Annotated in this window: 231 protein-coding genes, 3 tRNA genes and 1 other RNA gene (1 of these 235 running past the window's edge); 126 read left to right on the top strand and 109 right to left on the bottom strand. The window is 65.5% G+C overall.

The genetic code is table 11. The features are described 5' to 3' along the window. Positions 1 to 1,210, bottom strand: the beginning of a protein-coding gene (gene hrpB / locus FHS31_RS05785; RefSeq protein ID WP_167072416.1) for an ATP-dependent helicase HrpB. It extends 1,280 nt beyond the left edge of the window; 1,210 of the gene's 2,490 nt are visible here — the first part of the coding sequence; the start codon lies at positions 1,208 to 1,210; its stop codon lies off the left edge, out of view. A 191-nt stretch (positions 1,211 to 1,401) separates the two neighbouring features. Between hrpB and FHS31_RS05780 the strand changes: the two genes are divergently transcribed. Further along, a complete protein-coding gene (locus FHS31_RS05780; RefSeq protein WP_167072415.1) occupies positions 1,402 to 3,237 on the top strand; it encodes a DUF885 domain-containing protein in 1,836 nt (611 codons plus the stop codon). Between the two features lie 11 nt (positions 3,238 to 3,248). Continuing rightward, complete coding sequence (locus FHS31_RS05775; protein WP_167072414.1) at positions 3,249 to 3,827, top strand: thymidine kinase; 579 nt, start codon at positions 3,249 to 3,251, stop codon at positions 3,825 to 3,827. A gap of 126 nt (positions 3,828 to 3,953) precedes the next feature. Here FHS31_RS05775 and FHS31_RS05770 read toward each other — a convergent pair whose 3' ends face one another. Beyond that, positions 3,954 to 4,964 (bottom strand): polyprenyl synthetase family protein, encoded by a 1,011-nt coding sequence (locus FHS31_RS05770; RefSeq protein WP_167072413.1) that lies wholly within the window; start codon positions 4,962 to 4,964, stop codon positions 3,954 to 3,956. Positions 4,965 to 5,063: 99 nt separating this feature from the next. On the opposite strand from FHS31_RS05770, the gene FHS31_RS05765 reads away from it, so the two are divergent. Continuing rightward, positions 5,064 to 5,345 (top strand): chorismate mutase, encoded by a 282-nt coding sequence (locus FHS31_RS05765; protein ID WP_167072412.1) that lies wholly within the window; start codon positions 5,064 to 5,066, stop codon positions 5,343 to 5,345. Positions 5,346 to 5,459: 114 nt separating this feature from the next. Here the strand turns inward: FHS31_RS05765 and FHS31_RS05760 are convergent, their stop codons facing one another. The 4 genes from FHS31_RS05760 to FHS31_RS05745 form a co-directional block, all read right to left on the bottom strand. Continuing rightward, the gene (locus FHS31_RS05760) at positions 5,460 to 6,011 is read right to left on the bottom strand and encodes an NUDIX domain-containing protein (RefSeq protein WP_167072411.1); all 552 of its coding nucleotides are present in this window, start codon (positions 6,009 to 6,011) and stop codon (positions 5,460 to 5,462) included. Between the two features lie 148 nt (positions 6,012 to 6,159). Then, complete coding sequence (locus tag FHS31_RS05755; protein WP_167072410.1) at positions 6,160 to 6,828, bottom strand: TPM domain-containing protein; 669 nt, start codon at positions 6,826 to 6,828, stop codon at positions 6,160 to 6,162. Next, positions 6,828 to 7,679, bottom strand: coding sequence for a TPM domain-containing protein (locus tag FHS31_RS05750; RefSeq protein WP_243843287.1), 852 nt, complete (start codon positions 7,677 to 7,679; stop codon positions 6,828 to 6,830). The genes FHS31_RS05755 and FHS31_RS05750 overlap by 1 nt, the downstream gene beginning before the upstream one ends. Positions 7,680 to 7,987: 308 nt before the next feature. Beyond that, positions 7,988 to 8,572, bottom strand: a complete 585-nt coding sequence (locus tag FHS31_RS05745; protein ID WP_167072408.1) for a LemA family protein — start codon at positions 8,570 to 8,572, stop codon at positions 7,988 to 7,990. Between the two features lie 117 nt (positions 8,573 to 8,689). Between FHS31_RS05745 and mscL the strand changes: the two genes are divergently transcribed. The 4 genes from mscL to FHS31_RS05725 all read left to right on the top strand — a co-directional run bounded on the left by mscL (position 8,690) and on the right by FHS31_RS05725 (position 10,829). Beyond that, positions 8,690 to 9,142 (top strand): large conductance mechanosensitive channel protein MscL, encoded by a 453-nt coding sequence (mscL, locus tag FHS31_RS05740; protein WP_167072407.1) that lies wholly within the window; start codon positions 8,690 to 8,692, stop codon positions 9,140 to 9,142. Positions 9,143 to 9,269: 127 nt separating this feature from the next. Continuing rightward, positions 9,270 to 9,614, top strand: a transfer-messenger RNA (tmRNA) gene (gene ssrA, locus FHS31_RS05735). Between the two features lie 92 nt (positions 9,615 to 9,706). Further along, entirely contained in the window at positions 9,707 to 10,066 is a 360-nt protein-coding gene (locus tag FHS31_RS05730; protein ID WP_167072406.1) for a GFA family protein, read from the top strand. A 199-nt stretch (positions 10,067 to 10,265) separates the two neighbouring features. Next, positions 10,266 to 10,829, top strand: coding sequence for a retropepsin-like aspartic protease family protein (locus FHS31_RS05725; RefSeq protein WP_167072405.1), 564 nt, complete (start codon positions 10,266 to 10,268; stop codon positions 10,827 to 10,829). Between the two features lie 131 nt (positions 10,830 to 10,960). On the opposite strand, the gene FHS31_RS05720 is transcribed toward FHS31_RS05725, so the two are convergent. Next, positions 10,961 to 13,090 carry a TonB-dependent receptor gene (locus tag FHS31_RS05720; protein WP_167072404.1) on the bottom strand — a complete coding sequence of 710 codons (2,130 nt, stop codon included), beginning with the start codon at positions 13,088 to 13,090 and terminating at the stop codon, positions 10,961 to 10,963. A 141-nt stretch (positions 13,091 to 13,231) separates the two neighbouring features. Here FHS31_RS05720 and FHS31_RS05715 point away from each other — a divergent pair, with 141 nt between their 5' ends. Both FHS31_RS05715 and FHS31_RS05710 read left to right on the top strand, forming a co-directional pair. Then, on the top strand, positions 13,232 to 13,489 hold the full coding sequence (locus FHS31_RS05715; RefSeq protein WP_167072403.1) for a BrnT family toxin: 258 nt from the start codon (positions 13,232 to 13,234) through the stop codon (positions 13,487 to 13,489). Next, positions 13,482 to 13,748 carry a BrnA antitoxin family protein gene (locus tag FHS31_RS05710; RefSeq protein WP_167072402.1) on the top strand — a complete coding sequence of 89 codons (267 nt, stop codon included), beginning with the start codon at positions 13,482 to 13,484 and terminating at the stop codon, positions 13,746 to 13,748. The genes FHS31_RS05715 and FHS31_RS05710 overlap by 8 nt, the downstream gene beginning before the upstream one ends. Positions 13,749 to 13,762: 14 nt before the next feature. Here FHS31_RS05710 and FHS31_RS05705 read toward each other — a convergent pair whose 3' ends face one another. From FHS31_RS05705 to FHS31_RS05685, 5 genes are read right to left on the bottom strand one after another with little or no spacing between them, the layout of a single operon-like run. After that, on the bottom strand, positions 13,763 to 14,233 hold the full coding sequence (locus FHS31_RS05705; RefSeq protein ID WP_167072401.1) for a Fur family transcriptional regulator: 471 nt from the start codon (positions 14,231 to 14,233) through the stop codon (positions 13,763 to 13,765). Positions 14,234 to 14,244: 11 nt separating this feature from the next. Further along, positions 14,245 to 15,951, bottom strand: a complete 1,707-nt coding sequence (gene nikE / locus FHS31_RS05700) for a nickel ABC transporter ATP-binding protein NikE (protein ID WP_167072400.1) — start codon at positions 15,949 to 15,951, stop codon at positions 14,245 to 14,247. Next, positions 15,948 to 16,730: an ABC transporter permease gene (locus tag FHS31_RS05695; RefSeq protein WP_167072399.1), complete on the bottom strand. Its 783-nt coding sequence runs from the start codon at positions 16,728 to 16,730 to the stop codon at positions 15,948 to 15,950. The genes nikE and FHS31_RS05695 overlap by 4 nt, the downstream gene beginning before the upstream one ends. Then, the gene (locus FHS31_RS05690; RefSeq protein ID WP_167072398.1) at positions 16,727 to 19,261 is read right to left on the bottom strand and encodes an ABC transporter substrate-binding protein; all 2,535 of its coding nucleotides are present in this window, start codon (positions 19,259 to 19,261) and stop codon (positions 16,727 to 16,729) included. The genes FHS31_RS05695 and FHS31_RS05690 overlap by 4 nt, the downstream gene beginning before the upstream one ends. Further along, positions 19,239 to 20,414, bottom strand: coding sequence for a serine hydrolase domain-containing protein (locus FHS31_RS05685; RefSeq protein ID WP_167072397.1), 1,176 nt, complete (start codon positions 20,412 to 20,414; stop codon positions 19,239 to 19,241). The genes FHS31_RS05690 and FHS31_RS05685 overlap by 23 nt, the downstream gene beginning before the upstream one ends. 276 nt (positions 20,415 to 20,690) lie before the next feature. Between FHS31_RS05685 and panB the strand changes: the two genes are divergently transcribed. Both panB and panC read left to right on the top strand, forming a co-directional pair. Next, positions 20,691 to 21,521, top strand: coding sequence for a 3-methyl-2-oxobutanoate hydroxymethyltransferase (gene panB / locus FHS31_RS05680; RefSeq protein ID WP_167072396.1), 831 nt, complete (start codon positions 20,691 to 20,693; stop codon positions 21,519 to 21,521). Then, complete coding sequence (gene panC / locus FHS31_RS05675) at positions 21,521 to 22,357, top strand: pantoate--beta-alanine ligase (RefSeq protein WP_167072395.1); 837 nt, start codon at positions 21,521 to 21,523, stop codon at positions 22,355 to 22,357. Before panB ends, panC begins: the two co-directional genes overlap by 1 nt. 105 nt (positions 22,358 to 22,462) lie before the next feature. On the opposite strand, the gene panD is transcribed toward panC, so the two are convergent. Then, positions 22,463 to 22,843, bottom strand: a complete 381-nt coding sequence (gene panD / locus FHS31_RS05670; protein WP_167072394.1) for an aspartate 1-decarboxylase — start codon at positions 22,841 to 22,843, stop codon at positions 22,463 to 22,465. A 130-nt stretch (positions 22,844 to 22,973) separates the two neighbouring features. Between panD and FHS31_RS05665 the strand changes: the two genes are divergently transcribed. The 5 genes from FHS31_RS05665 (at position 22,974) to FHS31_RS05645 (ending at position 29,149) form a co-directional block, all read left to right on the top strand. Beyond that, on the top strand, positions 22,974 to 24,203 hold the full coding sequence (locus FHS31_RS05665) for a flavin monoamine oxidase family protein (RefSeq protein ID WP_167072393.1): 1,230 nt from the start codon (positions 22,974 to 22,976) through the stop codon (positions 24,201 to 24,203). Between the two features lie 113 nt (positions 24,204 to 24,316). Beyond that, entirely contained in the window at positions 24,317 to 25,495 is a 1,179-nt protein-coding gene (locus FHS31_RS05660; RefSeq protein ID WP_167072392.1) for an HlyD family secretion protein, read from the top strand. A gap of 110 nt (positions 25,496 to 25,605) precedes the next feature. Then, positions 25,606 to 27,183 (top strand): DHA2 family efflux MFS transporter permease subunit, encoded by a 1,578-nt coding sequence (locus FHS31_RS05655; protein ID WP_243843285.1) that lies wholly within the window; start codon positions 25,606 to 25,608, stop codon positions 27,181 to 27,183. Beyond that, positions 27,180 to 28,709 carry an efflux transporter outer membrane subunit gene (locus FHS31_RS05650; protein ID WP_167072390.1) on the top strand — a complete coding sequence of 510 codons (1,530 nt, stop codon included), beginning with the start codon at positions 27,180 to 27,182 and terminating at the stop codon, positions 28,707 to 28,709. Before FHS31_RS05655 ends, FHS31_RS05650 begins: the two co-directional genes overlap by 4 nt. Beyond that, the gene (locus tag FHS31_RS05645; protein WP_167072389.1) at positions 28,706 to 29,149 is read left to right on the top strand and encodes a DoxX family protein; all 444 of its coding nucleotides are present in this window, start codon (positions 28,706 to 28,708) and stop codon (positions 29,147 to 29,149) included. Before FHS31_RS05650 ends, FHS31_RS05645 begins: the two co-directional genes overlap by 4 nt. A gap of 78 nt (positions 29,150 to 29,227) precedes the next feature. Here FHS31_RS05645 and dinB read toward each other — a convergent pair whose 3' ends face one another. After that, positions 29,228 to 30,307, bottom strand: a complete 1,080-nt coding sequence (gene dinB / locus FHS31_RS05640) for a DNA polymerase IV (RefSeq protein ID WP_167072388.1) — start codon at positions 30,305 to 30,307, stop codon at positions 29,228 to 29,230. A 129-nt stretch (positions 30,308 to 30,436) separates the two neighbouring features. On the opposite strand from dinB, the gene FHS31_RS05635 reads away from it, so the two are divergent. The 5 genes from FHS31_RS05635 to FHS31_RS05615 are packed head-to-tail and all read left to right on the top strand — an operon-like array spanning position 30,437 to position 33,276. After that, the gene (locus tag FHS31_RS05635) at positions 30,437 to 31,549 is read left to right on the top strand and encodes an S-(hydroxymethyl)glutathione dehydrogenase/class III alcohol dehydrogenase (RefSeq protein ID WP_167072387.1); all 1,113 of its coding nucleotides are present in this window, start codon (positions 30,437 to 30,439) and stop codon (positions 31,547 to 31,549) included. After that, positions 31,549 to 31,776, top strand: a complete 228-nt coding sequence (locus tag FHS31_RS05630; protein WP_167072386.1) for a hypothetical protein — start codon at positions 31,549 to 31,551, stop codon at positions 31,774 to 31,776. Before FHS31_RS05635 ends, FHS31_RS05630 begins: the two co-directional genes overlap by 1 nt. A gap of 10 nt (positions 31,777 to 31,786) precedes the next feature. Continuing rightward, positions 31,787 to 32,623, top strand: coding sequence for an S-formylglutathione hydrolase (fghA, locus tag FHS31_RS05625; protein ID WP_167072385.1), 837 nt, complete (start codon positions 31,787 to 31,789; stop codon positions 32,621 to 32,623). Further along, positions 32,620 to 33,030, top strand: coding sequence for a DUF1810 domain-containing protein (locus tag FHS31_RS05620; protein ID WP_167072384.1), 411 nt, complete (start codon positions 32,620 to 32,622; stop codon positions 33,028 to 33,030). The genes fghA and FHS31_RS05620 overlap by 4 nt, the downstream gene beginning before the upstream one ends. A gap of 27 nt (positions 33,031 to 33,057) precedes the next feature. After that, on the top strand, positions 33,058 to 33,276 hold the full coding sequence (locus FHS31_RS05615) for a hypothetical protein (protein WP_167072383.1): 219 nt from the start codon (positions 33,058 to 33,060) through the stop codon (positions 33,274 to 33,276). Here FHS31_RS05615 and FHS31_RS05610 read toward each other — a convergent pair. The 3 genes from FHS31_RS05610 to FHS31_RS05600 all read right to left on the bottom strand — a co-directional run bounded on the left by FHS31_RS05610 (position 33,273) and on the right by FHS31_RS05600 (position 35,745). After that, on the bottom strand, positions 33,273 to 33,890 hold the full coding sequence (locus tag FHS31_RS05610) for a glutathione S-transferase family protein (RefSeq protein ID WP_167072382.1): 618 nt from the start codon (positions 33,888 to 33,890) through the stop codon (positions 33,273 to 33,275). The genes FHS31_RS05615 and FHS31_RS05610 overlap by 4 nt on opposite strands. Next, positions 33,890 to 35,365 (bottom strand): MATE family efflux transporter, encoded by a 1,476-nt coding sequence (locus FHS31_RS05605; protein WP_167072381.1) that lies wholly within the window; start codon positions 35,363 to 35,365, stop codon positions 33,890 to 33,892. The genes FHS31_RS05610 and FHS31_RS05605 overlap by 1 nt, the downstream gene beginning before the upstream one ends. Positions 35,366 to 35,460: 95 nt before the next feature. Continuing rightward, positions 35,461 to 35,745 carry a BolA family protein gene (locus tag FHS31_RS05600; RefSeq protein ID WP_167072380.1) on the bottom strand — a complete coding sequence of 95 codons (285 nt, stop codon included), beginning with the start codon at positions 35,743 to 35,745 and terminating at the stop codon, positions 35,461 to 35,463. Between the two features lie 37 nt (positions 35,746 to 35,782). Here FHS31_RS05600 and FHS31_RS05595 point away from each other — a divergent pair, with 37 nt between their 5' ends. After that, the gene (locus FHS31_RS05595) at positions 35,783 to 36,373 is read left to right on the top strand and encodes a DnaJ domain-containing protein (protein ID WP_167072379.1); all 591 of its coding nucleotides are present in this window, start codon (positions 35,783 to 35,785) and stop codon (positions 36,371 to 36,373) included. 137 nt (positions 36,374 to 36,510) lie between these two features. On the opposite strand, the gene FHS31_RS05590 is transcribed toward FHS31_RS05595, so the two are convergent. The 6 genes from FHS31_RS05590 to FHS31_RS05565 form a co-directional block, all read right to left on the bottom strand. Then, positions 36,511 to 36,894 (bottom strand): reverse transcriptase-like protein, encoded by a 384-nt coding sequence (locus FHS31_RS05590; protein WP_341786293.1) that lies wholly within the window; start codon positions 36,892 to 36,894, stop codon positions 36,511 to 36,513. Further along, on the bottom strand, positions 36,891 to 37,343 hold the full coding sequence (locus FHS31_RS05585; protein ID WP_167072378.1) for an SRPBCC family protein: 453 nt from the start codon (positions 37,341 to 37,343) through the stop codon (positions 36,891 to 36,893). Before FHS31_RS05585 ends, FHS31_RS05590 begins: the two co-directional genes overlap by 4 nt. After that, positions 37,340 to 37,825 (bottom strand): VOC family protein, encoded by a 486-nt coding sequence (locus FHS31_RS05580; RefSeq protein ID WP_167072377.1) that lies wholly within the window; start codon positions 37,823 to 37,825, stop codon positions 37,340 to 37,342. The genes FHS31_RS05585 and FHS31_RS05580 overlap by 4 nt, the downstream gene beginning before the upstream one ends. Continuing rightward, on the bottom strand, positions 37,822 to 38,577 hold the full coding sequence (locus tag FHS31_RS05575) for a VOC family protein (protein WP_167072375.1): 756 nt from the start codon (positions 38,575 to 38,577) through the stop codon (positions 37,822 to 37,824). The genes FHS31_RS05580 and FHS31_RS05575 overlap by 4 nt, the downstream gene beginning before the upstream one ends. Before the next feature lie 87 nt (positions 38,578 to 38,664). Then, positions 38,665 to 39,039: a DUF1428 family protein gene (locus FHS31_RS05570; protein ID WP_167072374.1), complete on the bottom strand. Its 375-nt coding sequence runs from the start codon at positions 39,037 to 39,039 to the stop codon at positions 38,665 to 38,667. A gap of 13 nt (positions 39,040 to 39,052) precedes the next feature. After that, positions 39,053 to 39,478 (bottom strand): VOC family protein, encoded by a 426-nt coding sequence (locus tag FHS31_RS05565; protein ID WP_167072373.1) that lies wholly within the window; start codon positions 39,476 to 39,478, stop codon positions 39,053 to 39,055. A 62-nt stretch (positions 39,479 to 39,540) separates the two neighbouring features. Between FHS31_RS05565 and FHS31_RS05560 the strand changes: the two genes are divergently transcribed. From FHS31_RS05560 to cobT, 5 genes are all read left to right on the top strand, one after another. Further along, positions 39,541 to 40,233 carry a winged helix-turn-helix transcriptional regulator gene (locus FHS31_RS05560; RefSeq protein ID WP_167072372.1) on the top strand — a complete coding sequence of 231 codons (693 nt, stop codon included), beginning with the start codon at positions 39,541 to 39,543 and terminating at the stop codon, positions 40,231 to 40,233. Positions 40,234 to 40,313: 80 nt separating this feature from the next. Continuing rightward, on the top strand, positions 40,314 to 41,318 hold the full coding sequence (gene cobS / locus FHS31_RS05555) for a cobaltochelatase subunit CobS (protein ID WP_167072370.1): 1,005 nt from the start codon (positions 40,314 to 40,316) through the stop codon (positions 41,316 to 41,318). A 47-nt stretch (positions 41,319 to 41,365) separates the two neighbouring features. Beyond that, a complete protein-coding gene (locus FHS31_RS05550; protein ID WP_167072369.1) occupies positions 41,366 to 41,650 on the top strand; it encodes a type II toxin-antitoxin system Phd/YefM family antitoxin in 285 nt (94 codons plus the stop codon). Beyond that, the gene (locus tag FHS31_RS05545) at positions 41,651 to 42,037 is read left to right on the top strand and encodes a type II toxin-antitoxin system VapC family toxin (protein WP_167072368.1); all 387 of its coding nucleotides are present in this window, start codon (positions 41,651 to 41,653) and stop codon (positions 42,035 to 42,037) included. Next, positions 42,037 to 43,863: a cobaltochelatase subunit CobT gene (cobT, locus tag FHS31_RS05540; protein WP_167072367.1), complete on the top strand. Its 1,827-nt coding sequence runs from the start codon at positions 42,037 to 42,039 to the stop codon at positions 43,861 to 43,863. Before FHS31_RS05545 ends, cobT begins: the two co-directional genes overlap by 1 nt. Here cobT and FHS31_RS16250 read toward each other — a convergent pair. Both FHS31_RS16250 and rpmB read right to left on the bottom strand, forming a co-directional pair. Then, complete coding sequence (locus FHS31_RS16250; RefSeq protein ID WP_243843284.1) at positions 43,860 to 44,252, bottom strand: glycine zipper 2TM domain-containing protein; 393 nt, start codon at positions 44,250 to 44,252, stop codon at positions 43,860 to 43,862. The two genes, cobT and FHS31_RS16250, sit on opposite strands and share 4 nt — an antisense overlap. A 190-nt stretch (positions 44,253 to 44,442) precedes the next feature. Beyond that, complete coding sequence (rpmB, locus tag FHS31_RS05530) at positions 44,443 to 44,730, bottom strand: 50S ribosomal protein L28 (protein WP_167072366.1); 288 nt, start codon at positions 44,728 to 44,730, stop codon at positions 44,443 to 44,445. Positions 44,731 to 44,889: 159 nt separating this feature from the next. Between rpmB and FHS31_RS05525 the strand changes: the two genes are divergently transcribed. From FHS31_RS05525 to FHS31_RS05515, 3 genes are read left to right on the top strand one after another with little or no spacing between them, the layout of a single operon-like run. Continuing rightward, the gene (locus FHS31_RS05525; protein WP_167072365.1) at positions 44,890 to 45,156 is read left to right on the top strand and encodes a hypothetical protein; all 267 of its coding nucleotides are present in this window, start codon (positions 44,890 to 44,892) and stop codon (positions 45,154 to 45,156) included. After that, positions 45,153 to 45,353, top strand: a complete 201-nt coding sequence (locus tag FHS31_RS05520; RefSeq protein WP_167072364.1) for a YqaE/Pmp3 family membrane protein — start codon at positions 45,153 to 45,155, stop codon at positions 45,351 to 45,353. The genes FHS31_RS05525 and FHS31_RS05520 overlap by 4 nt, the downstream gene beginning before the upstream one ends. Before the next feature lie 44 nt (positions 45,354 to 45,397). Beyond that, positions 45,398 to 45,826: a nucleoside deaminase gene (locus FHS31_RS05515; protein WP_208408569.1), complete on the top strand. Its 429-nt coding sequence runs from the start codon at positions 45,398 to 45,400 to the stop codon at positions 45,824 to 45,826. Here the strand turns inward: FHS31_RS05515 and FHS31_RS05510 are convergent. From FHS31_RS05510 to FHS31_RS05495, 4 genes are all read right to left on the bottom strand, one after another. Beyond that, entirely contained in the window at positions 45,823 to 46,209 is a 387-nt protein-coding gene (locus tag FHS31_RS05510) for a response regulator (RefSeq protein ID WP_167072361.1), read from the bottom strand. The two genes, FHS31_RS05515 and FHS31_RS05510, sit on opposite strands and share 4 nt — an antisense overlap. 22 nt (positions 46,210 to 46,231) lie before the next feature. Further along, positions 46,232 to 48,523, bottom strand: coding sequence for an ATP-binding protein (locus FHS31_RS05505; protein ID WP_167072360.1), 2,292 nt, complete (start codon positions 48,521 to 48,523; stop codon positions 46,232 to 46,234). 384 nt (positions 48,524 to 48,907) lie between these two features. Further along, positions 48,908 to 49,855, bottom strand: coding sequence for an EAL domain-containing protein (locus FHS31_RS05500; protein WP_167072359.1), 948 nt, complete (start codon positions 49,853 to 49,855; stop codon positions 48,908 to 48,910). A 140-nt stretch (positions 49,856 to 49,995) separates the two neighbouring features. After that, positions 49,996 to 50,193, bottom strand: a complete 198-nt coding sequence (locus tag FHS31_RS05495; RefSeq protein ID WP_167072358.1) for a PspC domain-containing protein — start codon at positions 50,191 to 50,193, stop codon at positions 49,996 to 49,998. A gap of 318 nt (positions 50,194 to 50,511) precedes the next feature. Between FHS31_RS05495 and FHS31_RS05490 the strand changes: the two genes are divergently transcribed. From FHS31_RS05490 to FHS31_RS05430, 13 genes are all read left to right on the top strand, one after another. Next, positions 50,512 to 51,780 carry a glutamate-5-semialdehyde dehydrogenase gene (locus FHS31_RS05490; RefSeq protein ID WP_167072357.1) on the top strand — a complete coding sequence of 423 codons (1,269 nt, stop codon included), beginning with the start codon at positions 50,512 to 50,514 and terminating at the stop codon, positions 51,778 to 51,780. Continuing rightward, a complete protein-coding gene (locus FHS31_RS05485) occupies positions 51,744 to 52,424 on the top strand; it encodes a nicotinate-nucleotide adenylyltransferase (protein WP_167072356.1) in 681 nt (226 codons plus the stop codon). Before FHS31_RS05490 ends, FHS31_RS05485 begins: the two co-directional genes overlap by 37 nt. Then, positions 52,424 to 52,840 carry a ribosome silencing factor gene (rsfS, locus tag FHS31_RS05480; protein ID WP_167072355.1) on the top strand — a complete coding sequence of 139 codons (417 nt, stop codon included), beginning with the start codon at positions 52,424 to 52,426 and terminating at the stop codon, positions 52,838 to 52,840. Before FHS31_RS05485 ends, rsfS begins: the two co-directional genes overlap by 1 nt. Positions 52,841 to 52,943: 103 nt before the next feature. Beyond that, positions 52,944 to 53,366, top strand: a complete 423-nt coding sequence (locus FHS31_RS05475; protein WP_167072354.1) for a 23S rRNA (pseudouridine(1915)-N(3))-methyltransferase RlmH — start codon at positions 52,944 to 52,946, stop codon at positions 53,364 to 53,366. Positions 53,367 to 53,410: 44 nt separating this feature from the next. Beyond that, positions 53,411 to 54,112, top strand: a complete 702-nt coding sequence (locus FHS31_RS05470) for a murein hydrolase activator EnvC family protein (protein ID WP_167072353.1) — start codon at positions 53,411 to 53,413, stop codon at positions 54,110 to 54,112. A gap of 35 nt (positions 54,113 to 54,147) precedes the next feature. Beyond that, a complete protein-coding gene (locus tag FHS31_RS05465) occupies positions 54,148 to 55,473 on the top strand; it encodes a S41 family peptidase (protein WP_167072352.1) in 1,326 nt (441 codons plus the stop codon). A gap of 154 nt (positions 55,474 to 55,627) precedes the next feature. Next, on the top strand, positions 55,628 to 56,095 hold the full coding sequence (locus FHS31_RS05460) for a disulfide bond formation protein B (RefSeq protein ID WP_167072351.1): 468 nt from the start codon (positions 55,628 to 55,630) through the stop codon (positions 56,093 to 56,095). Then, positions 56,092 to 56,610 carry a demethoxyubiquinone hydroxylase family protein gene (locus FHS31_RS05455; RefSeq protein ID WP_167072350.1) on the top strand — a complete coding sequence of 173 codons (519 nt, stop codon included), beginning with the start codon at positions 56,092 to 56,094 and terminating at the stop codon, positions 56,608 to 56,610. The genes FHS31_RS05460 and FHS31_RS05455 overlap by 4 nt, the downstream gene beginning before the upstream one ends. Positions 56,611 to 56,645: 35 nt before the next feature. Continuing rightward, positions 56,646 to 57,026, top strand: coding sequence for a hypothetical protein (locus tag FHS31_RS05450; RefSeq protein WP_167072349.1), 381 nt, complete (start codon positions 56,646 to 56,648; stop codon positions 57,024 to 57,026). Between the two features lie 104 nt (positions 57,027 to 57,130). Beyond that, complete coding sequence (locus tag FHS31_RS05445) at positions 57,131 to 57,535, top strand: hypothetical protein (protein WP_167072578.1); 405 nt, start codon at positions 57,131 to 57,133, stop codon at positions 57,533 to 57,535. Positions 57,536 to 57,783: 248 nt separating this feature from the next. Further along, a complete protein-coding gene (gene rplU / locus FHS31_RS05440; RefSeq protein ID WP_167072348.1) occupies positions 57,784 to 58,143 on the top strand; it encodes a 50S ribosomal protein L21 in 360 nt (119 codons plus the stop codon). 14 nt (positions 58,144 to 58,157) lie between these two features. Further along, complete coding sequence (gene rpmA / locus FHS31_RS05435) at positions 58,158 to 58,424, top strand: 50S ribosomal protein L27 (RefSeq protein ID WP_167072347.1); 267 nt, start codon at positions 58,158 to 58,160, stop codon at positions 58,422 to 58,424. Between the two features lie 176 nt (positions 58,425 to 58,600). After that, the gene (locus tag FHS31_RS05430) at positions 58,601 to 59,134 is read left to right on the top strand and encodes a GNAT family N-acetyltransferase (protein ID WP_167072346.1); all 534 of its coding nucleotides are present in this window, start codon (positions 58,601 to 58,603) and stop codon (positions 59,132 to 59,134) included. A 29-nt stretch (positions 59,135 to 59,163) separates the two neighbouring features. Here the strand turns inward: FHS31_RS05430 and FHS31_RS05425 are convergent, their stop codons facing one another. After that, a complete protein-coding gene (locus FHS31_RS05425; protein ID WP_167072345.1) occupies positions 59,164 to 61,053 on the bottom strand; it encodes a glycosyltransferase in 1,890 nt (629 codons plus the stop codon). 117 nt (positions 61,054 to 61,170) lie between these two features. After that, entirely contained in the window at positions 61,171 to 61,548 is a 378-nt protein-coding gene (locus tag FHS31_RS05420; RefSeq protein ID WP_167072344.1) for a VanZ family protein, read from the bottom strand. Positions 61,549 to 61,797: 249 nt separating this feature from the next. Between FHS31_RS05420 and FHS31_RS05415 the strand changes: the two genes are divergently transcribed. Genes FHS31_RS05415 through FHS31_RS05405 form a run of 3 tightly spaced genes read left to right on the top strand, consistent with a single transcriptional unit; the run spans position 61,798 to position 64,411 of the window. After that, positions 61,798 to 62,367: an SRPBCC family protein gene (locus tag FHS31_RS05415; protein WP_167072343.1), complete on the top strand. Its 570-nt coding sequence runs from the start codon at positions 61,798 to 61,800 to the stop codon at positions 62,365 to 62,367. Between the two features lie 23 nt (positions 62,368 to 62,390). Next, complete coding sequence (locus FHS31_RS05410) at positions 62,391 to 63,593, top strand: zinc-dependent alcohol dehydrogenase (RefSeq protein WP_167072342.1); 1,203 nt, start codon at positions 62,391 to 62,393, stop codon at positions 63,591 to 63,593. A gap of 11 nt (positions 63,594 to 63,604) precedes the next feature. Continuing rightward, on the top strand, positions 63,605 to 64,411 hold the full coding sequence (locus tag FHS31_RS05405) for an SDR family NAD(P)-dependent oxidoreductase (protein ID WP_167072341.1): 807 nt from the start codon (positions 63,605 to 63,607) through the stop codon (positions 64,409 to 64,411). A gap of 34 nt (positions 64,412 to 64,445) precedes the next feature. Here FHS31_RS05405 and FHS31_RS05400 read toward each other — a convergent pair whose 3' ends face one another. Further along, complete coding sequence (locus FHS31_RS05400) at positions 64,446 to 66,059, bottom strand: ATP-binding protein (RefSeq protein WP_167072340.1); 1,614 nt, start codon at positions 66,057 to 66,059, stop codon at positions 64,446 to 64,448. A gap of 24 nt (positions 66,060 to 66,083) precedes the next feature. Continuing rightward, the gene (locus FHS31_RS16570; RefSeq protein ID WP_279587878.1) at positions 66,084 to 66,206 is read right to left on the bottom strand and encodes a hypothetical protein; all 123 of its coding nucleotides are present in this window, start codon (positions 66,204 to 66,206) and stop codon (positions 66,084 to 66,086) included. Between FHS31_RS16570 and FHS31_RS05395 the strand changes: the two genes are divergently transcribed. Together FHS31_RS05395 and FHS31_RS05390 are read left to right on the top strand one after the other, a co-directional pair. After that, the gene (locus FHS31_RS05395; RefSeq protein WP_167072339.1) at positions 66,205 to 66,939 is read left to right on the top strand and encodes an alpha/beta fold hydrolase; all 735 of its coding nucleotides are present in this window, start codon (positions 66,205 to 66,207) and stop codon (positions 66,937 to 66,939) included. The two genes, FHS31_RS16570 and FHS31_RS05395, sit on opposite strands and share 2 nt — an antisense overlap. Before the next feature lie 12 nt (positions 66,940 to 66,951). Next, a complete protein-coding gene (locus FHS31_RS05390) occupies positions 66,952 to 67,686 on the top strand; it encodes a tetratricopeptide repeat protein (protein WP_167072338.1) in 735 nt (244 codons plus the stop codon). A 153-nt stretch (positions 67,687 to 67,839) separates the two neighbouring features. On the opposite strand, the gene FHS31_RS05385 is transcribed toward FHS31_RS05390, so the two are convergent. Next, complete coding sequence (locus tag FHS31_RS05385) at positions 67,840 to 68,463, bottom strand: superoxide dismutase (protein WP_167072337.1); 624 nt, start codon at positions 68,461 to 68,463, stop codon at positions 67,840 to 67,842. A gap of 231 nt (positions 68,464 to 68,694) precedes the next feature. Beyond that, on the bottom strand, positions 68,695 to 69,726 hold the full coding sequence (pspF, locus tag FHS31_RS05380; RefSeq protein WP_167072336.1) for a phage shock protein operon transcriptional activator: 1,032 nt from the start codon (positions 69,724 to 69,726) through the stop codon (positions 68,695 to 68,697). A gap of 165 nt (positions 69,727 to 69,891) precedes the next feature. Between pspF and FHS31_RS05375 the strand changes: the two genes are divergently transcribed. From FHS31_RS05375 to FHS31_RS05330, 10 genes are all read left to right on the top strand, one after another. Beyond that, a complete protein-coding gene (locus FHS31_RS05375) occupies positions 69,892 to 70,053 on the top strand; it encodes a hypothetical protein (protein ID WP_167072335.1) in 162 nt (53 codons plus the stop codon). Between the two features lie 119 nt (positions 70,054 to 70,172). Continuing rightward, on the top strand, positions 70,173 to 70,853 hold the full coding sequence (gene pspA / locus FHS31_RS05370) for a phage shock protein PspA (protein ID WP_167072334.1): 681 nt from the start codon (positions 70,173 to 70,175) through the stop codon (positions 70,851 to 70,853). Between the two features lie 3 nt (positions 70,854 to 70,856). Further along, positions 70,857 to 71,165: an envelope stress response membrane protein PspB gene (gene pspB, locus FHS31_RS05365; protein ID WP_167072333.1), complete on the top strand. Its 309-nt coding sequence runs from the start codon at positions 70,857 to 70,859 to the stop codon at positions 71,163 to 71,165. A 29-nt stretch (positions 71,166 to 71,194) separates the two neighbouring features. Beyond that, positions 71,195 to 71,578 (top strand): envelope stress response membrane protein PspC, encoded by a 384-nt coding sequence (gene pspC / locus FHS31_RS05360; protein WP_167072332.1) that lies wholly within the window; start codon positions 71,195 to 71,197, stop codon positions 71,576 to 71,578. 29 nt (positions 71,579 to 71,607) lie between these two features. Continuing rightward, the gene (locus tag FHS31_RS05355) at positions 71,608 to 71,919 is read left to right on the top strand and encodes a hypothetical protein (protein ID WP_167072331.1); all 312 of its coding nucleotides are present in this window, start codon (positions 71,608 to 71,610) and stop codon (positions 71,917 to 71,919) included. Between the two features lies 1 nt (position 71,920). Beyond that, positions 71,921 to 72,166: a hypothetical protein gene (locus tag FHS31_RS05350; protein WP_341786292.1), complete on the top strand. Its 246-nt coding sequence runs from the start codon at positions 71,921 to 71,923 to the stop codon at positions 72,164 to 72,166. An 87-nt stretch (positions 72,167 to 72,253) separates the two neighbouring features. Then, the gene (locus tag FHS31_RS05345; RefSeq protein ID WP_243843313.1) at positions 72,254 to 72,451 is read left to right on the top strand and encodes a hypothetical protein; all 198 of its coding nucleotides are present in this window, start codon (positions 72,254 to 72,256) and stop codon (positions 72,449 to 72,451) included. Positions 72,452 to 72,489: 38 nt separating this feature from the next. Continuing rightward, on the top strand, positions 72,490 to 72,786 hold the full coding sequence (locus FHS31_RS05340; RefSeq protein WP_243843283.1) for a hypothetical protein: 297 nt from the start codon (positions 72,490 to 72,492) through the stop codon (positions 72,784 to 72,786). Further along, positions 72,783 to 73,019: a hypothetical protein gene (locus tag FHS31_RS05335; protein WP_167072328.1), complete on the top strand. Its 237-nt coding sequence runs from the start codon at positions 72,783 to 72,785 to the stop codon at positions 73,017 to 73,019. The genes FHS31_RS05340 and FHS31_RS05335 overlap by 4 nt, the downstream gene beginning before the upstream one ends. A 135-nt stretch (positions 73,020 to 73,154) precedes the next feature. Beyond that, entirely contained in the window at positions 73,155 to 73,562 is a 408-nt protein-coding gene (locus FHS31_RS05330) for a SufE family protein (protein WP_167072327.1), read from the top strand. 7 nt (positions 73,563 to 73,569) lie between these two features. Here FHS31_RS05330 and FHS31_RS05325 read toward each other — a convergent pair whose 3' ends face one another. Next, a complete protein-coding gene (locus FHS31_RS05325) occupies positions 73,570 to 73,731 on the bottom strand; it encodes a DUF1674 domain-containing protein (RefSeq protein WP_167072326.1) in 162 nt (53 codons plus the stop codon). A gap of 38 nt (positions 73,732 to 73,769) precedes the next feature. Here FHS31_RS05325 and FHS31_RS05320 point away from each other — a divergent pair, with 38 nt between their 5' ends. Then, positions 73,770 to 75,059, top strand: a complete 1,290-nt coding sequence (locus FHS31_RS05320) for an RsmB/NOP family class I SAM-dependent RNA methyltransferase (RefSeq protein WP_167072325.1) — start codon at positions 73,770 to 73,772, stop codon at positions 75,057 to 75,059. A 52-nt stretch (positions 75,060 to 75,111) separates the two neighbouring features. Here the strand turns inward: FHS31_RS05320 and FHS31_RS05315 are convergent, their stop codons facing one another. Next, a complete protein-coding gene (locus tag FHS31_RS05315; protein WP_167072324.1) occupies positions 75,112 to 75,375 on the bottom strand; it encodes a hypothetical protein in 264 nt (87 codons plus the stop codon). Between the two features lie 664 nt (positions 75,376 to 76,039). On the opposite strand from FHS31_RS05315, the gene FHS31_RS05310 reads away from it, so the two are divergent. The 6 genes from FHS31_RS05310 (at position 76,040) to FHS31_RS05285 (ending at position 81,785) form a co-directional block, all read left to right on the top strand. After that, positions 76,040 to 76,675, top strand: a complete 636-nt coding sequence (locus tag FHS31_RS05310) for a phosphoribosylanthranilate isomerase (RefSeq protein WP_167072323.1) — start codon at positions 76,040 to 76,042, stop codon at positions 76,673 to 76,675. After that, positions 76,672 to 77,901 (top strand): tryptophan synthase subunit beta, encoded by a 1,230-nt coding sequence (trpB, locus tag FHS31_RS05305; protein ID WP_167072322.1) that lies wholly within the window; start codon positions 76,672 to 76,674, stop codon positions 77,899 to 77,901. Before FHS31_RS05310 ends, trpB begins: the two co-directional genes overlap by 4 nt. Further along, positions 77,898 to 78,719, top strand: a complete 822-nt coding sequence (gene trpA, locus FHS31_RS05300; protein ID WP_167072321.1) for a tryptophan synthase subunit alpha — start codon at positions 77,898 to 77,900, stop codon at positions 78,717 to 78,719. Before trpB ends, trpA begins: the two co-directional genes overlap by 4 nt. Further along, a complete protein-coding gene (gene accD, locus FHS31_RS05295; protein WP_167072320.1) occupies positions 78,716 to 79,567 on the top strand; it encodes an acetyl-CoA carboxylase, carboxyltransferase subunit beta in 852 nt (283 codons plus the stop codon). Before trpA ends, accD begins: the two co-directional genes overlap by 4 nt. Before the next feature lie 164 nt (positions 79,568 to 79,731). Beyond that, the gene (locus FHS31_RS05290; RefSeq protein ID WP_167072319.1) at positions 79,732 to 81,054 is read left to right on the top strand and encodes a bifunctional folylpolyglutamate synthase/dihydrofolate synthase; all 1,323 of its coding nucleotides are present in this window, start codon (positions 79,732 to 79,734) and stop codon (positions 81,052 to 81,054) included. 92 nt (positions 81,055 to 81,146) lie between these two features. Then, the gene (locus FHS31_RS05285; protein WP_167072576.1) at positions 81,147 to 81,785 is read left to right on the top strand and encodes a GAF domain-containing protein; all 639 of its coding nucleotides are present in this window, start codon (positions 81,147 to 81,149) and stop codon (positions 81,783 to 81,785) included. A 32-nt stretch (positions 81,786 to 81,817) separates the two neighbouring features. On the opposite strand, the gene FHS31_RS05280 is transcribed toward FHS31_RS05285, so the two are convergent. The 8 genes from FHS31_RS05280 to FHS31_RS05245 all read right to left on the bottom strand — a co-directional run bounded on the left by FHS31_RS05280 (position 81,818) and on the right by FHS31_RS05245 (position 87,310). Then, positions 81,818 to 81,894 (bottom strand) — tRNA-Arg (locus tag FHS31_RS05280). A gap of 43 nt (positions 81,895 to 81,937) precedes the next feature. Further along, a complete protein-coding gene (locus FHS31_RS05275) occupies positions 81,938 to 82,303 on the bottom strand; it encodes a hypothetical protein (RefSeq protein ID WP_167072318.1) in 366 nt (121 codons plus the stop codon). After that, positions 82,303 to 82,980, bottom strand: a complete 678-nt coding sequence (nth, locus tag FHS31_RS05270) for an endonuclease III (RefSeq protein ID WP_167072317.1) — start codon at positions 82,978 to 82,980, stop codon at positions 82,303 to 82,305. Before nth ends, FHS31_RS05275 begins: the two co-directional genes overlap by 1 nt. 2 nt (positions 82,981 to 82,982) lie before the next feature. Then, entirely contained in the window at positions 82,983 to 83,717 is a 735-nt protein-coding gene (gene dapB / locus FHS31_RS05265) for a 4-hydroxy-tetrahydrodipicolinate reductase (RefSeq protein ID WP_167072316.1), read from the bottom strand. Positions 83,718 to 83,728: 11 nt separating this feature from the next. Continuing rightward, a complete protein-coding gene (locus FHS31_RS05260; protein ID WP_167072315.1) occupies positions 83,729 to 84,319 on the bottom strand; it encodes an ABC-type transport auxiliary lipoprotein family protein in 591 nt (196 codons plus the stop codon). Between the two features lie 17 nt (positions 84,320 to 84,336). Further along, positions 84,337 to 85,269 (bottom strand): MlaD family protein, encoded by a 933-nt coding sequence (locus FHS31_RS05255; protein WP_167072314.1) that lies wholly within the window; start codon positions 85,267 to 85,269, stop codon positions 84,337 to 84,339. After that, on the bottom strand, positions 85,269 to 86,207 hold the full coding sequence (locus FHS31_RS05250) for an ABC transporter ATP-binding protein (RefSeq protein ID WP_167072313.1): 939 nt from the start codon (positions 86,205 to 86,207) through the stop codon (positions 85,269 to 85,271). The genes FHS31_RS05255 and FHS31_RS05250 overlap by 1 nt, the downstream gene beginning before the upstream one ends. Next, a complete protein-coding gene (locus FHS31_RS05245; protein ID WP_167072312.1) occupies positions 86,207 to 87,310 on the bottom strand; it encodes an ABC transporter permease in 1,104 nt (367 codons plus the stop codon). Before FHS31_RS05245 ends, FHS31_RS05250 begins: the two co-directional genes overlap by 1 nt. Positions 87,311 to 87,384: 74 nt before the next feature. Between FHS31_RS05245 and FHS31_RS05240 the strand changes: the two genes are divergently transcribed. Next, positions 87,385 to 88,059 (top strand): HAD family hydrolase, encoded by a 675-nt coding sequence (locus FHS31_RS05240; RefSeq protein ID WP_167072311.1) that lies wholly within the window; start codon positions 87,385 to 87,387, stop codon positions 88,057 to 88,059. Positions 88,060 to 88,183: 124 nt separating this feature from the next. Here the strand turns inward: FHS31_RS05240 and holA are convergent, their stop codons facing one another. Genes holA through FHS31_RS05220 form a run of 4 tightly spaced genes read right to left on the bottom strand, consistent with a single transcriptional unit; the run spans position 88,184 to position 92,724 of the window. After that, positions 88,184 to 89,209: a DNA polymerase III subunit delta gene (gene holA, locus FHS31_RS05235; RefSeq protein ID WP_167072310.1), complete on the bottom strand. Its 1,026-nt coding sequence runs from the start codon at positions 89,207 to 89,209 to the stop codon at positions 88,184 to 88,186. Continuing rightward, entirely contained in the window at positions 89,206 to 89,712 is a 507-nt protein-coding gene (gene lptE, locus FHS31_RS05230; RefSeq protein WP_167072309.1) for an LPS assembly lipoprotein LptE, read from the bottom strand. Before lptE ends, holA begins: the two co-directional genes overlap by 4 nt. Then, positions 89,709 to 92,273 (bottom strand): leucine--tRNA ligase, encoded by a 2,565-nt coding sequence (leuS, locus tag FHS31_RS05225; protein ID WP_167072308.1) that lies wholly within the window; start codon positions 92,271 to 92,273, stop codon positions 89,709 to 89,711. Before leuS ends, lptE begins: the two co-directional genes overlap by 4 nt. A 10-nt stretch (positions 92,274 to 92,283) precedes the next feature. Next, on the bottom strand, positions 92,284 to 92,724 hold the full coding sequence (locus FHS31_RS05220) for a DUF3576 domain-containing protein (protein WP_167072307.1): 441 nt from the start codon (positions 92,722 to 92,724) through the stop codon (positions 92,284 to 92,286). Between the two features lie 151 nt (positions 92,725 to 92,875). On the opposite strand from FHS31_RS05220, the gene egtB reads away from it, so the two are divergent. Beyond that, positions 92,876 to 94,150 (top strand): ergothioneine biosynthesis protein EgtB, encoded by a 1,275-nt coding sequence (gene egtB / locus FHS31_RS05215; protein WP_425057199.1) that lies wholly within the window; start codon positions 92,876 to 92,878, stop codon positions 94,148 to 94,150. Continuing rightward, positions 94,150 to 95,130 carry an L-histidine N(alpha)-methyltransferase gene (gene egtD / locus FHS31_RS05210; protein ID WP_167072305.1) on the top strand — a complete coding sequence of 327 codons (981 nt, stop codon included), beginning with the start codon at positions 94,150 to 94,152 and terminating at the stop codon, positions 95,128 to 95,130. The genes egtB and egtD overlap by 1 nt, the downstream gene beginning before the upstream one ends. Before the next feature lie 30 nt (positions 95,131 to 95,160). Here the strand turns inward: egtD and FHS31_RS05205 are convergent, their stop codons facing one another. After that, positions 95,161 to 96,111, bottom strand: a complete 951-nt coding sequence (locus FHS31_RS05205) for a DnaJ C-terminal domain-containing protein (protein ID WP_167072304.1) — start codon at positions 96,109 to 96,111, stop codon at positions 95,161 to 95,163. Between the two features lie 117 nt (positions 96,112 to 96,228). On the opposite strand from FHS31_RS05205, the gene FHS31_RS05200 reads away from it, so the two are divergent. Continuing rightward, complete coding sequence (locus tag FHS31_RS05200; RefSeq protein WP_167072303.1) at positions 96,229 to 97,344, top strand: putative zinc-binding metallopeptidase; 1,116 nt, start codon at positions 96,229 to 96,231, stop codon at positions 97,342 to 97,344. On the opposite strand, the gene FHS31_RS05195 is transcribed toward FHS31_RS05200, so the two are convergent. The 3 genes from FHS31_RS05195 to FHS31_RS05185 form a co-directional block, all read right to left on the bottom strand. Next, entirely contained in the window at positions 97,313 to 98,233 is a 921-nt protein-coding gene (locus FHS31_RS05195; RefSeq protein WP_167072302.1) for a transglutaminase family protein, read from the bottom strand. The two genes, FHS31_RS05200 and FHS31_RS05195, sit on opposite strands and share 32 nt — an antisense overlap. Then, positions 98,233 to 100,761 (bottom strand): circularly permuted type 2 ATP-grasp protein, encoded by a 2,529-nt coding sequence (locus FHS31_RS05190; protein WP_243843282.1) that lies wholly within the window; start codon positions 100,759 to 100,761, stop codon positions 98,233 to 98,235. Before FHS31_RS05190 ends, FHS31_RS05195 begins: the two co-directional genes overlap by 1 nt. A 133-nt stretch (positions 100,762 to 100,894) precedes the next feature. Further along, entirely contained in the window at positions 100,895 to 104,251 is a 3,357-nt protein-coding gene (locus FHS31_RS05185) for a transglutaminase family protein (protein WP_167072301.1), read from the bottom strand. A gap of 74 nt (positions 104,252 to 104,325) precedes the next feature. Here FHS31_RS05185 and FHS31_RS05180 point away from each other — a divergent pair, with 74 nt between their 5' ends. Both FHS31_RS05180 and FHS31_RS05175 read left to right on the top strand, forming a co-directional pair. After that, the gene (locus FHS31_RS05180; protein WP_167072574.1) at positions 104,326 to 105,441 is read left to right on the top strand and encodes a DUF47 family protein; all 1,116 of its coding nucleotides are present in this window, start codon (positions 104,326 to 104,328) and stop codon (positions 105,439 to 105,441) included. After that, entirely contained in the window at positions 105,441 to 106,439 is a 999-nt protein-coding gene (locus tag FHS31_RS05175) for an inorganic phosphate transporter (protein ID WP_167072300.1), read from the top strand. Before FHS31_RS05180 ends, FHS31_RS05175 begins: the two co-directional genes overlap by 1 nt. A gap of 9 nt (positions 106,440 to 106,448) precedes the next feature. Here FHS31_RS05175 and recF read toward each other — a convergent pair whose 3' ends face one another. Both recF and dnaN read right to left on the bottom strand, forming a co-directional pair. Then, positions 106,449 to 107,525, bottom strand: coding sequence for a DNA replication/repair protein RecF (gene recF, locus FHS31_RS05170; protein ID WP_167072299.1), 1,077 nt, complete (start codon positions 107,523 to 107,525; stop codon positions 106,449 to 106,451). Positions 107,526 to 107,559: 34 nt separating this feature from the next. After that, the gene (gene dnaN, locus FHS31_RS05165) at positions 107,560 to 108,672 is read right to left on the bottom strand and encodes a DNA polymerase III subunit beta (RefSeq protein ID WP_167072298.1); all 1,113 of its coding nucleotides are present in this window, start codon (positions 108,670 to 108,672) and stop codon (positions 107,560 to 107,562) included. Positions 108,673 to 108,810: 138 nt separating this feature from the next. Here dnaN and rlmN point away from each other — a divergent pair, with 138 nt between their 5' ends. Together rlmN and FHS31_RS05155 are read left to right on the top strand one after the other, a co-directional pair. Then, positions 108,811 to 109,995 carry a dual-specificity RNA methyltransferase RlmN gene (gene rlmN / locus FHS31_RS05160; protein WP_167072297.1) on the top strand — a complete coding sequence of 395 codons (1,185 nt, stop codon included), beginning with the start codon at positions 108,811 to 108,813 and terminating at the stop codon, positions 109,993 to 109,995. A 21-nt stretch (positions 109,996 to 110,016) separates the two neighbouring features. Next, positions 110,017 to 111,315 carry an SAM-dependent methyltransferase gene (locus FHS31_RS05155; RefSeq protein WP_167072296.1) on the top strand — a complete coding sequence of 433 codons (1,299 nt, stop codon included), beginning with the start codon at positions 110,017 to 110,019 and terminating at the stop codon, positions 111,313 to 111,315. Between the two features lie 10 nt (positions 111,316 to 111,325). Here the strand turns inward: FHS31_RS05155 and FHS31_RS05150 are convergent, their stop codons facing one another. After that, on the bottom strand, positions 111,326 to 111,997 hold the full coding sequence (locus tag FHS31_RS05150) for an EF-hand domain-containing protein (RefSeq protein ID WP_167072295.1): 672 nt from the start codon (positions 111,995 to 111,997) through the stop codon (positions 111,326 to 111,328). A 175-nt stretch (positions 111,998 to 112,172) separates the two neighbouring features. Between FHS31_RS05150 and FHS31_RS05145 the strand changes: the two genes are divergently transcribed. The 3 genes from FHS31_RS05145 to FHS31_RS05135 all read left to right on the top strand — a co-directional run bounded on the left by FHS31_RS05145 (position 112,173) and on the right by FHS31_RS05135 (position 114,177). Further along, entirely contained in the window at positions 112,173 to 113,390 is a 1,218-nt protein-coding gene (locus FHS31_RS05145) for an argininosuccinate synthase (RefSeq protein ID WP_167072294.1), read from the top strand. Beyond that, positions 113,387 to 113,662, top strand: a complete 276-nt coding sequence (locus tag FHS31_RS05140) for an N-acetyltransferase (RefSeq protein ID WP_167072293.1) — start codon at positions 113,387 to 113,389, stop codon at positions 113,660 to 113,662. The genes FHS31_RS05145 and FHS31_RS05140 overlap by 4 nt, the downstream gene beginning before the upstream one ends. A 191-nt stretch (positions 113,663 to 113,853) precedes the next feature. Next, a complete protein-coding gene (locus FHS31_RS05135; protein ID WP_167072292.1) occupies positions 113,854 to 114,177 on the top strand; it encodes a UrcA family protein in 324 nt (107 codons plus the stop codon). A 68-nt stretch (positions 114,178 to 114,245) separates the two neighbouring features. Here the strand turns inward: FHS31_RS05135 and FHS31_RS05130 are convergent. The 3 genes from FHS31_RS05130 to FHS31_RS05120 all read right to left on the bottom strand — a co-directional run bounded on the left by FHS31_RS05130 (position 114,246) and on the right by FHS31_RS05120 (position 117,569). Then, a tRNA-Glu gene (locus tag FHS31_RS05130) sits at positions 114,246 to 114,321 on the bottom strand. 42 nt (positions 114,322 to 114,363) lie between these two features. After that, positions 114,364 to 116,124 carry a single-stranded-DNA-specific exonuclease RecJ gene (recJ, locus tag FHS31_RS05125; protein ID WP_167072291.1) on the bottom strand — a complete coding sequence of 587 codons (1,761 nt, stop codon included), beginning with the start codon at positions 116,122 to 116,124 and terminating at the stop codon, positions 114,364 to 114,366. Positions 116,125 to 116,177: 53 nt separating this feature from the next. Beyond that, on the bottom strand, positions 116,178 to 117,569 hold the full coding sequence (locus FHS31_RS05120) for a M20/M25/M40 family metallo-hydrolase (RefSeq protein ID WP_243843281.1): 1,392 nt from the start codon (positions 117,567 to 117,569) through the stop codon (positions 116,178 to 116,180). Positions 117,570 to 118,061: 492 nt separating this feature from the next. On the opposite strand from FHS31_RS05120, the gene FHS31_RS05115 reads away from it, so the two are divergent. The 4 genes from FHS31_RS05115 (at position 118,062) to FHS31_RS05100 (ending at position 125,204) form a co-directional block, all read left to right on the top strand. Next, positions 118,062 to 119,462 carry a sensor histidine kinase gene (locus FHS31_RS05115; protein WP_167072289.1) on the top strand — a complete coding sequence of 467 codons (1,401 nt, stop codon included), beginning with the start codon at positions 118,062 to 118,064 and terminating at the stop codon, positions 119,460 to 119,462. Between the two features lie 68 nt (positions 119,463 to 119,530). Next, complete coding sequence (gene gyrB / locus FHS31_RS05110; RefSeq protein WP_167072288.1) at positions 119,531 to 122,005, top strand: DNA topoisomerase (ATP-hydrolyzing) subunit B; 2,475 nt, start codon at positions 119,531 to 119,533, stop codon at positions 122,003 to 122,005. A gap of 104 nt (positions 122,006 to 122,109) precedes the next feature. Beyond that, complete coding sequence (locus FHS31_RS05105) at positions 122,110 to 122,979, top strand: aldose 1-epimerase family protein (protein ID WP_167072287.1); 870 nt, start codon at positions 122,110 to 122,112, stop codon at positions 122,977 to 122,979. A 113-nt stretch (positions 122,980 to 123,092) separates the two neighbouring features. Next, positions 123,093 to 125,204 (top strand): transglycosylase domain-containing protein, encoded by a 2,112-nt coding sequence (locus tag FHS31_RS05100; RefSeq protein WP_167072286.1) that lies wholly within the window; start codon positions 123,093 to 123,095, stop codon positions 125,202 to 125,204. Positions 125,205 to 125,236: 32 nt separating this feature from the next. Here the strand turns inward: FHS31_RS05100 and FHS31_RS05095 are convergent, their stop codons facing one another. The 3 genes from FHS31_RS05095 to FHS31_RS05085 are packed head-to-tail and all read right to left on the bottom strand — an operon-like array spanning position 125,237 to position 126,949. Continuing rightward, entirely contained in the window at positions 125,237 to 125,959 is a 723-nt protein-coding gene (locus FHS31_RS05095) for a M48 family metallopeptidase (RefSeq protein WP_425057198.1), read from the bottom strand. Beyond that, on the bottom strand, positions 125,928 to 126,359 hold the full coding sequence (locus FHS31_RS05090; protein ID WP_208408565.1) for a YcgN family cysteine cluster protein: 432 nt from the start codon (positions 126,357 to 126,359) through the stop codon (positions 125,928 to 125,930). The genes FHS31_RS05095 and FHS31_RS05090 overlap by 32 nt, the downstream gene beginning before the upstream one ends. Continuing rightward, on the bottom strand, positions 126,356 to 126,949 hold the full coding sequence (locus FHS31_RS05085) for an SCO family protein (protein ID WP_243843280.1): 594 nt from the start codon (positions 126,947 to 126,949) through the stop codon (positions 126,356 to 126,358). Before FHS31_RS05085 ends, FHS31_RS05090 begins: the two co-directional genes overlap by 4 nt. A gap of 69 nt (positions 126,950 to 127,018) precedes the next feature. On the opposite strand from FHS31_RS05085, the gene FHS31_RS05080 reads away from it, so the two are divergent. Further along, a complete protein-coding gene (locus FHS31_RS05080) occupies positions 127,019 to 127,624 on the top strand; it encodes an ankyrin repeat domain-containing protein (protein ID WP_167072283.1) in 606 nt (201 codons plus the stop codon). Between the two features lie 10 nt (positions 127,625 to 127,634). On the opposite strand, the gene FHS31_RS05075 is transcribed toward FHS31_RS05080, so the two are convergent. The 9 genes from FHS31_RS05075 to FHS31_RS05035 all read right to left on the bottom strand — a co-directional run bounded on the left by FHS31_RS05075 (position 127,635) and on the right by FHS31_RS05035 (position 133,331). Beyond that, positions 127,635 to 128,117 (bottom strand): MmcB family DNA repair protein, encoded by a 483-nt coding sequence (locus FHS31_RS05075; RefSeq protein ID WP_167072282.1) that lies wholly within the window; start codon positions 128,115 to 128,117, stop codon positions 127,635 to 127,637. Between the two features lie 49 nt (positions 128,118 to 128,166). Beyond that, complete coding sequence (locus FHS31_RS05070) at positions 128,167 to 128,490, bottom strand: DUF1491 family protein (RefSeq protein WP_341786291.1); 324 nt, start codon at positions 128,488 to 128,490, stop codon at positions 128,167 to 128,169. A gap of 3 nt (positions 128,491 to 128,493) precedes the next feature. Next, positions 128,494 to 128,961 (bottom strand): PTS sugar transporter subunit IIA, encoded by a 468-nt coding sequence (locus FHS31_RS05065; RefSeq protein ID WP_167072281.1) that lies wholly within the window; start codon positions 128,959 to 128,961, stop codon positions 128,494 to 128,496. 45 nt (positions 128,962 to 129,006) lie between these two features. Next, positions 129,007 to 129,591, bottom strand: a complete 585-nt coding sequence (gene hpf / locus FHS31_RS05060) for a ribosome hibernation-promoting factor, HPF/YfiA family (protein WP_167072280.1) — start codon at positions 129,589 to 129,591, stop codon at positions 129,007 to 129,009. A 63-nt stretch (positions 129,592 to 129,654) separates the two neighbouring features. Next, positions 129,655 to 130,353 (bottom strand): DNA polymerase III subunit epsilon, encoded by a 699-nt coding sequence (dnaQ, locus tag FHS31_RS05055; RefSeq protein WP_167072279.1) that lies wholly within the window; start codon positions 130,351 to 130,353, stop codon positions 129,655 to 129,657. 7 nt (positions 130,354 to 130,360) lie between these two features. Then, on the bottom strand, positions 130,361 to 130,951 hold the full coding sequence (coaE, locus tag FHS31_RS05050) for a dephospho-CoA kinase (protein ID WP_167072278.1): 591 nt from the start codon (positions 130,949 to 130,951) through the stop codon (positions 130,361 to 130,363). Beyond that, a complete protein-coding gene (gene aroE / locus FHS31_RS05045) occupies positions 130,948 to 131,805 on the bottom strand; it encodes a shikimate dehydrogenase (RefSeq protein ID WP_341786290.1) in 858 nt (285 codons plus the stop codon). Before aroE ends, coaE begins: the two co-directional genes overlap by 4 nt. A gap of 114 nt (positions 131,806 to 131,919) precedes the next feature. Further along, a complete protein-coding gene (locus FHS31_RS05040; protein WP_167072276.1) occupies positions 131,920 to 132,513 on the bottom strand; it encodes a Maf family protein in 594 nt (197 codons plus the stop codon). Then, positions 132,510 to 133,331: a pyruvate, water dikinase regulatory protein gene (locus tag FHS31_RS05035; protein ID WP_167072275.1), complete on the bottom strand. Its 822-nt coding sequence runs from the start codon at positions 133,329 to 133,331 to the stop codon at positions 132,510 to 132,512. The genes FHS31_RS05040 and FHS31_RS05035 overlap by 4 nt, the downstream gene beginning before the upstream one ends. Positions 133,332 to 133,776: 445 nt before the next feature. On the opposite strand from FHS31_RS05035, the gene FHS31_RS05030 reads away from it, so the two are divergent. The 3 genes from FHS31_RS05030 (at position 133,777) to FHS31_RS05020 (ending at position 136,510) form a co-directional block, all read left to right on the top strand. Further along, a complete protein-coding gene (locus tag FHS31_RS05030) occupies positions 133,777 to 134,226 on the top strand; it encodes a CopD family protein (protein ID WP_167072274.1) in 450 nt (149 codons plus the stop codon). 307 nt (positions 134,227 to 134,533) lie between these two features. Continuing rightward, the gene (gene rho / locus FHS31_RS05025) at positions 134,534 to 135,790 is read left to right on the top strand and encodes a transcription termination factor Rho (RefSeq protein ID WP_167072273.1); all 1,257 of its coding nucleotides are present in this window, start codon (positions 134,534 to 134,536) and stop codon (positions 135,788 to 135,790) included. A 75-nt stretch (positions 135,791 to 135,865) separates the two neighbouring features. Then, the gene (locus FHS31_RS05020) at positions 135,866 to 136,510 is read left to right on the top strand and encodes a TerC family protein (RefSeq protein ID WP_167072272.1); all 645 of its coding nucleotides are present in this window, start codon (positions 135,866 to 135,868) and stop codon (positions 136,508 to 136,510) included. A gap of 69 nt (positions 136,511 to 136,579) precedes the next feature. Here FHS31_RS05020 and FHS31_RS05015 read toward each other — a convergent pair whose 3' ends face one another. Next, positions 136,580 to 137,557 carry a quinone oxidoreductase family protein gene (locus FHS31_RS05015; RefSeq protein WP_167072271.1) on the bottom strand — a complete coding sequence of 326 codons (978 nt, stop codon included), beginning with the start codon at positions 137,555 to 137,557 and terminating at the stop codon, positions 136,580 to 136,582. 100 nt (positions 137,558 to 137,657) lie between these two features. Here FHS31_RS05015 and FHS31_RS05010 point away from each other — a divergent pair, with 100 nt between their 5' ends. From FHS31_RS05010 to FHS31_RS04975, 8 genes are all read left to right on the top strand, one after another. Then, a complete protein-coding gene (locus tag FHS31_RS05010) occupies positions 137,658 to 137,906 on the top strand; it encodes a DUF6489 family protein (RefSeq protein ID WP_167072270.1) in 249 nt (82 codons plus the stop codon). Beyond that, the gene (gene mnmE, locus FHS31_RS05005) at positions 137,906 to 139,207 is read left to right on the top strand and encodes a tRNA uridine-5-carboxymethylaminomethyl(34) synthesis GTPase MnmE (RefSeq protein WP_167072269.1); all 1,302 of its coding nucleotides are present in this window, start codon (positions 137,906 to 137,908) and stop codon (positions 139,205 to 139,207) included. Before FHS31_RS05010 ends, mnmE begins: the two co-directional genes overlap by 1 nt. 17 nt (positions 139,208 to 139,224) lie before the next feature. Then, positions 139,225 to 140,955, top strand: a complete 1,731-nt coding sequence (gene mnmG / locus FHS31_RS05000; RefSeq protein ID WP_167072268.1) for a tRNA uridine-5-carboxymethylaminomethyl(34) synthesis enzyme MnmG — start codon at positions 139,225 to 139,227, stop codon at positions 140,953 to 140,955. Beyond that, a complete protein-coding gene (gene rsmG, locus FHS31_RS04995; protein WP_167072267.1) occupies positions 140,952 to 141,572 on the top strand; it encodes a 16S rRNA (guanine(527)-N(7))-methyltransferase RsmG in 621 nt (206 codons plus the stop codon). The genes mnmG and rsmG overlap by 4 nt, the downstream gene beginning before the upstream one ends. Next, positions 141,569 to 142,348: a ParA family protein gene (locus tag FHS31_RS04990; RefSeq protein ID WP_167072266.1), complete on the top strand. Its 780-nt coding sequence runs from the start codon at positions 141,569 to 141,571 to the stop codon at positions 142,346 to 142,348. Before rsmG ends, FHS31_RS04990 begins: the two co-directional genes overlap by 4 nt. Continuing rightward, entirely contained in the window at positions 142,345 to 143,223 is an 879-nt protein-coding gene (locus FHS31_RS04985) for a ParB/RepB/Spo0J family partition protein (protein ID WP_167072265.1), read from the top strand. The genes FHS31_RS04990 and FHS31_RS04985 overlap by 4 nt, the downstream gene beginning before the upstream one ends. An 80-nt stretch (positions 143,224 to 143,303) precedes the next feature. Further along, complete coding sequence (locus tag FHS31_RS04980; RefSeq protein WP_167072264.1) at positions 143,304 to 143,735, top strand: response regulator; 432 nt, start codon at positions 143,304 to 143,306, stop codon at positions 143,733 to 143,735. 62 nt (positions 143,736 to 143,797) lie between these two features. Next, positions 143,798 to 146,110, top strand: coding sequence for an FtsK/SpoIIIE family DNA translocase (locus FHS31_RS04975; RefSeq protein WP_167072263.1), 2,313 nt, complete (start codon positions 143,798 to 143,800; stop codon positions 146,108 to 146,110). 199 nt (positions 146,111 to 146,309) lie between these two features. Here FHS31_RS04975 and FHS31_RS04970 read toward each other — a convergent pair whose 3' ends face one another. Then, positions 146,310 to 147,197 (bottom strand): DUF5677 domain-containing protein, encoded by an 888-nt coding sequence (locus FHS31_RS04970; protein ID WP_167072262.1) that lies wholly within the window; start codon positions 147,195 to 147,197, stop codon positions 146,310 to 146,312. A 366-nt stretch (positions 147,198 to 147,563) separates the two neighbouring features. On the opposite strand from FHS31_RS04970, the gene FHS31_RS04965 reads away from it, so the two are divergent. The 6 genes from FHS31_RS04965 (at position 147,564) to FHS31_RS04945 (ending at position 152,976) form a co-directional block, all read left to right on the top strand. Next, positions 147,564 to 148,955, top strand: a complete 1,392-nt coding sequence (locus FHS31_RS04965; RefSeq protein ID WP_243843279.1) for a S9 family peptidase — start codon at positions 147,564 to 147,566, stop codon at positions 148,953 to 148,955. Then, entirely contained in the window at positions 148,888 to 149,502 is a 615-nt protein-coding gene (locus tag FHS31_RS16370; protein ID WP_243843278.1) for an alpha/beta hydrolase family protein, read from the top strand. Before FHS31_RS04965 ends, FHS31_RS16370 begins: the two co-directional genes overlap by 68 nt. 44 nt (positions 149,503 to 149,546) lie before the next feature. Further along, entirely contained in the window at positions 149,547 to 150,239 is a 693-nt protein-coding gene (locus FHS31_RS04960; protein WP_167072261.1) for a LolA family protein, read from the top strand. Positions 150,240 to 150,602: 363 nt separating this feature from the next. Continuing rightward, positions 150,603 to 151,418, top strand: coding sequence for an exodeoxyribonuclease III (locus FHS31_RS04955; RefSeq protein ID WP_167072260.1), 816 nt, complete (start codon positions 150,603 to 150,605; stop codon positions 151,416 to 151,418). Then, positions 151,415 to 152,479: a GTP cyclohydrolase II gene (ribA, locus tag FHS31_RS04950; protein ID WP_167072259.1), complete on the top strand. Its 1,065-nt coding sequence runs from the start codon at positions 151,415 to 151,417 to the stop codon at positions 152,477 to 152,479. The genes FHS31_RS04955 and ribA overlap by 4 nt, the downstream gene beginning before the upstream one ends. Positions 152,480 to 152,505: 26 nt before the next feature. Next, the gene (locus tag FHS31_RS04945; protein ID WP_167072258.1) at positions 152,506 to 152,976 is read left to right on the top strand and encodes a L,D-transpeptidase family protein; all 471 of its coding nucleotides are present in this window, start codon (positions 152,506 to 152,508) and stop codon (positions 152,974 to 152,976) included. 86 nt (positions 152,977 to 153,062) lie between these two features. On the opposite strand, the gene FHS31_RS04940 is transcribed toward FHS31_RS04945, so the two are convergent. After that, entirely contained in the window at positions 153,063 to 153,752 is a 690-nt protein-coding gene (locus FHS31_RS04940) for an HAD family hydrolase (protein ID WP_167072257.1), read from the bottom strand. Further along, positions 153,749 to 154,423 (bottom strand): YggS family pyridoxal phosphate-dependent enzyme, encoded by a 675-nt coding sequence (locus tag FHS31_RS04935; protein WP_341786288.1) that lies wholly within the window; start codon positions 154,421 to 154,423, stop codon positions 153,749 to 153,751. Before FHS31_RS04935 ends, FHS31_RS04940 begins: the two co-directional genes overlap by 4 nt. 21 nt (positions 154,424 to 154,444) lie before the next feature. Here FHS31_RS04935 and FHS31_RS04930 point away from each other — a divergent pair, with 21 nt between their 5' ends. Then, positions 154,445 to 154,981 (top strand): thiamine phosphate synthase, encoded by a 537-nt coding sequence (locus FHS31_RS04930; RefSeq protein WP_167072255.1) that lies wholly within the window; start codon positions 154,445 to 154,447, stop codon positions 154,979 to 154,981. Here FHS31_RS04930 and FHS31_RS04925 read toward each other — a convergent pair. From FHS31_RS04925 to FHS31_RS04910, 4 genes are all read right to left on the bottom strand, one after another. Further along, the gene (locus tag FHS31_RS04925) at positions 154,971 to 155,684 is read right to left on the bottom strand and encodes a porin (RefSeq protein ID WP_167072254.1); all 714 of its coding nucleotides are present in this window, start codon (positions 155,682 to 155,684) and stop codon (positions 154,971 to 154,973) included. The genes FHS31_RS04930 and FHS31_RS04925 overlap by 11 nt on opposite strands. A 126-nt stretch (positions 155,685 to 155,810) precedes the next feature. Beyond that, positions 155,811 to 156,386: a cob(I)yrinic acid a,c-diamide adenosyltransferase gene (locus FHS31_RS04920; protein WP_167072253.1), complete on the bottom strand. Its 576-nt coding sequence runs from the start codon at positions 156,384 to 156,386 to the stop codon at positions 155,811 to 155,813. A gap of 9 nt (positions 156,387 to 156,395) precedes the next feature. Continuing rightward, complete coding sequence (locus FHS31_RS04915) at positions 156,396 to 156,629, bottom strand: HIG1 domain-containing protein (RefSeq protein ID WP_167072252.1); 234 nt, start codon at positions 156,627 to 156,629, stop codon at positions 156,396 to 156,398. Between the two features lie 9 nt (positions 156,630 to 156,638). Continuing rightward, on the bottom strand, positions 156,639 to 157,601 hold the full coding sequence (locus FHS31_RS04910) for a glutamyl-Q tRNA(Asp) synthetase (RefSeq protein ID WP_167072251.1): 963 nt from the start codon (positions 157,599 to 157,601) through the stop codon (positions 156,639 to 156,641). Positions 157,602 to 157,816: 215 nt separating this feature from the next. Between FHS31_RS04910 and FHS31_RS04905 the strand changes: the two genes are divergently transcribed. Then, positions 157,817 to 158,383 carry an HNH endonuclease gene (locus FHS31_RS04905; protein WP_167072250.1) on the top strand — a complete coding sequence of 189 codons (567 nt, stop codon included), beginning with the start codon at positions 157,817 to 157,819 and terminating at the stop codon, positions 158,381 to 158,383. Positions 158,384 to 158,484: 101 nt separating this feature from the next. On the opposite strand, the gene FHS31_RS04900 is transcribed toward FHS31_RS04905, so the two are convergent. After that, complete coding sequence (locus FHS31_RS04900) at positions 158,485 to 158,787, bottom strand: hypothetical protein (RefSeq protein ID WP_167072249.1); 303 nt, start codon at positions 158,785 to 158,787, stop codon at positions 158,485 to 158,487. 119 nt (positions 158,788 to 158,906) lie between these two features. Here FHS31_RS04900 and rutB point away from each other — a divergent pair, with 119 nt between their 5' ends. The 9 genes from rutB (at position 158,907) to FHS31_RS04855 (ending at position 173,315) form a co-directional block, all read left to right on the top strand. Continuing rightward, positions 158,907 to 159,635, top strand: a complete 729-nt coding sequence (rutB, locus tag FHS31_RS04895; RefSeq protein ID WP_279587876.1) for a pyrimidine utilization protein B — start codon at positions 158,907 to 158,909, stop codon at positions 159,633 to 159,635. A gap of 111 nt (positions 159,636 to 159,746) precedes the next feature. Continuing rightward, entirely contained in the window at positions 159,747 to 160,130 is a 384-nt protein-coding gene (rutC, locus tag FHS31_RS04890; protein ID WP_167072248.1) for a pyrimidine utilization protein C, read from the top strand. A gap of 136 nt (positions 160,131 to 160,266) precedes the next feature. Then, positions 160,267 to 161,052: a pyrimidine utilization protein D gene (gene rutD, locus FHS31_RS04885; protein ID WP_167072247.1), complete on the top strand. Its 786-nt coding sequence runs from the start codon at positions 160,267 to 160,269 to the stop codon at positions 161,050 to 161,052. A 109-nt stretch (positions 161,053 to 161,161) separates the two neighbouring features. Further along, positions 161,162 to 162,604 (top strand): PEPxxWA-CTERM sorting domain-containing protein, encoded by a 1,443-nt coding sequence (locus FHS31_RS04880; RefSeq protein WP_167072246.1) that lies wholly within the window; start codon positions 161,162 to 161,164, stop codon positions 162,602 to 162,604. Between the two features lie 61 nt (positions 162,605 to 162,665). After that, positions 162,666 to 165,317 carry a phosphoenolpyruvate carboxylase gene (gene ppc, locus FHS31_RS04875; protein ID WP_167072245.1) on the top strand — a complete coding sequence of 884 codons (2,652 nt, stop codon included), beginning with the start codon at positions 162,666 to 162,668 and terminating at the stop codon, positions 165,315 to 165,317. A gap of 144 nt (positions 165,318 to 165,461) precedes the next feature. Then, positions 165,462 to 167,231 (top strand): diguanylate cyclase, encoded by a 1,770-nt coding sequence (locus FHS31_RS04870; RefSeq protein WP_167072244.1) that lies wholly within the window; start codon positions 165,462 to 165,464, stop codon positions 167,229 to 167,231. A 141-nt stretch (positions 167,232 to 167,372) separates the two neighbouring features. Next, positions 167,373 to 168,533 carry an efflux RND transporter periplasmic adaptor subunit gene (locus tag FHS31_RS04865; RefSeq protein ID WP_167072243.1) on the top strand — a complete coding sequence of 387 codons (1,161 nt, stop codon included), beginning with the start codon at positions 167,373 to 167,375 and terminating at the stop codon, positions 168,531 to 168,533. A 7-nt stretch (positions 168,534 to 168,540) separates the two neighbouring features. Continuing rightward, the gene (locus tag FHS31_RS04860) at positions 168,541 to 171,744 is read left to right on the top strand and encodes an efflux RND transporter permease subunit (RefSeq protein WP_167072242.1); all 3,204 of its coding nucleotides are present in this window, start codon (positions 168,541 to 168,543) and stop codon (positions 171,742 to 171,744) included. Further along, a complete protein-coding gene (locus FHS31_RS04855; protein WP_167072241.1) occupies positions 171,741 to 173,315 on the top strand; it encodes a TolC family protein in 1,575 nt (524 codons plus the stop codon). The genes FHS31_RS04860 and FHS31_RS04855 overlap by 4 nt, the downstream gene beginning before the upstream one ends. 452 nt (positions 173,316 to 173,767) lie before the next feature. On the opposite strand, the gene FHS31_RS04850 is transcribed toward FHS31_RS04855, so the two are convergent. The 6 genes from FHS31_RS04850 to FHS31_RS04825 all read right to left on the bottom strand — a co-directional run bounded on the left by FHS31_RS04850 (position 173,768) and on the right by FHS31_RS04825 (position 179,328). Next, positions 173,768 to 174,637, bottom strand: coding sequence for an alpha/beta hydrolase (locus FHS31_RS04850; RefSeq protein ID WP_167072240.1), 870 nt, complete (start codon positions 174,635 to 174,637; stop codon positions 173,768 to 173,770). Beyond that, positions 174,634 to 175,653, bottom strand: a complete 1,020-nt coding sequence (gene galE, locus FHS31_RS04845) for a UDP-glucose 4-epimerase GalE (RefSeq protein WP_167072239.1) — start codon at positions 175,651 to 175,653, stop codon at positions 174,634 to 174,636. Before galE ends, FHS31_RS04850 begins: the two co-directional genes overlap by 4 nt. 8 nt (positions 175,654 to 175,661) lie before the next feature. Further along, on the bottom strand, positions 175,662 to 177,839 hold the full coding sequence (locus FHS31_RS04840; RefSeq protein WP_167072238.1) for a S9 family peptidase: 2,178 nt from the start codon (positions 177,837 to 177,839) through the stop codon (positions 175,662 to 175,664). A 120-nt stretch (positions 177,840 to 177,959) separates the two neighbouring features. Further along, positions 177,960 to 178,685 carry a class I SAM-dependent methyltransferase gene (locus FHS31_RS04835; protein ID WP_167072237.1) on the bottom strand — a complete coding sequence of 242 codons (726 nt, stop codon included), beginning with the start codon at positions 178,683 to 178,685 and terminating at the stop codon, positions 177,960 to 177,962. Continuing rightward, positions 178,682 to 178,972: a hypothetical protein gene (locus FHS31_RS04830; RefSeq protein ID WP_167072236.1), complete on the bottom strand. Its 291-nt coding sequence runs from the start codon at positions 178,970 to 178,972 to the stop codon at positions 178,682 to 178,684. Before FHS31_RS04830 ends, FHS31_RS04835 begins: the two co-directional genes overlap by 4 nt. Further along, positions 178,930 to 179,328 carry a TMEM175 family protein gene (locus FHS31_RS04825; protein ID WP_167072235.1) on the bottom strand — a complete coding sequence of 133 codons (399 nt, stop codon included), beginning with the start codon at positions 179,326 to 179,328 and terminating at the stop codon, positions 178,930 to 178,932. Before FHS31_RS04825 ends, FHS31_RS04830 begins: the two co-directional genes overlap by 43 nt. A gap of 237 nt (positions 179,329 to 179,565) precedes the next feature. Here FHS31_RS04825 and FHS31_RS04820 point away from each other — a divergent pair, with 237 nt between their 5' ends. From FHS31_RS04820 to FHS31_RS04800, 5 genes are all read left to right on the top strand, one after another. Next, positions 179,566 to 181,365 (top strand): aminopeptidase P family protein, encoded by a 1,800-nt coding sequence (locus FHS31_RS04820; protein WP_167072234.1) that lies wholly within the window; start codon positions 179,566 to 179,568, stop codon positions 181,363 to 181,365. Positions 181,366 to 181,530: 165 nt separating this feature from the next. Next, positions 181,531 to 181,605 (top strand) — tRNA-Thr (locus tag FHS31_RS04815). A 235-nt stretch (positions 181,606 to 181,840) separates the two neighbouring features. Next, positions 181,841 to 183,691 carry a phosphoenolpyruvate carboxykinase (GTP) gene (locus tag FHS31_RS04810; protein ID WP_341786287.1) on the top strand — a complete coding sequence of 617 codons (1,851 nt, stop codon included), beginning with the start codon at positions 181,841 to 181,843 and terminating at the stop codon, positions 183,689 to 183,691. Between the two features lie 169 nt (positions 183,692 to 183,860). Next, complete coding sequence (locus FHS31_RS04805) at positions 183,861 to 186,230, top strand: PAS domain-containing sensor histidine kinase (RefSeq protein WP_167072233.1); 2,370 nt, start codon at positions 183,861 to 183,863, stop codon at positions 186,228 to 186,230. Then, positions 186,209 to 186,823: a response regulator transcription factor gene (locus tag FHS31_RS04800; RefSeq protein WP_167072232.1), complete on the top strand. Its 615-nt coding sequence runs from the start codon at positions 186,209 to 186,211 to the stop codon at positions 186,821 to 186,823. The genes FHS31_RS04805 and FHS31_RS04800 overlap by 22 nt, the downstream gene beginning before the upstream one ends. Before the next feature lie 16 nt (positions 186,824 to 186,839). Here FHS31_RS04800 and FHS31_RS04795 read toward each other — a convergent pair whose 3' ends face one another. Continuing rightward, on the bottom strand, positions 186,840 to 187,286 hold the full coding sequence (locus tag FHS31_RS04795) for a hypothetical protein (protein ID WP_167072231.1): 447 nt from the start codon (positions 187,284 to 187,286) through the stop codon (positions 186,840 to 186,842). Further along, complete coding sequence (locus FHS31_RS04790) at positions 187,258 to 187,803, bottom strand: peroxiredoxin (protein WP_167072230.1); 546 nt, start codon at positions 187,801 to 187,803, stop codon at positions 187,258 to 187,260. Before FHS31_RS04790 ends, FHS31_RS04795 begins: the two co-directional genes overlap by 29 nt. Before the next feature lie 135 nt (positions 187,804 to 187,938). Here FHS31_RS04790 and FHS31_RS04785 point away from each other — a divergent pair, with 135 nt between their 5' ends. Further along, positions 187,939 to 190,320 (top strand): HAD family hydrolase, encoded by a 2,382-nt coding sequence (locus tag FHS31_RS04785; protein WP_167072229.1) that lies wholly within the window; start codon positions 187,939 to 187,941, stop codon positions 190,318 to 190,320. On the opposite strand, the gene FHS31_RS04780 is transcribed toward FHS31_RS04785, so the two are convergent. The 4 genes from FHS31_RS04780 to ygfZ all read right to left on the bottom strand — a co-directional run bounded on the left by FHS31_RS04780 (position 190,321) and on the right by ygfZ (position 195,720). After that, the gene (locus FHS31_RS04780; RefSeq protein ID WP_167072228.1) at positions 190,321 to 190,701 is read right to left on the bottom strand and encodes a response regulator; all 381 of its coding nucleotides are present in this window, start codon (positions 190,699 to 190,701) and stop codon (positions 190,321 to 190,323) included. It abuts the gene before it with no gap. A gap of 190 nt (positions 190,702 to 190,891) precedes the next feature. Beyond that, positions 190,892 to 193,576: an aconitate hydratase AcnA gene (acnA, locus tag FHS31_RS04775; protein WP_167072227.1), complete on the bottom strand. Its 2,685-nt coding sequence runs from the start codon at positions 193,574 to 193,576 to the stop codon at positions 190,892 to 190,894. Between the two features lie 454 nt (positions 193,577 to 194,030). Further along, on the bottom strand, positions 194,031 to 194,852 hold the full coding sequence (locus FHS31_RS04770) for a PEPxxWA-CTERM sorting domain-containing protein (protein ID WP_243843276.1): 822 nt from the start codon (positions 194,850 to 194,852) through the stop codon (positions 194,031 to 194,033). 139 nt (positions 194,853 to 194,991) lie between these two features. Beyond that, complete coding sequence (ygfZ, locus tag FHS31_RS04765) at positions 194,992 to 195,720, bottom strand: CAF17-like 4Fe-4S cluster assembly/insertion protein YgfZ (RefSeq protein ID WP_167072226.1); 729 nt, start codon at positions 195,718 to 195,720, stop codon at positions 194,992 to 194,994. Between the two features lie 81 nt (positions 195,721 to 195,801). Here ygfZ and pyrC point away from each other — a divergent pair, with 81 nt between their 5' ends. The 3 genes from pyrC (at position 195,802) to FHS31_RS04750 (ending at position 198,682) form a co-directional block, all read left to right on the top strand. Further along, positions 195,802 to 196,839: a dihydroorotase gene (gene pyrC / locus FHS31_RS04760; RefSeq protein WP_167072225.1), complete on the top strand. Its 1,038-nt coding sequence runs from the start codon at positions 195,802 to 195,804 to the stop codon at positions 196,837 to 196,839. Positions 196,840 to 196,949: 110 nt separating this feature from the next. Beyond that, positions 196,950 to 197,216 (top strand): DUF3297 family protein, encoded by a 267-nt coding sequence (locus tag FHS31_RS04755; RefSeq protein WP_167072224.1) that lies wholly within the window; start codon positions 196,950 to 196,952, stop codon positions 197,214 to 197,216. A gap of 194 nt (positions 197,217 to 197,410) precedes the next feature. Then, the gene (locus FHS31_RS04750; protein WP_167072568.1) at positions 197,411 to 198,682 is read left to right on the top strand and encodes a cystathionine gamma-synthase family protein; all 1,272 of its coding nucleotides are present in this window, start codon (positions 197,411 to 197,413) and stop codon (positions 198,680 to 198,682) included. 120 nt (positions 198,683 to 198,802) lie between these two features. On the opposite strand, the gene FHS31_RS04745 is transcribed toward FHS31_RS04750, so the two are convergent. After that, positions 198,803 to 200,365 carry a glycosyltransferase family 39 protein gene (locus FHS31_RS04745; protein WP_167072223.1) on the bottom strand — a complete coding sequence of 521 codons (1,563 nt, stop codon included), beginning with the start codon at positions 200,363 to 200,365 and terminating at the stop codon, positions 198,803 to 198,805. 37 nt (positions 200,366 to 200,402) lie between these two features. Then, the gene (locus tag FHS31_RS04740) at positions 200,403 to 201,482 is read right to left on the bottom strand and encodes an alkene reductase (protein WP_167072222.1); all 1,080 of its coding nucleotides are present in this window, start codon (positions 201,480 to 201,482) and stop codon (positions 200,403 to 200,405) included. A gap of 118 nt (positions 201,483 to 201,600) precedes the next feature. Between FHS31_RS04740 and FHS31_RS04735 the strand changes: the two genes are divergently transcribed. Beyond that, positions 201,601 to 202,314, top strand: a complete 714-nt coding sequence (locus tag FHS31_RS04735) for an NUDIX hydrolase (RefSeq protein WP_167072221.1) — start codon at positions 201,601 to 201,603, stop codon at positions 202,312 to 202,314. A gap of 8 nt (positions 202,315 to 202,322) precedes the next feature. Here the strand turns inward: FHS31_RS04735 and FHS31_RS04730 are convergent, their stop codons facing one another. Next, positions 202,323 to 203,510, bottom strand: a complete 1,188-nt coding sequence (locus tag FHS31_RS04730) for a thiolase family protein (RefSeq protein WP_167072220.1) — start codon at positions 203,508 to 203,510, stop codon at positions 202,323 to 202,325. A 73-nt stretch (positions 203,511 to 203,583) separates the two neighbouring features. Between FHS31_RS04730 and FHS31_RS04725 the strand changes: the two genes are divergently transcribed. Then, complete coding sequence (locus FHS31_RS04725; protein ID WP_167072219.1) at positions 203,584 to 204,207, top strand: TetR/AcrR family transcriptional regulator; 624 nt, start codon at positions 203,584 to 203,586, stop codon at positions 204,205 to 204,207. Positions 204,208 to 204,211: 4 nt separating this feature from the next. Here FHS31_RS04725 and FHS31_RS04720 read toward each other — a convergent pair whose 3' ends face one another. From FHS31_RS04720 to ppa, 14 genes are all read right to left on the bottom strand, one after another. Further along, positions 204,212 to 204,628: a hypothetical protein gene (locus FHS31_RS04720; RefSeq protein WP_167072218.1), complete on the bottom strand. Its 417-nt coding sequence runs from the start codon at positions 204,626 to 204,628 to the stop codon at positions 204,212 to 204,214. A gap of 52 nt (positions 204,629 to 204,680) precedes the next feature. Then, positions 204,681 to 205,403 (bottom strand): hydroxyacylglutathione hydrolase, encoded by a 723-nt coding sequence (gloB, locus tag FHS31_RS04715; protein WP_167072217.1) that lies wholly within the window; start codon positions 205,401 to 205,403, stop codon positions 204,681 to 204,683. A gap of 9 nt (positions 205,404 to 205,412) precedes the next feature. Beyond that, positions 205,413 to 206,417 carry an NAD(P)H-dependent flavin oxidoreductase gene (locus FHS31_RS04710; protein WP_341786286.1) on the bottom strand — a complete coding sequence of 335 codons (1,005 nt, stop codon included), beginning with the start codon at positions 206,415 to 206,417 and terminating at the stop codon, positions 205,413 to 205,415. A gap of 61 nt (positions 206,418 to 206,478) precedes the next feature. Next, entirely contained in the window at positions 206,479 to 206,895 is a 417-nt protein-coding gene (locus FHS31_RS04705) for a VOC family protein (RefSeq protein ID WP_167072216.1), read from the bottom strand. Positions 206,896 to 207,024: 129 nt separating this feature from the next. Next, positions 207,025 to 207,645 carry a septation protein A gene (locus FHS31_RS04700; protein ID WP_167072215.1) on the bottom strand — a complete coding sequence of 207 codons (621 nt, stop codon included), beginning with the start codon at positions 207,643 to 207,645 and terminating at the stop codon, positions 207,025 to 207,027. Beyond that, positions 207,642 to 208,586 (bottom strand): signal recognition particle-docking protein FtsY, encoded by a 945-nt coding sequence (gene ftsY / locus FHS31_RS04695; protein WP_167072214.1) that lies wholly within the window; start codon positions 208,584 to 208,586, stop codon positions 207,642 to 207,644. Before ftsY ends, FHS31_RS04700 begins: the two co-directional genes overlap by 4 nt. Continuing rightward, positions 208,583 to 209,917 (bottom strand): tRNA (N(6)-L-threonylcarbamoyladenosine(37)-C(2))-methylthiotransferase MtaB, encoded by a 1,335-nt coding sequence (mtaB, locus tag FHS31_RS04690; RefSeq protein ID WP_167072213.1) that lies wholly within the window; start codon positions 209,915 to 209,917, stop codon positions 208,583 to 208,585. Before mtaB ends, ftsY begins: the two co-directional genes overlap by 4 nt. After that, on the bottom strand, positions 209,914 to 210,705 hold the full coding sequence (gene dapF / locus FHS31_RS04685; protein ID WP_167072212.1) for a diaminopimelate epimerase: 792 nt from the start codon (positions 210,703 to 210,705) through the stop codon (positions 209,914 to 209,916). The genes mtaB and dapF overlap by 4 nt, the downstream gene beginning before the upstream one ends. A gap of 48 nt (positions 210,706 to 210,753) precedes the next feature. Next, the gene (aroC, locus tag FHS31_RS04680) at positions 210,754 to 211,827 is read right to left on the bottom strand and encodes a chorismate synthase (protein ID WP_167072211.1); all 1,074 of its coding nucleotides are present in this window, start codon (positions 211,825 to 211,827) and stop codon (positions 210,754 to 210,756) included. Continuing rightward, entirely contained in the window at positions 211,824 to 212,261 is a 438-nt protein-coding gene (locus FHS31_RS04675; protein ID WP_167072210.1) for an endonuclease domain-containing protein, read from the bottom strand. Before FHS31_RS04675 ends, aroC begins: the two co-directional genes overlap by 4 nt. Before the next feature lie 63 nt (positions 212,262 to 212,324). Then, complete coding sequence (fabI, locus tag FHS31_RS04670; RefSeq protein ID WP_167072566.1) at positions 212,325 to 213,128, bottom strand: enoyl-ACP reductase FabI; 804 nt, start codon at positions 213,126 to 213,128, stop codon at positions 212,325 to 212,327. Continuing rightward, a complete protein-coding gene (locus tag FHS31_RS04665) occupies positions 213,128 to 214,069 on the bottom strand; it encodes a YihY/virulence factor BrkB family protein (protein WP_167072209.1) in 942 nt (313 codons plus the stop codon). Before FHS31_RS04665 ends, fabI begins: the two co-directional genes overlap by 1 nt. Positions 214,070 to 214,224: 155 nt before the next feature. Next, positions 214,225 to 215,787 (bottom strand): amidase, encoded by a 1,563-nt coding sequence (locus FHS31_RS04660; RefSeq protein ID WP_167072208.1) that lies wholly within the window; start codon positions 215,785 to 215,787, stop codon positions 214,225 to 214,227. Beyond that, positions 215,787 to 216,356 carry an inorganic diphosphatase gene (ppa, locus tag FHS31_RS04655; RefSeq protein WP_167072207.1) on the bottom strand — a complete coding sequence of 190 codons (570 nt, stop codon included), beginning with the start codon at positions 216,354 to 216,356 and terminating at the stop codon, positions 215,787 to 215,789. The genes FHS31_RS04660 and ppa overlap by 1 nt, the downstream gene beginning before the upstream one ends. 284 nt (positions 216,357 to 216,640) lie before the next feature. On the opposite strand from ppa, the gene hisS reads away from it, so the two are divergent. The 6 genes from hisS (at position 216,641) to FHS31_RS04625 (ending at position 221,831) form a co-directional block, all read left to right on the top strand. Further along, on the top strand, positions 216,641 to 217,975 hold the full coding sequence (gene hisS, locus FHS31_RS04650) for a histidine--tRNA ligase (protein ID WP_167072206.1): 1,335 nt from the start codon (positions 216,641 to 216,643) through the stop codon (positions 217,973 to 217,975). Next, positions 217,972 to 219,054: a peptide chain release factor 1 gene (gene prfA, locus FHS31_RS04645; protein WP_167072205.1), complete on the top strand. Its 1,083-nt coding sequence runs from the start codon at positions 217,972 to 217,974 to the stop codon at positions 219,052 to 219,054. The genes hisS and prfA overlap by 4 nt, the downstream gene beginning before the upstream one ends. 2 nt (positions 219,055 to 219,056) lie before the next feature. Further along, the gene (locus tag FHS31_RS04640) at positions 219,057 to 219,425 is read left to right on the top strand and encodes a hypothetical protein (RefSeq protein ID WP_167072204.1); all 369 of its coding nucleotides are present in this window, start codon (positions 219,057 to 219,059) and stop codon (positions 219,423 to 219,425) included. Beyond that, a complete protein-coding gene (gene prmC / locus FHS31_RS04635; RefSeq protein WP_167072565.1) occupies positions 219,422 to 220,228 on the top strand; it encodes a peptide chain release factor N(5)-glutamine methyltransferase in 807 nt (268 codons plus the stop codon). The genes FHS31_RS04640 and prmC overlap by 4 nt, the downstream gene beginning before the upstream one ends. 278 nt (positions 220,229 to 220,506) lie before the next feature. Beyond that, positions 220,507 to 221,277, top strand: a complete 771-nt coding sequence (locus tag FHS31_RS04630) for a DUF4167 domain-containing protein (protein ID WP_167072203.1) — start codon at positions 220,507 to 220,509, stop codon at positions 221,275 to 221,277. A 128-nt stretch (positions 221,278 to 221,405) separates the two neighbouring features. Next, on the top strand, positions 221,406 to 221,831 hold the full coding sequence (locus FHS31_RS04625) for a CBS domain-containing protein (protein ID WP_167072202.1): 426 nt from the start codon (positions 221,406 to 221,408) through the stop codon (positions 221,829 to 221,831). The last annotated feature ends 90 nt before the right edge of the window (positions 221,832 to 221,921 follow it).

Below are 221,921 nucleotides of genomic sequence, written 5' to 3'. Positions count from 1 at the left end.
CATGCGCGGTCACCCGCCCATCCCCATCCAGCATCCCGAAACTCTCAAGCCGTCCCCGCGCCTCGCTCACCGCCGCGCTGGTCGGCGGATCGAGCCAGCGCAGGCTCGCCGGATCGATCACGCCCCATAGCGCGCAGGCGAGCAGCAGCCCGGAGAGATCGGCCTCGGCGATCTCGGGCGGATCGAAGCGGGGTAGGCCGGCGGTCGCCGCCTCTTCCCACAGGCGATAGGCGATACCCGGCGATTGCCGCCCGGCGCGCCCTGCGCGCTGTGTCGCAGCGGCCTGGCTGACGCGCTCGGTGACCAGCCGCGTCACCCCCGCGGCGCGATCGTAGCGGGCGCGGCGAGCGAGGCCGCTGTCGATCACCACGGTGACGCCGTCGATCGTCAGGCTGGTCTCGGCAATCGCGGTGGCGAGGACGAGCTTGCGCTTCGCATCCGGCTCACGCGCGATCGCGGCGCGCTGCGCGGGCGGCTCGGCCCGGCCATGGAGCTTGTGGACTCGGACGCCGGAAAGGGTTTCAAGCCGCTCGGCCGTCCGCTCGATCTCGGCCACACCGGGCAGGAAGGCGAGGAGGCCGCCCTCGGTTTCCCCCAGCGCACGGCGGATCGCGGCGGCCATCTCATCCTCGATCCGCGCCGATCCGCGCCCGATGTGGCGCGTGTCGATCGGAAAAGTGCGCCCCTGGCTTTCGATCACCGGCGCGCCACCCAGCAGCCTGGAGAAACGCTCGCCATCCAAAGTCGCCGACATTGCGACGATGCGGAGGTCAGGCCGCAGCGCTCCTTGCGCATCCAGCGCCAGCGCCAGACCGAAATCGCTGTCGAGGCTGCGCTCATGGACCTCATCGAACAACACGGCAGAAATGCCCGTCAGTTCGGGATCAGCCTGGATCATCTGGACGAAGATGCCCTGCGTGATCGCCAGCAGCCGCGTGTCCCGCGATTGTTTGGCGTCGAGCCGCGTTGCATAACCAATCCGCCCACCCACCGGCTCGCCCGCCTGCGCCGCGATCCGTTCTGCAGCAGCGCGCACCGCGAGGCGGCGGGGCCCGAGCAGCAGCACCTTGCCGGTACACCAGGGCTGGTCGAGCAATGCGGGCGCGACCATCGTGGTCTTGCCCGCGCCCGGCGGCGCGACGAGGACGGCGTTCGACCCGGCATCGAGCGCCGCGAGCAGATCGGGAAGGACGGTTTCGATCGGGAGCATTGGCCAGAACGCTTTAGAGGGAAGCTTTACGCGCTCAAACACCGTTCGCCCTGAGCCTGTCGAAGGGCCGTCCTTCTTTCAACGCCTTAAGAAAGGACAGGGCTTCGACAAGCTCAGCACGAACGGGATGGTTGGCTCGCTTGTGCAGCCCCTCTCGCCCGCTAAGGTGCGCGCTTGTTGGGGAGATCGATATGCGCGCGGTGAATCGTCGGGAATGGATGGCTGGGGCCGCCGCGATCGGCGTCGGCGCGGCTTTCCCCCTCGCCGCACAGGCCCCGGCCGCACCTGGCGATGCCGCCGCCACCAATCTCCTCGGCCAGACTGCCGAGCGATTGCTGACCGAATATCCCGAAAACGCCTCCTATCTCGGCATCGACAAGGGCGCGCGCGCCGGGCTGCGCGCCAGGCTGACCGATCGATCGATCAATGCCGAGCGGCGGCGCATGGCTTGGGCCGACCGTCGCCTCGCTGAATTAAAGGCGGTGGACCGCGCGCACCTGTCGCCCGGCGTCGCGCTCGATATGGATGTCGCCCAGACCGCGTTCGGCCTTGCAGTCGATGGCTGGAAATTTCCGTATGGCGATATGGCGGTGTTGAGCGGCAGTAACGGCTTCCGCAATTCGCCTTATGTCGTCAGCCAGCTCGGCGGCGCGTTCGTCGATACGCCCGACTTTCTCGACAACAAGCACCCCATCGCCACCAGCATCGATGCCGAAGCCTATCTCGCGCGGGTCGAGGCCTATGCCGGGCAACTGGCGGGCGAGACCGACCGCATCGGCGCCGATGCCGCGCACGGCGTGATCCCGCCCGATTTCATCTGCGACATGGTGCTCGGCAATCTCAGCGCAGGGCGCGCCGAGCCAGCCAGCGAATGGGGCGTGGTCAAGACGCTGCGGCGCCTGAGCAAGGACGCCGGGCTCAACGACAGCTACGCCGCCAAAGCGCAGGCGCTGGTCGTGGAGAGGGTCGCGCCCGCGCTCGACCGCCAGATCGCCGTGCTCCGCGCCGCGCGCGCCGAGGCGACCTCGGCGCCCGGCGTCGACAAGCTGCGCGATGGCGCAGACTATTATGCCTGGGTGCTGCGCGCCGGAACCACCACCAACGCGACGCCTGACGAGGTCCATACCCTCGGCCAGCAGCAGATCGCCGCCATCCAGGGCGAGATGGACGGGCTGCTCAAGGCGCAGGGGCTGAGCAAGGGCACGGTCGGCGAGCGGATGACCGCGCTCTCCAAACGCCCCGATCTGCTCTTCGCCAACAACGATGCCGGGCGCGCCAAGCTGCTCGCTTACCTCAACGGCCGCATCACCGACATTCGCGGCCGCATGCCCAAGGCCTTCGCCACGCTGGTCAAGGGCAATCTCGTCATCAAGCGCGTGCCGCCGTCGATCCAGGATGGCGCGCCCAACGGCTATGCCGCTTCGGGATCGATCGACGGCACGATGCCCGGCGTCTATTATATCAATCTCAAAGATACCGGCATCTGGCCGCGCTATGCGCTGCCCACGCTTTGCTATCATGAGGGCATTCCGGGGCACGTCTGGCAGGGCGAATATGCCAATGCGATGCCGCTGATCCGCAATTACATCGCCTTCAATGCCTATTCGGAGGGCTGGGCGCTCTATGCCGAGCAGCTGGGCTTTGAGCTTGGCGCTTATGACGGCGATCCGCTCGGGCGGCTCGGCTATCTGCAATCGATGGGCTTCCGGGCGTGCCGGATGGTCGTCGATACCGGCATCCACGCCAAGGGCTGGAGCTTCGATCAGGCGCTGCAATGGGCGATCGCCAACACCGGCATGACGCGCGCGCAATGGGTGAGCGAGCTCACCCGTTATTGCGCGATGCCGGGGCAGGCGTGCGGCTATAAGATGGGGCACAACGAGATCAATCGGCAGCGCGTGCGGGCGCAGTCCGCGCTGGGCGCGAAGTTCGATCTCCGGCGGTTCGACGATGCCGTGGTGCAGGGCGGCAACGTGCCGCTCAACCTGCTCGATCCGATCGTCGATCGCTATATCAAGAGCGCCTGAGGGCCGCGCGCATGGCCAAGCTCTATTTCTATTATGCCTCGATGAACGCGGGCAAATCGACCACGCTGCTGCAGGCGAGCTTCAACTATCGCGAGCGCGGGTTGCAGACGATGCTGTGGACCGCCGCGATCGACGATCGCTACGCGCGCGGCGTCATCACCTCGCGGATCGGGCTGGAGGCGGAGGCCAATGCCTTTGACGCCGCGACCGATCTGCGCGCGGCGATCGCCGCCGAACATGCAGCGCAGCCGCTCGCCTGCGTGCTGGTCGATGAGGCGCAATTCCTCACCCGCGCGCAGGTGTTCGCGCTGGCGGCGGTGTGCGACGAACTCGGCATTCCGGTGCTGGCCTATGGCCTGCGCACCGATTTCCGCGCCGAGTTATTTGAAGGCAGCCGCTATCTGCTGGCGCTGGCCGACACGCTGACCGAGATCAAGGCGATCTGCGGCTGCGGCCGCAAGGCGACGATGAACCTGCGCGTCGACGAGGCGGGCAAAGCGATCCACGAAGGCGCGCAGACCGAGATCGGCGGCAACGAACGCTACATCGCGCTCTGCCGCCGCCACTTCATGGCGGCGTTGCGAGATTAAGTCCTCCCCACGATTTCGTGGGGAGGGGGACCGCGCGAAGCGTGGTGGAGGGGAAAGGCGCGACGGCGGAGTTCCCCTCCACCATCCTGCGGATGGTCCCCCTCCCCAGCCAAAGCTGGGGAGGATTTAGAAAGTCCGCGCTACCGCGAACTCCACCGCTTCCACCAACGCCGCCCTGGCCGTGCCGCCGCCGATGCCCGCCAGCGCGTCGATCGCGAGCTGGCCGTAGTGGCGGGCCCTCGCCAGCGTATCCGCCAAGGCACCGCTGTCGCGGAGCAGGCGGGTGGCGTGGGCGAGCTGGTCGTCGTCGTTCTTGCCGATCTCGATCGCGTCGCGCCAGAATTTGCGGTCGGCGTCCGAACCGCGGGCATAGGCGAGGATCACCGGCAGGGTGATCTTGCCGTCGCGGAAATCGTCGCCGGCGTCCTTGCCCATCGTTGCATCATCCGAGGCGTAATCGATCGCGTCGTCGACCAGCTGGAAGGCGATGCCGAGGTTGCGGCCGTAGCTGTCCAGCGCCTCCTCGGTCTTCGCGTCGCGCTCGGCGACCACCGCGGCGATGCGGCAGGCAGCGGCGAACAAGGCGGCGGTCTTGGCATCGATGATGCGCAGATAATGCGCCTCGCCGGTCTCGATCCGGCGCTGCGCGGTGAGCTGATCGACCTCGCCCTGCGCGATGATCGAGCTTGCGCCGGAGAGGATCTTGAGCACGCGCAGCGACCCGTCCTCGACCATCAGCTCGAACGATCGGCTGAACAGGAAATCGCCGACCAGCACGCTGGCGGCATTGCCCCAGATCAGATTGGCGGTGCGGCGGCCGCGGCGGAGATTGGAGCCATCGACGACATCATCGTGCAGCAGCGTCGCGGTGTGAATGAATTCGACGCAGGCGGCGAGCTTGTGGTGCCGCGCGCCGCCGTAATCGAGCAGGTGCGCGCAGGCGAGCGTCAGCATCGGCCGCATCCGCTTGCCGCGCCCGGCGATGAGGTGGCCGGCGAGTTCGGGGATCAGCGGCACGTCCGACTGCATCCGTTCGAGGATGACGCTGTTGACCTGGTTCATGTCCGCCGCGACCAGCTTGATCATCGGATCGAGCGACGGGGCATGGTCTCGGCGGAAGGGGATGATCGTCGCCATGCCGCGCGATTTGGCGATCTTCACCCCGACTTGCAAGCGGAGCGGCTTGCAACTCCCGCGATGCGCCCGCATGGCGCGGTGAAGCGAGGGAGAAGGGACATGGCCGACGCGCGGCTCGAGGGATATCGCCAGAGCATCGACAATATCGATGCGGCCTTGGTCTATCTGCTCGCCGAACGCTTCAAGGTGACCAAGGCGGTCGGCGTCTACAAGGCCGAAGCCGGGCTGCCCCCCGCCGATCCCGGCCGCGAGGGCGAGCAGATCGCGCGGCTGCGGGCGCTGGCGCAAAGCGCCCAGCTCGATCCCGATTTCTCGGAAGCCTTCCTGCGCTTCATCATCGACGAGGTGATCCGCCACCATGAGCGGGTGCAGGGGGAATAGGCAAACCCCTCCCTTTCAAGGGAGGGATTGGGGTGGGTGCGCGCGTCTGCGCGCCCAAAAAACTTAGCCACCCGTCGCAAAAGCACCGAACGGGGCATCGAGCCCCGTCCGCCGCTAACCCACCCCTGGCCCCTCCCTTAAAGGGAGGGGTGAAGAGAGAAGACTCGCTCCCAGCAGCACCAGCAGCTTCACGTCGATGATGAAGCCCTCGTTGCGTCGCGCTTCGACATAAGCGGGGACGTCGTCGAGCGGTACACGGTGGACGGTGATGCCCTCATTATCGACGCCGCCGCCCTCCCCCACCTTGGTCAGCTCATGCGCGCGGACCAGCGTGAAGGTCTCCGAAACCATCCCCGGCGAGGAGGCGAAGCGGCCGACCGTTTCGATGCGGCCCGGCCGATAGCCGGTCTCCTCCTCCAGCTCGCGCGCGGCGGCAGTCTCGATGGCTTCGCCCTGGCTTTCGTCCCCCACCAGCCCGGCGGGAAGCTCCAGGCAGCGCGCGTTCAGGGGGACGCGGAATTGTTCGACCAGCAGGACGCAGCCGTCATCGATCGCGAGGATCACCGCGGCATGGATGTTGCGCGCGCGGCCGACATATTCCCACGTCCCCTGCTTGCGGACGGTGATATATTTGCCCTGCCAGACGATTGCGGCGGGATCGCTCACCTCATCCTCCCCCGCCAGGGGGAGGTGGCAGGCGTCAGCCTGACGGAGGGGGCGGATCGGGTTACCGTTGACAGCCCGCCGCCGTCCTCCCCCTCCGAGGCCTTCGGCCCCACCTCCCCCTGGCGGGGGAGGATTTGGGTTAGGCCGCTCACAACAAAATCAGGCGATCGGGGAGTTCGTTGGGATCGGTGCCGGTGCGGGGTAAATGGGCTTCGAGGACGTCGCCGATCTTCTCGATCGCGGCGGCGATGCCGTCGCCGGGACGATCGTCCTTCACATGCGTCAGCAGCACGGCCATCGCCTCGCCCCATTCGCTATCGTCGACCCTGGAATGAATCGCGGCATCGGCGACGATCTCGGCGCGATGCTCGGCGAGGCTGAGATAGAGCAGGACGCCGGTGGTGCTCGCGGTGCGCTGCTCGATCGCGGCGCGGAACAGCATCAGCGCGCGGCGGTGGACGCGGCGATGCTTGGTGGCCGCGGGCGTCAGCGCCATCCGCACCGCCTGGAGCCCGAACAGGTAGCGACCGGCGAGGAAGACGAGGGCCGTCACCACCAGCAGCACGGTCAGCAGGAACCGCTGCGACGGCTCTTCCCAACCGGGATGGACCAGCCGCGCGGCCCGCTCCAGCACGATGGGAAACGCCGCCGACAGCGCCAGCGGCAGCAGCGCCACGAGCAGCGCATAATGCAGCGGCACCTCGGCATAGCTATCCGATGCGGCCGCGACGAAGGCCTGCACCTCGCCATCGGTGCGCGCCTCGGCGGCCTTGATCGCGGCGGCGGCATGCGCCGCATCGCTGGGCTTGATCTGCATCACCAGCTCCCCGATGCGCCGCCGCCGCCGAAGCCGCCGCCGCCTCCGCCGGTGAAGCCGCCACCGCCCCAGCTGCCATCGGAGCCGCCGCCCGAATCGCCACCGCCGAAGAAGCCGCCACCACCGCCGCCGGAGCGCCGCCCGTTATCCATCATCTCGCTCGCCGCCCACAGCCAGATCGGCCAGTTGCTGCCGCTGCCGCTATAGCGCCGCGCGCCCCATGGCCCGGCCGCGCGCCGCCCGAAATGGCTGGCGACGACAACGCCCATGATCACCAGCCAGACGATCAGCCCCAGCGGCGCGCCGCCGCCCTGCTTCGAACGGCGATGGCTGGCATCGAACGTTGCCGCCGCCTTGGCCATTTCGGCCCTGGCCTGATCGTCGGGCAGGCTCAATTGCTGGATGAGCGCATCGGTGCCCGCCTCGATCCCGCCCGGCATGTCGCCGGCCTTGAAGGCGGGGACGATCTTGGTCTGGATGATCACGCTGGAGAAAGCGTCGGTCAGCACGGGCTCGAGCCGGGTGCCGACCTCAATGCGGACCTGACGCTCCTTGGGCGCGACGATCAGGATCGCGCCATTGTCCGCGCCCTTGAGGCCGACGCCCCACGTCCGCCCGAGCTTATAGCCATAATCGGCGATGTCATCGCCGGCGAGATCGGGAATGGTGGCGACGACGAGCTGGCGCCCGGTCTGCTGCTGGAACGCCTCGAGCTTCTGTTCGAGCGCGGTCTTGCGATCGGCGGGAAGGATGTTGGCGGCATCCGTGACGAGGCCGGTGAAGGCGGGGAAGGATTGGGCGTGCGCAGGCACTGCGATGAGCGCGAGCAAGAAAGCGGCAATCACGCCCAAAACCCTCTCCCAGCGGGAGAGGGAGGGAGCGCCGAAGGCGCGGAAGGGTGAGGGCACGCCCCTCTGCCTTAACGCCCGGCCCTCACCCTCCCACTCGGCTGCGCCGAGCGGGCCCCTCCCTCTCCTGCTGGGAGAGGGGGTCCGATGCGCCGAAATTGAGGAAGTTGAGGATTGCGGAAGGCTTTGCCGCCCTCCTCCCGAACCGCCGGTCGTGGCAGCAAATTCAGGCGAAAGGCGCAGGCCGAGCATTACAATTTCCTAGCAGAAACGCGCCGAAAAGTCAAGAACAAATGCCGAACGAAGGCGCTTTAGAATTTGACCGCCGGCGCGGTCTCGGAGCCCGGGGTGGTCGCCTGGAAGGTCTGCATCGGCTTGGCGCCGTAGAAGATCTTGGCGCCGATCGCGTCGGGGAAGGTGCGGATGCGCGTATTATAGGCCTGCACCGCTTCATTGTAATCGCTGCGCGCGATGGTGATCCGGTTCTCGGTGCCTTCGAGCTGGCTCATCAGCGTCGTGTAATTGCCCTGGCTCTTGAGCTCGGGATAGGCCTCCTGCAGCTTCTGCAGCGATACCGTCACCGCGCCCTGCGCGCGCTCATAATTGGCGACCTTGGCGGGATCCTTGAGATCATCGCCCGAAAGCTGGACAGCCTGCGCGCCGGCGCGCGCCTGCGTCACCTCGACGAGGATGTCCTTCTCCTGCGCGCCCGCGGCCTTCACGGTCGAGACCAGATTGGGGATCAAATCGGAGCGCCGCTGATACTGATTCTGCACATCGGCCCACTTGGCCTTGGCATTCTCCTCGGCGGTCGGGATCGAGTTCAATCCGCACCCGGCCAGCGACAGCGCGGCGAGGGGAGCGAGCAAAGCGATGCGGAAACGGGCGAACGACATGGAGGAAGCCTCTGTTGGTTGCGTCACCCGCCGTCTTACTCGCCTAATACGGCGCGCGCAATCGGGGTTGATCGGCGGCGGCGTAACGAACAAGCTGGGCAAAAGGAGGCATCGCTTATGCTCAAGGATTTTCGGGCGTTCATCGCCCGCGGCAACGTCCTCGATCTCGCGGTGGCGGTGATCATCGGCGCGGCGTTCGGCAAGATCGTCACCAGCCTGACCGACGACATCATCATGCCGATCATCGGCAAGGTCACCGGCGGGCTCGATTTCTCCAGCCACTTCGTCCGCCTCGGCCCGATCCCAGCCGATTTCAAAGGATCGCTGACCAGCTATGCCGATCTCAAGAAGGCCGGTGTGCCGCTGATCGGCTATGGCCAGTTCGTCACCCAGCTGATGGATTTCCTGATCGTCGCCTTCGTCATCTTCCTGATGGTCCGCGCGGTGAGCAAGGCGACCGCGGCGCTGGAGCGGGAGAAAGCCGAGGCCACCGCGGCCCCGGCGGCGGATACGGCGGAGGTGATCCTGCTACGCGAGATAAGGGATGAGTTGAAAGCGCGCTCGGCCTAAATCCTCCCCTGGAAGGCGAGGGGGGCCAGCCGCAGGCTGGTGGAGGGGTATCCCGCTCTCGAAAGGGTGACACCCCTCCGTCATCGCTGCGCGATGCCACCTCCCCTTGCAGGGGAGGATGAAGCGGCCCCTTCCCCCCGCCTCGTCGAACCCCTATATCCCTCCCCGCCGGCTTCGGCCGGCTATGGTGATAAAGTGCATGTTGTGTTTGGCGCAGCGGACCCGGGGGCGGTACCCGGCGGCTCCACCAAAACCTGTCTTTCAAGGCAGGCTTTGACGGGGCCGAACTAGGATCGACGTGTGAACAGGCACCTTGTTTTTGCCCGGGACGAGAACACCCGTAAAACGTCTCAAAACCACAAGTGCCAACGATAACGAGGCGCTCGCGATTGCTGCGTAATCACGGCCTAACGGCTTAGATTACAAAGCTTGAACGCGGTTCGGGCCGAACCGGGCAACAGAATCGGATTCCGGCGGTACGGGGAGCACCGAGCAACAGAAGCTCCCCACACAGTTACCCCACAAAGTGGTACTTTGCGGGGACCCCATTTAAGAAAGTGCTCCATGAAAGTGGAAGGCGGGTGCCATTGTGGGCTGGTGCGGTTTGAGGCGGATGTGCCCGAATCGCCGGAAGTCTTGGATTGCGATTGTTCGATCTGCAGCATGACCGGTTACCTTCACCTGATCGTGCCCGATGACGATTTCAGGCTGATCGAGGGGCGGCGGGAGACGACGACGTACCGCTTCGGCACCGGCGCCGCGCAGCACATCTTCTGCAGCCAGTGCGGGATCAAAAGCTTCTACAAGCCGCGCTCGCACCCCAAGGGCATTAGCATCAATCTGCGCTGCCTGGACGAGCGGCACGGCGTCGAGGCGCGCATCGTCAAATTCGACGGCAAGAATCACGCGGGCGCGGTAGCCTAAATCCTCCCCTGAAAGGGGAGGGGGACCATGCGCAGCATGGTGGAGGGGTGTCCCGCTCTCGAAAGGGCGACACCCCTCCGTCACGCTGCGCGTGCCACCTCCCCTTCCAGGGGAGGATCAAATCCTAAAACAACCCTAACAGCGCATTAGCCGAATCGAATCACCGATCGTTGCAAACGTCCGGGCATTAGCCTGCTTTATGAGTAGCTTGCTTTCCAGTGCCCCCCTCCCCGCGATCACGCTGGCGATCGGCTGCGTCGCCGGAATGATGGGCTCGCATTACTCCGCCGACGACAGCGTGACGCAGGCCCCGGCCCCCAGCGCGGCGATGGCGAGCGCGGGCATCGGCGCAGGCCAGACAGTCGATGATCAGGCCGCTGCGGCGGCGAGCGATGCGTCCGGCCGCAGCAAGGTGGCGCGCGCTTCGGATGGGCTGTTCTACATCGGCGCGGAGGTCAACGGCCATCATTTGCGCTTCCTGGTCGATACCGGCGCCAGCTACACCGTGCTGCGCGCGGATGACGCCCGCACGTTGGGCCTCACCCCCGAGGCCGATCGCTTCGGCGAGAAGGTCGAGACCGTCGGCGGCAGCACCGCAATGGCCTGGACCCACCTCGCCAGCGTCAAGCTCGCCGGGCGCGAGCTGCACGATGTGCGCGCGGCGGTGGTGCGGCAGGGGCTGGGCGTCTCATTGCTCGGCCAGAATATGCTCACCAAGCTTGGATCGGTGCGCATCAAGGGCGATCGGCTGGAGCTGAATTAGTCATGCGGGCACATCCCTTCCACCGTTCGCCCTGAGCTTGTCGAAGGGCTGTTCTTCTTTCCACGTCAAAAGAAGCAGAACGGTGCTTCGACAGGCTCAGCACGAACGGGGGTGGGTTATGTCCGCCGCGATCAGATATCCTTGCTGACACCCACGAAGACGCCGCGCCGCGCGCCATATTGCGGCGCGCCGACGCCGACGCCGGTGCCGTCCCGAATCTCATATTTGTGATCGCCGACGTTCACCACATCGAGCCGCACCTCCACCCCCGCCGCCGCGATGCGGTAGCTCGCCGCAAGGTTGAACTGCGCATAGCCGGGCAGCTTGTCGCCGTTCGGCACAATGCCGTCGCGGCGCAGGCCCGATCCGTAGAGCATGTCGCTGCCCAGCTTGAGCCCCGAGAGCGTGCCGTCGCGGAAGCGGTAGGAGACGCCTGCCGATCCCGTGTAGGTCTGATCATGATCCAGATAGATGTAATGGTTGCGGATATAGGCGAGATCGGCGGGATCGAAGCTGAACTGGCTTGAGACGATATCCCTGCCCTTCGCTTGCGCGGCCGAGAAATTGGCATAGGCCAGCCACGGGCCCTTGGTGTAATTGACGTTGAACTCAATGCCCTTGATCCGCCCATATTTGTAATTGAACGGCGTCAGGATGATCGGCGCGCCGAACTGGCCCTCGTCGATCAGGTTGCGGCTGATCCGGTAATAGGCATCGACGCCCAGGCTGACGCCGCTGTCGCCCAGCTTCTGCTCGGCGCCCGCGTCGAAATAATGCTGCTTCTCGGCGAAAGGCGTGGTGTTGTCGGTGCCCGCGGCCGCGCCGCTGGTGCCGACGTAGCGCGCGATCGTCGTGCTGCCGACCAGCTCGAACGGCGGCGGCGAGAAATAGCGCGCATAGCCGATGTGGAGCGTGGTGAACGCGCCCGGCTGCCAGACGAGATTGGCGCGTGGGGAAAACATCTGCTGCGATCGATAGCCGTCATAATGATCGAAACGGCCGCCGAAATTGAAGGTCAGGCTGTGCGCCAGCTTCCATTCGTCCTGCAGATAGACGCTGTACGTCATCTCGGTGTTGCCGCCGGCTTCCGCAACGCTGATCGGCTGGCCGGTCTGATTGCCGGCGGCATCCACCGGGAAGACGCTGGTCGTGGTGCTGCTGGTGCCGTGATCGCGGGTGATCAGCACGCCGCCGCGGATCGTGTGCGCCGGGCTCACTCTGTAGGAGGCATCGACCTGCGCGCCGATGGTGAGATCCTTCTTCACCGCGCGCTGCGCCTGGCCGTTGAACAGCAATTCGCCGAGCACATCGGGATAATAGTTGAGCGTCGCATAGCGCGCGAACAGCGAGCTTTGCACGGTCAGCGTGTCGCTGTGGTGGAGAAGGGCGAGCTGGCCGAAGCCAGTCTGTTCGACCTGCCGCTCATCCAGACTATCACTGAGGAAATCGCTGACCCCGCCGACCGAATAGCCCGGCCCGATCGCCGCCGCGCTCAGCCCGCGCGGATTGGGGATCTCGAAATGCTGGTTGGCATAGCCGCCGACGAAGCTGACGCGGTTATCGTCATCGATGATGTGATCGAGATAGGCGAAGGCCTGGCCCTGATCGGTGCGGTCATGCAGCGGATTGGCGGAGCCATCGACGCTCTCGATGCCGAGGTGGCTGTGCCGATAGTCGCCGGATACGAAGTAATTGGTCGATCCGGTCGATCCGCCATATTCGACGCTCGGTTCGATCATGCCGCGGCTGCCGCCGTAGAGCGAAACGGTGCCGCCATTCTTGAAGCCGCTCTTTGTGGTGATATCGATGATGCCTGCCGAGCGCAGGCCATATTGCGCGGGCAGGGCGCCGGTGAGCAGGTTGAAACTCTCGATCAGGCGCGGGCTGAGCGTCTGGCCGAACACGGCGATGCCTTCGGGCAGGATCGTGCCGTTGATGCGATATTGCAGATTGTTGTGATCGTCGCGGACGTGGAACTGGCCATTGCCATCCTGCACCACGCCGGGCAGCTGCAGGATGATCTGGTTGAACTGCTGATTGTCGCCGCCGGGCAGCGCCTGGATCGTGGCATTGTCGACGCCATAGCTAGTCGCGCCGAGCGCCGGCGAAATCGCGGCGCGCGCGTCATCCAGCTTGCGGGCGGTGACGACGATTTCCGGGGAGGCGGGCTGATCGGCCTCACCGGCATCGGCGGGCGCGGCGTCGGCGGCGCTGGCGATCAAGGCAAGGGCGGCAACCGAAGAGACTAAAAGGGCGCGCATCGTTGCTCCGAACCAGCGTGATACAATGTATCATGCATGTGTCGGTGTGCGCATGAACGGCGGATGAAGCCAACGGCAATAACGCCACAATTCGCGCCAATCCGATATTGATGTCTATGTATTCTTGTAGTAACAGAATATATGAAGATCAGCTTTGATCCGGCCAAGGATCGATCGAATTTCGAGAAGCACGGTCTATGGCTAAGCGACTTCGAGAGCTTCGACGGCGAGCCGCACGTCTCGATCGATAATCGGATCGATTACGGCGAGATTCGCTATCAGGCGCGCGGTCGGATCGATGGCAAGGGCCATTGCCTGGTCTTCACGGTTATGGCGGACGGCATCCACCTGATTAGCTTCCGTCGGGCGCGCGAAAAGGAGATGCGTCGCTATGGGTAAAGTAGAGCTGCCTGAGGGGTTCGACGAGAACCCCGAATGGACAGAAGAGACGGAACGCCGCTCGCGTCCCGCTAGCGAAATCCTGCCGCCCCATGCTGTCGCAGCGCTTACCAGGCGTCCGCGTGGTCGGCCGCCCGGCGGTGACAAGGAGGCGACCACGATCCGTCTCGATCGAGACGTCCTTGCCCACTTCAAGGGTCAGGGATCGGGCTGGCAGACGCGGATCAACGCGGCGCTGCGGAAGGTGGCGGGGTTATGAGCGATGGCGCGCAATCAGCTCGTCGCGTCTGCTCCGCAATCGGCGCATAATCCGCGCATCTCGAGGATCGGGCGGCGCGGCAGGAAGCCGGACGCGATCGCCCCATTGCGCAACACCTCGGTCGCCTTATCGTCGTCGAGGTGCAGCACCTGTCCGCACTGATCGCAGATCAGGAAGAGGCAATCGTGGCGGCAGGCGGGGTGGCGGTTGACGACATAGGCGTTGGCGCTTTCGATCCGGTGCGCCAGATTCGCCTCCACGAACAGATCGAGGATGCGATAGATGCTGTTGGCCGGAACGCGGCGGTCCTCGCGCTTCGAGATCAGTTCGGCGATGTCATAGGCCGAGGCGGGCTTGGCCGATTGGCGAAGCGCCTCGAACACCCGCGCGCGCATCGGCGTCCATTGCTCCCCCGCCGCGATCAGCGCGCGCTCCGCCGCGCCGTCGAGCGCGTCGCCATCGTGCAGGGCATGGATGTGGGCCATCGCTCGTGAAGTTAAGAGGCGACAGCCCCCGGCACAAGATCGAAGGCCAGCGCCGGAGTCGCGGCGATCAGCGCGCGCAGACTGGGGTGCGTGGGGTCGACGAGCAACTGCGCGGTGGCACCCTGTTCGACGATCCGGCCCGCTTCCATCACGATCAACCGATCGGCGAAGCCGCGCATCATCACCAGATCGTGCGTGGCGATCAGGAAGGCGATGCCTTGTTCATCGGCCAGCCGCGCGATCAGCGCGAAGATTGCGGCGTGGCTGATCGGATCGAGCGCCGATGTCGCCTCATCGAGCACCACCAGCTTCGGCTCGATCACGATGGCGCGCGCGATGGCGACCCGCTGGCGCTCGCCGCCGGAAAGCTGGTGGGGAAGCCGATCGAGCAGGTGGGGCGCAAGCCCGACGCGGGCGACTGCGCGTTCGATGAGGCCGGGTTCGGCCTGATCGCGCAGGGCAAGCGGCTCGGCGATGATATCGCGCACCCGCCAGCGCGGATCGAAGCTCGCGCGCGGGTGCTGGAACACGCCCTGCACCTGGACGCGCAGGTCGCGGAGGCTGCGGCCCTTCGCGTGGGTCAGCGATCGGCCGCCGATCCGCACTTCGCCCGTGCGCGGGGTGGCGAGGCCGAGGATCAGGCGGAGCAGGCTGGTCTTGCCCGATCCGCTCGCGCCGATCAGCGCGACGATCGCGCCGCGCGGAATCGTGAAGCTCGCGTCCGAAACCGCCGGCCCCAATCCCGGATATGCGAAGCTGAGCCGATCGGCTTCGAGCAAAGTCTCCGGCACGGATCGCCCTTCAAAGTCCTTCCCTGCAAGGGGAGGTCGCAGCCCGCAGGGATGAAGGAGGGGTGTCGCCCCTTCGATAGGGCGATACCCCTCCGACGCGCTGCGCGCGCCACCTCCCCTCGCAGGGGAGGAACCGTCATCGCCATCAATGTGGCGTCCGATGTCGGCGGTGGCGGCGGCGATCAGCGTGCGGGCATATTCGCTCGCGGGATTGGCGAGCAATGCTGCGGTCGGCGCCTGCTCCACAATGCGGCCCTCCGCCATCACGGCGAGGCGATCGGCAACACCCGCGACCAGCGCGAGATCATGGCTGATCAGCACCAGCGCCATGCCCTCCTCGGCGACCAGACGGCGCAGCAAAGCGAGGATGTGCGCCTGCGTCACCGCATCCAGCGCGGTGGCGGGCTCGTCGGCGATCAGCAGCCGGGGTCGAGCGGCGATGGCGATGGCGATGGCGGCGCGCTGCCGCTGGCCACCCGAAAGTTGGTGCGGATAGCGGCCGGGCGGGGCTTCGTCGGGATCGAGGCCGCAGCGCGCCAGCGTCTCGGCGGCTTGGCCCAGCACGGCGCGGCGGCTGATGCGATGATGCGCGCGGATCGCTTCGGCGACCTGCGCGCCGATCGTCATCAGCGGATCGAGCGCGGCAGCGGGATCCTGGAAGATCAGGCCGATATCCGCGCCGCGCCGCGCATCGCGCTGCCGTTCCGAAAGCGTGTCGATCGGCACGCCATCGAAGGCGACAGTGCCGCTCACCACGGCATCGTCGGGCAACAGGCCGATCGCGGCGAGCGCCAGCGTCGATTTGCCCGATCCGCTCGCGCCGACGATGCCAAGGATCTCGCCGGGCAGGATCGCCAGCGTCACGTCGTCGAGCGCACGCCGCCCACTGTAATCGACGGAGAGGTTGCGGAGATCGAGGAGGCTCATCGTCGCTCCAGCCGATCGCGCAGTCCGTCGCCGAGCAAACTGAAGCCGAGCACCGCGATCAGGATCGCCAGCCCCGGCAGGATCGCAAGGCGCGGCGCGATGCCGAGCAAGGTCTGCCCCTCCTCCAGCATCCGGCCCCAGCTTGGGGCTGGCGGCTGCACGCCGAGGCCAACATAGGACAGCCCCGCCTCGGCGATCAGCGCGAGGCTGAGCTGGATCGTCGCCTGCACGGCGATTGTCCCGAGGATGTTGGGCAGGATATGCGCGGCGGAAATGGCAAGCGGGCCTCGTCCTGCCAGCCGCGCCGCTGCAATGAAGTCCCGCTGCCACAAGGATCGCGCCGCGCCGCGCGTCACCCGCGCGAACACTGGTACGTTGAACAGCCCGATCGCCAGCGCGGCATTGCCCGCACCGGGGCCGAGCGTCGCCGCGAGCAGCACGGCGATCAGCAAGGCCGGGAAGGCGAAGAGCATATCGGCGCTGCGCATCAGCAGCGCATCGGTCCATCCGCCCCGCGCCGCCGCCAGCAGCCCGATCGGAATGCCGATCAGCAACGCGCCGCCGATCGCCGCGATCGATACGCCGAGCGAAACCCGCGCGCCGGCCATCAGCATCGCTGCCACATCCCGCCCAAGTTGATCGGTGCCCAGCCAATGCGCCGCCGACGCGGGCGCCAGCCGCACGGCGACGTCGATCGCGGCAGGATCGTGCGGCGTCCAGACCAGCGACAGCAGCGCCACCGCGATCAACAGCCCGACGATCGCCGCGCCCGTCCTCATCGCGCATCCCTCAAACGCGGATCGCGCGCGGCCTGGGCGATATCGATCGCGAAGCTGGAGACCACCGTGATCGTCACGAACAGCATCGCCGCGCCCTGCACCATGATCAGATCGCGCTGCCCGATCGCCTGGATCGTCAGCCGGCCGAGCCCGGGCAGGAAGAAGATCGCCTCGATGATCGCCGCGCCCGCGACGAGGAACGGGATCTGCAGCCCGAGCACGGTCAGCACCGGCCCCAGCGCGTTGGGGAAAGCGTGCCGCCACAGCGCCGCATCGCGCGACAGGCCGCGTGCGCGGGCGGCGCGGAGATGCTCCTCACCGAGTTGATCGAGCAAGGCCGCGCGCATCACCCGCGCCAGGATCGCCGCCTGCGGCAGGCCCAGCGCCACGATCGGCAGCACCAGCGCTTTCAGTCCCGCGCCGATCCCCGCATCCCAGCCGGGAAAACCTCCCGCCGCAAAGCACCCCAGCCGCACCGCGAACAGCAGGATCAGCAGCAGCGCCAGCCAGAAGCTCGGCACCGCGATTCCGACTTTCGCCACCGCGCCGATCCCGCGATCCAGCCAGCTGCCGCGCTGCCGCGCCGCCAGCACGCCCGCGGGCACGCCGATCAGGATCGAGAGCAAGGTCGCCAGCAAGGCCAGCGGCAGCGACAGCGCCAGCCGCTCGGCGAGGATCGGCCCGACGGGCACGCGATAGGCATAGCTCGTCCCGAAATCGCCGCGCAGCATCCCGCCGAGCCAATGCCCGTAACGCGCCGTCGCGAAACCGCCGAGCCCGAGCTGATCGTGCAGCGCCGCCACCGCCGCGGGCGAAGCGTCCGGCCCCATCATCGCCAGCGCGGGATCGCCGGGCACGATCTGGAGCAGCGCGAAGATCAGGACGCTCGCGGCCAGTAAGGTCAGCAGCAGCACAGTGAGCCGACGCAGCACGAAGCGCCAGCCGAGCGCATAGATCAGCCAGCCCAGTCCTGCCGTCAGACAGGCGGCGAGGACGATGCCGGGCAGACGGGTGGCCGGCGAAAGGGCGCGATCCCCCTCACCAGCCCCGCCCGCAAGCTCGGCTTGGGCAAGATCGATCGCCTGATTGGGCGTGTTGATCCAGGCGCCGTGCAGCCGCGCATCCTCCACCCCCAGCCGCGGCATCTGGAAAAGAAAGCCGTTCGCCGCATCCTCGGCCAGCACGCGCTGCACCTGCTGCAAGAGCGCATGGCGTTGCGCGGGATCGGTGGTGTGCTTGAGGCTCGCGAGCAGGGTATCGAACCGCGCGCTCCTGTAGCCGAAATAATAGTCTGGCCGCCTATAAATGTCGTAATCGAACGGCTCGGCATGGTTGACGATCGTCAGATCGAAATCGTGGCGCTTGAGCACCTGATCGAGCCACCGCGCCCAATCGAGCGTGCGGATCGTGACGTTTATCCCGATCGCCCCCAACTCCGCCGCGACGATCTCGCCGCTGCGCCGCGCATAGGCGGAGGGCGGCAGGTCGAGCGTGAAGGCCAGATCGTGGGCGTGCCCGGCCTGCGCGAGCAGCGCGCGCGCTGCGGCGGGATCGTGCGGGGAAAGCGCGGTGAGATCGAGGTAATCGGGGCTCTGCGGCGGAAAGTGGCTGCCGATCGGCGTACCATAGCCGTACATCGCACCAGCGATGATCGCGCGCCGGTCCAGCGCCATGGCGATCGCGCGGCGGACGCGGATGTCGGCGAGCGCGGGGCGGCGCTGGTTGAAAGCGAGGATGACCTCGCTCTCGGACGGGGCGGATATGATACGAAGGCTTGGGTCCGCGCGGAGCTGGCCGAGCGTCTCGGGCGCGGGATAATCGAGGAACAGATCGATATCGTGCGCGCGCATCGCGGCGAAGGCGGCGTTGGGATCGGCGATGAAGCGGAAGCTCACCGCAGAGACATATGCGGGCGCACCCCAATAGGCCGGATTGCGGACGAGCGTGACGCTGCTGCCGCGCCTCCAGCCGGCGAAGCGGAACGGGCCGGTGCCGACCGGCCACGTCGCCAGATCATGCGCCTGGGGCGGCACGATCACCGCGTCGCCATAGCTCAGCAGGCGCAGGAAATCGGCGTCGGGCGTCTTGAGCGTGACGCGAACGTCCAGCGGCCCAAGCGCCTCTACCCCGGCGATGTTGGCGAGCGCATCGCGCTGCGCGTTGGTCGATCCGGGCGCGATGGCGCGCAGGAGACTGAACACCACCGCGTGCGCGTCGAACGGCTCGCCATCATGAAAGCGCACGCCCGGGCGCAGGCGGAAATCGTAGCGCAGGCCGTCCACTGATACCGTCCAGCCCGTCGCCAGCAAGGGATGGACGCCGCCGTCCGCCGCCAGCGTTGTCAGCCCTTCGAAGATGCTGTGATAGGTCACCTCGTCGATCGCGATCGCGGCGCCGGCGGTGGGATCGAGGATCAGCGGCTCCAGCGGGATCGCCACGCGCAGCGTCGCCGCAGGCGCGGCGCAAGCGATCAGCACCGCCAAGCCCGCAAGGGCCAAGCGGATCAGGTCACGGATGACGCGCCTCGCCATCGATCGCCGCCTCGATCGCCTTCACCAGCCGGGCATGGTCCGCGGCATGCGCGCCATCATAGGCGACCGGCCACGCCGCCAGCACCGCCACCACCAGATGCCGCCTGGGATCGATGTGCAGCATCTGGCCGAAGATGCCGATGCCGTTGAACGTGCCGTCCCCGCCGATCCACCAGAAATAGCCATAGCCGCCGGGTGGCCGGCCGTTATCGATCTGCTTGGCGGTCGCGGCCGCCAGCCAGCCGGGCGCGAGTATCTCCCGGCCCTCGATCTTGCCGCCCTCCAGAATAAACTGCCCGAAGCGCGCATAATCGCGCAGCCGTGCCGAGAGGCAGCAGCCTCCGGGCGACATCTTCTGATCGTTGACCATCCACAGCGCGGGCGCCTCCATCCCATAAGGGCCCCAGATCTTCTCGGAGAGATAGGTGGCCAGCGGCTTATGCGTCGCACGGATCAGCAGCACGCCGGCGAGATCGGTCTCCCCTGTCTTATAGACCCATTTGGTCCCTGCGGGCGCCTCGCGCGGCAGCTTGCGCATATAGCTGACGATCGGATCGAAACCGGGATCGGCGGGCGTGCCGTACATCCGCGCGACATCGGACTTGGGGTTGGTATAATCCTCGTCCCACTTCACACCCGAGCTCATCGTCAGCAATTGGCGGATCGAGACATCGTCGTAAGCGCTGCCCTTCATCTCGGGCAGGTAAGCGGTCACCTTGTCGTCGAGGCTGTGGATGTAGCCGTCCCTGATCGCCGCACCGTAGAGCGTGGAGGTGACCGATTTGGCGATCGAGAAACTCGGCCAATGGCCCGTCGCCGACAGATCGGGGCCGTAGCGTTCGATCCGCACCCGGCCATCCTGCAGCACCAGTAGCCCCTCGGCATGGTCCGCCGCGAGGAAGGCATCGAGCGTCTCGGGATGGCCGTCCTTGCCGAGGGTCACGGCCAGCGGCTTGCCCTTGGGCAGCGGATGGACGGCGCCACCGGCAGGCACGATCTGGTGCGGGAAGATGCGATCGATATGCGGGAAGCGGGCGGCGCGCTCCGCCTGCGTCCAGGTGAGCACGGCGGCGGGCTTGATCGGCTCTTTGGCCGATGCGGCGCCGGTCAACGCCAGGGCCGCGATCAGCCCGATCCAGACGGTCCGCTTCATCCCTGCCTCCTGCCCTCAGACGCCCGCGTCTTTCGGCTATGGCAGCGCGCGGTGCAAGGTTGCGGACGGAGGGCTGAGGTTGCGCACCATTCAAAATCCTCCCCTGGAAGGGGAGGTGGCGCGCGAAGCGCGTCGGAGGGGTGTCCCGCTATCGAGAGGGCGACACCCCTCCGTCATCGCTGACGCGATGCCACCTCCCCTTGCAGGGGAGGATTGACCATCGCCATGACTATCGATCCGTCCTAGGTGGCGGCGTCCCAATCCCGGAGCCCTTCTATGCCCATCACGCCCGCCGATCTCCTGCGCATGAAGCAGAAGGGCGAGCGCATTCCGATGGTGACCGCTTATGATTACAGCGCCGCGCGGATCGCGGCGCGCGCGGGCATCCCGCTGCTGCTGGTCGGCGATTCGCTGGGCATGGTGATGCACGGCCACGGCACGACACTGCCCGTGACGCTCGACGACATGGTCCGCCATGCCGCCGCGGTGACGCGGGGCAGCGGCGATGCGATGGTGGTCGGCGATCTGCCCTTCCTCACTTATGCCAATGAGGCCGATGCCGTCACGGCATCGCGGCGGATGCTGGCCGAGGGCAGCGTCCATTGCGTCAAGCTGGAGGGCGGCGCGGCGATCGCGCCGATCGTCCGGCGGCTGACGGAGCTTGGCGTGCCGGTGATGGGCCACCTTGGCTTCACCCCGCAATCCCAGCACCAGATCGGCCTGCGCGTCCAGGCCAAGCAGGCGGCGGCGGCGAAGCAGTTGCTGGAGGATGCGCTGCTGCTCGAAGCCTCGGGCGTCTGCGCGATCGTGCTGGAGCTGGTGCCCGCCGCCCTCGCCAAGGCGGTGTCCGAACGGCTGGCGGTGCCGACGATCGGCATCGGCGCGGGCGCGGGCTGCGATGGGCAGGTGCAGGTGTGGCACGATCTGCTCGGGCTGACCGAGGGCAAAGTGCCGCGCCATGCGGGCCGCTATGCCGAGCTGGGCGAGGTCATCGCCGCTGCGCTCGGCCGCTATGCCGAGGATGTCCGCGCAGGCGTTTTCCCCAAGCCTGAGCAGGATGCGGCGATCGATCCGCAGGAGCTTCAGCGCGCGCTGGGCGAGGGCTGATGGAGGTCGTCAAGACCGTCGCCGCGGTGCGCGCCGCGCGCGGGCGGTTCCCGATGCTCGGGCTGGTGCCGACGATGGGCTTTCTGCACGCGGGCCACATCAGCCTGGTCGAACGCGCCAAGGCCGAATGCGGCGCGGTGGCGGTGAGCATCTTCGTCAACCCCACCCAATTCGCCGCCCATGAGGACCTCGGCCGCTACCCGCGAGATCTGCCGCGCGATCTGGCGCTGCTGGAGGCGGCGGGCGCGGACCTCGTGTTCACGCCGGGGCCGGCGGACATGTATCCGGACGGTTTCCAGACCCGGATCGAGCTGGGGCCGGTGACGGAGCCGCTGGAAGGCGCGGTGCGGCCCGGCCATTTCGCGGGCGTAGCGACGGTGGTCGCCAAATTGTTCAACATCGTCCAGCCGACCCGCGCCTATTTCGGACAGAAGGATGCGCAGCAGTGCGTCGTCGTGCGCCGCATGGTCCGCGATCTCGATATGCCGGTGGAGGTGGTCGTCGCGCCAACGGTGCGCGAGGCGGATGGCCTCGCCATGTCGAGCCGCAATGCCTACCTCAATGCCGAGGAGCGCGCCGAGGCGCCCTTGCTCTATCGCGCGCTTTCCTACGGCGAGGCGCTGTTCGCCGAGGGGGAACGCGATGCCGGGATGCTGCGCGCCGCAATCCGCGAGAGGGTCGAAATCAACCCGCGCTTCACGATCGATTATGTCAGCGTCGCCGATGCCGAGACACTGGAGGAATTGGAGCGGGTGGACCGCGATGCGGTGATCTCGCTTGCGGCGCGGCTGGGCACGACGCGGCTGATCGATAATGTCGTAGTGCGCGCGGGCTAAAAAAACGCCGTTCGTCCCGAGCGAAGTCGAGGGACATGCCGCAAGCGCCTCGCCAACGTGTCTCGACTTCGCTCGACACCAACGGAAGGAGGAGATGCTAGGATCTCAGCTAAAAATCGTGTCCACCCTCATCGACGGCTTCTCGGTCAGCGTCCGCACGAAACCATTCGCGCCATCCACCAGAATCGCCGTCGGCTGGATCGGTTTGTCGGTCAGTTCGAAGCCCATAACGATGATCTGCTCGCCCGCGCCGATCAGGTGCGCCGCGGCGCCGTTGACGCACATCGCGCCCGATCCGCGCGGCCCGGCGATCGTATAGGTTTCCAGCCGCGCACCGCTGGTGTTGGAGACGACCAGCACCTTCTCGCCGGGCCACATCCCGCAGGTGTCGAGCAGATCCTCGTCGATCGTGATCGAACCGACATAGGCGAGGTTCGCCTCGGTGACGGTCGCATTGTGGATCTTGGACCGCATGACCCACCGCATGATGAACTGGCTCCTCGGGATCGGGACGGCGCCGCTACCATGTCCTGCGGCTGGCCGGAAGATGCTTTGTAGTAAGCTGGTTACCCATCCGTAGCCGGAACATCTCCGGCCTGTCCGGCTTCTCCGCCTAATGGATAGCGAAGTGGATGTGGCGATCGTCGGCGCGGGCGCGGCGGGGATCGGGGCCGCGCGGCGGCTGGCGGATCAGGGGCGTAGCGTGCTGCTGATCGACGCGCTGCCCCGGCTCGGCGGGCGGGCGTGGACGGTCGATCTGGAGGGCATGCCGTGCGACATGGGCTGCGGCTGGCTGCACAGCGCCGAGCGCAATCCCTGGGTGATGGTAGCCGAGGGCTTAGGCGGAGCGATCGATCGTTCGCCCTCGGCCTGGCGCGCGCAATATCGCAACCTCGGCTTTTCGGCGGGCGAGCAACAGGCCGCGCAGGCCGCGTTCGAGGCTTTCTCTGAAGGCCTGCGCATTGATCCGCCGACCAGCGACCGCGCGAGCGACGCGCTGGACGCCGGCGATCCGTGGCGCGGCTATATCGAGGCGCTGTCGAGCTACATCAACGGCGCGCAGCTCGATGAACTCTCGATCGCCGATTATCTCGCCTATGATGATGCCGCGAGCGAGCGCAACTGGCGCTTGCCACAGGGCTATGGCGCACTGATCGCCGGACAGGCCGCCCGCCTGCCGCAGGCGCTCGGCACCTGCGTCACAGCGATCGCGCATGATGGCCGGGGCGTACGACTGACGACCGACCGCGGCGATATCCGCGCCCGGGCCGCGATCGTCACCGCATCCAGCGATGTGTTGGCGAGCGGCGCGATCCGGCTGCCGGGCGTCTTCGATCCCGCGCTGCACGCCGCCGCGCACCTGCCGCTCGGCCTTGCCGATAAATTGTTCCTGGCGCTTCCCGATCCGGAAGCAATTTCGCCCGAACAGCATCTGCTCGGCAATCCACACCGCGCCGCGACCGGCAGCTATTATCTCCGCCCGTTCGGCCGGCCGATGATCGAGCTGTTTCTCGGCGGCGGCGCCGCGCGGATGCTGGAGGCGGAGGGTGAAGGCGCCGCGCTGCGCTTCGCCCGCGAAGAACTGGGCGCGCTGTTCGGCAGCGATTTCGCGCGCGGGTTGCGGCCGCTCGCCGCATCGGCCTGGGCGAAAGTGCCGAGCATCCGCGGATCGTACAGCCACGCGCTGCCCGGCCATGCCGACGCGCGGGCAATACTAAACGCGCCGGTCGACGATCGCATCCTGCTCTCCGGCGAGGCTTGTTCGGCACAGGATTTCTCGACCGCGCACGGCGCTTACGCCACCGGAATCGCCGCGGCAGAGCGGATTTCCGCCCTTTTAAAATGATTTTTTGAGACGTGGAACTTTATCGGACTTCGTCACTTTCGCATCCGATGCCGTTCTCCGGGGGCCAGCCAAAAGACGATGCCGCGCGGGCCGTTTCGGTTCGGGCCTGAGGCATGGCGGAAGACGACAATCGCTCCGACGAGAGCGAAAAGGACGGCAAGAAGCCCGGCGACGATGCCGACGACCCTTCCAAGGCCGGGAATGGCGACAAGGACTCCGAAGGCAAAGACAGCGAGGATGAGGAGGAAGACTCCGGCCCGCCGTTCTACAAGAAACCGATCTTCTGGTTCATCGCCATTCCGGTGCTGGTGGTCATCATCATCGCCGGCATCCTGTGGTGGCTGCACGCCCGGCGCTTCGAATCGACCGATGACGCTTTTATCGATGCCCACATCGTCCGCATCGCCGCCCAGACCAACGGGCGGCTGACCCGCGTCCCCGATTCCGACAATCGCCACGTCCACAAGGGCCAGCTGCTCGCCGTGATCGAGCCCGGCGCGCCCGATGCCAGCCGCGCCGAGGCGGTGGCGGGCGTCGCGCAGGCGGACGCTCAGATCAAGCAGGCCGAGGCGCAGGTGATTTCCAACCAGGCCGCCGTGCGGCAGGCGGAGGCGAACGCGATCGGCCCGCAGGCCGATGCCGCCCGCGCGGCGCGCGATTATGCGCGCTATCTCGCGCTCAAGCGGCTCGATCCGCTCGCCGCCGCGCCCACCCAGATCGATCAGGCCCGCGCCAATGCCGAAAGCACCGCCGGGCAGGCCGCCGCCGCGCGCAAGCAGATCGCGCAGGCGCGGGCCAACGTGCTGGCCGCGCGCAAGCAGGTGGAGGCGGCACGCGCGCAGCGATCGGCCTCGGTCGCGCGCGTGCAACAGGCCGATGTCACGGTCGGCTACCTCCGCATCCTCGCGCCGATCGATGGCCAGGTCGTCAACCGCAGCGTCGATGTCGGCAGCTATGTCGCGCCCGGCCAGCAATTGATGGCGGTGGTGCCCGATGAAATGTGGGTCACCGCTAATTTCAAGGAGACCCAGCTCGCGCTGATGCGCCGCGGCCAGCATGTCGATATCCGCATCGATGCCTATCCGGGCGTCACATTCGCGGGCCATGTCGATTCGGTGCAGCGCGGCGCGGGCCAGGCCTTTCAATTGCTGCCCGCGCAGAATGCCACCGGCAATTATGTGAAGGTGGTGCAGCGCGTGCCGGTGCGCATCCTGTTCGATGGCGCCGAATGGCGGCGTTACGCGATCGGGCCGGGCATGTCCGTAGTCCCGCGCGTCACGGTGCGGCCGTGAGCCATTCCCCGCCCCCGTTTGTGTCGAGCGAAGTCGAGACACGTTGGCTCAGCGCCCGCGCCACGTCCCTCGACTTCGCCCGGGACCAACGGACCTAGGGGCGGTTGGCCATGGCGGCCGCCCAAGGCTGGACCAATGAGCGATCGGCGGCGGGCAAGCATAATCCCTGGCTGATCGTCGCGATCATCAGCATGGCGACCTTCATGGAGGTGCTCGATACCTCGATCGCCAATGTCTCGCTCGCCCATATCGCGGGCGGTCTTTCGTCGAGCCAGGACGAGGCGGCGTGGGTGCTGACCTCCTATCTCGTCTCGAACGCGATCGTCATTCCGATCTCGGGCTGGCTGTCCGAGGTGATCGGGCGCAAGCGTTATTATATGATCTCCGTGGCTTTGTTCACGGTCTCGTCGCTGTGCTGCGGCCTCGCGCCGAGCCTGCCGCTGCTGATCCTGGCACGCATCTTCCAGGGCATCGGCGGGGGCGGCCTCGCGCCTTCGGAGCAATCGATCCTGGCCGATACCTTCCCGCCCGAAAAGCGCGGGCAGGCGTTTGCGGCCTACGGTATCGTCGTCGTCGTTGGGCCGGTGCTTGGGCCGACACTGGGCGGGCTGATCACCGACAATATCAGCTGGCACTGGATCTTCCTGATCAACGTGCCGGTGGGCATCGCCTCGCTGTTCCTGGTCCACCATTTCCTCTGCGAGCCCAAGATCTTCGCCAAGGAGCGGCGCGCGAAACTGAAGGGCGGGCTCAGGGTCGATTATATCGGCTTCGCGCTGGTGGCGCTCGGGCTCGGCTGTCTCGAGCTGATGCTCGACCGGGGCGAGCGGGACGGCTGGTTCTCCTCGCCCTTCATCGTCGCCAACGGCATCATCTCGATCGTCTCGCTGATCGGTCTCGCCTTCTGGGAATGGAACCACAAGGAGCCGATCGTCGACATCCGTATGCTCGGCAACCGCAACTTCGCGATCACCATGCTGTTCATGCTGACCACCGGATTCGTGCTGTTCGGTACGACGACGTTGATCCCGCAGATGCTGCAGCAGGTATTCGATTATACCGCCACCGATGCGGGCCTGGCGCTCACCGTCGGCGGCCTCGCCACGCTGATCGCCATGCCGCTCGTCGGTATGGTTGCGGGAAAGGTGGATACCAGACTGCTGCTGATCCCCGCGCTGCTGATCCAGGCGGTCGCGCTTTATTATATGACCGGCTGGAGCACGGCCCTGAGCTATGGCGATGCGTCGTTCGGGCGGCTGATTTCGGCGGCGGGGCTGCCCTTCCTGTTCATCCCGATCTCGATCGCTGCTTATGTCGGCCTGCCGCCCAACAAGACCGGCGAGGCATCGGCCTTGCTCAATGTCGCGCGCAATCTCGGCGGCAGCATCGGCATCAGCCTTGCGCAATCGTCGCTGATCGAGCGCGGCCAGATCCATCAGAGCCGGATCACCGAGACGCTGAACCCGCTCAATCCCAACTATGTGCAGGGACTCGATCAGTTGAGCCAGACGATCGGCGGCCCCAACAGCGCCGATGCGGCGTTGGGCACGCTCTACCAGCAGGTCGGCCAGCAATCGCAGATGCTGGCCTATATCGATGTCTATAAGGCGATCATGATCTTCGTGCTGTGTATCGTCCCGCTCGGGCTGTTCCTGCGCCAAGGGACGAGCAAGGGGCATGGCGCATGAGAAGGATAATCGCCCTTTTGGGCCTCGGTCTGCTGGCGGGCTGCACCGTCGGCCCCAACTATCGCGCGCCCGAGGTCCAGGCGCCGCCCGCGTTCGGCGAGGCCCCGTCCGAACTGGCCGCGCAGCCCCAGCCCTCTCTCAAGGGCTGGTGGGAGGGCTATCGCGATCCCGAGCTCGATCGGCTGATCGCGATCGCGCTGCAGGAGGCGCCGGACGTGAAGATCGCCGCCGCGCGCGTCGCCGAGGCGCGCGCGCAGGTGCGGGAGGCGCGCGCCGGCTTCTTCCCTACGGTCGATGGCACCGCGGGCTTCAATTACGAGAAGTTCAGCAAGAATGCGGGCATTGCTTCGCTCGGCTCGCTGTTCGGCGGCGGTGGTGGCTCGGGTAGAGGTTCAACCTCGGGCGGCGGCGTCACGATCCCCGGCGGCGGCATCAAGACCTATTCGGTCGGCTTCGATGCGAGCTGGGAGCCTGATTTGTTCGGTGGCGCCCGCCGTCAGGTGGAAAGCGCCCGCGCGCAGGAGCAGGCGGCGGAATTTAGCGCGCGCGACGCCCAGCTCTCGCTGATCGCCGAGATCGCCGACGATTATCTCCAGCTCCGCACGCTGCAGGACCGCGAACGCATCGCCCGCGCCGAGGTCGATCGCCAGACGCGCACCCTTCAGATCATGAGCAACACCGCCAAGGCGGGGCTTCTGCCGCAGGGGGATTACGTCCGTCAGCGCGCGCAATTGGCCAGCGCGCAGGCGGCGGTCGGGCCGATCGTGGCCGAGGGCAAGGCGCAGATGCATGGGCTGGCCACGCTGATCGGCCGCACGCCCGATTCGCTGATCGAGGAACTCACCGTGCCGCGCCCGGTGCTGGCCGCGCCGCCGCTGGTGCCGCCCGGCCTGCCCGCCGATCTGCTCCGCCGCCGCCCGGATGTCCGCGCCGCCGAGCGTAAGCTGGCGGCGGCCACGGCCGATATCGGTGTCGCGGTCGCCGATCTGTTTCCCAAGATCCAGCTCACCGCGATGCCCTCGCTGCTCTCGACCGCGCTCGGCAATTTGTTCACCAGCGATAGCCTGCAGGTCACCGCCGCCGCGCAGGCCAGCTTCCCGATCCTCGATTTCGGCCGCCGCACCGCGCAGGTCTCGCTTAAGCGCGCGCAGGCGGACGAGGCCTATCGCACTTATCAAAAGGCCGTGCTGGGCGCGCTCAAGGATGTCGAAGATGCGCTGATCCGCATCCGCACCGAACAGCAGCGCAACGATGCGCTCAAGGCCGGGCTGGCCGATGCGCAGCGTTCCGCGCAGGCGGTCGAGGCGCGCTATACCACGGGATTGGTTGACTTCGGCGAGGTGTTGAACGCACGTCAGGCGGTGCTGCAGGATCAGGATCAATTGGCGCAGAGCGACGGCATGATCCGCCGCGATCTCACCTCGCTCTACAAGGCTTTGGGCGGCGGCTGGGAGGATCTGCCGCTGGCCGACGCGACGCCACGCGAGACCGCGAAGGACTATACCGTTCCGAAGAAACCCAAGTGATCGCCCGCGAACGCTGGCGGCTGGCGCTGCGTGTTTTGCTGGCGGTGATCTATTTCGCGGCGGGCGTGCTCCACGTCGCGCATCCGCAGCCGTTCGTGAACATCGTACCCCATTGGGTGCCGATGCCCTATCAGGTCGTGATCGCCACCGGCATCTGCGAGATCTTGGGCGCGATCGGCCTGCTGATTCCCCGATCGCTGATCCCGTGGATGCAGCGCTTCGCCGGCATCATGCTCGCGCTGTACGCGGTCTGCGTCTTCCCCGCGAACGTGAACCACGCGATCCATGATCTCACGGTGGGCGGGCCGGGTGCGCTGGGGTGGGCCTATCATGGGCCGCGGCTGCCGTTTCAGCTGGTGATCATCTGGTGGTGCCTGTTCGCCGGCGGGGCGGTGGATTGGCCGTTCAAAGCATCACCGCCCCCCAACCGTTCGCCCTGAGCTTGTCGAAGGGCTGTTCTTCTTCGCGACGTCCCGAAAGAAGGACGGTGCTTCGACAAGCTCAGCAAGAACGGAAAGTTAGAGATCGAGGCCGAGCTGGCTCACCGCCACCTCTTCCTCCTCCCGTGCGAGCGACGACAGCGTCAGCCCCAGCAACCGCACGCCCAGCGGCACCGGGCAAAGCCCCGCGAGCAACGTCCGCCCCGCCTCCCCGATCAGCACGCGCTCGCAGATCGGGGCAGCAAAGCTCTTCGCCCGCGTAATCTGGCGGAAGTCCGAATATTTCACCTTGAGCGTCACCGTCCTGCCGCTCGATTCGGATCGCTCGATCCGCTCCATCAGCGCATCGAGCACGCGCTCCAGCGCCTCGGCCAGCGCGGCGGGTTCGCTGATATCCTCGAAGAAGGTGCGTTCGGCGCCGACCGATTTGCGGATGCGGTTGGCGCGCACCGGGCGGTCATCGATCCCCCGCGCCGCGCCGTGAAGATAGGCGGCAAAGCTGCCGAAATGCGCTTCGAGAAAGGCGAGGCTCTGCGCGGCAAGATCGGCGCCGGTTTCGATCCCCAGCGCCGCCATCCGCTCCGCCGTGCGCGGGCCGACGCCGTGGAAGCGCTTCACCGGCAGCGACGCGACGAAGCGGGCGCCCGCGCCCGGAGGGATCACGCAGATGCCGTCGGGCTTGTTCTGGTCCGAAGCGAGCTTGGCGATGAACTTGTTGTAGGAGACGCCCGCCGAGGCGGTGAGCCCGGTCTCCGCCCTGATCCGCGCACGGATTTGCTGCGCAACATCGCGCGCCGATTCGACGCCGGTCACGTCGAGATAGGCCTCGTCCAGCGACAGCGGCTCGATCGCCTCGGTATAGTCGGCGAAGATTCCACGGATCTGGCGCGAGACCTCCGCATAGACATCGAAGCGCGGCTTGACGAAAATCAGCTCCGGGCAGCGCCGCCGCGCGGTGACCGAGGCCATCGCCGATCGCACGCCGAACGTGCGCGCCTCATAGCTCGCCGCCGCGACCACGCCGCGCTCGCGCGTCCCGCCCACCGCCAGCGGCTTGCCCCGAAGCTCCGGCCGATCGCGCTGCTCGACCGATGCGTAAAAGGCATCCATGTCGATATGAATGATCTTGCGCGGGTTGGTCGCTGTGGGATCAGCCATCGCTTACCCGTTCGTCCCGAGCGCAGTCGAGGGACGTGCCAAGAACGGCGCGGTCGAACGTGTCTCGACTTCGCTCGACACAAACGGTGACGGGGGGATAGGGACAGCCCAATTGTTCCGGAGACCAGCATGAAAACCCGCGCCGCCGTCGCCTTCGAAGCCAAACGCCCGCTGGAAATCGTCGAGCTCGATCTCGAGGGCCCGAAGGCCGGCGAGGTGCTGGTGGAGATCATGGCGACGGGGATTTGCCACACCGATGCCTATACGCTGGATGGGCTCGACAGCGAAGGCCTGTTCCCGAGCGTACTCGGCCATGAAGGCGCGGGCATCGTGCGCGAGGTCGGCACGGGCGTCACGAGCGTCGTCCCCGGCGATCATGTCATTCCGCTGTACACGCCGGAGTGCCGCCAGTGTAAATCCTGCCTGTCGGGCAAGACCAACCTGTGCACCGCGATCCGCGCGACGCAGGGCAAGGGGCTGATGCCCGACGGCACGACCCGCTTCAGCCACAAGGGTCAGCCGATCTTCCATTATATGGGCTGTTCGACCTTCTCGAACTTCACCGTGCTGCCCGAGATCGCGGTGGCGAAAATCCGCACCGACGCGCCGTTCAAGACGAGCTGCTATATCGGCTGCGGCGTGACGACCGGCGTCGGCGCGGTGGTCAATACCGCCAGGGTGCAGGTCGGCGACAACATCGTCGTGTTCGGCCTGGGCGGCATCGGCCTCAACGTGCTGCAGGGCGCCAGACTGGCGGGCGCTGGCCGGATCATCGGCGTCGACATCAATCCCGACCGCGAGGAATGGGGCCGCCGCTTCGGCATGACCGACTTCCTCAATTCGAAAGGCCTGAGCCGCGAGGAGACGATCGCCAGGCTGCTCGAACTCACCGACGGCGGCGCCGATTATACGTTCGACTGCACGGGCAATACGGAAGTGATGCGCACCGCGCTCGAGGCCTGTCACCGCGGCTGGGGCACGTCGATCATCATCGGCGTCGCCGAAGCGGGCAGGGAGATCGCCACGCGGCCCTTCCAGCTCGTCACCGGGCGCAACTGGCGCGGCACCGCGTTCGGCGGCGCCAAGGGCCGCACCGATGTCCCCAAGATCGTCGACTGGTATATGACCGGCCAGATCGAGATCGATCCGATGATCACCCACGTCCTCACCCTGGACGAGATCAACAAGGGCTTCGAGCTCATGCACTCCGGCGAAAGCATCCGCTCGGTGGTGGTCTACTGATGGCCCACTTCAAACTGGTTCCTGGGCAAGTCGGCTCTGGATGGATCGGCGTCTATGTGGCTGTGGATACTTACTATAATTTCGAGGGCACAGGCACGAACATCTGCCTCACAGCAGAATCCGTCAACGCCACCGAAGTAGCTTCTTATATCGATGAACTCATTGATGAGCTTCAGGATTTGAAGAAAGTCGCAGAACGCAAATTCGCAGGCTGGAAGGATCGCTAAGTTAGTGGTCATGGAGACCGTCAGCACGGCCAAGGCGTTCGGCGGCACGCAGGGCGTCTATCGCCATGCGTCCGAGGCGACGGGTACGGACATGACCTTCTCGGTCTATGTCCCGCCGCACGCCGAGGGCGCGAAGCTGCCGGTGGTGTGGTATCTCTCGGGCCTGACCTGCACGCACGCCAACGTCACTGACAAGGGCGAGTATCGCCGCGCCTGCGCCAAGCTCGGGCTGATCTTCGTCGCGCCCGATACGAGTCCGCGCGGCGTGGGCGTGGCCGATGATCCGGCGGGCGCATGGGACTTCGGATTGGGGGCGGGCTTCTACGTCGACGCCACCGAGCCGCCGTTTGCCGCGCATTACCGCATGTGGCGCTACGTGACGGAGGAGCTGCCCGCGCTGATCGCGGCGCAGTTTCCCGCCGATATGGCGCGTCAATCGATCATGGGCCATTCGATGGGCGGCCATGGTGCGCTCACCATGGGCCTCACGTTCCCCGATACGTACACAGCCGTCTCCGCCTTCGCGCCGATCGTCGCACCCGGCCAAGTGCCATGGGGCGAGAAGGCGCTGGGCGGCTATCTCGGGCGCGATCGCGCCGCGTGGCGCAAGCATGATGCGGTGGCGCTGATCGAGGATGGCGCGCGGGTGCCCGCCCTGCTCGTCGATCAGGGCGACGCCGACAGCTTCCTGGCCGACCAGCTCAAGCCCGAATTGTTGGCGGCGGCGTGCGAGACAGCGGGCATCCCGCTGACGCTGCGGATGCAGCCGGGCTACGATCACAGCTATTCTTTCATCTCGACCTTCATGGCGGATCACCTCAGCTGGCATGCCGAGCGGCTGGGATGAGCCTCGACCGCTTCGTCGCAGCGCAGGCAGGCAGCTACGCAACCGCGCTCGCCGAACTCGAGGCGGGTGCGAAGCGCAGCCATTGGATGTGGTACATCTTTCCGCAAATCGCCGGCCTCGGCCGCAGCGACATGGCGCGTTTCTATGCGATCGACGGGCTGACGGAGGCGCGCGATTACCTCGCGCATCCGATCCTCGGGCCGCGCCTGCAAGACTGCGTGGCAGCGATGCTCGATTGGGCCGGCAAGCGTGATGCCGCGACGATCCTTGGCGGGATCGACGCGATCAAGCTGTGCTCTTGCTGCACCTTGTTCGAAACGGCCGACGGCGGCGCCGACTTCGCACGCTGTATCGATGCCTTTTATGCAGGGGCGCGTGACCCCGATACGCTGCGCCTGCTTGCCTGATTGCCCCAGGCGCACAATATCACGCCCATGAACCTGATATCGCTCCTCATCGGCCTGGTCGCTCTGCTCTGGGCGCTGGTCGCCTTCATCCCTTTTCTGGGGTGGATGTATTGGTTCATCCTGCCGATCGCCTTCGTCGGGCTGGGCATCGGCGCGCTGTCCAGCCACCGCGGCGGGCGCAATCTCAACATCGTCGTGCTGGTGGTCGGCGCGATCCGTTTGCTGATCGGCCACGGCATTTTCTAGGCGGTGATCGGCACGTAGCCCGGCAGCGCCGTGATCCGCGCCAGCCACGCCTGGATCGCGGGATAATCGGAAAGCCGGAAGCCGCCCTGATCGGCGACATGCGTGTAGGCGTAGAGCGTGATATCGGCGAGCGACACCGCCTGCCCCACCATCCAGCGCCGCCCGCGCAAATGGTCGTCCATCAGCGCCAGCGCCGCCTTCCCCGCCTGCACCTTGCCCGCGATCTGCGCGCGCTGCGCATCGTTCAGCGCCGCCTCACCCACCAGGGTCCGCCAGAAGCGCACGGTCGCCACATTGGGCTCGTGGCTGTATTGCTCCCAGAACATCCAGCGCAGCATATCGGCATGGTCAAAGCGATCGTGCGGGATCAGCGCGCTCCTGTCCGCCAGCCAGACGCAGGCGGCGTTGCTTTCGGGCAGGAAGCGCGTCCCGATCTGCAGCACGGGAATGCGGCCGTTGGCGTTGACCGTGGCCAGAAAGGCCGGCGTCCGCGTCTCGCCCTTCAGCACGTCATAGTGCCGCCGATCGAGCGTCAGCCCAAGCAGCGCTGCGGTCAGCCGGATCTTGTAGCAGTTTCCGCTATCGGCATATTCATGCAGGATCAGCGTTTCCATCAGCCCTCCGCAGTCGGATGATCGCGCCCCGCCGGCTCCATCATGACCGCGCTTTTGTCGCGCAATTCGGCGGCGGTCGGCGGTGTCGTCATATGCGCGTTCCGCCACCCGCCGTAGCGATAATACGCCCAGGCGATCACCGTCGTGACGAAGGAGCTTAACGGGAAGCTGTACCAGACTGCATCCGCCCCCAGCATCGGCCGGAGCACGAAGACCAACCCGACGCGCACGATCACCAGGCCGAACGCGACGATGATCAGCGGCGCGATCACCGCGCCATTGGCGCGCGTCGTCGCGAACAGGGTCAGCGAAATGCCGAACAGCAGGAAGCTGCTGCTGGCGATCAGCTGGATATGCCGCGCGATCGGAATGATCGGGCTGTCCCAGCCGACGAACAAAGCGAAGGCCTGGCGATCGAAGATCAGCATCACCGCCAGCGCCGCGCTCGTCACCGCCAGCAAGGTCAACACGCCGGATTGCGTGATCCGCTCGACGCGATCCCAGCGATTGGCGCCGATATTCTGCGCCACCATCGTCGAAACCGCGGTGCCGATCGCCATCGCCGGCATCTGGATATAGGTCCAGAGCTGCTGCGCCACGCCATAGGCCGCGGTCACCTGAACGCCCTCGCGATTGACGAAGCCGATCATCAGGATGCCGGAAAAGGTCATCACCAGCATCTGGAGGCCCATCGGGAAACCCTTGAACAGGATCGCCCTGAGCAGCACCAGATCGGGCTTGATGAAGGCGAGCTCCGGCCCCCGCAGGCGGATCGGCAAATCCTTCGCATAAATGTAGATCAGCTGGCCGATGAAGACGACGTAATTGGCGATCAGTGTCGCCGTGGCGGCGCCGGCGATGCCCATGCGCGGAAACGGCCCGATGCCGCGGATCAGGAAGGGATTGAGGCCGGCATCCAGGATCACGCTGACGATCATGAAGCGCAGCGGCGTCACCGAATCGCCCGTGCCGCGCAGCGCCATGCTCAGCAGCAGACCGAGGAACATCGGCGGCATCGCCAGGAAGATGATTCGCAGGTAAGCGAGCGCATAGGGCGCGGCCTCCACCGGCGTGGCGAGCGCGCGCAGCAGCGCGGGCGCCGAGACCCACCCCAGCGTGGCGATCACCAGCGACATGATGGCGAACAGGCCGAAGGTGGTGCCCAGCGCGCGCCGCGCGCCGACGATATCGCGCGCGCCCATGCTCTGGCCGATCAACACGGTCGCGGCGATCCCGAAGCCGAAGCCCAGGGAGAACATCAGGAACATGATCAGATTGGCGTTGGACGTCGCCGCCAGCGCATTTTCGCCGAGGAAGCGGCCGACCCAGACCGAATTGATCGAGCCGTTCAGCGATTGCAGCACGTTCGAGCCGAGCGTCGGCAGCGCGAACAGCAACAGCGTCCGCGTGATCGGCCCGTCGGTAAGATTGGGCGTGCGACCGGCCCCTGGTCGTCGCGCGGATGCGGTTGCCATCAAAACTCCCTTGGCACCCCCTATGGCGGTGCGGCGATAGCCTGTCCACGCGCTGTTATCCGTCTTCACTGCTCGCACTAAAATCGCGCGCCGCTCTACTCTCCCGGTGCGCGCGCCTCGATCGCCAAAGCGTGGACGCGCTCCGCGAGCAGGGGGGCCAGCGCCTGGTTGATCAGCCGGTGCCGCTGGACGCGCGACTGGCCGGCAAAGGCGGCGGCCTCGATCTGGACGGTGAAGTGGCTTTCGCCGCGCGCGTCATGGCCGGCGTGGCCGCGATGCTTGGCGCTATCGTCGATCACGGCGAGCCGCTCGGGAGACAAGGCGGCACGAAGCCGTTGGACGATTTCCTGGGCCACGGGCCCGCTTTCAAGCTCGGTCATAATCCCTACATAGGCCCTTTGGTGGAGTGAGGTCGAGGTGGCGGAAGGGGAGCGGAAGGCGCGCTTTCACGGGCGTATCGCGGGGGATCGCGGCTGCAACGCACCGGGGTGCCGTGAAGCCGGCGAATTTCGCGCGCCCGGCGGGCGGCGCGGCGGCTTCGATGGGCCCGGCGATTGGCAGTGGCTGTGCCTCGATCACGTCCGCGAGTTCAACCAGCGCTACAATTATTTTTCCGGCATGTCCGCCGACGAGATCGCCGCCCAGCAGCGCCCTTTTGCGGGCTGGGAGCGGGAAACGCGCGCCTTCACCACCGCAGGCGCCGACCGGCCGCCGCGCTGGGCCGATTTCCACGATCCGCTCGATGCAATCCAGGCGCGCTTTCGCGGCGGCGCGGCGGCGGGAGCCGAACGCAAGGACGGCAGGCCCTTGTCGGGCGAGGACCGCCGCGCGCTCAAGACGCTGGGCCTGGAGATCGACGCCGATCGCCGCGCGCTGCGCCGGGCCTATTCGGACCTCGTCCGCCGCTACCATCCCGACCGCAACGGCGGCGACCGCAGCCACGAACGCGCACTCGGCGAGGTGATCGCGGCTTACCAGCTGCTGAAGGGATCGGCGGTCTTCGCGTGAGATCCCTCTCCCGCTTTCGCGGGAGAGGAGGGGCCCGCGCGAAGCGTGGGAGGTGAGGGTCTTCTTCTTTCAGGGATCGTCAAAAGAAGAAGACCCTCACCCAACCCTCTCCCGCGAAAGCGGGAGAGGGGCTAAGATTAACGCGGGTGGGTTTTGGCGAGGGCTATGCCGGCCAGGTTCTGCGATCGCAGGATATGCCGCAGGCGCAGCCTGGGAATCGCCGCGACTGCCGCCCGATACGCGGCGAGATGGTGTGCATCACCCGCCCGCGGCTTGGCCTTGCCGGTGGCGACCCGAATCACCGCCACCGAATCGCCGATCAGCTCGACATCCTCGCCGCCCCATTCGATCGCGATATCGACGGCATGGAGCAGCGCCAGCCACTCGGCCTGATGGCTGTCGCCCAGCCCGATCCCGCGCCGCACATATTCCACGCCGCGCGCCACGGCGGCAATCTCCATCATCCCCGGATTGGGGCGACAACCGCCATCGAAGAAGATCCGCAACGGCCCACTCTTCACGCCAGCCGCTTGGCGACCTCTTCCAGCTGTTCGGCGACCTTGCCCCAGCCTTCGGCGAAGCCCATCGCCTCATGCTGCGCCTTGGCCTCGGCGGTCCAGTGGCGGGCGCCGGCGCGGTAGAAGGTCTGGGCGCCCCGCGCTTCGAACTGCATGAAGCCGACCATGAAGGGCCCCGCCGGCTTCCAGCCCGCGGTGAAGGCGTCGGTGAAGACCACGCTCTGCTTCGGGATCACCTCCAGGAAAACGCCCTCCTGCGGCGCTTCCTCGCCATTGGGACCGCGCATGATCATCGCCGAGCGCCCACCCGAGCGGAAATCCATCTCGATGATTTCGGTGGTCCAGGGTTTGGGACACCACCATTCGGTGAGATGTTCGGTCCAAGCCCGCCACACCGCATCGATCGGGGCATCGATCAGCCGCTCGATCGCCAGTTCGTTATCGTCGCTCATGCCGTCTCATCCTTGAACGCGCGATCCAGTACCGCAATGTCAAGCTTCACCATCGTCTGCATCGCCGCAAAGGCGCGCGCGGCCGCGGCCCGGTCGGGGCTTTGCAGCATTGCGACCATCGCGCGCGGCGTGATCTGCCAATGCAGACCCCAGCGATCCCGGCACCATCCGCAGGCGCTGGCCTGGCCGCCGTTCGTCAGGAGCGCGTCCCAGTACCGATCGGTCTCGGCCTGATCTTCGGTCAACACCTGCAGCGAGATCGCCTGCGTGAGCGGATAGCCGGGGCCGCCGTTGAGCCCGAAGAATTTCTGGCCGAGCAGGGTGAAATCCACCGTCAGCACCTGCCCCTGCTCGCCGGTCGGGAAGTCGCCCGGCGCGCGCGTCACCGTATCCACCGAAGAGTTGGGGAAGGTCGCGGCGTAGAAGTCGGCCGCTTCCTCGGCGGTGCCGTCGTACCACAGGCAGGTGACCAGTTCAGTCACGCCTCCTTCTCCGCGCCGACAACCGCGAACGTCGCGCCCTGCGGATCCTTGGCGAGCACGATCCACATACCCCCGGGCACCTCGTGCGGCCCCATGATCGCGGTGCCGCCCGCCGCGATCAACCGCTCGCGCGCTTCGGTGACGCCCTTCACCGCAAAATAGAACAGCCAGGCCGAACCCGGCCATTGCGGATCGTTCAGCATCGCGCCTTCATCGAAGTCGCGGCCGATCTTGTACATCTGATAGGTGCCCATCGGGCCCATATCCAGCTGCGCGCCCTGCTCCCAGCCGAACTGGCCCGAATAGAAGGCCCAGGCCTTTTCCCAATCCTGCGTGTGCAGCTCGTTCCAGCCGACCGTGCCCGGCGTCATATAGGGGAGCGGCTCCATCGCCGCCCCGTCCCCGCAGAACAGCATGAATTTCGCGCCCTGCGGATCGGCGATCACCGCAAAGCGGCCGACGCCGGGAATGTCCTGCGGCCCGAGTTGAAGCGCAGCGCCGGCGGCCTCTACCGCCTTGACCTTGGTATCGACATCCTCGGCGCCGATATAGCCGAACCATTGCGGAGGCATTCCCTCGGCATGTTCGGGCGTTTCCATGATGCCCGCGATCTGATGGTCCCCGGCTTTGAGCAAAGTATAGGGCATCCCGGGCGCATCCTCCGCCGTCCAGCCCACCACCTGCGCATAGAAATCGGCCGCGGCGGTGCGATCGGGGGTCATCAGTTCATACCAGACGAAGCTATCGGCCATGATCGCTCTCCTTCAGATCAGGGCGCGGATGCGCGCATCCCGCAACCATAGGCCCGCCCACATGTGCGCCTTTGCCGATGATCGCGCTCATCGTCCCAGATCCTTGTCGTCATACAGGCTTTCGAAGCCGCCGAAGATCATGCGCTTCATATCGAACGGCGAATCGGGATTAGGCTGCATCCGCGCATCGGACATCATTTTGCCCCAGGCCTCGTCGCGCACCGCCTTGGAGGGCCAGACGACCCAGCCGAAGGCGATGCCCTCGCCCGCCGCTTTGTCCGCCGCCACCGCGCGCCACAGATCGGTCTGCTTGCCTTCGGGCACTTCGGTATCGCCGAAGCCATCGGACACCTGCAGCGCGCCATATTCCAGGAACAGGCGCGCCGACTCCTTGGCCGTGGCGCGGAACTCTTCCTTCCGCCCGGCGAGCACGGGGGCGATGATGCCGTCGATATAGCTCACCGTCGGCCTCCTCTCAGACCGTTTCCGGCTCGGGCGCCGGCGCCATCGCGGCGGCATCCATCCAGAACGGGCCGAAGGCGTGGCCGTCGAAATCCGTGAACGCGCGCGAATACATGAAGCCCTCGTCCTCCGGCGGATGCGCCTCGCCGCCGCCCGCGGCGATCGCCGCCTCGGTAATCGCGTCGACCTCGGCACGGCTGTCGAAGGCGAGCGCGAACAGCGCGCCGCTGACGGCCTGCGTATCGGCGATCGGCTTGGCGGTCAGGGTCGAATAGAAAGCCTTGTCGAGCACCATCAGGTGGATCGTGTCGGTCCAGGCGAAGGCCGAGGATTGCGCGTTGGAAAACGCCTCATTCTTCACGAAGCCGAGCGCTTCATAAAAAGCGGTGGACTTTGCCACGTCGGTCACCGGCAGGTTCACGAAGATCATTTTCGCCATCTCGCGTCTCCTTTGCGAATCGGGTTTGAATTGAATGCGCCGATGAGTTATAAAAGGCAACTATGAAGTTAGAAAGAGTAACTAAGCCGGTTGAAAAGCGCGATCGCTGGTACGATGACGCCTGCGGCATGGCGCTGGCGATGGACCTGATCGGCGAGCGCTGGACGCTGATCATCCTGCGCGAGCTGATGTACGGCCCGCGCCGCTTCGGGGAGATCCGGCGCGAGGTTCCCGGCATCAGCGCCAATGTCCTGACCCAGCGGCTCGAGCGGCTGGAGGAGACGGGTGTCGTCGTTCGCGAGAAACTGCCGCCGCCCGCCTCGGTCCAGGTCTATGCGCTCACCGAATGGGGGCGGGAGAGCGAGGCGATGATGGCCACGCTCGGCCGCTGGGCGGTGCGATCGCCGCTGCACGATCCCACCCTGCCGCTGAGCGGCGCTGCGCTGATGATGTCGTTCCGCACGATGCTCGATCCCGGGCGGGCCGAAGGGATCGACGCGGTGATCGGCTTTCGCATCGGACCGGACAGCTTCACGGCCCATCTCCACGACGGCGGCCTGGACGTGGCGCGCGGCGAGGCCGAGGCGCCCGTGCTCACGTTTACCGCCGATGAGGCGGGCGCGATCGCCGCCGCGGTCTACGGCGGCGCGGACTTTGATTCGCTGATAAGGGCGATGATGCTGAAGATTGACGGCGACCGCGCCCTTGCCGATCGCTTCGTCACGCTGTTCCCACTGCCCGCCAAGGTCGCTTGAGGATTGCAGCGCCCGGCGCACGCACCTAGGCACATTCCGCATCCAAGCTCGTTACCCAGCGGAAGATCCAAGGACTCGCCATGACCGATCTGCCCAACATCCAGCCCGACAGCCGCGATGCCACCATTCTGGCGGCGCCGGACAAGATGGTGAAGGTGCGCGAGGCTTTCGGGATCGACAGCGATATGGAAGTGCCCGGCTTCTCCGAAGCCGACGAGCGCGTCCCCGATCTCGATCCCGCCTATGTCTTCGATCCGGACACGACGCTGGCGATCTGCGCGGGCTTCGCGTTCAACCGCCGCGTGATGATCCAGGGCTATCACGGCACGGGCAAGTCTTCGCATATCGAGCAGGTCGCGGCGCGGCTCAACTGGCCGACGATCCGCATCAACCTCGATGCGCACATCAGCCGCATCGATCTCGTCGGCCGCGATGCGATCGTGCTGCGCGAGGGCCAGCAGGTGACCGAGTTCCGCGAGGGCCTGCTGCCCTGGGCGCTGCAGACGCCCTCCGCTTTGGTGTTCGACGAATATGACGCCGGCCGCCCGGACGTGATGTTCGTGATCCAGCGCGTGCTGGAAACCGAAGGCAAGCTCACCCTGCTCGATCAGAATCGCGTGATCCGGCCCAACCCCTGGTTCCGCCTGTTCGCCACCGCCAATACGGTCGGTCTCGGCGATACCACCGGCCTCTATCACGGCACCCAGCAGATCAATCAGGGCCAGATGGATCGGTGGAACATCGTCGTCACCTTGAACTATCTGCCGGCGGCGACCGAGGCGCAGATCGTGCTCGCCAAATCGGGCGAATATGACAAGCCGGATGGCAAGAAGACCGTCCAGAACATGGTCAAGGTCGCCGAGCTGACCCGCGCCGGCTTCATGGCGGGCGACATCTCCACCGTGATGAGTCCGCGCACCGTGATCAGCTGGGCGCAGAACGCGCTGATCTTCAACGATCTCGGCTTCGCCTTCCGCCTCTCCTTCCTCAACAAATGCGATGAGGCGGAGCGGGCGCTGGTCGCCGAATATTATCAGCGCGTGTTCGGCAAGGATCTGCCTGAGAGCGTCGTCGGCAAGGCTTGATGGACAGGCAGGGCGCGGTGAAATAGGCTGCGTGGCAGGAGGCGACGATGGCCGAGGCCGATCCTAGCAAGACTTTTGCGGTCGATGGCGCAGGCGATGAACTGTCCAGCCTGCTGGATAGCGCGCGTGGCGGGGATATCACCCTTACGAAGAATGGCCGGCCGATCGGCCGGCTGGTTCGCTTTCCCGACCCACCGAAAGGACCGCGCAAGCCGGGGCGATGGAAGGATTTGCTCGGAACGATTTCCGACGAGGATTTATTCGCCCCTGCCTATACCGACGAGGAGCTCGATCGCTTCTACAACGAAGACATAGATCCGACCCGCCGATAGATGCGTATCCTACTCGATACTCATGCGATCATCTGGTGGCTTCTGGGCGACCCAAGGCTATCTCCAGTAGCCGAGGCTGCCATCCAGCAGGGCGATCGTAGTGTGTTTGTCAGTGCGGCTTCCGGATGGGAGATCGCGACAAAGGTGGGTTCGGGCAGAATGCCGAGCATGGCAGCGCGCATTAGCTCCTTCATCAATGATGTGTTGGACGACGGCTTCCTTCATTTACCGGTCGAGCAGCATCACGGCATAACCGGCGGCCGTTTTGAGAGTCGGCACAAAGACCCTTTTGATCGCCTGATCGCAGCGCAAGCGCTTCTGGAGGGAATGACGCTGGTGACGGTCGATCGTGAAATGGCGCAATTCGGCTGCGAGATACTCTGGTAATGGCCGAGCAGACCCCGATCGAAGCCTTCCGTGCCGTGCTCGCGGGCACCGCGCGGGCGATGGCGCGCGAGCCGGAGCTGGAGCTGAGCTTCACCGCAGAGGCGCCCTCCGCCTCGTTCAAGCAGTTGCGCGTGCCGATGCCGGGGCGGAACCTGCCCGCCGATCAGGTCGCCGAGGCGCGCGGTTTTGCCGATGGCTTTGCGCTGCGCGAGCGGCTGCACAGCAAGGCGGTGCATGAGCGCCATGCGCCGCACGAAGCGGTGGCGCGATCCGTGTTCGATTCGGTGGAGCAGGCGCGTGTCGAGGCGCTGGGATCGCGCGGCATGGCGGGTGTGCAGGCCAATCTCGCCCGCGCGATGGAGGTGCGGATCAAGTCCGATCCGCTGATTCGGGCGCGGACACAGGCCGAGGTGCCACTGGGCACCGCGATCGGGCTCCTGCTGCGCGAGCGGCTGACCGGCCAGCCCGCGCCGGCGATTACGCAGACCGGCCTGGCGCTGGTCCGCGACTGGGTCGAGGAGAAAGGCGGCGGCGATCTCGACGCGCTGGCGCTGGCGCTCGACGATCAGGCGACGTTCGCCAAGCTGGCGGGCACGCTGCTGCGCGATCTCGCGCTGGTCGAGACGGAGCTGGAGCCCAACGAGCCCGACGAAGGCGGTAACGAGTCGGGTGACGATCAGCAGCCGAGCCAGGAAGAGCAGGATAGCGAGGAAAACAACGAAGGCGACTCGCAGGGGCAGATGGAGATGCGCTCGGAGCAGAGCGAGCGCGGTGAGGAGCAGGGCGAGGACACGCAGCAGGAAGAGGGCGAGTTCGACGGCGAGGGTGAGCTGGGCGAGGAAGGCGATGAAGGCATGCTCCCCGTCCGCCCCAACCGCCCGCAACCCGACACGCCCGGCATCATCGACTATAAGGCCTATACCGAGCGCTTCGACGAGATCATCGAGGCGGGCGAACTGTGCGACGAGGAGGAACTCAATCGGCTGCGCGCCTATCTCGATCAGCAGCTGACCCACCTGCAGGGTGCGGTTACCAAGCTCGCCAACCGCCTGCAGCGGCGGCTGATGGCGCAGCAGAGCCGCAGCTGGCTGTTCGATCAGGAAGAGGGCCTGCTCGATGCAGCGCGGCTGGCGCGCGTTGTCGTCAGTCCCGCGCACTCGCTGAGCTACAAGATGGAGCGCGAGACCGAATTCCGCGATACGGTCGTCACCTTGCTGCTCGATAATTCGGGATCGATGCGCGGCCGGCCGATCTCGATCGCCGCCATTTCCGCCGATATCCTCGCGCGCACGCTGGAGCGCTGCGGCGTCCGCGTCGAAATCCTCGGCTTCACGACACGCGCCTGGAAGGGCGGGCAGGCGCGCGAGGCGTGGCTGCAGGCGGGGCGGCCCGCGGCGCCGGGCCGGCTCAACGATCTCCGCCACATCGTCTACAAGCGCGCCGACGAGCCCTACCGCCGCGCACGCAAGAACCTTGGGCTGATGATGCGCGAGGGACTGCTGAAAGAGAATATCGACGGTGAGGCGCTGCTGTGGGCGCACAGCCGACTGATCGCGCGGCCCGAGGAGCGCAAGATCCTGATGGTGATCTCGGATGGCGCCCCGGTCGACGATTCGACGCTGTCGGTGAATTCCGGCTCCTATCTGGAGAAGCACCTTCGCCAGGTGATCGGCTGGATCGAGGCGCGCTCGCCGGTCGAGCTGGCCGCGATCGGCATCGGCCATGACGTGACCCGCTATTATGCGCGCGCGGTGACGATCATGGATGCCGAGCAGCTCGGCGGCACGATGGTGGAGCAACTCGCCGCGCTGTTCGACGCAGACTAGCAGCCGCGATCCACTTCGCGCCCCACCAACGCGCCCGCGCCAGCCCCGAGCACGGTGCCCACGCCACGATCGCCGCGTCCCGCCGCACGATTGCCCAGCAGACCACCCGCGATCGCGCCGAGGATCGTGCCGCCTGATCCCCGATCGCAGCGATAGCGCGGACGGTAAGCCCGGAGCGGTGGCGGCGGGTAATCGCGATAGGCGGCGCCATATTGACCCGGTCGATACGATCGCGGCGGCGGGGGTGGCGGAGCGTCGCGATAGGCCGCGCCGTATCGGTCGACTACATAGGCCCGTGGGGGCGGCGGCGGGGCTTCGCGCCAATAGCGCTGCGGAGGTGGGCGCCAATATTGGGCTTGCGCTTCTGCGGCACCAAACAGCGTGAGCAAGGCCGCTATAACTATCTGCCCTCCTCGCCTGCTCACGCCACGCTCCATCACACGCGCCCGAAAGGCGGGTAACGGCAGGGGCCGCCACAGGTTCACATCTGGGGCGAACCTAATGAGGGGAAGCTGAATACCGGTGTTAGCGGCGGTTCAGAAAAGACGAGGCCTATCGCACCAGATGGGCCTGAGTCGCTCAGGCTGCGACCTGCGCCTTTTCGATCTTGCGCTTCAGGCGTCGTGCCTTGAGCGACAGGCTATCGGCCGAAGTCTTCTTCAGCCAATTGTCCAGACCGCCGACATGCTCGACCGAGCGGAGGCCGTGGGTGGAGACGCGCAAACGCACGCTCTCGCCCAGCGTATCCGAGATCAGCGTGACGTTCTGCAGATTGGGCAGAAACGTCCGCTTGGTCTTGTTGTTGGCGTGGGAAACATTGTTACCCACCTGCCGGCCCTTGCCGGTCAGTTCGCAAATACGCGCCATGCGCCTCTAATCCTGAATTTCGCTGTGTGCGGAAAGAGCGCGCCACTAGCGGCGGACGGCTTCCCGGTCAAGGGAAAGCGGACGGCAAACTCGTATCGGCTGTGCAACCTTTCTTGGCCACGCGCCGTTGAGGGACCAAATTCATAGGGAGAATATGGCATGCGCGCCATCGTCACTATCCTCGCGATCCTGGTGATCGTCGCGATCATCGCGGTCGCCACCGGCTTCGTGAATATCCACGGCAATGGCGGCAGCATGCCCCAGGTCGCCGTCCAGGGTGGATCGCTGCCGCAGGTCCAGGCCAATGTCGGCTCGATCGATCTCGGCACCAAGAACGAGACGGTGTCCGTGCCGAAGGTCAGCGTCGACAATAAGGAAACGCAGGTCGCCGTGCCCACGCTTCACGTAAACAAGCCCGCGCAATGAACGACGTCGCCTCACCCCGCCCGGGCGTCCTGGCGCTGATCTGCGCGCTGCTGTTGCCGCCGCTCGGCACCTTTCTGGTGCGCGGGCTCGGCTTGGCCTTCTGGGTTACGGTCTTGCTGACGCTTGTGGGGTGGCTTCCCGGTGTGGTGTTCGCGCTGCTGGTGATGCTGCGGCCGGAGATCATGCCGCGCGGCTGATGCCATGCTAGGGAAGCGCGATGGCCTTCCCTTTGCCCGCCCCCATGCGCCTAGCCCTCGATCTCGCCGATCGCGCCGCGATTGATGGCGAGGTTCCCGTGGGCGCGGTCGTGATACGCGATGGCGCGGTGATCGCCACGTCCGCCAATACGATGCGCACCGCCAACGATCCTACCGCGCATGCGGAGATTGTGGCGATTCGGGCTGCGGCCGAGGCGCTGGCTCAGCCCCGACTGGACGGCTGTGATCTGTGGGTGACGCTGGAGCCTTGCGCGATGTGTGCCGGCGCCATCGCCCATGCCCGCATCGCCCGCGTTTATTATGCCGCCGCCGATCCCAAGGGCGGGGCGGTGGAGCACGGCCCGCATTTCTTCACGCAGCCGACCTGCCATCATCGGCCGGAGGTCTATGCGGGAATCGGCGCGGAAGAGGCAGCGTTGCAGCTGCGCGCTTTTTTCGCGGAACGGCGCTAATTGAGGATCGATTGCGATCCGCGCGCGATCAGCCGGCCGATCGCGTCGAACAATTTGTTCATCGCCACGGGCTTGAGAATCACCTCGTCCGCACCCTGATCGACGCAGTTCTGGCAGATATCGACGGCGGTATCGGCGGTCACGACGATCACCGGCACACTCGCCTTGGCATCGGCGCGGGCACGTAGATGGCGGATCGCGGTAAGGCCATCCATGCCGGGCATGCGCAGATCCATCAGCACGATATCATATTCGCGTTCATCGATCATGCGCAGACCGGTCTCGGCATCCGGCGCTTCGTCCATGCTGGCGCCTGCGACGGTCAACATATCGCGGACGACGCGGCGATTCATCGCATCGTCCTCGACGAACAGGATGTTCACCTCAACGGCTCCATCGCACGGATCACGCCGCCATCTCCTCGGATCGGTTAGCCGGGGCATAGAGCCCCTTGAGCTGCGCGACTAGCTCCGCAGGTGTTAACGGAGTCGCCAGGATATGCTCGATTCCGAGGCTTCGCGCCGCCGCGCGAATTTCCTCATCCGGTTGCGGCCACAGCAAGACGGTGCGGCCAGCGAACCGGGCGATATCGGCTGCGGCTTCTACACGGCGCTCTAGGACGCCCGAATCGATCAACAGCAGATCGATCGCGTCTCCCGAGAGCGTAGCACGGGCATCCTCCAGCGAGGTTACGCCGGTAAAAGACCGCACTTGGGGGGTGAGCACCGCCCGCAAAATGCTTTGCGTCAAGAGATTGGCCTCGACGAGGAGCACTCTCGCCTCGGCGAGCGTGGCGGCGGCGCCGGCACTGGCGGGATGGTCCGCCGCTTCGCCCGCAACCGGTTCCAGCGGCAGGTCGATCGTGAACGTCGCGCCGGCGCCGACGACGCTGCTCACGCCGACGCTGCCGCCCATCGCCTGCGCGAGGCTGCGGCAGATTGCGAGACCGAGCCCTGTGCCACTGTGGCGGCGCGTGCGGCCGCTATCGACTTGCCGAAAGCTCTCGAAAATCTCCTCCAGGCGATCGGCGGGGATGCCGATGCCGGTATCGATCACTTCGATTCGTAGCCGTTGCTGTTCGGTGGCGCGCGCGACGACGCGAATCACGCCGCGATCGGTGAACTTGATGGCATTGGAGATGAGGTTGAAGACGATCTGGCGCAGCCGCACCTCGTCTTGACAGATACGGTCGGGCAGACCCTCCATCTCCAGTGCAATGCCCAAACCCTGCGCCTGCGCCTGGCTCTCCCACACCTGGACCGTTTCGCGCAGCAGGGCCGGCAGATTCATCGGAGCCCGTGTTATCGTGAGTTCGCCCGTCGTCATCTTGGCGAGATCGAGCAGATCGTCGACAAGCGCGCGCATGGTCTCGCCCGCGCCGTGCATCAGCTCGATCTTGGTGCGCACGCCGCCATCGAGGCCGCGATCGGCGAGCAAGACCTGGGTCATGCCCAGGATGCCGTTCAGCGGCGTGCGGATCTCGTGGCTGGTGGTTGCCAGGAATTCGGTGCGCGCCGCCAAAGCGCGTTCCAGATCAGCGTTGGAGACGCTGAGATCGTCGGCGATCGCCGCGATGCGGTTGCGGCTGCGCCGTAGCGCGACCTGAATCACCAGCAAGAGCAGGATCACCGCGCCCGTCGCCACCAACAGGCCCAGCAGCATCTGCTGTCGGTTCCGCGCGATCACGGCATCCCGCTGCGCCTCCCCGCGATGCAGTTCCGCGATCTTGAGGTTCTGATTGGCATAATCGAACTGCGCCGCCATCAGCGCAGCGCTGGTGGACGCGGCGACATTGCGCGCCTGGTCGTCGAGCGTTTTAAACTGCTCGAGGTGTTGAAGAGCGCGGCCTTCGTCCCCGCGCGCTTTGTAAATTTCGTAGGCCGTCTCGTGCTCATCGCGGAGAAGAGTCGAGGAGCTTGTCTTAATCGAGAGCGCTTTTTCGATGAACCGCGTGGCCTCATCGACAAGATGCTGTTGAAGCGCGGCGCTGGCAGCGACACGATACAGCTCTGGCTTCCATTCCTCGCTACCGCCGGGCGGCGCCATAGCGAGGCCGCGAGCAATCGTTTCTTTAGCCGCACCGATCTCTCCCGCTCTAAGTTGAGCGTCGGCGAGCATCCCCATGGTACGCGCTTCAAGCAATGGCGACTTCAACTTTCGCGCAAGCTGAATGGTTTGCATGAAAGCCCGCTCGGCAGCCTTCGCGTTTCCTTGAGCGCGCAAGCTCTGACCCCGGTTACCCAACGTCGCAATCTGGATAGAGGGGTCGTCGGGGTCCGCTTCAAGGGAAAGGTCGAAATAGTGGTTAGCGCGCTCATAATCGCGAGCGTAGAAAAAGTTCACGCCGAGGTTCTGAAGCGCAATGGCTCGGCCACGCGCATCGCCAATGACACTGTAAAGCCTATAGGCGGCCTGCACCTCCTTAAGCGCCGAACCGACGTTACCGAGTAGCTGCAGCGCACCGGCGCGCGCCATGTGTAAATCCGCTGAAACTTTTGATTTGGGATCGGGGATTATTCGCAAACCTGCGTCGAGCGCACGAAGGGCATCAGCTGGCTTGTTTAAGCCGAGCAGGGCAGCACCCTGAATCCAATCAGCTTTGGCCTCAAGATTAGCCTTCTCAAAGGAAGGCCCGAGACGAGCAATATTTTGATTGACCAAAACAGCATCCGCGAGCGCGGCTGCAGGATTGGCCATAAATAAAGCTTTCGCTTTATCCAACTCGGCAGAAGCGCGAGATAGATCTGATTGTGGCGCTGCAACGGCAGGCGCGAAGCCCAACATTGGTAGGCACAAACAAGCTAAAGCTAAACTCTGACCTGCCCAGCACTTTTTAAGGCTACGACGGATCAATTTCAAAGGGTTGAAAGTAAAGGGCAAAATCCTTCGCGTGACGCGAAAACTTGGCCTTGATCTAAGCTGTCGCATCGGATGACCAAACAGCTCTTCTGCAAGATTAGAAGGGGAGGATCATCGGGAGCTCCAAAAATCGAAGGCGAACGCCGCCGTCGACTCAGGAGCTACCTGAACCGGGAATGATGGTAAAGAAAAAAGTTTAAGAAGACGTTAATTCTGTTTTTGTTAACCTTTGTCTCCTGAAACCCGGCGTGCCGAGGGCGCGCCATCAGGCGCCGTGGGCCAGGGAAATTCGATATTTTCCGGCGTTGCGCCCCGCTCGATGCGGGCATCGAGAAAGGCGCGCAACTCGCCCAGCCGGAGCGGTTTGGCGATCAGAAAGCCTTGCATATGATCGCAGCCCATCACGCGGAGCAGCGCCATCGCCGCGGGCGAATCAACGCCCTCGGCGGTCACTTCCATCCCCAGCGCATGGGCCAGATCGATCGTCGACCGCACCAGCAGCGGATCCCGATGGCTCGTCGAAAGACCATGGATGAACATGCGATCGATCTTCAGCTCCTGCGCAGGGAGCTGCTTGAGATAGGCGAGGCTGGAAAGCCCCGCGCCATAATCGTCAATCGCGATGCGCAAGCCCGCCTCGGCGAACGCCCGCAAGTTGGCCAGCGCGCCTTCGGGATCGGCGATCATCGCGGTTTCGGTGATCTCGAGCCCGAACGGTCCTTCCGCACCACGCACGGCATCGAGCAGCCAGCGCCCGAATTCGCGATCGGCCAGCAGGCATGCCGAAATATTGACGCTGCACGCCAGCTTATGGCCGCACAGTGCCAGGCTGCGTTGCTCGATCAGCGCCTGGCGGACGACCCATTCGGTGATTCGCCGAATCTCGCCGCGCTCTTCGGCAAGGCCGATGAAATCGTTCGGCCCGATCAACCCGCGCTCAGGATGCTGCCAGCGAACCAGCGTCTCCATGCCGACCACCTCGCCGGTGCGCGCATGGGTTTTCGGCTGATGGACGAGAAACAATTGTCCGCGCGCCACCGCAACATCGAGATCGCTGGCAAGGGCGTCTTCGGGCTCCAATGCGGGACGGGCGGCGTTGTCCGACGCCGTCTGGCGACTAGCCTTTCCGCCGATGACAAGGCCCGCCGCCAAACCAATGGCCAGCGTCATCGCAAAACATGTCAGGGCGAGCAGGAGGGGCACGGGGCGAAGTTGTCCACAGGGTGTGAATAAATTCTTAAAACCCGTTCAGACTTTTAAACAAGGAAATAGTTAACGGCCATGGGTTGAGAGATTGAGCGAAGCGCCTCTCAGCGCTTCGCCAATTTGAACGCGACCGCGGCAACACAATAGGCAACCAGCGTCAGCTTGAGCGACACCGCCATGATCGAAACGAGGAAGCCGAGGCGGATCCAAAGCGGATTGACGCCGATCGTCTCGCCGATTTCCGCGCAGACCCCGAACAGGTTTTCGCGGGGAGTCGCGGGGGTGGAGGTCATGTTGTCCATGGGGGCGGCTCCGTTCAGATCAGGGTGGGGGCGGTGAACAGGATGCAGGCGGCGCTCACGGCGAAAGCGAGCAGGCCGGCGCTGATCTGGGTTCCGAGCGAAGAGGTCATTTCAAGTCTCCATTTTTGCGTCCGCGGAGCCATTTCCGCGGGATGCCAACCTCATTGCATCGACCGTGCCAAATGCTCTCAAGAGCGGATTTTGGCGCTTTAAACGGCAGACTGCGGTGCGGAGCGCCAAGACTTGGCAGGATACGCCAAGCTCCGGCGCGGCGTTTGGGGATGCGGGAAGGAGGATCGGATGCTAGAGAGCAAAGCCATGAACGATGCAGTTGCCATCCCGCCGCAGGAACTGATCCGCGCCATGGCCCAGCGCGCCCGCGCCGCCGCCCGCATTCTTGCCAGAACCCCAACCGCGACCAAGGCTGCGGCGCTCCGCGCGGCCGCGCAGGCGATCCGTGCGAGCGAGACCCAGCTGCTGGCCGCCAACGCGCGCGATATGGAGGCGGCTGCCGCACGCGGGCTTTCGGGAGCGATGCTCGATCGGCTCAAGCTCGATGGAAAGCGCATCGCGGGAATTGCCGATGGCCTCGATGCGGTCGCCGGGCTTGCCGATCCGGTGGGCGCGGTGATCGATGAGAGCGAGCGGCCCAACGGGCTCAAGCTCTCGCGCGTGCGAGTGCCGCTCGGCGTGATCGGCATCATCTATGAAAGCCGCCCCAACGTCACCGCCGATGCCGGCGCGCTGGCGATGATGGCGGGCAATGCCGTGATCCTGCGTGGCGGCAGCGAGGCGCGCGAGAGCAACCGGGCGATCCACGATTGCTTGTCCGAAGGGCTCGCCGCCGCAGGCCTGCCCGAGGATGCGATCCAGCTCGTCCCCACCGCCGATCGTGCGGCGGTCGGCGCGATGCTCGGCGCAGCGGGGCTGATCGACATCATCTTGCCCCGTGGCGGCAAGGCGTTGGTCGCGCGTGTGCAGGAAGAGGCGCGCGTCCCCGTGCTCGCCCACCTCGACGGCAACAATCACCTGTATATCGATCGCGCCGCCGATCCGGCGAAGGCGGTGCCTCTCGCGGTCAACGCCAAATTGCGCCGCACCGGCATCTGCGGCGCGACCGAGACGCTGCTGATCGATCGCGCTTATCCCAATCCTAGGCCGATCCTCGCCGCACTGATTGAGGCGGGCTGCGAAGTGCGCGGCACCGAGGAGATTCGTGCGATCGAGCCGCGCGCCACGGCGGTCAGCCCCGAAGATTGGGACACCGAATATCTCGACGCGATCGTCGCGGTCCGCCTCGTCGATGGCGTCGCCGATGCGACAGCGCACATCGCCCAGCACGGCTCGAGCCACACCGATGCGATCGTCACCGAGGATGCCGCCACGGCTGAACTCTTCCTGGCCGAGGTCGATTCGGCGATCGTGATGTGGAACGCCTCCACCCAGTTCGCGGACGGCGGCGAGTTCGGGTTGGGCGCGGAGATCGGAATCTCCACCGGCCGCCTCCACGCGCGCGGCCCCGTCGCGCTGGAAGGGCTGACGACCTATAAATGGCTGGTGCGCGGCACGGGTCAGCTCCGGCCTTGAAGGCCAGGAAACCAACCGGACTTCTCGGCGGATCGTTCAACCCGGCGCATGCCGGCCATCGCCGCATCAGCCTTGCCGCGATCGACGCGCTGGGGCTGGAGGAATTGTGGTGGCTAGTCTCGCCCGGCAATCCGCTCAAACCGGAGGCAGGGATGGCGCCGCTGCCCGCGCGCCTTGCCTCCGCGCAGGGCATGGCACGCCGCAGCCGCATCGTCGCGACCGCGATCGAGGCGCGGCTCGGGACGCGCTACACCGCAGATAGCCTGCGCAAACTTGCGCGGCGCTACCCCGACCGGCGCTTCATCTGGATCATGGGCGCGGATAATCTTGTCCAGTTCGATCAATGGCGCGATTGGCGGCTGATCGCGCGGACGATGCCGATTGCGGTCATCGCGCGTCCGGGGTATGATGGCGGTGCCCACCGCGCGCGAGCGATGGGTTGGCTCAGGCGGTACGTCCGGCCGCAGAGCCAGAGCAGATGCTGGACGAAGTGGAGAACGCCGGCGCTTGTGCTGTTGCACTTCCGCCCTGATCCGACTTCCGCGACGCGACTTCGCGCCGCGCTTCCCGATTGGGATCGCCTGCTCTCCACCAAGGCGCCGCGTGATCGCATCACGCGCTTGCCGCTCCCCCATGGAGGATAATGCCTGCCACTGCCGCGACTGAACCCGCGCCCGCCCATGACAATGGGCTTCAATCCGCCGAAGCTTTGCATCAGCTGATCCTGACATCGCTGGACGACGATCAGGCGGTGGAAACCGTCTCGATCCCGCTCGCCGGAAAATCTTCGATCGCCGATTATATGGTGATCGCCTCCGGTCGTTCGAGCCGTCAGGTCGGTTCGATGGCGATGAAGATCGTCGAGAAAGCCAAGGCGCTGACCGGCCATAGCCCGCGCGTCGAGGGCATGCCGACCGCCGACTGGGTGTTGATCGATGCCGGCGACGTGATCGTCCACCTGTTCCGCCCCGAAGTGCGCAGCTTCTACAATCTCGAGCGGATGTGGGCGTTCGGTGATGGGCCGGCCGCAGCGCCGCCGCGCGCTGCCGGTTTCGCTTAAGTTTTCTAGAATCGTTTCCCCAAACCCGTTTGTGTCGAGCGAAGTCGAGACACGGTGCGCAACGTCCCTCGACTTCGCTCGGGACAAACGGGGTCAGGACTAGATGCTTCTCCACATCATCGCCCGCGGAAAGATCGGGCGCAGTTCCGAGGCGGAGCTGGTCGATCGCTATCTGGCACGGATCGCCTGGCTGACGCGGATCACCGAACTGCCCGATCAGGGAGGCAAGCTTCCAGCATCGCTGTCTCCGGCGGTCACTATCGTCCTCGATGAGAAAGGTCCGCCGTTGCCCTCGATGCGTTTTGCCGAGAAGCTCGGGCGGTGGCGCGATGATGGGATGCGCGAGGCGCGCTTCCTGATCGGCGCGGCGGACGGCTTCGAAGAGACCGATCGCCAGGCGGCGGACCTGATCCTCGGCTTCGGCGCGATGACCTGGCCGCACCTACTGGCCCGCGCGATGCTCGCCGAGCAATTGTTCCGCGCGACCAGCATCCTCGCCGGCCATCCTTACCATCGTGAGGGATGAGGCGGTGACAATGGGCAAAGCCCCTCCCCTTCAGGGGAGGGGCTATGATCGCGCTCGCTGTCCTCGCCGCGACGACCATACCCGAGACCGGCGATCATGCCCGCATGGCGCGGCTCCTCGCCGCCGAGGTCCGTATTGCGCGCCGCCCGACGCTCGCCATTCTGCTCGCGCCCGGAAGCTGGGGTGAGGCTGCGCATCAGCAGATCCTGATCGATGCCGCGCGCACGAGCCTGCGCCGTCGCGCCGCCGCGCTCGCACAGCAGATGACCGCCAGCGCAAAGGCCGCTCAGATCGACGATCTCGCCGGTGCCGGCACCACCGGCGGCCCGCTTGTCACCACGGCCAACCCCTCTGCGCCCTATCGCCTGCCTGCGCCTGGGCGCATCCTGGTCGGCTTCGGCACGATCGACCAGCGCGGCATGCGCTCGCGCGGGATCCTGCTCCGGCCCGCCGATGGCGCCGCGCTCATCACGCCGGGCGCGGGGCGCGTGGCCTATGCCGGGCCCTATCGCGGCTATGGCGATGTGCTCATCCTCGAACACGGCCATGGCTGGACCAGCCTTGTCGCTGGCGGCCGGCTCGCGGATTTCGAAACGGGTGGCTGGATCGCACGCGGCCGGGCGATCGGCACGGCAAACGGGCCTCTGCTCGTCGAGCTTCGCCACGATGGCCAACCCGTTGACGTTCTTGCCGCCGCGCAAAAGACTGGTGGCTCAGCCATTTCGCAGCAAGCTTCGCCGCGCTAAGGTGTCCTCTTTCCTGTCCGAAAGCCCGCTCCTCCATGCGTAAAAGCTTCTTCCTGCAAGGTGTCGGTCTGGTCGCCGCGATGAGCCTGATCCCGGCGATCAGCGCGGGTTTTGCGGCCAGCGACGTCGATACCTACAAGGAGCTCGACCAGTTCATGTCGATCTACGAGCGGGTGAAGGCCGATTATGTCGACAAGGTCGACGACAAGACACTCATCCGCGGCGCGATCGACGGCATGCTGGCCGCGCTCGATCCGCATTCCTCCTATCTCGATGCGCGCGATTATGTGAATCTGAAGACGCAGACCGAGGGCAATTACGGCGGTTTAGGCCTCACCGTTCAGGCCGAGGACGGCGTGATCAAGGTCGTCACCGCCAGCGAGGATACGCCCGCTTACCGGGCGGGTATCAAGTCCGGCGATTACATCACCAATATCGACGGCAAATTGATCTACGGCAGCTCGCTGGATGAGGCCGTGGACAAGATGCGCGGCGCGCCGGGCACGCAGGTACGCATCACCATCGTCCGCCCGGGCCGCGACAAGCCGTTCGACGTGACGCTGACCCGCGAGATCATCGAACTCAAGGCGGTGAAGTGGCAGGTGAAAGGCCGCGTCGGCGTGATCGATATCAACAGCTTCTCCAAGGCGACCGGCCCCGGCGTCCATGCCGCGATCGCCGGCATCGAGAAGACGCTGGGCGGGCGGCCGCTCGGATATGTCATCGATCTGCGCTCCAATCCCGGCGGGCTGCTCGATCAGGCTGTCGAGGTATCGGACACCTTCCTCGATCATGGCGAGATCGTTTCGCAGCGTGGGCGCGAGAAGAACGACATCGAACGCTTCTTCGCGCATCCGGGCGATGAGGCGCATGGCCTGCCGGTCATCGTGCTGGTCGATGCGGGCACGGCGTCGGCGGCGGAGATCGTCGCGGGCGCGCTGCAGGATCAGCATCGCGCGCTGATCATGGGCGAGCGCAGCTTCGGCAAGGGATCGGTGCAGACCGTGATGCCGCTGACCGACGAGACTGCGCTGCGGCTGACGATCGCGCGTTATTATACGCCATCGGGCCGATCGGTGCAGGAGAATGGCATCGCGCCCGATGTCATCGTGCCGCAGCTCAACGATCCCGATTACAAGGCTCGGCCGCGGCTGCGCGAAGCGGACCTGCGCCACCATCTGCTCAATTCGGTGAAGGGCGACGACAAGATCCTTGAGGACGACACCAATCCCGATCCCCGCTTCGCCGCGACCCCCGATTCATTGAAGAAGGTGGGCGTCACCGACTTCCAGCTCGATTATGCGGTAAAGACGATCGCGCGGCTAGGTCCGGCGGCGCCGGTGAAGGTGGCGGCGAAGTGAAGAGGTGGCGCTTCTCCCCTACCGCATGGGGTTCCCACGAAAGTACTACTTTCGTGGGGCCCGTCGGGAGGGGCCGGGGGTGGGCAGGCCGGGTGCGCCGAGCTCACTACGTTCGCCCCACCCCTAACCCCTCCCGCAAGCGGGAGGGGAATTAGTGAAGCTCGCCCGTCTCCTCGCCCTGCTAATCCCCGCCACGCTCCTTGCCGGAGCATGGGCGTTCCAGCTCATCGGCCATCTCGTGCCTTGCGAGATGTGTCACTGGCAGCGGTGGCCGCTTTACGCAGCGCTCGTTCCCGCGATTCTCGCCTTTGCACCGGGGCTGCGCCCGCCCGTCATCCGCCTGCTCATTGCACTAGCCGCTCTGGGTATCATCGCGAGCGGGGTGATCGGCTTCTACCATATGGGTGTCGAATATAAGTGGTGGCTGGGGCCGACGCACTGCACTTCGCAAGGCCTGCCGCATGGTGGCGACATCCTGAAAGCGCTGCTCGCCCAGCCGCTGGTGCTTTGCGACAAGCCGCAATGGACTTTGTTCGGCATCTCGCTCGCAGGCTTCAATGCTTTGATCTCGATCCCCGGCGGGCTGCTCACCCTGTTCCTCGCAGCGAAAGGCCGGTCATGATCAGTCCCAAGGAGCGTGCGGCGATGCTGCGGGTCGATCAGGCAGGCGAGCGTGGCGCGATGCGTATCTATGCGGGGCAGCTCGCCGTGATGGGAGGCCGCCACCCCGCCGCGCGGACGATCGCCGGCATGGCCGCACAGGAAGAGCGCCATCTCAAACGCTTCAACGCGATGCTGGCCGAGCGTAAGGTGCGGCCGACCGCGCTCGCCCCGATCTGGGATGCCGCGGGCTTCGCGCTCGGTGTCGCCACCGCCCTGATCGGCCCTGAGGCGGCAATGGCCTGTACCGCCGCGATCGAGACCGAGATCGATCGCCATTATGGCGAGCAACTCGTTCAGCTTGGGCCCAGCGATCCCGAGCTATCGGAGGCGATCGCCGATTTTCAGGCCGACGAAGTGGAGCATCGCGAAAACGCGATCGCGCATGGCGCGGAGCAGGCGCCGGCTTATGCGCTGCTGTCGGCGGCGATCCGGTTCGGCTGCCGCTTCGCGATCGGTGTTTCGCAACGGATATGAACGGGCCGCGTTGGGCGCCAGAAGGAGCATATGGCATGATAAGGCATTTCATTCTGGCCGCGGGTGCCATCGTTGGTCTCGGCGCCGCGCTCATGCCCGCGCCCGTGCTCGCCCAGGCGAACGATAAGGTGTTGATGATCTTCGGCCAGGATAAGTGCCCGGCCGGCACCACCTGCGTCCGCGCGCCGGAAACCGAGCGTTTCCGCATTCCCAAGGATCTGCGCCAATCGACCGAGAAGCCTCAGAACCAATGGGCGGATCGCGCCAAGAGCCTTGATAGCGTCGGCGCTTCGGGCACGGGCAGCTGCTCGGCGACCGGGGCGGGCGGCTGGACGGGCTGCTTCGGCCAGCAGATGCGCACCTACAAGCAGGACCGCGCCGCCGACGCCAAGGCCGCATCGAACCAGCCCCAATAGTGTTTCCTTTCTCCGTTCGCCCTGAGCCTGTCGAAGGGCCGCACTTTTCTCCGAGCGCTCGCCAGAACGACGGTGCTTCGACACGCTCAGCACGAACGGTGTTGATGGTATTCGCTGCATTGGTTGTGGCTGGTCCGGCTATAGCGCAAACGCAGCTAGGCTATGAGCCCTATCACCCCCATCCCGTGCCCGAGACGCCCTCCGACCGACCCGCCGATCCGCCCGAGCGTTTCGAGACCCTGCTCGTCTTCGGCAACGATCCCTGCCCGCGCAGCAAGGCCGACGAAATCGTCGTTTGCGCGCGTCACCCGGAAAGCGAGCGCTACCGCATCCCCAAGAGCCTGCGCGCCAAACCCTATAATGCCGCGCGCGACGGCAGCTGGGCGGGCACGGCGCGGGTGCTGGAGATGGTCAGCAAGCAGGGCATCCCCAATAGCTGTTCGCCGCAAGGGACATATGGGCAGAGCGGCTGCTTCCAGAAGTTCCTGGAAGAGAATCGGCGGCCCTAAACCTAATCCTCCCCCGCTAGGGGGAGGTGTCAGCGGAGCTGACGGAGGGGGAGGTTGCGACGCCGTCTAATAGGCCTCCGCCCTCCCCCTCCGACGCCTTCGGCGCCACCTCCCCCTGGCGGGGGAGGATCGAAGAAGGCGAATCCCTTGACAGCCGCGCCCACCTCTACTAGCTGCGCCGCTTCTCGCGTGAGGTGGGTCTTCGGGCCGTCCCCGTGCGTTTCAATAACCAAGAAGTGAAGAGACCCATGTTCGCTATCGTGCGCACGGGCGGCAAGCAATATCGCGTCGCCGCCGGAGACAAGATCGTCGTCGAGAAGCTGGAGGGCGAGGCTGGGGCCTCGATCTCGCTCAGCGACGTATTGCTGGCGGGCGAGGGCTCGGAGCTCAAGTCGGTCGAGGGCCTGACGGTTTCGGCCGAGATCGTGGCGCAGGGCCGCGGCGAGAAGATCATCGTCTTCAAGAAGCGCCGCCGTCATAATTATCGCCGCCGCAACGGCCATCGCCAGTATCACACCATCCTGAAAATCACCGCGATCGGCGATCAGAAGGCAGCGCCCAAGAAGGCGAAGGCGGAAGCCGCCGCGCCCCAGGCCGCTGAAGCGTAAGGAGCTAAAGACTCATGGCACATAAGAAGGCAGGCGGCTCATCTCGCAACGGCCGCGACTCGGCAGGCCGTCGTCTCGGCGTCAAGAAGTTCGGTGGTCAGGAAGTGATCGGCGGCAACATCATCGTGCGTCAGCGCGGCACCAAGGTCTATCCGGGCGTCGGCGTCGGCATCGGCAAGGATCACACGCTGTTCGCGCTGACCGAAGGCCGCGTGGCGTTCCATGACGGCAAGCTCGGTCGCAAATATGTGAGCGTGATTACCGCGCAAGCCGCCGAATAACATCGGACGATCGATAAAGGGTCGTCCTGCGAGGGCGACCCTACGGATCCGGTAAAACGGATCATCAGGGAGACGGGTCGCCACCCGCCTCCCTTTTTCATGTCTCCCTGGAAACAGCTCTGTCGTGGCGGCGTAACGTGGCGCTGCCATTGGCGAGGGCGGAGAAGGAGACACGCATGTTCGCCGTCACCGAACGCCTGCTGCTGCGGCCCGGCTGGACCGAGGATGCGCCCGCGCTATCCCGCGCGATCGGCGATGCCGCGGTGGTACGCAATCTCAGCCGTGCGCCCTGGCCCTATGCACTGGGCGACGCCGAGAATTTCCTCAGCCAGCCGCAGGATCCGCGCTATCCCCGCTTCCTCGTCACCCGGCGCGACGACGGCGCGCTTATCGGCGGCATCGCGCTGATGCCGGTTGAGGGCGAAGGCGCCGAGCTCGGCTATTGGCTCGCGCGCGATCAGTGGGGCAGGGGTTATGCGACCGAGGCCGGACGCGCGGTGGTCGCGATCGCCGACGAAAGCCTGCGCCTGCCCGAACTCAAGGCAAGCCACGCGCTCGACAATCCGGCCAGCGGCGGCGTGCTGGCGAAACTCGGGTTCGAACCGAACGGCACGGCCAAGCTGTACAGCCGGGCGCGCGGGCGGGACATGGACATCCGGACCTTCGTGCGGACGCGGCCGATGGGCGAGCCGCAGGCGCTGGCAGCGTAAGGATCCTCCCCGTATCGGGGAGGATGAATTCACGCCTCCGCGCTGACCTCGCCGCCCGTCAGCAAGGGCGCCTGCGCTTCCACGAGCCGCCGCTCACTGAGCCACGCCATCGCGGGCGCGGCAAGAAAGGCCAAAGCGTAGGTGCTTGCGCCGATCGCCAGCATCGCGGCCATATCGCCGCCGATGCGATCGATCAGCGCCAGGGGCACTAGCGCCATCAGCAGCAGTACGAGACCAATAATCGTCTCCGGCAGGGTTACGCGAAATGCGGCGAGGCCGCTCGCCTGACCCGCGAACTTGGGCGTGCGCCGCCACGCCAGCGGTCTGGACGAAAGCCCGGCCAGCCCCGCCACCATCTGCACATAGGTCAGCGACAGCCGCGCCAACTCGCCGCGCGCCATCGCCTGCCAATCGTCGCAGCCTGAAAGCTTGTAGCGCTGCCAGCGCCGCACGCCCCAGGCGACCCCACCCATTGCCAGCACCACCCAGGCGATATCCGGCAGATCGATGATCGGCATGTGGCCGCGTGCAATCGCGAAGACGAGGCCGGCGGAAACCGCGATCCCCAGCCCCAGATTGGCGACCTGCATCATCGGCGCGACGCCGCGCATCACCTCCAGGAGCTTGTTCCAGGCGTCCATGCTGCGGCTGCCGCCGAACGCCTGGGGCAGATAGAGCCGCCAATAGCGCCGCAGCTGCTGCACCGGACCCGCCGTCCAGCGGAAACGCTGTTTCTTGTAATCGTCGAAGCTCTCCGGGATCAGCCCGCGGCCGAAGGTCTCGCGCAGGTAGAAGCCCTGATAGCCGATCTCGCGCAGGCGGACCGAGACCTCGGAATCCTCGGTCAGGCACCATTCCGCCCAGCCGCCCGCCGCCTTGAGTGCCGCGGTCCGGATCAGACACATCGTGCCGATCGTGAACGCCGCGCCATATTCGCTGATGCCCGGCATCTCGATCTTGTTGTTGGGCATATATTCCCAATAACAGGCGTTCAGATAGGCGCTCTCGGCATGCTCGCGATAGTCGTGCGGCGTCTGGACGTAGCCGACCGTCGGATCGTCGAAGAAGCCGACGAGGCGGTTGAGAAAGTCGGGCTGTGCCTCATAATCGGCGTCGATCACCGCGATCAGCGCGGCGTCCTTGGCCATATGCGGCATCACCCAGTTGAGCGCACCCGCTTTGGCGCCCTCGATCGGGGCGACATGGAAGAACCGGAAACGATCGTCGCCGACGCGCGCGTTGAGCGCCGCGCAATGCCGCTCGACCGGACGCCACAGCGCCTCGTCGCGCGTGTTGTTGTCGACGACCAATACCTCATAATTGGGGTAATCCAGCCGCGCGAGGCAGTTGAGCACCTGATTGAGCATCTCGGGCGGCTCGGCATAAGCGGGCACCTGGATCGAGACCTTGGGCCAGGCGGCGCCGGGCGCATGCAGCGGCGCGATCGGGCGGCGCCAACTGCCGTGGGTCAAGATCGCCTGCCGCGCGAGTTTCTCGAGGAATGCGATGCTGACGCCCAGTGCCGAGAACAGGCTGGCGCCCATCACCAACAGCAGCACGGTGTCCGATGCTCCGGCTTCAGCGGCGAGCGCATAAGTCCACAGCGATCCGATCACCCAGGTCAGCGGGGTCAGCGCCATCTCAAGCGTGCCGGTGAAGGTCAGCCGCGGGAAAGCGAGCTTGAGCGCGAGGATGATCGGCATCGACACGATCATCGCCAGCGCCGCGCCCGATGCGCCGCCGGTGATCATCACCGAAAAGGTCCAGCAGGCCACGGCCGTGGCGGCAAGGCCAGCGCCCCATCCCCAATCGAGATCATCGGCTTTGAACGGCTGGCGGACCGCGCGCAGATTGAGGATCGCGGTACCAAGGCCCAGTGCCCCGACATAGACCAGGCTGGCATCGTACAACTCGCGCATCAGCACCTCAAAGCATCGTCGCGTGCGACGAATCATTTCGCAAGGGATAGCGACGCCGCGGCCCATCTGGCTTCATGCGCCGGACCAAGGCCCAGGGTAATGCGGAAAAAATTGCGCCTACTTCCCCGTCATCGCACCTTTTCGCACGATGCTGATGAATGCCAGCACAACGGCGATCGCCACCGTATCCGCCACCCAATCGAAAATATCGCAATCCCGGTGAACGATCGGCATCGCCTGCGCGACCTCGATCATCGCACCGAGGAAAGAAAGATGCTCGCCGAGGCGGAGCAGCGGAAGACGCGGATAGCCCAAACCGGCCAGCAAAGTGAGTGTGGCGAAGCCCAGCATATGCTCCACCTTGTCCGAGCCCGGCGGCCCTTCGATCTGCGGCGGATGCGGATCGAGCGCCATGAACAGCAGGACAGCGAGCGCGATCCAGAACAGGATGCGGATCGCGAGCAGCAGGCGGGGCCGATCAGCAAGGAAATGCATGCTGGCCCAAGAGCGGCTCCGCAACCTTCGCGCAAGGTGAAAAACGCCGAAAATCGAAGCTAATTTGTGCGCTACCCGTCGCCGCTGGCAACGGTGTCCAAGCGCCCTGCCGTCATCCCGTCTGATGTGGTGATCCGACGACGTTCATTAAGCCACCGAAACATTCTGTGTTTTTACAAGAGCTTATCGGGAACTGCGGCAAGGCTCACGCGCTACTACCCACACAGCTTTCCAACCGGAGCAATCCAAATGACCAACGCCGCAAATGCGGATGCGCCGGCAACTGCCGCGCGCGATAAAGACGCGCGCGCCGCCGAGGCGGAGCGTGACGAAAGCCAAGTTTCGGCGGCGGTGGTGACGATCGCCAGGCCGACGCGCGAACTCTACGATTTCTGGCGCGATTTTTCGAACCTCGCGCCGATCATGGAAAATATCGAGAGCATCACCGTCGAAAGCGACACGCGATCCATCTGGACGATCAAAGCGCCGGCCGGCCGCACGGTCAGCTGGGAAGCGGTGGTCACGGAGGATCAGCCGGGTGCGCTGATCGCTTGGGAATCGGTGGAAGGCGCCGATGTCCGTAGCTCCGGCCGGATCGAGTTTCGCGATACCGGCGCGCGCGGCAGCATCGTGCGGGCGGTGATCGCTTATGATCCGCCGGCCGGGCTGATCGGTGAGCTGATCGCCAAGATCTTCCAGCGCGAGCCCGCGATCCAGGCACGCCGCGAACTGCGCCGCTTCAAGCAATTTATGGAGACCGGCGAGGTCGCCACCTCATCGCGCACCCGCGCCCACCACGCCGAGCACAAGGCCGGCTGACCCCCCAATTAAAGGAGACAGCGATGCGCGCGCTCACCTGGCACGGCAAGCATGACGTCCGCGTCGATACGGTCGACGATCCCGAGATCATCAATCCGCGCGATGCGATCATCAAGATCACGTCCACCGCAATCTGCGGCTCGGACCTCCACCTCTATGACGGCTTCATCCCGACGATGAAGGCCGGCGATGTGCTGGGCCACGAATTCATGGGCGAGGTCGTCGAGACCGGTCCGAAATCGACGCTCAAGAAAGGCCAGCGCGTGGTGGTGCCGTTCACCATCGCCTGCGGCAGCTGCTACCATTGCGGCAAGCATCAATATTCCGCCTGCGACAACGGTCTACCTGCCGACAATCAGGATATCGCGCAGGAGCTGTACGGTCACCCGATGTCCGGCCTGTTCGGCTACAGCCACATGACCGGCGGCTATTCGGGCGGACAGGCCGAATATGTCCGCGTGCCCTTCTCCGACATCGGCCCGATCGTCATTCCCGACGGGATCGACGACGATAAGGTGCTGTTCCTCTCGGACATCCTGCCGACCGGCTGGCAGGCGGCCGAATATGCGCAGATCGAGCCCGGCGACACTGTCGCCGTATGGGGCTGCGGCCCGGTGGGCCTGTTCGCGGTGCAATCGGCGTTTCTGATGGGCGCCGAGCGCGTGATCGCGATCGACCATTTCCCGAGACGTTTGGAGCTGGCCGCAAAGTTCGGGGCGGAGACGATCAACTATAAGGATCATGCGGTTTACGATGCGCTGATCGAGATGACCGGCGGGATCGGCCCCGATGCGGTGATCGACGCCGTCGGCCTCGAATCGCACGGGCTGTTCGTCGATAACGTGCTCGATCAGATCAAGGCATCGACCTTCCTTGGAACCGATCGCCCGCATGCCAACCGGCAGGCGATCATCGCCTGCCGCAAAGGCGGCCGCGTTTCGATGCCTGCGGTCTATGGCGGCTTCGTCGACAAATGGCCGCTCGGCGCCTTCATGGAAAAGGGCCTGACGCTCAAGACCGGCCAGACCCACGTCCAGCATTATACCGAGGCGCTGCTGGCCGCGATCCTTGATGGCAAGATCGATACGACCTTCCTGATCTCGCACCACCTGCCGCTCGAGAATGCGCCGGACGGCTACAAACTGTTTCACGATCATCAGGACGTCGCGACCAAGATCGTCCTCAAACCCGGCCTTGCAAAAACCAAGGTCGAGATGCCTGCTTAAGGAGTCACGAAATGGGTAACGGAAAGTTTGCGATCGTCACCGGCGCATCGACCGGCATCGGCTTCGAACTTGCGCATATTGCCGCCAAGGAAGGCTATGATCTGATCGTCGTCGCAGACGAGCCTTTGATCAATAACGCTGCCGAGGATCTGAAAGCGCACGGCACCAACGTCATCTCGATAGAGGCCGATCTGGCGACGATCGAAGGCAATGACAAATTGCTGGAAGCTGCGCAGGGCCGCCCGATCGATATCCTGCTAGCCAATGCCGGGCGCGGGCTCGGCAAGGCGTTCATCGATCAGGATGTCGCCGATTGGCGCCGGGTGATCGATACCAATGTGCTCGGCACGACCTATCTGCTCCAGAAGGTCGCGCAGCAGATGGTGGCGCGCAACGCGGGTAAGATCCTTATCACCGGATCGATCGCCGGCCTGATGCCGGGTAGCTATCAGGCGGTTTACAATGCGACCAAGGCCTATCTCGACAGCTTCTCCTACGCGCTCCGCGAAGAGCTTCGCGATACCGACATCACAGTGACGGTACTGATGCCCGGCCCGACCGAGACCGAATTTTTCAAGCGCGCCGACATGATGGATACCAAGGTCGGCGTTTCGGAAAAGGAAGACCCCGCCGCCACGGCACGGCACGGCTGGGATGCGCTGCAGAGCGGGGCTGCGCATGTCGTCTCGGGGTTCAAGAACAAGCTGCAGGCGGCGATCAGCCACGTCACGCCCGATAGCGTGCTGGCCAAGATGCACACCGGCATGGCCGAGCCCGGCTCCGCCGCCAAGGTGCCCGAAAGCAAGCGCGTCGATTGACGGCGCTCCGGCCCCGGTTTCGCGCCGGGGCCGCTTATCGGCCCTGCGCGCGCCAGCGGACGATGGTGCGCTCCAAACGCGCGGCATCATGTCCCGATTTGCGCCATTCGTCCACGAAAGAGGGATCGCGCGAGGCGGGCAGCTTGCTCGGCTCCAGCGCATCGAAGGCGATCCGGGACGGCACCGAAATGCCTTCGCCGACCACAATCGCTTCCCGATTGCGCAGCGCAGGCACGGCATCGATCAGCCCGCGTCCGCCCTCGGGCACGGCGGCGCGAACGAAGGCCTGATCGCGTTCGTTGTTGAGCCGCATCGAAAGAATCGTGCCGCATTGCGACAGCACGCCCTCGGCGAGATCGGAGGGCCGTTGCGAGATCAAGCCAAGGCCGACGCCATATTTGCGGCCTTCCTTGGCGATCCGTTCGAGCACGCGGCGCGCGGGCGTCTGATGATCCTGCGGGATGTAACGATGCGCTTCCTCACAGACCAGAAGTATGGGTCGCACATCCTCACCGCGCGACCAAAGCGCATGATCGAACACCAGCCGCGCAAGCAGCGCGACCAGCACCGGCGTCACCTCGGACGGCGCGGCGGAGAGATCGACGATCGCGATCGGCTTGCCCTCCTCGCCCAGCCGCAGCATCCGCGTCAGGAATGGCGCCATCGTATCCGCCACCGACATGCCCGAGAGCATGAAGGCATAGCGCGGATCGGCCTTGATCTCCTCGTAGCGCGCCTTGAGCCGCTGGTACGGCGCGATGCCGGCGCCCGCTTTATCGAGCTTGCCCATCTCCTGGATCAGCCAGTTGGTGACGTCCGAAAGCAGATAGGGGATCGGGCTGTCCGGCGTCAGCCGCGTGATGCCCTCCGCCAGCCGGTTCTTCGACCGCGCGTGCAACAGGCATTTGGCGAGGATATCGATATCATTCTGCCGATCGGATCCGCGCGCCGTGACGAACACCTCGGCATGTTCTTCCAGGTTCATCAGCCAATAGGGAATGGCGAGGTTGGTGACATCGAACACCGCGCCGCTATCCTGGAACGACGCGCCATATTCGCCGTGCGGATCGATCATCAGCACATGGCCATGCGGTGCCGCCTCGCAGATGCGATGCAACACCAAAGCGGTGGCCGAGCTCTTGCCGGTGCCCGTCGAACCGAGAATCGCAAAGTGGCGGCTGAGCAGCGCATCGATATAGAGCGCCGCGGGGATCGTCTGATTGCCGTGGATCGCGCCGATCCGAATGTGCGGCCGCTCGCCGGTCGCGAAGATCGCCGCACTGTCTTCCGGGTTGGTGGCGTGGAGCGCGCAGCCCGGCAGCGGCAGATGCGTGACGCCGCGGCGAAACCCGCGCAACGGCCCACCATCGTTGAGCGCCTCGCCGACGAAATCGATTCCGGCGAGGATCAGATCGCCATCAGCCTCTACCTGGCGGAGGCTGCGCACCTGCGCGATCACCCATTGATTGCCGACCGCCAGCTTGAGGTGACTGCCGATCGATCCCGGCGAAAAACCGCCGCCCGCGTACAGCGCCAGCATCCGCGCATCGAGGCTGCACTGCGCCCCCGCGCCCGAGATCTCCAACAGCCGCCCGATCGCGGCCTCGGCGGCGGCCTCACCAGCCACTAGCGTTTCCTGATACCCCATGCACGGCGGCCTAGCGGAAAAACCTTAAGGCTCTGCTTCCGTTAAAATCACCGTTGGTGCTGAGCTTGTCGAAGCACTGCTCTTCTTTTCTTGCGAGAAGAACAACAGCCCTTCGACAAGCTCAGGGCAAACGGTAACAGACGTCATGCCTCAATTCCTTACCCGCCCCGATCGTCCGGCTCTCGCCTATGAAAAGCACGACGGCGCCGGGCCGACGATCGTCTTCTTCCCCGGCTATGCCTCCGATATGGCCGGCGGCAAGGCTCTGGCGCTCGATGGCTGGGCCGATGCGACCGACCATGGCCTGCTCCGCTTCGATTATGCGGGATGCGGACAAAGCGAGGGCGTGTTCGGCGCCGAGACGCTGGCGAGTTGGCGGGACGACGCGCTCGATTGTATCGATCAGCTCACCGAGGGGCCGCTGATCCTGGTCGGTTCCTCGATGGGCGGCTGGCTGATGCTGCTCGCGGCGCTGGCGCGGCCCGAGCGGGTGGTGGGCTTGGTCGGAATCGCCGCCGCGCCCGATTTCACCGATTGGGGCTTCGACGACACGCTCCGCCAGACGCTGCTCGAGGACGGCCTGATCGCGCGGCCGTCGGACTATTCGGACGCGCCGACGATCACCACGCTCGAATTCTGGCGCAGCGGCCAGGCCAATCTCCTGTTGGACGGCAAGATCGCCTTCGATGGTCCGGTGCGCCTGCTGCACGGCATGCTCGATCCTGACGTGCCGCCGTCGATCACCTTCCGCCTTGGCCGGGCGCTCCGTTCAGACGATGTGCAGACGATCCTGATCAAGGATGGCGATCATCGCCTGTCGCGGCCAGGCGATCTCGATCTGCTGATCGCGACGGTCGCGCGCCTTGTCAAAAGCCAATGACATCGGAAGCCTATGATCCCGCTGTTCCTTCTCGCCGCTGTCACCCCGCTCGCCAAGCTGCCGGGCAGCGACAGCGCGCGCTTCGCGGCCTGCACTCAGCTCATCAAGAGCGACCCGTCCCGTGCGATTACGGAAGCGCAGGAGTGGGCGCGGACCGCGGCGGACGTGCCCTCCCGCCAATGCCTCGGCCTCGCGCTCGCCGCCGCGCAGCGTTTCACCGATGCGACGCAGGCCTTCGAACAGGCCGCCGGCAGCGCCGAGGAGGGCAATGACGGCCGTGCGGCACAGCTCTGGGGCCTCGCCGGTAATGCCGCGCTGGCCGCTGACGACGCCAACCGCGCGCATACCGATCTCGATCGCGCGCTGGCCTCGAACCGGCTTACGGCCACGCAGAAGGGCGAGACGTGGATCGATCGCGGCCGCGCCGATGTTGCGCTGGGCGATCTCGCGCAGGCGCGCCTGGCCACCGACGCGGGCCTCAAGCTGGTGCCCGATGACGGCTTCGCCTGGCTGCTTTCCGCCACGCTGGCGCGGCGCGCGCAGGATCTCGACCGCGCGGAGAAGGATATCGGCGAGGCGATGCGGATCGCGCCGGAGGATCCCGAGGTCGCGCTGGAAGCGGGGAATATCGCCGCGGCCAGGGGCGCGATCGGCGCGGCACGGGTGGCCTGGCAGCATGCGGTGGATGTGGCGCCACAGGATCCGGCAGGCAAAGCCGCCGCGCAGGCGCTGGCGGCAAACAGATAAGCCCCTCCCTTTTAAGGGAGGGGTTGGGGTGGGTGCGCGCGTCTGCGCGCCCAAAAGACTCGAACGTTAGGCGGAAAAGCGCCGCTGGGGCATCGAACCCCATCGACGCTGCCCCACCCCAACCCTCCCCTAAAGGGGAGGGGCTTAAGGATCTTATTGCTGCTGATCGGCGCGGCTGGCGCCTTCGCCGTCGAGATTCTGCGCAACGAAATCCCAGTTGATGATGTTGCCGAGCACGGTCTCGGCGAACTTGGGCCGGGCGTTGCGGTAATCGATGTAATAGGCATGCTCCCACACATCGAGCGTGAGCAGCGGCTTCACGCCTTCATAGGCCACCGGCGTATCGGCATCGTGATAGGAGGTCACCTTGAGCGCATCGCCCTCCAGCACCAGCCAGGCCCAGCCGCTGGCGAAATGGCCGACGGCCTCAGCCGCCAGTTTCTTCAGCAGCTCATCGGTCGATCCGAAGCCGCTCTCGATCAGGCTGGCGAGCTTGCCCGAGGGCTGCTGGCCGGCAGGCGCGAGGCAGTGCCAGAAGAAGGTGTGGTTCCAGATCTGCGCCGAATTGTTGAATAGGCCCTTGTCGCCTGTATCCTTGGCCTTCTTGATCACCTGCAACAGCGAGAGGCCGGCGAGGCCCTTCTCTTCGATCCAGCCATTGGTCTTGTCGACATAGGCCTTGTGATGCTTGCCGTGGTGATACTCAAACGTCTCGGCCGACATATGCGGCTCCAGCGCCGATTTGTCATAGGGTAGCGGGGGCAGTTCAAAAGCCATGCGTCGTCTCCTTCGCGAATTCTCGACCTGCTAACGCCCGATCAGCCACATCGGCAACGCCAAAGCCTTGTTGCGAGTCGTTAGCAAGTTAGAAGGTCTCAAAATCCGTGCGTGCTGAGCTTGTCGAAGCATCGTTCTTTCGTCGACGCGGAGAAAGAAGGACGGCCCCCTTCGACTGCCTGCCAAGGCAGGCGCTCAGGACAGGTTTCGCAAGCTCAGGGCAAACGGAGCTTAGTTGGCCGCCTTTTCGAGCAGGTCATGCCGCCGCAGCGCGTGGCGCAGCTGATCGTACGTGAGCTTAAGCGCCGTGGCGGTGGCGCGCTGGTTGAAGCGGCAGCGGGCAAGCGCGCTTTCCAGCAACGCGCGCTCATGGGCATGGACGGCGGAACGCAGATCGTCGCAATCGATCGTGATGGTCTGCGGCGCGCCGGTCTGAGCGGGGAGGGGCAAAGGCTTCGGCTCCGCCTCGGGCTTCAGCGGCACCATCCGCCAGGGCGAGGCGAAAGGATCGAAGGTCACTTCATCGATCGGCTGCTCGGGCAGGTCCCAACGATAGACTGCGCGCTCGATCACGTTGCGCAGTTCGCGGACGTTGCCAGGCCAGTCATAGCCTTCGAGGAGGGCGTTGCCGCGCGCGCTGAACCCGGGCCAGCGCGCCCAGCCGATCTCCGCCGCCATCCGCCGACCGAAATATTCGACCAGCACGGGAATATCGCCCTCGCGCGCGCGCAAAGGCGGCAATGTGATCACCTCGAACGACAGGCGATCGAGCAGATCGGGTCGGAAGCGGCCCTTTTCGGCGAGGGTCGGCAGATGTTCGTTGGTGGCGCCGACGATGCGCACATCGACGCGCAGCGACTTGGACGCCCCGATTCGCGTCACCTCGCCATATTCGACCGCGCGCAACAGCCGTTCCTGCGCCGCCATGCTCAGCGTTGCCAGCTCATCGAGGAACAAGGTGCCGCCGTCGGCCTCCTCGAATCGCCCCGCCCGCGCCTTGGTAGCGCCGGTGAAGGCGCCCGCTTCGTGGCCGAACAGTTCGGCCTCGATCAGCGTCTCGGGCAGCGCCGCGCAGTTGAGTGTGATCAGCGGCCCGGACCAGCGGCCGGAAAGGCGATGCAGGCGCTCGGCGATCAATTCCTTGCCCGTGCCCCGCTCGCCGATCACAAGCACAGGCCGGTTTAGCGCAGCGGCGCGGCTGGCGCGCTCGACGGCATCCAGGAAGGCGGTCGATTGACCGATGAACTGCGTATCGCGTTCCATCCTGCCATTTGGCGGGATTTGCCACCTTTTGGCAAGATGCGGAGCTGCGGGCTAGAGCCCTATCGCACTAAGCTCTTGATATAAAGGGATACTGAAAACTGGCACGGCTCCTGCAATGACTATTGTGACGCCGGAAGCGGCGCCTGAGAGGTTCAGGAGACGAAGATGTTTACGTTCGACAAAAAGGATTTCCAGCGTTTCGCCGTTTCGACGGTCGGCGCCGTCATCCTTTCCGCCGCCTGCGTCATTGCGGCGGTCGGCCCGGTTCACGCCGCCGATGTTTCCCAGGCGGGCAACGCCGCCACGATGCGGGTGGCGGCCAAGTGAACGACATGTCGGGGCGGGGCCTTTCCCCCGTGCCTCCCCCGGCGCTATCCTGGGGCGACTGGAAATCCCGGGATGCGAACCGCCCAAGCGTAACCCGAGTAACCGAGGAGCATTTTCTGATGAGCATCTTCACCCGCACGCGCGATATCATCGCCGCCAACATGGCCGATCTGCTCGATCGGGCGGACGATCCCGCGAAGATGATCCGCATGATGATCCTCGAAATGGAGGAAACCCTGGTCGATGCCCGCGCCTCGGCCGCGCGCCACATCGCCGATCAGAAGGAAATGCGCCGCCAGATCGCCAAGCTCGATCAGGTGCAGGACGGCTGGATGGAGAAGGCCGAACTCGCGCTTTCCAAGGGTCGCGAGGATCTCGCCAAGGCGGCGCTGGTCGAAAAGCAGAAGGCCAAGGATCTGGTCGAGCAGCTGCAGGAGGAAATCCACGGCATCGACGAGGCGCTGCAGGCCTGCGAGGCGGACATCGCCAAGCTTCAGACCAAGCTGCGCGAGGCCCGCACCCGCCAGAATTCGATCAGCGCCCGGCTGGAAAGCGCCAACAACCGCACGCGGCTGCGCGAAATGTATGCCGGCCCCAAGACCGAGGACGCCTTCTCGCGCTTCGAGGTGCTGGAGCGCCGCGTCGATCTGGCCGAGGGCCGCGCCGATGCCGCCGGCTTCGGCATCGAGAAGAGCCTGGAGGAGGAGATCGCCGAACTGCGCTCCGCCGAGAAGGTCGATGCCGAGCTGGAGGCGCTCAAGGCGCGCACCCAGGCCCGCATCGCCAATCAGGAGGGCTGAGCCATGGACCTGACCGCCATCTTCGTTTGCGGCTTCCTGTTCGTTGGCCTGCCCTGGCTGATCTTCCACTATATCACGCAGTGGAAGCGCAACGGTGGCCTGCCGATCGAGGACGAGAAACTGCTCGATGAGCTCCACGATCTCGCGCGCCGTCTCGACGACCGCATGGCGACGATCGAGCGCATCGTCGCCGCCGACAATCCCGATTTCCGCCGGCCCGCAAGCGAACGGCTGATCGACGAGCGCAGCGAGGACCATGTCTTCGATCATCTCGCCGAACGCCGCGAGCGTGACCGTCAACGCCAGCGCTGAAACCCCATTCCTTCGAAAGGATGTTCGAAATGACTCCGCGTCGCACCCGCTTCTATCTCGACAAGCGCAACGGCAAGGTGATGGGCGTCTGTGCCGGCATCGCCGATTATACCGGCATCGACGTTACCTTCGTCCGCGTCGGCGTCCTGCTGCTGTCGATGTTCGCTACTGGCGGTATCGGCTTCGTCGCTTACTTCCTGGTCGGCTGGCTGGCCGACGAGCAGCCGCGCGAGTTCGAATATGAGGACCGCGAGGACCGCAAGTTCTGGCAGAAGGTGCGGGCACGGCCGAGCCATTCGGTCCGCGACGTCCGCGCCAGCTTCCGCGACATCGATCGCCGGCTTGCCGACGTCGAGACGCACGTCACCAGCCAGAACCGCCGCCTCGCCGACGAGATCGACGCGCTGCGCTGAACTGAACGCTTTGGATAGGGGTAAGGGGAATGAGTGATCTTGCTTTGTTGATCCCGATTGCGGCGATTACGATCTGGCCGATCTCGCGGGTCGCCAACAATTGGGTTCGCGCGCGTCATGGCTTCGAGCCGCAGGAACTTCGCGATCGCCGCCGCCGCGGCAGTGCGGACGAGGAGCGCAAGGTCCAGTTGCTCTCCAACGAGAATGAGCGGCTGACCGGGCAAGTTCTCCGGCTGGAGGAGCGGATCGCGGTGCTCGAACGCATCGCCACCGATCCCGCCGAGCGTGTCGCCCGTGAGATCGAAGCGCTGCGCACGCCGGCGCTGAGCAAGGATCGCTGACGTGCCCGAACTTGTCTTTCTCATTCCGATCATCGCGATCCTCGCCGGCGTCGCGCACAAATGGATGGCGATGAAGGAGCGGCAGTTCCTCATCCTTTCCGAACGCAGCAGCGAGCAGGCCGCGCAATCCAGCGCCAAGACCGAGCGGCTCGAGCAGCGCGTCGCAGTCCTGGAGCGGATCCTGACCGATCGCTCGACCTTGCTCGGCGACGAGATTGATCGCCTTCGTGATAAGCCCATCAACTGAGAGACAAGCGCGATGAGCACCTTCACCTTTCTCGCCTTCTTCACGATCGTGATCGGATTGCCCGTCACGCTCGGTGTCGGCAGCAGCATGTTCAAGCGTTGGCTGGATCATAAGGAAGCGATGCGCATGGCGCTGACCGACCAGACCGCCGAACGCGCCGCGCAATATGTCGCCAAGACCGAGCGGCTGGAACAGCGCATGGCGGTGCTTGAACGCATCCTCACCGATCGCTCGACGCATCTCGGCGACGAGATCGATCGGCTGCGCGACAAGCCCATCAACTGATCAGAAGATTTAGCAGGAGTACCCGCATGGACAGCAAGATGATGGTGGTGCTGATCGTGCTGATCCTGGGCATTACCCGGATCATCCAGGCCCGCTACGGCATCGTGCGCACCGGCCGCGGCCGCGAGGAGCGCTACATTGGCCCGCCGCGCGACATCGCGCGCGAAAATGCCGAGGCCGAGGCGCTGCGCAGCGACGTGCGCCTGCTCAAGGATCGCATCCAGGTGCTGGAGCGGATCGTCACCGATGGCGATCGCACCCGCGGCCTGTCCTTGGAACGCGAGATCGAAGCGCTGCGGGACGCGCGCGAATCGAATCGGGAGATCAAGCCATGAATGATCCCATGCTTACCGCCATCACCGCGAGCGCGGCGCTGATCGCCGTGGTCGTGGTGGCGCTGACCGCGCTCAAGGCGTGGCGCGATTGGCTGGCGCTGCAGCGGCTCAGCCTCGACGGGCGCCGCCCGGGCGACATGCCCGCAACCACCTCCGGCGCGCGCATCGAGCTCGCCGACCTCAAGGAGCGCGTCCGCAAGCTGGAAGCCATCGCGGCGGGAGTGGATCTCTAACTCCAAGCGCTCCGGCGCAGGCCGGAGCCCTGTATGGCGTAGAGTGGCGCTTTCCATTCCAGCGCTCCGGCCTACGCCGGAGCACGATAGTTGGGCTTTTGACTTGAGCTTCATCGCCCCCTAGCGCCCGCCCCGATGCCCACTCTCTCCGACATCCTCGACGAATATGAATTTCTCGACGCCGACGATCGCTACCGGCTGCTGATCGATCTCGGCCGCGAATTGGAGCCGATGCCGGACGCGCTCAAGAGCGATGCGACATTGGTCCGCGGCTGCTCGGCGGCGGTGTGGGTCTATCCGACCGCACAGGCCGGCGGCACGCTCCATTTCCTCGCCGATTCGAACGCAGCGATCACCAAGGGCATCATTGCTTTGGTGTTGCTGACCGTGCAGGACAAGAGCGCCGGGGACATTCTCGCCACCGATATCGAAGCAGCGCTGGCGCCCTTCGATCTCAAGGCCCAGCTCAGCTCGAACCGCACCCAAGGCATTCCCAACATGATCGCGCTGATCCGCCACGAGGCCGAGCGCCTGGCGGGCTGAAGGGCGTTTAGAAATCGATGGCGATGCCGTTGCGCTCCCAATCGCCGTAGCGCGTCGGCGATTGCTCTTCGGTCACCACCGGCTCGGCCGGCTCGGGCACGGGGGGATTGGGCGAGAGATGTTTGGGCGGGGGCAGACGCCCGGATTGCGGCCTGGGCTGATCGGTCATGATTTGCCTCCTGGATCGCGAGCGGCCACAGCGCGGCGATGGACCCCCAACCCACTCAAGGCAAGCCGCGCCCTGACCGAGACGCGGGCGAGGGCGTCCCCGCACGCGGTGCGGCGCTGCGAATCCTCGACTCGGTGCTGCGCAAGGGCCTGCCGCTCGAATCGGCGCTGGATCGCGCGGCGCAGAACCTGACGCTGCCCGCCGATCGCGCGCTGGCCCATGCCATCACCGCAGCAGTGCTGCGCCATCTCGACGATCTCGACGCGCTGATCGACGGTGCCACCGCGCGACCGTTGCCGAATGACGCCAAGGCGCGCATGGCGCTGCGCATCGCGCTGGCGCAGCGGCTGGTGCTGGGCACGCCCGCCCACGCCGCAATCGCCACCGTGCTGCCGCTGGTGGACGGCGGCCCGCGCAAGCTGGTGCATGGCGTTTTCGGGACGCTGTCGCGCAGTGATGCCCGGCTTCCCGATCCTCCGAACCTGCCCGCTGCGGTCGCCGAACGCTGGCGGATCGCCTGGGGCGATGCGGTAGTGGCCGCCGCCGCGCGGCTCGCCGCGATGCCCGCCCCGCTCGATCTCAGCTTTGCATCCGGCGAGGGGGCGATCGAGGGCGGCCTATCGCTGGCCCCGCGCCACCTGCGCCTGCCCGCCGGCGCGCGGCCAACCGAGCTGCCCGGCTTTGCTGAGGGCGCTTTCTGGGTGCAGGATATCGCCGCGTCGCTCCCCGCGCGGCTGCTCGGCGAAGGCCGGGGGCGGCGCGTGATCGATCTGTGCGCCGCGCCGGGCGGCAAGACGCTGCAGCTTGCCGCGGCGGATTGGCGCGTCACCGCCGTCGATCTCTCCGCCGACCGGCTGAAGCGGCTGCGCGCCAATCTGGCGCGGACGCACCTTGCCGCGGACGTGATCGTCGCCGATGCGCTGACCTTCACGCCCGCCGCGCCCGCCGAAGCCGTGCTGCTGGACGCGCCCTGTTCGGCCACGGGTATCTTCCGTCGCCATCCCGATGTGCTGCATCGCGTGCGCCCCAAAGCGATCGCAGCGCTGGCCGAGCGCCAGCAGGCGATGCTGTCGCGGGCCGCCGCCGCAACCGCGCCGGGCGGCACGTTGCTCTATTCGGTCTGTTCGCTCGAGCCGGAGGAAGGGGAACAGGCGATCGAGGCTTTCCTCACCCGCCACGCGAGGTTCGCCATCGATCCGGTGGAGGCGGCGGAGCTGCCCGAAGGCATCACCCCAGCGGCGATCGGCACCGTGCGCGTGCTGCCGGGCATGATCGAGGCGGCTGGCGGCGCCGACGGCTTCTTCATCGCCCGCCTCAAAAAGAAATGACGCCCCCGCAGCGGCGCGAGGGCGTCATATCTTCGCCAGAGGCGAGCGAGGCTTACTTCTGGGCGACGGTGTAGTTGATCGGCTGCGCGGCATAGGTGCCGGAAACGCGACCGTTACGAACAACCAGATCGAACGCGCGGCCGCTCTCGACCTCATGACCGCTGATCACTTGCTGATCGCCGACCTTCTTGACGGTGCCGACATAAGCAACGCCGTCACGCTCGAACGAGATCGTCTGGACATCGGCGGCGGGCTGGCTGGCGAACGCAGGTGCTGCGGCGGTGAGGGCCAGGAGGGGAAGAAGAAACTTGGTCATGGGCAGTCTCCGATTGGGGTCTGCCTCTCCTAACGAATTTGCTTTCTTGTGCGCCGCAGCAATTGGCAGTTTGCCGACGAAAGTGCCAGTGCGATGGTTTGCGGGGCGGTTGCATTTTGTGCAACGCAACAAAGGAGCTACCACCTCTGAAACGAAAATCGGGCCCGGTGTCGCCACCGGGCCCGACTGTGCGCCGAGCACAGGCTCGGCTCGATCTGATCTGCTCCCGTCTCCACCGAAGCTTCGGCGGGCCGTCCAGATCCTGCTTCGCCTGTGCTCAGGCGTCGCTGCTTTGCCTTCGGCCTTGCGGCTTCCGACTGATCAGCGGCCCTTCCTGGAGCATCGGTCCAACGGGCGCTGGGTTAGCACCCCTTTCCCCGATACCGCTTCCGGCGCCATCACCTCCACCGTATCCACGATCGTCCGGCCCGAAGGCCTTTCGTTCGCTTCGCCGGTTTCGGCGGCTCTCTTCGGCTCTGCGTCTCGTTCCCGGTTTCCCGTTCCCGATCGGCTTTGCCCCCGATCACATGTTCAACGTCGCCCAATTCCGCGAGTCGCACCAGCGCCGAATCGGCTTCAGGCCCTGTGGATAACGAGGATATCGGGGATGGAATGATCGCGTTAGCGGTTGCGCTTTTGCAGCGCATGGGCCAGCCGCGCTGCCATGCCCGTGCGGACCAAGATCTGTGGTGTAACCACCAACGCGGCGATGGATGCCGCGATCGCGGGAGGCGCTGCCTGGATCGGCTTCGTCTTCTGCGCCCCTAGTCCGCGCAATATCGATTCGCAAGCCGCCGCCGCGCTGATCGCGCGGGCGCCGAACCATGTCGGCAAGGTCGGCGTGTTCGTCGATGCCGAGGACGGGGCGATCGCCGCTGCCGTCGCTGCGGGGCTCACCGCGATCCAGCTGCACGGCAAGGAAAGCCCCGAGCAGGCCGCTTCGCTCGGCCGCCGTTACGGAATCGAGGTGTGGAAAGCTGCGCCGGTCCGCACGCGCGACGATCTCGCGCTCGTCACCCGCTATCGCGGCGCCGCCGACCGCATCCTTTACGATGCGAAGGCCCCCGCCGATGCCGTAATCCCCGGCGGGCAGGGCCTGCGCTTCGATTGGCGGCTGCTGGAGGGCTTCGATCATCCGCTGCCCTGGCTGCTTTCGGGCGGCCTCGATGCCGGCAACCTCCGCGAGGCGATCGGCATCACCGGTGCCCCTGCGGTCGACGTCTCGTCGGGCGTGGAAAGCGCGCCCGGCATCAAGGATGTGGACAAGATCGCGGCGTTCCTTAAGGCAGCCGCGCAATGACCCTCCTTAATTCGCTCCGTCAACAGCCCGACGCGCAGGGCCATTTCGGCGACTATGGCGGCCGCTATGTCGCCGAGACGCTGATGCCGCTCATCCTCGAGCTGGAGCGCGAATATCGCGCCGCCAAGGCGGACCCGGCGTTCAAGGCCGAGTTCGATGGGCTGATGACCCATTATGTCGGCCGCCCGAGCCCACTCTATTATGCCGAGCGGCTGACCGAGACGATCCGCGAGAGTGCCGCGCCAGGGATGGGCGCCAAGGTCTATCTCAAGCGCGAAGAACTCAACCACACCGGCGCGCACAAGATCAACAATTGCATCGGCCAGATCCTGCTCGCGCGCCGCATGGGCCGCACGCGGATCATCGCCGAAACCGGCGCCGGATCGCACGGCGTCGCCACCGCCACGGTCTGCGCGCGCTTCGGGCTGAAATGCGTCGTCTATATGGGCGCCAAGGATGTCGAGCGGCAGCAGCCCAACGTCTTCCGCATGAAATTGCTCGGAGCCGAGGTTATCCCGGTAACCAGCGGCGCGCAAACATTGAAGGATGCGCTCAACGAGGCGCTGCGCGACTGGGTCGCCAATGTCGACGACACGTTCTACCTGATCGGCACGGTTGCCGGGCCGCATCCCTATCCCGAGCTGGTCCGCGATTTCCAATCGGTGATCGGCACCGAGGCGCGCTCGCAGATGCTGGAGGCCGAGGGCAAACTGCCCGATCTCCTGGTCGCGGCGGTGGGCGGCGGATCGAACGCGATCGGCCTATTCCACGCCTTCCTGGACGACCCGGAAGTCGCGATGCTCGGCATCGAAGCGGCGGGGCACGGGCTCGACAAGGCGCACGCCGCCAGCATCAACGGCGGCACGCCGGGCGTGCTCCACGGCAACCGCACCTATCTGCTCCAGGATGACGACGGCCAGATCACCGAGGCGCATTCGATCTCGGCCGGTCTCGATTACCCCGGCATCGGCCCCGAACATGCCTGGCTGCACGATATCGGTCGCGTCACCTATGGCAGCGTCACCGATCAGGAGGCTCTGGACGCCTTCACCCACCTCACCCGCGTCGAGGGCATCATCCCCGCCCTGGAATGTGCCCACGCGCTCGCCGCGGTGCCGGCCAAGGCGCGGGAGATGACGCGGGACCAGATCATCCTCGTCAACCTCTCCGGCCGCGGCGACAAGGACATGGCGACTGTGGCGGCATCGTTAGGGGTGACGATATGAGCCGCATTGGCCTCACTTTCGCCTCTACTTCCGCCGAGGGGCGGGCCGCGCTGATCTGCTTCGTCACCGGCGGCGATCCCTCGCCCGAGGCGACGCCCGCGATCCTCGATGCGCTGGTCGAGAATGGCGCGGACCTGATCGAGCTCGGTCTGCCGTTCACCGATCCGATGGCGGATGGCCCCGCGATCCAGCTCGCCAATTTGCGCGCGCTCGCCGCGGGCGCCAACACGGCCAAGCTCCTCGACATCGCGCGGGACTTCCGCGCCCGCCATCCCGATGTGCCACTTGTGCTGATGGGATATGCCAACACGATGCTGCGCCGGGGCGCGGAGCGGTTCGCGGAGCAGGCGGCAGAGGCCGGTGCCGACGGCGTGATCTGCGTGGATATTCCGGCGGAACAGGACGGCGTGCTCGGCCCTGCGCTCCGTGCGCAGGATATCGCCTTCATCCGTCTCGCTACGCCGACCACCGATGCCGCGCGGCTGCCCGCCGTGCTCGAGGGCGCGGGCGGCTTTCTCTATTATGTCTCGGTCGCGGGCATCACCGGCCAGCAGCAGGCGCAGCAGGCTAGCATTGAGGATGCGGTTGTGCGGCTGAAGGCGGCGACTCATCTGCCGATCGCGGTCGGCTTCGGGGTGCGCACGCCCGATCAGGCGGCGGCGATCGGCAAGGTCGCCGATGGCGTCGTGGTCGGATCGGCGATCATCGATGCCATCGCCAAGGCCGCCGCGGCGGGCGAGGATCCGGCCGCCGCCGCCGGACAGGTGGTGGCAGGCCTTGCCGCGGCGCTTCGGAACACAGAAAAGGTGCCCGCATGAGCTGGCTCGACAAGGTCCGCAATTCGCTTCCCTTCGTGCCGAAGCGCGAGACGCCCGACAATCTGTGGCACAAATGCCCGAACTGCGGGACGATGCTCTTCACCAAGGAATATGAAGAAAATCAGTCGGTCTGCCCCAAGTGCGAGCATCATGGCCGCATAGGGCCGGACGCGCGCTTCGATGCGATTTTCGACAGTGGCATCTACGTGCCGCTGCCCAGCCCGGCGGTGAAGGAAGACCCGCTCAAGTTTCGCGATTCGAAGCGCTATCCGGATCGGCTGAAGGCAGCGCGCACGGCGACGGGCGAGCAGGATGCGCTGATCAACGCCAGCGGTCGGATAGAGGGGCTGAAAGCGGTGGTCGGTGTCCAGCACTTCGCCTTCATGGGCGGATCGATGGGCATGGCGGTCGGAGCGGCCTTTGTTGCCGGGGTCGAGGCGGCGATTGCCGAGCAGGCGCCCTACATCATCTTCACCGCCGCGGGCGGCGCGCGGATGCAGGAAGGCATCCTCAGCCTGATGCAGATGCCCCGGACCACGGTGGCGATCCAGAAGCTGCACGAAACAGGGTTGCCGTATATCGTCGTGCTGACCGATCCGACGACGGGCGGCGTCACCGCTTCCTATGCGATGCTCGGCGACATCCAGATTGCCGAGCCGGGCGCGCTGATCGGCTTCGCGGGCCAGCGCGTGATCGAAAGCACGATCCGCGAGAAATTGCCGCCCGGTTTCCAGCGGGCCGAATATCTGCTCGATCACGGCATGCTCGATCGCGTTGTCCACCGCCACCATCTGCGCGCCGAGCTGGCCAACCTCATCGGCTTCCTTTGCCCGGCCGGCGCGGCGTGATCATGAAGGAAGCCCCTCCCTTTAAAGGGAGGGGTCGGGGGTGGGTGCGCGCGTCTGCGCGCCAAGAGAATTCCAACCTCTTGCCGCAAAGCGACGTGCCGGGCATCAAACCCCTTCGTCGCTTACCCACCCCCTGCCCCTCCCTTGAAAGGGAGGGGTGAGACTTGGCCGATCACGCCCACTCTACCGATCCGGCGGTGCAGCGACAGCTCGATCGGCTATGGGCACTATCGCCGGGCGCCGACGTCCTCGGGCTGGAACGCATCACGGCGCTGCTCGATCGGCTCGGTAATCCGCAGCATGATCTGCCGCCCGTGTTTCATGTCGCGGGCACCAACGGCAAGGGCTCGACCTGCGCTTTCCTCCGCGCGGCGATCGAGGCGGCTGGGCTGACCTGCCACGTCTACACCAGCCCGCACCTCGTCCGCTTCAACGAACGCATCCGGATCGCCGGATCGCTGATCGACGATGCGCTGCTCGCGCAGCTGCTGGAGGAGGTGCTCGATGCCAGCCATGATATCGGCGCCAGCTTCTTCGAGGTAACGACCGCCGCCGCTTTCCTCGCTTTCACGCGCCACCGCGCCGATGCCTGCATTATCGAAGTCGGACTCGGGGGCCGTCTCGACGCTACCAATGTAATCGAGCAGCCGTTGATCTGCGGGATCGCGCAGCTCGGGATCGATCACCAGGCCTTCCTCGGCGATCGGATCGAGGATATCGCCGCCGAGAAGGCGGGCATCGCCAAGGCCGGGGCGCCGCTCGTCACGCTCCACTATCCGGCCCGCGTCGCCAATCGCATCGGCCAGGTGGTCAAGCATGTCGGCACGCACTGGATCGCGCGCGATGCGGGATGGGACGCGCAGGCCGCGGGCGGCAAGTTGCGCTACAAGGACTCGCAAGGCGAGCTTGAGCTACCCTTGCCGCGTCTGCCCGGTGCGCATCAGGCAACCAATGCCGCGCTGGCCGTGGCGATGCTGCGCCATCAGGATGCGCTGGCCGTGCCGCCTGCGGCGCTGCGCGCGGCGATGGGCTGGGCGGAATGGCCGGCCCGGCTGCAGCAGCTTAGTCACGGGCGGCTGGCCGCGCTCCTGCCAGCGGACGCCGAACTCTGGCTGGATGGCGGCCATAATCCCGCCGCGGGCCGCGCCATCGCGGATTTCTTCCGCCGCCGGTTGGCTCCCGGCCGCCGCTTCCACATCCTGCTCGGGATGCTCGCCAACAAGGATCTCACGGGCTTTCTGGAGCCCTTTGCAGGGAGCAAAGCCGTGATCCACCCGATGCCAATCGCGGGCCACGCCGCGCATGATCCCGGCGCGATTGCCACGGCCGCCGCGATCCACGGGCTCGCGGTCGCCTCGAACGACGGCCTGGAGGCCACGCTGCGCGCTATCGCCGATGAAGCGCAGGCGCCGCTGACCGTGCTGATAGGCGGCTCGCTTTACCTCGCCGGAGAAGTGCTCGCCGCCAATGAAACGCCCCCCGTCTAGGCGTTCAAGGACCGCTAAGTACAATCCCGGATGGACCGGAATGTTACCTTTTCTTACCGTTCAAAACTCGCTCGGAGCCTGGCTTGACCGCAATGCCTTTCCCTTCCGCGCCGCTCCCGCCCGGAGAGGTGCTTCGTCAGGCGGCGCTCTTCGCCTCCGGCGTGCTGTCGTTGCGCGGCAACCAGCGACTGCGCGCGATCGTCGATCGCGTCGCCGAACTGCTCGATGTGCCGATCGTGGCCATTTCGATCGTCGATCGCGATCGGCAATGGTTCCCGGCTATCCATGGCTTGGAAGCCGAAGAGACCGACCGCGACATTGCGTTCTGCGCTTACGCCATTCTGGAACCCGGCGAGACAATGGTGGTGCCGGACGCCACGCAGGACCCGCGCTTCGCACACAATCCGCTGGTAACTGAAGCGCCCCACATTCGTTTTTACGCGGGCGCGCCGCTGGTCACGCGCGAAGGCGCTGCACTCGGCACGCTCTGCGCGATCGATTCCAAGCCGCATGTCGGCCTGCCGGCAGAACACGAGCACCAGTTACGCCGTCTGGCCAGTGAGGCGATGATGGAGATCGAACGGCTCGATCATATCCGCGCGGCCAGCCCCGAGGCGATCGTCGCCATCGTCGATCAGATTCGCGCCGCCGCCAACGCCGATGACGAGGAGCTGCTGATCGCCCTCGATCGCGTGCTCCAGCGTGTCGAGACCGCCGCGCAGCGGGGTTGAACGTCCCCCTACCGGGCCATCGTTATCAGATTTGGCGCACCCGAAGGGATTCGAACCCCTGGCCTCTGCCTTCGGAGGGCAGCGCTCTATCCAGCTGAGCTACGGGTGCCTGCGGGCGCGCTTAGCAGGCGCTTGGGCCTCCCGCTAGCCCGTCAACGCAGGCCCGTGACCGGCTGGAAGGGGCCGAGGCCGCAGCTGGCGCCGCGGCGCGGACCGCCGCCATCGTTGCGGAAGACCGTGATGATATCGCTGGAGCAGAGCTGGCTGAGCGAGGTTTCGTAGCTGAACGCTTTTTCGAAGCCTAGTTCGGGGCAGGCGTAGGGCAGCGTGTTTCGATAGGATGTCTTGCCCGTCATGACGAAATCGATCGTGCGATCGTCGCGGACGTGCGTTTCACGGATGTTGGCGAGGGGCACGCAGCTGACGGGCTTGCCCGCAGGCGTGACGACTTCCGGGGGCGCCTTGGCGCTTGCGGCGGAAACAACGGCGAGGAGAATGAAGGCGAGGGTGCGTGGCATCAGGGGCTCTCCGGCACGGCCCCGTGGGCGCCGGCATCGGTCGGCGGTGGGGTCTTGGGCTTAAACGCGCAAAGATCGACTTCGATGCAGCGCCAGCACTCGGGTCGTCGCGCCTTGCAGACGTAGCGGCCGTGCAGGATCAGCCAATGGTGGGCGTGCGTGAGGAAGGGCTTGGGCGTGACCTTCATCAGCCGGTCCTCCACCGCCCGAACATCCTTGCCCGGCGCGAGGCTGGTGCGATTGGCAACGCGGAAGATGTGCGTATCGACCGCGATCGTCGGCTCGCCGAACGCGACATTAAGCACAACATTGGCGGTCTTACGGCCGACGCCGGGCAACGTCTCCAGCGCGGCGCGATCGCGCGGCACTTCACCGCCGAAGCGATCGACCAGGATCTGCGCAGCGGCGATGACGTTCTTGGCCTTGGTGTTGAACAGGCCGATCGTCTTGATGTGCCGCTTGAGACCCGCTTCGCCCAACGCGAGCATCTTGGCCGGCGTATCGACCGTGGCGAACAGCGCCTTCGTCGCCTTGTTGACGCCGATATCGGTTGCCTGAGCGGAGAGCGCGACGGCGACGAGCAACGTGTAGGGGTTGGTCCATTGCAGCTCGGTTTCCGGCGCGGGATTGTCCTCCGCCAGCCGCCGATAGAATTCGAAGATATCGGCCTTCTTCACTTCTAGAGGCCGAGCATATCCGCCATCGTGTAGCGGCCCGCCTGCTGGCTCCTGAGCCACTGCGCTGCCCTGAGCGCACCGCGCGCGAAGATTGCGCGGCTTTCGGCGCGATGGCCGAGTTCGATGCGCTCGCCCTCGGTGGCAAAGACCACCTGATGATCGCCCGCTACGGATCCGCCGCGCAGCGAGGCATAATAGATGTCGCCTTCCTGGCGCGCGCCCCCTGCCATACGATCGAGGCGGTTGCTCGCCGTACCGCGCCCGGCATTGGCTGCCGCGCCGAGCAGCAGCGCCGTGCCCGAGGGCGCGTCGACCTTATGGCGATGGTGCATCTCGACGATCTCGATATCCCAATCGGGCCCGAGCTTCTGCGCCGCCTGTTCGACCAAGGCCGCCAAGACGTTGACGCCCAGCGATGTGTTGGCGGTCTGCAGTATCGCGATCCGCAGCGCGGCGGCATCGATCGCGGCATGATGATCGGAGCCGAGCCCGGTGGTGCCGATCACGATCGGCGTACCGGCCAACCGTGCCGCTTCCAGATTGGCGGCGAGGGCTTCGGGATTGGAAAAGTCGATCAGCACGTCCACCGCGCCGGCCAAGGCGGGCAGATCGGCATAGTCGCCGCTGACCACGCCGTCGCGATCGAAGCCGCCCGCCACCGTCACGTCCAGTTCCGGCGCGAGCCCAGCGATGGCCTGCCCCATGCGGCCGGCCGCACCGATGATTCCGATCCTCATGAGCTTCAGGGTTAGTTGGCCCCGACCCAGGCGGCAACATCGGCGGCAACCTGATTGGCCGCCTGATTGACCCCGGCCGCAACATCGCCCTCATTCACCGCCGCAATCGGCGCGTGCGCTTCGAAGCGCCGGGTCTGCAGCGTGGTCGATCCGGCATGCGCGAGCACACCGTCGAAGATCACCACCGCCTGCCTGGCGGGCGCGTCGACGCCGAACTGCACGAGTTGCCCCGAAACCCTAAGATCGGGCTGGAGGCCGGTCGCGCGCTGATCGGGCACGAAGCGGCCCGTCTTGGCAGTAATCGTTTCCGCGAGCAGATTGCGGAACAGCAAGGCCGGCGATCCCGCCCACAGCGCCTTCGGCACATAAGCGACCGAATTGGGGCCGTCCTGTACCATGACGCGCTGCGTCGCGAGTGCGGGCTGCACCGTGGGGATGTTAACGGCGACCGATTTCTCGTCGCTGGTCGTGCGCGTCGTGCCCGCCGCAACCGGCGTCGCCGCCGATAGGGACATCAACGCGGGCGGCGGCTTGGCGCCGAAGCTGATGCAGCCGGCCAGCGGCAGCATGAGCGCCAGGACGGCGAAGCGGCGGATCATCATGGTCGGTCCTCCCTGGCTCATTTGTGGCCCTTATAGTCCGGCAATTTGTCGCCGCCGATCAGCCCGCCGGCGCCGCCGCGATCCAGCTTGCCCGAAATCGCCTGCAGCGAAGAGGCGGTTTCGCCCAGATCGGCGATCAGCTTGTTGAGGTTGGGCACGGTCTGCGTGCTGATCGCCTTGATGCCCGGCCGCGCATCGGCGATCGCGCCATCGAGATTGGCCATGCTGTGCTTGGCCGATGCGACCGCATCGTTGAGGTTGGCAAGCAGCGGCTTGACGTTCTGGTTGGTCGTATCCGCCAGATTGCCGATCTTCTGCGCGGCATCGCCCGCCTGCTGTACGGCAAGATGCGCGTCGGCCAGCGTCGCGGCGATATCCTGGCTACGATCGGCAAGCGCGCCCGAAAGCGTATCAATATGCGCCAGCGTATCGCTGATCGATTTCTGATTCTGCGGATTGAGCAGATCGGTGATGCGTTCGGTCAGCGTCGTCAGGCGATCGAGCAATTGCGGCGCGTTGGCGAGGATCGCGCCAAGACCGCCGGCCTTGGGCGGAATCAGCGGAAAGCCCCAGGGCCCCGGCTGATCGATCGGCGGCGCGCCTTTGACTGCGCCATCCAGATTGATCGTGCTGGTCCCGGTGAAACTGCCCTGCACAGTAGCGGCGGTGCCTTCGAGGATCGGCGTATCCTCCTTGACCTCGATGCGCACCCTGATCAGCTCGGGCTGATCGGGGACGAGCGAGATGTCATCGATCTTGCCGACCGGCACGCCCGAGAAGGCCACCGTGGAGCCCTTGGCGAGGCCATCGACCGAGGTCTTGAACAAGATGTCGTACTTCTTCTCGTGAGTGCCGCCGAAGCTCGCCAGCCAGACGGTGACGACCACGGCAACGAGAAGCAGGATCAAGACGACACTGCCGACCAGGATATTGTTCGATCGGTTTTCCATCAGCGATCCTCGCCCCCAGGGTTTTCCGTGCCGTTCTGCGCGACAGTATCGCCACCCGCCGAATTGAGCGCGGCGTCGCGCCGCTTCTGATTTTCGGCGGGGTCGTCGTGGGCGTGCCGCTCACTCGTCTCATTTGCAGCGCGTCCGCGCGGGCCGTTGAAATATTCCTGGATCCAGGGATGGTCCAACGCCAATAATTCCGGGATCGTTCCGATCGCCACCACCTTCTTGTCGGCGAGCACGGCGATGCGATCGCAAATGGCGTGCAGCGTATCGAGATCGTGGGTGATCAGGAAGACGGTGAGCCCCAGCGTCTCCTTCAATCCCTTGATGAGATCGTCGAAGGCGGCGGCGCCGATCGGATCGAGGCCCGCGGTGGGCTCGTCGAGGAAGAGAAGCTCGGGATCGAGCGCCAGGCTGCGCGCGAGGCCGGCACGCTTGCGCATCCCGCCCGAAAGCTCGGACGGAAATTTTGCGCCCGCCTCGGGGGCCAGGCCGCTCATCGCCACTTTATAATTGGCGATCTGATCGAGCAGCGCCTCATCCAGCGACGGATAATATTCGCGCAGCGGCACTTCGACATTTTCGGCGACGGTGAGCGTCGAGAATAAGGCGCCGCCCTGGAACAGCACCCCCCAGCGCTTACGGATCTCGCGCGCTTCATGCTCCTCGCGGCCGATCATCGGCTCGCCGAAAACCTCGACCTCGCCCGACAGCGGCTGCTGCAGGCCGATGATCGATCGCATCAGCACCGATTTGCCCGTGCCCGATCCGCCGACCACGCCAAGGATCTCGCCCTTCTTGACCTGGAGATCGAGACCATCGTGGACCATCTGCTCGCCGAAGCCGTTCTTGAGATCCCGAACGATGATGACCGCCTCGCCTTTCTTGAAGGCATCGGGATCCTCGTGCGGCTTTTCGGCGAGCGCGGCGCTCATCAGATCCATCCGATCGTGGCGAAGAACACGGCGAAGAAGGCATCGAGCACGATTGCGAGGAAGATCGATTGCACCACCGCCGCCGTGGTGCGCAGGCCCACCGCTTCGGCATTACCCTCCACCTGCATGCCCTGATAGCAGCCGGAGATTGCGATCAGCAGGCCGAACACCGGCGCCTTGATCAGGGTCTGCAGCGCATCGGTGACCGGCACCACCTCGTGCACCCGCTGGATGAACGCGGCGGGCGGGATGCCGAGCGAGGTCCAGCAGAACAGGCCCCCGCCGACCAGACCGATCATCGCGGCATAATAGCTGAGCAAAGGCATCATCAGCACACCGGCCAGAACCCGCGGGATGATCAACGCCTCCATCGGGGAGACGCCGATCGTGCGCATCGCATCGACCTCCTCCGCCAGCCGCATCGAACCGATCTGCGCGGCGAACGCCGAACCCGATCGGCCAGCGACCATGATCGCGGTCATCAGCACGCCAAGCTCGCGGAAGGTGAGGCGGCCGACCAGATTGATCGTGTAGATTTCGGCGCCGAACTGCTTGAGCTGGATCGCGCCCTGCTGGGCAATGACGACGCCGATCAGGAAGCTCATCAGCCCGATGATCGCTAGCGCCTCGACGCCGACGACCTCGAACTGACGGACCACGGCATGGCCGCGGAAGCGGCGGGGGTGGCGGATCATCTCGGCCAACGCGATGAGGATCGCCCCGAAGAAACCGATCAGCCCAAACAGCGTGGAGAAAGCGACGATCGTCGCCGCGCCGATTTGGCCCAGCACACGCTGGAACGAGGGGGTCTTGTCCGGGCGAATTTTGGCAGGCCGATCGGCCTGGCCGACCTGTTCGAGGAGGATCGATTCCTCTTCCCGCGCGCCGGTCACCTCGGCATCGCTGTCGCGGACGAGGCGGTGAATCAGCCACGCCCCCACCGTATCCATCCGCTCCACCCCGGAAAGATCGACCCTCTTGGGGTGCTTTATGCTTTCGAGTCGGTTGGGCAGATCCCCCATGCGCGCCAGCGTCAGGTTGCCCTTGAGCTTCAGGGTGCCCCCATCGGCCTCGTCGATATCGAAGTCGGCCGCTGAATTCATAACGCTCGCATATCTATTTGTCGAAAATCCGCAACCGCTTGCCTTTGTTCCATGGCTGGTGTGGGGCGCTGCGAATGATTGAGATCGCGATCTACGACATGGACCGGACGATCACGCGGACGGGCACCTATACACCGTTCCTGATCCACGCCGCCGCCCGAATCGCGCCGTGGCGGCTGGTGATGGCGCCGCTGGTGCCGCTGGTGATGGCGACCTATGCGGCAAAGCTGATCGATAGGCGGCGGCTCAAGGAGATTGTTCAGCGGCTTTTGCTGGGGGGCGCGGTGCCCAGGGCGCGGCTGGCGCCAGCGACCGAAAGCTTCGCCGCATTGACAGTGAAGGCCAACCTTCATCCCGGTGCGCTCCGCCAGATTGCCGAGGACAAAGCCGCCGGCCGCCGCCTCGTCCTCGCCACCGCCTCCAATCGCTTCTATGTCGAGCCGATCGCCGCCAAGCTCGGCTTCGATGACGTCATCGCCACCGGCAGCGCCATGGGCCTCGACGATATCATCCGCGCCAAGATCGACGGCGAGAATAATTACGGCCCCGCCAAACTGCGGCTGATCCAGGCCTGGTGCGCAGAGCAGGGGATCGATCGCAGCGCCGTCCGCGTCCGTTTCTATTCGGACCATGTCTCGGATGCGCCGGTGCTGGAATGGGCCGACGAGCCTTTCGCGGTCAACGCCAGCAAGAAGTTGCGGCACCTGGCGAAGCGGCGTGGCTGGCCGCTGCTGGATTGGGGATTGTAAATCCTCCCCCGCCAGGGGGAGGTGGCGAAGGCGACGGAGGGGGAGGACGCGATGTGCCATCGGGTTCGCCGCCGACCGCCCCCTCCATCAGCTACGCTGACACCTCCCCCTGGCGGGGGAGGATTTAATTTCGCCGCGCCGCCCTTCGGGTGATCGCCAGCACCTCCTGCTCGACCAGCGCCCCGCCCGGATAGCCCGGCGCCTTCACCTGCCGCTCCGCCTCGGCGATGCGGGCGGCGGCGGTGGCGAGGGTGGCGGGGTTCCAGCGCTGCAGCGCGCGCGTCACGGCGGGCTGTTCTTTGAAGAAGACGCTCTTGCCGCTGGTCTCCATAACGCGATCGACGCTGTCCCCCGCCGCCACCTGCGCGCCGAGCTGGGCGAGCAGCAGCGCCCGCCGCCCAAGCGCGCGGAGCACCGGAATACCCTCGATTCCCTCCGCGAGCAGCCTTGAGAGTTCGTCGTCCGCCGCCGCGACATCGCCACCGAACACCACCGCCGTCAGACGCGACAGATCGCCCTCGTCGACGCCCGCGCCCAGCGCCTCCAGCGCATCATCCTCCAGCTTCTTGGGCCGATCGGGCGCTGCATCGAGATAGAGCGCGAGCTTCTCGATCTCGCTCGCCAGGATCGCGCGATCGCCGCCACTGGAGCGCGCCAGGCGCGCGGCGACATCGGTGCGCATGTCGAGGCCCTGTTCGCGGGCGAGGCTCTGCGTGAGATCCGTGAGATCGCGGCCCTCCGGCGCATAGCACGCATGGACGATCGCCGCCTCGCTGGCATTCGCCGCCTTCACCACCCTGGAATCCTTGCGCAGCGCGGGCGCGATCAACACCACCGGATTGCCCGCCGCCGAGGCCTGCAGCAGCGCCTCGACCGCATCATGACACTCGTCTCCGGCAGGATCGACCCGGATCCAGCGCCTGCCGCCGAACATCGAGAAAGCCGCCGCTTCATCCGCCAGCCGCGCGGGATCGCTGCGTAAGGTTGCGCCATCGAGATCGATCCGCTCCGCTTCGGCGCCCAATGCCTTGCCGAGCCGATCGGCAAAAGACCGCGCGCCCGCCTGATCCTCGCCGTGCAGAACGTAGAGCCGGATCGCCGGATCGGCCGCATCGAGCGCGCGGACGAGGCGGGCTTCCGCGGGCTTCATCGCTTCGCCGTATTGCTCTGAATGTAGAGCGCGAGCCGCGCGATGATCTGATCGGCGACTTCGCCCGACAGCCGCTCCATCGCGGTCTGCTCCGCAGCGATCACCGCATATTCGGACGTGACGACGTCGATACCCGCATCCGATCCCGCGGTGGCATCGAGCAGCACCGTGCCATTCTCGGCATCGAGCAGCTTGTAGCGCGCGCGCAGCGTCCGCCGCTCGCGCGTGACGGTATTATCCTGCTGGACGCCGAAGCCGAGAATCTGGTCATCGAGTTCGACGGTCAATTTGTAGCGCGGCTCACCTTTGGGGGCTGCGCCGAGCCGATCGATCAAGGCGGTGCGGACCAGCCAGCCATTCTTGCCGCCGATCGCGCCGACGTCGATCTCGCCAAGGCCCCGTGCCACCGGCCCCGATCCGCCACCGGCATAAAGCGGGTGGAGCCCGCAACCGGCGAGCAACGGCACCGCCGCCAGCAAAGCGAAGGCGGCGCGTATTTTCATGCGACGAGGTTCACCAGACGATCGGGCACGGCGATAACCTTTTTCGGCTCGGCCCCGGCAAGGATCGCCAGCACCTTGGCGTTGGCGCGGGCCAATGCCTCCAGTTCCTCGCGCGAGCTGCCCTTGGGCGCCTGGATCGTGTCGCGGAGCTTGCCGTTGACCTGGATCGCGATCGTCACCTCGTCATCGATCAGCAGCGCCGGATCGACCGCCGGCCATTCGGCATCGGCGACCAGTCCCTCACCCCCGATCCGCGCCCAGGCCTCTTCGGCAATGTGCGGCACCATCGGCGCGGCGAGACGAATCAGCGTGCGGGATGCCGTATCGCGCGACGCGGAAGGCTTGGCCTTTTCGATCGCGCCGATCAGCTCGTAGAGCTTGGCCACAGCCTTGTTGAACGACAGCGCCTCGATATCGGTGGCGACGCCGTCGATCGTGCGATGCAGCTTGCGATCGAGGTCGAGATCCGCACCCCCCGCACCTTCTCCCGGCGCGGTCGCGCGCCAAAGCCGCTGCACCAGGCGCCCTGCACCCTCGATCCCCGCCTCGCTCCACGGCAGATCGCGCTCGGGCGGGCTGTCGGAGAGCATGAACCAGCGCACCGCGTCCGCGCCGTAGCGATCGACGATCGGCCCGGGATCGACCGTGTTCTTCTTCGATTTCGACATCTTCTCGACGCGGCCCACCGTTACCGGCTCTCCGGTCGCGGTGACAACGCTGTTCGAGACTTCTGCGGGGCTCAGCCAGTTGCCGACCGCATCCTTATAGGTTTCGTGCGTCACCATGCCCTGCGTAAACAGGCCGGTGAACGGCTCGGCGACGTTGAGCGCGCCGATATGCTGGAGGGCGCGCGTCCAGAAGCGGGCATAGAGCAGGTGCAGGATCGCATGTTCGACGCCGCCGATATATTGCCCGACCGGAAGCCATTGCTCGGCCACCGCGCGATCGAACGGTCTGTCCTTCGGCTGGCTGGCGAAGCGGATGAAATACCAGCTCGAATCGGCGAACGTATCGAGCGTATCGGTCTCGCGCCGCGCGGGCGCGCCGCACTTCGGACAATCGACATGCTTCCAGGTCGGATGGCGATCGAGCGGGTTGCCAGGGATATCGAAGCTGACGTCCTCGGGCAGCACCACCGGCAATTGATCGCGCGGCACGCCGACCGGCCCGCAACCATCGCAATGGATGATCGGGATCGGCGTGCCCCAATAACGCTGGCGGCTGACACCCCAGTCGCGCAGGCGGAACACGGTAGTGCCCTCGCCCCAGCCCTCGGCCTCGGCGCGCGCGATCACCGCGCCCTTGGCATCCTCGGAGGTCATGCCGTCGAGGAAGCGCGAATTGACGATCAGGCCGGGATCGGTGTCCGCCTCGTCATGGACGGGCTTGTCCTTTTCCTCCGGTGAGGACGCAACGACGCGCGTCACCGGCAGCATATATTTGCGCGCGAAATCGAGATCGCGCTGATCGTGCGCGGGCACGCCGAACACCGCACCGGTGCCATACTCCATCAGCACGAAGTTGGCGACGAACACGGGCAGCTGCCAGCTTGGATCGAGCGGGTGCGTCGCCTTGAGGCCGGTATCGAAGCCGAGCTTCTCGGCGGTCTCGATCTCAGCGGCGGCGGTGCCGGTCTTGCGGCATTGCTCGATGAATTCGGGCAGGCCGGCGGTGCTGTCCTTGAGCGCCTGCGCCAGCGGATGATCGACCGAGATCGCCACGAAACTCGCGCCGAAGATCGTGTCGGGCCGGGTGGTGAAGACTTCGACGTCCGAAAAACGTGTCTCGACGTCGCTCGACACGAACGGAATGTTGGAAAGGCCGTTCGTCCCGAGCGAAGTCGAGGGACGTTCCAGCGCAAACTTGAACCGCAGCCCCTTGGATCGTCCGATCCAATTGGCCTGCATCAGCTTCACCTTGTCGGGCCAATGCTGGAGGCCCTGCAGCCCCTCCAGCAGATCATCCCCGAACTGGGTGATCTTGAGAAACCATTGGCTCAACTTCCGCCGCTCGACCAGCGCGCCAGACCGCCAGCCGCGCCCGTCGATCACCTGCTCGTTGGCGAGCACGGTCATGTCGACCGGATCCCAATTGACCGCGCTTTCCTTGCGATAGACCAGCCCCGCTTCCAGAAAATCGAGGAACAGCGCCTGTTCGTGCCCGTAATAGTCCGGCTCGCAGGTGGCGAGTTCTCGGGACCAATCGAGCGCGAAGCCCAACCGTTTCAGCTCGGCGCGCATCGCCGCGATATTGGCGCGGGTCCAGTCACCGGGGTGGACGCCCTTTTCCATCGCGGCATTTTCGGCGGGCATCCCAAAGGCGTCCCAGCCCATCGGATGCAGCACCTCCATGCCGCGCATCCGGCGGAACCGCGCGAGCACGTCGCCCATCGTATAATTGCGGACATGGCCCATATGGATGCGCCCCGAGGGATAGGGAAACATCTCGAGCACATAGCTCTTGGGCTGGTTGCTGTTGTCGTCGGCGTGGAAGGTGCCGCGCGCTTCCCACTCCGCCTGCCAGCGCGCGTCGGCGCCCGCGGCCTCGAAACGCTCGCTCATGGCGCTGATATCAGCCGCCGGCGGCGTTGCGGCGGATGTCGCGCGCCTTCTGAAGGATGATCTCCTCCAGCTTCTGGCCGGTGCTCGCCTGCACCGAGGTATCGTTCCACACCCCGCCCTGCAGGATCTGCCGCGCGACGCCGACACGCACCGCATCGGCGCGCAGCTCCTGATCGAGGATCGTCACCGAAACCTTCATCCGCTCGGTCGGCACACTGGGGTTCACATACCAATTGGTGATGATCACGCCGCCGTTCGAATCGGTCTGCGCGATCGACATGAAGGACAGCGTGTCCAGCGCGGCGCGCCATAGATAAGCGTTGGTGCCGATCGTGGTGACGAGGGGCGGCGCCAGCTTGGCAACGCTCATTTTGCCCTTCTTGTGATGCGCACAGCCGGCGAGCGCCAGCCCGAGCGCGAGAACAGTGGCAAGACGGGACACACGGATCATGGAGCGACCTTAAAGCGGGATGCCTGATAGCAATAGGCTGCGCCGTTATAGGAGAAGGGGCCTCCCCCGCAAGCGCAGCCCGTCGCAAGGCGCCCTTGAAACTTTTTGGGCGAAGAAACATTTTCAGAACATCGCAAGGGGGCAAGACCAATTGGCTGCACGGATCGATACGGTCGGCGAAGCGCGCCCGCTTGACCAGCGGCTGGCGCAGACGCGCGCGCTCTCGGTCGGGCTGGTGGCAAGCCTGTCCGATGCGGATGCGACGATCCAGCCGCATCCGGATGCCTCGCCCGCCAAATGGCACCTCGCGCACACCACCTGGTTTTTCGAGACCTTCGTGCTGCGCGATCATGTCGCGGGCTATAGGCCGTTCGACCCCGCCTTCGCGTTCCTTTTCAACAGCTATTATGAGGCCGAAGGCGCGCGCCACGCCCGCGATCGGCGCGGGATGCTGAGCCGGCCGAGCCTGACCCAAGTGATCGCCTGGCGCGGCGCGGTGGATGAGGCTTTGGAGGCGGCGATGCCCAATCTGCCGCCCGCCGCGCTGGCGCTGATCGAGCTCGGCATCCATCATGAGCAGCAGCATCAGGAATTGCTGCTCACCGATATCCTCGCCGCCTTCGCCGAAAATCCCGTTGATCCCGCCGTCTGGCCGATTCCCCGTGCCGAACCCGCGCCGCTGGCCAAGGCGATCGGCTGGCAGCCGGGGCGGGACGGTATCGTCAGCATCGGCCATGATCCCGCCGACGGCTTCGCCTTCGATTGCGAAGGACCGCGCCATCCGCTGCTGCTGCGCCCGCACGCGATCGCCGATCGCCCGATCACCAATGCCGAATGGCAGAGCTTCATCGATGACGGCGGCTATAGCGATCCGACGCATTGGCTCTCCGATGGCTGGGCGTGGGTGAAGCGCGAGAGGATCGAGGCGCCGCTTTACTGGCGGCGCGATGGCGAGGGCGGCTGGCTGGGTTTTGCGCTGGACGGCGTCCACCCGCTACATCCGGCTGCCGCCGTCACGCATATCAGCTTCTACGAGGCCGATGCCTTTGCGCGCTGGGCCGGGGCACGGCTGCCGACCGAGGCGGAATGGGAAAGCGCCGCCGAGGGCCTCGATCCTGCGGCAGGCAACCAGCTCGATCATGCCGGGCCGGTGCGCCCCCGTGCCGCCTCCCGCTCCAATTCGCCAGGCCAGATGTTTGGCGATGTCTGGGAATGGACCGGCAGCGCCTTCCTGCCCTACCCCGGCTTCCGGCCTGCGGCGGGCGCGGTCGGCGAATATAACGGCAAATTCATGAGCGGGCAGGCGGTGCTGAAGGGCGCGAGCTGCGCGACGCCGCGCGGCCACTCCCGCGCCTCCTACCGCAACTTCTTCTATCCCTGGCAGCGCTGGCAATTCACCGGCGTGCGGCTGGCGAAGGATCTTTGATGCTGCGTCTCGACGAAACCCCCGCCCCGGCCGCGGCCATGGTCGATCCCGCCTTCCTCGCCGATGTGCTTGCCGGCCTTTCCGCCGAAAGGAAGGCGATCCCGGCGCGCTGGTTCTACGATCGCCGCGGATCGGAATTGTTCGAGGAGATCACCAAGCTTCCCGAATATTATCCGACGCGCGTCGAAACCACCCTGCTCGCCGAAGTCGGTGGCGAGGTGGCAGAGGCCGCAGGTAAGGGCCGCGCGGTGATCGAATTCGGATCGGGCTCCTCGGCCAAGACGCCGACTCTGCTGCGCAGCATCGATGCCGCCGCTTATGTGCCGATCGATATCTCGGGCGATTTCCTGCGCGAGAGCGCAGCGGGTCTCGCCCAGGCCTTCCCCGGCCTGCCGGTGCTGCCGGTCGAAGGCAATTTCATGCGGCCGGTGGCGCTGCCGCAGATCGTCGCGGATCTGCCCAAGCTCGGTTTCTTCCCCGGATCGACGATCGGCAACCTCGTCCCCCGCTCCGGCGTTGATCTGCTGCGCGGGATGATCGAGACCCTGGGGCTGGGCGCGATGCTGCTGATCGGCATGGACCGCGTGAAGGGCGAGGACGTGCTGGTCCCCGCTTATGACGACCGCCAAGGCGTAACGGCGGCGTTCAACCTCAATCTGCTCCACCGGATCAACCGCGAGCTGCACGGGGATGTGCCGGTCGAACGCTTCCGCCACGTGGCTTGCTGGAACGATAGTTGGGCGCGGATCGAGATGCATCTGGAGGCAACTGAGGACGTCGCCTTCGCCATCGCCGGCCACCGCTTCACGATGGCCAAGGGCGAGACGATCCACAGCGAAAACAGCCACAAATATGACGCCCGCTCGGCCCGGCAACTGCTCGCCGCGGGTGGCTGGACGCCGATCCGCGAATGGACCGATCCCGAAGGCCTGTTCTCGCTGGTACTGGCCGAAGCGAAGGCGGAGCCGAGCGCCCCCTAAACCCCTCTCCCGCTTTCGCGGGAGAGGGAGTTATACGCCCAAAGCCTCGCGCGGATTGCGCCCCGCATCCGCCGTCCACCCCTCGACGAAACTCTTCAACGCGGCATCATCCACCGGCAGATCCACCATCAGCGTCACCAGCTGATCCCCGCGCGAGCCGTCCTTGCGATGGAACCCCCGCCCCTTCAGCCGCAGCACCTTGCCCGAATTGGAGCCCGCCGGGATCGTCATCATCACCGCGCCCTCTACAGTCGGAAGCTTGATCTTGGCGCCCTTCACGGCCTCGTCGAGCCGCACGGGCACATCAACGCGCACATCATCGCCGTCGCGCGTGTAGAAGCGGTGCCTCTTCACCTCGATCGTCACCTGCGCATCGCCGTTGCCGCCCGGCCCCGCCTCCCCCTGGCCGGCCAGCCGCATCGGCGTCCCCGCCACGGCATCGGCGGTGATCTTGAGGTCGATCGTCTTGCCGGTGCCGAGGGTGATACGCTGCGGCTTCAGTGCGGCAGCATCCTCGAAATCCACCGCGAGCTTGTAGGCAACGTCCGCGCCCTTCTGCCGCGGCGCGCGGGCGCCGAAGCCCGAGAAGCCGCTGCCCGCGCTCTGCTGGCGCCGCGCGCCGCCGAACAAGCCTTCGAAGATGTCACCGAAATCGCTGCCGCCCGTCTCGAACTCGAAACCACCGCCTCCCGGACGCGCACCGGGGCGAAAGCCACCGCCGCCTCCGGGCGCAGCACCATAGCCGAAGGGCATCTTGGGATTGCCCTGCTCGTCGATCTCGCCGCGATCATATTGGGCACGCTTGTTCTTGTCCGAGAGCAGATCATAGGCCTGCGTCACCTGGCTGAACCGCTCGGTCGCCTTGGGATTGTCCTTGTTCCTATCGGGATGAAGCTCCTTGGCGAGCTTGCGATAGGCCTTCTTGATCGCCGCTTCATCGGCGCCGCGCGCCACGCCAAGGGTCGTGTAAAGATCCGCCAAATCCACCTCCGTCTTGGCGCAGAAATGCGGACCAAAAGCGCTTTTAACAAGAGGCGGGGCACTTTGCGCGCGCAAAGGCGTTCAGCGCGCAACTTCTCCAATTCCAGGATATCGTCAGTGCGCCCCTACGCCTGCCCCAATTGTGCACGCCCCAACCATTTCGAGGTGCGCGTCTGCCCGAATTGTAGCTTCACGCTCGGCTATGATCCGGGGAGCGACCAATTCCTGTTCCTCGGCGACGAAGCGACGATTTGGCGCGATGCCAAGGGCGAAACGCATGACGTGGTCGTCTGCCAGAACAATAATGAGCATGCCGTGTGCAACTGGCTGGTGCCCTCGGTCGGCGATCAGCCGATGTGCCTTGCCTGCCGGCACAACCGCACTATTCCCGATCTCACCGGCCCCGGCGTCCCCGAGCGCTGGGCCAAGATCGAGGCGGCCAAGCGGCGGCTGTTCCACACCCTCCTCCACCTCAACCTGCCGATCGAGACGCAGGCCGAGGCCGAGGCGAATGGCCGCATCCCCGGCCTGACCTTCGATTTCCTTTACGATCCGGTCGGCGAGCAGACCGGCACCGTGCAGATCACCACCGGCCACGAGGACGGCCTCGTGACGCTCAACATTCTCGAGGCCGACGACGTCCAGCGCGAGCAGATGCGGACCCGTCTCGGCGAGCCCTACCGCACCCTGCTCGGCCATTTCCGCCACGAGGTCGGCCATTATTATTGGGCGCGGCTGATCGAGGACACCGACGAGGTCGAGGCCTTCCGCGCGGTCTTTGGCGACGAGCGCATCAGCTACGAAGAGGCCATGGAAAAGCATTATGGCGACAGCGGCAGCGGCTGGTCGACCGACTTCGTATCCTCCTATGCAACGATGCACCCGTGGGAGGATTTCGCCGAAACCTTCGCGCACCTGATGCACATCATCGATGCGCTGGCGACGATCGACGGCTTCGGCATCCGCATGACCAAATGGCGCGAGGACGAAGAGGTAGAGGTCACCTTCGATCCGTATCATGCCGATACCAAGGTGCTGATCTCGGAATGGCTGCCCTTCTCGTTCGCTGAGAATGCGATCAACCGATCGATGGGCCAGCCCGATCTTTATCCTTTCAACTTGTCGGACGCGATCGTGGGCAAGCTCGATTATATCAATCGGCTCCTGCAGCGCGCGGGCAAGGGCGATATCGCGCCGCGGATCAACGCGCCCGAGCAGATGCAGGCGGCGTGAGTTCGCCGGCTTCGGCCAGCGGCTCGACATCGACGGCTACTTCGATCTTCTGGCCATCGCGGCCGAGGAAGATGCCGTCGATCGGCGAAACATCGGCATAATCGCGGCCGATCGCGCAGACGATGTGATCGCTGCCGACCGTGACGCCGTTGGTGGGATCGAAGCCGAGCCAGCCGCGCTCCGGCCCGCACCACAACATCACCCAGGCGTGGGTGGCATCGGCACCGACCAGCCGCTCTTTGCCCGCCGGCGGTACAGTACGGAGATAGCCCGAGACATAGGCTGCGGCGACACCCGCCGAGCGCGCGCCCGAGATCATGATCTGCGCGAAATCCTGGCAGACGCCGCGCTTGGCCGCGAACGCTTGGAGCGGGCTGGTGTCGAGTTCGGTGGCGCTGCCGTCGTAATGGAATTGCGCCTGGATCGCCTTGGCCAGCGCCAGTCCCGCTTCGACGATGCCGCGCTCCGGCCGAAGCTCCTTCGCGCACCAAGCGGTGATTTCTGGAAAGGTCGCGATCAGCGGTGAGGGAAAGAGGAAGTTCGCCGGCGCCATGCGATCAAGGGCGCGTTGGTCGGATGCGGCAACGCCCGCCTGCGTGACGGAATGATCGCCCGCCAAGGCGGTCGGCGCCTCGCGATCGACCGTTAGCGTCGACCGGCTCTCGATCACCAATTTTATCGCGGGGCGATCGACCACGAGACGGTCGGTGATTGCCAGATAGCCGCCGTCGCGTCCGGGCGTAACCTGCCCGACGGGATCGACGCTCAGCCGATAGTCCTCGATGCGCTGACCATCCCAATCGACCGGATGCAGCCGCAGGTTGCAACGCGCGAACCGCACCGGATAGCTATAATCGAAGCGGGTCTGATGGCGGACGAGGTAGCGCATCACGCGAGCGTCATGCCCGGCGCGCGCAACGTCTCGGCATCCTGCAGGAAGTAGCGCCGCCCGATCGCGTCCGAGAGCGCCATCAGCCTATTCTCCAGCGCCAGCACCCCGGTCGGCGACATCGCCTCGGCCTTGGTGGTGGCGACGATCAGGCCGATCTCTTCGACCAGCGAGACCTGCTCTTCGGCGATGCCGTCGTCGCGCAGCGTCGGTAGCTCGGCGAGATGCTCGCGGATGCGCGCGATCTGGAAGGCGATGCTGCGCGGGTTGAACGGATCGAGCGCGACGAGATCGCGCACCGGCACCAGCGCCAGCCCGGTCAAGTAGCGCGCGCGATAGCTGATCTGGCTATCACCGAGATCGAGCAGGGTAGTAAGATCGTCGGCGGTTGCCTGATCGGTGGCGAAGCTGCGCACCAGCCGGCAGACCGACAGCGCGCGCTCGATCCGGCGGCCGAGATCGTGGAAGCGCCAGCCCGCTGTGCGCCCCATATTCTCGGCGGCGAGACCCGCCAGCGCCGAGCAGCGCTCCTGCACCTCCGCGGCGCGCGCGAGCATCGCGCCCGCATCCTCCTGGCCGACGATGATCGGCTTGGGCAAAGCCATGTCGATCAGCCGCCAGACATCCGCCGCCAGCCGCTCGCGGATCACCTCGGCGATGCCGTGCGCGGTGGCGAAGAGGCTGCGGACGCTGGCGAGGCCTGGCCCATCGAGAGCCGCCTCGGCCATTTCGGCGAGATCGCGGATCGAACCTTCGGGCTCGTCGTCCTCCTCGTCCTCGCCGCCGAGCTTGGCGGCGCCGGTCGAGATCAGCAAAGTCGCCAGCCGATCGAGCGTCATCGGCACCAGGCTGGCGCCGCCATCGGCATCGAGCGTGCCCCCCAGCGTCGCGCGGACCAGGCGCACGGTGGCGTCGGCCCGCTCGATATAGCGGCCCAGCCAGAAGAGATTGTCGGCGGCGCGGCTGGGCAGGGTGCCCGGATTGCGGCGCACCGCGACATTGGGCGGCAGCAGCGAGACGGGCTCGACCGGGCCCAAAGCCACCACGCCGCAATCGGCGGAGAAGGCGCCGGCCCCCATCACCGTCGCGCGCATGTCCATCTGCTCGCCGATCCGCGCGAAGCCGCCGGGCATCACTTCCCAATTTCCGTGCGCGTTGCGGGCGGCAAAGGCGCGCAGAATGAAGGGGCGCGGCACGACACGGCCTCCCGCAACGACCGGCATGGTCGATAGCTGGACGACCTCCTGACCGACATAATCCTGCGGCCGCCGTGCGATCGCGGCGATCAACTCCTGCCGCGCTTCGAAGCTGAGGTTGCCCGCCAGCACGCCGCTCGCCGTCAGCCCGGGCAGCTCGCGCCCGAAGGCGGGCGTGACCAGCAATTCATCGAGCTGCGCCACCATCTCCGCGCACGGCCCCTGCTGCCCGCACCACCAGGTGGCGATATTGGGCAGCTTCAATTCTTCGCCGAGCAGACGCCGCGACAGTGCCGGCAGGAAGGCCGCCATCGCCGGGGATTCGGCCAGCCCGGCGCCGGGCAAGTTGGCGATCACCGCATTGCCGTTGGCGAGCACATCCATCAGCCCCGGCACGCCGATCCGCGAGCTATTGTCGAAGGCCAGCGGATCGAGGAAGCGCGTATCGATGCGGCGCCACAGGCCATCGATCCGTTTGAGCCCCTCGATCGTGCGAACAAAAAGCTCATCGCCGCGCACCGCGAGATCGTCGCCCTCGACCAGCAGCAGGCCGAGATAACGCGCCAGATGGGCCTGTTCGGCATAGCTGGGATTGTAACGGCCGGGCGTCAGCAGCCCGATTCGCGGATTGGCGCGGCGGCAGCTCGCCGCCAGTCCCTCGCGGAAGGCCGCGAAGAAGGCGGCGAGGCGCTGGATGTTGAGCCGCGTCTGCAGCGCCCCCATCACGCGGCTGGAAGCGAGGCGATTTTCCAGAGCATAGCCCGCCCCGATCGGAGCGCGCGTGTGATCGGCCAGCACGCGCCACTCGCCATCGGGCCCGCGCGCAAGATCGACCGCATAGATGTGCAGCCGATGGCCGCCCGGCGGCGGCATGCCGATCATCGCGCGCCAGAAATGCGGAGAGCCCGTGGCCAGCGCGGCGGGCAGCGCCCCGCTCGAAACCAGCTCGGCAGGCCCGTAGATATCGCCGAGCACGCGCTCCATCAGTTCGGCGCGCTGGGAGACGCCGATGGCGATGCGTTGCCACTCATCCTCGCCGATCAGCAGCGGTAACGCCGAGGATTGCCAGCGCCGCTCGACGCTGTCGCCGGGCAGGCGGAAGGCGGTGCCGATCTCATCGACCTGCCGCCCGACACGATCCTGCAGCCGCTGCAGGCGCCCCTCGGTTAGGGTGGCGACGCCGTCAAACAAATGGTGCCACCAGCGCGCTCCCCGGCCGACATCGCCACGCACGACATCACCGCGATCGGCCTGCGCGAGATAGGCATCCAGCCAGCCCTGCCCCCATGAAGGCATGCCCGGCAGCTGCGCCATGTTGGTCCCCCCGGACATTTTTAAAGCCCCTCCCCTTCAGGGGAGGGGTTGGGGTGGGGGAGTCGGGCAAGAACCCGGAGCCGCGATGCGAGTGGAGAGGCCCCACCCCAACTCCTCCCCTGAAGGGGAGGGACTAAAGATGTACTACCCCTCACAACCCCACGGGCCTTCTCAAATCGAGCGTCATCGGGAAATCGCCCGGCCGTTCGGGCGGCGGCATCGTGATGGTCCCCGGCGTGTGTCCCATCTCCTCGAACCGGACCTTGCGCCGCGCCTCGGCCTCATAATCGTTGACCGGAACATGCTCGTAATGGCGCCCACCCGGATGGCCGACATGATAGACGCAGCCGCCCAGCGATCGCCCGTTCCAGACATCGAGCACATCGAACGTGATCGGCGCATTGGCGGGCAGCTTGGGATGCAGGCAGTTCGCGGGCTCCCAAGCCTTGTAGCGCACGCCACCGACCGCCTCTCCGGGCGTCGCCGTTGCCGTCATCGGCACGGCGCGGCCGTTGGCAGCAATGATGTGTCGACCGGGAACGAGGCCGGTTGCGCGCAGTTGCAGCCGCTCGGTCGAGCTGTCGACATAGCGCACCGTGCCGCCGATCGCGCCGGTCTCGCCGAGCACCGGCCAGGGCTCCAGCGCATGGCTGACCTCCAAGGTAACACCGCCCGCCGTGATGCTGCCATGAACCGGGAAGCGGAACTGGCGCTGCGCCTCGAACCACGCCGGATCAAAGTCGTAGCCAGCCGCGCGCAGATCGCCCAGCACCTCGAGAAAATCGGCCCAGACGAAATGGCCGAGCAGGAAACGATCGTGCAGCGTTGTCCCCCAGCGGACGAACCCGCCCTGCTGCGGCTCGCGCCAGAACCAAGCGGTCATCGCGCGCAGCAACAGTTGCTGGGCAAGGCTTATCTTGGCTTCGGGCGGCATCTCGAAGCCGCGGAATTCGACGAGGCCGAGGCGCCCGGTCGGGCCATCGGGCGAGAAGAGCTTATCGATGCAGATTTCGGTGCGGTGGGTGTTACCCGTGACATCGACCAGCAGGTTACGGAACAGGCGATCGACCAGCCACGGCGGTGGAGCCTCGCCTTGGCCCGGCATCGGCACTTGCGCCAGCGCGACTTCCAATTCGAACAGGCCATCATGGCGTGCTTCGTCGATCCGCGGCGCCTGGCTGGTCGGACCGATGAACAGGCCGGAGAAAAGATAGCTGAGCGAGGGATGGCGTTGCCAGTAGAGCACGAAGCTCTTGAGCATGTCCGGCCGGCGGATGAAGGGCGAATCGAGCACCGAGCGCCCGCCGAGCACGAGATGGTTGCCGCCGCCGGTGCCGATCGAGCGGCCGTCGACAAGGAATTTGTCGGCGGTGAGCTTCTCCGCGCGCGCCATGTCATACAGCGCAGTAGTGAGATCGACGGTCTCGTCCCACGTCGAGGTCGGCTGGACGTTGACCTCGACCACACCCGGATCGGGGGTGATCTTGAGCACCTTGAGGCGTGGATCGGGCGGCGGAGCATAGCCTTCGATGCGAACCGGAATGCGTGTCTGCTCGGCGGTACGCTCGACGGCAGCGATCAGGTCGAGATAGTCTTCGAGCTTCTCGGTCGGCGGCAGGAAGACGGCGACATAATTCCCGCGCGGCTCTACCGTCATCGCGGTGCGCACCGCACCCTCGATGATGTGCTGCTCGACCCGCTCCTGCGCGCCGGACCCGGCGGCGGGGGCGACCGACTCATGGCGTTGGTCGGCCACCGCGCCGGCGGTCTCCGCGGGCGTCAGCGGGCGCTGGCGAAAATCGGGCAGCGCATCACGCGCCTCGGTCGTGTCGCGGACATGGCTGTATGGATAGTCTGACGGCGGCACGAAGGGCAGCGAGCCGAGCGGCAGGCGATAGCCGACCGCGCTGTCGCCGGGCACGAGGAACAGCCGCCCGCGCCGCACCCGCCATTGCTCGCTCTGCCAGCGGCGCGGCTCCGGCGCGCTCGCGGCCTGCCAGGCCTGGATCGGCAGCACGTAACCCACGGGACGGGACAGGCCATGCTCGAACGCCTTGACCATCCGCGCCCGCACTTCGGGATCGTCGATCTCGGGCGCGGTGGGATCGGTGTTGGGCGGCAAATCGGCTTCCTTGAGCGACCATTCCACCGGATCCTCGAACGCCGGCTGGACATTCTCCGCCGGCACATCGAGCGTCGCCGCGATCGCGGTCAGGAAGCGTTCCGCAGCCTCGACATCGAGCTGCGTGGTCTCGGTGCCGCCATCGAAGGCGATCAGCCCGGCGTCCCGCCACACGGGCACGCCATCCTCGCGCCAGTAGACCGAATAGCCCCAGCGCGGCAGGCTCTCGCCAGGATACCATTTGCCCTGACCATGATGGAGCAGCCCGCCCGGCGCGAACTTCTCGCGCATCCGGCGGATCAGGCGATCGGCATAGCCCGCCTTGGTCGGCCCCACCGCATCGGCGTTCCACTCGGGCGCTTCGGGATCGTCAACCGCGAGGAATGTCGGTTCGCCGCCGGTGGTCAGCCGTACGTCTTGCGCCTGCAGGTCGGCATCGACCTTGTGGCCAAGATCGTCCAGCGCCTGCCAGCGGGCATCGGTGAAGGGCTTGGTGATGCGCACCGCCTCGGCGATCCGCTGCACGTCCATCGCGAAGCCGAAGTCGGTCTGCGCCGGCTCCAGCAGCGCGCCTTCGATCGGGGTGGCCGATCGGTAGTGGGGAGTGGCGCACAGCGGGATATGGCCTTCGCCCGCGAACAGGCCGGAGGTCGGGTCCATCCCCACCCAGCCCGCGCCCGGAATATAGGCCTCGGCCCAGGCATGAAGATCGCAAACGTCCTGCGCGACGCCTTTCGGTCCCTCGGTGGGGATGACGTCGGGCACCAACTGGATCGAATAGCCCGAGACGAACCGCGCCGCGAAGCCGCAGCGGCGCAGCAACTGCACCAGCATCCAGCCCGAATCGCGGCACGATCCGGTGCCGATCTCCAATGTCTCCTCGGGCGTCTGAATGCCGGGCTCGAGCCGGATGATATAGCCGACCTCGGCATTCACCGCCTGATTGAGCGCGACGAGGAAATCGATCGTCCCCATCTCGACGCCGCGGAAGCGATCGACCAGCGCTTCGAACTTCGGACCCTGCGGCTCGGTCTCGAAATAAGGGCTGAGATCGGCGGAGAGCTGCGGCACGTAGGCGAACGGCCGCTGCGTGGCATATTCCTCGACGAAGAAATCGAACGGGTTGATCACCGTGAGGTCGGCGATCAGATCGACGGTGACGCGGAATTCGGTCGTCGGATCGGGAATGACGATCCGCGCCAGCCAATTGCCATGCGGATCCTGCTGCCAGTTGAGGAAATGATTCTCCGGCAGGATGGTCAGCGAATAATTGGGCACCCCCGTCCGGCTGTGCGGCGCCGGGCGTAGGCGGATCGTCTGCGGGCCCAGCATCACCGGGTGATCGTAGCGATACGACGTCAGATGATGGAGCGCGGCCTGAATCACGCCCGCGCTTGCAGCACAGGGCTGGTCAAGGGGCAAGCAATGGCTAGAGTCCGGCAGAATTTAAGGAGCCTGTCATTCGCCAGATTGCCGCCCTCCCCTATCGGACCGTCCCATCGGGCGCGATCGAGGTCATGCTCGTTACCTCGCGGGAAACGCGGCGATGGGTCGTACCCAAGGGCAATACGATCCGCGGCCTGCCCCCTTACGAGGCGGCGGCGCACGAGGCTTATGAGGAAGCCGGCGTCAGCGGCATCATGTGCCCGGCCCCGATCGGCGCCTATGAATATCTGAAGCGCAAGCGCGATGGCACCCTCCGTCACACAACCGTCACAGTCTATCCGCTAGCCGTAACGCAGCAGGCCGAGGATTGGCCCGAAAGCGACGAGCGGGAAACGCGCTGGTTCCGCCTTCAGCCGGCTTCGGAGGCGGTGGAGGAGCCTGATCTCAAACGGCTGATCGCCGGCTTTCGCGAGCCGGGGCCGGTCGCTGGACGGGTCGAGCGGCTTTCGTCATGGATGCGAACGAAGAGCGGGGAGAAGTTTGCAATGATGCGCTGGTTCCAGGCGCTGATGCCCAAGCAGGGGCGTTTCTTCGAGCTGTTCGAAGAACATGCGGTGACGCTGGTCGCGGGCGCGGACGCGCTCGCGCGGCTGCTGCAGGGCGGGCCGAACGTGGCCGAGCATGTCCGCACGATCCACGATCGCGAGCATGATGCCGACGATATCACGCGCACCGTGCTGCAGGACGTGCGCAAAATCCTGATCACCCCATTCGATCGCACGGCCATCTCGGGGCTGATCAGCGTGATGGATGACGCGATCGATCAGATGAACGCCACCGCGAAGGCGATCACCCTGTTCGAGATCGATGTGTTCGAGCCGCAGATGCGCGATATGAGCGGGATCATCGTGGAGGCGGCCCGCGTGCTGGCCGAAGTGCTGCCGCTGCTGCGGTCGATCGGCGACAACCAGACGCGGATATTGGAGCTCACGGCGCGGCTCGTTCAGATCGAAGGCACCGCCGACGATATCCACGATGCCGGCATCAAGGCGCTCTACAAGGAAACGGGCGCCAAGGATGTGATGGCGTTCATCGTCGGCCGCGAAATCTACAGCCATCTGGAGCGGATCGTCGATCGCTTCGAGGATGTCGCCAACGAGATCCAGGGTCTCGTGCTCGATCACGCCTGATGCTGGTTTCGCTTCCCATCCTGATCGGGCTGATCGGGATCGCGCTGCTGTTCGATTTCCTGAACGGCCTGCACGATGCCGCCAATTCGATCGCGACGGTGGTTTCGACCCGCGTGCTTTCGCCGCAGGTCGCGGTGTTCTGGGCGGCTTTCTTCAATTTCATCGCCTTCATGGTCTTCAGTCACAGCGTTGCCTACACGATCGGCAAGGGCACGATCTCGGCCGATATCGTCGATGCGCAGGTGGTGTTCGGCGCGCTGATGGGCGCGATCAGCTGGAATCTGATCACCTGGGGGCTCGGCATCCCCTCCTCCTCCAGCCACGCCCTGGTGGGCGGCCTGATCGGCGCCGGCCTCGCCAAGGCGGGCACCAGCGCGATCGTCTGGTCCGGCGTCCTCAAGACGGCGGGCGCGATCGTCGTGTCCCCCGCGGTGGGGCTCGTACTCGCGCTGATCATGGTGCTGATCACCAGCTGGCTGGCGCGCAAGAACACCCCCGCGATCGCCGATCGCACTTTCCGCAAGCTGCAATTGATCTCGGCGGCCGCTTATTCGCTCGGCCACGGCGGCAACGATGCTCAGAAGACGATGGGGATCATCACCGTGCTGCTCTATTCGCAGGGCATGCTCCACGGCGCATTCCACATCCCAACCTGGGTGGTGATCTGCTGCCAGGCGGCGATGGGTGTCGGCACCTTGTTCGGCGGCTGGCGGATCATCCACACGATGGGATCGAAGATCACGCGCCTCACTCCGCGCCAGGGCTTTTGCGCGGAAACGGGCGGCGCGATCACGCTGTTTCTCGCCAACATCGGCGGCATCCCGGTTTCGACGACGCACACGATCACCGGCGCGATCGTCGGCGTGGGCGCGGCCAAGCGGATGAGCGCGGTGCGGTGGAACGTCGCCTCCAGCATCGTCGTCGCCTGGGTGATCACGCTCCCAGCCGCTGCGGCGATCGGCGCGCTCTTTTATGGCTTGGCGCGGCTCTTTTCCTGATCCTGCGGCTCAGGCGAGAATGTGTCCGTCCGTGACACGCACGTGCGTCGCCGGTTCGGGTAGGGCGCCGAACAGCTCCGGCTCGGTGCCGGTCATCCAGACCTGACCGCCGGCTGTAGCCAGGCGAGCGAACAAAGCGGCGCGGCGCGCGGGATCGAGGTGGGCGGCGACCTCGTCCAGCAACAGGATCGGCCGCTGTCCTCGATCCTCGGCGACGAGATCGGCGTGGGCCAGGACGATGCCGAGCAGCAGCGCCTTCTGCTCCCCCGTCGAGCAGCGCGCGGCGAGCTGCGCTTTATCGAGGTGTATGACGGCAAGATCGGTACGATGCGGCCCTGCCAGCGCGCGGCCCGCCGCGGCATCGCGCCCGCGGCCTGCGCGCAGCTCGGCCTTGAGCGCTCCCCCGCTAACCGGAAGCCAGCCCTCCAGCACCAGCCCAGCCCGCGCGAAGGGGCCCACGGGCTGATCGGCCAGCCGCACCGCCAGCCGCTTGACCGTCCGCGCGCGCGCTTCGGCGATGGCGATGCCATGCTCCGCCATTCCCGCTTCCAGCGCCGTCAGCCAGGCGGAATCGGCCCCTTCCGGCTCGGCAAGCAGCTTGTTGCGCGCGCGCATCGCCGCCTCATAGCGATTGGCGTGCCCGGCATGTCCCGGTTCGCGCGCCAGCACCAGCCGATCGAGGAACCGTCGCCTCGCGCTCGCGCCCTCCGCGAACAGCCGGTCCATCTGCGGCGTCAGCCACAAGACCGCCAGCCATTCGCCCAATGCCGCCGCGCTGGCGACGGCGCCGTTTATCCGCACCTGCCGCCGCTCAGGCGCCGCCGCCAGGGTTCCGGTGCCGATCGTCGCGCCGCCTACCAGATCGGCCGCGATCCCGAAGCCGCCCGGCCCCTCGCTCCGCGCCATCTCCCCGAGCGCGCTACCCCGCAGCCCCCGCCCTGGCGTCAGCAGCGAAACCGCCTCCAACACATTGGTCTTCCCCGCCCCATTCTCCCCTGTCAGCACAACGAAGCCCGCGCCGGGCGCGATCAGCGCCTGCGAGTGGTTGCGGAAATTGGTGAGGGTGAGGCGGGTTAGTATGACCATGAAGCGGGCCGAAGTATCACTTCGGCCCGAACGGTCACACCCGCATCGGCATCAGCACGTACAGCGCCGGGGCCTTGTCGTTCTCGCGGATCAGCGTGGGCGCGGCAGCATCGGCGAGGTGGACTTCGCAGGTGTCGCCTTCGATCTGGCCGAGGATGTCGAGCAGGTAGCGGGCGTTGAAGCCGATATCGAAGCTGGTGCTGGCATAGTCGCCGGGCACTTCCTCGGCGGCGGTGCCATTTTCGGGGCTGGTCACCGAGAGCGTGATCTTGTCGCGGTCGAGGCTCATCTTCACCGCGCGGGTCTTCTCGCTGGCGATGGTGGCGACGCGATCGACGCCGTCCTCAAAGCTGCGCGGATCGATCTTGAGCAGCTTATCGTTGCCGGTCGGGATGACGCGATTGTAATCGGGGAAGGTGCCGTCGATCAGCTTCGACGTCAGGATCGCGGTGCCGAGCACGAAGCGGATCTTGGTCGGCGACAGCGAGACCTCAACCGAGCCATCGACCTCATCGAGCAATTTGCGCAGTTCGCCGACGCACTTCCGGGGAATGATGACATCAGGCATGCCCTCGGCGCCGTCCGGGCGGGGTACGGTGACGCGGGCAAGGCGGTGGCCATCGGTGGCGGCGGCCTTGAGTACCGGCGTGGCATCGTCCGAGACGTGCAGGAAGATGCCATTGAGATAGTAGCGCGTCTCTTCGGTGGAGATGGCGAAGCGCGTCTTGTCGACGATCTGCTTAAGCGTTTCGGCGGGCAGCTCGAACTTGGTGGGCAGTTCGCCCTCGGCGATCACCGGGAAGTCATCGCGCGGCAGCGTCTGCAGGTTAAAGCGCGAGCGCGCGGCCGTCACCAGCATCTTGCCCTCGGCCGCGGTCAGCTGGACCTGGCTGCCCTCCTGCAGCTTACGGGCGATGTCGAAGAGGGTGTGCGCGGGCACGGTCGTCGCGCCGGGCGTCTCGACCTGCGCCGAAATCGTCTCGACGAACTGAAGATCGAGATCGGTCGCCATCAGCTTGAGCGCGCCGTCCGCGGTCGCCTCCAACAGGACGTTGGAGAGGATCGGAATGGTGTTCCGTCGTTCGACCACCGATTGGACGTGGCTAAGCGCCTTCAGGAGGGTCGCCCGCTCGATCGTCGCCTTCATTGGATGCCCCGTGCTCGCATTGGACACCGGTTATAGCGCGGGCTTCGCCCTCCGCCAGAGGCTTGTTGAGCGCTATCCACAGCCGCGCTGGAAAAATCGGGAGTTTGCGCTTACGGGGCGGGGATCATGAATGCGCTGATGTCTTCCCCCGGTCTGATCGATCCGGTGCCCGTGCCGCGTGCGGTTACCCCGCGCGAGGATGGGCGTATCGATCTGCTCGGGCAGCCCAAGGAGGCGATGCGCCAACTGCTGGCCGAAGCTGGGCTCGACGCTAAGCAGGCCAAGCTGCGCGCCAAGCAGCTGTGGCATTGGATCTACAATCGCGGTGCCAGCGACTTTTCGGTGATGAGCGATATCTCGAAAACGATGCACCCGTGGCTTGCCGAGCGCTTCGTGATCGGGCGGCCCGAGGTGGTCGAGGCGCAGGTATCCACCGACGGCACGCGCAAATGGCTGCTGCGGTCCGATGACGGCCAGGATTATGAGATGGTGTTCATCCCCGATGCCGATCGGGGCACCTTGTGCGTTTCCAGCCAGGTCGGCTGCACCTTGACCTGCAGCTTCTGCCACACCGGCACGATGCGGCTGGTGCGCAATCTCACCGCCGGCGAGATCGTCGGCCAGGTGATGCTGGCGCGCGATGCGCTGGGCGAATGGCCGAGCCAGCCCGACGGTCGCCTTCTCACCAATATCGTGATGATGGGAATGGGCGAGCCACTCTACAATTTCGAGGCTGTCCGCGATGCGCTCAAGCTGATCATGGACGGCGACGGGCTGGCGCTCTCCAAGCGGCGGATTACGCTTTCGACCAGCGGGGTGGTGCCGATGATGGCTCGCGCGGGCGAGGAGATCGGCGTCAATCTCGCGGTGTCGCTGCACGCGGTGACCAAGGCGGTGCGCGACGAACTGGTGCCGCTCAACAGGAAATATGGCATCGAGCAGCTGCTGGAGGCGTGCGCGGCTTACCCCGGCGCGAACAATGCCCGACGCATCACCTTCGAATATGTGATGATCAAGGATAAGAACGACAGCGATGCCGATGCGCGTGAGCTGGTCCGGCTGCTGCGCAAGTATAAGTTGCCGGCCAAGGTCAATCTGATCCCCTTCAACCCCTGGCCGGGCAGCCATTACGAAACCTCGCCAGCCGATCGGGTGCGATCCTTCTCGAACATCGTGTTCGAGGGCGGCATTTCAGCGCCGGTGCGGACCCCGCGCGGCCGCGACATCGGCGCCGCCTGCGGACAATTGAAGACGGCCTCCGAAAAGAAGAGCCGGGCGCAACGGGATCGGGACGCCGCCGAAAAGGCGCTGGCGGCGGTATAAAGAAACGACAGAGCGGCGAAGATGCGGGCGTTCGACAGGCTTTTCGACAAGCTGATCCGGGAAGGCGAACTCACTTTCATCACAGCGGACGGCAAGACCCACCGCTTCGGCAAACCGTCACCCGATCGCGCGCCGATCGTGGTCCGCCTTACCGATCCGCGCACGCCGCTCCGTATCCTGCTCAACCCCAGCCTCGGCGCGGGCGAAGCCTATATGGACGGCACGTTCGTGATGGAGCAGGGCGATATCCTTGATCTGATCGATCTGATCACCTGGAACGCGCGCTACGAAATTTTTGGCGAGCGCACCGAACTGGAAGCGCGCATCCGGCCGCCCGAATGGCTGGCGAGCTGGCTGCGCAAGCGAAACCATGAGCGCGCGTCCCGGCGCAACGTCGCGCACCATTATGATCTTTCGGCCAAGCTCTACGATCTCTTCCTAGACAAGGATCGGCAGTATAGCTGCGCTTACTGGACGGGCGATCCGGCTACCGAGAGCCTCGACCAGGCGCAGACCGACAAGAAGGCGCATATCGTTGCAAAGCTTGCGATCGGGCCCGGCCACAAGGTGCTGGATATCGGCTGCGGCTGGGGCGGCATGGCCCTGTATATTCACCAGAAGACCGGCGCCGACGTGCTGGGCATCACGCTTTCCGAAGAGCAGCTCAAGATCGCGCGCCGGCGCGCCGAGCAAGCTGGGGTCGCGGACAAGGTGCGCTTCGAGCTCACCGATTACCGCACTGTCCAGGGGCCGTTCGATCGCATCGTCTCGGTCGGCATGTACGAGCATGTCGGGCCTGCGCATTTTAGTACGTTCGCGGCCAAGTGCCGGTCATTGCTGGCGCCCGATGGCGTGATGCTGCTGCATACGATCGGCCGGATCGGGCCGAAACGCTCCGCCGACAAGTGGACGACCAAATATATCTTCCCCGGCGGCTATATCCCCACGCTCTCCGAAATCTGTGAGGCGGCCGAACATAACGGGCTGCTGACCGCCGATGTCGAGACGCTGCGCCTCCATTATGCCTATACGCTGGAACAGTGGCTGCGCCGCACGCAAGCGCATCAGGCCGAGATCGTCGCGATGTATGACGAGCGATTCTACCGCATGTGGGAATTCTATCTGGCCGGGGCGCTGACCGGCTTCACCAATGGCGAGATGGTCAACTTTCAGGTGCAATATGTCCGCAGCCGCCGCGCGCTGCCGATCACCCGCGATTATATGATCGCGGAGGAACAGGCACTGCTCGATGTACCGCACCCGCCATCCCCGCACATGGCGGAAATGGCGGGGAAGGAATTTGAGCGCGCCGGCGAATAAGGTGCGCGGGTCAGCCCCGCGGTGGCGGCGGTGGCATGTCGCCCCCGGGACCGCCCGGTCGATGCTCGCCGGGGCGGCCTGGACCACCCGGACGATGCATCCCCCACATACCCCGGATCTCGTCGGGCGTGATCGTGCCGTCATGATTGGCATCGATCTTGTCGAAGAAAGAGGAAGCAGCGGCCTGTGCCTCGGCCAGCGTGATCGCGCCGTCGTGATTGGCGTCGATCTTGTCGAAGGTGTGCGGGCTGAACAGCATCATCATGCCCATGCCATGCATCGGGCCCTTTTCATGGTCGCCCGGCGGGGGCGGGGGCGGGCCGCGATCGGGGCCGCCCGGCTGCGGCGGCGTATCGAATTCGGCCTTGGAAATGCTGCCGTCATGATTGGTATCGAGCTTCGCGAATTCCCGATCGCGATGCTCCTTGAAGCGCGCATCCATCGCATTCTTCTTGAAGGTCTCGATCTCGTGCAGCGTGACCTTGCCGTCATGATTGAGATCGAGCTCGGCGAAATGCCGGGCGACCATCGCCATCGCCTCGGCCTTGGTGATCGGCTTCATCTCGGCCATCCGTCCATGCATCCCGTGCATCCCCGGTGGCGGCGGCGGTGGAGCGTCCTGGGCGAATAGCGGGGCGGCGCAGAGGCTTGCCAGCGCGGCGCCTGTCAGCAGCAGCTTCATATCTTCTCCTGTTTCTTCGTCCGCATGTTGCGGCAACTTCGCTCTTCTCGGCGAGTCATGTTGCGCCCGTTGGTCTCGAAAGACACGCATGTTTCCGCCCTGACATGCGTGCGGGGCTGCAAAGCCGCATCGTTCCCGCTAGACGGGCGCCGATTCCCTGGAGTGTGGTGACGCAATGAGCGACGTGAAGCGCGTGGTACTGGCCTATTCGGGCGGGCTCGATACGAGCGTAATCCTGAAATGGCTGAAGGAGACCTACGCCTGCGAGGTTGTCACCTTCACCGCCGATCTCGGCCAGGGCGAGGAGCTGGAGCCGGCCCGCGCCAAGGCCGAGCTGATGGGCGTGAAGCCCGAGCATATCTTCATCGATGATCTGCGCGACGAATTCGTCCGCGATTATGTCATGCCGATGATGCGCGCCAACGCGCTATATGAGGGGCTATACCTGCTCGGCACCTCGATCGCCCGCCCCTTGATCGCCAAGCGCCAGATCGAGATCGCGAGGGCGGTCGGCGCCGATGCCGTTTCTCATGGCGCCACCGGCAAGGGCAACGATCAGGTCCGCTTCGAGCTCGGCTATTATGCGCTGGCGCCCGACATCCGCGTGATCGCGCCGTGGCGGGAATGGGATCTCACCAGCCGCACCCGGCTGATCGAGTTCGCAGAACAGCATCAGATCCCGGTCGCCAAGGATAAGCGCGGCGAATCGCCTTTCTCGACCGACGCCAACCTTCTGCACACCTCGTCCGAGGGCAAGGTGCTGGAGGATCCGTGGGAGGAGGTGCCGGACTATGTCTATTCGCGCACCGACAATCCCGAGGATGCACCCAACACGCCCGAGATCATCACCGTGGATTTCGAGCGCGGCGATGCGGTGGCGATCGACGGCGTCGGCTATGGCCCGGCCGATCTGCTGACCAAGCTTAACGAACTGGGCAAGACGCACGGAATCGGTCGGCTCGATCTGGTCGAAAACCGCTTCGTCGGGATGAAGTCGCGCGGCATGTATGAGACACCGGGCGGGACCATCTATCATCTCGCGCACCGTGGCATCGAACAGATCACGCTCGATCGCGGCGCCGCGCACCTCAAGGACGAACTCGCGCCGCGTTATGCCGAGCTGATCTACAACGGTTTCTGGTTCTCGCCCGAGCGCGAGATGCTGCAGGCGGCGATCGATCACAGCCAGGAAAAGGTGACGGGCACCGTCCGGCTCAAGCTTTACAAGGGCTCGGTCAGCGTCGTCGGCCGCAAATCGCCCTTTACGCTCTATTCGGAGAAGGTGGTGACGTTCGAGGACGATCAGGGCGCTTACGATCAACGCGATGCGGCGGGCTTCATCAAGCTCAATGCGCTGCGCTTGCGTCTGCTCGGCCGGCGCGACGGGCGGTGAGCGCGGTCCGCGACAATGAAGCGGCGCAGCGGTACGAGCTCGACGTGGACGGCCAGACGGCGATCGCGGCCTATCATCGCGAGGGCGACGTTGTGGTTTTCACGCACACCAAGGTGCCCGATGCGTTACAGGGGCAGGGTATCGCCAGCCGCCTGATCGCGGGCGCCCTGGCCGATGTGCGGGCAAAAGGCCTGAAGATCGAGCCGCTTTGCGCCTTTGTCGCCGCCTATGTCGCGCGTCATCCCGAAGCGGCCAACATCGCACCGCGATAAGCCAACGGCGGAAAACCGCTGAATCACTGCGTTGTTCCCAGCAATATTTGCTGCGCAACACACCTGCAGCATATTGCATAGGTCCGCTTTCGGGCCTATGTGAGCGATACGGGCGATCAAGCCCGATAACGGCTCCGGCAACGATCGGCGCCACGTAGGAGAATAGGATGTCTAAGCTTTCGCGCTCCCCGATGCGGAGCTTGATCTTGCCGGCTGCCTTGCTGCTTTCCGCGGCACCCGCCTTTGCGCAGACGCATGATGAAACCGTGGTGACGTCGAACCACAGCGCCGGCACGACCACCCGGACGGTGGCGATCTCGACGCGCGGCCTCAATCTGGGCGATGGCCGCGATTTCGCGCGTCTTCAGCGCCGTGTCGCCGCTGCTGCCGATAGCGTCTGCACCAAGGACGGCCTGTGGAATAAGTTCGATCAGATCGAATATAGCCGCTGCCGCGATAATGCGGTTGCCAGCGCGATGGCGCATCTGCCCGCCACCGGCGCCGCCACCAACTGATTTAGGCCGGTCACAGAAAAGCCCGCGATCCCGTAATGGATCGCGGGCTTTTTCATGTCCGCCGCCGATGGTGACCCCTACGGGAATCGAACCCGTGTTTCAGCCGTGAAAGGGCCGCGTCCTGGACCGCTAGACGAAGGGGCCATGGCAACGAGGGCTGCCCGATAGGGGCGCGGAGCCCGCAGGTCAATCGGCCCACGCCGCGTCGTCGATATGCAGTTCGCAGGCATCGCCCCCGCTCCAGGCATCGCGGCGGGCGCGGCCGGCGATCCAAAGCCGCCGATGCGGCCCCGCGCCGAGCAGCGCCTGCCCGAGTGCGCTATCGGCCTGACGGAAGGCAATCGTCTTGATCGGCCGCCCCTCCTCGCCCTGCACGATCGCGCGGACATGGCCGTTGCCGACGATATCGCATTTCACGACGCGCACCGGCCCGGCAGCGACCCGGGGGCTCGGCCAGCCGGCGCCATACGGGCCGCCCGCCTCCAGTGCATCGACCAGGGTGGCGGCGACACCGCCCGCCGATACCACCGCATCGAAGAGAAGCGCGCGATCATCGCGCGCTCTAGCGACATCGGCGGCGAGGCGCTGGTCGAGGAAATCAGCGAGCGCCTCCACCTTGTCGGCGGCGACGGTGACGCCTGCCGCCATCGCATGGCCGCCGCCCGCGATCAGCAGCCCCATATCCTTGGCGGCGAGCACCGCCGCGCCGAGATCGACCCCCGCAATCGAGCGCCCGGAGCCCTTGCCGATCTCACCATCGAGCGCGATGACCAAGGCCGGGCGGCCTAGCCTTTCCTTGAGACGGCCCGCGACGATGCCGATCACGCCCGGATGCCAGCCCTCCGCCGCGACGACGACCACCGCGCGATTGCCCTGCGCCGCCGCCAGCGAATCGGCCATCTCGCTAACCGCCGCCTCGATCGCGCGCCGCTCGCCATTCAGGCGATCGAGTTCCGCAGCGATCGCTTCGGCCTCGGCCACGTCTTCGGTGGTCAGCAGGCGGACGCCGAGATCGGATTTGCCGACGCGCCCGCCGGCATTGATGCGCGGACCCAGCGCGAAGCCGAGATCGGTACAGGTCACCGGCGCGGTCAGCCCGGCCTTCTCGGCGAGTGCGGCAAGGCCGATGTTGCGGCGCTGACGCATCACCTTGAGCCCTTGGGCGACGAAAGCGCGGTTGAGGGCCTTGAGCTGCGCAACATCGCAAACAGTGCCGAGCGCGACGAGATCGAGCAGCTCCATCAGCGGCGGCTCGGCCCGTGGCGCGAACCACCCCCGCGCACGCAGCGTCCGCAACAGCGCCGCGCCGAGCAGGAAGGCCACACCGACCGCCGCGAGATGGCCGTGCGCGGCGCCTTCGTCTTCATCGAGGCGGTTGGGGTTCACCAGCGCCAGCGTACGCGGCAACTCGGTCGTGCATTTGTGGTGATCGATGACGATCACGTCGAGCCCGGCATCGGCCGCCTGCGCCAAGGCCTCGAACGCCTGTGCGCCGCAATCGACGGTGATCACCAGCTGCGCGCCGCCCTCGGCGATCTTCACCAGGGCATCGCCGCTCGGGCCGTAGCCCTCGAGCAGGCGATCGGGGATATAAGCCTGCGGATCGAGGCCGAGCGACCGCAGCAGGCGGATCAGCAATGCCGCCGAAGTCGCGCCATCGACATCATAATCGCCGAACACCGTCACCCGTTCGCCCGCGATCACCGCCGCGGCGACGCGCTCGGCAGCGGCGTCCATATCGCGGAAAATCGAGGGGTTGGGCATGAAGCCCCGGAGCGTCGGCGTGCGATGGAGATCGAGCGCATCGCGGGCCACACCCCGCGCCATCAGCAATTGATCGACGAGATCGTCAGCGACGAAGCCCGCATCCATCGCCTCACCGTCCCGGCCGCGCCACCGCCATGGCTGGCCGAGGATCGAGTGGGTGATGGAAAGCGGCGCGGTCATCCCCGGCAGTCTAAACCATGCCGACTCCCGCGGGAATCCCTCATGGCCGCGCGTCAGCCGGCATAGGCCTTGATCAGATCGGTGAGCAGATCGCGCCCGGTATAGACCGCCTTGACGATCGCACGCTCGTTCAGGCCGTGCGTGCCGTTGCCGTCCGGATCGCCATAGGTGCCCGGGGGGCCATAAGATGGGATGCCGATCGCCTCCAGAAAGATGCCGTCGGTGGCGCCGGTCGACATCACCGGGATCAGCGGCGTGCCCGGATAATATTTGGCGACAAGCTTCTCCGCCGGGCCGATCACCTTGGGATCGAGCGGCGGCTGCTTGGCAAGCGGACCACGCGCCGCCTCCCGCGTGATCTTCACCTTGGGATCGCCGATCGCGGCCGCCAGCGCCGCCTGCGCCTGCTCCGCGCTCATGCCGGGCGCGACACGGCAATTGACGGTGGCGGTGGCATGCTGGGGCAGCGCATTATTGGCATGGCCGCCCTCGATCAGCGTCGCGACGCAGGTTGTCCGCAGCATCGAATGCAGGCTCTTGTCCTGATTGACCGTAGCCTCCGCGGCCTTGTCGCCCGGATCTTTGGCCAGTGCGATCATCGCCTTGCCGAGATCATCGCCCCGCGCCGCGCCCGCCTTGGTGAAATAGGCGCGGCTGACATCGTTGAACTGGATCGGAAATTCGTAGTCCCGCACTTTCAGCAGCGCGTCCGAAAGCTCGTAGATCGCATTGTCGGGCACCGGCGCCGAGCTGTGGCCGCCGGGGTTGAAGGTCTCGAGCTTGAAGTTCTCCGCCGCTTTCTCGCCGACGTGCATGTTGGCGACGATGATCTTGCCGTGACCGTCCGAGCGGCCACCGCCGCCCTCGTTGAGCGCGAATTCGGCGGCGATCAGATCGGGCTTGTTTTCGGCCAGCCAGTGCGCGCCGTTGAAAGCCCAGCTCGTCTCCTCGCCACAGGTATAAGCCAGCTTGATCGTGCGCTTGGGCTTATAGCCCTGCTCCTTGAAGCGCATCATCGCATCCAGCCAGATCGCGTCCATCGCCTTCATGTCCGATGTGCCGCGGCCGTAGAAATAGCCGTTCTCTTCGATCAGCGTATAGGGATCGCGCGTCCAATCCTCGCGCTTGGCGACGACGACATCGATATGGCCGAGCAGCAACAGCGGCTTCAGCGTCTTGGATGTGCCGGGCAGGATGACGACCAGCCCGCCCTCCTTCGGGTGATCGGGCACGGAGTAGCGAGTGATTGCGTCCGCGCCATAACCCGCTTGCTTGAGGTGCCCCTCGATCTTGTCGGCAAGCGCGGTGCAGCTGCCGGTGGTGATCGAGGTGTCGGTCTCCACCATCTCCTTGTAGAGCGCGCGGAAACGGGCCTGATCGGGCCGAAGCGCAGACGCCTGGGCGAAAGACGGCGCGGCAAGCAAGGGCTGCACCAGGAAAACCATCGCCGAAATTCCGAAACACACTGGCCGCATCGCCCGAACCCCTTTGTCACCGGACCGAATGGAGCATGGCGCGCGCCGCGCGCAAAGCCTCAAATTCACGCGCTGACCGGTGAAGTTGTCGAAAATCAGAGATCGCCGCCGATTCGGAGCGGCGCGGGGTCGATCAGGATAGCCGCCAGCCATGCGATCATCAAAAAGGTGGTCCGCACGTGGGAGGATCTCGATACACTCGTCATCGCGGAGGGCATCGAAACGGCAGAGCGTCTGCCCGTCTGACCCGCACATGGCCGTCGGCCAACCCCGCAGAGTGCCTTTGGCACGGTCTCGCCAAAGGCACCGCATTGCAACCCTCGGCCCCCGGGGCTTGACGCCGGCACCCCAATGCAGAGACATCGCGATCGTGAGTGCTGCAGGGGCGGCGGGGGGTGACGCGATATGCCGGGGCCTGAACCCTTCGAAATCGCCTCGCGCCTGTCCAGGCTGCCGCCCCTCATGGCCGAAGCGATCGTCGCGGTGCCGCTGGTGATCGGCGCGGCCGGGGCAGGGCTGCTGCTGGCCCATGCGTTCCCCGGGGCCACCGTCTTTCCGCTGGCCATACCGGCGATCGTCTTGGCCATACTGCTGGCGGGCGGCCGCGCCGGTGTGATGGTCATCGCGGGCTACCAGCTCCTGTCCTGGTATTTGCTCGTCCCCATTCGAAACGGCGTCCGGGTCCACACCGCCGGCGATGCGGTCAACTTGGTCCTGACGACGCTCGCGCTGCTGCTTCTGCTCTGGGTGGCGGCGCGCTACCAACGCCTCAAGCGCGACACGGCGACGATGGCGGAGGCACGGGCCGCCGATCTCCAGCAAACGCAGGCCCTGCGTGACGAACAGGCCGTGCTCGATCGCCAATTGGCGGATCAGGACGATCGCCTGCGCGCGACGCGCCGGAACCTGGAAGCGATCTATCAGGCGAGCGGCGACGGGCTCGCGCTTTGCGAAGCCCTTTTCGATGCGGACGGGAAAGTCGGCGAATATCAGGTTCTGGAAGTCAATCGCGCCCATGCCGAGCTGACGGCGGCGACGCGGGAGCAGATGCTGTCGATGCCCGTCAGCACGATCTATCCGCCGATCGATCCGCGCTGGTTCGAAACCGCCGAAAAGGTGCTGAAGACCGGCATCATGCATGACTTCGACATTCGCAGCCGCGCCACCGGCCGCTGGCTCAACATCCGCGTGTCGCGCGTGTCCGATACATTGTTCCAGCAGACCTTCGTCGATGTCAGCGAACGGCATCGCCTTGAGGAGCAGCGCCACGCATTGCTCAAGGAGATGAGCCACCGCGTGATGAACAATTTTCAGATGATCGCGGGCTTTTTGGGCATTCAGGCAGCCGGGGCCGATCCGCTTGCGCGCGATCTGCTCAAAACCGCGCAGCGGCGGGTGCAGGTTCTCGCCAACCTCCATTCGCTGCTCGCTTACACCGAAGGTGATCGCGAGATCGATGCGGCAGCCTATATCCGCGAACTGTGCGGCTATCTGGGATCGACCTTTGATCGACCCGGCGCCATCGCCCTGGCGTGCGAGGCAGGCGACCTTACGTTGCCGACCGACAAGATCGTGCCGATCGGCTTCGTGATCAGCGAACTCGTCACCAATAGCGCAAAATACGCCTATCCGGAGCCGCTCTCCGGCGTGATCCGCGTCTCGATGCAGGCGCAAAGCGCGGGATGGGTGCTGACTATCAGCGATGACGGGTGCGGGATTACGGGCGTAAAACCGGATAAAGGCGGTGGACTGGGGACGCGGCTCGTGCAGCGCTTCGTCCATCAGATCGGCGCGCATTTGACCACCACGTCCGATGGCGGCGTGCGCCACGAAATACGTTACCAGCCGCCCGGCGCGGCCTGAAGCCGAAGCGAGCGAAGAGCCCTGCCATTTTGCTTGGGTTTGGGGCCCCGAATCCCTATATGCTCGCTATGGCAACAGACCCTACTCAGAACGCTTACGGCGCCGATTCCATCAAGGTGCTCAAGGGCCTCGATGCGGTGCGCAAGCGCCCCGGCATGTATATCGGCGATACCGACGATGGTTCGGGCCTCCACCATATGGTGTTCGAGGTTTCGGACAATGCGATCGACGAGGCGCTGGCGGGCCATTGCGACCGGATCGTCATCCAGCTGAATGCCGATGGATCGGTTTCAGTCGAGGACAATGGCCGGGGCATCCCGACCGGCATCCATGCCGAGGAAGGCGTTTCCGCCGCCGAGGTCATCATGACACAGCTCCATGCCGGCGGTAAGTTCGACAACACCAATGACGCCAATGCCTACAAGGTTTCGGGCGGGCTCCACGGCGTCGGCGTGTCCGTGGTCAACGCGCTCAGCGAGTTCCTCGATCTGACGATCTGGCGGGACGGGCAGGAGCATTATATGCGCTTCGCCCATGGCGATGCCGTCGCCCCGCTCAAGCTGGTCGGCCCGGCGCCCGCAGGCAAGAAGGGCACCCGGGTCACCTTCCTGCCGTCCCCTGAAACCTTCAAGATCACCGAGTTCGATTTCGAGAAGCTAGAGCATCGCTATCGCGAACTCGCCTTCCTGAACTCCGGCGTGCGCCTGTTCCTGATCGATGCGCGCCACGCCGAGCGCAAGGAGATCGAACTGTTCTACGAAGGCGGCATCGCGGCCTTCGTGAAGTACCTCGATCGCGCGAAATCGCCGCTCTTTCCCGATCCGATCGCTGTCCACGGCCAGCGCGACGATGTCGGCATCGATGTCGCACTGGAGTGGAATGATTCTTACTACGAAAACGTCCTGCCGTTCACCAACAACATCCCGCAGCGCGACGGCGGTACGCACCTCGCCGCCTTCCGCGCCGCACTGACGCGCACGCTCAACAATTATGCCGAGAAGAGCGGCATGTTGAAGAAGGAGAAGGTGACGCTCACCGGCGATGACATGCGCGAGGGGCTAACCGCGATCGTCTCGGTCAAGCTGCCCGATCCCAAATTCTCGTCGCAGACCAAGGACAAGCTCGTTTCGTCCGAGGTGCGCCAGCCGCTCGAAAGCCTGATCGCCGACAAGCTTGCCGAATGGCTCGAGGAGAATCCTGCCCACGGCAAATCGATCATCCAGAAGGTAATCGACGCCGCCGCCGCGCGTGAGGCGGCCAAGAAAGCGCGCGAGCTGACCCGCCGCAAGGGGGTGATGGATATCGCATCGCTCCCCGGCAAGCTTGCCGATTGCCAGGAGCGCGATCCCGCCAAGTGCGAACTGTTCCTGGTGGAGGGTGATTCCGCCGGCGGCTCCGCCAAACAGGGCCGCGACCGCAACATCCAGGCGATCCTGCCCTTGAAGGGCAAGATCCTCAACGTCGAACGCGCGCGCTTCGATCGGATGCTGTCCTCGAAGGAGGTCGGTACGCTGATCCAGGCGATGGGCACCGGCATCGGCCGCGACGATTTCAATATCGAGAAGCTGCGCTATCATAAGATCGTGATCATGACGGACGCCGATGTCGACGGCGCCCATATCCGCACGCTGCTGCTGACCTTTTTCTATCGCCACATGCGTGAGATCATCGATCGCGGGCACCTCTACATCGCGCAGCCCCCGTTGTTCAAAGTCGCCAAAGGCCGGTCGGAGGTTTATCTCAAGGATGCCGCCGCCCTCGACGCCTATCTGGTCGATGCGGGGATCAACGGCGTGATGCTGGAGAGCGCCGACGGCAATCGCGCGGGCGAGGATCTCCGTAGCCTCGTCGATCATGCCGAACGCATGGGCCGGCTGATGGCCTATGTGCCGCGCCGTTATGATTTGGGGCTGATCGAGGCGCTGGCGCTGGCGGGCGCTTTCGATCCTGCCGGCGACAAGGCGGCGGCCGCGCCCGAGGTAGCGACGTGGCTCAACCGCGCCGATCCCGACGCCAAATGGACGGTCGAGGCGACGGGCGAGGGCGGCTTCCATGCCCGGCGCCTCTGGCGCGGGGTGACCGATCATCATGTCGTCGATGCCGCATTGGTACAGTCGGCCGAGGCGCTGCGCCTTCACGCGCTCGCCGGCGAACAGGCCGAGGCCTACACCCATGAGGCCCGGCTGGTCGCGTTGCGTGGGGCCGAGAAAGTCGAGACCCCGGTCGAAGACGAGGAGACGCCCGCCGTCGTCACCGATCCCAAGGGCAAGCGCGTCACCCGCCCATCCGAGCTGCTGGAAGCGATCCTCGTCGCCGGCCGCAAGGGCCTTGCCGTCGCGCGCTACAAGGGCCTTGGCGAAATGAACGCCGAGCAGCTGTGGGAAACCACGCTCGATCCTTCGAACCGCTCGATGCTCCGCGTCGAAGTCGCGCAGGCCGATATGGCCGACGAGATTTTCACCCGGCTGATGGGCGACGTGGTCGAACCACGGCGCGAGTTCATCCAGGAAAACGCGCTGTCGGTGGAAAATCTGGACGTTTGATCCGCTGAAAGCCGTTCGTGCTGAGCCTGTCGAAGCACTGCCCTTCATTCCCGCGTTAAAAGAAGTACGGCCCTTCGACAGGGTCAGGGCGAACGGAGGCGGAAATGTCTGAGATAGTTTCGATCAAAGGCGCTGGCCTCGCAGCCGAGATCAACCCGCTCGGTGCCGAGCTGCACGCATTGCGCGATGCAGATGGACGCGATTTGCTCTGGGATGGCGATCCGGCCTTCTGGACCGGCCGCGCACCGATCCTGTTCCCGGTGATCGGCTGCGTGAACGGCGGCGTTATCCGCGTCGATGGCAAAGAATATCCGATGGCCAAGCACGGCTTCGCACGGCGGCGGCACTTCACGGTGATCGCTCAGGACGAAGGCTCGGCCACATTCAGCCTCGCCGACGACGACGAAACCCGCAAGAGTTACCCTTTCGCATTCCGGCTCGACATCCGTTTCGCGATCGAGGGCGAGGCGCTGACGCTGACCGCCACCGCGCACAACCTCGGCGATACGCCGATGCCGGCCAGCTTCGGCTTCCACCCGGCGCTCCGTTGGCCGCTGCCCTATAGCGGCGCGCGCGCCGATCACCGCATCCGCTTCGATGCCGTCGAGCCCGAGCCGATCCGCCGTATCGATGGCGATGGCTTCCTCCGCCCGGCGCCGGTGCCGAGCCCGATCGAAGGCGATACGCTGACGATCCGCGACGATCTCTTCTCCGACGATGCGGTGATTCTCGATGCGCCGCACGCGCGCGGGCTGGCCTATGGCGCACCCGGCACACCCGGCCTGCGCGTCGAATGGGATCTGCCCCAGCTCGGCATCTGGACCAAACCTGGCGCACCCTATCTTTGCATCGAGCCGTGGGCGGGGATCGCCGATCCGGAGGGGTTTGTTGGCGACATTTTCGATAAGCCTGGAATTGTCGCGATCCCCGCCGGCGAATCGCACAGCTTTTCGATGAAAATCGCCCGCGATTGATACTTTCCGGCACCGGGAGGATTTGGGTGCGGTTCATCTGCGCCAGCTAAAAAGGCTCTTGTGCCCGCAGCTTGTGACAACCCCGCCTTTGCCTGTATCGGGGCGCGCATCGCATGCCCGCCGCCACACCTCCCGCGCCCAGACGCTCCGCCCCTGACAGCCGTATCCGCCGCATGATCCGGATCGCGCTGCGCATCCTGCTGTTCGGTCTGCTCGGGGCGATCGTCGCGCTGCTCATCGCGGTGTTCGTCACCGCATCGACGCTGCCGAGCTTCCAGGATCTGATGCAGAAGCCCAACGGCCAGACCGTGCGCGTCCACGCCGCCGACGGCACGTTGATCGTCGCGCTCGGGCCGAGCTATGGCGACTGGCTGACCTATGACAAAATCCCGTCGACGATGCGCGATGCGATCGTCGCGGTCGAGGATCGCCGCTTTTACAGCCATTGGGGCATCGATCCGGTTGGTGTCGCGCGCTCGGTCTATGTCGCGCGGCGGCTGAAGGCCGAGGGACGCCGCCTGCAGGGCGCCTCGACGATCACCCAGCAGCTGGCGCGCAACATCTTCCTGTCGAGCGCCTATAATTACGGCCGCAAGGTGCGCGAGGCGATCATCGCGCTGGCGCTGGAGCGCAAGTTCACCAAGCAGCAGATTCTCGAGCTCTACCTCAACCGCGTCTATTTCGGCGGCGGCTCCTATGGCGTCGATGCCGCGAGCCGGAAGTTCTTCGGCCATTCCGGCGATCATATGAGCCTGGCCGAGGCGGCGATCGTCGCGGGCCTGGTCAAGGCGCCATCGCATTATTCGCCCTCGGCCGATCCGCAGGCCTCGGTCGATCGCGCCAATGTCGTGCTCGATGTGATGCAGGATGCCGGCGCGATCACGCCAGCGCAGGCCAAGGCCGCGCATCCCGAGCAGGTGCAGTTCGCGCCCGAGCCCAAGCAGAACAGCGTCCGCTATTTCACCGATTGGGCACTCGCCCAGCTCGATACGTTGGTCGACGAGCAGACCGCGCCGCTCGACGTTTGGACGACGCTCGACCTCAAGATGCAGAAGGCGGCGGACGACGCGATCCGCGCCAATACGCCCAAGGATCTGCAGGGCGCCTTGATCTCGATGGAGAATGACGGCGCGGTGCGCGCGATGGTCGGCGGCACCGATTATGTCACCTCGATCTACAACCGCACCACGCAATCGCAGCGCCAGCCGGGATCGTCGTTCAAGTTGTTCGTCTATCTGGCGGCGCTGGAAGCGGGCGTGAAGCCCAGCGATCCGGTGACCGACGAGCCGATCACGATCGACGGCTGGAGCCCGCGCAATAGCTCGCGTCGCTTCCTCGGCGATATCGACGTGCGCAACGCCTTTGCGCTTTCGATCAACACCGTGGCGGCCAAGCTCGGCCAGCGCGTCGGCTTCGAGCAGGTCGCGAATATGGCGCACCGCTTCGGCATCACCACCCCGATCAACACGCACCCTTCGATGGTGCTCGGCACATCGGATGTGCGGCTGATCGACATGACGCGCGCCTTCGCCAGCGTTTCCAACAACGGCAATGCCGTGACGCCTTATGGCATCCTCAAGGTGACGACCACCGACGGCACGGTGATCTACCAGCATGATGCGGGCGAACCGCGCGTGCTGGTCGCGCCCTATGTCGCCGCCGAGATGACCGATCTGCTCCAGACCGCGGTTAACACCGGCACGGCGCGCGCCGCGCAGATCGGCCGCCCCGTGGCGGGCAAGACGGGCACCACCACCTCCAACAAGGATGGCTGGTTCCTCGGCTTCTCGTCAGGGCTGACGACCGGCGTATGGATGGGCCGCGACGATGCCAAAGCGGTGCCGGGCATGCAGGGCGGCCGCAATCCGGCACAGGCTTTTGCCGCTTACATGCGAGTCGCGCTGCAGCCGCGCCCGGTCGAAAAATTCCAGACCGACGTCACGCTGCCCGAATGGCAGCTCGAGCCCGACGATGAGGCATATTATGGCAATCCCGATCAGGCGTTCGGGAATGAGGGTGCGCCGCAGGAAGGCGATCAGCCCGCGCCCAAGGAGGATGTCGCCCCTCAGAATCCGGACGAGATTGACGATCGCGGCCCGCCGGCCGAACGGCCCCAGCGCCAGCGGCAGTCCGATGGCGATAAGCCGCCGCAGCTCGATCAGAAATGGCTGGATGGAGTGCTCGGCAACCGGCGGCAGCCGCAGCCTCAAGAACAGCCGCACTGATCTCAAGCCCCTCCCCTTTAGGGGAGGGGCTTTTAGCGCCCGATAGCGTGGAGCGTATGGCCGTGCTTCTTGAGCCAGCCGCGTTCCTGCTTGGGTTCGTGCCCCAGCAACTCCGCCACGGCGCGATGGAAGTCCGGGCCGTGGTGCATGTGGAGGCGATGCGCCACTTCATGCGCGACCGTGGCGATGCGCACCTCGGCGGGGGCGAGGATCAGACGCCAGCTGTAGCGGATGTCACCGGAAGAGGTGCAGCTGCCCCAGCGGCTCTTGGGATCGCCGATGCCGACGCGGCCGATCGTCACCCCCGCCTTGCCGGCCAGGAATCGCGTTTCGTCCTCCAGCCGCTCCAGCGCCTCGCTCCGCAGCCAGCGCAGCGTTCGCGCGGCCAGATGCGCCTCGGGACCGCCGACGAGCAGCCGATCGCCGTCGATCGCCACCTTGCGCCCCTGATCCGCCGCCCACACCAGGGTCAGCGGCTTGCCCTCGAACGGCACGATCGCGCCCGGCGCCAGCGGCGTCGTCACCGGCAATGCGCCGAGCTGCGCCTCGATCCAGCCGCGCTTGCTCTCGACCCAGGCCATCGCCTGCTTGAGCGAGGCGCGCGTCGGCAGCGTGAGACGCACCGCGCCATCGCGCGGATCGACGATCAGCCGCATCGATCGCGCGCGCGGGGAGCGGCGGACCTGCAGCACCGCCGTCCGCCCGCCGCCCGAAAAGCTCAGCTCAGAGCGCGCGGTCGACCAGGTGAAATTCAAGCTCGCCCGCCTCATCCTCGCTCACCGTCCAGCCGCGCGTCGAGATGCCGGCACGATGCACGCTCTCGGGATCGCCGCTGATCAGATGGTGCCATTCCGGCAGCGGCTGTCCCTCGGCCACCAGCCGATAGGCACAGGTGGAAGGCAGCCAGTCCAGTGTTTCGAGCTTGGCGGGCGTCAGTTGCACGCAATCGGGCACGAAGCGTTTGCGGTTCCGGTAATCGGTGCAGCGGGCATTGCGGCGATCGAGCAGGCGACAGGCGACGTTGGTCGGGTAGATCTCGCCGGTTTCCTCGTCTTCCAACTTGTGCAGGCAGCATTTGCCGCAGCCGTCGCACAGTGCCTCCCATTCGCCGCGATCCATCGCGGCGAGCGGCTTTTCCTCCCAATAGCGGTTCATCGTACCCACTGCTTGAGCGTCGCCGCCACTTGCGCCGCATCGGCGTCCACCGGCACCAGCGCGATCGGCTGGCCATCCGGGCCGAACAGGATCGCGGCGGTGCTGTGCTGCATCAGGTAGCCGGTAGCACCCTTCGTCGGCGCCTGCTTGCTGAACGGCGCGGCATAATCCTTGGCGACGGCGGCGATCTGCGCCTCGCTGCCGGTCAAACCGATCAATCGTGGGCTGAAGGCGCGGACGAAGGTCTTTAGCACCGGCGGCGTATCGCGGGCGGGATCGACCGTGATGAAGATCGGCTGCACCTTGGCGGCGCGCACGGGATCCTCCTGCTCCAATTGCTTCAGGCCCTTGGCCAGCACCTGCATATCGGTCGGGCAGACATCGGGGCAGAAAGTGTAGCCGAAATAGATGATCGGATACCGCCCCTTGAGCGACGCGCTGGAGAAGGGGTGCCCATCCTGGTCCGTCAGGGTGAAGGGGCCGCCGATGCGCGCGCCGGTGAGCGGCGGTCTGGCATCCGGGCCCGCCGAATGGCAGGCGGCAAGGCCGAGCATCGCGCCCAGCGCGACGGCGGAAACGAGCTTGTTCATGGCGCGCTCAATCATGCTTTGCTACCGAGGATCCGAAAGCCGCGCGAGGCGGCGTGACGGGAGCATCATATGGGGCCCTTCGGCCGATTTGTCATGGCCGCAGCGGCCTGCGCGCTCACCGCACCCGCGATGGCGCAGTTTTCGGACAGCTTCTCATTCCTGCAGGGCGTGAAGGACCGTGACGGCGACAAGGTGATTCCGATCCTCAACAAGGCCGGAAACCAGGTCATCAACACGCGCGACCCCAATACCGGGGAGACCGCGCTGCACATCGTCATCAAGAAGCATGACGAAACCTGGCTCGTCTTCCTGCTCCAGAAAGGCGCATCGCCCAATATCAAGGATCGGCAGGGTAATACCCCGCTGATGATCGCGGCGCAGACCGGCGATGCCGATGCGGCGCGCGTGCTGATCGCGGTCGGCGCCACGCTCAACACGGTCAACGACAGCGGTGAGACGCCTCTCATCCGGGCTGTGCTCAATCGCGATGTGACGATGGCGAGCTTGTTGGTCCAGGGCGGTGCCGATCCCACGATCCGCGATACGCTGCAGGGCAAGAGTGCGGCCGATTATGCCAACGAGGACAAGCGCTCGACGGCGATCGCCAAGTTGCTCCAGACCGCCAAGCCCAAGGGCCCGAGCGCGACGGTCGCGGGGCCGGTGGCGCCGCAGTGATGCGGCTCGCTTAATCGAGCCCCGCCAACCCCGGATCGAGCCCACCCAGCAGACGCTGCGCCGCGCGGCGGGCGAAACGCAGCGTTTCGGTCTTGCGCCGCGCCGCCGCCAGTGGCCGCAGCGCCGGCTCGCGCAGCACGGCGGCATCGTAGCGGTCGGCGACGATCAGGCCGCAGACTTCGGGAAGGAAGTGGTCCTCGTCGAACGGCTCCAGCCCAAAGCCAGAGGGCACCGCCCAGAAATAGCGGTCGCAATAATCGAGATACTCCCGCCACTTGCCATCACCGCGCAGATCGGCGCGGCTGACCTTGATCTCGACAATAGTGATGCAGCCCTTGGCATCCAGCGCCATCAGATCGGCGCGGCGGTTGTTGCCGAGCGGCACTTCGCACAGCGCGATCAGGTCCTGCCGATAGAAAAGCCGCGCCACTCCGCGCGCAACATCGGCCGCGATCAGCGGGGCGTCGTCGAAGCAATTCGGCAGGCTGGCCATGGACGGTGTATAGAACGAGAGGGGAACGGAAACCAGCCCTGCTGGCTTGTTAGCTCAGCATCTCCAGCGCAATTCGCCGCGCATCGGCATGATCTAATTCGACGATCCACAGATCGGGATCATTTTTCCGCCGCCGTTTGAGATAAGCATCTCGCTCGGCCGGATCGGCAGGGCCGCCGTCGTTCCAGCCATAGCCATCGATCCCCAACGTGCGCTCGATCAGCGCGGTCGGTACACCACGGTCGGCCAGTAGCAGGATGATCGCGCCCGCAGTGGCGTCACCCTTGGCGAGCACCATGCCGCTTCCGCCTTCCTCCTCGATCCGCCGGATCAGCGCGGTGACGAGCAGCCCGCTGGCGAGCCGCGCCGCCACGATTCAGGCGGCGTCGCGCGTATCGTTGGCGGCGAAGAGCGCGTAGAGCGCATCGGGCGAGCCCGCGCCGCGCAGCTTGGCGAGGAAACCGCGATCGCGCAGCCGCCGGCTGACCCGCGACAGCGCTTTCAGATGTTCGACTCCGGCATCGGGCGGCGACAGCAGCAGGAAGACGAGATCGACGGGCATATCGTCGATCGCCTGATAATCGATCGGCGTCGCCAGCCGGGCGAAGGCGCCGACGACATGGGACAAGCCATCGATCTTGCCGTGCGGGATGGCGATGCCGCCGCCGAAGCCAGTGGAGCCCAGCCGCTCGCGCTCGGTCAGCCGCTCGACGATCAGCTTGGCATCGAGCCCTGATTCGCGCGCGGCGACGGCGGCGAGCTGCTGGAACAGCGCCTTCTTGTTGGGCACGGCGAGGCCCGCGAGCACCCTATCCGACCCGACAATGTCAGAGAAATCGTCCATCACCACCCGCTAACCGGCCCCATATAGGAAGGCACGCGCCGAATATCAGGCACGTTGCGGCTCGACCCAGCCGATCGTGCCATCACCCCGCCGATAGACCATATTGAACGCCCCGGTGCCCATATTCTTAAACAGCAAGGCATTGGTATTGCGGAGATCGAGCATCATCACCGCATCGGAAACGCTGGCTTCGGGAACATCGACGCGGGTTTCGGCGATGATCGGCGGCGCATCGCCCACCACTTCGTCGCCGTCGCCATCAACGGCGAACACGGTGTAGCCGGCATCGGCGCTGATCTCGCCGGGAAGGGAGGCGGCGGCGCCGTTGGAAGCATGCTTGTTCTTGAGCCGGCGCATGTAGCGGCGCAGCTGCGATTCGATGCGCTCGGCGGCCTGATCGAAGGCGGGATGCGCCTCGCTGCCCTGGCCCGATCCTTTCAGGATCACGCCCTGCATGACATGCGCAACGATATCGCAGGTGAACATGCCGTGCGGCCCATTGCCGAAGGTGACGTGCGCGGAGATGCTGCGCGAAAAATATTTGTCGGCGATCGCCTGGAGGCGGTCATCGACATGCGCGCGCAACGCATCTCCCGTATCGACCTGGTGGCCCGAGACACGGATATCCATCTTATGTTCTCCTTGGTCAGCCGGAGCCGAAGCGTGCGCCACAAGCGCATGCGCCGGGGAAGGTCAAGCCGCTGCGGATAGCTCGGTCCAAAGCGGTGCAACCAACGTCGCTATAAACGCCGCGTGGCGGGCGAGTTCCTCGTCGCTTGCGGCATGGGGGCGGGGCGCGCGGATCGGGCGATCGACGGCGGGAGCCGTGGCCTGGATCGCCGCGCCAATGCCCGGATCGGCGGCCAGCGAGAAACCGATCTGGCGGCCGCCCGAAAGCTCGACATAGACCTGAGACAGCAATTGCGCATCGAGCAGCGCGCCATGCTTGATCCGCTGGCTGCGATCGATCCCATAGCGCGTGCACAGCGCATCTAGGCTGTGCTTGGCGCCCGGGTGGCGCGTGCGGGCCAGCGCCAGCGTATCGATCATCCGGCTCAGGCAGATAGGATCATAGCCGCAGGCGGCGAGCTCCCAATTGAGAAAGCCGAAATCGAAATGCGCGTTGTGCGCGATCAGCGGGCTATCGCCGATAAATTCGAGCAAATCGGCGACGATCTCGGGGAAACGCGGCTTATCCGAGAGAAAATGGATCGAGAGGCCGTGGACTGCCTCCGCTTCACTCGGGATATGGCGATCAGGGTTGAGATAGCGGTGAAATTCGCGTCCGGTCTCGACCTTGTTGACCAGTTCGACACAGCCGATCTCGACGAGGCGGTGGCCGTCGTTGGGGTTAAGGCCGGTGGTTTCGGTATCGAAGGCGATCTCGCGCATCGCCTTTCTATCTGCCCCTCCGCGCCGCCAAGCAAGCAAGGATCGCACGAACCGAGGCGCGGGTCTGGCCAATCGTGCCGCCGGTGGGGATGACGAAGTCAGCGGAACGGCGCTTGACCGCATCAGGCACCTGAATCGCCCGGATTCGTGCGAATTTCGCGGGCGTCATGCCGGGCCGGGCGAGCACGCGCCGGCGCTGTTTCCAGGCCGGTGCCGAAACCACCAGGACCGCATCGAGCCGACGATGGCCGCCCGTTTCGAACAACAGCGGGATATCGAGCACCGCGATCGGACGCGAGCGATAGCGGCGCAGGAAGAGCCTGCGCGACCGCGCGACCGCTGGGTGGACCAGCGCCTCCAACCGCGCGAGCGCGGCAGCGTCGCCAAACACGGCCGCCCCCAACGCTGGGCGATCGACGCCGGATGCGCTGGTGGTTCCGGGAAACATCGCCTCGATCGCCTGGATCAGCAATCCGCCCGGCCCCTGCAGGCGCCGCACCTCGGCATCAGCATCGAAAACCGGGATGCCCTGCCGACGCAGCATTTCGGCGACCGTCGACTTGCCCATGCCGATCGATCCAGTGAGCCCGACGATCATGCGGTGAGCAACGCCCTGAGCGCCGCATCGCTTTCGGGATCGGCGGGCGCAGGCTGGCCGAAAAAAAGCTCGAACGCGCGCCGTGCCTGGCCGATCAGCATCGCCAGCCCGTCGATCGTCGGATGGCCACGCCCTCGCGCCTCGGCCAGCAGCGGGGTCTCGAGTGGCGCATAGACGGCATCATAGACGATCGCGCCCGGCGGAACGTCGCTGAAGTCGAGCGGCAAAGGCGGTTGCCCCGTCATGCCGAGCGAGGTCGCGTTGACGACCAGATCAAGTCGTCCCTCGGTGTCCTTCCAATCGAAGGCGAGGGGATCGGCGAAGGATGCGAGCGCGGCAGCATGGACATGGCCCGCCGCAAACTCGCCCGCCAGCGCTTCCGCCTTGGTGAGATCGCGCGCGATCAGGATCAACGTGAAGCCTTCGTCCCAAAGCGCATGCGCAACCGCCCGCGCGGCGCCGCCGGTGCCGAAGATGCGCGCGGTGCGGAGCAGATGCTGTTCAGCAAGGCGGGGCCGGAGCGGTTCGAGGAAGCCAGCGGCATCGGTGTTGGTGCCGAACAGGCCTTCGGGCGGGGCGACGATCGTGTTCACCGCGCCGATCTTGGCAGCGATCGGATCGATCACGTCGAGGTGGGACATCACCGCCAGCTTGTGCGGAATGGTGACATTGCATCCGCGCCAGTCGGGATCGGCGCGGCGTTCAGCGAGAAAGGCGGCGAGCTGATCGGGGAAAACGTGCGTCTTGCGATAATCGCCCCCGATGCCGAGCCGATCGAGCCAGAACCTGTGGATCAGCGGCGATTTGGAATGCGCGATCGGATCGCCGATCACTTCGGCATATGGCTCAGTCACGAACCGAATTCCCATCGTCACCCCGGACGTGTTCCGGGGTCCACCTATCCTCAAGCTCCGGAATTCGTGGTGGGGTGGACCCCGGAACACGTCTGGGGTGACGAGGAAGACCAGTCACGCCGGCAGCGCTCCGCGATCGCGCAGCCAAGCGAGCAGTGGCAACAGCGGCAGTCCCATGATCGTAAACTGGCTACCCTCGATCTTGGCGAACAGCTGCGCCCCCAGTCCCTCGATCCGATAGCCGCCGACGCAGCCACCGATCGCGGGCCACTCGGCACCGAGATAGGATTGGAGAAAGTCGTCCGAGAAATCGCGCATCGTCATCTTCGCCACATCGACGTGGCGCCATATCGGCTGGCCGCCCTGCGCCGCGACGATCGCGCTGGACAGGCGATGCGTCGTCCCGCGCAGGCCTTTCAGTTGCGCCTCGGCATCCACGCGGCTTTCCGCTTTATCGAGCAAAGCGCCATCCGCAGTCTCCACCGTCGAATCGCAGCCGAGCACGATCGCCTGTGGATGGCGCAGCGAAAGCTTGACCGCTTTGAGCTCGGCCAAAGCGTCGGCGAGATCGCGGCCGCTCAGCCCGACCAGCGATGCCTTCGCCGCCTCCTCATCCACCCCCGGTGATTCGGCACGGAACGACACGCCCGCCGCGGTCAGCATCGCCCGGCGCGACGCCGATTGCGATGCGAGAACGATGTCCGTCACACCACCGTTCCTTCGGGGTGCCTTTCGCCGATCAGGTTGATGATCGCCGCCGCCGTCTCCTCGATCGACCGCCGGGTCACGTCGATCACCGGCCAGCCCTGATCGGCGAACATCCGCCGCGCGAAGGCGAGCTCGCGCGCCACCGCTTCCTGATCGACATAGGCCGTATCGGGCGCCTGGTTGAGGGAGAGCAGGCGGTTGCGGCGGATCTGGATCAACCGATCGGGGCTGGTGGTGAGCCCCACCACCAAGGGCTTTTCGAGATGGTAGAGGATGTCCGGCGGGGGGCTCTCGACCACCAGCGGGATGTTGGCAACCTTATAGCCCCGATTGGCGAGATAGATGCTGGTTGGCGTCTTCGAGCAGCGCGACACGCCCGCCAGCACGATATCGGCCTCCTCCCAATCCTCGGGCGCAATGCCGTCATCATGGGCGATCGTGAACTGAATGGCGTCGACGCGCGCGAAATAGGCTTCGTCCAGCGTATGCTGGCGGCCAGGCTTGGTCTTGGCCTCCTGGCCGAGCAGGCGCTGCAACGCCTCGGTCACCGGATCGAGGGCGGCGACATGCGGCAGGCCCGCGATGCGGCAGCGATGCTCCAGCGTGCGCCGCACATCCGAATTGACCAATGTGTAGATGATCAGTCCCGGCCGCTGCAGGATCTCGCCGAGCACGCGATCGAGATGGCCTTCGGAGCGCACCATCGGCCAGAAATGCTTGATGGTCTCGACGCCATCGAACTGGGCGATCCCCGCCTTGGCGATCGCCTCCAGCGTCTCGCCTGTGGAATCCGAGAGGAGATGCAGGTGCAGGCGCATCGTTTCGCTTCAGGTCCGCCTGTGGAAAAGCATGGGGGCAGCGCTAGCGGAAGCGCGTGGGCGGCGGCAAGCGATCCGATCGGCCCCCGCCTTGCAAATTTCATGCAGGAGCCCATCCACAGGGGATCAACAATTGGCCATAGCCTGTGGATAATGGGAGTCTGTGTGACGACTCGCGGAACTTGCAGGGCTTTCCCGGAGTCAAGCTGTTGGCAAAAAAGCGCGGGGTGAATAAACCCCGCTTCCCGGCTGCCTACTAGATTCAACAGAATCCTTTTAAAACTCTTAGATCAGTAAAGGGATGCATGGCCGACCCGGTCCGGACACGAAAAGTTCCCGCTCGGTGCATGGCCGCGATCCGAGCGCAATGCCGTCGCTCTCCGGCGCGGATTTTAGGCGATAGACCGGTAGTGCATATTCAAGCCTTGCCCGCTATGCACGGCGCATGAGCTTGGGATCGGTGCTCGAAATGACCTACCAATGGATCAAGGCGGGGCACGTGATTTTCGTGATCTTCTGGATCGCGAGCCTGTTCATGCTGCCGCGCTATTATGTCTATCATCAGGAGAGCGTGCCCGGATCGGTTGAAGAGAAGCGCTGGATCGATCGGGAGCGTAAGCTCAAATCGATCATCATGACGCCGGCGATGATCCTCGTCTGGATCTTCGGAATCACGCTGGCGACGATCGGCCATTTCTGGGCGGACGGCTGGCTTTCGGCCAAACTGCTGCTCGTCCTCAGTCTCTCCGGCTACCACGGCTATATGGTTGCTTACGGCAAGAAGCTCGCGCGTGGCGAGCGGCCGATGAGCGGCACCGCGCTGCGCCTGATGAACGAGGTGCCGGGGATCGCGACGGCGCTGATCGTCGTATTGGTGATCGTTAAGCCGTTTTGACCTTAAGCCCCTCCCCTTCAGGGGAGGGGTTGGGGTGGGGAATGCCGCTTCTTTCAGAGTAAGGCCTGCGTCCTACCGAACTGCCCCACCCCAAACCCCTCCCCTAAAGGGGAGGGGCTCAAGCGCCGCTTGATCACAACCGTCCCCATCCCCATCTCACTTCTTGACGCTGCCCCGCGCAGCATTTACCGCTGCCACCAGACAGGCCCTGCAGTCCTTGCGGGAACACCTTCCAGCACTCCAGCTCCGAACCGCCAGCTTTCTGCCGTGCCGTTCCACCCTCCCCCTTCAAGTCCCCGGACCCCCAATGCATCTCAAAGACCTCAAGAAGAAAACCCCGGCCGAACTGGTCGCCATGGCGGAGGAGCGCGGCGTCGAGAGCGCGTCCACGCTGCGCAAGCAGGATCTGCTGTTCGCCATACTCAAGGCCGAGGCCGAAGAGGGCGAGCAGATCCTGGGCCTCGGCACGATCGAAGTACTCCAGGACGGCTTCGGCTTCCTGCGCAGTCCCGAAGCCAATTATCTCGCCGGCCCCGACGATATCTACGTTAGCCCTAACCAAGTCCGCAAATTCGGCCTGCGCACCGGCGATACGGTGGAAGGCGAGATCCGTGAACCCAAGGATGGCGAACGCTATTTTGCGCTGACCAAGCTCACCCAGGTCAATTTCGATGATCCCTCAGCCGTCCGCCACCGCGTCAATTTCGACAATCTGACGCCGCTCTATCCCGAGCAGAAGCTGACGCTCGATCCCGCCGATCCGACCGTGAAGGACAAATCGGCCCGGGTGATCGATCTGGTCTCGCCGCAGGGCAAGGGCCAGCGCACCTTAATCGTGGCGCCACCGCGCGTCGGCAAGACGGTCATGTTGCAGAACATGGCCAAGGCGATCACCGACAACCACCCCGAGGTGTTCCTGATCGTGCTGCTGATCGACGAGCGGCCCGAGGAAGTCACCGATATGCAGCGTTCGGTGAAGGGTGAGGTCGTCTCCTCGACCTTCGACGAGCCCGCCACGCGCCACGTCGCGGTCGCCGAAATGGTGATCGAGAAGGCCAAGCGCCTCGTCGAGCACAAGAAGGATGTCGTGATCCTGCTCGATTCGATCACCCGCCTCGGCCGCGCCTACAACACGGTGGTGCCAAGCTCGGGCAAGGTGCTGACCGGCGGTGTCGATGCCAACGCGCTGCAGCGCCCGAAGCGGTTCTTCGGCGCCGCGCGCAACATCGAGGAGGGCGGCTCGCTCTCGATCATCGCCACCGCGCTGATCGATACCGGCAGCCGCATGGACGAAGTCATCTTCGAAGAGTTCAAGGGTACGGGCAATTCCGAAATCGTCCTTGACCGCAAGGTGGCGGACAAGCGCATCTTCCCGGCGATGGATGTCGGCAAATCGGGCACGCGCAAGGAAGAGCTGCTGCTCGACAAGGCCAAGCTCGCCAAGATGTGGGTGCTGCGGCGCATCCTCATGCAGATGGGCACCACCGATGCGATGGAGTTCCTGCTCGACAAGATGAAGGATTCGAAGACCAACGAGGACTTCTTCGACAGCATGAATCAGTAGGGGCCTCGCCTCCCTGGAAGGGAGGAGGATTCCGTCAGCAATCGACAGCAGTCGCACTTCTGCTATTCCGGTTCGATGACCGCAATCTGGCAGCAAATCGTCACCGACTTCTCCAACCTGAGCTCGCCGTCGGCGCTGGCTGCGCTGCTGCAGGTGCTGATGATCGACGTGATGCTGGCGGGCGACAATGCCATCGTCGTCGGCGCGCTGGCGGCGGGGCTCGGCCCGCAACAGCGCAAGCGCGTCATCCTGATCGGCATCATCGCCGCGCTGGTGCTGCGGATCATCTTCGCGCTGATCGTCACCCAGCTGCTTCAGGTCGTCGGATTGACCTTTGCGGGCGGGCTGTTGCTGCTCTGGGTCGCCTGGAAGATGTGGCGCGAGCTCAGGCACGGTAGCGGGCAGGATGAGGCGGCAGGCCTCAAGCCTGCCAAGAGTTTCGCGGCCGCCGCCTGGGCGGTCGCGGTGGCAGACGTCAGCATGAGCCTCGACAATGTGCTGGCCGTCGCCGGTGCCGCGCATGCGCATCCCGGCATCCTGATCATCGGCCTGTTACTATCGGTGGTCCTGATGGGCGTCGCGGCCAACATCCTGGCGCGGGTGATCGAGCGCTATCGCTGGATCGCTTATATCGGTCTGGCGGTGATCCTGTTCGTGGCGGTGCGGATGATCCACGAGGGCATCGTCAATCCGGCGACGGGCTTGGGGACGTTGTTCTAGCAAACGCCCGTCTGTCCCGAGCAAAGTCGAGGGACGTGTCTCGACTTCGCTCGACACGAACGGAAGGGGTTAGGGCACCAGCACCGTCGATCCGTTGGTTCTACGTCCTTCCAATGCGCGGTGCGCTTCGGCGGCATCGGCCAACGGGAAGGTCTGGCCGATCTCGACGGTGACGCTGCCGTCGATGATCCGCGCGAACAGGCGCGCTGCGGCGGCCTCCAACCTCTCGCGCGTATCGACATAATCGAACAATGTCGGCCGGGTGAGGAACAGGGATCCCGCACGGCTTAGCTCCAGCGGAGCTATCGGCGGCACCGGACCCGAGGCATTGCCGTAACTGGCGATCAGACCGCGCTTGGCAGTGCTGGCGAGGCTCGCGGCCCAGCTCTCCTTGCCGACACCGTCCAGCACCAGATCGACGCCGCGGCCATCCGTCAGGCTGCGGACTTTCTCCGCCAGCTGATCGAGCGGGCAAGCGAAGGCGTGGTCGGCGCCGAGCGCCTTGGCCTTGGCTGCCTTTTCAGCGCTGCCGGCGTGGGCGATCACGATGCAGCCGAGCGCCTTCAGCCACTGCACAAGGATCGATCCCATCCCACCTGCCGCGGCATGAACCAGCACGTGCTGGCCGGCCTTGGCCTCGCCGATCTCGCCCACCAGCATATCGGCGGTGAGACCCTTGAGCATCACCCCTGCGGCCACCTCAAATCTGATGGCATCCGGCAACTTGACCAAATGTTCGGCGCCGATCGTTCTTACGGTCGCGTAAGCCCCCAGGCGACCGCGCGCATAAGCAACGCGATCGCCGGGCGCGACCAAGGTGACGCCCTCGCCCACCGCTTCCACCACGCCCGCCGCTTCCGATCCGAGGCCGCTGGGCAACGGCTGGGGATAAAGACCGCTGCGCTGATAGGTATCGATGAAGTTCAGCCCAACGGCGTGGTGCCGCACCACCGCTTCGCCTTTGCCGGGCGTGAGCGCACCCACCGATTCGCGCTCGATCACCTCGGGGCCGCCGGTTGCGCGGATGATCAGCCGATAATCGTTCATGCCGCCTCACTCTCCTTCGTAATCCGCGCGCTCTATCGCCGGGATTGGACCGTCGCCAGCGGTTCCGATAGGCAGGCGATCGAATCCCAGGGGAATGTCCATGAAGATCACCGTTGATGTCGATTGCACCCCCGAGGAAGCCCGGCGCTTCATGGGCCTGCCCGATCTGACCGCGATCCACGATGCCTATCTCGATAAGTTCAAGGCTGCGATCACCGATGGCGTAACGCCCGAAACTTTCGATGCGATGATGAAGAGCTGGATGCCGATGATGCCGATGGGCGAGGCGAGCATGACGATGTGGAAGCAGATGATCGGCCAGATAACCGGGCCCAAGTCGGGCGGGTGATGCAGCGCTTTTGCCGCGAGGACGCCCCCGGCACGATCTATGCGCTCTCCTCGGGCGCGCCACCGGCCGCGATCGCGATCGTCAGGATCAGCGGGCCGGAGGCGGGAGCGGTGCTGTGTGCCTTGGCGGGCGCGCTGCCGGTGCCGCGCCGGGCGACGCTGAGACATTTGCACGATGCGGCGGGGGCGCGGCTCGATCAGGCGCTGCTGCTGTGGTTCCCGGGGCCAAGTACGGCGACGGGGGAGGATCTGGCCGAGCTGCATCTGCATGGCGGGCGCGCTGTGGTGCGGGCGGTACTCGATGCCATCGGCGCGCTGCCGGGATGTCGCATGGCGGAGCCGGGTGAGTTCACCCGGCGCGCCTTGCTCAACGGCCGCATCGATCTGGCGCAGGCCGAAGGATTGGCCGATCTGCTGGAGGCCGAAAGTGAGCAAGCGCGGATCGCGGCGCTGCGCATGGCCGAAGGCGGGTTGAGCCGGCGCATCGGGGATTGGCGGACCCGGCTGGTGGCCTTGGCCGCGGAGATCGAGGCGGCGCTGGAGTTTGGTGAGGAGCTGGACGACGAGGCCCTGCTGCCGCCTGCGTTCGATCGGGCGCTCGCGGTGCTGCATGAGGAAATCGCCGATATCCTGCGGGCACCGTCTGCGGAGCGGCTGCGAGATGGTTTCCGGGTGGTGATCGCCGGCCCGGCAAACTCGGGAAAGTCCACACTTATCAATGCATTAGCTGAGAGAGAGGTGGCGATTGCGACCCCCATCCCCGGCACCACCCGTGATTCACTGGAGGCGCCGATCGCGATCGGCGGCACGGCCTTGCTCCTTACCGATACGGCGGGCCTGCGCGAGACGAGTGACGTCGTCGAGGCCATCGGGGTTGACCGCGCTCGGGCGGTTATAGAAAGCGCGGACTTGGTAATCTGGCTCGGCGCGATCGAGGATGCGCCGCCTCGATCGGTTTCGGTACATGGCCGAAACGATATTCCAGGACGGGAGGCGACGCCATCGGGTTACGCCTTAGGGCTCTCAGCCTTAACCGGGCAGGGTATGACAGCTTTGCGCGATCTTATCGCGGCGGCGGCATCGGCGGAAATTCGGTCAGATTCGCTGGCGTTGAATATTCGGCAGCGCGCGCTTCTCGTCGACGCGGAACGAGCGTTGGCCGGTACGATGACTGAGAGCGATCCATTATTACAAGCGGAACATCTGAGAGCAGGGCGTGCAGCGTTTGACGCGGTGGTCGGCAGAGCCGATGTCGAGGCCGTCCTCGACGGCTTGTTTGCCCGCTTCTGTCTGGGCAAATAGTTCCACGTGGAACATGTATGACTGACTACGATGTAATCGTTATCGGCGGCGGGCACGCCGGCTGCGAGGCTGCGGCCGCCTCAGCGCGGCTGGGCGCGCGAACGGCGCTGGTGACCATGCGCGCGGATCGGCTTGGAACCTTGTCCTGCAATCCTTCGATTGGAGGCATCGGCAAGGGTCATCTCGTACGCGAGCTTGATGTGTTCGATGGCCTGATGGCGCGGGCGGCAGACTCGGCGGCAATTCATTACCGCATGCTCAATCGGAGCAAGGGGCCCGCCGTGCGCGGCCCCCGTGTCCAGGCGGACCGGAAGCTTTATGCCGCTGCCATCCAATCAATGCTACGCGCGACATCCGGCCTGTCTATCGTCGAGGACAGCGCGGATCGTCTGCTGATCGAGGGTGGTGTCCCGTCCGGCGTAGAGTTGGCCGGTGGCACGCGCCTTGCGGCACGCGCTGTTGTCATTGCCAGCGGCACCTTTCTTGGAGGCAAGATATTCCGAGGGGAGGAAACGGAGACAGGCGGGCGTGTGGGCGAGGGCGCGGCGCTGACCCTGGCAGCCCAACTCCGCGATCTCGGCCTGGCGGTGTCCCGCCTTAAGACCGGTACGCCGCCCCGGCTCGACGGGCGCACGATCGATTGGGCTAGGCTGGAATATCAAGCTAGTGACAGCGAGCACTGGTCTTTCTCGGCATTGCCTTCGTCGCGGCAGCCTCAGATCGCTTGCGCCATCACACGAACTACCCCCCGGACCCATGACATCATCCGGAGTGGTCTCGATCGCTCGCCGCTGTTCTCCGGCGCGATCGAGGGGCAGGGGCCGCGCTACTGCCCATCCATCGAAGACAAGATCCATCGCTTCGCCGATCGCGAGAGCCATCAGATCTTCCTTGAGCCCGAGGGCCTTGATGATCCGACCGTTTATCCCAATGGCATCTCGACGTCGCTGCCGGTTGATATTCAGACGGCGCTGATCGCGAGCATCCCTGGCCTTGAGCAGTGTCGGATTACGCAGCCGGGCTATGCGGTGGAATATGACCACGTTGATCCACGCGGGCTCGATAGCCATCTGCAGCTGCGCGCCATTCCCGGCTCGTACCTCGCGGGCCAGATCAATGGCACGACGGGTTATGAGGAAGCAGCGGCGCAGGGTTTGGTCGCCGGCCTGTCAGCGGGAGCGGCGGCTATGGGGCAAACCCCGGCGCGCTTCGATCGGACGTCGAGTTACATCGGGGTGATGATTGATGACCTCACCTTACAGGGAGTGACCGAGCCCTATCGCATGCTGACGGCGCGCGCGGAACATCGTCTATATATGCGGGCCGATAATGCGATCGCACGCCTTGGCGATTGCGCGCGGGGAAGCGGAGCAGTCTCTCCCGCGCGAGCCGAGATTATCGAACGGCACTGTGGATCCAAGGCCGATGCTGAGAAGCAGTTGAGCGAGGGCGACGACGGGCAAGAGCTGGTCGCGCGCGGCATCGCCCCACATGTCGCGGCTGAGGTTGTGGCTGATGCGCTCTACAGGCCCTACGTACAGCGGCAGGCAATCGAGATCGAGCGGCGACAGCGGGACAGCGGGATTACCCTGGGCTCGATCGACTATCGGCGAGTTGCCGGCCTATCGAACGAGATGATCGAGCGGCTGTCACGGGCGCAGCCGACCAGTCTTGGCGACGCTGCACGCATACGCGGGATAACGCCAGCCGCGCTCACAGCAATCCTCGTGGCGGCACGGTCGGCATGACGGAGGACGAGGCTGAGGCAATCGTTTGCGACCATGTTCCACGTGAAACGGCAGCACGACTCCGCCGCTACGTAGACCTGATGCGCGGCGAGGCGGTCCATCAAAACCTCGTGTCGACGTCGACGCTAGATCTCGTCTGGCAACGGCACATCTTGGATTCCGCGCAGGTCCTGCCGCTTGCGCGTGAGGCCCAAGACTTATGGGTGGACATCGGGAGCGGCGCCGGGCTCCCCGGCATCGTCGTGGCGATTCTGCGCGAGGCACCTGCCATGCTGATCGAGCCGCGCGCCAAGCGAGCGGCTTTCCTGCAGCACGTCGTTGACGAGCTCGGCATCGCCGATCGCACGTCCATTGTCGCCAAGACTGCGGCATCGGCGCCCCTGCGCCCGGCAGGCGTGATCAGCGCCCGCGCGGTAGCCTCGCTCGATGCCTTGTTTGCTATGGGTCTACGGTTTGCCACACCGGAGACGCTTTGGGTGCTTCCAAAGGGCCGCAGCGCCGCGGACGAACTGGCGGCGGCGCGGCCTTCGTGGCACGGTGATTTCCGGCTGGTGCCCAGCCAGACCGATTCGAGCGCGTCGATCGTGGTGGCGCGTGGGGTGAGGCCGAAGACATGATCAGAATCGCAGTGGCCAATCAGAAGGGCGGGGTCGGCAAGACGACCAGCGCAATCAACGTCGCGACCGCGCTTGCAGCGACCGGACTGCGCGTGCTGCTTGTCGATTTCGATCCCCAAGGTAACGCTTCGACTGGATTGGGCGTTGATCCGGGCGCGCGCGCTCGATCGTCCTATGAAGTAATGGCGGGCTCAGCGACGATGGCCGATGCCGTCCGTCCCACGGCGGTGCCGAAGCTCGACATCATACCTGCGACTCAGGATCTATCCGGCATCGAGGTTGAGCTGGTGGACGCGGAGGATCGTACAAGCCGTTTCGCCGCTGCCATGGATGCGCTGCCGCCGCGCTGGGATGTCTGCCTGATCGATTGCCCGCCATCGCTCGGCCTGCTGACGATCAATGCCCTAGCCGCCGCGCGCTATGTGCTGGTGCCGCTGCAATGCGAGTTCTTCGCGCTCGAGGGCCTGAGCCAGTTGCTGCGCACCGTCGAACGGGCCCGCGCCAACCTCAATCCGGGGCTGGCGATCATTGGCGTGGCGCTGACGATGTATGATCGCCGCAACCGCCTTTCCGAGCAGGTCGCGCAGGACGTGCGCGCGGTGATCGGTGAGCTGGTGTTCGAGACCGCGATCCCGCGCAACGTCCGCCTGTCCGAAGCGCCGAGCTACGGTCTTCCCGCTTTGGTCTATGATCATCGCTGCCCCGGGTCCGAAGCCTATATCGCGCTCGCCCGTGAGCTGCTCGGGCGGCTGCCGCAGCTGGCGGTGGCGGCGTGAGCGAGGTCAAGCGCGGGCTGGGGCGGGGGTTGTCGTCGCTGCTCGGCGAGGTCAAGCGCGAGGAGCCGATCGCGGGGGCGGGCGCCAGCGAGGGCGTGCGGATGCTCGCCGTCGCCGCGATCTTCCCCAACCCCGATCAGCCGCGCCGTCATTTCGACGAGAGCGCGCTCGATGAGCTGGCCGCTTCGGTCAAGGCGCGCGGGCTGATCCAGCCGATCGTCGTCCGCCCTTCGGGCAAGGGCTTCGAGATCGTCGCGGGTGAGCGGCGCTGGCGGGCGGCGCAGCGCGCGCAGCTTCATCAGATCCCGGCGCTGATCCGCACGCTCGACGATGGCGAGATGCTCGAGCTGGCGATCATCGAGAACATCCAGCGCGAGGATCTCAACGCGATCGAGGAGGCTGAATCCTATCAGCGGCTGGCCAAGACCTATGGCCACAGCCAAGAGGCGCTGGCCAAGCTGGTCGGCAAATCGCGCAGCCATGTCGCCAATCTGCTGCGGCTGCTCGATCTGCCGCCCGCGGTGCGCGCGATGGTGGTCGATGGGCGGCTGAGCATGGGCCATGCCCGCGCGCTGATCGGTGCGCCCGATGCCGAGGCGATCGCGCACGACGTGGTGAAGCGCGGGCTTTCGGTGCGCGAGACCGAGGCGCTGGTGCGCAAGGCCAAGCCCAAGCCGCCGAAGCCGCTCGGCCCGCTCGAGTTCAAGAGCATGAACGCCGATATCGTCGCGCTGGAGCGTCAACTCGGCGATCTGCTCGGGCTCAAGGTGGCTATCCAGCATCGCTCGGGCGGGGACGGCACGGTCGCGCTCGATTACTCGACGCTCGACCAATTAGATATGATTTGTCAGCGGCTTAGCGGCGGCCCGATCTAAGAATTTTTCCGCATGGCCAACACTCTGTTAACCTGCTCGCGCTATCGACATCGCTTAACCAGAGTGGATGTGGCGTCACGATGATCAATGTACTGATCGTGGACGATTCGATCACCATCCGCGGGATGCTGACCAGCGTCCTGCAGGGCGATCGTGATATCAAGGTGGCGGTGGCGGAAGACGTCATCGAGGCCGAGCAGATGCTCACCACCGATCATTTCGATGTGATCACGCTCGATCAGGAGATGCCCGGGATGCGCGGGCTGGAATTCCTCAAGCTGTTGCGGGAGCGGCATGACGCGCCGGTGGTGATGCTGTCGTCCAGCACGGGCCGCGGCATGGATTTCCGCACGCAGGCGCTGATCGCCGGGGCGGCGGGGGTTTTCGACAAGGCCGATGCGATCCGCCAATCGGCTGAGCTAATCAAGCTGGTCAAGGACGTCGCCCACCGCCACGCCAAGATCGAGGCCGAAGATGCCGCCGCGATCCGGGATCATGTCGCCCAAAATTGATTTTCGCTTGACTTGTGGGAACATTTAGAGTACACGCTTCCGGTTCGGAGGAGTGTGCGGGGATGGCGACGCGGCTGGCGGACGGGACGGAATGGCGCGCGCGCGCCGGTGCTTTCGGGCGGCGGGGCGGGGCGATGGCCGGCGCGCTGGCGATCCTGGCGCTCGTGCTGCTGCTCGGCTTTGCGCTGGCGAGCTATCACCCCGTCGATCCCGCGCTCAACACCGCTGCGGGCGGGCCGCCCGCCAATGTGCTGGGCACGGCGGGCGCCTGGATTGCCGACCTGCTCTTCACCCTGTTCGGCGTTGCTGCGCTGCTGCTGCTGCCGCCGCTGATCGTCGTCGCGCTGCGGCTGTGGCGCGGGGTGGAGGCGGGCCGCTGGAAGCGCGCGCTGCCGATCACCATCGTGGCGATGATCCTGATCGACGGCGCGGTAGCGCTGGTGCCGGTGCGCGTCGGGCTGCCGCTGCCCGCGGGGCTCGGCGGGGCGATCGGCATCGCTGCGGCGCACACGATCGATCTCGGCCTGGCGCAGCTGCGCGGCGGCTGGGCCGATGCGGTGCGGATCGCGGCGATGCTGCTGCTGGCCATCGCCGGACTCGCCTGCGCTTTCTGGGCGATGGGGCTGAGCGCGGGCGAGCGCGAGGCGCTGTTCCGGCGGCGTGAGCGCGCGGATGGCATGGAAGGCGACGCTCCCGTCTTATTGCCGGTGGAACGCCCGCTGCCGCGCGCCGCGCGCCGCAAGATCGAGGCGGCGGCGGAGGAAACGCCCCCGCCGCGCACGACGATCGTTGCGCCCGTCGCGGCGCTGAGCGGCGGCCGCGGCCAGCGCGAGCGTCAGGCCAAGCTCGATCTCGGCGATACCTGGGTGCTGCCGACGGTCGATCTGCTCGCGCCCGCGCCCAAGAGTATGGGCCCGCAGATCGATCAGGCCAGCCTCGATCGCAACGCGCGGCTGCTCGAGACGGTGCTCGAGGACTTCCACGTCCGCGGTCATATCACCCATGTCCGCCCCGGCCCGGTGGTGACGATGTACGAGCTGGAGCCCGCCGCAGGGATCAAGGCGAGCCGCGTGACGGCGCTTTCCGACGATATCGCGCGCAACATGTCGGCGCTGTCGGCGCGCATCGCCACGGTGCCCGGCCGCACCGTGATCGGCATCGAGCTGCCCAACCAGAAGCGCGAATCGGTCGTGCTGTCCGAGCTGGTCGACAATCCTTTGTTCGACGATCATGCCTCCGAAAATCTGCCGCTGATCCTCGGCAAGAATATCGCGGGTGATGCGGTGATCGCCGACCTGGCGCCGATGCCGCATTTGCTGGTCGCGGGCACCACCGGCTCCGGCAAGTCGGTCGGGCTCAATTCGATGATCCTGTCTTTGCTGTACAAGCTCAATCCCGAGCAGTGCCGGATGATCATGATCGATCCCAAGATGCTGGAGCTCAGCGTATATGACGATATTCCGCACCTGCTGACGCCGGTCGTCACCGATCCGCCCAAGGCGATCCGTTCGCTCAAATGGGCGGTCGAGCAGATGGAGGACCGCTATCGGATGATGGCGACGATCGGTGTGCGCAGCCTCGCCTCGTTCAACGAGAAAGTGCGCGCCGCCAAGGCCAAGGGGCAGCCGCTCGGGCGGCGGGTGCAGACCGGCTACGATGCCGAGACTGGCCAGCCGATCTATGAGGAAGAGAAGCTCGAGTTCGAGCCTCTGTTCAAGATCGTGGTGATCATCGACGAGCTCGCCGATCTGATGATGACCGCGGGCAAGGAGGTGGAATTCCTCATCCAGCGGCTGGCGCAGAAGGCGCGCGCGGCGGGCATCCACCTGATCATGGCGACGCAGCGCCCCTCGGTCGACGTCATCACCGGCGTCATCAAGGCGAACCTGCCGACGCGGATCAGCTTTTCGGTGACGAGCAAGATCGACAGCCGCACCATCCTCGGCGAACAAGGCGCCGAGCAGCTGCTGGGCAAGGGCGACATGCTCTACATGCCCGGCGGCAAGCAGATCATCCGCGTCCACGGCCCCTTCGTCTCGGACGAGGAAGTGCGCGCGGTGGCCGAGCATTGGAAGGCGCAGAAGGCGCCCGAATATATCTCCGCAGTGACCGAAGAGCCCGACGACGGCGGTTTCGCGCTGGAGGGCGCCCCGGCGGGCGATGATTCACCCGATGCGCAGCTCTATCGCAAGGCGGTGCAGGTCGTGGCGGAGTCGCAGAAGGCCTCGACCAGCTACGTCCAGCGGCAATTGCGGATCGGCTACAACAGCGCGGCGCGGCTGATCGACCGGATGGAGAAGGAAGGCGTCGTCGGCTCCCCCGATCACGTCGGCCGCCGCGAAGTCCTGGTCGATCGCAACGGCCAGCCGGTTTAGGGCATGCGACGGGGCTAATACGCTATCGGGTGAGAGCTCTCGGGCAGTTATCGGTAGTCAATAGCCTGAAGCGGCTTGTCCAGTTTTAGGACTTGTTAGAAGATCATGTCGCAGTAGGCTTCTCGAACCTTCAAGAAGCAATAGTGCTAACTCATCTATGACGCGATGAAGACATAATTCAAAATCCGCTCGAAACACCTCAGTTACGCTTCGGATCATATTCCCCTGCGTAGATGGCATCGAAAGCTTGGAAAAGCCTAGTGTTTACGCGCTCAATCCAATCCATCGTGCCCTTGATGTTCTCGTCATAGACGTCAATCCGTTTCAGCCACATATGAAACGGGCGGAGCGAAAACCTCAGTACCGGCGCCATGAAACGAATGTCGGCGGGGTGAGGATCCGTGAAGGCGGAGAAGGTGCCATCGTCATTCCGGACGAGTCCCCAATCCATCGACTCATTCCATGAGCCATGGATTGATTCCGACATTATACCATAGGTCGCGGGGTAGAGATCGTCATGTTCGACCTCAGCGAAGATCGTTCGGAAGTTCTTCCCTTGAAGCTTCCAGCTGTTCTTTTTCTGCTTAGAAAAATCGTCTTCCGTTAGACGCTCTAAGCTCATCTTGCCACGAACGGACCCGAGTAATCGCTTCCCAGCCTTCGTATCAAAAAACGGCGAGCCGCTTTCCATCTCACGCAGGATGCGTAGGCGATCTTTATAAGAGCACTTCCGATAATCATCTACGGCATCAGGCCCATTCAGCATTAGATAGGTCGCTATCACAGATGCTTCGATCAGTGGTCGATCAAGAATGCCAATCATCTCAGCGTTATCGGCTTCATAATAGACTACCAGCTCTTTAACGAGCTTCGATATCCGGACGAGAAGCCCAAGAATAGGGGCATCATCTATCGAGAAGCCCGTGGGATTCCGATCGATATTCTTCAGCCGCGCGAGCGCATCATAAAGGTCGCCAACGTCGCGGTAAAACGCGACCGAAAATTCGTGCAGGCCGGCCATCGAACTAAAACAGCGCTGGATGTAAGCAGGCTGATACTTTGCGGTTATAGTTGAAAATTCTTCCACGCGGCGTCCATCCTACGGTAGCTCCGTCACCCTGATCCTTAACCAGTGCCGACCTTCATACGATCGAGCCATCCGAGGAACTCGCTTCGCCGTTCTGATGAAGCATCGTATACTTTTGTCCAATAACGCAGACAGTTCGATTATGCATCTTCTCCCGATTATTGCAGCCGTTCAACCGACATCCGCTATGGGCATCGACAGATTGCGGCGACGGCGCAAGTTGGCCCGGCCATTCCGACGACGGGCTGATAGACTTCAAGACCCAACAAGGCTCAAGATCCCTCTACCATAGAAACGCCGCTTTGCTCGCCGCTCGGCTGGCTGTAGCAATTGGCACAACAGTCGAAACGATCTGTGGAGGACGGAATGGCGCTTAGGATTTTGGCGTTAGCTACGCTGGCGGCGATGGCGATGCCCGCGCTGGCCGATCCCGTCGTCACCCCGCCCGCCGCATTGATGCTCGACCAAGTCCCGCCCGTCCCCCCATCGTTGGCGGATGCCACCCGTCCTTACCTCGAATATCGTGCCGCGGCGTTCGAGGGCTGGAATGCCGCCACCAAAGGCGCGTTGATCACTACCCGGTTCGGCAATGTGCCGCAGCTGCATGAGGTGGCCATGCCGGGCGGGGATCGGCGGCAGCTGTCGTTCGAGGCGGACCGGATCGCGGCGGGGAGCTGGGCGCCGAAGAAGGGCGATGTGCTCGTCGTGCAGAAGGATGTCGGCGGCAGCGAGTTCTGGCAGCTCTACACCCTGTCAAACGGGCGCCTGTCGCTGCTGACCGACGGCAAGAGCCGCAACGAGCTCAACGCCTGGAGCCATAACGGCCAATGGCTCGCTTACACCTCGACCCGCCGCAACGGCGCCGACGACGACATCTATGTGATCGATCCGCGCGATCCCAAGAGCGATCGGCTGGTGGCGCAGGTGCAGGGCGGCGGCTGGTCGGTCCAGGATTTCACTGCCGACGGCACCAGCGCGGTCGTCGCCAACACGCTCCCGGTGGCGAAGACCGATCTCTATTTCATGGATATCGAGACCGGCCAGATGCGGCCGATCGGCGATCATAAGAAGGCGATCGCCTATGGCGGCGCCAAATTCTCCTACGATGGCATCCTCTGGGTGACGTCCGACGAGGGTTCCGACTTTCTGCGCCTCGGGCGGCTCAATCCGAACAGCGGCGTATTCACGCCGATCGCGGCGGTGACCAAGGGCGATGTCGAGGAGTTCGATGTTTCGGTCGACGGCAAATTGATCGCCTTCGTCGTCAACGAGGAGGGCGTCAGCCGCCTCAAACTGCTCGATACGCGCACCGGCGAGGTGCGGTCGGTCGATGGTCTGCCCTCGGGCGTGATCGCTTCGCTGCAGTTCGCGCCGTGGGGCACGCTTGGTTTCAGCCTGACCGGTGCGGGCACGCCGAGCGACGTCTATGCGCTCGATCCGGCGACGCTGGCGGTGACGCGCTGGACGAGTAGCGAGACCGGCGGGCTGGACGCGAGCAAGAATATCGAGCCCACGCTGCTCAAGGTGAAGAGCTTCGACGGTCAGGAAGTCTCCGGCTTTCTCTATCGGCCTGACCCCAAGAAATTCCCTGGCAAACGGCCGCTGATAATCAATATCCACGGTGGCCCGGAGGGCGAGAGCCGGCCGGTGTTCCTCGGCCGCACCAATTACCTGATCAACGAACTCGGCATTGCAGTCTTCTATCCCCAACGTCCGTGGCTCGACCGGCTTCGGCAAGCGCTTTGTCGGCCTCGATAACGGGCCGTTCAAGCGTGAGGATACGGTGAAGGACATCGGCGCCTTCCTCGATACGCTTGCCGCCGATCCCGCGATCGATCCGGCGCGCATCGCCGAGACCGGCGGCAGCTACGGCGGCTATATGTGCTATGCCAGCGCGATCCGTTACGGCGCGCGGCTCAAGGCGGCGAGCTGCATCGTCGCCATCTCCAACTTCGTCACCTTCCTGGAGCATACCGAGAGCTACCGCCGCGATCTGCGCCGCGTCGAATATGGCGACGAGCGTGATCCCAGGCAGCGCGCCAAGCTGCTGGCGATCTCGCCGCTGACCCATGCCGCCGATCTCAGGATCCCGCTGATGGTGACGACCGGCGGCAACGATCCGCGCGTGCCGCCTTCGGAAGCCGCGCAGATGGTGCAAGCCGTGCGCGCCAATGGTGTTCCGGTGTGGACGATGCTCGCCAAGGACGAGGGCCACGGTTACGCCAAGAAGGCGAACGTCGATTACCAATTCTGGGCGACGATCCTGTTCTGGCAGCGGACCCTGTTGGCCGATCCGGCGCGTTAGGCGGGTTCAGAGCGCGTTCAACGGCGCGCTTTCAGGACGCACTTATGCAACGAACAATCATCTTGACGCTGGCCGTGGCCGTGGCTGCCCCCCTTTCTGCCCAGAAGATATTCCCGCAAGGAACATCGCCCCAGCTGGGAGCGGTAGCTGCGCCCAACGGGCCAGTCATCGCCGCCGCGCAGCTTGCGCAGGTGCAGGCGCATCTGCGCGCGGTGACCACGATGACGGCCAATTTCAGCCAGACCGATACCAACGACAAGACGCTGACCGGCACGCTGACCCTCAAGCGCCCGGGCCGCATCCGCTTCCAATATGCGCCCGGCGTGCCGCTGCTGATCGTCGGCGACGGCAAGGCGCTGACGATGATCGACTATCAGGTGGGGCAGGTCTCGCGCTGGCCGGTCGGCAACAGTCCGCTGGCGATCCTGCTCGATCCCGACAAGGACGTGTCGCGCTATGTCCACGCGGTATTGCCGAGGATCGGCGGGCAGGTGCGGCCCGACCCCAACAAGATTCTGATCGCCGGGCGCGATCCCAAGCATCCCGAATTCGGCGAGATCGTGCTCGGCTTCGTCCGCACCCCCGCGGCGCCGGCGGGGGTGATGCTCACCGGCTGGTCGGTGACCGATGCCCAGGGCGGCCAGACCACGACCTTGCTGAGCAATCAGCGCTTCAACGTGCCGGTTTCGGACAGCAGCTTCACCTTCCGCGATCCACGCCCCCAGACACGGCGCTGAATCCCGACGCTTTTGCGACAGGCCGTTGGCGATCCGTCTCTATTCATCGAAGTGACAGGTAGGCTGGCCTAAAGCCGCAAGGCGGTTGCGAAGTCGCCCTTGGGATTCCCCCCTGTTGCCCATGGGCATCGATTTCGCCACCAGCCTGCGCGACGAACGCCAGGTCGGCCCTCGCTCCAAGCCCCCGGAGCGGGGGCCTTTGGTTTTTGGAGTATTTTAGCCTCAGGCGCCGGCGCGGGCATCCGCCCGCTTTGGCTTTCCTCCCAGCCTTCGGCTGGTCCAGGCGGGCGTTCGGCCTTGCGGCCTGCGGCCGTTGCCTCCTTTGCTGGCAATCGCGGTGGGTGGTCGCTACATCGCTGCGCAATGACCTCGCTCAAGATCGCCTCGTGGAACATCAATTCGGTGCGGGCGCGGATCGGGATCGTGGAGCGGTTTCTGCGCGAGCAGCAGCCCGATGTGCTCTGCCTGCAGGAGACCAAGGCCACCGATGACGTCTTTCCTGCCGCCGCGTTCAAGGCGCTCGGCTACCGGCATCAGCGGCTGCATGGGCAGAAGATGCACCATGGCGTCGGCATCCTCAGTAAGGTGCCGCTGCAGGACGTCGACGACAGCTGCTGGCGCTATGACTGGCAGGACAATGGCGAGGCGCGGCATGTCGGCGTGCGGCTCGATCTTGGTGGCGGCAAGACTTTCCGGCTCGAGAATGTCTATGTGCCCGCGGGCGGCGATATTCCCGATCCCGAGGTGAACCCGAAGTTCGCGCAGAAGCTGGCCTTCGTCGCGCGGATGACGCGCTGGGCTGAATGCCTCGACGAGCCGACCTTGATCGTCGGCGATTTCAACATCGCGCCGCTGGAATCGGACGTCTGGAGCCATAAGGCGCTGATCAATGTCGTCAGCCACACTCCGGTCGAGGTCGATGCGCTGAACGGGCTGCTGGCGGCGCACGATTGGGTCGATCTCGGGCGGCATTTTTATCCGGCGCCGGCGCGGCTGCACACCTGGTGGAGCTATCGTTCGCCCGATTGGACGGTCAACGATCGTGGCCGGCGGCTCGATCATATGTGGGCGTCGCGGCCGATGGCGGCGATGGCGACCGCGCACACGGTGCACGAGGATTGCCGCAACTGGCTCAAGCCTTCGGACCATGTCCCGCTGGTCACCGAGTTCGCGGTGTGACGGGCGATCCCAAGGCGGCGGCGCGTGCCATCGACGCGATCCGGCGCGGCTGGCCGATCCGAATCGCGGGCGATGGCGGCGCAATCTGCCTTCTGGCGATCGAGACCGCGGACGAGGAGCGGCTGGCGGGGTTCGATGCGGCGGGCATGGCGGGCGTGCTGCTGTCGGCCGAACGCGCCGCGACGCTCAAGCTCGCCAACCAGCGCGATGCCGCAACGCCTGCGGTGCCGGTGCTGATCGGGCGCGCGCCTTGGCTCGATCTGCCGGGCGCGGTAGCGCTTGCCGATCCGTCGGCGGATCTCTCCAACCCCTTCAAGGGACCGTATCAGAGCGCGCCGCTGGCGGCCGGCGAGGCAGCGAATGCGGCGCTGGCGCTGGCGCGCTTGGCGGGGGTGTTGCCGGCCTTCTTCCTGTTGCCCGAGGGGCCCGCGGAGGTTTCGCTGGCCGCCGCCGATGTCGCGGCGATCGAGGATGCGGGGCAGCTGCGCATCGTCACCCGCGCACGCCTGCCGATCGAGGGTGCGGAGCAGGCCGAGATCGTCGCCTTTCGCGGCCCTGCCGACGCCGCCGAGCATGTCGCGCTGCTGATCGGCGCGCCAACCGGCCAGCCGCCGATCGTCCGGCTGCACAGCGAATGCCTCACCGGGGATGCATTCGGCAGCCTCAAATGCGATTGCGGGCCGCAGCTCGACGAGGGGCTGCGTGCAATTGCTGCCAGCGGCTGGGGCATATTGCTCTATCTGCGCCAGGAAGGGCGGGGCATCGGTCTGGTCAACAAGCTGCGCGCTTATGCGCTGCAGGATCAGGGCTTCGATACGCTGGAGGCCAATCGCCGGCTGGGTTTCGCGGAGGATGCGCGCGATTTCGGCGTGGCGGCGCGGATGTTGGCGTTGCTCAACCAGGACCGCATCCGCTTGCTCACCAACAATCCCGAGAAGGTGGCGGGGCTGGCACGCGCGGGGATCGAGGTGATCGAGCGGCTGCCGCTGGCGCTGCCCGCCAACCCGCACAATCAGGCCTATCTCGGCATCAAGCGCGACAAGGCCGGGCATTTTCTGTGAGGCTTGAGGTCGATTGCGCGGCGCAAATGCTGCACGCGAGCGGGCGCAGCATTTCGTGCGCGATCGGGCGATCAGGGGCGATTGCTGCAGTCGACAAGCGTGAAGGCGATGGCGCGACGCCGCTGGGCGAATATGCGATTCGGGCCGTGCTGCTGCGGCCCGATCGGGTGGCGGCACCGATCACTGCATTGCCTTGGCGCTGGATCGGTAAAGACGATGGCTGGTCGGATGACGTGGCCGATCCGGCTTACAATCGGCCGGTGCGCCATCCGCATTCCTTCTCGGCAGAGCGGCTGTGGCGGGAGGATGGGCTTTACGATGTCATCGTCGCGCTGGGGCATAATGATGCGCCCCCGGTGGCGCCGTTAGGGTCGGCGATTTTCCTGCATTGCCGGCGCGATTGCGCGGCGACCGAGGGGTGCGTTGCGATTGCGCGGGAGGAATTGGTGGCGCTGGTGGCGGAATTGGGGCCGGGGGATACGATGATTATCCGCTAACCAGACCGTTCGTGTCGAGCGAAGTCGAGACACGTTGGCCTGACAGCCCGTGGCACGTCCCTCGACTTCGCTCGGGATGAACGGGTTTAAGTATTGCCAGCCAGGACCGCCGCCACCTCGCCGAAATCCGCTGCGATCCGCTGTACCCCCTTGGCGCGCAGCACGTCGGCATGATCGATCGGGCAATGAGTCCCCGCACAAAAACCCACGACCGTCGCGCCCGAGGCGACCGCGCCCGTCGCCCCCACCGGCGAATCCTCGATGATCAGGCAGCGGGCGATCGGTACGCCCAATTGCGCTGCCGCATGGAGATAGAGATCGGGCGCGGGCTTGCCGCGCGTGACATGTTCGCGGCCTGAGTAGATGCGTCCCTCGAAGCGATCCAGCAGGCCGATGTGCGCCAGGTGGGCGCGGATCCAGTCGGTGGTGCTGGAAGAGGTGATCGCGATCGGCAGGTTGGCGGGAAGGCTATCGACGAAGGCGATGGCGCCCGCCACCGCATCGATGCCTTCCGAAAGCGCGCGGCGGTTCTCCGCCTCGCGGTCGTCGTAGAAGGCATTCGGGATCGGGCGGCCGATCCAATGCTCGACGGCTGCGAGGAATTCGTTCGCGGCCAGTCCCATGAAATGGGTCATCGATTGCTGCGGCGTGGTCGGGTGGCCCAGCCGGGTGAGCGTTTCGGCGATCTGGAGATTGCCGGCATATTCGCTCTCGATCAGCACGCCATCGAAATCGAACAGGATCGCAGCAAAACGATCGGCGACGGTGATGCTCATCCGCGCTCTCCGAACAGGGCCGAGCCAACGCGCACGCAGGTCGCGCCCAGCAGCACGGCAGTCTCATAATCGCCCGACATGCCCATGCTGAGCTGGGTGAGGCCATGATTGCGAGCCAGCTTGGCGAGCAAGGCGAAATAGGGCGCGGGCTCGGTATCGGCGGGCGGCACGGCCATCAGGCCGACGATCGGCAGGCCCGCATCCCGGGCGGTGTGCAACAGCGCGGGGAGATCGGCGATGGCGCAGCCGCCCTTCTGCGCTTCCTCGCCGATGTTGACCTGGATGTAGCAATCGGGCGCGCGGCCCTGTGCCTGGATTGCGCGGGCGAGGGCGGTGACCAGCGAGGGGCGATCGACCGAGTGGATCGCGTCGAACAGCGCCACGGCGTCGTCCGCCTTGTTCGATTGCAACTGGCCGACGAGGTGGAGATGAATATCCGCGGTCTCGGCCTTGAGCGTCGGCCACTTTGCCTGCGCCTCCTGCACGCGATTCTCGCCGAAGCTCCGCTGTCCGGCGGCGATCAGCGGCGCGATGGCTTCGGGGGGATGCGTCTTGGAGATGGCGATCAGCTCGATATCGGCAGGGTCACGCCGGGCGAGCCCGGCATTGTGCGCGATGGCGGCGCGCACAGCGGCGAGGCGTTCGGAGGGGCTGATTTCTGCGGACGGCACGGGCGCGCTATAGAAAAGCCTATGCGCCGCCGCCAGCCTTTGCCGACCCTGTGGCTGATGACCGACGAGCGCGCCGATGCCGGGCTGGATGCGGCGCTGAAGCGGCTGCCGCGCGGGGCCGGGGTGATCTTTCGCCATTACGCCACGGCCGAGCGCCGCGCGCGTTACGAACAGGTGCGTCGGATCGCGCGGGCGCGCGGGATGGTACTCGTGCTGGCGGGGAGCCCGCGCCTGGCAATCGCTTGGAAGGCGGATGGAGCGCATGGGCGATCGCGGCATGTGCGGGCTGCGCGGCGGCTGATTCGGACTGCGCCGGTGCATGGGCGGCGCGAGATGCTGGGTGTGAAGGCCGATTTGGTGCTGCTGTCGCCGCTGTTTCCGACACGCTCGCATCCGGGCGGGCGGACGCTGGGGCCGGTGCGCTTCGGAATGATGGCGAAGGGGCGGCGGACTATCGCGCTAGGTGGTATGACGGAGGGGCGTTTCCGAAGACTCCGCCGCCTTGGCGCTTATGGCTGGGCGGCCATCGATGGGCTCACTCCGCGACTCAGAACTTGAAGGTCGTCCCCAGATAGACCGACTGGCTGTCACGCTTGTTGGTGGCTTCGGTGATCTGGAACTGGTCGCGCTGGGTCTTGTAGCGGACGCCGCCCGAGAGATCGATGCTGTGGGTCAGCGCATAGGTGCCGCCCAAGCCCACCGACCAGCTCTGATCGATGCCCAGCTGCGGCGCGCCCTCGGGATTGTCGCGATCGGCGGCGACGTCGAGCTTGGTGGCCCAGCGCTTGCCTTCGAAGCTCAGGCCGATGTCCGCCGCCTCATGCCCGTTCTGCGCGAGGCCGCCGGTCAGCTTGGCGACGTCGCCCGAAACCGCGAACCGCTTCCAGCCCACCGAGACACCGAGGCTATAAGCGGAAGGCGCGATTTCCGGCGAGATCTGGAGAGCCTTGCCGGCATCGGTGCGGCCGACCGCACGGGCGCGAACCGCGACGGTAATCGCGCGGCGCTTGCCGCCCGAGATGGACGGCGTGAAGCGGAACGCGCCGCCCTGGAAATTGGCGGTGCCGAGCCCGTTGCGCGCGAAGGCGGCAGCAAGACGGGGATCGGCGGCGGCGGGCGTGAAGGCGCCGAAGCTCAGCATCGGGGCAGGCGCGCGCGGCGCAGGCTTGCGCTTGGCATCGGCGGCGGCGGGCGTCAGGCACAGAGCGGCGGCGAGCGCGAACGCCCCAACGCTGCAATATCCCCTTAGAACCCCAGTCATGACACATCCCATAGGCAACAAACGGTCTATGCCGCTACCACCTCAGCCCTTCCTTGTTCCTTAACTGTTACGGAATTTTTGCAGGCTGTTGCCGCTTATCCACAGACTCGGGCGATTTCGCAAGTTTCAGCCGCGCGTGGCGCCCGGCTGCCACAAAATATCGCCTTCGCGCGTGGCGGCGATGCGGCGCGCGAGGACGAAGAGATGGTCCGAAAGCCGGTTGATATAGGCCATCGCCTGGGGATTCAGCGCGAGTCGTTCCGCGGCGGCGACCATCGCGCGCTCGGCGCGGCGGGATATTGCGCGGGCAAGATGCAGCGCCGCCACCGCCTGCGCGCCGCCGGGCAGGATGAAACTGGTCAGGGGTGAGAGCGTCTCGTTCATCGCGTCGATCTCGTTTTCGAGCCGCGTGACCTGCGCCGGCGTGACGCGCAGCGCCATCGCGCTGGGCGCGAAATCCTCGCCGGGCGTGGCAATATCGGCGCCGAGATCGAACATCTCATTCTGGATGCGGCGGAGCATCTGCGCCTCCGGCGCATCGGGATCGAGACAGGCGATGGCGATGCCGATCGCGCAGTTGGCCTCGTCCACCTCACCGATCGCGATCATCCGTGGATCGCTCTTGGCGACGCGCGAGCCATCGACGAGCCCAGTGGTGCCGGCGTCGCCGGTGCGCGTGTAAATCTTGTTGAGCTTGACCATCTTTCGGCTTCAGCTCGCGTGGCCGCGCGCCACCAGCAGGAAGAGAACGATTGCGACGATGGCGATCGCCTGGAACTGGACGCGCCGCCACATCATGCGGTTCTGCGCCAGCCCGTTCTCGATCGCGCCGGTGCCGTGCACGTCGTCATGCTGCTTGCGCATGAAGATGATCACGCCGCGCACCACCGAAACGAGCGCGCCGATCGCGGCGACGATGATCAGGATGAAGAGGAAGGTTTGCATGGGTGCGGCTTAGGCTTGCGCGAGGCCGAAGCCAATGGGGAGGCGGTCGGCGCGGAGGCTTGCGGCAAGCTCGGCGGGATCGGCGCCCTGGGCGCGGAGATCGGCGAGCGATGGGCTGTTGCGGCGCTTGGCGAGGCGCTGGCCAGTGGCGTCGGTCAGCAGCGGGTGGTGGTGATAGCGCGGGGTGGGCAGGCCGAGCAGGGCCTGCAGCAGGCGGTGGACGTGGGTGGCGACGAACAGATCCTGACCGCGGACGATATCGGTGACGCCCTGCGCGGCATCGTCGACGGTGACGGCGAGATGGTAGGAGGTGGGGGCGTCCTTGCGGGCGAGGATGATGTCGCCCTGTGGGAGGGGGTTGGCGGCGATCCAGCCGGTGGAAGCTTCGTGCCACGTCAAAGCCCTCTCCCCTTGTGGGAGAGGGTTGGGAGAGGGGTTCCCGCATTCGATAGCGTAGAGCTCGGCTGGCGCCATCGCACACCCCTCTCCCCAGCCCTCTCCCACAAGGGGAGAGGGAGTTGAGGCGCGCATCGCTGCGGCCATGTCCAGCCTCCAGCAATGCGGTTTTGAGAGATCACGCTCATCCGGACGCAGCGCCCGGCACGTCCCGGGATAGACCGGCCCCTCGTCGCCATGCGGCGCGGCGGCGCTCGCGGCGATTTCTGCGCGGGAGCAGAAGCAGGGGTAGACCAGCTCCATCGCCTTCAGTCGCTCCAGCGCATCGGCGTAAAGCGGCAGCCGTTCCGACTGGCGCACCACCTCCCCGTCCCAATCGATCCCCAGCCAGCGCAGATCCTCGATGATCCCGGCGACGAATTCCTCGCGCGTCCGGCCCGGATCGATATCCTCGATCCTCAGCAGAAATTGGCCGCCCGCCCCCCGCGCATAATCATGCGCCTTGAGCGCCGAATAGGCATGGCCGAGGTGCAGCCTACCGGTCGGGCTCGGCGCGAAGCGGCTGACGATGGTCATCGCCCGCCGCTATGTGGATAAGTTGGCTGTGGATAACGGGGAAAACGGCGCTTGACCGCGACTCGCCGCTTTGCTGCAATGCCACTGTCACACCTCGCTGGCAGGGGGTGTGGCGACGGAGGCGCGGCCGGACAGGCTCGCGTCCCGCGTGCGACGGGGCGACGAAGGCCAGGACGGGTGATGCTTGCCGTATCAACGGAGGCTTCGCACGTTCGATGTACCATCCCGATCTGATCCGACATCCCGATGGTTGCCCCGCATTGGTGCTCAATGCGGATTACACCCCGCTATCCTATTATCCGCTCAGCGTCTGGCCATGGCAAACCGCCGTCAAGGCGGTGTTTCTGGAGCGGGTGGATATCGTCTCGCATTATGAACGCGAGGTGCGCAGCCCTAACCACGCGATCAAGCTGCCCTCGGTGATCGCGCTGCGCCAATATGTGAAGCCCTCGGCGCATCCGGCGTTCACGCGCTTCAACCTGTTCCTACGCGATCGCTTCTGCTGCCAATATTGTGGAAGCCCAAGCGATCTCACCTTCGATCATGTCGTGCCGCGCGCGCAGGGCGGGCGGACGACATGGGAGAATGTCTCCACCGCCTGCGCGCCATGCAATTTGCGCAAGGGCGGGCGGACGCCGAAGCAGGCGGGGATGGCCTTGTTCGAAGGGCCGTATCGGCCGACAAGCTGGCAACTGCAGGAAAATGGCCGCAGCTTCCCGCCCAATTATCTCCACCAGAGCTGGCGGGACTGGCTTTATTGGGACATTGAGCTGGAAGCTTGAGCTCCATGGGGCGACGTGCTCCGGCGAAGGCCGGAGCGCTGGAATTTTAAGCGAGACGCCCCGTCGCCAGCGCTCCGGCCTACGCCGAAGCACCGGATCTCTCAGGCAGCGTTTTTCCGCTTTGCCGTGATCTTGCGGCGGGCGGGTGCGCGCTTGGTAGTGGTCCGCATGCGGCGGCGGGTGGGTTTCCGGCTGCTCGACGAGCGCAGCGCGAAGAAGGCTCCGAGCACCACCGCGGCGAGCCCGGCACCGGCGGCGCCTGCGATCCAGCTGAAGCGCGTCGGGACGGCGGCGTTGGCCTTCGTCTCCTCCGGATGGAGATGGACGATCTTGCCCGTCTCGGCATCGAACTCGCCCGATTGGGCGGTGACGTGCGGCATTTTCTTGGCGGGGATGTAGGACATGGCAAACTGCTCCTGACGAATGGACCAAGAACCGCTGCGGTAGAGCGATCGTTCCTCGGCTTGCCTCGCCGGGGGCACTGCGCCACATTGCATCGCTTCGTCGAGGGCACGGAGCAGGCATGGCGGATAACATCGTCGAGGTTGGCAACGGCACGGGCAAGCGCATGGTGACGCTGCCCGCGCGCCCCGAGCCGATCCGCGTCTCCGCTGACGAGACCGCGGTCGTCGTGATCGATATGCAGAATGCCTATGCCTCGCCCGGCGGCTACGTCGATCTGGCGGGGTTCGATATTGCGGGCGCTGCCGGCACGATTGGCAAGATCGCCACGGTGCTGGAGGCGGCGCGTGGAGCGGGCGTGCCGGTGATCTATCTGCAGAATGGTTGGGATCCTGACTACGTCGAGGCCGGGACGGCGGGCAAATCGCCCAACTTCCACAAATCCAACGCGCTGAAGACGATGCGCGCGCGGCCCGATCTCAAGGGCCAGTTGCTGGCGCGCGGCGGCTGGGATTATGCGCTGGTCGATGGCCTCGCGCCCCAGCCCGGCGACATCCAGCTCCACAAGACGCGCTATTCCGCCTTCTTCAATTCGCAGCTCGACAGCATTTTGCGCGCGCGGGGCATCAAGACGATCGTCTTCGTCGGCATCGCCACCAACGTCTGCGTGGAGAGCACGCTGCGCGACGGCTTTCACCTCGAATATTTCGGCGTGATGCTGGAGGATGCGACCCACCACCTCGGCCCGCCCGCTATGCAGGAGGCGACGGTCTACAATGTCGAGAAATTCTTCGGCTGGGTGAGCACGACGGCGGATTTCTGCGGTAGCTTCGGGCAAATCGAAGCGTGATCCGGATTGCCCGTTCGTGTCGAGCGAAGTCGAGACACGCCAGCGCAACGCTTGCGGCACGTCCCTCGACTACGCTCGGGACGAGCGGTTTATATGAGACTGGAGATGTCGATGCCCTTCGAACCGATCAATCCCCCGCAATTCCCCACCCCGATCGCGCCTTACTCGGCGGGTGCAAAGGCGGGGAACACCGTCTACGTTTCCGGCGTGCTGGCGCTGGGCGATGGCGGTGTGGTGTTGCATGTCGGCGATGCGGCGGCGCAGACGCGGCATATCCTGGAGGTGATCAAGATCACGCTGGAGGCGGCGGGCGCGACGCTGGCCGATGTCGCGATGAACCATATCTTCCTCAAGGACCTCGGCGATTATGCCGCGTTCAATCTGGTTTACGCGGAATATTTCCCGGGCGCGAAGCCCGCGCGCTATTGCATCAAGTGCGATCTGGTGAAGCCGGAGTGCCTGGTCGAGATCGCCAGCGTGGCGCATATCGGGTGAGGGCAACGATCAATCTTCCCCTGGAAGGGGAGGTGGCGCGCAAAGCGCGACGGAGGGGTATCACCCTCCCGATAGCGGGATACCCCGCCACCATCGCTGCGCGACGGTCCCCCTCCCCTTGCAGGGGAGGATCTTTGTGCCCCTAACCTCCGGCCTTTATTGGGAAGCCGAGGGATCGCCCTCCGCGCCGGCGCTGGTGCTTGCCTCGGGGCTGGGCGGATCGGCGCACTATTGGCAGCCGAACCTTGTCCCACTGGCGCAGCACTATCGCGTCATCACCTATGACCAGCGCGGCACCGGCCGTTCCGATCGCGCCTTTCCGGCATCGGTCACGGTCGCCGATTTTGCCGACGATATTCTCGCGGTGATGGATGCCGCGGGCGTGGAGAAGGCGCACCTTGTCGGCCATGCGCTCGGCGCGGCGGCGGGGTTGGCGCTGGCGACCAAGGCGCCCGAGCGGCTGGATAAACTCGTGCTCGTCAACGGCTGGGCCGCGCCCGATCCGCATTTCGCGCGCTGTTTCGATGCGCGGCTGAGCCTGCTGCGCGATAGCGGGGTGCGCGCTTATATCGCCGCGCAGCCGATCTTCCTCTACCCCGCCGACTGGAGCAGCCGGCACAGCGCCGAGCTCGATGGCGAGGAGGATGCGCATGTCGCCGCCTTTCCCGCGATCCGCACGGTGGAGGCGCGGATCGCCGCGCTTCGGGCGTTCGATATTTCGATGCTGCTCGGCCAGATCGCCACGCCCGCTTTGGTGCTGAGCGCAGCCGACGATGCGCTCGTCCCTCCGCACTGTTCGGATGTGCTGACCGCAATGCTGCCGAACGCCACGCCTGCCCGCATGGCCTGGGGCGGCCATGCCTGTAACGTCACCGATCCCGATGGCTTCCACGCCCTTGTCCTCGATTTTCTGGGGACCTGAACAAGCCGCCCGGTATTTCCCCGGAGCCCGAGTCACCAAAGGGCAACAAAAGCGTCATGGCTACCCGTTAACCGGCGTTAACTTTCGTTGATTCTTGGGGGAAATTCCGATGCGTTCCGGGTTGTTCATGCTTCCGCTCGTCCTGCTGTGCTCGACGGCGGCGTTCGCCACCACGGCGCCTCTGACCCCCGGCAACATCGTTGTCGCGGTTTCGGGCAAGGGTGCCAGCGGCATCACCTTCACCGATAATCAGGCATCGCCGCTGTCGCTCTACCAATATACGCCGACCGGCAACAACCATGCGACCTTCGCGGGATCGAGCGTCGTGACCGGTAGCGTCAACCCGATCTCGTCCGAATATGGCTCGTCCTCGGAGGGCATGCTGCAGCGATCGGGCGACGGCAAATCGCTGACGATCATGGGCTATGGGATCAGCGCTTCGACCTTCAACGCCAGCCCCAGCACCTATGTGCCCCAGACCAGCACCAACGCGGGCAAGCTGAACGCGCTCGCCCAATCGACGAGCATGGCGGGCGGCACCACGGTGAACGGCACCACCTATCAGCCCGTCGCCCGCGTCATCGCCGACATCACCGCCGACGGCAACGTCGATACCTCGACCGCGCTGCTCAACGTGTTCGACCAGAACAATCCGCGCAGCGTCTACACGCAGAACGGGACAAGCTATTATGTCTCGGGCCAAGGGGTCAGCGGCGACGCCACCGGTGGCGTCTTCTACGCGACCGAGGGCGCGAGCAGCGCGACGCCGATCACCGGCCTCGACACCAGCAACAAGACCGCCGGCCAGGATACGCGCGACGTGCAGGTCTATAACGGCCAGCTCTACGTCTCGGTGGATAGCAAGCAGGGCTCGAACGCCGCGCGCTCCTTTGTTGGTACGCTGGGGACCGGCACACCGACCACGGCGGCCAACAATGGCGACGGCCCGACGATGCTGCTCGGCTATGCCGACGGCAAGGGCAAGATGACGATGACCGCGGCGACGGGCAACGGGCTCAACACCGGCAAGCAGATCAACCTCAGCCCCGAACAATTCTTCTTCGCCGATCCGAACACGCTCTACGTTTCCGATGCCGGCGTTTCGAAGCAGACCTCTGCAAGCAGCACGCTGGGCGACGGCGGACTGCAGAAGTGGACTCAAACCAACGGTGTCTGGTCCCTGGCCTATACGCTGTCGGCGGGGCTTGGCCTGGTGACCAACACCAGCGCATCGGGCACGATCGGCTTGTTCGGCTTGGCTGGGCAGAATAATGGCGACGGCACGGTCAGCCTCTATGCCACCAGCTATACGATCGGCGACACCGACCCCAGCTATCTGTTCGCGATCACCGATACGCTGAGCGCCACGACCGGCGCGGGCGAAAGCTTCACCACGATCGATAGCCTGACCGGCTCGAAGTTCATGGGCGTGGCGTTCGCGCCGGATGCGGCCGCTTCTGTGCCGGAGCCGGCGAGCTGGGCGATGATGGTCGCGGGTTTTGGCTTGTTGGGCGGCTTGCTCCGCCGCGAACGGACCGCCTTACGCGCCTGAATCTTGGGAAGGGTCGATCTGAAAGATTGACCCATTCCTCGCTGCGGCGCAGCAAGGCGACATGGCCGACTCCGAAGCGCCGTCGATCGCGCAAAATCCTGATATCCGCTATCTCGGCAAACTGCTCGGCGACGTGATCCGCGCGTATGGCGGCGACGCGCTGTTTCGGCGGATCGAATATATCCGTTCAGCCTCCGTCGATCGGGCGCGCGGCGTCGAAGGGGAGATCGATAGCGGGCTGGAGGCGCTGGGCCTCGACGATATGCTCGCCTTCACGCGCGGCTTCATGCTCTTTTCGATGCTCGCCAACCTTGCCGAGGATCGTCAGGGCGTCGCCGCCGATCCCGAAGCCGATCTCGCCGCCGCGATCGCCAGGGTCGGCGACAAGCAGACGGTCGCCGCGCTGCTCGACAAAGGGCTGATCGTCCCCGTGCTCACCGCGCACCCGACCGAGGTGCGGCGCAAGAGCATGATCGATCACCGCAACCATATCGCCGATCTGATGCGGTTGCGCGATACCGGCGCCACCGTCACGCCCGATGGCGATGTGATTGAGGAGGCGCTGATCCGCCAGATCGCGTTGCTGTGGCAGACCCGACCGCTGCGCCGCGAGAAACTGGTCGTCGCCGATGAGGTGGGGACGGCGCTTTCTTATCTGCGCGATATCTTCCTGCCGGTGATGCCCGCGCTCTATGCGCAATGGGAGCGGCTGCTGGGCGCGCGGCCCAAGAGCTTCCTGCGCGCCGGATCGTGGATCGGCGGCGATCGCGACGGCAATCCCTTCGTCACCGCCGATTCGCTGCGGCTGGCGCTGGGCCAGTCGGCGGAAGCGGTGCTCAGCCACTATTGCGATTTGCTCCACGCGCTGGGTGCCGAACTCTCGATCTCGACCGAACTGGCGGCGGTGACGCCCGAGGTCGAGGCGCTGGCGGACAAGGCGCATGACGAATCGCCCGCGCGTTCGGACGAGCCGTATCGCCGCGCGATCACCGGTATCTATGCGCGTACCGCCGCAACCTATCAGACACTGACCGGCAAAGCGCCATCGCGTCCGGCGGCGATCAGCGCCGAGCCGTACCGCAAGCCGAGCGAGCTGCGCGCCGATCTCGTCGCCATCGCGCATGCCTTGGCGGCGGGGGGCGGCGCCACACTCGCCTCGGGCGGCGCGCTCGGGCGGCTGATCCGCGCGGTCGAGACCTTCGGCTTCCATCTCGCCACGCTCGATCTGCGACAGAACAGCGATGTCCATGAGCGCGTGGTCGCCGAGCTGCTCAAGGAAGCGGGCGTCGACGGGGATTATGCCGCGCTGGACGAAGAGGCGCGCGTCGCTTTGCTACGCAAGGAACTCGCCAGCCCCCGCCCGCTCAAGAGCCCGCACATCGCCTATAGCGACGAGACCCGCTCCGAACTGGAGATCGTCGATGCCGCGGCTGAGGCGCACCGGCGCTACGGCGCGCAGGCGATCACCACCTATATCATCTCCAAGACCGCGACGCTCTCCGATCTGCTCGAGGTCGATATTCTGCTCAAGGAAGCGGGCCTTTTCCGCCCCGGCACGCCGCCGACTGCCGATATCATGGTCGTGCCGCTGTTCGAGACGATTGAGGATCTGGAGCACGGCCCCGCGATCATGAGCGCCTATTTCGCGCTGCCCGAGGTCGCCGCGCGGGTGAGCGTGCGTGGCCACCAAGAGGTGATGGTCGGCTATTCCGACTCGAACAAGGACGGCGGCTATCTGACCTCGGTGTGGAGCCTCAACGAGGCGAGCCGTGCACTCAAGCCGGTGTTCGAGGCTGCGGGGACCTCGATGCAGCTGTTCCACGGCCGGGGCGGCGCGGTCGGCCGCGGTGGCGGATCGGCATTCGCCGCGATCGCCGCGCAGCCGCAGGGCACGGTCGAAGGCCGCATCCGCATCACCGAACAGGGGGAGGTGATCGCCGCCAAATATGGCACGCGCCAGGCGGCCTCGGTCAATCTCGAAGCGATCGTCGCCGCCACAGTCGTCACCAGCCTCGCACCCGTGCGGACCAGGGACGAAGAGCATTTCCACATAGCAATGAGGACTCTCTCGAAGACCGCGTTCCGAAGCTATCGCGGACTGGTCTACGAAACCGAAGGCTTTCGTCGCTTCTTCCGCCAGTTCACGCCGATCGAGGAGATCGCCGGCCTGAAGATCGGATCGCGTCCGGCAAGCCGCACCAAATCGGATGCGATCGAGGATCTGCGGGCGATTCCCTGGGTGTTCAGCTGGGCGCAGACGCGCGTGATGCTGCCCGGCTGGTACGGCACGGGTGCGGCTTTCGCGACCTTCGGCGATATCGGGCTGCTGCGGAGCATGGCCGCCGAATGGCCCTTCTTCCAGACCACTTTGGCCAATCTGGAGATGGTGCTCGCCAAGTCCGATATGGCGATTGCCGATCATTATCTGGCGCTGGTCGAACCGCAGTACCGCCCCATTTTCGATGGAATCAGAGACGGTTGGCATCAGGCACGCGATTGCCTGCTGACGATCACCGGCCAAAGCCGGCTGTTGGAGAGGACACCCTCGCTCGATGCCTCGGTGCGGCTGCGCCTGCCCTATATCGAGCCGCTCAATCTGCTGCAGATCGAGCTTATTCGGCGCCACCGTGCCGGTGAGAGCGACCCGCGCATCGCGGAGGGCATCCAGCTTTCGATCAACGCCATTGCGACCGCGCTGCGCAACAGCGGCTGACCGCCGGGCTTGCTCCCGGGCTAAGGCGGCCTTAACATCTGGTCCCTAACAGCATTTCTGAGAATCGGAGCGACACAGGCGAGGGTGGCGAAGGTCGAATCATATCTGGCGAGGCAGCCGTGGCTGCTTGCGCCGGCCGGAGGATTGATTTTCTTCCTGGTCGCGTCCCTGAGCGAGCTTCTGCCGCATCAGCAGGGCCTGACGGCGTTGTGGCTGCCGAACGCCATATTGCTGGCGTGCCTCCTTCATGCGCCGCGTCCCGATCAGCGGCTGCCGCTGATCGTGGGTGCGCTGGCCGGCGGCTGCGTTTCTTTGGTCGTCCGTGGCATGCCACCGATCATCTGGCTCGCCTTTCCGATCGCGAACGTCCTCGAAAGCACGATCGGCGCGATGCTGATCTGGCGGATGGGCGGGCTGCTCAGCACGTTCGAACGCTTCGACGATGTCGTTCGCATGGTCATCGCCGCGCTGGTCGCGCCGATCCTGCCCGCTGTCATCGCCATGGTCGCGCTGAACATGAGCCTGGGCGGCGGCTGGTTTCGCAGTTTCTATGCCTGGTACGGCGCGGGTGTCGTCAGCCTGATGCTCATCACGCCCGCCACGCTGGCCGTCTTCCCGCTCTGCGAAGATCCGGCGGCGCGCCGCAGGATCGCCCGGGAGGCCGTCGATCTCAGCGGCTTGATCGCAGGGATCGCGGGCCTGACGGCGCTGGTTTTCTTCGCGGCAAAGATCCCCAGCATGTTCCTGCTGATGCCGGTGGTGATGTATGCGGCCTTCCGGCAGCGGCAGATCGGCGCGATCGCCGGCGTGTTGACCATGGCGCTGGTGGCGATCGAGGCGACGCTGCACGGTTATGGTCCGATCGCGCACGCGCCTCTGAACAGCCCCGAGCTTCGCATGGTTATACTGCAGCTCGATCTGGTGGCCGCCTTCCTCGTGGCGTTGCCCGTGGCGAGCGCGCTGACCGAGCGGGACGCGCGCGCGGCGGAGGCGCAGATCCTTGCCGACCAGTTCCGCGCTGTCGTCGAAAATGTCGGTGAGGTGATCTTCCGCACCGATTCGGGTGGTCACTGGACGTATCTCAACCCGGCGTGGCTCGCCGTTTCCGGGCATGAGACGGCCAACAGCCTCGGAATGTCCTGGTTGCGGCACATCGATCCGCAGGACCATGTCGAACTCGAACAATGGGCGCGTCCGGTGCTCACCGGCGAAGTCGAATCGAGCCGTCGCCTGATCCGCTTCCAGACCGCGCACCGCGGCTGGCGGTGGATGGAAGTGACGATGCAGACATTGTTCAACAACAATGGGCAGGTTCTCGGCGCGACCGGCACGTTGCGCGATATCGACGATCGCAAGCGGCTGGAGGAGCATGTCCTTTCGGCCAAGCGCCACGCCGAGCAGCGCGCCGCCGAGGCGGTGATGCTGGCCGCAACCGACGAATTGACCGGGCTCGCCAATCGCCGCGCTTTCCTGCGCCACCTCACCCGCCAGATCGAGGCGGCGGGCGATCTCGGCCAGACGTTCGCGCTGGCGATCTTCGATGTCGATCATTTCAAGGCGGTCAACGACGCTTATGGCCATGCCGTCGGCGATCGGGTGCTGCAGCGGGTGGCGGCGCGGGCGATGGGCGTGGTTCGCAGCGGCGATCTCGTCGGGCGGATCGGCGGCGAGGAATTCGGCATCCTCATGCCCGGCGCCAGTCCGGAAGACGCCGCGTTGGTCGCCGAGCGCCTGTGCCGCACGATCGAATCGTTCGAAATGCCCCTGGAAGACGCCCTCCCCACCGTCACAGTCAGCGTCGGCGTCGCCGCTCTCACCGGGGAGAGAGACGGCGGCGTGCTGATGGCCCGCGCCGACGCCGCTCTTTATGCGGCCAAGGCGGATGGCCGCAATCGGATCAGGCTCGCCGCCTGACGGGATCAGCTCGTCGCAAGCGCCTAAAACTGTGCTGCGTCGCCGCATTTGTGGCTTGCGATCCCAAAAATAGGGGAGCAGTGCTAACCCATTGTCCCTGCCGCGTCGTGCGCCCGCCCGCGGTCTTCAAACGGAAGGTTCATGGCCGGAAGAACCGCAGTGGCCCTCGCGGCGGCGCTTGTCCTGATCGGCTGCCACAAGGCCGATAAGACCCCGCCACCGCCGCCCACCGTGCTGGTCGCGGTGCCGCTCCAACAGCAGATCGTCGATTGGGACGATTATGTCGGCCGGTTCGAAGCGGTCGACTCGGTCGATCTGCGGCCACGGGTCAGCGGCTATCTCACGCGAATCACGTTCAAGGATGGCGAGCCGGTTGCCAAAGGCCAGTTGCTGTTCGTCATCGATCCCCGCCCCTATCGCGCGGTGCTCAACCAGGCCGCAGCCCAGACCGCGCGCGCAAAAGCGACGCTCAACAACGCCTTGGTTGAACTCAAGCGGTCCCAGGCGCTGTTCGACGCCCAGGCCGGCAGCGAGCAGGATCTCGAGACGCGCAAGGCCACGGCGCAGCAGGCCAAGGCCGATCTCGGTGCTGCCCAGGCGAACGAGCAGGCGGCGGCGCTCAATGTCGCCTTTACGCAGATCCGCGCGCCGATCTCGGGTCATATCAGCGATCGTCGTGTCGCCGTCGGCAATCTCGTCACCGCCGATCAGACGGTGCTGACCAGCCTCGTCAGCGATAATCCGATCCGCTTCGGCTTCCAGGCCTCCGAGAGCCTGTTCCTGAAGCGCGAGCGCGCCAACCGCCGCGCGGTGGGCGATCCGGTCGATATCAAATTGCAGGACGAGCCGAGCTACCGCTGGCACGGGCACATCGATTTCATCGACAACACGCTCGACGTGAATTCGGGCATCATCCGCGGCCGCGCCGTGGTGCCCAATCCGGCGGGCACGCTGCGCCCCGGCCTCTACGGCCACATGCGGATGCCCGGATCCGGGGTCTATACCGGCCTGCTCGTGCCCGACGAGGCCGTGACCGCGGATCAGGAGCGGCAGGTGGTGATGACCGTCGGCCGCGACGGCAAGGTCAAGCAGCGGGTCGTTCAGGTCGGTCCGCTGGTCAACGGCTTGCGTGTGATCCGCAGCGGGCTGAAGGCAGACGATATCGTCGTCGTCGCAGGCCTGGCGCGCGCGCGGCCGGGTGCTTTGGTCTCGCCGAAGACGACCAAAATCACGCCACGGCCCGCGCCCCCGCCGGCGCCCTATACCGAGCCCGCCGCGAGCTACGCGACACCCGCCGGCTAAGCTTTCCATGAAGATCAGCCATTTCTTCATCGAGCGGCCGATTTTCGCCGCGGTCATCTCGATCGTGATCGTGCTGCTGGGCGCGATCGCCTATCCGCTGCTGCCCGTCGCCCAATATCCGGAGATCGTGCCACCCACCGTCGTGGTCAGCGCGCAGTTCCCCGGCGCCTCCGCCGAGGACGGCGCCAATCTTGTCGCCGAGCCGATCGAAGAGCAGATCAACGGTGTCGAGGACATGCTCTACATGAGCTCGCAATCGACCGGCGACGGCCGCGTTGCGATCACGATCACCTTCAAGCTCGGCACCGATCTCGATAAGGCGCAGGTGCTGGTGCAGAACCGGGTCTCGGTCGCGCTGCCGCGCCTGCCGGCCCAGGTGCAGTTGACCGGCGTCGTCGTGCGCAAGAGCTCGCCCGATCTGCTGCTGGCGGTGCATCTCACCTCGCCCGATCATTCGCTCGACCGCGACTATATCGGCAATTATTTCACGCTGAACATCCGAGATCAGCTGTTGCGTATCCCCGGCGTCGGCGATCTCACGATTCGCGGGCCGCGCGACTTCTCGATCCGCGTCTGGATCGATCCGAACAAGGCGGCCGAGCGCGGGCTGGACGCCGAAGACATCACACAGGCGCTGTCGCGGTCGAACGTCCAGGTCGCGGCGGGTACGGTGAACCAGGATCCGAGCGAAGGCGGCGGCGGCGCTTATCAGCTCAATATCGAAACCAAGGGTCGGCTCACCAGCCCGGAAGAGTTCGCGAACGTCGTCATCAAGCGCGACAGCGACGGCCGGGTGACGCGCGTCTCCGATATTGGCCGGGTCGAGCTCGGCGCGCAGGATTATACCACCGAAGCGCATCTCAACGAGGATGATGCGATCCTGATCGCCGTGCAGCAGCTGCCGGGCAGCAACGCCGTGCAGACCGCCGACCTGATCCAGCAGAAGGTCGCCGAGCTATCCAAGACCTTCCCGCCCGGCCTGAAGGCCAACATCGTCTACAATCCGACCCAATATGTCGAGGAATCGCTCAAGGAGGTTCGCAAGACCCTGCTCGAGGCGCTGATCCTCGTCGTGATCGTGGTGATCGTCTTCCTGCAGAGCTGGCGCGCGGCGATCGTGCCGGTGCTCGCCATCCCGATCAGTTTGGTCGGCACTTTCGCGATGATGCTGGCGGCGGGGTTCAGCCTCAACAATCTTTCGATGTTCGGGCTGGTGCTGGCGATCGGCATCGTTGTCGACGATGCGATCGTGGTGATCGAGAATGTCGAGCGCCGGATCCGCGAGGGCGATGATCCGCGCACCGCGGCGCACCGATCGATGGACGAGGTCGGCGGCGCGCTGGTCGGGATCGCGCTGGTGCTCTGCGCGGTGTTCGTGCCCGCGGGCCTGATCAGCGGCATCACCGGCCAATTCTATCGTCAGTTCGCCCTCACCATCGCGACCGCGACGTTGATCTCACTGCTCGTCTCGCTGACGCTTTCGCCCGCGCTCGCCGCCTTGGTGATGAAGCCGCACGAAGAGGTGCATGAGGAAGATCTGCCGGCGTGGCGCCGGCCGCTCCACAGGGGCGCGGAAAAGTTCAACCAGGGCTTCACCTGGCTGAGCGATCACTATGGCAGGCTCACCGGCCGGCTGGTGAAGCTGCTGCTGATCATGCTGCTGATCTATGGCGGGTTGCTGCTGCTCACCGGCTGGCGGATCGCGGCGACGCCGACCGGCTTCATTCCCGATCAGGATCAGGGCAGCCTGATCGTGGCGGCCAAGCTGCCCGAAGGGACATCGCTGCGCCGGACCGACGAAATCTCGAAGCAGCTTGTCAAGGTGATCGATGCGACCCCGGGGGTGCTGGCCACCAGCGCCACCACGGGTGTCGATGCGACGAGCAACACCGCCGCTTCCAATTCGATGCAGATCTATGTCGTGCTCGATGCCTACGGCGCGCGTGCCAAGCACCACCAGACGATCGCCGCGATGATCGCCGCGATCGAGAAGGCCACCGCGCCCTATGTGGATGCCGATATCAAGGTGATTCCGCCGCCTTCGGTGCGCGGCATCGGCACGGCGGGCGGTTTCAAGCTGATCGTCGAGGATCGCGGCAAGGCGGGAATGAAGGCGCTCGATCAGGCGACGCAGACGGTGATCGCGGCGACGGGCGCGGGCGGAGGCGACGGCAAGTCCCAGGCCGATAATGTGCTGACGCGGGTCTTCACCAGCTTCAATACGCGCACGCCGCGTCTCCACGCCGATATCGATCGCGAGAAGGCCGAGATCATGGGCGTTCAGGACAGCCAGATCTTTGCCGCGATGCAGACCTATCTGGCCTCCTCCTACATCAACGATTTCAATTATCTCGGCCGCACCTACCAGGTCCGTGCGCAGGCCGATTGGCCCTATCGCGCCACCGATGCCGATATCAGCCAGCTCAAGATCCGGACCGCCTCGGGCGCAATGGCGCCGCTGGGATCGTTCGTCACCGTCACGCAGGGCACCGGCCCCTATCGCGTTGCCCGCTACAACATGTATCCGGCGGCCGAGGTGCAGGGCAGCGCCGCGCAGGGCCGCTCGTCAGGCGAGGCGCTGGCAGCGATGGAGAAAGTGGCGCAGCAATCCCTGCCGCCGGGCTTCAACACTGAATGGACCGAGCTTGCCTATCAACAGGAGATGGCAGGCAACACGGGCTATATCGTCTTCGCCATGGCGGTGGTGTTCGCCTTCCTGGTGCTGGCCGCGCTCTACGAAAGCGCAACATTGCCGCTGGCGGTGCTGCTGATTGTGCCGATGTGCCTGCTCGCCGCGATGCTTGGCGTGAACCTGATGGCGCTCGACAATAATATCCTCACCCAGGTCGGGCTGATCGTGCTGGTCGGGCTGGCCGCCAAGAATGCCATCCTGATCATCGAATTCGCCAAGCAGGACGAAGATGACGGGCAGGAGGTGCGCGAGGCCGCGGTTAACGCCGCCAAGACGCGGCTGCGCCCGATCCTGATGACCAGCTTCGCCTTCATCCTCGGGGTGGCACCGCTTGCCTTCGCCAGTGGCGCTGGGGCCGAGATGCGGCGCGCGCTGGGCACGGCGGTGTTTTTCGGGATGATCGGCGTCACGGTGTTCGGCCTGATCTTCACACCGGTCTTCTATGTGGCGATGCGCAAGCTGTCGTCGAAACTGCCGCAGCCCAAACAAGCGCCGGGCGCGGAGCCGCAACCGCAATGAGCAGGCTGAGTATCCTCTCGCTGGCGTTGCTGCTCTCGGCCTGTACCGTCGGCCCGCATTACCGTCAGCCTGCGGTGACGCCGATCGCGGCCGCGCCGTTCCGGTCGACCGGCCGGGGCCTCGATCCCGCCGGTGATCTGCCGCCGCGCTGGTGGTCGCTGTACAATGATCCGTCGCTCGATGCGCTGGTCGAGGAGGCGCTGGTGCACAACAGCGATCTGCGTGTTGCCGCCGCCAATCTGGAACGCGCGCAGGCGGTGTTGCGCGAACAGAGCGCTTCGCTGCTGCCGATCACGAGCGAAAATGCCGCCGTGGTGCGCGGCCGGGGCGGCGCCACCGGCAGCTCCGGCACCGGCACGACGACGACCACGGGATCGGGCACAGGCGCCACCGTCAGCACGACCGGAACCGGTACGACGGGATCGCTGACCGGCGCCACGATCACGCCGCCGGTGACCAACGGCGTCACCGAGACCGTGCAGCGCTATGGCGCGACCTTCTCCTATGAGGTCGATCTGTTCGGGCGGGTGCGCAGCCTGATCCGGTCGGCGCGCGCCGATGTCGCCGCCACCGAAGCGACCCGCGATGCCACCCGCGTCACCGTCGCCGCCGCGACGACGCAGGCCTATCTCAATGTCTGCGCGATCGGACGCGAGCTCGATGTCGCCAACCAGAATGTTGGTGTCGTCGAGAAGAGCTATCAGCTGACCGTCAAGCAGAAGCAGCTCGGCGCGGTTTCGGATTATGAGCTGTCGCGGGTCGGCGTGCTGCTCCAGCAGACACGCGCGGCGGTGCCCCAGCTCGAAGGGCTACGCGCGGCGTCGCTGTACGATCTCACCCAGCTGCTCGGCCGCCCCGCCAACCAGGTGCCGGACGCGGCATCGAGCTGCCGTGCGATGCCCCGGCTGACGCGGCCGCTGCCAGTGGGCGATGGTGCGGCGCTGCTCCGCCGCCGGCCCGATGTCCGTTCCGCCGAGCGCACGCTGGCGGGGGACGTCGCCAGCGTCGATGTCGCCACCGCCGAGCTGTTTCCGACGATCAGCCTCGGCGGTGCGATCAATGCATCCGGCAGCAGCTTCAAATCGGCGACGTCGCGGACGGGCTTCTCCTGGGGCCTGGGACCGCTGATCAGCTGGAACGTCCCGAACCTGCTTGCCGCCCGCGCGCGGGTGCAGGAAGCCGGAGCCGAGGCGCGCGCCAGCCTCGCGCGGTTCGATCGCACGGTGCTGACCGCGCTCAGCGAGGCCGAGAAGGCGCTCGCCAATTATGACGCCGAACTGCGCCGCAACGCTGCGCTGGCCGATGCGCAGGCCGCCAGCCAGCGGGCGTACCAGCTTTCCGGCGTGCGCGTGCGCTACGGATCGATCAGCCAGCTCGAGCAACTCGACGTCCAGCGCGATCTGATCGCCACGCAGACTGTGCTCGCCGCATCGGATGCGACGCTTGGCGAAGATCAGGTCGCGGTATTCCGCGCGCTAGGCGGCGGCTGGCAGGACGCGCCGGTAATCGATCCGGCGCCGCGCGCGATTGGCGGAAGCGGCGGAATCAAGCCTATAGTGCGGCAGAAATAACGGCTCTTGCCGTTGATTCTTCCAATCTTATGCAACCTTCTTCCTTTTACGCGATTAATACCCTTCTTGATAGCCAAGTAAGATGTCCGAAACCCGAATGCTGCCAAGGCAAACGAGCAATCACCATTATGGATGTAAAGCCATGCCTGATGAGAAAAAGACAATACGGCGCAGGATTTGGGCAAGAGTAATGCTGATTTGCTCACTTATCTGTTTTGGGCTTTCCATTTGGACTTGGTGGTCGCATCTTTTAGAAAAATTGATGACCGGTCATATTACCCATGGCAGCATCGCTAAGGTTATAGGGGTTCAGTCACCTTGGCTGGAGACCAGCTTGTGTCTGATGCTTCCTCTCCTCGCGTGCATCTTTTTTTACGCTTTCCTGATGATCTGGAGCACCAGCGTTTATCGGCACCGAGAAAAATTTGGCGCTGAACCAACGCTCGATCAGCTCAAAAGGCATTCTTAACGATAAAATCGATCACGCTCGCGCCGATCGGCGTGGAGGGCGTGACGATGTTGAAATGGTTGGCGCCCGCCGGATCCAGCGACAATAGCGGGTCGCTGCTGTGTTTCACGGCCACTTTATACGGTTCTATGAAGGGGCGGAATACGCCGGTTACCAGCAGCTGCTTGACGCCGAGGGGCAGATGCTCGGCTGGCGAGGCAATGCGATATTCCGCGGCGTGAAGATTGGGCGCGCCGCCCATCAGTGGCTCGATCACCGATTGCCCACAGGCCTCTTTGTCGGCGCCGATGAATGGTGCCAGCGCGGCGGGTCCATCGATCGCGACGACGCTCTGCGGGCGAACGCCGGGCGGCGACCAGGGCGCCGGCAGCCGCGCGCGCGAGGCCGCCCACAAGGCGAGATGCGCCCCGGCGGAATGGCCGACGATCGTCACGCGCTTGAGATCGAGCGGGAACAACCGTGCGATCTGCGTCAATTTGTCTTCTGCGGCGGCAATATCCTTGAACGTTCCCGGCCATCCCCCTCCGGCATCGCCAATCCGGCGGTATTCTACGTTCCAGGTGGCGATCCCGCGCCTGGTCAGCGCTTCGGCGACCGCGGCCGTGCCTGCCTTGTTATCGACATTGGCCAGCCAGCAGCCGCCATGAATGATCATCGCCACCGGGAATGGTCCCTTGCCCTCGGGCAGGCGGAGATCGCCGGTCTGGAGCGGGTCCGGGCCATAAGGAATGGTGGCGGTGGGCTTTGCCGCGCGGGCACCCTCCGCGTGGAAGGCATCGACCGCGCTGAGGGTCTGCGCCCCCACCGGCGTGCCTATCAGCAGACCAAGCGCGAGGAGCTTGCGCAGGGTCATGACGAAAGCCCGCGTTCCTGCAGCGTCCGCTCCCATGCCAGGGCCGAGGCGACGATGCTGGCGAGATCGCCATGCCGGGGCCGCCACGACAGGGTTTCGAGGATGCGCCGGTTGTCGGCAACCAAAGTCGGTGGATCGCCTGCGCGGCGCGGTTCCTGGCGCCGCTCGATGGCCATGTTGGTGACGTGATCGACGACATCCAGCACTTCGAGCACCGAATAGCCGCGCCCATAGCCGACATTGGCGGTAAGGCTTTCGCTGGGGTTGGCGATCAGCCATTCGAGCGCGGCGACATGTGCGTCGGCCAGATCGGAGACGTGGATATAGTCGCGCACGCCGGTGCCGTCGGGCGTCGGATAATCGTCGCCATAGATGCCGACATGGCCGCGCTTGCCCGTCGCCGCCTCGCAGGCGATGTGGATGAGGTGGGTCGCGCCCGCCACCGATTGGCCTGATCGCCCCTGCGGATCGGCGCCCGCGACGTTGAAATAGCGCAGCGCCGCATAATTGAGCGGATGCGCCGCCGCGACATCGGCCAGGATCTGCTCGGTCATCAGCTTGGAGAGGCCGTAGGGGTTGATCGGCGCCTTGGGCGCGTCCTCGGCCACCGGCACCACCTCGGGCATGCCATAGGTTGCGGCGGTGGAGGAGAAGACGAAATGATGGACACCCGCGCCGATCGCCGCTTCGATCAGCGTCCGGCTCGCGGCGGTGTTGTTGCGATAATATTTGAGCGGATTGCCGACCGATTCGCCGACCAGCAACGATCCTGCGAAATGGAGAATCGCGCCGATATTATGCTTGGCGATCGTTGCCTGCACCATCTCCATATCCGCAACGTCGCCGAGCACGAACTCGACCGTCTCGGGCACCGCCCAGCGGAAGCCGGTGGCGAGATTGTCCAGCACCACCACTTTCCAGCCTGCATCGAGCAAGGCGAGCACGGCGTGACTACCGATATAACCCGCGCCTCCGGTGACGAGGACAGAGAAGGGTTTGTCGCTGCGGCCAAGCATGGGGTTGGCTAATCAGAGACGGGTGAAGGATCAACCTGCGTGATCACGAAAGCATAGGATTCGGCCCGTTCCCGTAAGGCTTCGTAACGGCCCGATTTGCCGCCATGGCCCGCGCCCATGTTGATCTTGAGCAGCAGCAGATTGGGGTCGGTCTTGGTCGCGCGCAGCCGGGCGGCCCATTTGGCGGGTTCCCAATAGGTGACGCGCGGATCGTTGAGGCCGCCGGTGATCAGCATCGGCGGATAAGGCTGCGCGGCGACGTTCTCGTAAGGGCTGTAGCACCACAACAGCTCGAACGCGGCCTTGTCGGTGATCGGATTGCCCCACTCGGGCCATTCGCCGGGCGTGAGCGGCAGGCCGGCGTCCTGCATCGTGTTGAGCACGTCGACGAAGGGCACGTCGGCGACGATCGCACCCCACAGGTGCGCGTCGGTGTTGGCGACGACGCCCATCAGCTCGCCCCCCGCCGATCCGCCGTTGATCGCGATCTTGCCGGGGGAGGAGAAACCTGCGGCGATCAACCCGCGCGCTGCATCCGAGAAATCGCGGAAGGTGTTCCAGCGCGTCTCGGCCTTGCCCTGCAGATACCAATCGTAGCCGAGATCATCGCCGCCGCGGATGTGCGCGATGGCGAAGGCCCAGCCGCGATCGAGCAGGCTGAGGCGGCCGCTCGAAAAGCTCGGCGGGATGGCGTGGCCGTAGGCGCCATAGGCATAGAGAAACAGCTTGCCGCTGCCGTCCCTTGGGAAGCCCTTGCGGTAGACGATCGAGACCGGGATCGCCTTGCCGTCGCGGGCCGGGGCCATCAGCCGCTCGGTCGCGTAGAGCGAGGCGTCATAGCCGGAGGGCACTTCCTGCACCTTGAGCGTCTCGAGCCGGCGCTCCTCCGGGTGATAGTCGAACACCGTGCCGGGCGTGACCATCGAGCTGTAGCTGAGCCGATAAGCGGGTTGGTCGAATTCGGGATTGTTGCCGAGGCCGGCCGAATAGCTCGCCTCCGGAAAGGCAACGGCGTGTTCCTCTCCTAGCCCCTCCCCTTCAGGGGAGGGGTTGGGGTGGGGGAGTTCGGCGGGCGTCGCGGCTGATGATAGGCCCCACCCCAAACCCCTCCCCTGAAGGGGAGGGGCTTTTGCATAACCGCCCCATTCCCGCAGGATAAGCTGATCGAGCCCTTCGATCCGCGCGCTGAGCACCACATGCCGCGCGAAGCAGGCGTGCCCAGTGAGATAGGTGCGGTCCGATCCCGCAATCACCGTCTGCCAGGCGCCCGGCGCGGCGGGATCGGCTGTGGCGAGGCGGAAGTTGATGTGATCGTCGTTGGTGAGGATCCACAGCCGCCCATGCGCGCTGTCCACCGCATATTGGCGCTTCACCTGCCGTGGCGAGACCAGGATCGGTTCGGCGAACGGATCGGCGGCGGGGATCAGCCGCACCTCGCTGGTCTGGTTGTCGCCGGTCGCGATCTGCAGCCAGGCCTTGTCGCGCGTCGCGCCGACCGCGACGCGGAAGCCCTCGTCGGCTTCCTCGTAGAGCGCCTTGTCGGTGGCGGGATCGCCGCCGAGGCTATGCGCCTTGGCGATATAGCTGCGCCAATTGTCGTTGACTTCGGTATAGAGCAGCACCGCCCCGTCGGCGCTCCACGCGACATTGCCGTTGGTGACGGTGCTGACGGTTTCGATATCCGCGCCCGTCGCTAGGTCACGGATGCGCAGCGTGAAGCGTTCGGCCCCGCTCTCATCGACGCTCCAGGCCATCAGCCGTCCGTCCGGGCTCACCTCCAGTGCTGCGACGCGCCAATAGGCCTTGCCCTCGCTCTCCGCCTCCTCGTCGAGAATCAGCGTCTCCGCACTGCCGCCCACGGGCTTACGCCAATGCAGCGGATATTGGCCGCCGGGCTTGTACGCCCACCAATAGAGCCAATCGCCCTCGCGCTGCGGCACGGAGCTGTCATCCTCCTTGAGCCGCCCTTTCATCTCCTGGAAGATGGTTTCGACCAGCGCATCGTGCGGCTGCATCGCCGCATCGAAATAGGCATTCTCTTCGCGCAGATAGGCGAGCACCGCTTCGTCGGTCACCTCGGGATAGCCGGGATCGCGCAGCCACGCCCAGGGATCGTCGATCGTGTGGCCGTGGGCGGTGGTGCTGTGCGGCTTGGTCGCGGCGATGGGGGGCGGGGGGAGGGTCATGTGCCGCGTCTAACCCTCCACGAGCCTTTCCGTCACCCCGGACTTGTTCCGGGGTCCACCCAACCATCAGCTCCAGAGCTAGCGAATGGGTGGATGCCGGAACAAGTCCGGCATGACGAGTTAGGCGGGCTTCACCGCGCTGATGCGGTGATCGAACATGCCCCAAAGAAATGTCGGGCCGCTCCGCCACAGATTTTGAGCGCCCAGCGCCCGCAACTGCTTCGCATAAGCGCCGGTATGGTGGATGTCGTAGATCAGAATGTTGCCGCCGGGCCTGGTGACGCGCCAGATCTCCGCGATCGCCTTGGCGCGGTCTTCGGCGCTGGGGATGTTGTGGATCACGGTCATCGATCCGACGACATCGAAGCTGCCGTCGGCAAAGGGCAATGCGCAGGCATCACCGGTCTCCACTGTCACGCGATCCGCGACGCCCGCCGCCAGAGCATTGGCGCGCACGCCCGCTGCCGTATTGCCGCTGAGATCCTTGGCCTGCCATTTGTCGATCGCGGTCACCGAACCGGAGGGCACGCGCCGCGCCGCCGCGACGCTCAACAGCCCGCGCCCGCAGCCCACGTCCAGTACGCGCTCGTCGCCCCGCCACGGCGCGCGATCGAGCAACGCGCCGGCCACGCGCTGTTTGAGCAGCAGGCTGGAGAGCAGCATCCACAGGCACATCAGCCCCATGCCGACGCCCGCGCCGGTCAACGAAGGCCTGAGCAGCCGCAGCCAGTCCGGCGCGCTGTCCGCGCGGGCATAGATCGCCAGCGGGATCGCTACCGCCGCAGCGAGCCCCAGCCCGCGCACCACGCCGGGCGCATCGATGCCGTAGGCGGGCCGCGCGCTCATCCCGCCGCCTCGCGCGGAATATTGTTCAACCGCCGCAGCGCCAGCCGCCATAACGGCATCGTCGCCAGCATCATCTGCCCCAGGATGGGCACCACGATGCCGACCAGCGTCGCCGTCGCCGCACCCAAGATCACCGCATTGCCGCGAAGACGGATCATCGCCACCCGCTCGGCGCCGATTCGCGCATCCAGCACCGGTGGCCGGGTCACGATCGATTGCAAATGGCGATTGGCGAGGGCGGTGATCAGCAGCCAGCCGCAATAACAGACCACCGGCACCCGTGCCATCGGATTGGCGCTGGCGAAGCCGGTGAAGAGGGGGATCGCCGCCACCCCGACAGCAGCAGCATGTTGGGCATATTGAGCGATGGCGCATAACGACTCGCCACCATCATCGTCCGGTGATGCCCGGCCCAGAAAAAGCCGATCACGAAGAAGGAGATGAAGAAGCCGCTGAACTGCGGCGCCAGATTGATCAGTGCGATCCAATAATCGGTGTCCGGCGCATTGTGCGGCAGGTGCGGCACATGAATGTCGATCACCAGCAGGGTGATCGCGATCGCAAACACCGCGTCCGAAAAGAAGATCATCCGTTCCAGCTCGTGCTCGGGCCCATGCGCGACGGTCGCTTCTCTATTAGCCAAGGCGCCCCTCCCCAGGACGCCCAAGCTGCACGGGGATGGCGCGGCTGTCGAGGGGGCAGCGCCTTTCTGCAACCCTGTGCTCCGGCGCAGGCCGGAGCATTGTAGCATTCGCGCGCTGCCGCTGGCCGCCAGCGCTCCGGCTTGCGCCGGAGCACAAGGTTGGGGAGAGGGGGGGGTGACATTGCTCGCCCGCGCCCTCAAATTGGGACCAATCCTTGCAAGCCAGAGTCCCACGCCATGTCCAGTTACGCCGATCGCCTCGCCGCCCTTCGCGAGGAACTCGCCCGCCGCCGGCTCGATGGTTTCGTCGTGCCGCTGACTGACGAGCATATGAGCGAATATGTCGGTGCCTATGCGCAGCGGCTCGCCTGGCTGACGGGTTTTCAAGGGTCGGCGGGATCGGCGGTGGTGCTGCCCGAGGATGCCGCCATCTTCACCGATGGCCGCTATACGCTGCAGGTGCGCGAACAGGTGGATGGCGCGCACTGGCAATATCAATCGGTGCCCGAAACCAGCATTGCCGCCTGGCTGGAACAACATGCGCCGCAGGGCGGGCGGATCGGCTACGATCCCTGGCTACACACGCGCGGCTGGGTGCGGAGCGCGAAGCAGGCGCTGGCCGACAAGGGCGCCGAGCTGGTCGAGGTCGATACCAATCCGATCGATGCGGTCTGGCCCGATCATCCCGCGCCGTCCGATGCGCGCCTGATCGTCCAGCCGGACGCGGTTGCGGGCAAGAGCGCGGCGGCCAAGCGGCAGGAGATCGCCGACTGGCTGGCCGAAAAAGGCGCGGATGCTGCCGTGCTGTCCGCGCTCGACTCGATTGCCTGGGCGTTCAATGTGCGCGGCGCCGATGTCAGCCGCACGCCCGTCGCGCTGGCCTTCGCGCTGGTCCATGCCGACGGCACCGCTGAATTGTTCGTCGATGAGGAGAAGGTCGGCGAGGATGTTCGGCGCCATTTGGGCAACGGCGTTCGCGTGCAGCCCAAGGCTATGTTCGCGCAGGCGCTTGGAGGATTGGGCGGCAAGACGGTGGCCGTCGATCCGGAGCGGGCGGTGGCGGCGATTTTCTCGGCCCTCGATCAGGCCGGGGCGACCATCAGGGCCGAGCGCGACCCGACGATCCTGCCCAAGGCGATCAAGAATGCAGTCGAAGTCGCGGGCCACAAAGCGGCGCAGGCCCGCGACGGCGCTGCGCTATGCCGCTTCCTGCATTGGCTGTCGATGGAGGCGCCAAAGGGTGGAGAGACCGAGCTTTCTGCCGCAGCAAAGTTGCAGCAATTCCGCGAGGCCACGGGCGCGCTCCGTGATCTCAGCTTCGATTCGATCTCGGCTGCAGGGCCGCATGCGGCAATCCCGCACTATCGCGTCGACGAAGCCTCGAACCTGCCGATCAAGCGTGATGAAATCTACCTGATCGATTCCGGCGGACAATATCAGGACGGCACCACAGATGTGACGCGCACCGTCATCGTCGGCACGCCGAAGCCGGAGATGCGTGATCGCTTCACCCGCGTTCTCAAGGGCCATATCGCGCTTGCCACGGCGCTGTTCCCCGCCGGCACGCGCGGCAGCCAGCTGGATAGTTTCGCGCGGCAATATCTGTGGGCGGCCGGGCTCGATTATACGCACGGCACAGGCCACGGCGTCGGTAGCTTCCTTTCGGTCCACGAAGGCCCGCAGCGCATATCGCCGGTCGGATCGAGCCAGTCGGGTGGCGACGAGCCGCTGCGCGCGGGCATGCTGCTTTCCAACGAGCCCGGCTATTACAAGAGCGGCGATTACGGCATCCGCATCGAAAATCTGGTTCTGGTGGTCGAAATGCCGGTGCCGGGTGCCGAGAAAAAGGTGCTGGGCTTCGAAACGCTGACCTTAGCGCCGATCGACCGCGCGTTGATCGAGCCGACCTTGCTATCGCCGCATGAGCGCGCTTGGCTGGACGATTACCATGCGCAGGTCCGCGCGCTGATCGGTCCGCAGCTGGAGGGAGAGGCGGCCGAATGGCTCAGTCGGGCGACGGCGCCGTTGGCCGCCTGACAGGCTCCTGAACGTCGCGCTCGCGCGTCTGTGCCTTCCTGCGCTTGAGATTGTCGCGCAGTGCCTGCGCCAACCTTTCCGCGCGATCGTCGTCTTTAGCCATACCGATGCTTCCTTGACCTCGCGGACCCTCTTCGCCATAGGCCCCGCTTCCCGCAAGGGCTGGCTGCCGTAGCTCAGTGGTAGAGCGCATCCTTGGTAAGGCTGAGGTCGTGAGTTCAATCCTCACCGGCAGCACCATTTGTCCGTCCTTTCGATGAGGTCTGCCCTTCATGGGCAACCCGCTTTCCGGCCTAGGCGCCGCTTGTAACGCGCTTGATTCCTGAGCTTACCCCCCAGTATAGCGATTACGATCAAGAATTGAGGGGTTCTTGGGCCAGCCTGGGGCACGTCCCGTATCCCGCTAACGCGGGCGACTACGGGAGCTATCGGCCTCTGCCGCGGCCCGGCTTCTCTGGTAGCAAAGGACGAGCGCGTGGCGGCAGTGTTTGAGGAGGCGAAAGCCAAGGTCGCGGCCCTCTTTTCGTCCGAAGGCGCCACCACGAACCACGGGGGCCTGCTCGCCTGGGTCGAACAGATCGCCGCGCTGACCAAGCCTGATGCGATTCGCTGGTGCGATGGGTCTGATGGCGAATGGGACGAACTTTCCCGGCAGCTCGTCGAGGGCGGCACGCTGACCCCGCTCGATCCCGCCAAGCGCCCCAACAGCTTCTATGCCCGCTCCGATCCCCGCGATGTCGCGCGCGTCGAAAGCCGCACCTTCATCTGCTCGGAAGAAGAGAAGGATGCCGGTCCGACCAACAACTGGCGCGCGCCGGCCGAGATGCGCGAGACGCTCAATCCGCTGTTCGACGGCTGCATGCGCGGCCGCACCATGTATGTCGTGCCCTATTGCATGGGCCCGATCGGTTCGGACAAGTCGGCGATCGGCGTCGAGCTGACCGACAGCGCCTATGTCGTCCTCTCGATGAAGCTGATGACGCGCATGGGCAAGCAGGCGCTCGATATGCTGGGCGATGACGGCTTCTTCGTCCGCTGCGTCCACACGGTCGGCGTGCCGCTGGTCGACGGCGCCAAGGACGTGCCGTGGCCATGCCAGGAAGATAAATATATCGTCCATTATCCCGAGACGCGGGAGATCTGGTCCTATGGATCAGGCTATGGTGGCAACGCGCTGCTCGGCAAGAAATGCTTCGCGCTGCGCATCGCCAGCGTGATGGCGCGCGACGAGGGTTGGCTTGCCGAGCATATGCTGATCCTCAAGCTGACATCGCCCGAGAAGAAAACGCATTATATCGCCGCCGCTTTCCCGAGCGCGTGCGGCAAGACCAATATGGCGATGCTGGAGCCGACGATTCCCGGCTGGAAGGCCGAGACGATCGGCGACGACATCGCCTGGATGCGCTTCGGCAAGGACGGCCGTCTTTATGCGGTGAACCCTGAAGCGGGCTTCTTCGGCGTGGCGCCGGGCACCGGAATCGCGACTAACAAGAATGCGATCGATTCGCTTTACGCCAACGCCATCTTCACCAACACCGCGCTGACCACCGATGGCGACGTCTGGTGGGAGGGAATGACCGACACCCCGCCCGCGAATCTGATCGATTGGCGCGGCCAGGCCTGGACCCCCGAGAGCGGCGCGCCCGCCGCGCACCCCAACGCGCGCTTCACCGTGCCCGCCGATCAGTGCCCGGCGATCGCCTCCGAGTGGGACGATCCGGCCGGCGTGCCGATCTCGGCGATCCTGTTTGGCGGCCGCCGCGCCACGGCGGTGCCGCTGGTGACGGAGAGCTTCAACTGGCAGCATGGCGTCTATCTCGCCGCCAATATCGCATCGGAAACCACAGCGGCAGCGGAGGCCAAGGCGGGCCAGTTGCGCCGCGATCCCTTCGCGATGCTGCCCTTCTGCGGCTACAACATGGCCGATTATTTCGAGCATTGGCTGCGCCTCGGCAAAGCGGCGGACAGCGATGGCGGCCAGTTGCCCAAGATTTACCTGGTCAACTGGTTCCGCAAGGGCGCCAACGGCAAATTCCTGTGGCCGGGCTATGGCGATAATATCCGCGTGCTCAAGTGGATCGTCGCGCGGTGCGAGGGCGAAGCCGATGCCGTGGACAGCCCGGTCGGCCGCCTGCCGACGCCGGGTGCGCTGGACGTATCGGGTCTCACGATCTCCGTTGAGGCGATGGCCGAATTGCTCCGCGTCGATCCATCGGTGTGGCGCGAGGAAGCCAAGGCCAGCGCGGCGGATTTCGATAAATTGGGCAAGGTGCCCGCAGCACTGCTTGCCGAGCAGCAAGCGCTCGAGCAGCGTCTGGCGGGCTGATTGGCACCGGCAAGTGATCGGCTCGTCTTCCGGGCCTGTTTTGTTGAACATTATCGCATTGAAATGCGTGCGCGTGCGCGCTTAGACTGAACGCGGGAAGATCAAGGGCTTGCGGCAGAGGCGCGTCGGCAGGCTTGGGAGAAGCGACTTGCAGCCTGTGCTGCGGGGGATGCGAGAGCTGCGCAGTGTAGGCGGTTTCGGGCTGCTTTTGCTGGCGCTCGGGCTGCTCGTTCCCGCCGCATCGCTTATTGGCAGGGTGATTGACGCGCCCTTGCTCTATCGGCTGGGCACGCCGTGGTCTATTTGGCCCATGGCTGCCGCCGCCAATCTCGCGCTTGGTATCGGGCAGGCTCTCATCCTCGCTGGACAGCGGCGGGCGGGCAGCTGGACGTTGGCCCTGCCCATCATGATCGGCCTGCTCACGCTCCTTGAATATGCGCTTGGCCGATCGATCGGCATCGATACCTTATTGTTCGGATCTTCCCTTGAGCAACTGGGCCTGCCGACAGTCGGCCGGATCACGTTCCTGTCGACGCTTGCGCTGATTGCGACGGCGGCGGCGACGTTGATCGCGGTGCATGGCGACCGGCGGCGGGAGATCCTCGTCTTCCTGCTGTGCGCCATCGTCATGGGCTTCGGCTGGCTATCGGCAGGATTGTTGATGGCGGGGTTCGGGCCGGAGGTGGCGGGGCAGTCGATCCGGCTGACCTGCTCGCCGCCCGGCGCGATCACGATGGTTTGCCTCGCCTGCCTCCCGTTGGTCTATCGTTCAAAGACCGATCCCGCCGGCCTGTTCGGACCGGGCAAGCCGAGCTTCGATGCCATCATCATCGGCCTGCCGATTCTGATGATTCTGCCGGCGGGGCTGGTGCCGCTGGAACATGCCCTGGCGGTCGACGGGTTGGCGACGACCTTCACCGCTTATGTGCTGGCACTTACCGCCGAACTGGCGGTCGGGCTCTGCCTGATCGGCATTGGCGTCACACGCATCGCGCGCAGCCACGCGGCGCTCGAGGAAAGCGATGCGCGGCTGGACCATGCGTTGGAGGCGCACCGTATCGGTCTGTTCGATTGGCAATTGGCGGGCGATCAATTGCGCTGGAGCCCGGGCGCGGAGGAGCGGATCGCTATCGCCCCGGGCACTATCACCGATTTGAAAAGCTGGATGGATCTGATTGTACCCGAAGATGCCGAAAAGGTGATGGCTGCCATCGCCGATGCCGCCGAAAACAGGCGCGACCGGTATACTTTTACGTATCGAATGAATTGCAAGGACGGCGAGCAGCGGACGTTTGAGGGATCGGCGCGTACATTCTTCGATTCCAGCGGCGCGCTCGTGCGTGTCACCGGCGTCAACATCGATGTGACGGAGCGTGTCCGGCGCGAAGCCGATATCGCGCGGCGGGAGGCGCAATGGCTATCAATGCTGCGCACCGTGCCCGATGCGATGGTCATCTTCGATCGGGAGGGCATTGTTCGCAGTTTCAGCAGCGCCGCCGAACGCCTGTTCGGCTTTTCCGCTGAAGAGATCGTCGGCCGAAGCGCCTTGACGCTGTTGCCCGAGACCGATGCGCAGGTCGCGGCGGCGCAGATCGCGCTGGGCATTGCGCCCGGCGGGATGCGCACGTCGGCAGCCGACCAGGTCTTCACAGCGCAGCGCAAGGACGGCAGCCAGTTCCCCGCCGAATATAGTTTCGGTGAGGTGATGGTGGATGGCCGCCCATGGTTCACCGTCTTTGTCCGCGACATTTCCGCGCGCCAGCAGGCCGATCGTCAGTTCGCCGCGCTCCAGCAGGACTATGCTCATAGTGCCCGGCTCAACGCAGTGGGCGAGCTTGCCTCGGGTCTGGCGCATGAGCTCAATCAGCCGCTCGCCGCTGGCGCCAATTTCCTTGGTACGGCCGAGTTGCTTCTGGAAGATGTCGAGGGTGCCGAGGCGGTTGGTGAGATGATCGCCTCGGCCAACGCCCAGATGATCCGCGCCGGCGAGATCATCCGGCGCCTGCGTGATTTCATCGCCAAGACCGATGCCGATATGCGGGTCGAACCCTTGGAGGACGTGCTGCGCGAAGCGGTGGCGCTGGCGCTGGTCGGCGCCCGCCAGCAGCAGATCGAGGTCGACTATCGGTTGGATCCGCGCGCGCAGATGATCCTGGCCGATCGCATCCAAATCCAGCAGGTCGTGGTCAATCTGGTACGCAATGCCGCGCAGGCGCTGCGGCTCGTCCCCCGCGAGCGGCGCAGGATCGTCATCGCCGCCCGGCCGATCGATGAAGAGATGCTGGAAGTGCGCATCATCGATCAGGGCCGTGGCCTGTCGCCGGAAATCCTCGAACGTTTGTTCGCGCCTTTCCGATCGACCAAAAGCGGCGAGGGGCTGGGGATCGGGCTATCGATCTGTCGCCGCATCATCGAAGCGCACGGCGGCACGCTGAGCGCCGCCAATCTGCCGGAAGGCGGCGCCCAAATGTCGTTCACGCTGCCGCGCATAGTGGAAGATCAGGGAGCAGGAGACGTATGCGTTACATCTATGTCGTAGACGATGATGGCCCGATGCGAGCGTCGCTCCGCAGCCTGCTTTCGACGAGGAAGAATACGCTGGTGCGCGGCTTCGAATCGGGAGACGCCTTCCTGGCTGATGTGGCCGAGCTGGAGCCGGGCGTGGTCCTGCTGGACGTCAATATGCCAGGCCGATCGGGGCTGGAGGTTTTGCGCGAACTGAAGAGCGAAGGATCGCGGTTCGTGCCGATCGTGATCACCGGGCAGGGCAATGTCGCGATGGCGGTCCATGCCATGAAGCATGGCGCTCTCGATTTCGTCGAAAAGCCTTATGGTCACCGTGACCTGCTCGAGATCGTCGACACTGCTTTCATCCACCTCGAACAATCGGCCGAGATCGCCGAGCGTGAGAAAGGCGCCAAGGACAAGATTGGCAAGCTTTCGGCGCGCGAATTGGATGTGCTGATGGGGCTCATCGCGGGGCGGCCCAACAAGGTCATCGCTTATGAGCTCGAGATTTCGCCTCGCACCGTGGAAATCTACCGCGCCAATTTGATGACCAAGCTCAAGGTCCGCAGCCTTTCGGAAGCGCTGCGGATTGCTTTTGCCGCCGGCCTGATCTCCGACGAGTAAGCACTGGTTCGGCGGATCAGGAAAGACGCCGCTTTAACAACGCCAGATTCTGCACCGCAAGGGCGCAAAGGCAGGGCAGGATCAATGCCGCGCTGGGCAACAGGATGCCGTGGTAGACGGAGCGCGTTGCGGCGAGTGCGCTGGCGATGACCAGCCCCGCGACGACCCATGCGCCGATCCGCCGCCGCGAAAAATAGGCCGCCACCGCGCCGCCGAACAACGCGCCTAAACACCAGCCCAGGATCAGCATCAGCTTGCCGAGCAACGGCACATCATATTGCAGCATTACGCCCTGATTGGCAGCGCTGTACGGATCGAACCCTTCCGGCAGCGGCAACAGCGCGCCGCTGACCGATTCGACCAGCCATTGGACCGCGAAGGCGACGAATGTGCCGAGCAGGATGCCGGGGATAATCCGGCGCAATGAGACGCGCTCAGGCGTGCCAATGCGGATGCGCGGCATGCCAGGCTTTCACGGCATCCATCGTGCCCGTGATGTGACCCGTCGGGTCCATCGCCGAATAGCTGAAGATGATCTTGCCATCGGGCGCGATCACATAAGACGTACGGTTGGAGATGCTCGGCTTCACCGGCAATACGACATCATAAGCAGAGATCGTCGCTGCAGTGGCCGATCCCACCGCGAATTTGCTGCGGCATTCCTGCACCGAGAATTTGTTGAGCGTGTCGATCGGATCGGCCGACATGCCGATCACCGTCGCGCCCAATTTCTTGAAATCGTCGGTCGCCTCGGCGAAGCCGTGCGCCTCGATCGTGCACCCCTTGGTGAAGGCCGCGGGATAGAAATACAGCACCACCGGCCCCTTCCTGAGCGCCTCCTTCAACGAAAAGGCGAAGGGCTTGCCGTCGAGGCTCGCTTGCGTCGTGATGTCGGGGGCCTTGGCGCCCACCTCCAGCGCAGCGAGTGCGGGCGTGGCGAGCGCGGTAAGAGCCAAGAGACTGGCGGCGAGACGGATCATCTTTGGCTCCTGCACTGTAGATATTCCGATCTTACCCGTTGACGGACGCCAAGGCCAGCGGCGCGCGATCCTTTGGTTCTTAACGCTCGGGAAACCATGTTCGATCATGGATGGCGGCATTCGCACCCCGAGGCCATGATGCAAGACCAGATCCGACCCTATGAGCTGCCCGGCCTGCTCGATCGTCTGCCGGCGGGGATCACGACGTTATCGCTCGATTGCTTCGATACTCTGCTGTGGCGCGCGGTGAACTGCCCGCGTGACGTCTTCGCCGAGATCGATCTGCCTGGCGGCGCGGTGGAGCAGCGCAGCTGGGCGGAGCGGTCGGCGGCGGCACGCGCCTATTCGTCCGAAAAGCGCGCTGAAATCCACCTCAGCGAAGTCTATCGCCGCCTGCATCCTCGCGCCGACGAGACGCGCGTGGCGGAAGCGGTTGCCGCCGAGCTTGCCCTGGAGGCACGGCATTGCTTCGCGTTCGCGCCCACCGTCCAGCTCATTCGCGCCGCCAAGGTGCGCGGCCTTCGCGTCATCTTGGTGAGCGATATGTACATGCACGAAGGCGAGCTGCGCGCTCTTCTCGCGGCGGCGGCGGGCCCGGAGCTGCTCGGCTGGATCGATCATGTGTTTGTCTCGTGTGATCATAAGGTCGGCAAGGGCGGTGGCCTGTTCGATATCGTCCTGCAGACACTCGGCCTGCAACCGCAGGAGATCCTCCACCTCGGCGACAATCGTCGCGCCGATTATCTTGCGCCGCAGAAAGCGGGCATTTTCGCTTATCAATTGCTCCAGTTCGATGAGGACGCAGAGCAAAGGCTGCGGCTGGAAGCGGCGGCGGCGATGATGATCGATCCCGCTGCGCGCGTTCGGCGCCCGGTGATGCAGCTCCACCGCGCGACGATCGCGCTGCGGTCGACAAAAGATCCCGCTCATGCGCTGGGTCACGATGTCCTCGGCCCGGCTTTCCATGCCTTCGCGCGCTGGACCAAGGCGGAGCTGGATGCGCTTTCGGGAAAGCTTGGTCGGCCCGTGAAGCCGCTGTTCATGCTCCGGGATGGCTATCTGCCGCACCTATGTTTCGATGCGCTCTATCCGGAGGCTGGCGCCAAAACGGTGGAGATCAGCCGCTTCGTCGCCGCGCGCGCCGGTCTCATCGATATGGCGGCGCTGGAAGAGCATGTCGCCGAATGGATTGATCGCGTGCCTTTGCCCGCGCTCGGCAAGCAGCTTTTGCTCGGGCACCATGAGATGGCGCGCTTCCTCAAGCTCCGCGAGAAGGAGCAGCGCCCCGCTTTCCGCAAGGCCGTGCTGGGCCATGAACTGTCACGCAAAATCCTCCAGCGTGCCGCCAATTTCGGCACCAAGCTCGAGGCGCATCTCCGCGCTGCCGGTGTCGAGCAGGGCGACGCCGTGATGCTCGTCGATCTCGGCTATAACGGGTCGGTCCAGAACATGGTCGCGCCTGTCCTCGAACAGCGCATGCGGCTGACGGTCGCGGGCCGTTACCTGCTGCTGCGCGAAGAGCAATTTTCGGGTCTCGACAAGGCCGGCATGATCGCCGCCGAGGGGTATGACAACCGCACGCTTCACGCGCTGACCACCTGCGTCGGCATGGTCGAACAATTGTGCACGGTCGCGCAAGGCTCGACGGTCGATTATGCCGTGGACGGCACGCCGGTGCGCGAAGCTTCGGACCTCAAGGCCGGGCAGAACGCCACGCGCGATCGCATCCAGGCGGGTTGCGTCGCCTTCGTCCGTGCCGAAGGCAAGGCCTTCCACCGCGCGCCGGCATCCGACGACCTGGCGGCGCGCGTTTCCGCCGCCACCGCGGCCCTCGCACGGCTGATGTTCCTGCCCACCGCCGCTGAAGTCGCGCTATTCGCCGCGTTTGAGCATGACGTGAATCTCGGCACCGGCAAGCTGATCCGCCTGCTGGACAATGACGAGGCGGCGCGCGGCCTGCGGCACGGTGGGGTCGCGGCGATCAACAGCGTTGCGCGCATGCACGTTCCGGCCGAGCTTCAGGCGCACGGCCTGCCGCTCAATCTCTCGCTGTTCACCACGATGCGGCTTGGTCTCGATCTACGCGCGCATGATTTCGCCAGCGGCGGCGTCGAGGTGCCGGTGATTGTTGCCAGCGCACACGATCAGGCGCGGCTGACGCTCACCGCGCTGCCGACGATCGAGGGCTATTACCGCCTCGTCGTGCCGGTTGGTATCGGGCGCTATACGATCGCCGCGCAACTCGGGCAGATCGCCGAATGCGTGCAGATCGAGGATGCGCATTTCTTGGCCGTGGAGGAGATGGACGCCGCCGAAGCGCCCGATCGCATTGCCGCGCAGACCGTGGCCGATGGCATGACCATGCTGGCACCTGATCTTTACGCCACCGGGCCCACGGGACTGGTGATCGTGCCCCCACCCCCCGTTCCGGCCGAAAATAATCTCGCGCTGGTGCTGATCTTCCGCCCAGTCCGGTGGCGGAAGGGCGACGCGGCGGCAGAAAGGCTTGCCGCCTGATTAGGCGATGAAAGCTTCCATCGCCTCGATGACCTTTGCCGTATCATAGGGCTTTGGAAAGAATAGCGCGCGCTCCGGCAGCGTTTCGGCGCTCGGAAAATTATGCCCCGATGTCAGGATGATCTCGATCGGGGGCCAGCGATCGTGAACGCAGGCGGCGAGCTTCATTCCGTCAAGGCTGCCCGGCATATCGATATCGGTGAAAACGATCCGGATATCAGTCCGCGCTTCCAGGATGCGCACCGCGGCATCCGCGCTCTCGGTCTCGATCGTGTCGAAACCTGCCTCCTCGATAAAATCGATCGCCAGCATCCGCAAAAGCGGGTCATCCTCCACGATGAGGACGATAGCCTTCGAAGGCGAAAACTCCTCTCTTGCCATAGCTTAGGCGCCGTTCTTCCGATGCAGGGTCGGATCGCGATTAACCGCAATCTTAATCCAGGCTAAACCGGGCAGACGCCCACCCGTTCCCGTCGAAGCGCCCCCGCAACGAGGTTTCGCACCGAACGTGCGACTTTTGTGTCGCTGGGTGGCTTCGGGCCGGATCGGCGATCCGGTCCGAAGGTACAGATCAGGCCGCGAGTTTGCGGAGCACGTAGGGCAGGATGCCGCCGTTGAGGAAATAGTCGAGCTCGTTGACCGTATCGATCCGGCAGCGCGCCTCGAACGTCAGCTCCTCGCCGTTGGCGCGCTTGATCTTGACCGTCACCATCTGGCGCGGACGCAGGCCCGCGACATTCTCGATCGTCACCAGCTCGCTGCCGTCGAGACCGAGCGTCTTGCGATCGGTGCCGTCCTGAAACTGCAGCGGAAGCACGCCCATCCCGACGAGATTGGAGCGATGGATACGCTCAAAGCTTTCGGCGATCACCGCGCGGACCCCGAGCAAGGTCGTCCCCTTCGCCGCCCAATCGCGGGAGGAGCCGGTGCCATATTCCTTGCCCGCGAAGATCACGAGCGGGGTGCCGTCCGCCTTATACTTCTGCGCGGCATCGTAGATCGCCTCGACGTCGCCGGTGGGGACATATTTGGTCATGCCGCCTTCGATACCGGGGACCATTTCGTTCTTGATGCGGATATTGGCGAAGGTGCCGCGCATCATCACTTCATGGTTGCCGCGGCGGGCGCCGTAGCTGTTGAAGTCGGTCTTGGAGACCTGATGCTCGTTGAGATAGCGGCCTGCGGGGCTATCGACCTTGATCGATCCGGCGGGGCTGATGTGATCGGTGGTGATGGAATCGCCGAGGATCGCCAGCGGGCGGGCTTCGATGATGTCCTGCACCGGCGCCGGGGTCATCGTCATGCCCTCGAAGTAGGGCGGGTTCTGCACGTATGTTGATCCCGGGTTCCACGTGTAGGTGGCGGACCCCTCGACATTGATGCCGCGCCACTTGCGATCGCCCTCGAAGACGTTGGCGTAGCGGGTGCGGTACATATCGCTATCGATCACCGCCGAGATCGTGTCCGAAACCTCCTTGGTCGTCGGCCAGATGTCCTTGAGGTAGACCTTCTTGCCATCGGTGCCCTCACCGATCGGCTCGGTAGTGATATCCTCGCGCACCGTGCCCTTGAGCGCATAGGCGACCACCAGCGGCGGCGAAGCGAGGAAGTTGGCGCGCAGATCGGGCGATACGCGCCCTTCGAAATTGCGGTTGCCAGAAAGCACCGAGGCCGCAACCAGATCATTGTCGGCGATCGATTTGCTGATCGCCGGCGCCAGCGGCCCCGAATTGCCGATGCAGGTCATGCAGCCATAACCGGTCAGGTTGAAGCCGATGCTGTTGAGATCGTCGGTCAGCTTGGCCTTGTCGAGATAATCGGTGACGACCTGCGATCCCGGCGAAAGCGAGGTCTTCACCCAGGGCTTGGACGTCAGCCCCAGCGCCCGCGCCTTGCGCGCCACCAGACCCGCGGCGACCAGCACCGAAGGATTGGAGGTGTTGGTGCAGCTGGTGATCGCCGCGATCATCACATCGCCATGGCCGATCTGATAATCCATGCCCTCGACATCCACGCGGACATCGTTGGCGCCGCTCTTCTTGTAGCCGGTGGCCAGTTCGGTGTTGAAATTCTCGTCCATGTTGGAGAGCAGCACGCGGTCCTGCGGGCGCTTCGGGCCGGCCAGGCTCGGCTGCACCGTCGTCATGTCCAGCACCAGCGTATCGGTGAACACCGGATCGGGAAGCGTGGGATCGCGCCACAGGCCCTGCGCCTTGGCATAGGCCTCGACCAGCTCGATCTGCCAATCCTCGCGCCCGGTCAGGCGCAGATAGTTGATCGTCGCGCCATCGACGGGGAAGAAGCCGCAAGTCGCGCCATATTCGGGCGCCATGTTGGCGATCGTCGCGCGATCGGCGAGGCTTAGCGCATCGAGGCCCGGCCCGTAAAACTCCACAAACCGCCCGACCACGCCCTTGGCGCGCAGCATCTGCGTGACGGTCAGCACGAGATCGGTGGCGGTGATGCCCTCGGAAAGCACGCCGGTCAGCTTGAAGCCGACAACCTCGGGGATCAGCATCGAAACCGGCTGGCCGAGCATCGCCGCCTCCGCCTCGATCCCGCCGACGCCCCAGCCAAGCACGCCCAAACCGTTGACCATCGTCGTGTGGCTGTCCGTGCCGACGCAGGTATCGGGATAGGCGACTTCGACGCCATCCACGCCCGCCGAAGTCCAAACCGTCTGCGCAAGATTTTCGAGGTTCACCTGGTGGCAGATGCCCGTGCCCGGCGGAACCACCTTGAAATTATCGAGCGCCTTCGATCCCCAGCGCAGGAACTCGTAGCGCTCCATATTGCGCGCATATTCGATCTCGGTATTCTGCTCGAAGGCCTTGGGTGTGCCGAACTCATCGACCATCACCGAATGATCGATGACGAGGTGGACGGGCACCAGCGGATTGATCTTGGCGGTATCGCCGCCCAGCGCCGTCATCGCATCGCGCATTGCCGCCAGATCGACCACGCAGGGCACGCCGGTGAAATCCTGCATCAGCACGCGCGCCGGGCGATACTGGATCTCGCGTTCGCTGGTACGCTCGGTCAGCCATTCGACCATCGCCTTCAGATCATCGACCGTGACGGTGCTGCCATCCTCGAACCGGAGGAGATTTTCGAGCAGCACCTTCATCGAAAACGGCAGCCGGGAAATATCGCCGAGCGTCTCCGCCGCCTTGGGCAGCGAATAATAAGCGACGGTCTTGCCGCCGACTGTGAGTGTGGAACGGGTGGCGAGCGTATCCTGGCCGACGGCGGTCATGGTGGGGCGGGCTCCTTATTGGGGCGCGTCACGCGGGCGCGCGAGAGATTTGCGGGCGCCTTAGCAAGGGGGTGGGGGTGGGGGAAGGGCTACAAGGTCTCGATTGCCAAGCCGTTACCGGCGGGCGGATTGCCAGCGCATTTTCTCGTCATTCCCTAGAACGCGGCGAAACCATTCTATGTGCCACTCCGCGGGAGTAGCAACCGTGGCGGCAATGGATCCCGCCCTCGCGGGGATGACATCGCGACCTACGAAGGATCCGGCATCGACAACCAATCAGCGATCCGGCGAACGACCAGATTGGTACTCGTCATCCAACGAATGGCGTCGTCCGATGCGCCGCTTATCCAAGCCGGCGACGGCTCACCCGCCCCGGCGACTTTTCGGGCTCCAAAAGAAACGGGGCCAATCCTTACCGGATCGAGCCCCACCCGTTATCCATCAGCGGAACCGATCAGGCGATCGCGTGGCTGAAATCGCGCTTGGTGCGGCGGAGCGCGGTGCCCAGTACGCCGAAGCCCAGCACCATCATGCCCCAGCTCGCCGGCTCGGGGATGGCGGAGAGCACATTCGCCGCGTTGGCGCCGTAGACAACCTGCGTCTGGTTGCCGGTGCTGCGTACCAGCGCGACTTGGACGCCCGAACTATTTGTCCAATAGCCGCTTTTGACATTGCTCAGCAGCTGCGCCGCATCGGCCAGCGAGGTCGCGCTGATATTGTCGACGTTGCTGACGTTGGAAACGTAGAACGAGCCCTTGCCGCTCGTCGTGCCGTCCACGCTGTAGACGTTGGTCGTCTCTGCAACGATTTCCCACACCGCGAGCTGCGCGGCGGCCGAACGCTCGGCGGCGCTGCCCGTGGACGAGGAGGCCACGCCCGAATTGCTGCCCGTGGTGATGTAGGAATCGATGTTGGCAAGCAGGTTGGTCAGCTGCGTGTTCTGCGTGGTGCTCAGGCCCAGGGAGCTGAGCGTGTCGCCCGTGAAGGTGGCCGGTGCGTTGAGCCAATCATAGAGATCGACGCAGAAGCTGTCGTACGAAAAGGACTGGCCGCTCGACGTGGTGCCGGTGAGCAGGATGCGGCCGATCGCGGCATCCTCGGTCAGAGCACTCTTCGTCGAGGTCGCGTCGGCATGTACGGTGCCGTTCAGCGAACCGGCGCTGCCGATGTTGGCGGTGTTGACGGTATAGGTCAGCGCGTTGGCCTGCGTTGCCCCCAGCATCAGCCCGACGCCGAGCCGCAGCCCGACGAATTTCTTTAAGAAACGAACCCCCATCTTAACGCTGCCCCCCAGCTGCGACTTTTACGCAATACGCTTACTGTTGCGATGCGGCATACGCCAACGCCGTCTAGATTCAATATAATTGATCGTTAACGCGCCGCGAATTAACAGTTTTTGACGGGGATTCGCTCGATTAGACAGCCGCAACGGCCGCCGTTAACCATGTCGGCCGCACCCAATCATCGCCATCCCGCAGCGAATCGACTCGGCGACGATCCACCGAAAGCCCGAGATCGGGATAGAGCATGGGCTTGTCCGTGCCCGCATCTGAAGGCGCTTTCACCACGACCAGCCGCCGCGAAACCGTGCTGCGCCAGTTCATTCGGGCGGTATTCTCCTGGCCGACATAACAGCCCTTGGTGAAGCTGACGCCGCCCAGCTCGGCGGCATTGGCTTCCAGCCAGAGCGTCGTCTCCCGCCCGAGCTCGGCCACCCCCTCGGTCACGCCGAGCGCGAGGCGGTGCGCCCGCCATGCCGCCGAGGCATTGCCCGCGTCCGGCGGCGCGATCCAGCGGCGGCCGAGTTCGGGCAGGCGCGGATCGGGGACGCCTTCCGGGCCTTCCGCCGACCAATGCACCGCCAGCGCGGGTTCGGGCGCGATGGTGATCGCGCGGCGCAGGCGATAGAGCGTCAGCCGCCGCGCCAGTGCCTCGGCCTGCTCCGCTTCGCAATCGATCAAGAGATCGTCGCCGTCGGCCCAGATCAGGAAATCGAACAGCGCCTTGCCCTGCGCATTGAGCAGCCCCGCCCAGACGGGGAGGGGGCCGGTCACGTCATTGGTGACGAGCCCCTGGAGGAACCCGCGCGGGTCTTCGCCCGAAAGGCGGAGGACGGCGCGATCGGCAAGGGTGGTGGCGGGCATGAAGCGGAGGTAGGGAGCCTCGCGCCACTTTTCACCCGTTGGTGCTTAAGCGGCGTTCGTTCTGGCAATGAGAGCAGATGCATGACTTCGCAGATAGTGATCCGTCGCCCGGACGATTGGCATGTCCATCTTCGCGATGGCGAGATGCTGAACGCGGTCGCCGGATATACGGCGCGCCAGTTCGCCCGCGCCATCGTGATGCCGAACCTGACGCCGCCCGTCGTCACCGTCGCGGCTGCAGCAGCATATCGCGCGCGGATCATGGCAGCGTTGCCGGCGGACACGCGCTTTACCCCCCTGATGACCTGCTATCTGACGGACGATGCCGATGCCGCGGAGATCGCGCGCGGCTATGGACAGGGCGTCTTTGCGGCCTGTAAGCTTTACCCGGCCCATGCCACGACCAACTCCGCGCACGGTGTGACCGAAGTCCGCACGCTCGTGCGCGTGCTGGAGGTGATGCAGCGCATTGGCATGCCCCTGCTGATCCACGGCGAGGTGACCGATGCGCACGTCGACATCTTCGATCGCGAGGCCGTTTTTATCGAGCGCGTCCTCACGCCGCTGGTGGAGGATTTTCCGGAACTCAAGATTGTCCTGGAGCATATCACGACAAGCGAAGCGGTCGACTTCGTCTCGGGCAGCGGCGCGGGGATCGCCGCGACGATCACGCCGCAGCATTGCGTCATCAACCGTAACGCGATTTTCGACGGTGGCATTCGACCGCATTTTTATTGCCTGCCCGTGGCCAAGCGCGAGCACCACCGTCTCGCGGTTCGCAAGGCGGCTGTGTCGGGCTCGCCCAAATTCTTTCTCGGCACCGACAGCGCGCCGCATGCCATCGGCCGCAAGGAGGCAGCCTGCGGATGCGCAGGGATTTTCAATGCGCCATTCGCCCTGGAAAGCTACGCGCAAATCTTCGACGAGGAAGGCGCGCTCGATCGCCTCGAAGGGTTCGCATCTGAACATGGTGCGAATTTCTACGGTCTGCCTCTGAACGACGGTACGGTGACGCTGACGCGCGAGGCCGTCGCGGTTCCGGCGACGATCACCGCAGGCGATGGTAAACTCGTGCCCTTTCACGCCGACGAAACACTCCCGTGGCGGTTTGTCGGCTAGAAGCCCTCTCCGCAAACGTGCTCCGGCCTTCGCGGAGTATGCAGGAGCCGTGCTGTTAAGCTTCGTTCGACCGGGATGACGTGGACGTTTTCGGCGGCTAAAGACGCGCCATGAGCGATACACCTCCCGATCGGCTTTCGACCGACCCCCGCAGCGATTTCTATGACGCGGACGCGCTGGCGCGCGGCGTCGGCATCAAATTCAAGGGCGCCGAGAAGACCAATATCGAGGAATATTGCGTGTCCGAGGGCTGGGTGAAAATGGCGGTCGGCACGTCGCGCGATCGCAAGGGCAATCCGATGACGATGAAGCTCTCCGGCCCGGTCGAGCCGTATTTCAAGGACGCCCCTGCCGAGGACGTGGAACAGGCCGAATAGACACTCGTTTCGCTTTCGTCGCACCGGCGACCGGAGAGAGGAAAATATCATGGGCAAGGGACTGATCCTATGGATGCTGGGTGTCCCCGGCATCGTCGTCATCGGGCTGCTGGTGACGCACGTCATCTGACGTGAGCGACCCCGATCACTGGAGCGGCTCGCCCGAAACCGAAGCCGAACTGACCGGGGCCGCCATGCGCCGCCGTCCGCGTGCGCAAGCTCTGGAGCTGGGCGGGCGGACGCTGAGCCCTGCCACCTTGATGATGGGGCACGGCTATGATCCCGCGCTTTCCGAAGGCGCGCTGAAGCCGCCCATCTTCCTGACATCGACCTTCGTTTTCGAAAATGCCGCCGCGGGCAAACGTTTCTTCGAAGGCGTCACCGGCAAGAGACCGGGCGGCGGCGATGGCCTGGTCTATTCGCGCTTCAACGGGCCCAATCAGGAGATCCTCGAGGATCGGCTCGGCATCTGGGAAGGCGCGGAAGAGGCGCTGACCTTTTCCAGCGGCATGGCGGCGATCGCCACGGTGCTGCTGGCGCTGGTCCATCCCGGTGACGTCATCGTCCATTCGGCTCCGCTCTATGCCGCCACCGAGACTTTGATCGGGCGTATCCTCGGGCGCTTTGGGGTCAAATGGCTCGATTTCCCGGCGGGTGCGACCCGCGAGGAGATCGATGCGGTGCTGGAGCGTGCCAAGGGCATGGGCCGCGTCGCGCTGATCTACCTCGAAAGCCCCGCCAACCCGACCAATCAGCTCGTCGATATCGAGGCAGTGGCGGCAGCGCGCGATGCGCTGGCCAGCGAGAGCAAAGTGCCGATCGTGATCGACAACACCTTCCTCGGGCCGCTGTGGCAGCTGCCGCTCAAGCATGGCGCCGATCTGGTGATCTACAGCCTCACCAAATATGCCGGCGGACATAGTGATCTCGTCGCAGGCAGTGTCGTCGGCGCCAAGGCGATCGTCGATCCGATCCGGGCGATGCGCAACACGATCGGCACGATCACCGATCCGCATTCGGCGTGGATGCTGCTGCGCAGCCTGGAGACGCTGGAGCTGCGGATGAGCCGCGCGGGCGAGAATGCGGTCAAGGTCTGTGAGTTTCTGCGCGGCAACGCCAAGGTGGAGCAGGTCGGTTATCTCGGGTTCCTGGAGCCCGGCAGCCGTCAGGCCGATATCTACAAGCGCCACTGCACCGGCGCGGGATCGACCTTCTCGCTGTATCTCAAGGGCGGCGAGCGCGAGGCCTTCGCCTTTCTCGATGCGCTCAAGATCGCCAAGCTGGCGGTCAGCCTCGGCGGCACCGAGACGTTGGCCTCGGCGCCCGCGGCGATGACGCATCTCTCGGTGCCCGACGATCGCAAGGCGGCGCTGGGCATCACTGACAATCTGGTGCGCATTTCGGTCGGCGTCGAAAATGCCGACGATCTCATCGCGGATTTCGATCAGGCGCTGGCCGCTGTTTAGCCGGTTTCGAGCATTTATCCGCCCATGCTGAGCTTGTCGAAGCACTGTCCTTCTTCTGCGATGTTGCGATGAAGAAGGACGGCCCTTCGACAAGCTCAGGGTAAACGGGGAACGGGGTGTTCAGTTTTGCGAGGCGTTCAGCGCCGGGATCGGCCCCGGCCCCTGTGCCAAGCCGATGATATCGATCGCCCCATCCCGCCAGCGGCGCACCTCGTGGCGGTCGCGGCCCAGTTCTTCCAGGAACATATCGCCCGGATCATAGGTCTCCGCGCCGAGGCGGAGCAGCCAGATCGTCGGGACGGCGCGGGTGGCGGGCTCCTGCGCGATTGCGTGCAGCCGCGCGCGGGGGAGGGTGATGACGCCGCGGCTGCCGGTCGGATGCCAGCCCCCCACATCCGGCGCGGGCATATCGGTCGGGATCGGGCGGACGGGCCAGGCGAGATGCCGGTCACGGAGAGCATAGCGTAGCGGTAGCGCGCCTTCGTTGGGATAGGCGTATATCTGGTCGCCCGGCTGGAACCGTTTCTTCAGCCAATCCACCGTGCCGTACCAATCCTGCATCGGCCCATCGGCGCGCGCCTGCGCATCCACCGCCGCCATGTTCGCCGTCAGCATCAGCGCCGCGCCGATCGCGATCCAGGCACGGGGGCGGCGCCAGGCCGATGCGCCGATCGCCAGCAGGATCAATGTCGGCACCGCAACCGGCGTCATCGTCCGGGTAATGAACACCGGCGCGATCGTGGCGCTGATCCCCACCGAAAGGATCACGGGCACCAGCGCCAGGATCAGCAGCACGGCCAGCAGCCGCCGCCCGCGCGGCACCCTCCACAAGGCAAGCCCACCCATGATTGCCAGTAGTGCGGCGGCGATCGCCTGCCAGCCGGGCACCGCGTACAGCACCAGCAGATACTCATGGAGGTGCGCCCAGCTGAAAGTAAGCCACGTCGATTTCACCCAGGTCGGCGCCTGATCGAGCACGATCAGGAACGCGGGCGCGTAGCCGACAAGCAGCAGCAGATGGCCGCCGATCAGCCAGCCCCAATCGCTCAAGCGCAGATCGCGCCGCACCACCGCCGCCAATAGCGCCAGCCCCAGTGCCATCGCCCATAAGGGCCCGAGGTTGTGCAGCCAGAGCAATGCCTCGGCGACGATGAGATAGGCGGCGTAGGCGCGCCCGATCAGCGGCGCCTTCCACCGGGATCGTTCGGCCAGCGCCACCAATGCGCGCACCGCCACCGCATAGAGCAGGATCATCAGCGGATAGGGCCGCACCTCGCGCGTCATCGCGACCAGCGGGATCGAGAGACAGGCGAGCCCGAACGCCGCGAGCGCGAGCCTTCGCCGCCGCGCCACCGGCCAATCGAGCCAGCGGGCGCAGGCGAGCGCCGCCCAGGTCACCGCCGGCGGCGTCAGCAGCCCGGCGATCAGGCCGAGCGAGCGGAGCGCGATCAGGCTATCGCCGAACGGCCGCGTCCACGCCCAGAGCAAGGTGTAATAGAATGGCGGGTGCGTTTCGTAATTCGGTACGACATGCCACAGGAAGGCGAGGCCCTTGCTGGCGGCATAAGCGCTATAGGCCTCGTCCAGCCACAGCGGCTCGCTGAACAGGTCCCAGCAGCGCGCGACGATTCCGGCGATCGCCAGCACCGCCGCTGCTCCGAGAATTACGCGCCGTTCCCGCATGGGGCGAGCGTAGGCGCGATCCATGCGGGAGGGAATGTCAGCCGGCGTAGGCTGGGTAATCGGTATAGCCTTCCGCACCCTGGCTGTAGAACAGCTGCGGCCTGGGCGGGTTCAGCGGCAGGCGGCGGCGGATGCGTTCCGGCAGATCGGGATTGGCGAGAAAGGTGCGCCCGAAGGCGATCGCGTCCGCCGCGCCTGATGCCACCGCCGCCTCGCCATCCTCGGCATGGTAATCGGAATTGAGCACCAGCGCGCCCGAGAAGTTGGCGCGGATCACGGGATGGACGGGATGGGTATCGGGCGGCGCGAAGAAGCTGCCGGGGCGGGGCTCGCGCAGCTCCAGCCAGGCAATGCCCGCTTCGTCCAAGACCTTGGCGGCGACAGCGAACAAGGCGTGCGGATCGCTGTCGTTGACGCCCTGCACGCTGCCGTTGGGTGAGAGGCGGATGCCGACGCGATCCTTGCCGATCGTCTCGGCCAGCCGCTGCGCCACTTGGCCGAGCAGTCGCACGCGATTCTCGATCGATCCGCCATAGGAATCGGTCCGCAGGTTGACGCCGTCGCGCAGGAATTGATCGATCAGATAGCCGTTGGCTGCATGGAGCTGGATGCCGTCGAAGCCTGCCTCCAGCGCATTATCGGCGGCGCGGGCGAAATCATCGAGCAGACCCGGGATCTCGCCGATGCTCAACGGTCGCGCGGGGGCATAGGGCTTGGTGCCGCTATAGGTGCGGACATGGCCCGGCGCGGTGGTCGCCGAGGAGGAGACCGGCGCCGCGCCGCCGAGGAAATCGGGATGGACCAGCCGGCCCATGTGCCAGAGCTGCGCCGCGATCCGCCCGCCGGCGGCATGGACCGCCGCCGTGATCGGCTTCCACGCCGCCACCTGCTCGGCCGACCAGAGGCCCGGCGCATAGGCCCAGCCCAGCCCCTGCTGGCTGATCCCGGTCGCTTCGGTGATGATCAGGCCCGCGCTGGCACGCTGGACATAATAATCCTGCATCAAGGGCGTCGGCACATGGCCTTTGGTGCTGCGCCCGCGGGTCAGTGGCGCCATCAGGATGCGGTTGGGGGCATGGATCGCGCCGAGGCGGATGGGATCGCGCAGGCTGGGCATAAACACTCCTTGAAGTCAGCCATCGATATAGGCGGGGGCATCGCTGCCGGCACCGGACGGCGACTAAAGAATGTCTTGGCCGGTAGACATCAGCATTTTGGTGCCACAGAGCGGATCCATGTCCGTGCCTGCCGCGCCCCAACTTGCCGCGACCCTGTTGCTGGTGCGCGACGATCCCTTTGAAGTGCTGATGATCCGCCGCCGGGCGGGAGACAGCTTCGGCTCCGCGCTGGTTTTTCCGGGCGGCGTGGTGGACCCAGGGGATTGGGAGGAGGAATGGATCGGGCGGCTGGCGGGAGGCGAGGGCCTGCCCGCCGAGCAACGCGCACTGCGGATCGCGGCGATCCGCGAAACCTATGAGGAAGCCGGGGTGATCGCCGCCGCGCAGGGTCCCGTGGCGTGCGCGATCGGGATGGGCTTCGGCGATGCGCTGGGAGCGGCGCTTCTGAAGCTCGATGCCCTGGTGCCGTTCGGCCACTGGATCACGCCGGTGATCGTGGCGCGCCGGTTCGATACGCACTTCTTTCTCTGTGCCGTGTCGCGCGATGTGGAGGCGGCTTGCGATGGCGTCGAGGCGATCGCGCTGGAATGGGCGAGGCCCGCCGATCTGCTGGCGCGCGCCGAAGCGGGAGAGCAAAGCCTGCTGTTTCCGACACGGATGAACCTTGCGCGATTGGCCGAAAGCCGCTCGGCCGCCGAGGCGCTGGAGGCGGCGCGCCGTCGCCCGATCGTGCCGGTCCTGGTCGAGATCGAACGGCGGGCGGATGGAATCCTGCACCGTCTGCCGCCCGACGCGGGTTACGCGCTGAGCGAGTTTTTCACGCCACACTGAGCCCCGGCTCAGGCGAGCTCCACCGCCATCGCCGTCGCTTCGCCGCCGCCGATGCAGAGCGAGGCGACGCCCTTCTTGAGGCCGCGCGTCTTCAGCGCCGCGACCAAAGTGGCAATGATCCGCGCGCCCGACGCGCCGATCGGATGACCGAGCGCGGTGGCGCCGCCGTTGACGTTCATCTTGTCGCGCGGGATGCCCAGCTCCTGCATCGCGATCATCGTCACCGCGGCGAAGGCCTCGTTGACCTCGAACAGATCGACATCGTCGATGCTCCAGCCCGCCTTTTCCAGCACCTTCCGGATCGCCGGAACGGGCGCGGTGGTGAACAGGCGCGGTTCGTGGCTGTGCGCGGCGGTGGCAACGATCCGCGCCTCGATCGGCAGGCCCATCGCCTTGGCGACGCTCTCGCGCGTCAGCACCAGCGCCGCGGCGCCGTCCGAGATCGAGGAGGCGTTGGCGGCGGTGATCGTGCCGTCCTTCTTGAACGCTGGCTTCAGGCCGGGGATCTTGTCGGGCTTGGCGTTGCCCGGCTGCTCGTCAACCGAGACGATCGTGTCCTTGCCGCGCGCCGAGACGGTGACGGGCACCACCTCGCCATCGAACGCGCCATTGGCGATCGCGTCCTGCGCGCGGCTGAGGCTTTCGAGCGCGAACTGATCCTGGGCGTCGCGGGTCAGCTGGTACATTTCGACCGAATCCTCGGCGAATAGGCCCATCGGGGTGCCCGCGTCATAGGCGTCTTCAAGACCATCGAGCATCATCGAATCGTAGATCACGTCATGGCCGATGCGCGCGCCGGAGCGGTGCTTCTTGGTCAGGAACGGGGAATTGGTCATGCTCTCCATGCCCCCCGCGACGATCACATCGGCGGTGCCGGCGGCGAGCGCCTCGCTCGCCATGATCGCGCTTTGCATCCCCGATCCGCACACTTTGTTGACCGTCGTCGCCTGCACCGATTGCGGCAGCCCGGCCTTAAGTGCCGCTTGGCGCGCGGGCGCCTGGCCGAGGCCCGCCGGCAGTACGCAGCCCATGTAGAGCCGATCGATCGCATCGGGCGCGACGCCCGCGCGCTCCACCGCCGCCTTGACCGCGACCGCGCCGAGATCGGTGGCGGTCACGCCTGCCAGCGCGCCCTGGAAGCCGCCCATCGGCGTGCGCGCATAAGAGGAAATCACGACCGGATCGGCGCTAGGCATCGACAAACTCCAAACGGGGAATAATCTATACTGTTGAGTAAGTGGGGTGATCGCGCCTAAACATCAACGTCCCATGTCTGTCCAGACCATCTCCCCCTTCCGCACCCCGGACCAGCGCGAGGCGGAGCGATTCGCCAAGCGGGAAGCCGTGCTCAGCGCGGCGGTGGATCTGTTCAACGAACGCGGCTTCTCCGCCACCTCGCTCGACGATGTCGCGGCGAGCCTCGGCGTCACCAAGCCGGTGATCTACCATTATCTCGGCACCAAGGAGCAGGTGCTGCTCGAATGCCTGACGCGGGGACTCACCGCGCTGGAAGCGGCAGCGCACGAGGCGCAGGCCGATCATCGCGGCGGCGCCGAGCGGCTGCGCGCCTTCCTGATCCGCTATGCCGAGATCAGCATGGCGCCGTTCGGCCGCTGCGTGGTACTGACCGCCGATCATGATCTTTCACCCGAGGCGCTGCTCCAGTTCCGCGCGATGAAGCGGCGGGTGGATGACGCATTGCGCGGCCTGATCGCGCAAGGCGCCGAGGATGGATCGCTGCGCGCCCAGGATCCAGCGCTGGCCGCCGCCGCGCTGGCCGGCGCAATGAACTGGATCCCGCGCTGGCAGGATCCCACCGGCCGCCTCCCCCCCGATCAGGTCGCAGCGCGGCTGGTCGATATCTTGATGGAGGGGATGCTGGTCCGAAGCTGAGGGATCAGCCTTTGGGTTTCTCGTAAGGGATGAAGTCGCCGAGGCTGCAGCTGCCCCTGGGGAAGTGGCTGCTGCTGTCGACGAAGCGGACGATGTCACCCCGGCAGGTCATCCCGTGCGAGACGATCACCGGCACGGTGAACGAATCGAAATGCGCGCAGACCGGGTCCATCCGATTGAGATAGCGCTGGCCGCCGAGCTCATAGAGGATGCCGACGCCCGAGATGTTCTGGCTGCCGGTCCAGCGTTCGGTCGGCGCACAGGTGAACGGCTTGCCGGGAACGAGGCCCTTGGTGAGCTTGGCGAGCTGCGCTTCGCCGGCCTGCACTTCCGCCGCCTGTTGCGCCGCGCGATCGGCGCGACTGGCAAGCGCGGGAGAGAAAGCGATAATGGCGGCGGCGACGATGGCGAACTGTTTCATGGTCAGCAGCTCCTCTGGGCAGAAAACGCGCGGATATTGAAGGGGTTGCGCGTCAGGCGGCATCCTTTGCAGCACGGCGGCGACCCAGTTCCTCAGCGCTGCCGGCGCGCATGAAGGGGTTGGTCGCGCGCTCCAATGCGATCGTGGTCGGCACCGTAGCCTCGCCGCGCGCGCGGGCGGCCTCGACATCGGCCAGCCGCGCGGTGACGGCGGCATTGCCCGGCTCGGCAACGGCGGCGAAGCGGCCGTTGGACAGCGTATATTCGTGCGCGCAATAGACCTGCGTCTTCGGGGGGAGTGCCGCCAGCCGCTCCATGTTGCGCCACATCTGCGCGGGCGTTCCCTCGAACAGCCGGCCGCAGCCCATCGCGAACAAGGTATCGCCGACGAACGCCAGACCCGGCTCGGCAAGATAGTAAGCGATGTGGCCGCCGGTATGCGCGGGCACCTCCATCACTACGGCCGTGATGGCGCCGATCGTCACCGTGTCGCCCTCGGCGAGGAGGCGATCAAGCGTCGGGATCTTCGCCGCCTCGGCGCGCGGGCCGGAAATGATGCAGCTGGTCGCAGCCTTAATCGCGGCATTGCCGCCGATGTGATCGGGGTGCCAGTGGGTGTTCCAGATCTGCCCGATCGTCCAGCCGCGCGATTCGGCGGCGGCTAGCACGGGCGCGGCTTCGGCGGGATCGACGACCACGGTCTCGCCGCTCGCATCATCGTGGAGCATCCAGATATAATTATCCCGGAGCGCGGGGATGCGGACGACCTCGATCATCGCGCCGATTTACGCTTTGCCGTCCAGCAGCGCCAGTGTCTCGGCGATCAATCGCCTGCTTAGCGCTTCGGCGGGTTCGGTCCGTGCCAGCCGCGCCGCCTGCCCTGCCCACATGTTCGCGAAATCGGCGGGCGCGGCGGCGCGTAGCGGTGCCAGCGCATCGCCGGCGTGCGGAAACGGCGGTGTGATCGGGCTGAGCGGGCCAAGCTCGCGCGTCAGCCGGTTCGGGAAGCCGCGTGCGAGCCGCCCGGTGAAGACATTGGTCATCACCGTCTCCTCGGCCGTATCGCCGGCCAGGCGCGAGCGATGGTGCGCTGAGATCAGGCTTTCCGGGCAGGCGAGGAAGGCGGTGCCGATCTGGACGGCGGCGGCGCCCAGCATTGCCGCGGCGGCAATGCCGCGCCCATCAGCGATACCGCCCGCGGCGATGATCGGCAGCCCGGTCGCATCGGCGAGCAGCGGCACCAGCGCCATCGTCGTCATCGCGCTGGAAGGATCGGCGGGCAGGAAGCGCGCGCTATGGCCGCCCGCTTCCCAGCCCTGGGCGATCACCGCATCCACGCCCCGCTCGGCCAGCCAGCGGCCTTCGGGGACGGTGGTGGCGCTGGAGAGGATGAAGGCGCCCGCCGCCCGGACGCGCGCGAGCAGATCGGCGGGCGGCAGGCCGAAGTGGAAGCTGACCGCTTCGGGCCGCACTTCCTCGACGACCGCTGCCATCTCCGCATCGAACGGGCGCCGCTGCGCGGGAGGCGGACCGGCCGAGACGCCTAGCGCCTTCGCATAAGGGGCCAGTGCCGCGTGCCAGGCCTCGTTATCGAAGGGCCCGGCTGCCTCATGTGCGAAGAAATTGAGGTTGATCGGGCCGGGTGCCAAGGCGCGCAGTTCGGCGACCTGCGCGCGGATTTGCCCGCCATCCAGCATCGCGCAAGGCAGACTAGCAAGCGCGCCGCCGCGCATCGCCGCCGCGGCCAGCGCCACGCCGCCCGCGCCCGCCATCGGCGCAAGTAAAATCACGGCTCCGAAACGATCGACAAGCCGGCTGTCTCGCCAACCCGTCCTTGGCCTCACCTTAGCCTCACCATTCGCCCGTGTTGGGCATCGAGGCCCAGGGCTCGGCAGGATCGAGCGTGCCGTCCTGCAGCAGCTCGATCGAGATATTGTCGGGTGTGCGGACGAAGGCCATGTGCCCGTCACGCGGCGGGCGGTTGATCGTCACGCCCGCGTCCATCAGCCGCTGGCAGGTCTCGTAGATATTATCGACGCGATAGGCGAGATGGCCGAAATTGCGGCCGCCGCCATAGCCTTGCTGATCCCAATTATGCGTCAGCTCCACCTGCGCGCCCTCATCGCCCGGCGCGGCGAGGAAGATCAGCGTGAAGCGGCCTTTCTCATTCTCCATGCGCTTGGTCTCGCGCAGGCCGAGCAGTTCGAAGAAGCGGATCGTTGCCTCGGGATCAGACACGCGGATCATGGTGTGGAGATATTTGGTCATGGGTGGAGAGATAGGGGCTTTGCCGACACTCTTCCACCGTTTGTGCTGAGCCTGTCGAAGCACTGTTTTTCTGCGTCGCGGCTAAGAAGGGCGGCCCTTCGACAAGCTCAGGGCAAACGGCTTCCTACCTTACCTATCCACGGGCAGCGGTGGATCGCTCTTGGCTTGTTCCTCGCCCAGCCCATGCTTGGTCAGCATCGGCACGTTGGCGATGGCGAAGATGATGGTCGCGGGGAGCGATCCCCAGAGTTTGTAGCCGATCCAGAAGCTGGTCGAGCTGTTGCGCCACACCGCCTCATTGGCGATGCCGAGCAACACGAAGAACACCGCCCAGTTGCGCGTCAGCAAGGTCCAGCCGCGTTGTGAGAGGCCGGGATAGGCTTGGCCCAGCACCAACTCGAGCGTCGGCTTCTTGGCGAGCAGGCCGTAGAAGAGGATCACCGCTACGGTCCAATAATAGACTGTCGGCTTGATCTTGATGAAGGTCTCGCTGTGCAGCCACAAAGTCAGCCCGCCGAACACCAGCACCATGACGCCCGAGACAAGCAGCATCGCCGATACCGTCCCGTGGCGGAGCTTGGCGTAGAGGATCGCCGCCAGCGTCGCGATCATGAAAGCAAAAGTCGCCGCCATCACCTTGACGATCGGCAGGCCGGGCCAGAGCAGGTTGGTCACGAAGAAGATGATCAGCGGCCCGAGATCGAGCGCCAGCTTGGCGAAGGGGTTCATTGGCGGATCGGCGTCGGTCATTTGCGGCGCTCCACGGCGATGGCCTCGACCCCGGCGATGGCGCGGGCCAGCTCACGCGGATCGAAGGGGCGGAGATCGTCGATGCTCTCGCCCACGCCGATCGCGTGGATCGGCATCCCGAACCGCTCCGCCGCGGCCGCCAGCACGCCGCCGCGCGCGGTGCCGTCGAGCTTGGTCATCACCAGGCCGGTGACGCCTGCCTCCTTGCCGAAGATATCGATCTGGCTGAGCGCGTTCTGGCCGGTGGTGGCATCGAGCACCAGCACCACGTCATGCGGCGCGGCGGGATTGAGCCGGCCGAGCACGCGGCGGATCTTGGCAAGCTCATCCATCAGCCCGGCCTTGTTCTGGAGGCGCCCGGCGGTATCGACGATCAGCACATCGGTGCCGCGCGCGGTGCCCTGCTTGACGCCCTCGAACACGAGACCCGCCGCATCGGCACCCTCTGCGCCGGAGATGATCGGCACGCCGATGCGCTCGGCCCAGGTCTTGAGCTGGCCGATCGCGGCGGCGCGGAAGGTATCGCCCGCCACCAGCATCACCTCATAATCCTGCTCCTTGAGCAAGTGGGCGAGCTTGGCGATCGTCGTGGTCTTGCCGGAGCCGTTGACGCCGATGACGAGGATCACCTGCGGGCGCGGGAAGGCCTCGATCTCCAGCGGCTTGGCGACGGGGGCGAGGATCTTTTCCACCTCCTCGGCGACGATTTCACGCAGGCGGAGTTCGCTGAGCCCTAGCGCGAACCGTTCGCCCTCAAGCCGCTCGCGAATTTTGGCGGCGGTAGCGGGGCCGAGATCGGAGGCGATCAGCGCCTCCTCGATCTGATCGAGCGTATCCGCGTCCAGCGCCGCTTTGCCGAACAGGCCGGAGAGGTTCTCGCCGAGCTTGTCGGAGGTGCGGCGGAAACCGCCGGCGAGGCGCTCGGACCAGGAGGTGCTCATGCGGGAATGCCGATCAAAGTATCGCCTTCGACGCCGGTAATGCGGACCTTCAAAATGCTTCCCTTTACGTCATGCCGGACTTGTTCCGGCATCCACCCATCTTCTCGCTCCGGAGCTTGTGGTGGGGTGGACCCCGGAACAAGTCCGGGGTGACGGACGGATACCTGGGCAAAATCCTCTGCGTGGCCGCTCTCGCCATCCCGTTCGACCAAGACGCGCTGCACCGTACCGAAATGGCTCTCAAGCCAAGCCTGCTGCCGCTTCGCGCCCGCTTCACGCAACCTGGCCGCCCGCTCTCGCACCACCTCCCGCGCCACTTGCGGCATCCGCGTCGCAGGCGTGCTGGAGCGCGGAGAGAAGGGGAAGATGTGCGGCAGGACGATGTCGCAATCGTCGAGCAGCGCGAGGCTGTTGGCGAACATCGCGTCAGTCTCGGTCGGGAAGCCCGCGATCAGGTCGGCGCCGATCGCGACCTCGGGCCGCACCGCCTTGATCCGCTCGACCAGCGCCACCGCGTCGGCGCGCGAATGGCGGCGCTTCATGCGCTTGAGGATCATGTCGTCACCCGACTGGAGCGAAAAATGGAGGTGCGGCATGACGCGCGGTTCGTGCGCGATCATATCGAACAAACGATCGTCCACCTCGCACGGATCGAGCGAGGACAGCCGCAGACGTTCGATGCCGGGGACGAGCGTGAGCAGACGCTCGACCAGGCTGCCGAGGGTGGGAGCGCCGGGAAGATCGTCGCCATAAGCGGTGAGATCGATGCCAGTCAGCACGATCTCGCGCTGGCCTGCTTCGACGGCCGCGCGTGCCGCTTCGACGGCGGCGCCGGCGGGGACGGATCGGCTTGGGCCGCGGCCATACGGGATGATGCAGAAGGTGCAGCGATGGTCGCAGCCGTTTTGGACAGGCAGGAAGGCGCGGGCGTGTGCGCCTGCCGCAGTCCCCCTCCCTGGAAGGGAGGGGTTAGGGGTGGGTGGATCAAAAGCGCGCGCTTCGAGAGAGAGCAACCCACCCCCAGCCCCTCCCTTCCAGGGAGGGGAGTAGAGGCGCGCATCCAGCTTCGAGATGTTGGGGACAATATCGGCCAGCCCTTCAAAGCTCGCTCCGTCGATCTCGCTCGCGCACCCCGTCACCACCACGCGCGCACCCGGATGATCGCGCCGCGCCCGCCGCACCGCCTTGCGGGAAGCCGCAGCCGCCTCGCTCGTCACCGCGCAGCTGTTGATGACAACCAGATCCTGGCTGTCGGCGAGCGCCGCCCGGATCGCCTCGCTTTCTGCGATGTTCAGGCGGCAGCCGAGCGTGATGATTTCGACCGCGCTCACAGGTCCGCTTCGCCGCTATACACATACGTCGCCGGGCCGGTCATGCGGATGGGGCCGCCGGGCGCCCATTCGATTACCAGTTCGCCGCCGGGCAGCGCCACCGTCACAGGGCTGTGCGCCTTGCCCTGCTTGATCGCGGCGACGGCGGTGGCGCAGGCGCCTGTGCCGCACGCCTCGGTCAGCCCCGTGCCGCGTTCCCAGACGCGCAGGCGGATACGGTCTGGATTTTCGATCGTGGCGACGTTGACGTTGGTGCGGTTGGGAAAGATCGGATCATGTTCGATGATCGGCCCCAGCCGATCGAGTTCGACCGCATCGGTATCGGACACGAAGAACACCGCGTGGGTGTTACCGACATTGACCGCCATCGGCGCCTCCAGCTCTTCCCACGCGACGGGCATCGCTGCGGTATCGGCGGGATATGCGATCGGGATCTGGTTCCAGTCGAAGCGCGGGCTGCCCATGTCGACCGAGGGATTTGCGCCCTCCGCGCTCATGTGCAGCAGGCCGCCAAGCGTCTCCACCCTGGCCTCGCCGCCAATCAGCGTGGCGACACAGCGCGAGGCATTGCCGCAGGATTCGGCTTCGCTGCCGTCGGCATTGAAGAAGCGGACTTTGGCATCAGCGCTGTCCGAAGGCTCGATCACCACGATCTGATCGCAGCCTATGCCGCGCCGCCGATCGGCGATCGCCCGCGCCCGCGGGCCATCGATCGCGACCGGCGCCTCGCGCGCGTCGATCACGACGAAATCATTGCCCAGCCCGTGCATCTTGTGAAAGCGCAGCATGGCGCGCGATCTAGGGACGCGCGGGCCCCAAGTCCATGCAGGCCGCCCTCAAACGCCGATCTGCGCGCAGTGAAGCAGCTTCTGATCGGCGAGCACCAGCGCCATCATCGCCTCTACCACCGGCGCGGCGCGGATACCGACGCAGGGATCATGGCGGCCCTTGGTGCGGATCTCGGCGGCCTGACCTTCACGATCGATGGTCTCGACGGGAGTGAGAATCGAGCTGGTCGGCTTGAGCGCGACGCGCAGCACGATCGGCTGTCCCGTGGCGATGCCGCCCGCGATGCCGCCGGCATGGTTGGCGAGGAAGATGGGCCGGCCGTCATTGCCCGGCCGCATCGGATCGGCATTCTGCTCCCCGCTTAGCCGCGCCGCATCGAAGCCGTCGCCGATCTCGACGCCCTTCACGGCGTTGATGCTCATCATTGCCGACGCCAGCTCGCTATCCAGCTTGGCATAGAGCGGCGCGCCCCAGCCGGCGGGCACCCCTTCCGCGACACACTCGACGATCGCGCCGACCGAGGAGCCGCTCTTGCGCGCGTTATCAACGATTCCCTCCCAGCGTTGGGCGGCGGCGGCATCGGGGCAGAAGAAGGGGTTGGTGTCGATCTGCGCATCGTCGAACGCGGTGCGATCGATCGCGTCGCCGCCCAACTCGACGAGGTAAGCCCGGATCCGCACCTCGGGGATCACCGCCCTCGCCACCGCGCCTGCCGCCACCCGCGCCGCGGTCTCGCGCGCCGAGGAGCGGCCGCCGCCGCGATAATCGCGGAAGCCATATTTGGCATCGTAGGCATAATCGGCATGGCCGGGGCGGTAGGCGGCCGCGACTTCGGAATAATCCTTTGACCGCTGGTCGACATTCTCGATCATCAGGCTGATCGGCGTGCCGGTCGTCCTCCCCTCGAACACGCCCGAGAGGATGCGGACCTGATCGGGCTCCTGCCGCTGCGTGGTGAAACGCGAGGTGCCGGGGCGGCGCTTGTCGAGCCAGGGCTGGATGTCGGCTTCGGTGAGAGGCAACCCGGGCGGGCAACCGTCCACCACCGCGCCCAGCGCTGGTCCGTGAGACTCGCCCCAGGTGGTGAAACGGAAGACGCGGCCGAAGCTGTTGAAACTCATTTCCTCTCCCCTTGGGGGAGAGGAAGGGGCCCGCGCGGCACAGTCGCGTGGGAAGGAGAGGGTGTGTCTGACACAGCCAACACCGATCGCAAAGCGCCTACCACGCCCTCCAAATTCGTCATCACGTCCGTATTCGTGAACCGGATCACCCGATAACCCTCTCGCGCCAGATAGGCCGTTCGCCGTGCGTCATAGGCTTGCGCCTCGTCGCCGTCATGCGTGGCGCCGTCGATCTCGATGACCAATCGCGCAGCTTGGCAGACGAAATCGCCGAAGAATGGCCCTAGCCGCTGCTGGTGGCGGAACTTCCTACCGTCAAGCGCGGCAGCCCGGAGTATCGACCAGAGTTTGCGTTCGGCGAGCGTAGCATCGCGACGGAGTTGGCGAGCGCGGGCGATGCTGTCGTCACTCTCCTCGAAGCGCGTTGTCGGCATGTCGGACTCACCCTCTCCCGGCTGGGCTTCGCCCAGCCACCCTCTCCCCCGAGGGGAGAGGGTTTATGCCAGCGCGATATCCGGGGCATCCTCGGCCTTCATGCCGATCACGTTATAACCGGCATCGACGTGGTGGATCTCGCCGGTCACGCCGCTCGCCAGATCGCTCAGCAGATAAACGCCAGCGCCGCCGACATCGTCGATCGTCACATTACGCTTCATCGGCGAGTTCAGCTGGTTCCACTTCATGATGTAGTTGAAGTCGCCGATGCCGCGCGCCGCCAGCGTCTGGATCGGGCCTGCCGAGATCGCGTTCACGCGGATATTCTCCGGCCCCATATCGACCGCGAGATATTTGACGCTGGTCTCCAGCGCGGCTTTGGCGAGGCCCATCACATTATAGTGGGGAATGACCTTTTCGGCGCCGTAATAGCTGAGCGTCAGCAGCGATCCGCCATTGGGCATCAGCCGGCGGGCATGGCGCGCCACCGCGACGAAGCTGTAGGCTGAGATGTTCATCGTCATCAGGAAATTATCGAGCGTGGTATCGTAGAACTTCCCGCGCAGCTGGCTCTTGTCCGAAAAGCCGATGGCGTGGACGAGAAAGTCGATCGTCGGCCACGTCTCGCCAAGCTTGGCGAAGGCGCGGTCCATATCCTCCTCGCTCGAGACGTCACAATCGACGAGCAGGGGCACGCCGAGCTCCTGCGCGAGCGGGCGGACACGCTTCTCCATCGCCGCGCCCTGATAGCTGAAGGCAAGCTCGGCACCGTGTTGCGAGAGCGCCTTGGCGATCCCCCAGGCGAGCGACTTATCGTTCGCAAGGCCCATGATCAGCCCCCGCTTGCCCTCCATCAGACCCGCCATCATTCCTCCTCGGTCGCCGCTTCGCCGTCCTTTAAGCCTTCGTCCGGGGTTTCCGCCAGTGCCGCGTTGAGCTGCGCGCCGATCACCAGCCCGAAACCGACGAACCAGAAGAAGATCAGGGTGACGATCACGCCGGCGAGGCTGCCATAGGTGCGGTTATAGCCGCCGAGCAAAGCGAGCACCCACGGCAGCGCCTGCGTTACCGCCGTCCACCAGGCGGTGGTGAAGAGCGCACCCGGCCATTTGGGACAACTGGCATAGCGATATTTGCTCGGCGTCAGCGTGTAGAAGATCAGATAAAGCGCCACGAACAAGGTGGCGATCGGCGCGAGGCGGGACCAGCCGATCCACGAGACCAGCCAGTGCGCGAAGGGCAGCAGGTGGAGCACGAACTGCTCCGCCCCGGTCAGCGCCAGTTGTAGGGTGAAGGCGATCAGCGTCAGCATCACCGCGGCGATGATCAGCGCGATCGAACCCAGCCGATAATGCCAGAAAGGTTTGGAGAAGGTGACGCCATAGGCGCGGCGCAGGATATCGCGGATCGTCTCGATGAAGCTGCCCGTGGTCCACAGGCCGACCAGCGCGCCCAGCCAGAGCAACGATCCGGTGCGCTGGGCGAGCACGTCGGCGATCGGTTGCTTCAGCATTTCGCGGATCGATTTGGGCAGGTTGCGCGTGAAACTGTCGATCGCGACCATCGTATCGGTCCCTTGCCCCAGGAAGTGGGCGAGCGCCGCAGTGACGATGAAGAAGGGAAAGAGCGTCAGCAGCGCGAGATAGGCGAGATTGCCGGCATGGATGAAGCCATCCGAATAAACGCCGATCGCGATGCGCTTGACCACCTCATAGAGGCGCGCACCAGGCCGGAGCTGCGCGAGCGAGCGATCCCAGCGGGTGCGATGGCTGCGCGCCTCGGGGCTTTCGGGAGAAAAGTCTCGCATGGCTCTCCTAGGCCATTGTCCATCCTCCCCTGCAAGGGGAGGTGGCAGCCTGCAGGGCTGATGGAGGGGTGTCCCCCTCTCGGTGGCGGGATACCCCTCCGACGCGCTTTGCGCGCCACCTCCCCTTGCAGGGGAGGATTGTGTTGCGGGCCGTTCTAACGGACCGGGCCTCGCGCTTGTTCGTAAGCGTAGCCCAAAGCCAGAAGCTTGGCCTCGCTCCATTTGGTGCCGATGAAGCTCAAGCCCACGGGCAGGCCCTGGATGCGGCCCATCGGCACGGTCAGGTGCGGATAGCCCGCGACCGCGGCGATGCTGCCCGCGTCGGGCCCGCCGCCGAAGTGATCGCCGTTGACCGCATCGATCGGCACGGCGGGGCCGGCAGTGGGGCCGACCAGCGCGACCACATCATTGTCCTTGAGCAGGCGATCGATGCCTTCGGGGCCGGCCTTGCGCGCGGACCGTTTGCGCGCGGCGAGATAATCGGGATCGTCGAGGCCCTTGGTCTGTTCGGCGGCGAGGAAACTTTCCTGGCCGAACAAAGGCATTTCGCGTGCGGCGTTGGCATCGTTGAACGCGATAACCCCGGCCAGTGCGCGGGTCTTCACCGTCGCGGGCGTGGTGGCGAGATAGGTGTTCAGATCGGCCTTGAGCTCGGTCATCAGCACGAGATGCTCGTCCCGGCCGAGATCGACGTCGCTCTTCTTGATGTCGACGAGGATCGCGCCCGCTTTAGCGAGCGTGGCCAGCGCAGCCTCGAACGCCTTGTCGAGCTTGGGCTGGTCGCCGGTATCGAAGCGCATCACGCCGATTCGCACGCCCCTGAGCGCGTCCGGCGTGAGCGCGGCGGTATAATCGGTGCGATATTTGTCCGCGTCGGCCGTCGCCGGATCGGCTGGATCGCTGCCGGCGATCGCGGACAGCAGTAATGCGGCATCGCGCACCGTCTTCGCCATTGGGCCGGGCGTATCCTGGCTGTGGCTGATCGGCACGACATGGGTGCGGCTGACGAGGCCAACCGTGGGTTTCAAGCCGACGATGCCGTTCATCGCCGAGGGGCAGGTAACCGATCCATCGGTCTCGGTGCCGATCGCCAGATCGACATAGCCCGCCGCGACCGCCGCGCCGCTGCCCGAGGAGGAGCCGCACGGGCTGCGCGCGAGATCGCTGGGATTGCGCGTCTGGCCGCCGACGGCGCTCCAGCCCGAGATCGAATGGGTGGAGCGGATGTTGGCCCATTCGGAAAGGTTGGTCTTGCCGAGGATCACCGCCCCCGACGCGCGCAGGCCCGAGACCAAAGGCGCATCGCGGTGCGTATCGTTGGCGGCGAGCGCGAGGCTGCCGGCGGTGGTCGGCTGCTCGCGCGTCTCGATATTGTCCTTGATGAGGACGGGGCGACCGAACAGCGGCCCGCGCGCCATGCGCTGGCGATCGAGCGCGCGCGCTTCGGCGATGGCTTGCGGATTGGTGGCGATCACCGCGTTGGTTGTCGCCTTATCCTTAGCGGCGATGCGGGCGAGCGCGGCGCGGGTCGCTTGCTCGGCGGGGCCTGCGGGGGGAGCGGCGATGGCGGGGGCCGATAGCAGTAAAGCCAAAACCCACCCGTTCGTCCCGAGCGAAGTCGAGGGACGTGCCAGGCGCGATCCGGCGGAACGTGTCTCGACTTCGCTCGACACAAACGGACTTTTTAGGGCTGAGAGTTCCTTCCCGGCCCACCGCATCAGAGTTGCTTCACGCCGGCATCATCGCCGGTCGCAGCCTTCTTGGCCTTGGCCAGGTCGATCGCCTCGAGGATGATGCGATGCGCCTCGGAGGTATCGCCCCATTCGCCGATCCGCACCCACTTGGTCTTTTCCAGATCCTTATAATGGGTGAAGAAATGCTCGATCTGCTCCATCACGATTTCAGGCAGATCGCCCTTTTCCATCACGTCATTGTAATAGGGAAAGGTGGATTTCGAGGGCACGCAGACCAGTTTCTCGTCACCGCCGGCCTCATCCTCCAGCTTGAGCACCGCGATCGGGCGCGCACTGACGACGCAGCCCGGGATGAAGGGCGATCGCGAGATCACCAAAGCATCGAGCGGATCGCCGTCGGGCGAAAGCGTGTGCGGCACGAAGCCATAATTGGCCGGATAGCGCATCGGCGTGTGCAGGATGCGATCGACGAACAGGGCGCCGCTCTTCTTGTCGAACTCATATTTCACCGGCTCGCCGCCGGTCGGCACCTCGATGATGACGTTGAGTTCCTCGGGAGGATTCTTGCCGATGGGGATGAGTTCGATGTTCATGGCAGCCGGACTAGTGTTGCGGCGCAGCAGGGGCAAGAGGCTGTTTGGCGGTGGGCGGGGACGGTTAAGCCCTCTCCCCTTGTGGGAGAGGGTTTGGGAGAGGGGTTCCCGAACTCGATAGCGTAGAGCTCGGCTTCGCCATCGCACACCCCTCTCCCCGGCCTTTGCGGGCGAGTGTTCGTCCCCCCGGACGAACACCAAAACGCCCGCAAACCCACAAGGGGAGAGGGAGTGTGCTTGCGGGGATGACGAAATCGAGAAGGATCGACTACAGGCAAAGCCAGATGGCAAAAATCGAAACCCCACGGCCCATTCGCGGTACGCAAGACATGCTCGGCGAGACCGCCGCGCGCTTTTCCAAGGTGGTCGAGACGTTCGATCGCGTGCGCAAGCTTTATGGCTTCCAGCGGATCGAGGTGCCGATCTTCGAATCGACCGCAGTATTCGCGCGTTCGCTGGGGGAAACCACCGATGTCGTCTCCAAGGAGATGTACACGTTCGAGGATCGCGGCGGGGATTCGCTGACGCTGCGGCCCGAATTCACCGCCGGAATCGCGCGAGCCTATTTGACCGAGGGCTGGCAGCAGTTCGCACCACTCAAGGTGGCGACGCATGGCCCTCTGTTCCGCTACGAGCGCCCGCAAAAGGGCCGCTTCCGCCAGTTCCACCAGCTCGATGCCGAAGTGATCGGCGCCGGGGAGCCGGCGGCGGATGTCGAGCTGCTGGCCTTCGCCGATCAGTTGCTCAAGGAACTGGGCATCGATCATGGCGTGACGCTGCAGCTCAACACGCTGGGCGACAGCGCAACGCGCGATGCCTGGCGGCAGGCGCTGGTCGCACATTTCGAGCGCCATCGCGGCGATCTCTCCGAAGAGAGCCTGGAGCGCCTGCTCAAGAACCCGCTCCGCATCCTCGATTCTAAAGACCTCCGCGATCGCCCGATCGCCGACGCTGCGCCAGAGATCGATACGTTTATGTCGAGCGAGGCGGGCGCGTTCTTCGATGCGGTGACCAAGGGCCTCGATGCGGCGGGCGTGGCGTGGACGCGCAACGCGCGGCTGGTGCGCGGGCTGGACTATTATCGGCATACCGCGTTCGAGTTCGTCACTGATCGGCTTGGCGCGCAGGGCACGGTGCTGGGCGGCGGCCGCTATGATGGGCTGATCGAGACGCTGGGTGGGCCGCACACACCAGCAGTTGGCTGGGCGGCGGGAATCGAGCGGCTGGGGATGCTGATCGATCCTATCCCGATGCCGCTACCAAATGCTGCTGTCATAGTAGAAGAACCTGGAGCGCAACTGGAAGGCCAAGCGCTGACAGCCTTTTTACGTAAACAAGGAATTCCTACGGCGCTGGCTTTCAAAGGTTCTCCCAAAAAACTGTATGATCGCGCGAAAGCAATGGGCGTTCCTGTTGTCATTCAAGTTTGGACGGACGGAAGCCTTGACCCCCTTGTCATGGATATCCGACTTAGGCGGCTTGATCCTTATGATACGACATCGGTCGATTTGGAGGATCGTCTCAGGCAGGTTATGCGCCGGGGCAGCCTCGAAGATAACCCGCCGCAGGAGGAGGGACGGCCAAAAGTCGACCATCGTCTCCGGTTACCGACTACATGACCGCCATCCCCCTCGAACGCATCCGCCAGATCGAGGCGCGCCGGGACGAACTCCAGGCGTCGATGTCCCGCGCCGATCTTGCCGCCGATCAGTTCGTCAAACTCTCCAAGGATTATGCCGAGCTGGAGCCGGTGGCGCGGGCCGCGGGCGAGGTGCGGCGGTTTCGGCAGGAGCTCGATTCGCTCTCTTATATGATCGAGGATCAGGACGCCGATCCCGAGCTGCGTGCGATGGCCGGCGAAGAACTGGAGGAACTCAAGGAGAATCTCGCCAAGGCCGAGCGCGCGCTGGCGCTGGCGCTGCTTCCGCGCGACGCCGCCGACTCGCGCTCCGCGATCCTCGAAATCCGCGCGGGCACGGGCGGGGACGAGGCGGCTTTGTTCGCGGGTGATCTGTTCCGCATGTATCAGCGCTATGCCGATACGCAGGGCTGGCGCACCGAGATGATCTCCGCCTCTGCCGCCGAAATGGGTGGGTTCAAGGAGGTCGTCGCCAGCGTCTCGGGCGCGGGCGTCTTCGCCAAGCTCAAGTTCGAAAGCGGCGTCCACCGCGTCCAGCGCGTGCCCGTCACCGAAAGCGGCGGGCGCATCCACACCTCGGCGGCGACGGTGGCGGTGCTGCCCGAGGCCGAGGATGTCGATGTGAAGATCGATGACAAGGATCTGCGGATCGATGTCTATCGCTCGTCCGGCCCCGGCGGCCAATCGGTCAACACCACCGATTCGGCGGTGCGGATCGTCCACATCCCCACCGGCACGACCGTGATCCAGCAGGACGAGAAATCGCAGCACAAGAATAAGGAGAAAGCGATGAAGGTGCTGCGCGCGCGGCTTTATGAGGCGGAGCGCGAGCGGCTGGCATCGGAGCGGGCAGGGGCGCGCAAATCCATGGTGGGTTCAGGCGATCGCAGCGAACGTATCCGCACCTACAATTTCCCGCAGGGCCGCGTGACCGATCACCGCATCAACCTGACGCTGCACCGCCTCCCCGAAATCCTCGAAGGCGGGGGCTTAAGCGAGCTGGTCGGCGCGCTGATCGCCGAGGACGAGGCCGAACGGCTGGCCCAGATCGCGGAATAGCCATGATCCTCGCCCTGCTTCTCGCGCAGGCGGCCGCAGCGGCGCCGCTGCCCGATCCGGGAAAGGCGCTGCACGAGACGATCGTCAAGGCGATCCGCAATTGTCCCGAGGCGAAGGGGGACGAGATCGCGGTCTGCTCCAAGGATCGCGGCTATGCCGAGCGCTATCGGCTGCAGAAATTGCAGAAGCCGCTCGCGCCGCCGTCCAATTTCCAGATCGATCTCGCCTCGCCGGATGTCGCGGCGGCGGGAATCGGCTCCTGCTCGGCGACAGGGGCGGGCGGGGTCACGGGCTGTTCGGCCAAGGAATATGACGCCTGGGCCGCGTGGCGGCGGCAGCAGAAGGCCGATGGCCGCGATTTTCCGTGGTGACGCTGGCCGATGCGCTGCGCGACGGCGCGGCGCGGCTGCAAGAAATCAGCGATACGCCCCGGCTCGATGTCGAGCTGCTGATGGCGCATGCGCTGGGGACGACGCGCGATGCTCTGCTGCTCGGCGATCTGACGCGCGCGTGCCCGGCGGGTTTCGCGCCTCTGCTGGCGCGGCGGCTGGCGGCGGAGCCCGTGGCGTATATCATCGGGCACAAGGGCTTCTGGTCGATCGATCTGGCGGTGACGCCTGCGGTTTTGCTTCCGCGGCCCGAGACCGAGGGGCTGATCGAAGCGGCGATGGATCATTTCGGTGCGCGGTCGCCCCGGCGGATCCTCGATCTCGGCACCGGATCGGGGGCGCTGCTGCTCGCCGCGTTGACCCAATGGCCGGATGCGGTGGGCGAGGGTGTTGATCGCTCCAAGGCGGCGCTGACTGTCGCGGCGGCCAACGCCTGGCGGCTCGGGCTCGAGGCCCGCGCGCGCTTTATTGAGGGCGGCTGGAAAGGCGATCCAGGGGCCGATCTGATTCTCTGCAATCCACCCTATATCGCCACTGGCGAGGTACTGCCCGCGTCGGTCGCGCGCTACGAGCCCGCCTCGGCGCTGTTCGCGGGCAAGGATGGCCTCGACGATTATCGCGTCATCGCCGAGGTGATCGATTTCGCACCCGGCGGGGTCGCCTGCATCGAGATCGGCGCGACGCAGGGCGCGGTGGTGTCGGCGCTGTTCGCCGCCATGGGCTTCGCGGTTTCGCTCCGGCGCGATCTCGCCGGATTGGACCGAACCCTTGTAATTACACGGTAGACGCCCACATTCCGCTTGGAATACGCCTTGCGAGCCGCTACATCCCCCAACAGGAAAGCGATGGGCAGGCGGAACACGCCACCATCGACAGCCTGAAAGCATCGGGGGCCAGGCGGCATTTGCTGAGGACCGTAGGGGCGGTCGCGCAAATCATAGCCGAAGCACATCCGCGAGAGGCGAAGGTTGGTTTTGCCGGCCATTTGGTCCGGCGCAGCACATTCCGGGAAGATCCGGATATGGAGTGGTACGATACCACCAGTGACAAGGAATAAGCCAAGTTGATTAACAACCGGCAGAACGGCCGCCGTCGCGGCCGTGGCGGTCAGCAGGTGCGTAACGGCCAGCCTGGCGGCCAGGATCGTGGCAACCGCATCGATAACCGCGCGCGGGGCAACGCCGCCCAGTTGCTCGAGAAATATAAGAATCTCGCGGGTGAGGCGCAGCGCCAGGGCGATCGAGTCAACACCGAATATTATCTGCAGTTCGCGGATCATTATTTCCGCGTGCTGAGCGAAAGCCGCGCCCGCTTCGAAGAGCAGCGGCCGCAGCGCAGCGACGGCGGGCGCGAGGATTTCGGCAACGATGGCGATTATGCCGACGAAGGCCAGCGCTTCGAATCGCGGGGCGGCCAGAGCCCGGGTGACAACTGGAATGACAGCGAGGACGAGGGCTTCGCGCCCCAGCAGCCCGAACGTCGTGTCGAGCAACCGCGCTATGAAGAGCGGCCGCAACGCGAAGAGCGTGCGCCGCGTGAGGATCGCGCGCCCCGTGAAGAAGGCGATCGCCGCCCCCGCCGTCAGCGCAATGCCAACGGCAATGGCAATGGCAACGCTCCTTATGCCAATGGTGGCAATGGCAATGGCCACGCCGCCGAGACCGAGGAGCAGCGCGAAAGCCGGATCGAGGTCGATCGCCTGCCCGCCGGCTTCGGCGCCGCGCCCGTTGTGATCGACGAGGGGACCGCGGACGCTCCGGCCGAGGAGGCCGCGCCCCGCCGCCGGCGCGCCCCGCGCCGTCCGCGCGAGGAGACTCCGGCCGTCGAGGTCTGATCCCGGATCGGATCGAGGAACTAGGCGCGTCGTCCATCGCGGACGGCGCGCCTTTTCTTTTGCGCGCAAGCGTGAAACAACTGCTGCTGCAAGAGCGGCCGTCAGCGCCGCCAAGCGGAGAGAATGCCATGACCATCGCAGCCCTGTTGCGCGCGAAGGGAGGCGCCGTTGTCCACGCGACGCCCGAGACCAGCGTGCGCGCCGTTTCGCTTCTTCTGTCCCAACGCCGCATTGGCGCGGTTCCCGTCTGTGACGGCGATGCGATCGCCGGCATATTGTCCGAACGCGACATCGTCCGCGCGCTCGGCGATCATGGCGCCGAGATCCTCGATTGGCCGGTGACGCGACTGATGACCACGCCGCCGATCACGATCGGCTCCCAGGCTTCGCTGCTCGCTGGCCTCTCCCTGATGACCCGGCGGCGAATCCGGCATCTGCCCGTCGTGGATGGGGGCAAGCTGGTCGGGATCGTCTCAATCGGCGACCTGGTGAAGGCGCGGATCGATGCGATCGAGAATGAGGCGGAGGCGATGCGGGCCTATATTGCGAGCTGATTCGACGATGATTCGGGGTGGCGGGTCGGTGACGGCTGCCCTGCTCGCCCTAGATCGCCTTGATCAAGACACTGATAATTAAGGGCTTTC

The sequence above is a fragment of the Sphingomonas vulcanisoli genome, assembly GCF_011761305.1.
In the GTDB taxonomy this organism is placed as follows: domain Bacteria; phylum Pseudomonadota; class Alphaproteobacteria; order Sphingomonadales; family Sphingomonadaceae; genus Sphingomonas_I; species Sphingomonas_I vulcanisoli.
Note: the sequence above shows the minus strand (reverse complement) of the source record. Positions and strands in the feature narration are given on the sequence as shown.

Bases quoted from the DNA above. Each gene is read 5' to 3' on its own strand.
- FHS31_RS05310 (WP_167072323.1), top strand. From the start codon at position 76,040: ATGCCCGTGCGGACCAAGATCTGTGGTGTAACCACCAACGCGGCGATG.
- FHS31_RS05330 (WP_167072327.1), top strand. From the start codon at position 73,155: ATGCCCACTCTCTCCGACATCCTCGACGAATATGAATTTCTCGACGCC.
- FHS31_RS04730 (WP_167072220.1), bottom strand. From the start codon at position 203,510: ATGCCTAGCGCCGATCCGGTCGTGATTTCCTCTTATGCGCGCACGCCG.
- FHS31_RS04980 (WP_167072264.1), top strand. From the start codon at position 143,304: ATGATCAATGTACTGATCGTGGACGATTCGATCACCATCCGCGGGATG.
- FHS31_RS05725 (WP_167072405.1), top strand. From the start codon at position 10,266: ATGAGTAGCTTGCTTTCCAGTGCCCCCCTCCCCGCGATCACGCTGGCG.
- dinB (WP_167072388.1), bottom strand. From the start codon at position 30,307: ATGGCTGATCCCACAGCGACCAACCCGCGCAAGATCATTCATATCGAC.
- fabI (WP_167072566.1), bottom strand. From the start codon at position 213,128: ATGGCGGGTCTGATGGAGGGCAAGCGGGGGCTGATCATGGGCCTTGCG.
- trpA (WP_167072321.1), top strand. From the start codon at position 77,898: ATGAGCCGCATTGGCCTCACTTTCGCCTCTACTTCCGCCGAGGGGCGG.
- mnmE (WP_167072269.1), top strand. From the start codon at position 137,906: ATGCAGCGCTTTTGCCGCGAGGACGCCCCCGGCACGATCTATGCGCTC.
- FHS31_RS05500 (WP_167072359.1), bottom strand. From the start codon at position 49,855: ATGACGCTGGCCATTGGTTTGGCGGCGGGCCTTGTCATCGGCGGAAAG.
- FHS31_RS05395 (WP_167072339.1), top strand. From the start codon at position 66,205: ATGCCTCAATTCCTTACCCGCCCCGATCGTCCGGCTCTCGCCTATGAA.
- FHS31_RS05420 (WP_167072344.1), bottom strand. From the start codon at position 61,548: ATGCATTTCCTTGCTGATCGGCCCCGCCTGCTGCTCGCGATCCGCATC.
- rho (WP_167072273.1), top strand. From the start codon at position 134,534: ATGCATCTCAAAGACCTCAAGAAGAAAACCCCGGCCGAACTGGTCGCC.
- FHS31_RS05650 (WP_167072390.1), top strand. From the start codon at position 27,180: ATGAGAAGGATAATCGCCCTTTTGGGCCTCGGTCTGCTGGCGGGCTGC.
- FHS31_RS05565 (WP_167072373.1), bottom strand. From the start codon at position 39,478: ATGGCGAAAATGATCTTCGTGAACCTGCCGGTGACCGACGTGGCAAAG.
- FHS31_RS05475 (WP_167072354.1), top strand. From the start codon at position 52,944: ATGCTTCTCCACATCATCGCCCGCGGAAAGATCGGGCGCAGTTCCGAG.
- pyrC (WP_167072225.1), top strand. From the start codon at position 195,802: ATGACTTCGCAGATAGTGATCCGTCGCCCGGACGATTGGCATGTCCAT.
- FHS31_RS04770 (WP_243843276.1), bottom strand. From the start codon at position 194,852: ATGGGGGTTCGTTTCTTAAAGAAATTCGTCGGGCTGCGGCTCGGCGTC.
- FHS31_RS05730 (WP_167072406.1), top strand. From the start codon at position 9,707: ATGAAAGTGGAAGGCGGGTGCCATTGTGGGCTGGTGCGGTTTGAGGCG.
- FHS31_RS05545 (WP_167072368.1), top strand. From the start codon at position 41,651: ATGCGTATCCTACTCGATACTCATGCGATCATCTGGTGGCTTCTGGGC.
- FHS31_RS05635 (WP_167072387.1), top strand. From the start codon at position 30,437: ATGAAAACCCGCGCCGCCGTCGCCTTCGAAGCCAAACGCCCGCTGGAA.
- FHS31_RS05030 (WP_167072274.1), top strand. From the start codon at position 133,777: ATGAGCTTGGGATCGGTGCTCGAAATGACCTACCAATGGATCAAGGCG.
- FHS31_RS05695 (WP_167072399.1), bottom strand. From the start codon at position 16,730: ATGAGGACGGGCGCGGCGATCGTCGGGCTGTTGATCGCGGTGGCGCTG.
- FHS31_RS05245 (WP_167072312.1), bottom strand. From the start codon at position 87,310: ATGAATTCAGCGGCCGACTTCGATATCGACGAGGCCGATGGGGGCACC.
- FHS31_RS05400 (WP_167072340.1), bottom strand. From the start codon at position 66,059: ATGGGGTATCAGGAAACGCTAGTGGCTGGTGAGGCCGCCGCCGAGGCC.
- FHS31_RS04785 (WP_167072229.1), top strand. From the start codon at position 187,939: ATGATGCAAGACCAGATCCGACCCTATGAGCTGCCCGGCCTGCTCGAT.
- holA (WP_167072310.1), bottom strand. From the start codon at position 89,209: ATGAAGCCCGCGGAAGCCCGCCTCGTCCGCGCGCTCGATGCGGCCGAT.
- FHS31_RS05220 (WP_167072307.1), bottom strand. From the start codon at position 92,724: ATGATCCGTGTGTCCCGTCTTGCCACTGTTCTCGCGCTCGGGCTGGCG.
- cobS (WP_167072370.1), top strand. From the start codon at position 40,314: ATGACCGATCTGCCCAACATCCAGCCCGACAGCCGCGATGCCACCATT.
- pspC (WP_167072332.1), top strand. From the start codon at position 71,195: ATGACTCCGCGTCGCACCCGCTTCTATCTCGACAAGCGCAACGGCAAG.
- FHS31_RS04725 (WP_167072219.1), top strand. From the start codon at position 203,584: ATGTCTGTCCAGACCATCTCCCCCTTCCGCACCCCGGACCAGCGCGAG.
- FHS31_RS05335 (WP_167072328.1), top strand. From the start codon at position 72,783: ATGAATGATCCCATGCTTACCGCCATCACCGCGAGCGCGGCGCTGATC.
- FHS31_RS05430 (WP_167072346.1), top strand. From the start codon at position 58,601: ATGTTCGCCGTCACCGAACGCCTGCTGCTGCGGCCCGGCTGGACCGAG.
- FHS31_RS04740 (WP_167072222.1), bottom strand. From the start codon at position 201,482: ATGCCCAGCCTGCGCGATCCCATCCGCCTCGGCGCGATCCATGCCCCC.
- FHS31_RS05195 (WP_167072302.1), bottom strand. From the start codon at position 98,233: ATGCGCTACCTCGTCCGCCATCAGACCCGCTTCGATTATAGCTATCCG.
- FHS31_RS04930 (WP_167072255.1), top strand. From the start codon at position 154,445: ATGCGCCGCCGCCAGCCTTTGCCGACCCTGTGGCTGATGACCGACGAG.
- FHS31_RS05765 (WP_167072412.1), top strand. From the start codon at position 5,064: ATGGCCGACGCGCGGCTCGAGGGATATCGCCAGAGCATCGACAATATC.
- gloB (WP_167072217.1), bottom strand. From the start codon at position 205,403: ATGATCGAGGTCGTCCGCATCCCCGCGCTCCGGGATAATTATATCTGG.
- panB (WP_167072396.1), top strand. From the start codon at position 20,691: ATGCCCATCACGCCCGCCGATCTCCTGCGCATGAAGCAGAAGGGCGAG.
- cobT (WP_167072367.1), top strand. From the start codon at position 42,037: ATGGCCGAGCAGACCCCGATCGAAGCCTTCCGTGCCGTGCTCGCGGGC.
- ftsY (WP_167072214.1), bottom strand. From the start codon at position 208,586: ATGAGCACCTCCTGGTCCGAGCGCCTCGCCGGCGGTTTCCGCCGCACC.
- accD (WP_167072320.1), top strand. From the start codon at position 78,716: ATGAGCTGGCTCGACAAGGTCCGCAATTCGCTTCCCTTCGTGCCGAAG.
- FHS31_RS04860 (WP_167072242.1), top strand. From the start codon at position 168,541: ATGAAGATCAGCCATTTCTTCATCGAGCGGCCGATTTTCGCCGCGGTC.
- recJ (WP_167072291.1), bottom strand. From the start codon at position 116,124: ATGACCGCGCCGCTTTCCATCACCCACTCGATCCTCGGCCAGCCATGG.
- FHS31_RS05615 (WP_167072383.1), top strand. From the start codon at position 33,058: ATGAACCTGATATCGCTCCTCATCGGCCTGGTCGCTCTGCTCTGGGCG.
- FHS31_RS05145 (WP_167072294.1), top strand. From the start codon at position 112,173: ATGAGCGACGTGAAGCGCGTGGTACTGGCCTATTCGGGCGGGCTCGAT.
- FHS31_RS05745 (WP_167072408.1), bottom strand. From the start codon at position 8,572: ATGTCGTTCGCCCGTTTCCGCATCGCTTTGCTCGCTCCCCTCGCCGCG.
- nikE (WP_167072400.1), bottom strand. From the start codon at position 15,951: ATGAGCCTCCTCGATCTCCGCAACCTCTCCGTCGATTACAGTGGGCGG.
- ppc (WP_167072245.1), top strand. From the start codon at position 162,666: ATGGCCGACTCCGAAGCGCCGTCGATCGCGCAAAATCCTGATATCCGC.
- rpmB (WP_167072366.1), bottom strand. From the start codon at position 44,730: ATGGCGCGTATTTGCGAACTGACCGGCAAGGGCCGGCAGGTGGGTAAC.
- FHS31_RS05465 (WP_167072352.1), top strand. From the start codon at position 54,148: ATGCGTAAAAGCTTCTTCCTGCAAGGTGTCGGTCTGGTCGCCGCGATG.
- FHS31_RS05085 (WP_243843280.1), bottom strand. From the start codon at position 126,949: ATGAACAAGCTCGTTTCCGCCGTCGCGCTGGGCGCGATGCTCGGCCTT.
- FHS31_RS05315 (WP_167072324.1), bottom strand. From the start codon at position 75,375: ATGACCAAGTTTCTTCTTCCCCTCCTGGCCCTCACCGCCGCAGCACCT.
- rutC (WP_167072248.1), top strand. From the start codon at position 159,747: ATGCCCTTCGAACCGATCAATCCCCCGCAATTCCCCACCCCGATCGCG.
- FHS31_RS05560 (WP_167072372.1), top strand. From the start codon at position 39,541: ATGAAGTTAGAAAGAGTAACTAAGCCGGTTGAAAAGCGCGATCGCTGG.
- FHS31_RS16570 (WP_279587878.1), bottom strand. From the start codon at position 66,206: ATGACGTCTGTTACCGTTTGCCCTGAGCTTGTCGAAGGGCTGTTGTTC.
- FHS31_RS05035 (WP_167072275.1), bottom strand. From the start codon at position 133,331: ATGCGCCTGCACCTGCATCTCCTCTCGGATTCCACAGGCGAGACGCTG.
- fghA (WP_167072385.1), top strand. From the start codon at position 31,787: ATGGAGACCGTCAGCACGGCCAAGGCGTTCGGCGGCACGCAGGGCGTC.
- FHS31_RS04780 (WP_167072228.1), bottom strand. From the start codon at position 190,701: ATGGCAAGAGAGGAGTTTTCGCCTTCGAAGGCTATCGTCCTCATCGTG.
- pspA (WP_167072334.1), top strand. From the start codon at position 70,173: ATGAGCATCTTCACCCGCACGCGCGATATCATCGCCGCCAACATGGCC.
- FHS31_RS05385 (WP_167072337.1), bottom strand. From the start codon at position 68,463: ATGGCTTTTGAACTGCCCCCGCTACCCTATGACAAATCGGCGCTGGAG.
- FHS31_RS05075 (WP_167072282.1), bottom strand. From the start codon at position 128,117: ATGGCCAGCCTGCCGAATTGCTTCGACGACGCCCCGCTGATCGCGGCC.
- FHS31_RS04835 (WP_167072237.1), bottom strand. From the start codon at position 178,685: ATGAGCGCGCGGCCCGCCTACGGCATCGATGCGCCCGGCGTGGTGCGC.
- FHS31_RS05630 (WP_167072386.1), top strand. From the start codon at position 31,549: ATGGCCCACTTCAAACTGGTTCCTGGGCAAGTCGGCTCTGGATGGATC.
- panC (WP_167072395.1), top strand. From the start codon at position 21,521: ATGGAGGTCGTCAAGACCGTCGCCGCGGTGCGCGCCGCGCGCGGGCGG.
- FHS31_RS04700 (WP_167072215.1), bottom strand. From the start codon at position 207,645: ATGACCGACGCCGATCCGCCAATGAACCCCTTCGCCAAGCTGGCGCTC.
- FHS31_RS05425 (WP_167072345.1), bottom strand. From the start codon at position 61,053: ATGCGCGAGTTGTACGATGCCAGCCTGGTCTATGTCGGGGCACTGGGC.
- FHS31_RS05600 (WP_167072380.1), bottom strand. From the start codon at position 35,745: ATGACCGAGCTTGAAAGCGGGCCCGTGGCCCAGGAAATCGTCCAACGG.
- rplU (WP_167072348.1), top strand. From the start codon at position 57,784: ATGTTCGCTATCGTGCGCACGGGCGGCAAGCAATATCGCGTCGCCGCC.
- FHS31_RS05515 (WP_208408569.1), top strand. From the start codon at position 45,398: ATGCGCCTAGCCCTCGATCTCGCCGATCGCGCCGCGATTGATGGCGAG.
- lptE (WP_167072309.1), bottom strand. From the start codon at position 89,712: ATGAAAATACGCGCCGCCTTCGCTTTGCTGGCGGCGGTGCCGTTGCTC.
- FHS31_RS04910 (WP_167072251.1), bottom strand. From the start codon at position 157,601: ATGACCATCGTCAGCCGCTTCGCGCCGAGCCCGACCGGTAGGCTGCAC.
- FHS31_RS05150 (WP_167072295.1), bottom strand. From the start codon at position 111,997: ATGAAGCTGCTGCTGACAGGCGCCGCGCTGGCAAGCCTCTGCGCCGCC.
- FHS31_RS05325 (WP_167072326.1), bottom strand. From the start codon at position 73,731: ATGACCGATCAGCCCAGGCCGCAATCCGGGCGTCTGCCCCCGCCCAAA.
- FHS31_RS04920 (WP_167072253.1), bottom strand. From the start codon at position 156,386: ATGGTCAAGCTCAACAAGATTTACACGCGCACCGGCGACGCCGGCACC.
- panD (WP_167072394.1), bottom strand. From the start codon at position 22,843: ATGCGGTGGGTCATGCGGTCCAAGATCCACAATGCGACCGTCACCGAG.
- FHS31_RS05410 (WP_167072342.1), top strand. From the start codon at position 62,391: ATGCGCGCGCTCACCTGGCACGGCAAGCATGACGTCCGCGTCGATACG.
- acnA (WP_167072227.1), bottom strand. From the start codon at position 193,576: ATGACCGCCGTCGGCCAGGATACGCTCGCCACCCGTTCCACACTCACA.
- FHS31_RS05710 (WP_167072402.1), top strand. From the start codon at position 13,482: ATGGGTAAAGTAGAGCTGCCTGAGGGGTTCGACGAGAACCCCGAATGG.
- FHS31_RS05100 (WP_167072286.1), top strand. From the start codon at position 123,093: ATGCCCGCCGCCACACCTCCCGCGCCCAGACGCTCCGCCCCTGACAGC.
- trpB (WP_167072322.1), top strand. From the start codon at position 76,672: ATGACCCTCCTTAATTCGCTCCGTCAACAGCCCGACGCGCAGGGCCAT.
- aroC (WP_167072211.1), bottom strand. From the start codon at position 211,827: ATGAGTTTCAACAGCTTCGGCCGCGTCTTCCGTTTCACCACCTGGGGC.
- recF (WP_167072299.1), bottom strand. From the start codon at position 107,525: ATGGTCATACTAACCCGCCTCACCCTCACCAATTTCCGCAACCACTCG.
- FHS31_RS05685 (WP_167072397.1), bottom strand. From the start codon at position 20,414: ATGAAGCGGACCGTCTGGATCGGGCTGATCGCGGCCCTGGCGTTGACC.
- coaE (WP_167072278.1), bottom strand. From the start codon at position 130,951: ATGATCGTCGGGCTCACTGGATCGATCGGCATGGGCAAGTCGACGGTC.
- FHS31_RS05620 (WP_167072384.1), top strand. From the start codon at position 32,620: ATGAGCCTCGACCGCTTCGTCGCAGCGCAGGCAGGCAGCTACGCAACC.
- FHS31_RS05445 (WP_167072578.1), top strand. From the start codon at position 57,131: ATGGTATTCGCTGCATTGGTTGTGGCTGGTCCGGCTATAGCGCAAACG.
- FHS31_RS05770 (WP_167072413.1), bottom strand. From the start codon at position 4,964: ATGGCGACGATCATCCCCTTCCGCCGAGACCATGCCCCGTCGCTCGAT.
- egtD (WP_167072305.1), top strand. From the start codon at position 94,150: ATGCTGCGTCTCGACGAAACCCCCGCCCCGGCCGCGGCCATGGTCGAT.
- FHS31_RS05715 (WP_167072403.1), top strand. From the start codon at position 13,232: ATGAAGATCAGCTTTGATCCGGCCAAGGATCGATCGAATTTCGAGAAG.
- FHS31_RS05575 (WP_167072375.1), bottom strand. From the start codon at position 38,577: ATGGCCGATAGCTTCGTCTGGTATGAACTGATGACCCCCGATCGCACC.
- FHS31_RS05660 (WP_167072392.1), top strand. From the start codon at position 24,317: ATGGCGGAAGACGACAATCGCTCCGACGAGAGCGAAAAGGACGGCAAG.
- FHS31_RS04795 (WP_167072231.1), bottom strand. From the start codon at position 187,286: ATGCCGCGCATCCGCATTGGCACGCCTGAGCGCGTCTCATTGCGCCGG.
- FHS31_RS05520 (WP_167072364.1), top strand. From the start codon at position 45,153: ATGAACGACGTCGCCTCACCCCGCCCGGGCGTCCTGGCGCTGATCTGC.
- FHS31_RS05135 (WP_167072292.1), top strand. From the start codon at position 113,854: ATGCGGAGCTTGATCTTGCCGGCTGCCTTGCTGCTTTCCGCGGCACCC.
- FHS31_RS05525 (WP_167072365.1), top strand. From the start codon at position 44,890: ATGCGCGCCATCGTCACTATCCTCGCGATCCTGGTGATCGTCGCGATC.
- FHS31_RS05720 (WP_167072404.1), bottom strand. From the start codon at position 13,090: ATGCGCGCCCTTTTAGTCTCTTCGGTTGCCGCCCTTGCCTTGATCGCC.
- rsfS (WP_167072355.1), top strand. From the start codon at position 52,424: ATGCCTGCCACTGCCGCGACTGAACCCGCGCCCGCCCATGACAATGGG.
- FHS31_RS04745 (WP_167072223.1), bottom strand. From the start codon at position 200,365: ATGCGGGAACGGCGCGTAATTCTCGGAGCAGCGGCGGTGCTGGCGATC.
- FHS31_RS04805 (WP_167072233.1), top strand. From the start codon at position 183,861: ATGCGAGAGCTGCGCAGTGTAGGCGGTTTCGGGCTGCTTTTGCTGGCG.
- FHS31_RS05755 (WP_167072410.1), bottom strand. From the start codon at position 6,828: ATGCAGATCAAGCCCAGCGATGCGGCGCATGCCGCCGCCGCGATCAAG.
- FHS31_RS05485 (WP_167072356.1), top strand. From the start codon at position 51,744: ATGGCTGGTGCGCGGCACGGGTCAGCTCCGGCCTTGAAGGCCAGGAAA.
- FHS31_RS04925 (WP_167072254.1), bottom strand. From the start codon at position 155,684: ATGACTGGGGTTCTAAGGGGATATTGCAGCGTTGGGGCGTTCGCGCTC.
- FHS31_RS04640 (WP_167072204.1), top strand. From the start codon at position 219,057: ATGATCCTCGCCCTGCTTCTCGCGCAGGCGGCCGCAGCGGCGCCGCTG.
- FHS31_RS05610 (WP_167072382.1), bottom strand. From the start codon at position 33,890: ATGGAAACGCTGATCCTGCATGAATATGCCGATAGCGGAAACTGCTAC.
- pspF (WP_167072336.1), bottom strand. From the start codon at position 69,726: ATGGAACGCGATACGCAGTTCATCGGTCAATCGACCGCCTTCCTGGAT.
- FHS31_RS05010 (WP_167072270.1), top strand. From the start codon at position 137,658: ATGAAGATCACCGTTGATGTCGATTGCACCCCCGAGGAAGCCCGGCGC.
- FHS31_RS05690 (WP_167072398.1), bottom strand. From the start codon at position 19,261: ATGGCGAGGCGCGTCATCCGTGACCTGATCCGCTTGGCCCTTGCGGGC.
- FHS31_RS05470 (WP_167072353.1), top strand. From the start codon at position 53,411: ATGATCGCGCTCGCTGTCCTCGCCGCGACGACCATACCCGAGACCGGC.
- mscL (WP_167072407.1), top strand. From the start codon at position 8,690: ATGCTCAAGGATTTTCGGGCGTTCATCGCCCGCGGCAACGTCCTCGAT.
- FHS31_RS05550 (WP_167072369.1), top strand. From the start codon at position 41,366: ATGGCCGAGGCCGATCCTAGCAAGACTTTTGCGGTCGATGGCGCAGGC.
- FHS31_RS05175 (WP_167072300.1), top strand. From the start codon at position 105,441: ATGCTGGTTTCGCTTCCCATCCTGATCGGGCTGATCGGGATCGCGCTG.
- FHS31_RS04675 (WP_167072210.1), bottom strand. From the start codon at position 212,261: ATGCCGACAACGCGCTTCGAGGAGAGTGACGACAGCATCGCCCGCGCT.
- FHS31_RS05355 (WP_167072331.1), top strand. From the start codon at position 71,608: ATGAGTGATCTTGCTTTGTTGATCCCGATTGCGGCGATTACGATCTGG.
- FHS31_RS04865 (WP_167072243.1), top strand. From the start codon at position 167,373: ATGGCCGGAAGAACCGCAGTGGCCCTCGCGGCGGCGCTTGTCCTGATC.
- FHS31_RS05285 (WP_167072576.1), top strand. From the start codon at position 81,147: ATGCCTTTCCCTTCCGCGCCGCTCCCGCCCGGAGAGGTGCTTCGTCAG.
- FHS31_RS05155 (WP_167072296.1), top strand. From the start codon at position 110,017: ATGCGGGCGTTCGACAGGCTTTTCGACAAGCTGATCCGGGAAGGCGAA.
- dnaN (WP_167072298.1), bottom strand. From the start codon at position 108,672: ATGAAGGCGACGATCGAGCGGGCGACCCTCCTGAAGGCGCTTAGCCAC.
- FHS31_RS05090 (WP_208408565.1), bottom strand. From the start codon at position 126,359: ATGAACCGCTATTGGGAGGAAAAGCCGCTCGCCGCGATGGATCGCGGC.
- FHS31_RS05390 (WP_167072338.1), top strand. From the start codon at position 66,952: ATGATCCCGCTGTTCCTTCTCGCCGCTGTCACCCCGCTCGCCAAGCTG.
- FHS31_RS05655 (WP_243843285.1), top strand. From the start codon at position 25,606: ATGGCGGCCGCCCAAGGCTGGACCAATGAGCGATCGGCGGCGGGCAAG.
- pspB (WP_167072333.1), top strand. From the start codon at position 70,857: ATGGACCTGACCGCCATCTTCGTTTGCGGCTTCCTGTTCGTTGGCCTG.
- FHS31_RS04880 (WP_167072246.1), top strand. From the start codon at position 161,162: ATGCGTTCCGGGTTGTTCATGCTTCCGCTCGTCCTGCTGTGCTCGACG.
- dnaQ (WP_167072279.1), bottom strand. From the start codon at position 130,353: ATGCGCGAGATCGCCTTCGATACCGAAACCACCGGCCTTAACCCCAAC.
- FHS31_RS04665 (WP_167072209.1), bottom strand. From the start codon at position 214,069: ATGCGAGACTTTTCTCCCGAAAGCCCCGAGGCGCGCAGCCATCGCACC.
- FHS31_RS04955 (WP_167072260.1), top strand. From the start codon at position 150,603: ATGACCTCGCTCAAGATCGCCTCGTGGAACATCAATTCGGTGCGGGCG.
- FHS31_RS05775 (WP_167072414.1), top strand. From the start codon at position 3,249: ATGGCCAAGCTCTATTTCTATTATGCCTCGATGAACGCGGGCAAATCG.
- FHS31_RS05450 (WP_167072349.1), top strand. From the start codon at position 56,646: ATGATAAGGCATTTCATTCTGGCCGCGGGTGCCATCGTTGGTCTCGGC.
- rlmN (WP_167072297.1), top strand. From the start codon at position 108,811: ATGTCTTCCCCCGGTCTGATCGATCCGGTGCCCGTGCCGCGTGCGGTT.
- FHS31_RS04975 (WP_167072263.1), top strand. From the start codon at position 143,798: ATGGCGACGCGGCTGGCGGACGGGACGGAATGGCGCGCGCGCGCCGGT.
- FHS31_RS05015 (WP_167072271.1), bottom strand. From the start codon at position 137,557: ATGAACGATTATCGGCTGATCATCCGCGCAACCGGCGGCCCCGAGGTG.
- FHS31_RS05415 (WP_167072343.1), top strand. From the start codon at position 61,798: ATGACCAACGCCGCAAATGCGGATGCGCCGGCAACTGCCGCGCGCGAT.
- hpf (WP_167072280.1), bottom strand. From the start codon at position 129,591: ATGGATATCCGTGTCTCGGGCCACCAGGTCGATACGGGAGATGCGTTG.
- FHS31_RS05190 (WP_243843282.1), bottom strand. From the start codon at position 100,761: ATGTCCGGGGGGACCAACATGGCGCAGCTGCCGGGCATGCCTTCATGG.
- FHS31_RS05340 (WP_243843283.1), top strand. From the start codon at position 72,490: ATGATGGTGGTGCTGATCGTGCTGATCCTGGGCATTACCCGGATCATC.
- FHS31_RS05780 (WP_167072415.1), top strand. From the start codon at position 1,402: ATGCGCGCGGTGAATCGTCGGGAATGGATGGCTGGGGCCGCCGCGATC.
- leuS (WP_167072308.1), bottom strand. From the start codon at position 92,273: ATGAGCGAGCGTTTCGAGGCCGCGGGCGCCGACGCGCGCTGGCAGGCG.
- hisS (WP_167072206.1), top strand. From the start codon at position 216,641: ATGGCAAAAATCGAAACCCCACGGCCCATTCGCGGTACGCAAGACATG.
- FHS31_RS04625 (WP_167072202.1), top strand. From the start codon at position 221,406: ATGACCATCGCAGCCCTGTTGCGCGCGAAGGGAGGCGCCGTTGTCCAC.
- FHS31_RS04965 (WP_243843279.1), top strand. From the start codon at position 147,564: ATGGCGCTTAGGATTTTGGCGTTAGCTACGCTGGCGGCGATGGCGATG.
- FHS31_RS05505 (WP_167072360.1), bottom strand. From the start codon at position 48,523: ATGGCCAATCCTGCAGCCGCGCTCGCGGATGCTGTTTTGGTCAATCAA.
- FHS31_RS04660 (WP_167072208.1), bottom strand. From the start codon at position 215,787: ATGCGGTGGGCCGGGAAGGAACTCTCAGCCCTAAAAAGTCCGTTTGTG.
- FHS31_RS04855 (WP_167072241.1), top strand. From the start codon at position 171,741: ATGAGCAGGCTGAGTATCCTCTCGCTGGCGTTGCTGCTCTCGGCCTGT.
- FHS31_RS05455 (WP_167072350.1), top strand. From the start codon at position 56,092: ATGATCAGTCCCAAGGAGCGTGCGGCGATGCTGCGGGTCGATCAGGCA.
- FHS31_RS05320 (WP_167072325.1), top strand. From the start codon at position 73,770: ATGGACCCCCAACCCACTCAAGGCAAGCCGCGCCCTGACCGAGACGCG.
- FHS31_RS05260 (WP_167072315.1), bottom strand. From the start codon at position 84,319: ATGATGATCCGCCGCTTCGCCGTCCTGGCGCTCATGCTGCCGCTGGCC.
- rsmG (WP_167072267.1), top strand. From the start codon at position 140,952: ATGACGGAGGACGAGGCTGAGGCAATCGTTTGCGACCATGTTCCACGT.
- FHS31_RS05665 (WP_167072393.1), top strand. From the start codon at position 22,974: ATGGATAGCGAAGTGGATGTGGCGATCGTCGGCGCGGGCGCGGCGGGG.
- FHS31_RS04990 (WP_167072266.1), top strand. From the start codon at position 141,569: ATGATCAGAATCGCAGTGGCCAATCAGAAGGGCGGGGTCGGCAAGACG.
- FHS31_RS05255 (WP_167072314.1), bottom strand. From the start codon at position 85,269: ATGGAAAACCGATCGAACAATATCCTGGTCGGCAGTGTCGTCTTGATC.
- mnmG (WP_167072268.1), top strand. From the start codon at position 139,225: ATGACTGACTACGATGTAATCGTTATCGGCGGCGGGCACGCCGGCTGC.
- FHS31_RS05065 (WP_167072281.1), bottom strand. From the start codon at position 128,961: ATGGACGATTTCTCTGACATTGTCGGGTCGGATAGGGTGCTCGCGGGC.
- FHS31_RS04840 (WP_167072238.1), bottom strand. From the start codon at position 177,839: ATGACCCTCCCCCCGCCCCCCATCGCCGCGACCAAGCCGCACAGCACC.
- FHS31_RS04790 (WP_167072230.1), bottom strand. From the start codon at position 187,803: ATGATCCGTCTCGCCGCCAGTCTCTTGGCTCTTACCGCGCTCGCCACG.
- FHS31_RS05705 (WP_167072401.1), bottom strand. From the start codon at position 14,233: ATGGCCCACATCCATGCCCTGCACGATGGCGACGCGCTCGACGGCGCG.
- FHS31_RS04705 (WP_167072216.1), bottom strand. From the start codon at position 206,895: ATGACCAAATATCTCCACACCATGATCCGCGTGTCTGATCCCGAGGCA.
- ppa (WP_167072207.1), bottom strand. From the start codon at position 216,356: ATGAACATCGAACTCATCCCCATCGGCAAGAATCCTCCCGAGGAACTC.
- FHS31_RS04940 (WP_167072257.1), bottom strand. From the start codon at position 153,752: ATGAGCATCACCGTCGCCGATCGTTTTGCTGCGATCCTGTTCGATTTC.
- FHS31_RS05495 (WP_167072358.1), bottom strand. From the start codon at position 50,193: ATGGACAACATGACCTCCACCCCCGCGACTCCCCGCGAAAACCTGTTC.
- FHS31_RS04830 (WP_167072236.1), bottom strand. From the start codon at position 178,972: ATGGCACGGGTGCCGGTGGTCTGTTATTGCGGCTGGCTGCTGATCACC.
- dapB (WP_167072316.1), bottom strand. From the start codon at position 83,717: ATGAGGATCGGAATCATCGGTGCGGCCGGCCGCATGGGGCAGGCCATC.
- FHS31_RS04905 (WP_167072250.1), top strand. From the start codon at position 157,817: ATGTACCATCCCGATCTGATCCGACATCCCGATGGTTGCCCCGCATTG.
- FHS31_RS05405 (WP_167072341.1), top strand. From the start codon at position 63,605: ATGGGTAACGGAAAGTTTGCGATCGTCACCGGCGCATCGACCGGCATC.
- FHS31_RS04850 (WP_167072240.1), bottom strand. From the start codon at position 174,637: ATGACCCTGCGCAAGCTCCTCGCGCTTGGTCTGCTGATAGGCACGCCG.
- FHS31_RS04945 (WP_167072258.1), top strand. From the start codon at position 152,506: ATGCTGCACGCGAGCGGGCGCAGCATTTCGTGCGCGATCGGGCGATCA.
- prfA (WP_167072205.1), top strand. From the start codon at position 217,972: ATGACCGCCATCCCCCTCGAACGCATCCGCCAGATCGAGGCGCGCCGG.
- FHS31_RS04900 (WP_167072249.1), bottom strand. From the start codon at position 158,787: ATGTCCTACATCCCCGCCAAGAAAATGCCGCACGTCACCGCCCAATCG.
- FHS31_RS05020 (WP_167072272.1), top strand. From the start codon at position 135,866: ATGACCGCAATCTGGCAGCAAATCGTCACCGACTTCTCCAACCTGAGC.
- FHS31_RS05275 (WP_167072318.1), bottom strand. From the start codon at position 82,303: ATGCCACGCACCCTCGCCTTCATTCTCCTCGCCGTTGTTTCCGCCGCA.
- rpmA (WP_167072347.1), top strand. From the start codon at position 58,158: ATGGCACATAAGAAGGCAGGCGGCTCATCTCGCAACGGCCGCGACTCG.
- FHS31_RS04820 (WP_167072234.1), top strand. From the start codon at position 179,566: ATGTCCAGTTACGCCGATCGCCTCGCCGCCCTTCGCGAGGAACTCGCC.
- gyrB (WP_167072288.1), top strand. From the start codon at position 119,531: ATGGCAACAGACCCTACTCAGAACGCTTACGGCGCCGATTCCATCAAG.
- FHS31_RS05250 (WP_167072313.1), bottom strand. From the start codon at position 86,207: ATGAGCGCCGCGCTCGCCGAAAAGCCGCACGAGGATCCCGATGCCTTC.
- FHS31_RS05105 (WP_167072287.1), top strand. From the start codon at position 122,110: ATGTCTGAGATAGTTTCGATCAAAGGCGCTGGCCTCGCAGCCGAGATC.
- FHS31_RS05080 (WP_167072283.1), top strand. From the start codon at position 127,019: ATGGGGCCCTTCGGCCGATTTGTCATGGCCGCAGCGGCCTGCGCGCTC.
- dapF (WP_167072212.1), bottom strand. From the start codon at position 210,705: ATGCTGCGCTTTCACAAGATGCACGGGCTGGGCAATGATTTCGTCGTG.
- FHS31_RS05585 (WP_167072378.1), bottom strand. From the start codon at position 37,343: ATGAGCGACGATAACGAACTGGCGATCGAGCGGCTGATCGATGCCCCG.
- FHS31_RS05115 (WP_167072289.1), top strand. From the start codon at position 118,062: ATGGCCGAAGCGATCGTCGCGGTGCCGCTGGTGATCGGCGCGGCCGGG.
- rutB (WP_279587876.1), top strand. From the start codon at position 158,907: ATGGCGGATAACATCGTCGAGGTTGGCAACGGCACGGGCAAGCGCATG.
- FHS31_RS04720 (WP_167072218.1), bottom strand. From the start codon at position 204,628: ATGAAACAGTTCGCCATCGTCGCCGCCGCCATTATCGCTTTCTCTCCC.
- FHS31_RS05605 (WP_167072381.1), bottom strand. From the start codon at position 35,365: ATGGCAACCGCATCCGCGCGACGACCAGGGGCCGGTCGCACGCCCAAT.
- galE (WP_167072239.1), bottom strand. From the start codon at position 175,653: ATGCTTGGCCGCAGCGACAAACCCTTCTCTGTCCTCGTCACCGGAGGC.
- FHS31_RS04915 (WP_167072252.1), bottom strand. From the start codon at position 156,629: ATGCAAACCTTCCTCTTCATCCTGATCATCGTCGCCGCGATCGGCGCG.
- FHS31_RS04755 (WP_167072224.1), top strand. From the start codon at position 196,950: ATGAGCGATACACCTCCCGATCGGCTTTCGACCGACCCCCGCAGCGAT.
- FHS31_RS04735 (WP_167072221.1), top strand. From the start codon at position 201,601: ATGTCCGTGCCTGCCGCGCCCCAACTTGCCGCGACCCTGTTGCTGGTG.
- FHS31_RS05490 (WP_167072357.1), top strand. From the start codon at position 50,512: ATGAACGATGCAGTTGCCATCCCGCCGCAGGAACTGATCCGCGCCATG.
- FHS31_RS05240 (WP_167072311.1), top strand. From the start codon at position 87,385: ATGATTGAGATCGCGATCTACGACATGGACCGGACGATCACGCGGACG.
- ygfZ (WP_167072226.1), bottom strand. From the start codon at position 195,720: ATGCCCGCCACCACCCTTGCCGATCGCGCCGTCCTCCGCCTTTCGGGC.
- FHS31_RS05120 (WP_243843281.1), bottom strand. From the start codon at position 117,569: ATGGTTTTCCTGGTGCAGCCCTTGCTTGCCGCGCCGTCTTTCGCCCAG.
- FHS31_RS04800 (WP_167072232.1), top strand. From the start codon at position 186,209: ATGCGTTACATCTATGTCGTAGACGATGATGGCCCGATGCGAGCGTCG.
- FHS31_RS05375 (WP_167072335.1), top strand. From the start codon at position 69,892: ATGTTTACGTTCGACAAAAAGGATTTCCAGCGTTTCGCCGTTTCGACG.
- FHS31_RS04960 (WP_167072261.1), top strand. From the start codon at position 149,547: ATGCAACGAACAATCATCTTGACGCTGGCCGTGGCCGTGGCTGCCCCC.
- FHS31_RS04750 (WP_167072568.1), top strand. From the start codon at position 197,411: ATGCGCCGCCGTCCGCGTGCGCAAGCTCTGGAGCTGGGCGGGCGGACG.
- FHS31_RS05345 (WP_243843313.1), top strand. From the start codon at position 72,254: ATGTTCAAGCGTTGGCTGGATCATAAGGAAGCGATGCGCATGGCGCTG.